General features: G+C 42.7%; 225 protein-coding genes, 1 other RNA gene, 1 riboswitch and 1 other annotated feature (2 of these 228 cut by a window edge). Of the genes, 32 read left to right on the forward strand and 194 right to left on the reverse strand.

Features of this window, described 5'->3' with window-relative positions:
• The 14 genes from FZC78_RS05140 to FZC78_RS05200 form a co-directional block, all read right to left on the reverse strand.
• Positions 1 to 1,838, reverse strand: partial view of an ATP-dependent DNA helicase gene (locus FZC78_RS05140; RefSeq protein WP_148938561.1) — the 5' portion only. The gene continues 67 nt to the left of window position 1, outside the view; 1,838 of the gene's 1,905 nt are visible here — the first part of the coding sequence; its start codon is at positions 1,836 to 1,838; its stop codon lies off the left edge, out of view.
• Positions 1,839 to 2,083: 245 nt separating this feature from the next.
• Positions 2,084 to 2,269, reverse strand: coding sequence for a hypothetical protein (locus FZC78_RS05145; RefSeq protein ID WP_148938562.1), 186 nt, complete (start codon positions 2,267 to 2,269; stop codon positions 2,084 to 2,086).
• Positions 2,270 to 2,386: 117 nt separating this feature from the next.
• A complete protein-coding gene (locus FZC78_RS05150; RefSeq protein WP_148938563.1) occupies positions 2,387 to 3,124 on the reverse strand; it encodes an AAA family ATPase in 738 nt (245 codons plus the stop codon).
• Between the two features lie 25 nt (positions 3,125 to 3,149).
• Entirely contained in the window at positions 3,150 to 3,317 is a 168-nt protein-coding gene (locus tag FZC78_RS23490) for a hypothetical protein (RefSeq protein WP_187444810.1), read from the reverse strand.
• Between the two features lie 624 nt (positions 3,318 to 3,941).
• A complete protein-coding gene (locus tag FZC78_RS05155; protein WP_148938564.1) occupies positions 3,942 to 4,889 on the reverse strand; it encodes an IS3 family transposase in 948 nt (315 codons plus the stop codon).
• Positions 4,886 to 5,206, reverse strand: a complete 321-nt coding sequence (locus tag FZC78_RS05160) for a transposase (RefSeq protein ID WP_148938565.1) — start codon at positions 5,204 to 5,206, stop codon at positions 4,886 to 4,888. Before FZC78_RS05160 ends, FZC78_RS05155 begins: the two co-directional genes overlap by 4 nt.
• A 686-nt stretch (positions 5,207 to 5,892) precedes the next feature.
• On the reverse strand, positions 5,893 to 7,029 hold the full coding sequence (locus FZC78_RS05165) for a THUMP domain-containing class I SAM-dependent RNA methyltransferase (protein WP_148938566.1): 1,137 nt from the start codon (positions 7,027 to 7,029) through the stop codon (positions 5,893 to 5,895).
• A 287-nt stretch (positions 7,030 to 7,316) separates the two neighbouring features.
• Positions 7,317 to 7,701: RNase P RNA component class B (gene rnpB, locus FZC78_RS05170), an RNA gene on the reverse strand.
• Between the two features lie 72 nt (positions 7,702 to 7,773).
• The gene (gene gpsB / locus FZC78_RS05175; protein WP_113929416.1) at positions 7,774 to 8,082 is read right to left on the reverse strand and encodes a cell division regulator GpsB; all 309 of its coding nucleotides are present in this window, start codon (positions 8,080 to 8,082) and stop codon (positions 7,774 to 7,776) included.
• 71 nt (positions 8,083 to 8,153) lie between these two features.
• A complete protein-coding gene (locus FZC78_RS05180) occupies positions 8,154 to 8,711 on the reverse strand; it encodes an SLOG family protein (protein ID WP_148938567.1) in 558 nt (185 codons plus the stop codon).
• A gap of 617 nt (positions 8,712 to 9,328) precedes the next feature.
• On the reverse strand, positions 9,329 to 9,625 hold the full coding sequence (locus FZC78_RS05185) for a CotD family spore coat protein (RefSeq protein WP_148938568.1): 297 nt from the start codon (positions 9,623 to 9,625) through the stop codon (positions 9,329 to 9,331).
• A gap of 544 nt (positions 9,626 to 10,169) precedes the next feature.
• Complete coding sequence (locus tag FZC78_RS05190; protein WP_148938569.1) at positions 10,170 to 11,417, reverse strand: ribonuclease H-like domain-containing protein; 1,248 nt, start codon at positions 11,415 to 11,417, stop codon at positions 10,170 to 10,172.
• A 78-nt stretch (positions 11,418 to 11,495) separates the two neighbouring features.
• Positions 11,496 to 13,772: a DEAD/DEAH box helicase gene (locus FZC78_RS05195; protein ID WP_148938570.1), complete on the reverse strand. Its 2,277-nt coding sequence runs from the start codon at positions 13,770 to 13,772 to the stop codon at positions 11,496 to 11,498.
• 105 nt (positions 13,773 to 13,877) lie between these two features.
• Entirely contained in the window at positions 13,878 to 14,663 is a 786-nt protein-coding gene (locus FZC78_RS05200) for an alpha/beta fold hydrolase (protein ID WP_148938571.1), read from the reverse strand.
• Positions 14,664 to 14,799: 136 nt separating this feature from the next.
• Between FZC78_RS05200 and FZC78_RS05205 the strand changes: the two genes are divergently transcribed.
• A complete protein-coding gene (locus tag FZC78_RS05205; protein WP_148938572.1) occupies positions 14,800 to 15,246 on the forward strand; it encodes an Hsp20/alpha crystallin family protein in 447 nt (148 codons plus the stop codon).
• A gap of 132 nt (positions 15,247 to 15,378) precedes the next feature.
• Here the strand turns inward: FZC78_RS05205 and FZC78_RS05210 are convergent, their stop codons facing one another.
• Positions 15,379 to 15,876: a YppG family protein gene (locus FZC78_RS05210; protein WP_252183513.1), complete on the reverse strand. Its 498-nt coding sequence runs from the start codon at positions 15,874 to 15,876 to the stop codon at positions 15,379 to 15,381.
• Between the two features lie 245 nt (positions 15,877 to 16,121).
• On the opposite strand from FZC78_RS05210, the gene yppF reads away from it, so the two are divergent.
• A complete protein-coding gene (gene yppF / locus FZC78_RS05215; protein ID WP_148938574.1) occupies positions 16,122 to 16,313 on the forward strand; it encodes a YppF family protein in 192 nt (63 codons plus the stop codon).
• Between the two features lie 45 nt (positions 16,314 to 16,358).
• On the opposite strand, the gene FZC78_RS05220 is transcribed toward yppF, so the two are convergent.
• From FZC78_RS05220 to FZC78_RS05230, 3 genes are all read right to left on the reverse strand, one after another.
• Positions 16,359 to 16,721, reverse strand: coding sequence for a YppE family protein (locus FZC78_RS05220; protein ID WP_148938575.1), 363 nt, complete (start codon positions 16,719 to 16,721; stop codon positions 16,359 to 16,361).
• Positions 16,722 to 16,893: 172 nt separating this feature from the next.
• Positions 16,894 to 17,148: a hypothetical protein gene (locus FZC78_RS05225; RefSeq protein ID WP_148938576.1), complete on the reverse strand. Its 255-nt coding sequence runs from the start codon at positions 17,146 to 17,148 to the stop codon at positions 16,894 to 16,896.
• Positions 17,149 to 17,554: 406 nt separating this feature from the next.
• The gene (locus FZC78_RS05230; RefSeq protein WP_252183514.1) at positions 17,555 to 18,556 is read right to left on the reverse strand and encodes a DUF2515 family protein; all 1,002 of its coding nucleotides are present in this window, start codon (positions 18,554 to 18,556) and stop codon (positions 17,555 to 17,557) included.
• A 113-nt stretch (positions 18,557 to 18,669) separates the two neighbouring features.
• On the opposite strand from FZC78_RS05230, the gene recU reads away from it, so the two are divergent.
• Both recU and FZC78_RS05240 read left to right on the forward strand, forming a co-directional pair.
• Entirely contained in the window at positions 18,670 to 19,275 is a 606-nt protein-coding gene (gene recU / locus FZC78_RS05235; RefSeq protein WP_148938578.1) for a Holliday junction resolvase RecU, read from the forward strand.
• 76 nt (positions 19,276 to 19,351) lie between these two features.
• The gene (locus FZC78_RS05240) at positions 19,352 to 21,982 is read left to right on the forward strand and encodes a penicillin-binding protein 1A (protein ID WP_252183515.1); all 2,631 of its coding nucleotides are present in this window, start codon (positions 19,352 to 19,354) and stop codon (positions 21,980 to 21,982) included.
• A 238-nt stretch (positions 21,983 to 22,220) separates the two neighbouring features.
• Here the strand turns inward: FZC78_RS05240 and FZC78_RS05245 are convergent, their stop codons facing one another.
• From FZC78_RS05245 to FZC78_RS05335, 19 genes are all read right to left on the reverse strand, one after another.
• A complete protein-coding gene (locus FZC78_RS05245; protein WP_148938580.1) occupies positions 22,221 to 22,736 on the reverse strand; it encodes a YpoC family protein in 516 nt (171 codons plus the stop codon).
• Positions 22,736 to 23,386: an endonuclease III gene (gene nth / locus FZC78_RS05250; protein WP_148938581.1), complete on the reverse strand. Its 651-nt coding sequence runs from the start codon at positions 23,384 to 23,386 to the stop codon at positions 22,736 to 22,738. Before nth ends, FZC78_RS05245 begins: the two co-directional genes overlap by 1 nt.
• A gap of 305 nt (positions 23,387 to 23,691) precedes the next feature.
• Positions 23,692 to 24,399, reverse strand: coding sequence for a DnaD domain-containing protein (locus tag FZC78_RS05255; protein WP_148938582.1), 708 nt, complete (start codon positions 24,397 to 24,399; stop codon positions 23,692 to 23,694).
• Between the two features lie 362 nt (positions 24,400 to 24,761).
• Complete coding sequence (gene asnS, locus FZC78_RS05260) at positions 24,762 to 26,054, reverse strand: asparagine--tRNA ligase (protein ID WP_148938583.1); 1,293 nt, start codon at positions 26,052 to 26,054, stop codon at positions 24,762 to 24,764.
• Between the two features lie 153 nt (positions 26,055 to 26,207).
• Positions 26,208 to 27,407: a pyridoxal phosphate-dependent aminotransferase gene (locus tag FZC78_RS05265; RefSeq protein WP_148938584.1), complete on the reverse strand. Its 1,200-nt coding sequence runs from the start codon at positions 27,405 to 27,407 to the stop codon at positions 26,208 to 26,210.
• Positions 27,408 to 27,422: 15 nt separating this feature from the next.
• The gene (locus FZC78_RS05270; protein WP_148938585.1) at positions 27,423 to 27,896 is read right to left on the reverse strand and encodes a DUF5590 domain-containing protein; all 474 of its coding nucleotides are present in this window, start codon (positions 27,894 to 27,896) and stop codon (positions 27,423 to 27,425) included.
• A 12-nt stretch (positions 27,897 to 27,908) separates the two neighbouring features.
• Complete coding sequence (locus FZC78_RS05275) at positions 27,909 to 28,079, reverse strand: YpmA family protein (protein ID WP_113928625.1); 171 nt, start codon at positions 28,077 to 28,079, stop codon at positions 27,909 to 27,911.
• Positions 28,080 to 28,266: 187 nt separating this feature from the next.
• Positions 28,267 to 29,097 (reverse strand): hypothetical protein, encoded by an 831-nt coding sequence (locus FZC78_RS05280; protein WP_148938586.1) that lies wholly within the window; start codon positions 29,095 to 29,097, stop codon positions 28,267 to 28,269.
• 79 nt (positions 29,098 to 29,176) lie between these two features.
• Entirely contained in the window at positions 29,177 to 31,978 is a 2,802-nt protein-coding gene (gene dinG / locus FZC78_RS05285; RefSeq protein WP_148938587.1) for an ATP-dependent DNA helicase DinG, read from the reverse strand.
• 1,087 nt (positions 31,979 to 33,065) lie between these two features.
• Positions 33,066 to 33,449, reverse strand: coding sequence for an aspartate 1-decarboxylase (gene panD / locus FZC78_RS05290; protein WP_148938588.1), 384 nt, complete (start codon positions 33,447 to 33,449; stop codon positions 33,066 to 33,068).
• A complete protein-coding gene (panC, locus tag FZC78_RS05295) occupies positions 33,442 to 34,308 on the reverse strand; it encodes a pantoate--beta-alanine ligase (protein ID WP_148938589.1) in 867 nt (288 codons plus the stop codon). Before panC ends, panD begins: the two co-directional genes overlap by 8 nt.
• Before the next feature lies 1 nt (position 34,309).
• Positions 34,310 to 35,146, reverse strand: coding sequence for a 3-methyl-2-oxobutanoate hydroxymethyltransferase (gene panB, locus FZC78_RS05300; RefSeq protein WP_148938590.1), 837 nt, complete (start codon positions 35,144 to 35,146; stop codon positions 34,310 to 34,312).
• Between the two features lie 326 nt (positions 35,147 to 35,472).
• Positions 35,473 to 36,453 (reverse strand): biotin--[acetyl-CoA-carboxylase] ligase, encoded by a 981-nt coding sequence (locus FZC78_RS05305; RefSeq protein WP_148938591.1) that lies wholly within the window; start codon positions 36,451 to 36,453, stop codon positions 35,473 to 35,475.
• On the reverse strand, positions 36,438 to 37,628 hold the full coding sequence (locus tag FZC78_RS05310) for a CCA tRNA nucleotidyltransferase (protein ID WP_148938592.1): 1,191 nt from the start codon (positions 37,626 to 37,628) through the stop codon (positions 36,438 to 36,440). Before FZC78_RS05310 ends, FZC78_RS05305 begins: the two co-directional genes overlap by 16 nt.
• A gap of 3 nt (positions 37,629 to 37,631) precedes the next feature.
• The gene (bshA, locus tag FZC78_RS05315) at positions 37,632 to 38,762 is read right to left on the reverse strand and encodes an N-acetyl-alpha-D-glucosaminyl L-malate synthase BshA (protein WP_148938593.1); all 1,131 of its coding nucleotides are present in this window, start codon (positions 38,760 to 38,762) and stop codon (positions 37,632 to 37,634) included.
• A gap of 3 nt (positions 38,763 to 38,765) precedes the next feature.
• Entirely contained in the window at positions 38,766 to 39,458 is a 693-nt protein-coding gene (bshB1, locus tag FZC78_RS05320; RefSeq protein ID WP_148938594.1) for a bacillithiol biosynthesis deacetylase BshB1, read from the reverse strand.
• Positions 39,448 to 39,873, reverse strand: a complete 426-nt coding sequence (gene mgsA / locus FZC78_RS05325; protein ID WP_148938595.1) for a methylglyoxal synthase — start codon at positions 39,871 to 39,873, stop codon at positions 39,448 to 39,450. Before mgsA ends, bshB1 begins: the two co-directional genes overlap by 11 nt.
• A gap of 67 nt (positions 39,874 to 39,940) precedes the next feature.
• Positions 39,941 to 40,741 carry a 4-hydroxy-tetrahydrodipicolinate reductase gene (dapB, locus tag FZC78_RS05330; RefSeq protein ID WP_148938596.1) on the reverse strand — a complete coding sequence of 267 codons (801 nt, stop codon included), beginning with the start codon at positions 40,739 to 40,741 and terminating at the stop codon, positions 39,941 to 39,943.
• Positions 40,728 to 41,081 carry a nucleotide pyrophosphohydrolase gene (locus tag FZC78_RS05335; protein ID WP_148938597.1) on the reverse strand — a complete coding sequence of 118 codons (354 nt, stop codon included), beginning with the start codon at positions 41,079 to 41,081 and terminating at the stop codon, positions 40,728 to 40,730. Before FZC78_RS05335 ends, dapB begins: the two co-directional genes overlap by 14 nt.
• A 586-nt stretch (positions 41,082 to 41,667) precedes the next feature.
• Between FZC78_RS05335 and FZC78_RS05340 the strand changes: the two genes are divergently transcribed.
• Complete coding sequence (locus tag FZC78_RS05340; protein ID WP_148938598.1) at positions 41,668 to 42,540, forward strand: YitT family protein; 873 nt, start codon at positions 41,668 to 41,670, stop codon at positions 42,538 to 42,540.
• Positions 42,541 to 42,710: 170 nt separating this feature from the next.
• Here FZC78_RS05340 and FZC78_RS05345 read toward each other — a convergent pair whose 3' ends face one another.
• The 30 genes from FZC78_RS05345 to FZC78_RS05490 all read right to left on the reverse strand — a co-directional run bounded on the left by FZC78_RS05345 (position 42,711) and on the right by FZC78_RS05490 (position 73,023).
• On the reverse strand, positions 42,711 to 43,391 hold the full coding sequence (locus tag FZC78_RS05345) for a zinc metallopeptidase (protein WP_148938599.1): 681 nt from the start codon (positions 43,389 to 43,391) through the stop codon (positions 42,711 to 42,713).
• 56 nt (positions 43,392 to 43,447) lie between these two features.
• Positions 43,448 to 44,239, reverse strand: coding sequence for a sporulation protein YpjB (ypjB, locus tag FZC78_RS05350; RefSeq protein ID WP_148938600.1), 792 nt, complete (start codon positions 44,237 to 44,239; stop codon positions 43,448 to 43,450).
• A 68-nt stretch (positions 44,240 to 44,307) separates the two neighbouring features.
• On the reverse strand, positions 44,308 to 44,901 hold the full coding sequence (locus tag FZC78_RS05355; RefSeq protein ID WP_148938601.1) for a DUF1405 domain-containing protein: 594 nt from the start codon (positions 44,899 to 44,901) through the stop codon (positions 44,308 to 44,310).
• Positions 44,902 to 45,037: 136 nt separating this feature from the next.
• A complete protein-coding gene (locus FZC78_RS05360) occupies positions 45,038 to 45,808 on the reverse strand; it encodes a menaquinol-cytochrome c reductase cytochrome b/c subunit (protein WP_148938602.1) in 771 nt (256 codons plus the stop codon).
• A 54-nt stretch (positions 45,809 to 45,862) separates the two neighbouring features.
• Positions 45,863 to 46,537, reverse strand: coding sequence for a menaquinol-cytochrome c reductase cytochrome b subunit (gene qcrB, locus FZC78_RS05365; RefSeq protein WP_148938603.1), 675 nt, complete (start codon positions 46,535 to 46,537; stop codon positions 45,863 to 45,865).
• 3 nt (positions 46,538 to 46,540) lie between these two features.
• Positions 46,541 to 47,056, reverse strand: a complete 516-nt coding sequence (locus tag FZC78_RS05370) for a ubiquinol-cytochrome c reductase iron-sulfur subunit (RefSeq protein WP_148938604.1) — start codon at positions 47,054 to 47,056, stop codon at positions 46,541 to 46,543.
• Positions 47,057 to 47,203: 147 nt separating this feature from the next.
• Positions 47,204 to 47,668, reverse strand: a complete 465-nt coding sequence (locus tag FZC78_RS05375) for a YpiF family protein (RefSeq protein ID WP_148938605.1) — start codon at positions 47,666 to 47,668, stop codon at positions 47,204 to 47,206.
• Between the two features lie 638 nt (positions 47,669 to 48,306).
• Positions 48,307 to 48,849 (reverse strand): ReoY family proteolytic degradation factor, encoded by a 543-nt coding sequence (locus tag FZC78_RS05380; protein ID WP_148938606.1) that lies wholly within the window; start codon positions 48,847 to 48,849, stop codon positions 48,307 to 48,309.
• A 47-nt stretch (positions 48,850 to 48,896) separates the two neighbouring features.
• On the reverse strand, positions 48,897 to 50,156 hold the full coding sequence (locus FZC78_RS05385; protein WP_148938607.1) for a tetratricopeptide repeat protein: 1,260 nt from the start codon (positions 50,154 to 50,156) through the stop codon (positions 48,897 to 48,899).
• A gap of 67 nt (positions 50,157 to 50,223) precedes the next feature.
• Complete coding sequence (locus FZC78_RS05390; protein WP_148938608.1) at positions 50,224 to 51,120, reverse strand: hypothetical protein; 897 nt, start codon at positions 51,118 to 51,120, stop codon at positions 50,224 to 50,226.
• 670 nt (positions 51,121 to 51,790) lie between these two features.
• A complete protein-coding gene (gene aroA / locus FZC78_RS05395; RefSeq protein WP_148938609.1) occupies positions 51,791 to 53,089 on the reverse strand; it encodes a 3-phosphoshikimate 1-carboxyvinyltransferase in 1,299 nt (432 codons plus the stop codon).
• Positions 53,090 to 53,119: 30 nt separating this feature from the next.
• Positions 53,120 to 54,217, reverse strand: a complete 1,098-nt coding sequence (locus tag FZC78_RS05400) for a prephenate dehydrogenase (protein ID WP_148938610.1) — start codon at positions 54,215 to 54,217, stop codon at positions 53,120 to 53,122.
• Positions 54,218 to 54,265: 48 nt separating this feature from the next.
• Positions 54,266 to 55,360, reverse strand: a complete 1,095-nt coding sequence (gene hisC / locus FZC78_RS05405) for a histidinol-phosphate transaminase (RefSeq protein WP_148938611.1) — start codon at positions 55,358 to 55,360, stop codon at positions 54,266 to 54,268.
• 250 nt (positions 55,361 to 55,610) lie between these two features.
• A complete protein-coding gene (gene aroB, locus FZC78_RS05410) occupies positions 55,611 to 56,696 on the reverse strand; it encodes a 3-dehydroquinate synthase (RefSeq protein ID WP_148938612.1) in 1,086 nt (361 codons plus the stop codon).
• A gap of 3 nt (positions 56,697 to 56,699) precedes the next feature.
• Positions 56,700 to 57,872, reverse strand: a complete 1,173-nt coding sequence (gene aroC / locus FZC78_RS05415) for a chorismate synthase (RefSeq protein ID WP_148938613.1) — start codon at positions 57,870 to 57,872, stop codon at positions 56,700 to 56,702.
• A 912-nt stretch (positions 57,873 to 58,784) separates the two neighbouring features.
• Positions 58,785 to 59,555: a CheR family methyltransferase gene (locus FZC78_RS05420; protein WP_148938821.1), complete on the reverse strand. Its 771-nt coding sequence runs from the start codon at positions 59,553 to 59,555 to the stop codon at positions 58,785 to 58,787.
• Positions 59,556 to 59,891: 336 nt separating this feature from the next.
• A complete protein-coding gene (ndk, locus tag FZC78_RS05425; RefSeq protein ID WP_148938614.1) occupies positions 59,892 to 60,338 on the reverse strand; it encodes a nucleoside-diphosphate kinase in 447 nt (148 codons plus the stop codon).
• A gap of 103 nt (positions 60,339 to 60,441) precedes the next feature.
• Positions 60,442 to 61,404: a heptaprenyl diphosphate synthase component II gene (gene hepT, locus FZC78_RS05430; protein ID WP_148938615.1), complete on the reverse strand. Its 963-nt coding sequence runs from the start codon at positions 61,402 to 61,404 to the stop codon at positions 60,442 to 60,444.
• Positions 61,405 to 61,438: 34 nt separating this feature from the next.
• Positions 61,439 to 62,146, reverse strand: a complete 708-nt coding sequence (locus FZC78_RS05435) for a demethylmenaquinone methyltransferase (RefSeq protein WP_148938616.1) — start codon at positions 62,144 to 62,146, stop codon at positions 61,439 to 61,441.
• Positions 62,147 to 62,149: 3 nt separating this feature from the next.
• Positions 62,150 to 62,968 carry a heptaprenyl diphosphate synthase component 1 gene (locus FZC78_RS05440; RefSeq protein ID WP_187444811.1) on the reverse strand — a complete coding sequence of 273 codons (819 nt, stop codon included), beginning with the start codon at positions 62,966 to 62,968 and terminating at the stop codon, positions 62,150 to 62,152.
• A gap of 393 nt (positions 62,969 to 63,361) precedes the next feature.
• Positions 63,362 to 63,592 carry a trp RNA-binding attenuation protein MtrB gene (mtrB, locus tag FZC78_RS05445; RefSeq protein ID WP_148938618.1) on the reverse strand — a complete coding sequence of 77 codons (231 nt, stop codon included), beginning with the start codon at positions 63,590 to 63,592 and terminating at the stop codon, positions 63,362 to 63,364.
• 363 nt (positions 63,593 to 63,955) lie between these two features.
• Entirely contained in the window at positions 63,956 to 64,228 is a 273-nt protein-coding gene (locus FZC78_RS05450) for an HU family DNA-binding protein (RefSeq protein ID WP_113928653.1), read from the reverse strand.
• A gap of 932 nt (positions 64,229 to 65,160) precedes the next feature.
• On the reverse strand, positions 65,161 to 66,639 hold the full coding sequence (gene spoIVA / locus FZC78_RS05455; RefSeq protein ID WP_148938619.1) for a stage IV sporulation protein A: 1,479 nt from the start codon (positions 66,637 to 66,639) through the stop codon (positions 65,161 to 65,163).
• 237 nt (positions 66,640 to 66,876) lie between these two features.
• A complete protein-coding gene (locus FZC78_RS05460; RefSeq protein WP_148938620.1) occupies positions 66,877 to 67,584 on the reverse strand; it encodes an LptM family lipoprotein in 708 nt (235 codons plus the stop codon).
• A 94-nt stretch (positions 67,585 to 67,678) separates the two neighbouring features.
• Positions 67,679 to 67,867 (reverse strand): DUF2768 domain-containing protein, encoded by a 189-nt coding sequence (locus FZC78_RS05465; RefSeq protein ID WP_397541115.1) that lies wholly within the window; start codon positions 67,865 to 67,867, stop codon positions 67,679 to 67,681.
• Between the two features lie 681 nt (positions 67,868 to 68,548).
• Positions 68,549 to 69,601 carry an NAD(P)H-dependent glycerol-3-phosphate dehydrogenase gene (locus FZC78_RS05470; RefSeq protein WP_148938622.1) on the reverse strand — a complete coding sequence of 351 codons (1,053 nt, stop codon included), beginning with the start codon at positions 69,599 to 69,601 and terminating at the stop codon, positions 68,549 to 68,551.
• Positions 69,602 to 69,618: 17 nt separating this feature from the next.
• Positions 69,619 to 70,929, reverse strand: a complete 1,311-nt coding sequence (der, locus tag FZC78_RS05475; protein WP_148938623.1) for a ribosome biogenesis GTPase Der — start codon at positions 70,927 to 70,929, stop codon at positions 69,619 to 69,621.
• Between the two features lie 395 nt (positions 70,930 to 71,324).
• Positions 71,325 to 71,513, reverse strand: coding sequence for a capping complex subunit for YIEGIA (locus FZC78_RS05480; RefSeq protein ID WP_148938624.1), 189 nt, complete (start codon positions 71,511 to 71,513; stop codon positions 71,325 to 71,327).
• Positions 71,510 to 72,406, reverse strand: a complete 897-nt coding sequence (locus FZC78_RS05485) for a YIEGIA family protein (protein ID WP_148938625.1) — start codon at positions 72,404 to 72,406, stop codon at positions 71,510 to 71,512. The genes FZC78_RS05480 and FZC78_RS05485 overlap by 4 nt, the downstream gene beginning before the upstream one ends.
• The gene (locus FZC78_RS05490) at positions 72,403 to 73,023 is read right to left on the reverse strand and encodes a YphA family membrane protein (RefSeq protein WP_148938626.1); all 621 of its coding nucleotides are present in this window, start codon (positions 73,021 to 73,023) and stop codon (positions 72,403 to 72,405) included. Before FZC78_RS05490 ends, FZC78_RS05485 begins: the two co-directional genes overlap by 4 nt.
• Before the next feature lie 102 nt (positions 73,024 to 73,125).
• Between FZC78_RS05490 and FZC78_RS05495 the strand changes: the two genes are divergently transcribed.
• A complete protein-coding gene (locus FZC78_RS05495) occupies positions 73,126 to 73,257 on the forward strand; it encodes a YpzI family protein (protein WP_148938627.1) in 132 nt (43 codons plus the stop codon).
• 96 nt (positions 73,258 to 73,353) lie between these two features.
• On the opposite strand, the gene FZC78_RS05500 is transcribed toward FZC78_RS05495, so the two are convergent.
• The 9 genes from FZC78_RS05500 to prsW form a co-directional block, all read right to left on the reverse strand.
• Entirely contained in the window at positions 73,354 to 73,635 is a 282-nt protein-coding gene (locus FZC78_RS05500) for a hypothetical protein (protein ID WP_148938628.1), read from the reverse strand.
• 109 nt (positions 73,636 to 73,744) lie between these two features.
• Entirely contained in the window at positions 73,745 to 74,884 is a 1,140-nt protein-coding gene (gene rpsA, locus FZC78_RS05505) for a 30S ribosomal protein S1 (protein WP_148938629.1), read from the reverse strand.
• 119 nt (positions 74,885 to 75,003) lie between these two features.
• A complete protein-coding gene (locus tag FZC78_RS05510) occupies positions 75,004 to 75,585 on the reverse strand; it encodes a lysophospholipid acyltransferase family protein (protein ID WP_148938630.1) in 582 nt (193 codons plus the stop codon).
• Positions 75,585 to 76,262: a (d)CMP kinase gene (gene cmk / locus FZC78_RS05515; RefSeq protein ID WP_148938631.1), complete on the reverse strand. Its 678-nt coding sequence runs from the start codon at positions 76,260 to 76,262 to the stop codon at positions 75,585 to 75,587. The genes FZC78_RS05510 and cmk overlap by 1 nt, the downstream gene beginning before the upstream one ends.
• A 197-nt stretch (positions 76,263 to 76,459) precedes the next feature.
• Entirely contained in the window at positions 76,460 to 76,651 is a 192-nt protein-coding gene (locus FZC78_RS05520) for a YpfB family protein (RefSeq protein WP_148938632.1), read from the reverse strand.
• Positions 76,652 to 76,775: 124 nt separating this feature from the next.
• On the reverse strand, positions 76,776 to 77,426 hold the full coding sequence (locus FZC78_RS05525) for a flagellar brake protein (protein ID WP_148938633.1): 651 nt from the start codon (positions 77,424 to 77,426) through the stop codon (positions 76,776 to 76,778).
• Between the two features lie 768 nt (positions 77,427 to 78,194).
• The gene (gene ypeB, locus FZC78_RS05530) at positions 78,195 to 79,541 is read right to left on the reverse strand and encodes a germination protein YpeB (RefSeq protein WP_148938634.1); all 1,347 of its coding nucleotides are present in this window, start codon (positions 79,539 to 79,541) and stop codon (positions 78,195 to 78,197) included.
• 14 nt (positions 79,542 to 79,555) lie between these two features.
• A complete protein-coding gene (gene sleB, locus FZC78_RS05535; RefSeq protein ID WP_148938822.1) occupies positions 79,556 to 80,416 on the reverse strand; it encodes a spore cortex-lytic enzyme in 861 nt (286 codons plus the stop codon).
• 370 nt (positions 80,417 to 80,786) lie between these two features.
• On the reverse strand, positions 80,787 to 81,473 hold the full coding sequence (gene prsW / locus FZC78_RS05540; RefSeq protein ID WP_148938635.1) for a glutamic-type intramembrane protease PrsW: 687 nt from the start codon (positions 81,471 to 81,473) through the stop codon (positions 80,787 to 80,789).
• Positions 81,474 to 81,583: 110 nt separating this feature from the next.
• Here prsW and FZC78_RS05545 point away from each other — a divergent pair, with 110 nt between their 5' ends.
• A complete protein-coding gene (locus tag FZC78_RS05545) occupies positions 81,584 to 82,564 on the forward strand; it encodes an asparaginase (RefSeq protein WP_148938636.1) in 981 nt (326 codons plus the stop codon).
• Positions 82,565 to 82,965: 401 nt separating this feature from the next.
• A complete protein-coding gene (locus tag FZC78_RS24150; RefSeq protein WP_252183516.1) occupies positions 82,966 to 83,217 on the forward strand; it encodes a hypothetical protein in 252 nt (83 codons plus the stop codon).
• 102 nt (positions 83,218 to 83,319) lie between these two features.
• Here FZC78_RS24150 and FZC78_RS05565 read toward each other — a convergent pair whose 3' ends face one another.
• The 7 genes from FZC78_RS05565 to FZC78_RS05595 form a co-directional block, all read right to left on the reverse strand.
• The gene (locus FZC78_RS05565) at positions 83,320 to 84,282 is read right to left on the reverse strand and encodes a YpdA family putative bacillithiol disulfide reductase (protein WP_148938637.1); all 963 of its coding nucleotides are present in this window, start codon (positions 84,280 to 84,282) and stop codon (positions 83,320 to 83,322) included.
• 427 nt (positions 84,283 to 84,709) lie between these two features.
• Positions 84,710 to 85,987 (reverse strand): Glu/Leu/Phe/Val family dehydrogenase, encoded by a 1,278-nt coding sequence (locus tag FZC78_RS05570; protein WP_148938638.1) that lies wholly within the window; start codon positions 85,985 to 85,987, stop codon positions 84,710 to 84,712.
• Positions 85,988 to 86,354: 367 nt separating this feature from the next.
• A complete protein-coding gene (locus FZC78_RS05575; RefSeq protein ID WP_187444812.1) occupies positions 86,355 to 86,909 on the reverse strand; it encodes an adaptor protein MecA in 555 nt (184 codons plus the stop codon).
• A 182-nt stretch (positions 86,910 to 87,091) separates the two neighbouring features.
• Positions 87,092 to 87,997, reverse strand: coding sequence for a MerR family transcriptional regulator (locus tag FZC78_RS05580; protein WP_148938640.1), 906 nt, complete (start codon positions 87,995 to 87,997; stop codon positions 87,092 to 87,094).
• An 82-nt stretch (positions 87,998 to 88,079) separates the two neighbouring features.
• Positions 88,080 to 88,850: a metallophosphoesterase gene (locus FZC78_RS05585; protein ID WP_148938641.1), complete on the reverse strand. Its 771-nt coding sequence runs from the start codon at positions 88,848 to 88,850 to the stop codon at positions 88,080 to 88,082.
• On the reverse strand, positions 88,844 to 89,227 hold the full coding sequence (locus tag FZC78_RS05590) for a hypothetical protein (RefSeq protein WP_148938642.1): 384 nt from the start codon (positions 89,225 to 89,227) through the stop codon (positions 88,844 to 88,846). Before FZC78_RS05590 ends, FZC78_RS05585 begins: the two co-directional genes overlap by 7 nt.
• Before the next feature lie 47 nt (positions 89,228 to 89,274).
• On the reverse strand, positions 89,275 to 89,907 hold the full coding sequence (locus FZC78_RS05595; RefSeq protein ID WP_148938643.1) for a CBS domain-containing protein: 633 nt from the start codon (positions 89,905 to 89,907) through the stop codon (positions 89,275 to 89,277).
• A gap of 156 nt (positions 89,908 to 90,063) precedes the next feature.
• On the opposite strand from FZC78_RS05595, the gene FZC78_RS05600 reads away from it, so the two are divergent.
• The 3 genes from FZC78_RS05600 to cotJC are packed head-to-tail and all read left to right on the forward strand — an operon-like array spanning position 90,064 to position 91,148.
• A complete protein-coding gene (locus FZC78_RS05600; RefSeq protein ID WP_113928680.1) occupies positions 90,064 to 90,282 on the forward strand; it encodes a spore coat associated protein CotJA in 219 nt (72 codons plus the stop codon).
• Positions 90,283 to 90,287: 5 nt separating this feature from the next.
• Positions 90,288 to 90,548 (forward strand): spore coat protein CotJB, encoded by a 261-nt coding sequence (locus FZC78_RS05605; RefSeq protein WP_148938644.1) that lies wholly within the window; start codon positions 90,288 to 90,290, stop codon positions 90,546 to 90,548.
• 30 nt (positions 90,549 to 90,578) lie between these two features.
• Positions 90,579 to 91,148 carry a spore coat protein CotJC gene (gene cotJC, locus FZC78_RS05610; protein WP_148938645.1) on the forward strand — a complete coding sequence of 190 codons (570 nt, stop codon included), beginning with the start codon at positions 90,579 to 90,581 and terminating at the stop codon, positions 91,146 to 91,148.
• A 566-nt stretch (positions 91,149 to 91,714) separates the two neighbouring features.
• On the opposite strand, the gene FZC78_RS05620 is transcribed toward cotJC, so the two are convergent.
• The 7 genes from FZC78_RS05620 to FZC78_RS05655 all read right to left on the reverse strand — a co-directional run bounded on the left by FZC78_RS05620 (position 91,715) and on the right by FZC78_RS05655 (position 99,167).
• Entirely contained in the window at positions 91,715 to 92,191 is a 477-nt protein-coding gene (locus FZC78_RS05620) for a YpbF family protein (RefSeq protein WP_252183517.1), read from the reverse strand.
• Positions 92,192 to 92,975: 784 nt separating this feature from the next.
• Complete coding sequence (locus tag FZC78_RS05625; protein WP_148938646.1) at positions 92,976 to 94,124, reverse strand: glycosyltransferase family 4 protein; 1,149 nt, start codon at positions 94,122 to 94,124, stop codon at positions 92,976 to 92,978.
• Positions 94,125 to 94,174: 50 nt separating this feature from the next.
• Positions 94,175 to 94,702: a phosphatase PAP2 family protein gene (locus FZC78_RS05630; RefSeq protein ID WP_148938647.1), complete on the reverse strand. Its 528-nt coding sequence runs from the start codon at positions 94,700 to 94,702 to the stop codon at positions 94,175 to 94,177.
• A 655-nt stretch (positions 94,703 to 95,357) separates the two neighbouring features.
• Complete coding sequence (locus FZC78_RS23495) at positions 95,358 to 96,035, reverse strand: LysM peptidoglycan-binding domain-containing protein (protein ID WP_187444813.1); 678 nt, start codon at positions 96,033 to 96,035, stop codon at positions 95,358 to 95,360.
• Positions 96,032 to 96,631, reverse strand: coding sequence for a CPBP family intramembrane glutamic endopeptidase (locus FZC78_RS05645; RefSeq protein WP_148938650.1), 600 nt, complete (start codon positions 96,629 to 96,631; stop codon positions 96,032 to 96,034). The genes FZC78_RS23495 and FZC78_RS05645 overlap by 4 nt, the downstream gene beginning before the upstream one ends.
• Positions 96,628 to 98,115 carry a RecQ family ATP-dependent DNA helicase gene (locus tag FZC78_RS05650; protein WP_148938651.1) on the reverse strand — a complete coding sequence of 496 codons (1,488 nt, stop codon included), beginning with the start codon at positions 98,113 to 98,115 and terminating at the stop codon, positions 96,628 to 96,630. Before FZC78_RS05650 ends, FZC78_RS05645 begins: the two co-directional genes overlap by 4 nt.
• Positions 98,112 to 99,167, reverse strand: coding sequence for a helix-turn-helix domain-containing protein (locus tag FZC78_RS05655; protein WP_148938652.1), 1,056 nt, complete (start codon positions 99,165 to 99,167; stop codon positions 98,112 to 98,114). Before FZC78_RS05655 ends, FZC78_RS05650 begins: the two co-directional genes overlap by 4 nt.
• 238 nt (positions 99,168 to 99,405) lie before the next feature.
• Here FZC78_RS05655 and FZC78_RS05660 point away from each other — a divergent pair, with 238 nt between their 5' ends.
• On the forward strand, positions 99,406 to 99,654 hold the full coding sequence (locus FZC78_RS05660; protein ID WP_148938653.1) for a ferredoxin: 249 nt from the start codon (positions 99,406 to 99,408) through the stop codon (positions 99,652 to 99,654).
• A gap of 861 nt (positions 99,655 to 100,515) precedes the next feature.
• Here the strand turns inward: FZC78_RS05660 and FZC78_RS05665 are convergent.
• The 16 genes from FZC78_RS05665 to FZC78_RS05745 all read right to left on the reverse strand — a co-directional run bounded on the left by FZC78_RS05665 (position 100,516) and on the right by FZC78_RS05745 (position 120,187).
• The gene (locus FZC78_RS05665; RefSeq protein ID WP_148938654.1) at positions 100,516 to 101,082 is read right to left on the reverse strand and encodes an ECF transporter S component; all 567 of its coding nucleotides are present in this window, start codon (positions 101,080 to 101,082) and stop codon (positions 100,516 to 100,518) included.
• A 146-nt stretch (positions 101,083 to 101,228) separates the two neighbouring features.
• Positions 101,229 to 101,363: riboswitch (FMN riboswitch) on the reverse strand.
• 564 nt (positions 101,364 to 101,927) lie between these two features.
• The gene (locus FZC78_RS05670; protein WP_148938655.1) at positions 101,928 to 102,845 is read right to left on the reverse strand and encodes a M23 family metallopeptidase; all 918 of its coding nucleotides are present in this window, start codon (positions 102,843 to 102,845) and stop codon (positions 101,928 to 101,930) included.
• A gap of 1,269 nt (positions 102,846 to 104,114) precedes the next feature.
• Positions 104,115 to 105,311: a hypothetical protein gene (locus tag FZC78_RS05680; protein ID WP_148938656.1), complete on the reverse strand. Its 1,197-nt coding sequence runs from the start codon at positions 105,309 to 105,311 to the stop codon at positions 104,115 to 104,117.
• Positions 105,277 to 105,834, reverse strand: a complete 558-nt coding sequence (gene sigX / locus FZC78_RS05685) for an RNA polymerase sigma factor SigX (RefSeq protein ID WP_148938657.1) — start codon at positions 105,832 to 105,834, stop codon at positions 105,277 to 105,279. Before sigX ends, FZC78_RS05680 begins: the two co-directional genes overlap by 35 nt.
• 324 nt (positions 105,835 to 106,158) lie before the next feature.
• On the reverse strand, positions 106,159 to 107,934 hold the full coding sequence (locus tag FZC78_RS05690) for an ATP-binding protein (protein ID WP_148938658.1): 1,776 nt from the start codon (positions 107,932 to 107,934) through the stop codon (positions 106,159 to 106,161).
• Entirely contained in the window at positions 107,931 to 108,647 is a 717-nt protein-coding gene (locus tag FZC78_RS05695; RefSeq protein WP_148938659.1) for a response regulator transcription factor, read from the reverse strand. Before FZC78_RS05695 ends, FZC78_RS05690 begins: the two co-directional genes overlap by 4 nt.
• Before the next feature lie 162 nt (positions 108,648 to 108,809).
• Positions 108,810 to 109,985, reverse strand: coding sequence for a c-type cytochrome biogenesis protein CcsB (ccsB, locus tag FZC78_RS05700; protein WP_148938824.1), 1,176 nt, complete (start codon positions 109,983 to 109,985; stop codon positions 108,810 to 108,812).
• Positions 109,986 to 110,062: 77 nt separating this feature from the next.
• On the reverse strand, positions 110,063 to 111,697 hold the full coding sequence (gene resB / locus FZC78_RS05705; protein ID WP_148938660.1) for a cytochrome c biogenesis protein ResB: 1,635 nt from the start codon (positions 111,695 to 111,697) through the stop codon (positions 110,063 to 110,065).
• Positions 111,698 to 111,756: 59 nt separating this feature from the next.
• Positions 111,757 to 112,290 (reverse strand): thiol-disulfide oxidoreductase ResA, encoded by a 534-nt coding sequence (resA, locus tag FZC78_RS05710; RefSeq protein ID WP_148938661.1) that lies wholly within the window; start codon positions 112,288 to 112,290, stop codon positions 111,757 to 111,759.
• A gap of 168 nt (positions 112,291 to 112,458) precedes the next feature.
• A complete protein-coding gene (gene rluB / locus FZC78_RS05715; RefSeq protein ID WP_148938662.1) occupies positions 112,459 to 113,190 on the reverse strand; it encodes a 23S rRNA pseudouridine(2605) synthase RluB in 732 nt (243 codons plus the stop codon).
• 1,229 nt (positions 113,191 to 114,419) lie between these two features.
• Entirely contained in the window at positions 114,420 to 114,950 is a 531-nt protein-coding gene (locus FZC78_RS05720) for a spore maturation protein (RefSeq protein ID WP_148938663.1), read from the reverse strand.
• A gap of 1 nt (position 114,951) precedes the next feature.
• Complete coding sequence (locus FZC78_RS05725; RefSeq protein WP_148938664.1) at positions 114,952 to 115,545, reverse strand: nucleoside recognition domain-containing protein; 594 nt, start codon at positions 115,543 to 115,545, stop codon at positions 114,952 to 114,954.
• Positions 115,538 to 116,692 carry a D-alanyl-D-alanine carboxypeptidase family protein gene (locus FZC78_RS05730; RefSeq protein ID WP_148938665.1) on the reverse strand — a complete coding sequence of 385 codons (1,155 nt, stop codon included), beginning with the start codon at positions 116,690 to 116,692 and terminating at the stop codon, positions 115,538 to 115,540. The genes FZC78_RS05725 and FZC78_RS05730 overlap by 8 nt, the downstream gene beginning before the upstream one ends.
• Positions 116,693 to 118,159: 1,467 nt before the next feature.
• A complete protein-coding gene (locus tag FZC78_RS05735; RefSeq protein WP_148938666.1) occupies positions 118,160 to 118,651 on the reverse strand; it encodes a YpuI family protein in 492 nt (163 codons plus the stop codon).
• A gap of 194 nt (positions 118,652 to 118,845) precedes the next feature.
• Positions 118,846 to 119,439 (reverse strand): SMC-Scp complex subunit ScpB, encoded by a 594-nt coding sequence (scpB, locus tag FZC78_RS05740; RefSeq protein ID WP_148938667.1) that lies wholly within the window; start codon positions 119,437 to 119,439, stop codon positions 118,846 to 118,848.
• Positions 119,426 to 120,187 carry a segregation/condensation protein A gene (locus tag FZC78_RS05745; RefSeq protein ID WP_148938668.1) on the reverse strand — a complete coding sequence of 254 codons (762 nt, stop codon included), beginning with the start codon at positions 120,185 to 120,187 and terminating at the stop codon, positions 119,426 to 119,428. The genes scpB and FZC78_RS05745 overlap by 14 nt, the downstream gene beginning before the upstream one ends.
• Positions 120,188 to 120,336: 149 nt before the next feature.
• Between FZC78_RS05745 and FZC78_RS05750 the strand changes: the two genes are divergently transcribed.
• On the forward strand, positions 120,337 to 120,846 hold the full coding sequence (locus FZC78_RS05750) for a DUF309 domain-containing protein (protein ID WP_148938669.1): 510 nt from the start codon (positions 120,337 to 120,339) through the stop codon (positions 120,844 to 120,846).
• A gap of 56 nt (positions 120,847 to 120,902) precedes the next feature.
• Here FZC78_RS05750 and FZC78_RS05755 read toward each other — a convergent pair whose 3' ends face one another.
• From FZC78_RS05755 to FZC78_RS05825, 15 genes are all read right to left on the reverse strand, one after another.
• Positions 120,903 to 121,262: a GNAT family N-acetyltransferase gene (locus tag FZC78_RS05755; protein WP_148938670.1), complete on the reverse strand. Its 360-nt coding sequence runs from the start codon at positions 121,260 to 121,262 to the stop codon at positions 120,903 to 120,905.
• Positions 121,263 to 121,614: 352 nt separating this feature from the next.
• Entirely contained in the window at positions 121,615 to 122,922 is a 1,308-nt protein-coding gene (lysA, locus tag FZC78_RS05760; protein WP_148938825.1) for a diaminopimelate decarboxylase, read from the reverse strand.
• A gap of 77 nt (positions 122,923 to 122,999) precedes the next feature.
• Positions 123,000 to 124,475 carry a spore germination protein gene (locus FZC78_RS05765; RefSeq protein ID WP_148938826.1) on the reverse strand — a complete coding sequence of 492 codons (1,476 nt, stop codon included), beginning with the start codon at positions 124,473 to 124,475 and terminating at the stop codon, positions 123,000 to 123,002.
• Position 124,476: 1 nt separating this feature from the next.
• Complete coding sequence (locus tag FZC78_RS05770; protein ID WP_148938671.1) at positions 124,477 to 125,046, reverse strand: stage V sporulation protein AE; 570 nt, start codon at positions 125,044 to 125,046, stop codon at positions 124,477 to 124,479.
• 15 nt (positions 125,047 to 125,061) lie between these two features.
• Positions 125,062 to 125,484 (reverse strand): stage V sporulation protein AB, encoded by a 423-nt coding sequence (locus tag FZC78_RS05775; protein ID WP_148938672.1) that lies wholly within the window; start codon positions 125,482 to 125,484, stop codon positions 125,062 to 125,064.
• A complete protein-coding gene (locus tag FZC78_RS05780; protein ID WP_148938673.1) occupies positions 125,474 to 126,094 on the reverse strand; it encodes a stage V sporulation protein AA in 621 nt (206 codons plus the stop codon). The genes FZC78_RS05775 and FZC78_RS05780 overlap by 11 nt, the downstream gene beginning before the upstream one ends.
• 396 nt (positions 126,095 to 126,490) lie before the next feature.
• Positions 126,491 to 127,252 (reverse strand): RNA polymerase sporulation sigma factor SigF, encoded by a 762-nt coding sequence (gene sigF / locus FZC78_RS05785; protein ID WP_148938674.1) that lies wholly within the window; start codon positions 127,250 to 127,252, stop codon positions 126,491 to 126,493.
• A 12-nt stretch (positions 127,253 to 127,264) separates the two neighbouring features.
• Positions 127,265 to 127,705: an anti-sigma F factor gene (gene spoIIAB / locus FZC78_RS05790; RefSeq protein ID WP_148938675.1), complete on the reverse strand. Its 441-nt coding sequence runs from the start codon at positions 127,703 to 127,705 to the stop codon at positions 127,265 to 127,267.
• A gap of 1 nt (position 127,706) precedes the next feature.
• A complete protein-coding gene (spoIIAA, locus tag FZC78_RS05795) occupies positions 127,707 to 128,057 on the reverse strand; it encodes an anti-sigma F factor antagonist (protein WP_148938676.1) in 351 nt (116 codons plus the stop codon).
• A 303-nt stretch (positions 128,058 to 128,360) separates the two neighbouring features.
• A complete protein-coding gene (locus tag FZC78_RS05800; RefSeq protein ID WP_148938677.1) occupies positions 128,361 to 129,524 on the reverse strand; it encodes a D-alanyl-D-alanine carboxypeptidase family protein in 1,164 nt (387 codons plus the stop codon).
• Between the two features lie 190 nt (positions 129,525 to 129,714).
• Positions 129,715 to 131,025, reverse strand: coding sequence for a pyrimidine-nucleoside phosphorylase (locus FZC78_RS05805; protein ID WP_148938678.1), 1,311 nt, complete (start codon positions 131,023 to 131,025; stop codon positions 129,715 to 129,717).
• 185 nt (positions 131,026 to 131,210) lie between these two features.
• Positions 131,211 to 132,026 carry a purine-nucleoside phosphorylase gene (locus FZC78_RS05810; protein ID WP_148938679.1) on the reverse strand — a complete coding sequence of 272 codons (816 nt, stop codon included), beginning with the start codon at positions 132,024 to 132,026 and terminating at the stop codon, positions 131,211 to 131,213.
• 1 nt (position 132,027) lies between these two features.
• Positions 132,028 to 133,221: a phosphopentomutase gene (gene deoB, locus FZC78_RS05815; RefSeq protein ID WP_148938680.1), complete on the reverse strand. Its 1,194-nt coding sequence runs from the start codon at positions 133,219 to 133,221 to the stop codon at positions 132,028 to 132,030.
• Between the two features lie 508 nt (positions 133,222 to 133,729).
• Complete coding sequence (gene xerD, locus FZC78_RS05820) at positions 133,730 to 134,623, reverse strand: site-specific tyrosine recombinase XerD (RefSeq protein ID WP_148938681.1); 894 nt, start codon at positions 134,621 to 134,623, stop codon at positions 133,730 to 133,732.
• 6 nt (positions 134,624 to 134,629) lie between these two features.
• Positions 134,630 to 134,860, reverse strand: coding sequence for a YqzK family protein (locus FZC78_RS05825; protein WP_252183261.1), 231 nt, complete (start codon positions 134,858 to 134,860; stop codon positions 134,630 to 134,632).
• A gap of 133 nt (positions 134,861 to 134,993) precedes the next feature.
• On the opposite strand from FZC78_RS05825, the gene FZC78_RS24155 reads away from it, so the two are divergent.
• Positions 134,994 to 135,209 (forward strand): hypothetical protein, encoded by a 216-nt coding sequence (locus tag FZC78_RS24155; protein WP_252183518.1) that lies wholly within the window; start codon positions 134,994 to 134,996, stop codon positions 135,207 to 135,209.
• Between the two features lie 61 nt (positions 135,210 to 135,270).
• Here the strand turns inward: FZC78_RS24155 and FZC78_RS05835 are convergent, their stop codons facing one another.
• The 3 genes from FZC78_RS05835 to FZC78_RS05850 all read right to left on the reverse strand — a co-directional run bounded on the left by FZC78_RS05835 (position 135,271) and on the right by FZC78_RS05850 (position 137,367).
• The gene (locus FZC78_RS05835) at positions 135,271 to 135,732 is read right to left on the reverse strand and encodes a Fur family transcriptional regulator (RefSeq protein ID WP_148938683.1); all 462 of its coding nucleotides are present in this window, start codon (positions 135,730 to 135,732) and stop codon (positions 135,271 to 135,273) included.
• Between the two features lie 111 nt (positions 135,733 to 135,843).
• Positions 135,844 to 136,500, reverse strand: a complete 657-nt coding sequence (gene spoIIM, locus FZC78_RS05840) for a stage II sporulation protein M (protein WP_148938684.1) — start codon at positions 136,498 to 136,500, stop codon at positions 135,844 to 135,846.
• Between the two features lie 627 nt (positions 136,501 to 137,127).
• The gene (locus tag FZC78_RS05850; protein ID WP_148938685.1) at positions 137,128 to 137,367 is read right to left on the reverse strand and encodes a hypothetical protein; all 240 of its coding nucleotides are present in this window, start codon (positions 137,365 to 137,367) and stop codon (positions 137,128 to 137,130) included.
• Between the two features lie 76 nt (positions 137,368 to 137,443).
• Here FZC78_RS05850 and FZC78_RS05855 point away from each other — a divergent pair, with 76 nt between their 5' ends.
• On the forward strand, positions 137,444 to 138,031 hold the full coding sequence (locus FZC78_RS05855) for a GNAT family N-acetyltransferase (protein ID WP_148938686.1): 588 nt from the start codon (positions 137,444 to 137,446) through the stop codon (positions 138,029 to 138,031).
• A 139-nt stretch (positions 138,032 to 138,170) separates the two neighbouring features.
• The gene (hpaB, locus tag FZC78_RS05860) at positions 138,171 to 139,625 is read left to right on the forward strand and encodes a 4-hydroxyphenylacetate 3-monooxygenase, oxygenase component (RefSeq protein WP_148938827.1); all 1,455 of its coding nucleotides are present in this window, start codon (positions 138,171 to 138,173) and stop codon (positions 139,623 to 139,625) included.
• Positions 139,626 to 140,025: 400 nt separating this feature from the next.
• Here the strand turns inward: hpaB and FZC78_RS05865 are convergent, their stop codons facing one another.
• Together FZC78_RS05865 and FZC78_RS05870 are read right to left on the reverse strand one after the other, a co-directional pair.
• Positions 140,026 to 141,204 (reverse strand): endonuclease Q family protein, encoded by a 1,179-nt coding sequence (locus FZC78_RS05865; RefSeq protein ID WP_148938687.1) that lies wholly within the window; start codon positions 141,202 to 141,204, stop codon positions 140,026 to 140,028.
• Positions 141,204 to 141,755 (reverse strand): NUDIX hydrolase, encoded by a 552-nt coding sequence (locus FZC78_RS05870; RefSeq protein ID WP_148938828.1) that lies wholly within the window; start codon positions 141,753 to 141,755, stop codon positions 141,204 to 141,206. The genes FZC78_RS05865 and FZC78_RS05870 overlap by 1 nt, the downstream gene beginning before the upstream one ends.
• Before the next feature lie 357 nt (positions 141,756 to 142,112).
• Between FZC78_RS05870 and mciZ the strand changes: the two genes are divergently transcribed.
• Positions 142,113 to 142,250 (forward strand): Z-ring formation inhibitor MciZ, encoded by a 138-nt coding sequence (mciZ, locus tag FZC78_RS05875; RefSeq protein ID WP_148938688.1) that lies wholly within the window; start codon positions 142,113 to 142,115, stop codon positions 142,248 to 142,250.
• Positions 142,251 to 142,319: 69 nt separating this feature from the next.
• A complete protein-coding gene (locus FZC78_RS05880; RefSeq protein WP_148938689.1) occupies positions 142,320 to 143,243 on the forward strand; it encodes an aldo/keto reductase in 924 nt (307 codons plus the stop codon).
• A 342-nt stretch (positions 143,244 to 143,585) separates the two neighbouring features.
• Here FZC78_RS05880 and FZC78_RS05885 read toward each other — a convergent pair whose 3' ends face one another.
• The 9 genes from FZC78_RS05885 to FZC78_RS05925 all read right to left on the reverse strand — a co-directional run bounded on the left by FZC78_RS05885 (position 143,586) and on the right by FZC78_RS05925 (position 151,475).
• Positions 143,586 to 144,323 (reverse strand): SIS domain-containing protein, encoded by a 738-nt coding sequence (locus tag FZC78_RS05885; RefSeq protein WP_148938690.1) that lies wholly within the window; start codon positions 144,321 to 144,323, stop codon positions 143,586 to 143,588.
• 21 nt (positions 144,324 to 144,344) lie between these two features.
• The gene (locus FZC78_RS05890) at positions 144,345 to 145,073 is read right to left on the reverse strand and encodes a GntR family transcriptional regulator (protein ID WP_148938691.1); all 729 of its coding nucleotides are present in this window, start codon (positions 145,071 to 145,073) and stop codon (positions 144,345 to 144,347) included.
• Positions 145,074 to 145,097: 24 nt separating this feature from the next.
• On the reverse strand, positions 145,098 to 145,844 hold the full coding sequence (nagB, locus tag FZC78_RS05895) for a glucosamine-6-phosphate deaminase (protein ID WP_148938692.1): 747 nt from the start codon (positions 145,842 to 145,844) through the stop codon (positions 145,098 to 145,100).
• 1 nt (position 145,845) lies between these two features.
• Positions 145,846 to 147,036: an N-acetylglucosamine-6-phosphate deacetylase gene (gene nagA / locus FZC78_RS05900; protein ID WP_148938693.1), complete on the reverse strand. Its 1,191-nt coding sequence runs from the start codon at positions 147,034 to 147,036 to the stop codon at positions 145,846 to 145,848.
• Positions 147,037 to 147,441: 405 nt separating this feature from the next.
• Entirely contained in the window at positions 147,442 to 147,966 is a 525-nt protein-coding gene (locus tag FZC78_RS05905; protein WP_148938694.1) for a GrpB family protein, read from the reverse strand.
• Positions 147,966 to 148,214: a YqkE family protein gene (locus tag FZC78_RS05910; protein WP_148938695.1), complete on the reverse strand. Its 249-nt coding sequence runs from the start codon at positions 148,212 to 148,214 to the stop codon at positions 147,966 to 147,968. Before FZC78_RS05910 ends, FZC78_RS05905 begins: the two co-directional genes overlap by 1 nt.
• Positions 148,215 to 148,884: 670 nt before the next feature.
• Entirely contained in the window at positions 148,885 to 149,547 is a 663-nt protein-coding gene (locus tag FZC78_RS05915) for a CoA transferase subunit B (protein ID WP_148938696.1), read from the reverse strand.
• A 29-nt stretch (positions 149,548 to 149,576) separates the two neighbouring features.
• A complete protein-coding gene (locus FZC78_RS05920) occupies positions 149,577 to 150,269 on the reverse strand; it encodes a CoA transferase subunit A (RefSeq protein WP_148938697.1) in 693 nt (230 codons plus the stop codon).
• 24 nt (positions 150,270 to 150,293) lie between these two features.
• Complete coding sequence (locus FZC78_RS05925; RefSeq protein ID WP_148938698.1) at positions 150,294 to 151,475, reverse strand: acetyl-CoA C-acetyltransferase; 1,182 nt, start codon at positions 151,473 to 151,475, stop codon at positions 150,294 to 150,296.
• 191 nt (positions 151,476 to 151,666) lie between these two features.
• On the opposite strand from FZC78_RS05925, the gene FZC78_RS05930 reads away from it, so the two are divergent.
• The 3 genes from FZC78_RS05930 (at position 151,667) to FZC78_RS05935 (ending at position 154,101) form a co-directional block, all read left to right on the forward strand.
• On the forward strand, positions 151,667 to 152,563 hold the full coding sequence (locus tag FZC78_RS05930; protein WP_187444814.1) for a hydroxymethylglutaryl-CoA lyase: 897 nt from the start codon (positions 151,667 to 151,669) through the stop codon (positions 152,561 to 152,563).
• A 64-nt stretch (positions 152,564 to 152,627) separates the two neighbouring features.
• A complete protein-coding gene (locus FZC78_RS24520; RefSeq protein WP_286365472.1) occupies positions 152,628 to 152,759 on the forward strand; it encodes a hypothetical protein in 132 nt (43 codons plus the stop codon).
• A 406-nt stretch (positions 152,760 to 153,165) separates the two neighbouring features.
• Positions 153,166 to 154,101: an alpha/beta hydrolase gene (locus FZC78_RS05935; RefSeq protein WP_148938699.1), complete on the forward strand. Its 936-nt coding sequence runs from the start codon at positions 153,166 to 153,168 to the stop codon at positions 154,099 to 154,101.
• 39 nt (positions 154,102 to 154,140) lie between these two features.
• On the opposite strand, the gene FZC78_RS05940 is transcribed toward FZC78_RS05935, so the two are convergent.
• Entirely contained in the window at positions 154,141 to 154,461 is a 321-nt protein-coding gene (locus tag FZC78_RS05940; RefSeq protein WP_148938700.1) for an iron-sulfur cluster biosynthesis family protein, read from the reverse strand.
• Between the two features lie 234 nt (positions 154,462 to 154,695).
• Between FZC78_RS05940 and FZC78_RS05945 the strand changes: the two genes are divergently transcribed.
• Positions 154,696 to 154,911, forward strand: coding sequence for a CDGSH iron-sulfur domain-containing protein (locus tag FZC78_RS05945; RefSeq protein ID WP_113930952.1), 216 nt, complete (start codon positions 154,696 to 154,698; stop codon positions 154,909 to 154,911).
• Between the two features lie 55 nt (positions 154,912 to 154,966).
• Here the strand turns inward: FZC78_RS05945 and FZC78_RS05950 are convergent, their stop codons facing one another.
• The 4 genes from FZC78_RS05950 to FZC78_RS05965 form a co-directional block, all read right to left on the reverse strand.
• Complete coding sequence (locus tag FZC78_RS05950; RefSeq protein WP_148938701.1) at positions 154,967 to 155,302, reverse strand: YolD-like family protein; 336 nt, start codon at positions 155,300 to 155,302, stop codon at positions 154,967 to 154,969.
• 125 nt (positions 155,303 to 155,427) lie between these two features.
• Positions 155,428 to 156,690, reverse strand: coding sequence for a DinB/UmuC family translesion DNA polymerase (locus FZC78_RS05955; protein WP_148938702.1), 1,263 nt, complete (start codon positions 156,688 to 156,690; stop codon positions 155,428 to 155,430).
• Between the two features lie 924 nt (positions 156,691 to 157,614).
• The gene (locus tag FZC78_RS05960) at positions 157,615 to 158,409 is read right to left on the reverse strand and encodes an SDR family NAD(P)-dependent oxidoreductase (protein WP_148938703.1); all 795 of its coding nucleotides are present in this window, start codon (positions 158,407 to 158,409) and stop codon (positions 157,615 to 157,617) included.
• 15 nt (positions 158,410 to 158,424) lie between these two features.
• Positions 158,425 to 159,387 (reverse strand): MBL fold metallo-hydrolase, encoded by a 963-nt coding sequence (locus FZC78_RS05965; RefSeq protein ID WP_148938704.1) that lies wholly within the window; start codon positions 159,385 to 159,387, stop codon positions 158,425 to 158,427.
• A gap of 221 nt (positions 159,388 to 159,608) precedes the next feature.
• Here FZC78_RS05965 and FZC78_RS05970 point away from each other — a divergent pair, with 221 nt between their 5' ends.
• Together FZC78_RS05970 and namA are read left to right on the forward strand one after the other, a co-directional pair.
• On the forward strand, positions 159,609 to 160,754 hold the full coding sequence (locus tag FZC78_RS05970; RefSeq protein WP_148938705.1) for a glycosyltransferase: 1,146 nt from the start codon (positions 159,609 to 159,611) through the stop codon (positions 160,752 to 160,754).
• A 177-nt stretch (positions 160,755 to 160,931) separates the two neighbouring features.
• Positions 160,932 to 161,948 (forward strand): NADPH dehydrogenase NamA, encoded by a 1,017-nt coding sequence (gene namA, locus FZC78_RS05975; RefSeq protein WP_148938706.1) that lies wholly within the window; start codon positions 160,932 to 160,934, stop codon positions 161,946 to 161,948.
• Positions 161,949 to 162,644: 696 nt separating this feature from the next.
• Here namA and FZC78_RS05980 read toward each other — a convergent pair.
• Complete coding sequence (locus tag FZC78_RS05980; protein ID WP_148938707.1) at positions 162,645 to 163,187, reverse strand: histidine phosphatase family protein; 543 nt, start codon at positions 163,185 to 163,187, stop codon at positions 162,645 to 162,647.
• A 293-nt stretch (positions 163,188 to 163,480) separates the two neighbouring features.
• Positions 163,481 to 164,404 carry a ribonuclease Z gene (rnz, locus tag FZC78_RS05985; RefSeq protein ID WP_148938708.1) on the reverse strand — a complete coding sequence of 308 codons (924 nt, stop codon included), beginning with the start codon at positions 164,402 to 164,404 and terminating at the stop codon, positions 163,481 to 163,483.
• Between the two features lie 435 nt (positions 164,405 to 164,839).
• On the opposite strand from rnz, the gene zwf reads away from it, so the two are divergent.
• Together zwf and FZC78_RS05995 are read left to right on the forward strand one after the other, a co-directional pair.
• Positions 164,840 to 166,342, forward strand: a complete 1,503-nt coding sequence (zwf, locus tag FZC78_RS05990; protein WP_187444815.1) for a glucose-6-phosphate dehydrogenase — start codon at positions 164,840 to 164,842, stop codon at positions 166,340 to 166,342.
• Between the two features lie 24 nt (positions 166,343 to 166,366).
• Positions 166,367 to 166,987 carry a cyclase family protein gene (locus tag FZC78_RS05995; RefSeq protein WP_148938709.1) on the forward strand — a complete coding sequence of 207 codons (621 nt, stop codon included), beginning with the start codon at positions 166,367 to 166,369 and terminating at the stop codon, positions 166,985 to 166,987.
• Positions 166,988 to 167,056: 69 nt separating this feature from the next.
• On the opposite strand, the gene FZC78_RS06000 is transcribed toward FZC78_RS05995, so the two are convergent.
• From FZC78_RS06000 to FZC78_RS06020, 5 genes are all read right to left on the reverse strand, one after another.
• Positions 167,057 to 167,521, reverse strand: coding sequence for a UPF0158 family protein (locus FZC78_RS06000; RefSeq protein ID WP_148938710.1), 465 nt, complete (start codon positions 167,519 to 167,521; stop codon positions 167,057 to 167,059).
• A 109-nt stretch (positions 167,522 to 167,630) separates the two neighbouring features.
• Positions 167,631 to 168,173 carry a hypothetical protein gene (locus FZC78_RS06005; RefSeq protein ID WP_148938711.1) on the reverse strand — a complete coding sequence of 181 codons (543 nt, stop codon included), beginning with the start codon at positions 168,171 to 168,173 and terminating at the stop codon, positions 167,631 to 167,633.
• A 61-nt stretch (positions 168,174 to 168,234) separates the two neighbouring features.
• Positions 168,235 to 168,447 carry a hypothetical protein gene (locus tag FZC78_RS06010; RefSeq protein ID WP_148938712.1) on the reverse strand — a complete coding sequence of 71 codons (213 nt, stop codon included), beginning with the start codon at positions 168,445 to 168,447 and terminating at the stop codon, positions 168,235 to 168,237.
• Between the two features lie 104 nt (positions 168,448 to 168,551).
• Positions 168,552 to 169,115, reverse strand: coding sequence for a GNAT family N-acetyltransferase (locus FZC78_RS06015; protein ID WP_148938713.1), 564 nt, complete (start codon positions 169,113 to 169,115; stop codon positions 168,552 to 168,554).
• 139 nt (positions 169,116 to 169,254) lie between these two features.
• Positions 169,255 to 169,506, reverse strand: a binding site (T-box leader).
• Between the two features lie 497 nt (positions 169,507 to 170,003).
• Positions 170,004 to 171,257 (reverse strand): MFS transporter, encoded by a 1,254-nt coding sequence (locus FZC78_RS06020; RefSeq protein ID WP_252183520.1) that lies wholly within the window; start codon positions 171,255 to 171,257, stop codon positions 170,004 to 170,006.
• 122 nt (positions 171,258 to 171,379) lie between these two features.
• Between FZC78_RS06020 and FZC78_RS06025 the strand changes: the two genes are divergently transcribed.
• Positions 171,380 to 171,943, forward strand: coding sequence for a winged helix-turn-helix domain-containing protein (locus FZC78_RS06025; protein ID WP_148938715.1), 564 nt, complete (start codon positions 171,380 to 171,382; stop codon positions 171,941 to 171,943).
• A 773-nt stretch (positions 171,944 to 172,716) separates the two neighbouring features.
• Here FZC78_RS06025 and gndA read toward each other — a convergent pair.
• The 3 genes from gndA to FZC78_RS06045 all read right to left on the reverse strand — a co-directional run bounded on the left by gndA (position 172,717) and on the right by FZC78_RS06045 (position 176,698).
• Complete coding sequence (gene gndA, locus FZC78_RS06035) at positions 172,717 to 174,129, reverse strand: NADP-dependent phosphogluconate dehydrogenase (protein WP_148938717.1); 1,413 nt, start codon at positions 174,127 to 174,129, stop codon at positions 172,717 to 172,719.
• A 150-nt stretch (positions 174,130 to 174,279) separates the two neighbouring features.
• Positions 174,280 to 175,533: a DNA polymerase IV gene (locus FZC78_RS06040; RefSeq protein ID WP_148938718.1), complete on the reverse strand. Its 1,254-nt coding sequence runs from the start codon at positions 175,531 to 175,533 to the stop codon at positions 174,280 to 174,282.
• A gap of 700 nt (positions 175,534 to 176,233) precedes the next feature.
• On the reverse strand, positions 176,234 to 176,698 hold the full coding sequence (locus FZC78_RS06045; RefSeq protein WP_148938719.1) for a chemotaxis protein CheW: 465 nt from the start codon (positions 176,696 to 176,698) through the stop codon (positions 176,234 to 176,236).
• A 242-nt stretch (positions 176,699 to 176,940) separates the two neighbouring features.
• On the opposite strand from FZC78_RS06045, the gene FZC78_RS06050 reads away from it, so the two are divergent.
• Positions 176,941 to 177,159, forward strand: a complete 219-nt coding sequence (locus FZC78_RS06050) for a hypothetical protein (RefSeq protein ID WP_252183521.1) — start codon at positions 176,941 to 176,943, stop codon at positions 177,157 to 177,159.
• 97 nt (positions 177,160 to 177,256) lie between these two features.
• Here FZC78_RS06050 and FZC78_RS06055 read toward each other — a convergent pair whose 3' ends face one another.
• The 3 genes from FZC78_RS06055 to mce all read right to left on the reverse strand — a co-directional run bounded on the left by FZC78_RS06055 (position 177,257) and on the right by mce (position 180,425).
• Positions 177,257 to 178,378: a tripeptidase T gene (locus tag FZC78_RS06055; RefSeq protein WP_148938720.1), complete on the reverse strand. Its 1,122-nt coding sequence runs from the start codon at positions 178,376 to 178,378 to the stop codon at positions 177,257 to 177,259.
• Between the two features lie 79 nt (positions 178,379 to 178,457).
• Positions 178,458 to 180,005: an acyl-CoA carboxylase subunit beta gene (locus tag FZC78_RS06060; protein ID WP_148938721.1), complete on the reverse strand. Its 1,548-nt coding sequence runs from the start codon at positions 180,003 to 180,005 to the stop codon at positions 178,458 to 178,460.
• Between the two features lie 6 nt (positions 180,006 to 180,011).
• Positions 180,012 to 180,425: a methylmalonyl-CoA epimerase gene (mce, locus tag FZC78_RS06065; RefSeq protein WP_148938722.1), complete on the reverse strand. Its 414-nt coding sequence runs from the start codon at positions 180,423 to 180,425 to the stop codon at positions 180,012 to 180,014.
• Between the two features lie 177 nt (positions 180,426 to 180,602).
• Here mce and prli42 point away from each other — a divergent pair, with 177 nt between their 5' ends.
• Complete coding sequence (gene prli42 / locus FZC78_RS06070) at positions 180,603 to 180,698, forward strand: stressosome-associated protein Prli42 (RefSeq protein WP_148938723.1); 96 nt, start codon at positions 180,603 to 180,605, stop codon at positions 180,696 to 180,698.
• 614 nt (positions 180,699 to 181,312) lie between these two features.
• Here prli42 and FZC78_RS06075 read toward each other — a convergent pair.
• From FZC78_RS06075 to FZC78_RS06085, 3 genes are all read right to left on the reverse strand, one after another.
• Positions 181,313 to 181,816, reverse strand: a complete 504-nt coding sequence (locus FZC78_RS06075; RefSeq protein ID WP_148938832.1) for a L,D-transpeptidase — start codon at positions 181,814 to 181,816, stop codon at positions 181,313 to 181,315.
• 32 nt (positions 181,817 to 181,848) lie between these two features.
• The gene (locus FZC78_RS06080; RefSeq protein ID WP_148938724.1) at positions 181,849 to 182,841 is read right to left on the reverse strand and encodes an aromatic acid exporter family protein; all 993 of its coding nucleotides are present in this window, start codon (positions 182,839 to 182,841) and stop codon (positions 181,849 to 181,851) included.
• Between the two features lie 130 nt (positions 182,842 to 182,971).
• A complete protein-coding gene (locus tag FZC78_RS06085) occupies positions 182,972 to 183,409 on the reverse strand; it encodes a BrxA/BrxB family bacilliredoxin (RefSeq protein ID WP_148938725.1) in 438 nt (145 codons plus the stop codon).
• A gap of 419 nt (positions 183,410 to 183,828) precedes the next feature.
• Here FZC78_RS06085 and FZC78_RS06090 point away from each other — a divergent pair, with 419 nt between their 5' ends.
• Positions 183,829 to 184,350, forward strand: a complete 522-nt coding sequence (locus FZC78_RS06090) for a cysteine hydrolase family protein (protein ID WP_148938726.1) — start codon at positions 183,829 to 183,831, stop codon at positions 184,348 to 184,350.
• Between the two features lie 342 nt (positions 184,351 to 184,692).
• On the opposite strand, the gene FZC78_RS06095 is transcribed toward FZC78_RS06090, so the two are convergent.
• The 4 genes from FZC78_RS06095 to FZC78_RS06110 all read right to left on the reverse strand — a co-directional run bounded on the left by FZC78_RS06095 (position 184,693) and on the right by FZC78_RS06110 (position 188,990).
• Entirely contained in the window at positions 184,693 to 185,799 is a 1,107-nt protein-coding gene (locus FZC78_RS06095; RefSeq protein ID WP_252183522.1) for an MFS transporter, read from the reverse strand.
• Between the two features lie 139 nt (positions 185,800 to 185,938).
• Positions 185,939 to 186,982, reverse strand: a complete 1,044-nt coding sequence (locus FZC78_RS06100) for an ArsR/SmtB family transcription factor (RefSeq protein WP_148938727.1) — start codon at positions 186,980 to 186,982, stop codon at positions 185,939 to 185,941.
• A 288-nt stretch (positions 186,983 to 187,270) separates the two neighbouring features.
• Positions 187,271 to 188,533 (reverse strand): hemolysin family protein, encoded by a 1,263-nt coding sequence (locus tag FZC78_RS06105; protein WP_148938728.1) that lies wholly within the window; start codon positions 188,531 to 188,533, stop codon positions 187,271 to 187,273.
• Between the two features lie 46 nt (positions 188,534 to 188,579).
• Positions 188,580 to 188,990, reverse strand: a complete 411-nt coding sequence (locus FZC78_RS06110) for a MerR family transcriptional regulator (RefSeq protein ID WP_148938729.1) — start codon at positions 188,988 to 188,990, stop codon at positions 188,580 to 188,582.
• A 179-nt stretch (positions 188,991 to 189,169) separates the two neighbouring features.
• Between FZC78_RS06110 and FZC78_RS23500 the strand changes: the two genes are divergently transcribed.
• The gene (locus tag FZC78_RS23500) at positions 189,170 to 189,343 is read left to right on the forward strand and encodes a hypothetical protein (protein WP_187444816.1); all 174 of its coding nucleotides are present in this window, start codon (positions 189,170 to 189,172) and stop codon (positions 189,341 to 189,343) included.
• Positions 189,344 to 189,375: 32 nt separating this feature from the next.
• On the opposite strand, the gene FZC78_RS06115 is transcribed toward FZC78_RS23500, so the two are convergent.
• From FZC78_RS06115 to FZC78_RS06180, 14 genes are all read right to left on the reverse strand, one after another.
• Positions 189,376 to 189,978 (reverse strand): hypothetical protein, encoded by a 603-nt coding sequence (locus FZC78_RS06115; protein ID WP_148938730.1) that lies wholly within the window; start codon positions 189,976 to 189,978, stop codon positions 189,376 to 189,378.
• A 79-nt stretch (positions 189,979 to 190,057) separates the two neighbouring features.
• Positions 190,058 to 190,678, reverse strand: coding sequence for an HAD family hydrolase (locus tag FZC78_RS06120; protein ID WP_148938731.1), 621 nt, complete (start codon positions 190,676 to 190,678; stop codon positions 190,058 to 190,060).
• A gap of 167 nt (positions 190,679 to 190,845) precedes the next feature.
• On the reverse strand, positions 190,846 to 191,430 hold the full coding sequence (locus tag FZC78_RS06125; RefSeq protein WP_148938732.1) for an isochorismatase family protein: 585 nt from the start codon (positions 191,428 to 191,430) through the stop codon (positions 190,846 to 190,848).
• Positions 191,431 to 193,187: 1,757 nt separating this feature from the next.
• Complete coding sequence (gene meaB, locus FZC78_RS06130; RefSeq protein WP_148938733.1) at positions 193,188 to 194,222, reverse strand: methylmalonyl Co-A mutase-associated GTPase MeaB; 1,035 nt, start codon at positions 194,220 to 194,222, stop codon at positions 193,188 to 193,190.
• Positions 194,223 to 196,379 carry a methylmalonyl-CoA mutase gene (gene scpA / locus FZC78_RS06135; protein ID WP_148938734.1) on the reverse strand — a complete coding sequence of 719 codons (2,157 nt, stop codon included), beginning with the start codon at positions 196,377 to 196,379 and terminating at the stop codon, positions 194,223 to 194,225.
• Positions 196,369 to 198,144: a methylmalonyl-CoA mutase family protein gene (locus FZC78_RS06140; RefSeq protein WP_148938735.1), complete on the reverse strand. Its 1,776-nt coding sequence runs from the start codon at positions 198,142 to 198,144 to the stop codon at positions 196,369 to 196,371. The genes scpA and FZC78_RS06140 overlap by 11 nt, the downstream gene beginning before the upstream one ends.
• 266 nt (positions 198,145 to 198,410) lie before the next feature.
• On the reverse strand, positions 198,411 to 199,739 hold the full coding sequence (locus FZC78_RS06145) for a dihydrolipoamide acetyltransferase family protein (RefSeq protein ID WP_148938736.1): 1,329 nt from the start codon (positions 199,737 to 199,739) through the stop codon (positions 198,411 to 198,413).
• A 42-nt stretch (positions 199,740 to 199,781) separates the two neighbouring features.
• Positions 199,782 to 200,765 (reverse strand): alpha-ketoacid dehydrogenase subunit beta, encoded by a 984-nt coding sequence (locus FZC78_RS06150; protein WP_148938737.1) that lies wholly within the window; start codon positions 200,763 to 200,765, stop codon positions 199,782 to 199,784.
• A 13-nt stretch (positions 200,766 to 200,778) separates the two neighbouring features.
• Positions 200,779 to 201,777 carry a thiamine pyrophosphate-dependent dehydrogenase E1 component subunit alpha gene (locus tag FZC78_RS06155; RefSeq protein ID WP_148938738.1) on the reverse strand — a complete coding sequence of 333 codons (999 nt, stop codon included), beginning with the start codon at positions 201,775 to 201,777 and terminating at the stop codon, positions 200,779 to 200,781.
• 104 nt (positions 201,778 to 201,881) lie between these two features.
• Positions 201,882 to 203,303 (reverse strand): dihydrolipoyl dehydrogenase, encoded by a 1,422-nt coding sequence (lpdA, locus tag FZC78_RS06160; protein WP_148938739.1) that lies wholly within the window; start codon positions 203,301 to 203,303, stop codon positions 201,882 to 201,884.
• Positions 203,304 to 203,324: 21 nt separating this feature from the next.
• Positions 203,325 to 204,431: a butyrate kinase gene (gene buk / locus FZC78_RS06165; RefSeq protein ID WP_148938740.1), complete on the reverse strand. Its 1,107-nt coding sequence runs from the start codon at positions 204,429 to 204,431 to the stop codon at positions 203,325 to 203,327.
• Positions 204,432 to 204,607: 176 nt separating this feature from the next.
• Entirely contained in the window at positions 204,608 to 205,702 is a 1,095-nt protein-coding gene (gene bcd, locus FZC78_RS06170) for a branched-chain amino acid dehydrogenase (RefSeq protein ID WP_148938741.1), read from the reverse strand.
• Positions 205,703 to 205,929: 227 nt separating this feature from the next.
• Positions 205,930 to 206,835: a phosphate butyryltransferase gene (yqiS, locus tag FZC78_RS06175; protein ID WP_148938742.1), complete on the reverse strand. Its 906-nt coding sequence runs from the start codon at positions 206,833 to 206,835 to the stop codon at positions 205,930 to 205,932.
• 122 nt (positions 206,836 to 206,957) lie between these two features.
• Positions 206,958 to 209,036, reverse strand: a complete 2,079-nt coding sequence (locus tag FZC78_RS06180; RefSeq protein ID WP_148938743.1) for a sigma-54 interaction domain-containing protein — start codon at positions 209,034 to 209,036, stop codon at positions 206,958 to 206,960.
• 133 nt (positions 209,037 to 209,169) lie between these two features.
• Between FZC78_RS06180 and FZC78_RS06185 the strand changes: the two genes are divergently transcribed.
• Positions 209,170 to 209,412, forward strand: coding sequence for a DUF2627 domain-containing protein (locus FZC78_RS06185; RefSeq protein ID WP_148938744.1), 243 nt, complete (start codon positions 209,170 to 209,172; stop codon positions 209,410 to 209,412).
• Between the two features lie 357 nt (positions 209,413 to 209,769).
• Here FZC78_RS06185 and FZC78_RS06190 read toward each other — a convergent pair whose 3' ends face one another.
• From FZC78_RS06190 to spoIIIAE, 20 genes are all read right to left on the reverse strand, one after another.
• Positions 209,770 to 210,501 (reverse strand): glycerophosphodiester phosphodiesterase, encoded by a 732-nt coding sequence (locus tag FZC78_RS06190; RefSeq protein WP_148938745.1) that lies wholly within the window; start codon positions 210,499 to 210,501, stop codon positions 209,770 to 209,772.
• 163 nt (positions 210,502 to 210,664) lie between these two features.
• Positions 210,665 to 211,444, reverse strand: coding sequence for a sporulation transcription factor Spo0A (gene spo0A, locus FZC78_RS06195; RefSeq protein ID WP_148938746.1), 780 nt, complete (start codon positions 211,442 to 211,444; stop codon positions 210,665 to 210,667).
• 439 nt (positions 211,445 to 211,883) lie between these two features.
• The gene (gene spoIVB / locus FZC78_RS06200) at positions 211,884 to 213,170 is read right to left on the reverse strand and encodes a SpoIVB peptidase (RefSeq protein WP_148938747.1); all 1,287 of its coding nucleotides are present in this window, start codon (positions 213,168 to 213,170) and stop codon (positions 211,884 to 211,886) included.
• A 257-nt stretch (positions 213,171 to 213,427) separates the two neighbouring features.
• The gene (recN, locus tag FZC78_RS06205) at positions 213,428 to 215,131 is read right to left on the reverse strand and encodes a DNA repair protein RecN (protein WP_148938748.1); all 1,704 of its coding nucleotides are present in this window, start codon (positions 215,129 to 215,131) and stop codon (positions 213,428 to 213,430) included.
• Positions 215,132 to 215,147: 16 nt separating this feature from the next.
• Positions 215,148 to 215,597, reverse strand: a complete 450-nt coding sequence (ahrC, locus tag FZC78_RS06210; RefSeq protein WP_113930949.1) for a transcriptional regulator AhrC/ArgR — start codon at positions 215,595 to 215,597, stop codon at positions 215,148 to 215,150.
• Positions 215,598 to 216,336: 739 nt separating this feature from the next.
• The gene (locus FZC78_RS06220; RefSeq protein ID WP_148938749.1) at positions 216,337 to 217,164 is read right to left on the reverse strand and encodes a TlyA family RNA methyltransferase; all 828 of its coding nucleotides are present in this window, start codon (positions 217,162 to 217,164) and stop codon (positions 216,337 to 216,339) included.
• Positions 217,165 to 217,166: 2 nt separating this feature from the next.
• On the reverse strand, positions 217,167 to 219,059 hold the full coding sequence (gene dxs / locus FZC78_RS06225; protein WP_148938750.1) for a 1-deoxy-D-xylulose-5-phosphate synthase: 1,893 nt from the start codon (positions 219,057 to 219,059) through the stop codon (positions 217,167 to 217,169).
• A gap of 21 nt (positions 219,060 to 219,080) precedes the next feature.
• Positions 219,081 to 219,701, reverse strand: a complete 621-nt coding sequence (locus FZC78_RS06230; RefSeq protein WP_148938751.1) for a hypothetical protein — start codon at positions 219,699 to 219,701, stop codon at positions 219,081 to 219,083.
• Positions 219,702 to 220,414: 713 nt separating this feature from the next.
• Complete coding sequence (locus FZC78_RS06235) at positions 220,415 to 221,302, reverse strand: polyprenyl synthetase family protein (protein ID WP_148938752.1); 888 nt, start codon at positions 221,300 to 221,302, stop codon at positions 220,415 to 220,417.
• A complete protein-coding gene (xseB, locus tag FZC78_RS06240; RefSeq protein ID WP_148938834.1) occupies positions 221,299 to 221,535 on the reverse strand; it encodes an exodeoxyribonuclease VII small subunit in 237 nt (78 codons plus the stop codon). Before xseB ends, FZC78_RS06235 begins: the two co-directional genes overlap by 4 nt.
• Positions 221,535 to 222,884: an exodeoxyribonuclease VII large subunit gene (gene xseA / locus FZC78_RS06245; RefSeq protein WP_148938833.1), complete on the reverse strand. Its 1,350-nt coding sequence runs from the start codon at positions 222,882 to 222,884 to the stop codon at positions 221,535 to 221,537. The genes xseB and xseA overlap by 1 nt, the downstream gene beginning before the upstream one ends.
• 337 nt (positions 222,885 to 223,221) lie before the next feature.
• A complete protein-coding gene (gene folD, locus FZC78_RS06250) occupies positions 223,222 to 224,073 on the reverse strand; it encodes a bifunctional methylenetetrahydrofolate dehydrogenase/methenyltetrahydrofolate cyclohydrolase FolD (protein WP_148938753.1) in 852 nt (283 codons plus the stop codon).
• Positions 224,073 to 224,486, reverse strand: a complete 414-nt coding sequence (gene nusB, locus FZC78_RS06255; protein WP_148938754.1) for a transcription antitermination factor NusB — start codon at positions 224,484 to 224,486, stop codon at positions 224,073 to 224,075. The genes folD and nusB overlap by 1 nt, the downstream gene beginning before the upstream one ends.
• 280 nt (positions 224,487 to 224,766) lie before the next feature.
• Positions 224,767 to 225,189: an Asp23/Gls24 family envelope stress response protein gene (locus tag FZC78_RS06260; protein WP_148938755.1), complete on the reverse strand. Its 423-nt coding sequence runs from the start codon at positions 225,187 to 225,189 to the stop codon at positions 224,767 to 224,769.
• Between the two features lie 60 nt (positions 225,190 to 225,249).
• The gene (gene accC / locus FZC78_RS06265; RefSeq protein WP_148938756.1) at positions 225,250 to 226,602 is read right to left on the reverse strand and encodes an acetyl-CoA carboxylase biotin carboxylase subunit; all 1,353 of its coding nucleotides are present in this window, start codon (positions 226,600 to 226,602) and stop codon (positions 225,250 to 225,252) included.
• 14 nt (positions 226,603 to 226,616) lie between these two features.
• Positions 226,617 to 227,123, reverse strand: coding sequence for an acetyl-CoA carboxylase biotin carboxyl carrier protein (gene accB / locus FZC78_RS06270; RefSeq protein ID WP_148938757.1), 507 nt, complete (start codon positions 227,121 to 227,123; stop codon positions 226,617 to 226,619).
• Positions 227,124 to 228,344: 1,221 nt separating this feature from the next.
• Positions 228,345 to 228,908 (reverse strand): SpoIIIAH-like family protein, encoded by a 564-nt coding sequence (locus tag FZC78_RS06275; protein ID WP_148938758.1) that lies wholly within the window; start codon positions 228,906 to 228,908, stop codon positions 228,345 to 228,347.
• A 14-nt stretch (positions 228,909 to 228,922) separates the two neighbouring features.
• Positions 228,923 to 229,576, reverse strand: coding sequence for a stage III sporulation protein AG (spoIIIAG, locus tag FZC78_RS06280; RefSeq protein ID WP_148938759.1), 654 nt, complete (start codon positions 229,574 to 229,576; stop codon positions 228,923 to 228,925).
• On the reverse strand, positions 229,566 to 230,177 hold the full coding sequence (gene spoIIIAF, locus FZC78_RS06285) for a stage III sporulation protein AF (protein ID WP_148938760.1): 612 nt from the start codon (positions 230,175 to 230,177) through the stop codon (positions 229,566 to 229,568). Before spoIIIAF ends, spoIIIAG begins: the two co-directional genes overlap by 11 nt.
• An 11-nt stretch (positions 230,178 to 230,188) precedes the next feature.
• Positions 230,189 to 230,686, reverse strand: partial view of a stage III sporulation protein AE gene (spoIIIAE, locus tag FZC78_RS06290; RefSeq protein ID WP_148938761.1) — the end only. The gene runs 696 nt beyond the window's last position; only the last 498 of its 1,194 coding nucleotides appear in the window; the start codon falls outside the window, past its right edge; its stop codon occupies positions 230,189 to 230,191.

The raw sequence follows: 230,686 nt of genomic DNA on the forward strand, positions 1-230,686 counted from the left end.
ACACTTCCCTTATCCTCGGAGGTCCTTATCAGCCTTCCGATGCCCTGCTTAAGCCGCAGCAGCATGTAAGGAAGATCCACTTCTTCAAATGGATTTTCAGCATGATTTCTCTTTGCATCAAAGACAGGATCCTTGGGCGGGAAAGGCAATGAATAAATCAGCACCTGTGACAGTGAGTCTCCAGGAATATCCAGTCCTTCCCATAGGTGGTAGGAGCAGAGAACACTGTTCCGTTCATTTTGGAACCGTTCAACAGCCAAGCTGATTTCTTCATCTCCTTCGTAGTAAACTGGATAAGGCAAATTCTTATCCTCAAGGTACCCTTTGAATATCTCCAGGTCTCTTTTGCTTGAGAATAACAAGAGGGTCTTCCCTTCATTTTCTTCTATCTTCTCCAGGCAATACTGCAGCTTTTCCTCTGGAACTCCTGAAGTTAATGCAGGAATATCGATTTTCATATTTTCCTCATAATCGAAAGGTGATTCTACCGAAAATGATTCGTACTGATCGATTCCAAGGCTGTTTGCCAAATAAGAAAAATCTTTGTTGTTCGACAACGTAGCTGATGAAAAGACAAAAGGAATCTTTTGATTGAACACTTTCTGTCTGAGTATCTCCTCTACCAGCCGGGGCATGATGACGAGCGTGTCATTCCCTTTGTTAGTTTCAAGCCAGTTAATTCCCTTATTTTCTTCCAGGAACAACTTTAATGAGTAAAGGATTTGTTCCAGGTACTCTTCGATCACTTTCAACAAATACTCGTCCATCACATACATCTCGGATTCAAACACGAGTTCTTCGGTCAATTTATCAATTAGACCTACCAATTTGCGTCCTTCCTCTTTCACACTTGCTGTCTTGTCAACATGAAGACGGAACGCATCTTCGTCTTTTTTGGCAGAGAGGTTCAAACATTGAAACCAATAGTCATTTTGATTAATAATGTCCTCAATGAGATACATAGTATTTTCCCGCATATCGCTAGCCGTCATTTTTTCAAGCAGGCTTTCGAGTGTCTCTTTTCTGATCCGGTAGGTCAATGCCTTCTGAGAAGCAAATTCAAGGAGGTGGCCTTCATCAAAAATAACGGAACTGGCTTGGGGAAGCAATGGGAGCTGGCCTTCTCTCACTCTGGATTCCTTAGTCCAAATGTGTTCCATATAAAAATCGTGTGACACGACTATCAAATCAGCCGCTTCACGGTAATAGTCCCTGTTCAATGTCTGGCCGCAGCGGTGGCGCTGCGCACAGGACATACAGTCTTGAAGGTTATCCCAGCCGACAGATTCCCATTCCGTATCACTCAATCCGCTATACTCTTTACGATCTCCATAACGGTGGTATTTCGTCATAGAAGACTTTCCATGGACGAATTCAGGCAGAGTGTTGAATATATCCATGAATTTATCCTCTTCAAGCATTTCGGACTCCAGCTTCTGCAAGCATAGATATTGTTCCCTTGACTTCGCCAATCTTACGTCCACCTCAAGGTTCAATGCCTGTTCAATTTTCTTGATATCGCCTTCTTTTTTAACAATCTGTTCGATCAGTGTTTCATCCGCGCAGGCAATGATTGCCGGTTTTCCGGTATATCGGGCATATGCCAGTGCATAGAGTAGATAAACAAGCGTTTTGCCGGTACCCACACCCGCTTCAGCGAACATTACTTTTTTGTCCTGAAATGATTTCAGCACCTGAAAAGCCATATAAATTTGTTCATCCCTCAGCTCAAAGCCTTTTTCAGGGAGAATATCATAGAATACGTCTCCTATCCAGTCACCAAGCCCCTCATAAAAAGACTGCTCCTTGGACAATGCAAATGGTAATTTACCTCTCATAGCTTCCTCCATCTTCACTCTGAAATCTATTATATATTAATGTGAAATTTCTTAATCCATAAAAGATTAATTGTATACTTTAACAAAAGAAAACGCAAGCATCCAGCGCTTGCGTTTCTGTATCAGCAATATTTGTGTCCTGCAAGTTATCATCCTTACATAGTATCTCTCTTCGTATCATACAGTATCAGAATAGAATCACAACCAGATTCCGGGAGGATTTAAAAAAGCAGTATTCTTACATCTCAAGACTGGTTGCGGGGGTTGCTGTAGAACAACTCAAAGGCAAGAGCATTCGTCAAATCTTCCTTTGCTGACAACAAACCTCCCAGCACCTCGCTGTCCATCTGAACTTTTTCGTCTTCTATTGATTCAATCGTAGACTGTAATGCTTTGGAAATTCGATTATAGTCTATTGGTGATTTTTCCACTGTGTTTCACTCCTCATTAATCTATATTGAGAAGTATACGCAGATTCTCTGTTAATTATGACTGCTCCAAAAATCACGCCTTACTTGATGATCAACAAACAGCCGAACTTCTCTCTATTATTCTTCATCCCTGAATAACTCTTTTAGAAACTGTTCTTTTCGATTGAGGAAGCCTGCTGTAATTTGATAATGTTCTGTATCTTCGTAGTTGATTTTTCCCATAGGTGCACTGTCAAAATTATAAATAGAAGCATGAGGATATCCAAGAAGAATCGGGGAGTGGGTGGCAATGATAAATTGCGCATCGCCTCTCCCTGCCAAATCATGAATGATTTTCAAGAATGCCAGTTGACGGGCAGGAGATAAAGCGGCTTCCGGTTCATCCAGTAGATAAAGGCTCTCCTCGCCGAAACGGTTAAGAAACAAAGACAGAAATGCCTCACCGTGAGACTGCTTGTGCAGAGATTTCCCTCCATACCCCTTATATCTAAAGGTTGGATCTTCTTTCGCCAGTTCATCCAGGTAGGAAGCAAAATGATAGAAACTTTCCGCTCTTAAGAAGAATCCCCGATTGATTTTTGAAAGCCACGAAAGCCTGATATATTGGCCAAGGTCTGATTGAGATGCTCCAACGGAATAGTTCGTGTTTCTGCCGCCGCTGGCATTATTAAAGCCGCATTGATCGGCAACTGCTTCAAGAAGGGTAGACTTGCCAGATCCGTTTTCCCCTACGAAAAATGTGACAGGATGCTCAAGCTCCAATGACTCAAAATGGTTGAGTGCCGGTATGGAGAAAGGGTACCGCTTGTCATTTGTTATCTTGTCCCGCATCAATGTAATCCGTTTTAAATACACTATGCGTCCACCCCCTTAAAAAACTTTATTTGTTCAGGTAAACAAAGAAAAACGAGAAGAGGAATAAAAGCAGAAAGACAAGTATTACACCCGCAAAACCCCTTCCAGAATCACCCTTGTGTTTATTTCTGTTAATGACAAAATAAGAAATGGATAAACCAATAATAAACATGACAGGGTAAAACCATTCCATTTCAAATACCTCCTTCTTTCCTAATTGCTGTTTTCGCATAGAATGTGGCTATTTTAAAACTAATGGATTTCCGATCCAGGCGCACGACTCCGCGGGGCGGGCGCCCGGCCTCCTCGGCTTCACCTGTATAAAAAAAGTGGAAGTGCCTGGGGTAGCCCCGACAGGCAAATGTTCTCAAGAGAAAAAAAGCGGTCTTCCTTTTTATCTCTTGGGGTTATTTGACCCAGAGGGGCTAGGCGCTGGAACTAGACGACCGCTAGTCCCACAGGAGGTCGCGCTCCTTCCGCTCCAATCCTCCTCCGTAAAAACGGAGATGAGGATAATAAACATTCAAAAGCAACAATGTTTTAGAAACGCTGTTTTCTCATAAATTTTCGGAAAAATCCCAAGTGCCGGATTTCCCCCCTGGAATCTGAGCTTTCCTCTTCACAGGGACGGTAGCTCTCTTCTTTCTTGCTTATCTGGTTATTTCCGTTCAATTTTTGCGATAGTTCGGTTCAACCCCCTAAGTTTGGACACGTTCTCCATATTTCTTAATGTTGCTTAATTTTTCACTTTTCTACCGCGCATTCGCTTGCTTGCCTCCTATTCTTTGAACTGGTTTCCAGTTCAAAGAATAGGAGGTTACATGGTTAACTTGAGCGGTGTAAGTTGATTGTTTTTCCACTTCTCATAATATTCATGGGGAGAATCATCTTTTAAGCTTCCGTGAAATCTTTTTTCGTTATAAAACCTAATATAATCATCTACCACTTTATATGCATGTTCAAAGGTGATGAATTCATTGGGTTGGTAACACTCTCGCTCTAATACGCTATGGAACGATTCAATATACGCATTGAGATTAGGTGATTTAGGTGGAATTCTTTCATGTTCTACCTTCATCTGTTCAGCACAAAAAGCACGAAAATGGTTACTACAAAATTGAGGGCCATTGTCCGTTCGAATGATTAACTTTGGTGTTTGGTTATCGTTTTCCTCTGGGATTTGAATGCCCCTTTTCAACATAGCTTTCTGAAGCATCTTCGTTATATGCTTGGCTTCGCAAACGGTGCCTCTGTAATGACCCACAATCGTACGATCATAGACATCGATGGCACTAGCGAGAAAAAAATAACGCCTTGATGACAATACATATCCATATTTAATATCCAGCTGCCATAATTGATTAGGGGCTGTTACTTCACGGTTCCTCGCAAGTTTTCTAGGATGCTTTTGCTTCTTTTCTCGTTGAGGCATGAGAATGTCTAACTCCTTACACAAGCGATAGACCTTCTTTTTATTAATGATTAATTGATAGATCTTCTTTAAGGATTTGGTGAGTTTTCGATAGCCATATACAGCTTCTTCTCCCCCAATTAACGCTAATAAATATTCCTTTATTTTCGTATCTTTCACTTTTTTGCCTTTCTTGGTTTGGGAGTATCCCGGTATAGGTCTTCCTCCTGTTTTTACTTGTTTTACCGGTGGATGAGAAAGTCTATGGTAATACGTACTTCGTTGTACAGAAACAATGTTTAATACACGGGTCGCAGGAAAACCTGCCAGGATCCATTCATGTGCAAACTCTATTCGTTCGGAAAGTCCGGAAACTTTTTTTTTAGCATTTCACGAAGCATAGTTACTTCAAGTTCTTTCTCGCCAAGCAGCTTCATGGCATGGTCGTACTTCTTTTGAATATCATTTTCTGAAGAGGTTTTAGATAAGGGCGAAACGCCTTCTCGCCTCATATCCTCTTCTATTTCATCACGATATTGTTTCACCCAATTAGCTAGAGTCGACTTATTCACACCTGTTTTTCGAGCGATAAAAGACATGTTTCCAGACTCTAAAGCCATACGTACATATTGTTTCTTTACACCTTCCATCGGTCCATTTCGTTTACTCATTTGGACTCCTCCTTCGATACTTCTATCTTATTATTTTTAGGATAAGGTGTCCAAATGAGTTAGGGGGCTAAATAGAGTTTTTGGAATTTATATGGAATAGCTACAAAGTTTACGAAAAGAGCCTTTCTTCCTAATAGAAATTATAAAATAGAAGGTTAGCAAGAAAGTGTCAATATGCTTTCTATTCAGTGATAACGCCCGGACATTACATTTCACAGATTCGTTTGAGTGTCTCTAAACATCATTATATTGAACAGAAAACTACATGTAAATTGCTTACAGGTTTTCTTTTGAGTTAAAAAAGGTAAAAATTAGATAAATTAACTTACATATTTTAAGGACTTCACCGGGCAGATCTCAGTCAACTAGGGTTAAAGAACGAAAATCTCTAAGTTTTTCAAAACTCATCCCCCTAAGTAGTAAAGGTTCGTTAAGTCACTTAGTTATTAAAAGGATATTTACCCATTTTTTGCTGCTTTAGGATGTCCCCGGATACTAAGAGTTTTTCTCTAATCAGGGAAGATCAGCTCTTTTCTTTTCGTTAATACTAAATTATTACTTCGTACTATGATTTTTTCGGAATGAGTATAAAATTGCAGCAAAGTTTACGAAAAATGCCTAATAAAAAGAGCCTATTACATTAAACCGCCTGCTCAGACGGTTTTTGTAATAGGCTCTATGATTAATCAGTCTTTCCTAGGTGGTCTTGGTCCCCAGTACTGGTAGTAATCGGTTCTGATGAATCCATTGAAGAGCTTTCTTTTCTTCGTTGCTTTCTTGCCGTAACACTCTTCAAATCCTTCATGAGACGTCATGATATATTTAGACCATGTATCCATCTTTTCAAATGCCTGGCCCATAGCCTTATACATTTGTTCTACTTCTTTTCTTTCACCGATTCGTTCACCATAAGGCGGATTGCCGACGATGACACCATAGCTCTTATCACTGTGGAAGTCCCTTACCTGCATCTGTTTAAACTGAATGAGTTCACCCAAACCTGCCTCAAAGGCGTTATTCTTGGAGACTTCAATCATGCGGTGATCGATGTCTGTTCCAAGGATTTCAAGCGGCTGATCGTAGTTGGCCAGGTCTTCAGCTTCCATCCTGACTTCTTCCCAAATCTTTTCGGGCATCCATGGCCACTCTTCAGATAGGAAGTCCCTGTTGAATCCCGGAGCGATATTTTGGCCGATTAACGCAGCCTCAATCGGAATGGTTCCAGATCCACAGAAGGGATCAGCAAATGGCCGGTCCGCGTTCCACGTAGTCAATTGAATCAATGCAGCGGCAAGTGTTTCTTTTAAAGGAGCTTCACCTTGGCCGATTCGATACCCTCGTTTATGAAGGCCTTGCCCGCTCGTATCCATGGTCAGAGAAACGACATCTTTATGTATAGCCACTTCCAATTTAAATAAAGATCCACTTTCCTCCAGCCAGCTGGAACGGTTGTATGCTGTTTGCAATCGTTGAACAATCGCCTTTTTTGTTATAGCTTGACAGTCGGATACACTATATAACTTTGACTTCACCGATTTTCCCTGCACAGGGAACTCAGCGTCTTCCGGAAGATAATCTTCCCACGGGAGTGCTTTTGTTTTTTCAAACAATTCGTCGAAGGAATAAGCTTTAAATTCACCAACCAGTATTTTTACACGGTCTGCGGTCCTCAGCCACATGTTTGCACGTGCAATGGCTTTTTCATCACCTTCAAAGATGACTTTGCCATTTTCTACTTCACATTCGTAACCAAGATCTCTTACCTCTTTAGCAACAAGGGCCTCAAGTCCCATTGCAGCTGTGGCAATCAATTTGAATCTCATTTTTTTCACCCTAACTTTTAAGATATAAATAACGTTATACAAACCGTCTAGTTATTGAATTTGCACATAATATGTAGGTTTCCTCTTCATCTCTAAGTGTAACCATTGAAGATGTGTTTAAGCAACAGAAACAAAGAAAACAGTGATTTTTCAAACAATGAAAGTGAAGGAAGTTTTGCAGCTTAATCAAGCCTTACCATGATCATTTTTGTATATCAACATAATAAAAGCTCTCCTCTAAGAAAAGGAGAGCACCACTTAACAATTTTATAATACCCATAATAACATTCTGTAAGCCATGTTTTGTTCCTTCGTACTGCAAACGATGGGTCATCTCGTACTCCGGCGGCAATCATCTATCTACGAAACGAATGTTTCGTCCTTCTTCTCGTTGAATTCCTCGAAGAAGATGCCCCTACCATATTTTGGGTTTCTCGCTCGCGGGGTTTACCTCGTTCCACTCTTGCAATTTCTTGCAAGACTCCGTCACTGTGGCACTTTCAAGGTATTCACACCATATCCTGAGGACTTAGGTGTTTTCCCTGCCGTCAATCTGCATCTGCAGATTGCCCTAGCTTATGAATTGGCTAGGCACGAACACTACGGGCATCTCAGCACCGTGCGAGCATGGACTTTCCTCTACAACTAACGTTGCAGCGATTACCCGAATGTTATTATTAGTATATCCAAAAAGTTATTATACAGAAGAACCGGCTATAGTACAAGCGTTAGTATTTTCCAGAATCAATCGTACAACTTGTTTCCAAATACATGCTTCTCCAGATTCGACAGTCTTTTCAGTATATCAAAGTTAGTCGTACCGGTTTGCTGCTGCTGCGGAGACGGAGTGCGGCGGTTTGATTCTTCAACCTGTTTCTTCAAGCGCAGGTTTTCTTGCTGCAAATCTTCAATTTCCTGATGAAATGTTTCATAATCTTTGATGATCAAATCAAGGAATTTATCCACGTCTTCTTGTTTATAGCCGCGCATTCCCGGTTTGAATTCCTTTTCGAGTATATCTTTTGCGGTCAATTTCACTTTATCAGATATCATATTTTCACCTCTAAATTCAACCAACATCAAGTATATTTTTTCAAAAAAAACGCTATTTGTCAATTTTTCTTTCAATCCATAGTATTTAATTGTTCCTCTTCCACTATCCATTGTAAATCCATGAAAGTAATCTGCCTTATATCCAGGTGATGATTTTCCTTGTATTCCTTTGCTGCTTTAAAGAAATACTGGGGAGATCCTTCTTTCTCTTCATCATACAGGATGACAAGAGCATCACTTTTATCCAGGAACAGCTGATCTCTGTTTTTAAACTGGGCCGGGCTGGTATACGGCTGCTTGGAAACGCTGTCCATAAAATCAGCTTGAGAAGTAATCATTTCATAAAATTCTTTATTGTTTTCATTCCAATTCTCTTCCTGATTCATGAATGGAGTCAATATGGCCAGCTTTAGATCAGGATACTCCAGCTGCAATTCAAATACTACTTCTGCGGCCCATAATTCTGTTCCGATCTGACCGCTTATCAAGACCCATTCCAGCCCTTCTTCAAGAAGGGCTAGCAGCTGCTTCTGAATCGCAGCCTTAATATACTTCAATGCTGGTTCTTCTTCTTTAAAGATACCTAATTCATATGATTTATAGCCTGTTACTGCTGCCACCAATCCCACCTGTTTACCTCCTTGCTCATGACTATGTTCTTTACACTATAATCAATTTTGTTTTCTTTGTAAAAGGCTCTTTTCGTAAACTTTGTTGCTATTTGATCATTTTCCGAAGAAATATCTATAACAAAAAGGAAAAAAAACGGCAATCACTAAAAAAAAGAGCTGCCTTCCCGATAAGAGATAAAACTCTTAGTATCCGGGGACATCCGAAAGCAGCAATATATGCGAAAACAGTCTCTTAAATACAATTCTTGTGAGAATTGTGGGGTTAGGAATGGATTCCCACTCGTGCCATGCGACTTTGCGAAACGAGTGGTTAATGCCGTCCAGCGAAGGACAGATTTGCAGTGCTTCCGTGAAGAACAGCACCTTTTTCTTTTGCCCGGGACATTTTATAGTTCCCTTGGGATTGTTTCTTTAAGGCTCTTTTTATAACTTGTGGCTATTTGAAATTGATTTGGCAGTGCCAAAATGAAGCAGAAAAATCCTATTAAGCAAGAGAGAGCTTCTCTCTTCGTTTTCAAAGAAAAAAATATCTGAAAGCAGGATTTCATGCGAAAACAGCCTTCCTAAAAAAACAAAATAAAAACCAAGGACACAAGTGTCCTTGGTTTCTAACATTATCTTCCTGGTCCAAACGGTCCCATAGGGCCGCCCATTGGTCCCATAGGTCCCATCGCGCCAGGTCCTCCTGGTCCACCAGGTCCCTGACCGCAATTGAAGTGCTGGTGGGATACACTATCCACCATCGATTGTGATTGAGGGAAATAATGCTTATGCTGGTACATTTGATTATTTACGACAGTCGTATGCTGGGGATGAACATGCGGCACTTCATACGTTGAGAAGTTATTTACTGTACAGCATTTGGTAGGATGCATAACTGTCGGAAGAACTTGATTAGGTCTGCAATGCATACTAATTTCTCCTTTCATCTTTTGTTTCTTTACATTAACAGCCTATGATGAAAGGGTAGAACATGTACTAATGCAAACACCTATTTTTAGGGATTTGGCCGGTATAACCTGCGGATTCTTTAGAAGCAATCCAGGCTTAAGACCTGCCCTTATAAGGAATCAAGCTATCCAAGCAACGTATAAGAGCCGTCTTTCATACTTGAAAAGATGAAAGCGGTTAAGCATATGACTACGAAAAAAAGAAAAACTAAAGCTCTGCTCATCAATTATCATCCTATCTCAAAATTAGAATCAACGAATTTCAACACAATTCAACATTTTACAAAAGCTCAGGAGATTCCTCAATAAGAAATTAATGGAAAACGTGACAGTTGTTTGACAACTTAATTTGCAGTGCAGCACCTTTCCAGCAGAACGATTAATAACCACAGCATGAGTCCCTCAGTTATAGCCTGACATCCATTCATCCGTGCAGGTAATGCCTGCTTTTTTCGACAAACGCTGAAAAAGTTAGCGAATGCTGCGGTTACCCGGGAAATGACCGTTATTTCGCTAATTTTCTTTCGAGTCTCTCCAGTCTTTTCTCCAAGTCATAAGATACCTTCTCATTAGATACTGCTCTTTCCTTCATTTCCTCATAAGCCTTTTCACTAAACATCAAGGCTTTGTCATACCTTTTGAACTGATGCTCTGACAGCTTGGCCAGTTCAATACAGGCTTCCAATCTTAGATCTTCCGGTCCCGTTTCCCTTACTTCGTTCCAATAGTCATATGCGGTGGAATAATTTTTCAGCCGTTTATATTGAAAAGCCAGCGTATGTTTTGCAGCCAATGACTCGGGGCCTGCTGATTCTGAAATAAGCTGTTCCAGCTTTTTCACAGCCTGCTCCTTATCTCCCAAGTAGTCAAACCATTTTCCGACCAGCAGTTTTTCATCGCTGCTTTGAGTAGAATCAATGCCCAGTATTTGAAAGCTCAGATGAACGTAAAGCACAACCAAAGACAGGATGTCCAATTCATTATGAAGGAGGACCTTAAACATTCCTTCCGGGTCTTTCCGCTCAACGAAATCAAAATAAATCATGGGAGCTAAGTAGCCGGGAACATCATCCGTTCGATGAAAATCAAGGATTTCTTTTTCCACATTGCTTAATTTGACTGAATCCATCTTTGATTTCCAAAGCCTTCTGCTTCCATGAAATAGATCAAAGTGGCCAAATGAAGGAAGTTTAGGTACATGCTCCCTGATTAACGTATGCCTGGTTTTTACCTGCGGCCAGTCAAATGCTTTGCCGTTATAAGTCACAAGGGTGTTATAGTCTACCTTTTCAAGGAAACTGTGATATAGAGGAATTTCACTTCCCGGTCGAGGAAGGATATGCTGCCTCAAGATTAGCTGGTCTCCTTTTACCTTTGCATACCCCAAAAGAAAGATGGTATTGCCTGTGCCGCCTCCAAGGCCGGTAGTTTCTGTGTCAAAGAAGAATAAATCTTCCACAGTAAGTCCTTTTGAAGATAAAGGGTGCGTTCCTTCAAACTGATTCCAGGCATCAACCGCGTCTTTTATTTGCCCCAAGCGATATTTTCCATGGTAATCGGACAACTTGTATGTCTTCTCGAGAATCAGACAATAATCTTCATCTAAATAATAGGGGTTGACTCCTTGGGAGGTCCAGGTTTCCAAGAAGGGAATCTCCGTCCTTACAACAGGCTCAAGATGTTCAACAGGCTGATCCGGCTTATCTCTCACTATATGATTTTTCATGCGATTCAGCTTGTTTTTTAGTGACATTGTATCCCTCCCTTCCGATGACCGGCTATAATTGATTTTGAAAATTTCTTTTAACTTAACGCAACCAGTCCAGCTCTGTTAATCAGAAATGCTTTCCAGAAACATATCCAGCAATTTTACCGAATCGTTTTTCGCCTCGTCTGACGAAATATCTGTGCCAATACAAGATGGACAGCCATTTTCACATTGACATCCTGCTATCATCCTCTTAGCCTCAAGCAGAATTTCACCCATTTGGTCATAAACCTTTTCGCTGAGCCCTACCCCCCCAGGATAGCGGTCGTAGATAAAAATAGTAGGTTTTTCATTGTGAGAAGCTTTGACCTGAGGAACCACATAGACATCACTTGGATCACACATGACGAATAATGGCACAATAGCCTTCAAGCTTTGCGAGAGTCCAATTAATCCTTGTTCGATCCGGTCAGTCGATAGATCTATATCTTTCTTTAACGAAACCCAGGTTGAACTGGTATGCAGCTCTTCTTCAGGCAGATGAATCGGGCCGGAACCGATATTTTCATGTGTATCGAACTTGATTTTCTTAAAGATGGTGGCCATCGCCTGGACAGTGACATCGCCATAGGCAGTTTCAGCGGATTCGCTGGACTTCGATTTGTCTTCTTCCAGCACCCTCAACTGAACTGCTAAGTTGGCGTCGGTGAAATAGTCTACATCCACTTCCCTCACAAAGGCTTTCTTTTCATCCCAATCCAGAAATTCTACTTGAAATTGGACGCCCTGATGCAGGTAAATGGCTTCATCATGAAGTAGGGTCATAGCTGAAAACCTGTCCATCTCTCCAATAACTTTCACATTGGCAACATCGCTTTGATCAATGATAATGACATTCTCCTGTGAAGCAGAACGCAGGCTGATGTTATGAGCAGGAAAAGAATCATTCATCCAATACCATTTTTCTCCATTTTTGTGTATCACTCGTTCCTCAGCAAGAAAGTCAAGGATATCTTCTATATCCAATCCGCCAAATTGCTCTCCTTCCTTAAAGGGCAATTCATAAGCAGCACATTTTAGATGGTCAATTAGAATGATCAAGTTGTCGGGATTAATACGGGCAGTCTCAGGCGAATTCTCGAAGAAGTATTTTGGATTTTCAATGATGTATTGATCGAGCGGACTTGAACTGGCAACCATGATGACCAGTGCCTCATCCTGTCTTCTTCCTGCTCTTCCTGCCTGCTGCCAGGCGCTTGCGATTGTTCCGGGATAACCGGTCATGACACATACTTGCAGCTGGCCTATATCCACACCCAGCTCCAGCGCATTCGTACTGACGACTCCATATATTTCTCCACTGCGCAAGCCCTTTTCAATTTCACGCCGCTGAGTCGGCAGGTATCCACCTCTGTATCCCCGGATGGACTTCGGGCCTAATTGGGACTTCACCAGCTCCTGTAAATAGGTCAGAATGATTTCCACCCTGACTCTGCTTCTGGCAAAGACAATCGTTTGTATTTTATTCTTCAGCAGCGCTCCGGCAATATCCCTCACTTCGAGGGTCGCACTCCTTCTGATATTCAATGGCTTGTTGACGATAGGCGGGTTATAGAACACGAAATGCTTCTTTCCGCTCGGCGCGCCATTATTATCAATCAGCTCCATCTTTTTTTCTGTCAGCCCTTCTGCCAGCTCGTTGGGATTGGCGATGGTGGCCGAGGTACAAATGAATATAGGATCACTTCCATAAAACCTGCAAATCCTCCTGAGCCGCCTTATCACATTGCTGACATGGCTGCCGAATACACCTCGATAAATATGAAGTTCATCTATCACAACATATTTCAAGTTTTCAAAGAGTGATACCCATTTCGTATGATGAGGCAGAATCGCTGAATGAAGCATATCTGGATTCGTAATGACAATATGGCCGGCTTTCCTGACCTTCTGGCGGATATTCGCAGAAGTATCGCCGTCATATGTATAGCTGTTGATCGCGGCATCCGCTTCAGCGATAATCTCATTCAGTTCACTCTTCTGGTCCTGAGCCAATGCTTTGGTAGGAAATATATATAGAGCTCTCGTATTCTGGTTTTCTAATATGGATTGCAGCACAGGCAGGTTGTAACAAAGTGTTTTTCCTGATGCAGTCGGTGTTACTGCTGTAAAACTTTTCCCGCTCATGGCTGTATCGAAAGCGGTCGCCTGATGTGTATAAAGCTTTTCAATCCCCCGCTTTTTCAATGCTGACTTCAGCTTGGGATGTATTCGTTCCGGCAATTCTCTAACCCGTGCTTTTTTTTCTTCTATAGTATGCCAATGGACAATTTGCCCTTTATGTTCTGTCTGTTTTTGAAATTGATCTATCATCTCTTGCAAGTTTCTTTTACGAAGCATGCTTTTTCACCTCTCTCTTTATTTTAGCGAATAAACGTTCGAATAAAAAGAGAAAAAAATGCCAGGCAATAATTGGTTTGGCCAATATCACCCGGCATCTCCTCTTTATTTGGTCTCCTCTATGAAATTCTTTATTTCATAAGTGAGTTTTTCAGGCTCTTCGTATATTCCCATATGACCCGATTCCTCCAGCAGTATTTTCTTAACGTGAGGGCGGTCTGACGTAAACGTTTTTTCTTTTGGAACAACGCTGTCATTGGCTCCTGCCACCAATAAAACCGGAAGACTGGTGTTTTCAATGACATGCTGCAAATCACCTCGGCTGCGCATGGCTTTCAGCGTTTCTTTTGCACCAGCCGGACTGGTATTATATCCTATTACTTTTACTTTATTGATTTCCTCTTTTAGTTCTTCCAGCCTGTTCTTACTAAAAAGAGCTGGAACCATCTCGTCAATGAAGGAATACATGCCCTTTGAATCAATGTTATCTATAGATTCTGTCCTTTTATCCTTGGTGTTCTCATTGTCCGGCAGCGGAGTTGAATGAATCAATCCAAAGCCCTTAAGCTTGTCAGGAAAGTTTTGCGCAAAGGACAGAGTCACGTATCCTCCGAGTGAATGCCCCAGCATATAAACATCCTTCAATTGCTTTTGGTCCATGAAGTAGTAAATATCCTTAGCCATATCCTCTATGGAATATCCTCCTTCCGGGATCCCGGACTCTCCATGCCCGCGAAGATCTACTGCAATTACACGATATTGGTCTAACAGCGGCATGACTTTTTCCCAATAATCGGAGCTTCCGCAAAAACCGTGCAGCAGAATGACTGTCTGTCCTTCACCCTGATCTTTATAAGCAAGTTCATTTATGCCGACACGCTGAGTATCCATTCTTATCCCGCCCTTCTTCAGAATCTATTCTTTATATTGCCTTTCAAGAAATCGGCTAAACGTGCGGGGACATTAACACAAATCTCTGCAGACCCACATAAAATGAATCGTGAAAACGGTTTGAAAGGAGACAAGTATGATGGATGGTAACCTGCCTGATAAAAAGAAACCCAAGTTTGGTGAACTGATGGACTCCTTCTTTCAAGAAAAGCCGGTGCGAGGGATCCTGGAAAGCATTGATGGCTTTTTCTCTTCACCATTCCCATTTGGAGGATTTCCGGTAGAGCTTAAAGAATCAAAAACAAATTATACGATCACAGCCAAGCTGCCCGGGGTGAAGAAAGAACAAATAGATATTGATGTTTTTCAAAATTATGTAACCCTTTCAGTCCATAATGAGGAAATCCACACCTCTGAAAATGAAAAATCAAACGTTTTTTTCCACAAACAGCTGAAGCAGCACAACTCCAGAACCATCCCGCTCCCCGGCATGGTGGATGAACGCAAGGTCAAGGCTTCCTATCAGGATGGATTATTGACGTTAAAGCTAGGGAAGTTAAAAGGGAAGAAAGTGGAATTGTAAAAGAATGTGGAAGGACTCTGTTCAGCCCTGGCTCGAAGGTTGTTCCCATTAGAAATGAATCAGCTCCCCCCTTTATTCTCTCATCATTAGAAAAAGCTCAGGGCAGGCCCTGAGCTTTTTTCTACACTTATCCTAAACCTTGAAAATACCTCCCAGACCCTTAACCATCGAAGACACTTGTGACATAGCATTCATCATCTGACCAGCCGTATTCACCATTTTATTAAAATCAAGGGAACCATCCTGTGATTTAAAGGACTTCATGATTGTTCCAACCCCTGAGGATTGCGGTTTTGCCATAAAACTTCCTTTAGGGTATGGATTTACCATTCCTTGATACTCGTTGTAACCTCCGCTTTGTGAATAACTGGTTTCATCAGGCTGAAGGGGATTTTGGAAGTACTGATTGGCATAAGGGTTACCTTGGGCGTACATTCCATATTCCCCGGACGGATTTTGATACCCCTGACCATAACCATAAGGCTGCTGCAGTGAATGGGGAGTTGGCTGGTACTGCTGCGGATTACCATAAGGGGGATAAGGCATGGCGCCATTATATGTGTTTTGGTACCCGTTATAACGGTAGGCAGGAAGTCTCCTATTCTGAAACTGATTCTGAAACTGATTCATTTCCATTCATCCTCCTGACAAAGGAATCTCTGCTATAAAGTATGTTTCTCTCAGAAAAAATGTGCAGATGCCCTGTTTGGCCTCTGTTCTCTCTACTTCAAAAGAATATTCGACAATTGCAGAACTTTGTCGGAAGTTCCATTTTTCTTACAACTTTAAAATTTGGCAATCCATGTTAGTATAAGCATGTAAGGGGAAGCAGGAGATACCTGCTGATACTAACGTAACAAAGGGGAGGATTCATAATGAATTTGGAAACTATTCAGGAATTATTTCAAGAGAAATACAACTTTAAACCAGCCTCGTTAAATGAACTTCTGACTTTTGCCCGAAAATGCTACATATTGAATGAAATTACCATTACGGAATACAGGCAGCTTGTTAAGGAAATTGAAGCAGCCTATCCTGAATCCGATGCTCCGATGGTTTCACATTAATTATATAAATAAAAGGGGCAGATTCTTTTGAATCCTGCCCCTTTTCTATTGCTGTTCTTCCTTTAATTGTTCAAGAACTGTTTTAAGTACATAGTGAACAGACTGAGAATGGCTGATGAATCTTTTATAACTTGCTTCCGGGAAAAAGGCTTGTATAGAAATCATCTCCAAGTTTTCAGCTGTATTGATAATCTGGCTGGGGTGAAGGTTTTTCGGCCTGTCTTGTTTCATCCAGTCTAGTGCCGTTTCCTGCCAAAGGTCGATTTTTTCTTTTGCTTCATCCGCAAAAGGCTTTACCTCTTGATAAAAATCGCCTTTTTCTCCCCGCTCTCTTGTTTCTTTATATATTCTTAAGATTTCTCCGTTGGTTTCCAGGAGTTCTGAAGTTAACTTTCCTAAATTATTCATTCAACCTCTCCTTTGCTTTAAGACGCCTATGAGGCAGATCATTTTGTTTTATTGTACTGCTGGAAAGGACTTTTCCGCCAGTATCCTTTTCAGCAAGATTAATCTATGAGAAGCGGCTGTTATGGCCTAAAAAAAAGCAGCCTCTGTCAGCTGCTGTTATTGTTTCTTCATTTTATGTGGTTTTGTAAGATAATTCAAGATTATTCATCGCTTTATCAAGAGAAGTTTCTCCGTATAAGCTCACTTTGAGGAGAACACGCGTCTCCGCTTTGGTATATTTTCTTTCAGCCTTTGCCAACTTCAACTTCCTCTCATTGACCAGCGCATTTCTTTCTTCGGAGACCTTCACATTTATTATCTCTTCCAATTCATCCAATTGACTTTCAATATCCGTCAGCAGCAGGAGCAGGTCATCTTTGCACACCATTTTAAAGCCTCCTCGATTTCGTTTATATACGTATTCGCTCTTCTCTTAGCTGCACCTTCCCCCATGACAAAACTAGTACTCTTTCGGCAAAGAAAGTCGGAATCAAACAAGTTGAGCAAAGTCTTTCGACAGAATCACTGCATGAAAACCGCAGCTATTTCGAACAATATAATGAGGAGGTGTTAAGGACATGGCAAAAAACGAAAGCAAAGAACAAAGAATTAAAGAAGCGAAGCGCAGCGAAACGAAAGCTGGACAAGGCAATCCGAAATTATCAGGTCCCGACCGTCCATCAACTTAATACATTTTATTATACAGTGCCGGCGTGCTCATGGAAGAAGCATCGCCGGCACTGTTATTTGGCTTTTGAATTTTTCGATGCCGCAGCTCATTAGATTAAACTTCTTTATTTCTTGAACAGTTCTTCCAATTTAATCAGTTTGTGAACCTGCCTCTGCTTATGGAAGAACCACTCTGTCAATTTTACCGGTTCTTTAAACGTCGACCGCTGGAACCATCTGTCTTTTACTTTTCTTTTTTTTGACCAATCCTGAAACTGCCTGTGAATATGATGCTCTTGTTCCTCATATACCGTTCTCAATATTGGAGTACCTGTATAAGGTGCATTTAGGCAGAAGCGCTCGTAATCCCTCCTGGATCCCGTGGGTTCTGTAGAAAGTGCAAATTCCTTAAAGTGCGGGTATAAATCTTCCTTAAACAAAACTTGAGATAATCTGTTTCCGAGAGCAATCCTGCTGTCTAATTTTCTGAAGTCACTCACACTGGCTCCGTAAAGGTTCCCCCTCTTCGTCGGGAAAACAACTGAAGAGAAATGAAATCGGTCTTCCAGGAAAAACAATTTGCTTTTAAAGACTCTCCTTTTATAAACTGGATGCCCGATAACTGGTTCTTCTATAACATTTTGTTCATTGATGATAAGGGACTGCATCAACCTGTCCCTGTCTCCTGTCTCCCAAAACCCCCTCCACTCCTTCTGCATGAACGAAGACACAAAAAATTCACGAAATAAGTGAAACATATCTTCCTCTATTTCCGTCTTATAGTGATGTATCAAAAGCTGGGGAAATATATCTTGAAAAATCAGCCAATTGGCCCGTTCATAAGTCATGAATAGAGCCTTCCTTGTTTTTGCATCGATCACCGAAGGGAACCAGGCCCCTTGCAGGTCACACATATTCCATCCGGCGTTCCTGGAGACCATCGAGGCTAAAAAAGACCATTTTATTTCTGGATGTAATAGGTAATACTCTTGATAAGCCTTTGTTCTTGATATATTATCCCTGTTATATTTAAAGGTTTGTTCGCGAATGATCCTGATTATTTGTTCTGGAGTTTCAGCAAGCGAGTATTCGGGTAAAAACCCGTGAAAAAAGGATATTTTGGCCATATTAACCGCCCCGTTCGTCATTATAGGGTTATGTTAACGAGATTTAGGCATTTTTATTCACCCATCATCTTGACGTATCTGATATGATATAGATTAGTTTGCGAGGTGGGAATATGAACTTCCATTATCCGAATGGAAAAAAATTCATTCAGAAGGCTTCCCCTGCCAATAAGAAAACGGCGGCACAAAAAGTCTCATATAGCAACCGGGGAATGACTCTTGAGGAGGATATCAACGAAACCAATCAATATTATCTTGCTAATGGAGTCGCCGTTATCCATAAAAAACCGACACCCGTTCAAATTGTCGATGTCCACTATCCCCAGCGAAGTGCGGCAGTCATTAAGGAGGCCTATTTCAAACAGCCTTCTACGACGGATTATAATGGACTTTATAAAGGCAGATACATTGATTTTGAAGCAAAAGAAACGAGGAACAAAACCTCTTTTCCATTACAGAATCTTCACAGCCATCAAATTCAGCATATGAAACAGGTTGATGAACAGGATGGCATTGCGTTTATCTTAATCCGGTTTTCAATGACGGAAGAAATTTTCTTCATGGAATTCATTGAGCTTTATAAGTATTGGCAGAGAATGAATCAGGGCGGAAGAAAATCCATCAAGAAAGAAGAAATTGAAGCAGATGGAGTAAAAATCTCCTTAGGCTTCCATCCCCGCATTGATTATCTCAAGACGGTACATTCATTATATTTTTAAAATCAAGGCTCCAGCTGAAGTGCAATTAGAGAGCATGCAGCAAAAGTGAGTGAAGATGAAAGTGAGGATACACACTATGTCTGGTCAATATAAATCCAGGGAAGAAAAACGCCTTGCTCAGCAAAAAAAGGCTAAAGGTAAAGGAAAAGGCAAAAAGAAATCGTTTTTTGCAAAGGCCATTATCAGTTTATTTATCATTGGGATCATAGGAATGCTTTCAGGAGCAGGCCTGTTTGCATACTATGCCAGCAAAGCACCCGAGTTGGACGAGTCTCTCTTGAAAGATCCGATCGCTTCAGAAATTTTTGATATGAACGGCGATTTGATCACCACCGTAGGGACAGAGAAGAGGGATTATGTTAATTATGAACAGATTCCTCCTCTAATGGAAGATGCCATACTTGCTACCGAAGATAACCGCTTCTATAAACATAACGGGATTGACTTAATCCGTTTGGGCGGTGCCGTGATTGCCAATGTCACTAATGGTTTTGGTTCGGAAGGTGCGAGCACCCTTACTCAGCAGGTCATCAAAGGATCTTTCCTGTCTCCTGACAAAACGCTGGAACGAAAGGCGCAGGAAGCTTGGCTTGCCGTCAAGCTTGAACAGGATTACACGAAGCAGGAGATTTTTGAAATGTATTTCAACAAGGTATATATGTCTGCCGGAATCAACGGCTTCGGCACTGCAGCTACCTATTATTATGGAAAAGAACTAAAGGACCTTGAGCTGCATGAGGCAGCACTGCTTGCCGGTATGCCCCAAAGTCCTAATAACTATAACCCTTTTGATTACCCGGAAAAAGCTGAAAAGCGAAGGAACATCGTACTCAGCTTGATGCACCAGCATGAAAAAATCAGCCAGGAAGAAATGGAACAGGCGCAGGCAATGCCTGTCACTGAGTCTCTCGTTTCCGAGGAAGCAAGAGAAGAACGCTCTATTGATAAATATCAAGCATTTGTCGATGTCGTGATTGACGAGGTAGCAGAGCTTGGAGACTATAACCTGTTTACAGACGGCCTGAAGGTTTATACGACTGTAGATCCGAAAGCACAAGAGCGTGTCGAGGCGGTTCTTGCAGGAGAAGCGATTGATTTTGAATATCCCGCCCGCTTTGAGGAATTAATGCAGGCCGGGATCACTCTTCTTGATACAAAGACTGGAGAAATACGCGCAATTGGCGGCGGTCGTGACTATGGAGAAATTAAACGTGGATTCAACTATGCTGTTGATGCAAAAAGACAGCCTGGATCGACAATCAAACCTCTGCTGGATTACGGCCCTGCCGTAGAATATGAAAACTGGTCTACTTATCATCAAATAAAAGATGAGCCTTATCAATATACGGATACTGACATCGATATCAATAACTGGGATAAACGTTTTAAAGGAGATATATCGATGCGGGAAGCCCTATGGGATTCCAGAAACGTTCCTGCTGTAAAGGCATTGCAGGAAGTTGGCCCTGCGAAAGCAGGAGAATTCCTATCAGGCTTGGGAATTTCATTTGAAGATGTTTTTGAAGCCTATGCTCTCGGAGGAACACCTGGGGTTAACACAGTACAGATGGCTGGAGCTTATGCAGCTTTTGGGAATGGCGGTATATATAATACCCCCCATTCCGTTCAAAAAATCGTTCTTAGAGATGGAGAAACCGAGGTTAACGTTAATCCTGAACCTAAGACAGCAATGAAGGATTACACTGCCTATATGATTACAGATATGCTAAAGGATGTCTTAAAGCCTGGAGCTACTGGAATATATGCTAATGTACAAGGATTACCTATGGCAGGTAAATCAGGTACAACCAACTATACTGATGATGATAGAGCTAAGTATAATGTAGCATCCAATGAGGCACCTGATTCTTGGTTTGTGGGTTATACAACTAATTACACTGCCTCAGTTTGGACAGGATACAAAGAAAGGAAATTCCCTTTAAATCCTTCAGAAAGGCACATAGCTCAGCATATCGTCAAAGACATCATGAGCTACGTTTCACAGGATATCGATACTCCAGACTTCAAAAAGCCTAAGAGTGTCGTTGAATCTCCTGTAGAAAAAGGATCTAACCCTGCACGGCTTCCAAGTGATTACACACCGGAAGACAGGATTACTTATGAACTATTCGTTCGAGGGACAGAGCCAAGCAAAGTCTCCGAACAATTCGATAAAATTCCTGCTCCAAAAGGGCTGCAGGGAGAATTCGATAACGACAAAAAAACCATCACCTTAACTTGGGACTATAAGGATGATGATCGTAAACCAAACTTTGAAGTAACAGCATCCTTCAATGGAGAAGATTCCAAAGTCCTCTCTACCACTTCTGAAAAAGGGTTGATTGTTGAAAACATCGCAGCTGACGGAAGCTACACGTTCACCGTAACGGCTATCGATGGAGAACAGCGCAGTGAGCCTGTATCAGTTACCATCAACGTTGAGGGCCAAGAACCTGAGGAGGAGCCTGAAGAGGACATAGAAGAAACTCCTGAAGGCGGAGAAAACGAAGACAGTGCCAATGAAGATGATGATCAAGAAAATGGTGAAGGAAACGGCGATGGTGAAAATGAAGAGGATGAAACGACACCACCTGCCGAGGATGGCACTGACGAGGAAAATGACGATGATGCTGGGGATGACCAAGGCGATGGCAATGGAAACACCGGCGGCACCGGAACAGACACTAACTCTAATAATGATCAATAATACAAAAAACAGCGCCTGGCTTAGTCAGACGCTGTTTTTTTAAGGCTCTTTTCGTAAACTTTGTTGCTATTTATTATGTCATTCGGTAAATAACACCGTAATTCTCCCGACATAACCTATTAAGCAAGAAAGAAAAGAACTATCCCCTCCGTTCACAGAGAAAATCCTCCGTATCCAGGGAAAAATCCGGCTCTTGGTATTTTTCCGAGAGCAGCAATCTATGCCAAAACAGCCTTTTTTAATGACGGTGTTTTTGAAGAGCCTGGTTCTTGGCATATTGCTTTGTTTGTTCGATGAACAACTGATCCAGCTGCTTGTAAGAATGAAACAAAGACGGCTGTGTTAAAACAAAATCCAGTCTTTCAGCCACGTTCACCGGTTTTATTGACAGGAGCTGAAGATCTTCTTTCAACCTAAGAAGATTCACAGGTTTGCCATTTGACCAAAATAAATACATTATGAACTGTGCAGCCGCTTTTTTCATTAGTGTCTTTACCTCATCAGAAGCACGCTTAGAAAAAGCTTCATTCAGCTTTTCACGCAGTTCAGTCAGAGCCTCTTCCGCCTTTCTTATGGAGACAGGATCCCCCCAAGGAACCACCAAATGACTGTCATCAGTGTAGTAAAGGATTTCATACAAAAAAACAGGGTGCAATGAATCCATGTTCCCGTCATCAATGAAGACCTCATCTTCTGATTCACTATAGAAATAGGAATGCGTAACCTCTTCAGGTACCTGATAAAGTTTCTTCATTACTTCTTACTCTTCATTCGCTTCTTGCCTTCCCTGCAAAGATCCAGCAAAGGACATATTTTACATTGAGGAGACTGTGCTTTACAATGATACCTTCCAAAGAAAATCAGGCGGTGATGCGTATCAGTCCACTTCTCTCTTGGAATTTTTCTCATCAATGTTTTCTCGACTTCGAGTACACTATCTTTCCAGCGGCAGATAGCCAGCCTCTTACTGACCCTCTCAACATGAGTGTCTACGGCCAATGCGGGTTCCCCAAATGCAACAGAAACTACTACATTAGCCGTCTTTCTCCCCACCCCTGGCAGTTTGACAAGCTCGTCTCTTGTTTGCGGGACTTCCCCAGCATGCTCTTCCAAAAGAATCTCACACAGACTTCTTATATTCTTTGCCTTATTTCGGTAGAGTCCAATTGAACGGATATCCTGCTGCAGTTCTTCCAGACTGACCTTTAAGTAGTCTTCCGGCTCTTTATATTTCTCAAATAAAGTTTTGGTCACTTTATTGACCAGTACATCCGTGCACTGAGCTGACAAAAGAACGGCAATGACCAGGTCAAAGGGGTTTCTATGGTTTAACTCACAGTGAGCCTCAGGAAACATTCTCTCCATTTCGGTCAAGCAGTACTCTATTTGACTTTTATTTAACATAATATTATTCACCACTGATCGATTGTTTAATTTTTTGCTGTAATAAGCAGTTGATTTTTGATTTTCGCCCAGTCCCCTTCTGTAAAAGGGCAGGAAGTTTAACTAGTATAATTGCCTCAAACTTTTATCAAGGCTGCAAAAAGTCTTTTGTACAAGAAAATTACATTTCAGTAAGCTAATGAGTTACCAGCCTAATTCCACTTTTTTAAAGAAAAAATTATTGATCCGCGATCCTCATCCTCTTGTCCCCTGTTTAAAAATAAAGGAATGCCGCCTTGCCACGGCACTCCTTTTAAGCAGATATTTTACTGTTCGAGCCAGTTGTAGAAAGGGACAGTTTTTTTATCAGATTGAGCAGTCTGGGAGGATACTTGCTGTTTTTGATGCGGCCTGAATTTTTCTCCCTGCTTCTTGGCTTGTTCAATGGTTTTAACACCATTCTTTTTCCACTCAAACAGGATTCGGTCGATATACCGAAAGTTCAGTTTACCGGATATGACAGCTTCCCGCAGTGCCGCCTTAATAATGACAGCATTATGTTCATCTTGATCAACCCACATGGCAAGTGTTTCACACTCCAATGGGGAAAGCGGCCGGCTGAATTCCTGTTCAAAAACAGTATACAGGTCTGTTTCATCGAGAAGAGCTTTTTCCATGCCTTCTCCTTTGCTTTCGTTCAGCACAAATTCAGCCAATTTGGTCCAAAGCGGTTTCAATGAGTATTGCTCATAAAGAATTCCGCTGGAAGAATTTCCTTCCTCGATGGAAATGAATTGATTTTGTACAAGCCTTCTGAGTATAGAGGAGCACTCCTCACTCGAAAAGCTCATTTTGGAAGAAAGTTCTTCAGGAGTAGGAAAATCGTTGCCTTTATCGATAAAGGAGTAAACTTGAAGAAGCAGAACAAATTCTGATTCACTCAAACCGAGCTTATTGTAATTGGAAAGAAGCAGTTGAGGGATACTGATAGTCCCTTCTTCCAGCCAGCTTACCATTAATTGTTTATAATCCATAATACGTCCACCTCAAATAATAGTATATCATGATGAAAGAAACACTGAACATGGAAAAAGACTACAAAAGTTCTTTTTACCAGTTCAAGGTATACGCAGTCACTAGTCAAAGCAAAACAATTACAGGTCTTCTCCTTATGAAGAAAGACCGGATTTCTATACTCGCCTTATTTAATCTCCTGGATTATTTTCTTACCTCTCTGAATTGAAAACAACTTCTTTCTTCCTTTCAATTTATCGCCGAAGATTTAACGCGGTCTTCTTCTGAACTATTATCAACTAACAATAAGTTTTCGAAAGATAAGTAAAAAACGACCGCCAAGGAATCAATCGCAAGGCAGTCGTTTAAATGCATTCATCTATTAAGGATATAGACGGTTTAATAATCTTGGGAATGGAATCGTTTCGCGCACATGTTCAACGCCGCTGATCCATGCCACAGTTCTCTCGAGTCCAAGACCAAAACCTGAGTGAGGAACTGAACCGTATTTACGCAGTTCCAAATACCATTTGTACGCCTCAGGATCCAGCTCATGCTCTTCAATGCGCTGACTGAGGATATCGTGGTCATGCAGACGCTCGGACCCCCCTATGATCTCTCCATACCCTTCTGGGGCAATCAAGTCCGCACACAGAACAACATCATCACGATTTGGATCCGGCTGCATGTAGAAAGGCTTCAGGGAAGTTGGATAATGGGTGATGAATACCGGTTTATCGTAGCTTTCAGCAATGGCCGTCTCATGAGGAGCACCAAAATCATCTCCCCACTCGATATCATCAAACCCTTTTTCCTGAAGGAATTTAACTGCATCATCATATGTGATACGCGGGAAAGGAGCTTTGATATTTTCAAGCTTGGAAGTATCGCGTCCCAATCTTTCCAATTCCAATTTACAGTTTTCAAGCACTGATTGAACAATATGGGATACATACTCTTCCTGTACCTTAAGACTGTCCTCATGCTCATAAAAAGCCATTTCAGGTTCTATCATCCAAAACTCAATTAAATGGCGGCGGGTTTTTGACTTTTCAGCACGGAAAGTAGGTCCGAAAGAAAATACTTTTCCAAGAGCCATTGCCGCTGCTTCCATATAAAGCTGTCCGCTTTGGGAAAGGTATGCATCTTCTTCGAAATACTTCGTATGGAAAAGCTCCGATGTTCCTTCGGGAGCGCTTCCTGTCAGTATAGGAGGATCCACTTTGACGAAACCTTCTTTATTGAAGTATTCATAGGTTGCACGGATAATTTCATTCCGAACCTTCATTACTGCATGCTGGCGGCGGGAGCGCAGCCATAAATGACGGTTGTCCATCAAGAATTCTGTACCATGTTCTTTCGGTGTAATAGGATAATCAACAGCCTCATGTATGACTTCAAGGCTTTTCACCTGCATTTCATAGCCGAAAGGAGAGCGGGTGTCCTCCTGGATCACACCAGTGACATATAGAGATGTCTCCTGAGTGATGGACTTCGCCTTCTGAAAAATCTCCTCTTCGACTTCACTCTTGACCACAACACCCTGAATGAAACCTGTACCATCTCTAAGTTGAAGGAAGGCAATCTTGCCGCTTGATCTTTTGTTTGCCAGCCAAGCACCGATTGTCACTTCTTCTCCAACATGCTTATTTACTTCTGCAATTGTTGTTTTCACGTTTAATTCCCTCCAAAAACTCAACACTCTTATACTTATGTATCAATTTCTTTTTATTATACATATCCACCCAACCCCTAGCAACAGAGAAAACACAGTAAGGGGTGATTCATCAGATTAAGCGGCAGAAAATCTGCCGCCTGAACCTGCTTTTTATTTTGATTGCTCCATTTTATCAGTAACAAAAGAATGGATTCTCTCTAATGCTTTTTCAAAAGACTCAAGAGATGTTGCGTATGATAACCGGATATTATCAGGCGAACCAAAACCGGATCCTGGAATAACGGCCACCTTGGCTTCTTCAAGCAGAGCTTTCGTAAAGTCGTCAACCGACTCATGTCCGGTTAGTGATGCGGCTTCTTTTACATTGGGAAAAAGATAAAATGCTCCCTGCGGTGTAATGCAGTTGAACCCGGGAATTGCATTCAGCTTTTCTATGACGATGCCTAAACGGTCCTGAAACGCTTTCCTCATGTCTTCGACTGGCTCTTGTGTCCCCTCATAGGCCGCAATAGCACCGTGCTGCGAAGTTGTCGTAGGATTGGAGGTTGAATGGCTGGCAAGGTTCGTCATGGCTTTGATAAGCCGTGCATCCCCTGCTGCATAGCCGATTCTCCAGCCTGTCATGGAATGTGACTTTGATACTCCATTGATGACAATCGTCTGCTCTTTTAACTCAGGTGAAATCTCTGCAATCGAAACATGGCTATTCTCACCATAAACAAGCTTTTCATAAATCTCATCAGACACTATCAGGATATTGTGGTCAAGACAGACTCTGCCTAGAGCTTCCAGTTCATCTCTGCTGTACAGCATGCCTGTAGGGTTGCTTGGTGAATTGATGATGACTGCTTTTATTTTGTCAGTAACAGCATTTTTGAGCTGGTCAGGAGTTATTTTGTACTCATTTTCCTCTTTACCTTCGATGAATACAGGACTGCCGCCTGCCAATTTTACTTGTTCGGGATAGCTGACCCAATAGGGAGTAGGAATGACTACTTCATCTCCCTCATTAAGAAGAACTTGGAATAAAGTGTACAAACCATGTTTCGCACCGCTTGTCACAATCACTTGAGACGGATCATAGGATATACCTTGATCCTTTTTAAATTTATTGATGATGGCTTCTTTTAATTGTGGCAAACCGCCTGCCGGAGTATACTTTGTATGTCCATCGTGCATCGAATCAGTGGCAGCTGTCATAATATGATGAGGAGTATTGAAGTCCGGTTCACCGGCACCAAGCCCTATAACATCTATTCCTTGTGATTTCATCTCTTTCGCCTTTGCCGTAATGGCAAGGGTTGTGGATGGAGTTAAAGCACTGACTCTCTGCGCCAATTCCAATTTCATATGCATTTCCCCCTATTAAAGATTTTCGATCTTCCTCCACCATTCTCCAGATTCAAAGAGAAGGTAATAGTAGTTCAGGTGCTCATTTTCATCAAGATACGTCATTTCCCATACGGGTCCTACACTCTCCATGCCCAATTTGACAGACAGAATTTCGGAAACATCGTTTTCTTGATTTAGTTTATTAATCGCGTCTTCTTTCGAGATTCCATCAGCCCATTTTTTTTCAATTATCTCTTCATCGTTTTGAGGAACCCATAGGATGATCTTTTCCCCGTCTGTATCTTCGCCTGTAATGACTGCATATGACTTTTCGCCATTGTATAGAGTAACATCCTCTTTCGATGTTATTTCGGTTTCAGCTTCAGCCCTTTTTAAAGCAGCCTCGGCCCTTTCATTAACTGGGGATCTGGCATTCAGGAATACGGCTGCTGCCGCTCCTGCAACTAGGATTAACATTAACACTGAGAAAATTATGAGTTTTTTCATTTCATCACTTCTTTATGTACGATAGATTGTAAAAACTGCCTGTTCTTGATCTTCAGGATCCAAGGCAAGTCCAAACATCAGATCTCTTTCTTTCAGAGTACGATTTAAAGCATCGACCACTTTGTAAAAATCAGGCGAGTGCTGAATTTTGACGGTTGATAAAACCTCGATTTTGCTTTCCAAAGAAAATCCCCCTAACCTCACAAAAATTGTTATAAATATTGATCCAATATTAAGGCAAAATAGCATTAGAACCATTTTTCATTATAACAGCAAATGGGCTTAAATCCGAACACAATCAAACAAAAACAATTCTATTCCACACACACTTCTGCAGGGGGCTGTCTGAACAGCCCTCTTTTCGCAGTGCCTAGCCAAGCACCTGATTTTCCTCTGGAAACGTAATCACTTCATAGTTGTTTTCATTGAATTTAATCGTGATAAGCCCATGCTGGCCAGTAAAATAAACATCAATCCAGCTCTCATGGAAAAGTTCCACCAGATCTGTATTCATATATTTTTTCTTATCTCGGTAAAAAACAGCTGTTTGCGGATCGATATGATTTAACAGCCGTTCCGATAATAATTCCGTTTTGTTATACAGCGGAACCTTCAATATATTGACATCACTTAACTGCTCATTCATTAATAAGTTCTCTGCCTCCTGGGAATGAGAACTCAGCCAAAGGAAACGATGAGGCAAAGAAGTGATAGAAAAATCAAGCCCTTCATTTTCCGTGCCGCCGTCAAACATCACATCAATGGCAACATTCTGATTTAACGCATGCTTAGTGCCTTTTTCTAGAGGAAGCACAGGCACTTCCGAACCAGTGATCCCCGGGGCAAGTTTTGCACCTGTCAGCACTTCTTCCACTCCCCATTGTCCGGCAATTCTATTGAGAACATCTCTATGATATTCTGTAATATCGGTGACAAGTATTCCTTTTATCTTTTTGATTCCATACTTATCCAAAGTAGAGGAAAGAGACTCCGACTGGCTGCTTGTACTTGTGTTGATCAGGTAATTCACACCTTCCGGTAGGTGGATAATCGCAACTTCCCCTCTTTCAAAAGGCAGGAAAGACAACGCAAACTCGTCTGGTTTTAACTTTAAGTCCACCTGTGGACCAGCTGCTATTATATTCCCTTCTGAAAAAAGAAAAAACATTATCAGCAGGAACGCCGCCGTATACCCTCTCATGACTAACATACCTCCTATTTCATTTCTACATTTAGAGTACGTTAATCATGAAAATTTATCCGATAAAGCCGAATGGATTTTACAGCCACTCTTCAATCAATTCCACCATTTCATGAAGCTCTCCCTGGCGGACGGGCATATCAGGAATGGAGTCAAGGAATGCCTTGCCGTATCTGGCTGTAACAATCCTTCTATCAAATACAATCACGATTCCCCTATCCGTATTTCGTCTGATCAATCTCCCGACACCCTGCTTGAATCGGAGGATCGCTTCGGGTAGTGAGTAATGGGAAAACGGGTTTTTCCCTTCACCTTTCAAGAAATCACTTTTTGCCTGTGCTACGGGTTCATCCGGCGGTGCAAAAGGCAGCCTTACCAGCACAAGACAGGACAGGTCTTCACCCGGAATATCGACACCCTCCCAAAAGCTGCTCGTGCCAAATAAGATAGCCTTGTCAAATCTCTGGAAGTTCTTTGTCAGCCTAGTCCGGCTTCCCCCGGAAATTCCTTGTGCCATCAACACAAAGTCATCCAGCAAACCGCTGTCTTTCATTAAATCATGAGTTTTGCGAAGCATATCAAAAGCGGTGAACAACACCAGCATCCTGCCCTTCGTTGCCTGAGCCACACCAATTAAGTGTGTCGCAATGGCTTCAACATATTCATCCAATGACACGTTCTGGATTTCAGGAACATCTGTTGGAATGAACAGCTTGGTCATCTCATTGTAATTGAATGGGGAAGAAATTCTGACAGCGTCCACTTTATCGCGTGATAAACCGACTTCTTCCTGAAAATAATTGAAAGAATTCTGGACAGTCAATGTAGCCGAAGTCATGATGGCACATTTCTTTTGGTCGAAAAACGAACTCTTCAATTTTTCCCCGACTGCTGCAAGCTGAGACTGGATTAACAGGCTGTTAGGCAAGGAGCGTAGATCTCCTTCCAGCCATATCACATCGTTATCTGAAGGAAACATAAATACTTCCCGCAAGTTTGATCTTAGCTCCGCCCATTCAACAAGAAAGCTGTACATTTCCTCCAAGGAAGCCTTTTCGGAATCGTCCAGGGAATTTTCTTTCTCCTTCAGCATTTCCAAGCGGCTTTCCATTTCTCCCTCGATTCTCTTCATTTCGGAGACAACGCGTTCCACACACATGATTGCCGGTCTCCATTCACTGGAATTCAACAGCGACTGGGTAAGTCTCATTTGAATCTTTTGGATTCCTTTTCTCTTTTTTGCCTGCTTCAAGAAGAGCGACGTAATGACCGAAAAGCAATCTTCTATTTCTCTGTAAAAATCATTGACATACTGATCAAGCTCGAAAGAATGAAGTTTCGGTTGAAGTGAATATTTTTTTATCATTTTTTCCATTTTGAACAATAGCTGTTTTTGGTCAATCAGTCCAAGCTGCCCAATGACAAACTTGACCGATAGATAATCGATTATTTTGCCAAAGTGGCTTCTGGCCGACTTCTCCAGATGGTGAGCTTCATCTATGATGACTGTCTCATATTCTGGAAGGAGCCGCCTTTCACTCACCAAATCCGCAAGCAGCATTGAATGGTTGGTGACAATTAAGTCGGCACTCTTGGAAAGATTCCGGGCATGCAGATAAAAGTCCCTGCCGATCCATGGATCCTTTTTGATATGCCATCCGTCATGCCTGATTCTATTCCAGAATAATCTTCCGCCGCTTGTCAAATTAAGCTCATCCACATCGCCTGTTTCAGTGGATGTCAGCCAGACAAGAATCTGCATCTTCGTAAGAGCAATATCATAGTGGTTCTCTTCCTCTGTCAAAGACTGCTCAAATTTGAACAAATTCAAGTAGTGGTTCTTTCCTTTCAAGAGAACGGCATTAAAAGGGAAATCCAGCATCTCTCTAAGGAATCCGACTTCCTTTTCCAGCAATTGTTCCTGAAGCTGAATGGTATACGTGCTCACCACCACCGGAATTTCTTCCTGCTTACTGTGCAAGATGGCAGGAAGAAGATAGCCTAAGGACTTGCCCACACCAGTACCCGCTTCGATGATGATATGCTTATTTTCTGTCATCGCTTCATATGCCTTATCCATCATCAAAAATTGGCCTTCCCTTTTCTCAAATGAAGATATGGCTGTAGACAATAAAGCCATCTTATCCTCATCCTCTCTTGGATAAGCCGCCTCTGACTGGTCGACACGCACATGAGGCTGAACCTTCTTCTTTCTGATGGCGATTCCCCTGAAAACCTCCAGTTCCGGGTCAATGTCCTCAATCGATTTCCTCTTTTGGGTAAGAATATTGGAAAAAAGCAGGGATAAATCACTTTTCAGCCAATTGGACAGCTTTTCCATCTGCTCAAGTGTCACGAGCGGAAGTTCTGCAAGCTTCTCAATAAAATGAATAAGCAATTCTGCCGTAACCAATGCGTCACTATCAGCTTGGTGCGGACGGCTGTGGTTAAAAGAAAATCGATCGGAAAGTTCTGTCAGTTTATAACTGTCCGCGGTGGGAAGAGTGATTTTTGCAAGCTCGACAGTATCAAAGGAAGGACCCGTAAACGTATTGTAGCCGGCCTCCTCCAGCTCAGCCTGGAGAAAACCCAAATCAAATTGGACATTGTGAGCACAAAAAACAGCCCCATCCAGCAGCTCCAAAACTTTTGGAGCTATCTCAGAAAATTCAGGGGCGCCCTTGACCATTTCATCATCGATCCCGGTCAATTCCTCTATAAACGAAGGTATCCTCATACCGGGATTCATAAAAGTGGTATACGAATCTACAACAGCTCCTTCTTGGACCACCATTGCAGCTAATTGAATTATTTTGTCTCCCTTTTTCGGGGAGTTACCTGTAGTTTCTAAATCCACTACAACTATTTTATGAGGTACCATAAAATCACACAGCCTTTATCATCTCTTTATCTTCACAAGTGTACCATAATACCTTGGAGCAGAGCCAGAAGAGAGGGTGCTGATATATTTTTTTGGTCTGCCTTTGGATAGTTCGAGTTTCTATATGTATAGGCGTTTGCTGGCCAATCCGCTATCGGTTAAACGATATACCTCTGGCTGGTGGATACATGAGTTTATGGTTTTGAGTTGAGATATGTATTCACTCTATGGCGGGTGGATACACGAGTCATGGGTTTTGAGGTGAGATATGTATCCTCTCGGGGCTTCTGGATACATGTCGCTTCGATTTTCTGCTGAGATATGTATCCACTCGGGGCTTCTGGATACATGAGGCAACGATTTGCTGCTGAGATATGTATCCACTCCGGGCTTCTGGATACACGAGTCACCGATTTTCTCCAGAGATATGTACCCACACAAGGCTTCCGAATACACGAGTCCTGGGTTTTGAGGTAAGATATGTATCCACTCGGGGCTTCTGGATACATGAGGCACCGATTTGATGCTGAGATATGTATCCACTCCGGGCTTCTGGATACACGAGTCACCGATTTTCTCCAGAGATATGTACCCACACAAGGCTTCTGGATACACGAGTCACCAATTTTCTGCTGAGATATGTATCTACTCCGGGCTTCTGGATACACAAGTCCTCGATTTTCTGCTGAGATATGTATCTACTCCGGGCTTCTGGATACACGAGGCACCGATTTGCTGCTGAGATATGTACCCACACAAGGCTTCTGGATACACGAGTCACCGATTTTCTGCTGAGATATGTACCCACTCCAATCCAAGATCCTGAATACACCAAGTCTGCGCTGAAAGATACAAAATTCATAAACCTTAAGCAGAATCCTGTACCCATCCATTCCACGCTGACGGGTCATCAGTCCCGGTAACCTCAATGATCAAGTGTGGCCTTAACGCAATAACTTTTTAAAATAAGTACTTTCCCGCTCAAAAAAGAAGAGGACGAAACCTTAAACGATTTCGTCCCCATTAGCAGGTACTATTTATGATTCGCAAACTTGGCACCCATAAATTCCGGTGCTGTCTGCAAAGATCAATAAACCGTTGCTTCCGGCTCTGTTCCCAGCATTTCCACTATATTATTCTTTTCATCCATGATGGCCACTTTCGGGACATGAGTATGTGCTTTTTCGTCAGGAACAAGCTTATATGAAATGACGATGATGACGTCACCCGGCTGTACAAGACGGGCAGCCGCACCATTCAGGCAGAATACACCGCTTCCGCGTTCTCCCGGTATGATATACGTTTCAAGTCTTGCGCCATTATTATTATTGACGATTTGAACTTTTTCATTTGGAAGCATACCGACATTGTCGAGGATATCTTGGTCAATCGTAATGCTGCCCACATAGTTCAAGTTCGCTTCTGTCACTGTCGCTCTATGGATTTTCCCACTCATCATCGTTCTAAACATGGTGTATCTCCTCCTGTGCCGCTTTAATGATAATGTTATCAATCAGCCGGGCTTTATCGAATTTCACTGCTAAGGCTATTATGAACTCACCCTGAAGTTTATCTATGGCTGTTAATTCAGGATATGAATAGATTTCGATATAATCAATGATTCCGCTGGTTTCTGCGCTGATTCTATTATGGATAAAAGAAATGATGCGTTTGGGATCTGCTTCACCTTCCCTGATCAATCTTTCTGCATCATTCAGGCTTTTGTTCAAAACTGGAGCTTCCTTTCTTTCCACCTCGGAAAGGTAGACGTTCCTCGAACTCTTTGCCAAGCCATCATCTTCCCTGACCGTGGGAACACGGACAATATTCACAGGAAAATTCAGGTCGTTAACCAGCCCTTCTATAACAGCTACCTGCTGTGCATCCTTAAGTCCAAAGTAAGCATTATCCGGGCCCACAATATTGAATAACTTCGATACCACAGTGACTACCCCGTCAAAATGACCTTCCCGCTTGCTTCCACATAGGACATCGGTGCGATCGGTAACATGCATTTTTATTGAAGATCCTGAGTACATTTCATCAGCTTCAGGGAGAAACAGCACATCGACTCCTGCTGACCGGGCAAGCTCGGCATCTCTCTCAGGATTGCGGGGATAGCTTTCAAAGTCCTCATTGGGTCCGAACTGCAGCGGATTCACAAAGATACTCATGACGACAATATCAGTTTCCCGCCTGGCCTGCTGCGCCAAGGTAAGGTGGCCTTCATGCAGAAAGCCCATTGTCGGCACGAAACCTACTGTTTTTCCTCTCCGCTTTTCTTTTACTAAAAACTCCTGTATGGAAGAAATCGAGGTATATTTTATCATGTTACTTTTTACCCCCATATAAGGATTGTAGTTCTTCTTCTTTCATAGTGAAAGTGTGGCCGACCTCTGGAAACAGCCCTTCTTTCACCTCATGATGATAATTCTGGAGTCCGGCAGCTGCCGCCTCGTTGAAATCTGCGTATTTCTTTACGAATTTTGGGATTCTTTCCACCCCATAGGTCATGATGTCATGAAAGACCAGGACCTGGCCGTCCGTCTCGCTTCCCGCACCTATGCCAATCACTGGGATATTGATGCTTTTCGACACTTCAGCTGCCAGCTGGCGGGGGATGCATTCCACAACAAGCGCAAACGCACCGGCTTCTTCGCATCTTTTAGCTTCTTCTATAAGCTTTTTGGCTGCTTCTGCCGTTTTTCCCTGTACTTTATATCCCCCCAGTACACCAACCGATTGGGGAGTAAGTCCAAGATGGGCAACAACCGGAATACCTGCAGTTGTAAGGTCAGTAATTGTATCAATCACCTTACCCCCGCCTTCAACTTTGACTGCATGTGCCCCGCTATTTCGAACGATATCCGCTGCTGCTTGTAATGTATCGCGTTTTGAAAGATGATATGTCATAAAGGGCATATCCGTCACCACGAATGTCTCGGGTGCTCCCCTTCTTACCGCCTTGGTATGATGAATCATATCGTCAAGCGTTACAGCAACCGTAGAATCATAGCCAAGAACAACCATGCCGAGGGAATCACCCACCAGCAGCATATCGATTCCGGCCTGTTCAGAAAGCTTGGCAGATGGATAATCATAGGCAGTTACCATGGATATTTTCTCATTTTCATTTTTCATTTTGATAAAATCAGATGTGCTCTTCATTTTCCGTTCCTCCTTTTTTATCAGAGGCGGCGAAACAAATAGTATAAAGGCAGCTTGTGCAGGTTCCCTTCAAGTAGAAAAAGAAACCGCACAAGAGCCTGACAAAAAGGGACCCTTCCGCAAAAAGGCAGAAGGATCCCGTTAAGTTCATTTTAAAGTTTCGACCCTCCGTCCCTGTCCAACTGGATCAAGGCAGAAATAAGCTGATATATTCAATTTTAATCAAATGGTGCAGTTCATTTGAGATACTGCCCTTCACTAAACGATTATAACAAAAGAATCGGGGAATTCAATAGAAAAAAAGACTAAAAGAAAACGGTTTCACTTTAATTTAATTCAATATCCGCCGAATACACCTCATGAATGGTTCCGTCTGCATCTTGTATTCTTAAGACGCCGTCTTCATTAATCCCAAGAGCTTTTCCCTGTATGCTTCCGGTGATAGTTCTCGCTGTAATTTGCCTGCCGATACTGACGGCATAACTTTCCCAAAGCAGCTTGATCGGCGTGAATCCTTTTTCCATATATAAATCATAATACAACTCTAATTTTTCAAACACCTTTTGAATTAATTTTGATCTGGATATATTTTCTTCTTTTTCTATGGATAAAGAGGTAGCAATAGACTTCAGTTCTTCAGGGAAATCATCTGCATTCTGGTTGACGTTCATCCCGATTCCGATAATAATGGAGTTGATTTTATCCGCTTCAGCCTGAAGTTCTGTCAAAATGCCTGTTACCTTTTTGCCGTTCAGCAAAATATCATTCGGCCACTTTATTTCAGGACTCAAGCCGCAAACCTCCTCGATTGCCTGCACAACCGCTACAGCCGCTATCAGAGTAAATTGCGGTGCTCTTTGAGGAGGAAGCTGGGGTTTCAGGATGATGCTCATCCAGATGCCGGTTCCTTTTGGAGAATGCCAGCTTCTAAGGAGCCTTCCTCTTCCCTCTGTCTGCTCATCGGCTATGACTGTGGTTCCTTCCCCGCTGCCTTCCTGTGCAAGGGTATGAGCGATTTTTTGTGTAGAGGGAACGGATTCCTTATATTCGATCACTCTTCCAATGGCCCTGGTCCTTAAACCTGGGTAAATCTCTTCCCCGCTCACCCTGTCAGGAGATTCCAAAATCCTGTATCCCCTTTTTTTAACAGCTTCGAAAACAAATCCTTCTTTTCTCAGCTCTTCAATATGCTTCCATACGGCTGTACGGGAGCAGCCGGCTATATCTGCCAGGGCTTGTCCCGATAAAAACTCTCCATCAGCCTTCCTGAAGGCTTCCATTAATTTCACTCTTATTGGTGATTGCAAAGTCCTAACCACTCCCTTATGGTTGATTTCTCATTAGGTACTTCCCTTTGTATAACCGCTCTTTCTGTCTTTTCAATAAGGTCTTTTATCCAAGCACCGCCGGCCTTACCGGTCCATTTCATCAGATCATTTCCCGACAAATCCAGTTCATCCCTTTTCTTAATCGGCAAAGAATCATGCATATCCCTTAAGTAACTGTCATCTGCTTTTCCAACAGAAGAATTCAGCACCTGATATACCCTTTCAACATCTATCGCTGCCGGCATTCCTGCTAAATAAATACTGTAAGGGGTCCATTCCTTTTCCATTCTGTCAGAAAGGAATGATAGTGTTCTTGATATATATTTCACTTTCTTTGAAGGAAGTCTCCAAGGCTCCAAAAAGTCAGGACCATTTTGGGAAAGATGATTCAACAACAGCCACATCTGTTCATTGGTCAGGTGATCAACAAGCATATCAGCTGCAGCTCTTACCACTTCGCCTTTTATTTGCGGCAAAGATTCATGAAGTCCTGTTTCTTCCATCACCTTAAAAGACGAGCGCTTGTATGGTGCACCTAATACCTTTTCGAATTCAGCTGACAGCCGCTCAACAGCAATATACTGAAGAGTTTTTCGGTTGTTCATGATGCTGTTGAAAGTGTCAATATTAATATTGAAGTTGAGCTGAGCCATAAAACGGACGGCCCTCATCATTCTAAGGGCATCTTCTTTGAAACGTTCATCCGCATCCCCAACTGTACGGATCACCATTGCATTAAGATCTTCCCGTCCCAGGAATGGGTCATGGATCTCCCCTGAACTGTCCATCGCCATGGCATTAATCGTAAAATCCCTCCTCTGGAGATCTTCTTTCAAGGACGTAATAAAAGTCACTGAATCCGGTCGTCGATGATCTTTATAGTCATCCTCGCTCCTGAAAGTAGTGATTTCATAGGGGATTTGGTTATATATTGCAACCACCGTCCCGTGCTCAATTCCAACATCTATTGTTTTAGGAAAAACCGCCTTCACTTGTTGGGGTAAAGCTGAAGTGGCAATATCAATATCATTTGTTTTTCTATTCAAAAGAAGGTCTCTTACTGAACCTCCGACAAAATAAGCCTGATACCCGGCGTCTTCCAATTTCTTCAGGACAGGCAACGCCCGCTGAAATAGGGCAGGGAGCATTATCATCACCTACTCTTCTACTGTAAGCTTTCTGTAAATTTGTTCATATTGATCTACTATTTTGCTCCAATGAAACTTTGTTCTTGCCGTTTTCAACGCGTTTTCCGAGAGATCCTGGTAAAGTTTCTCATTTGTGAGCAATGACACAGCCTTTTCCGAAACAGAATCCACAGCTCCTAAAGGACATATATACCCATTGACGCCATCCTCAATTACCTCTGGTATCCCGCCAATGTCAGTCCCAATGCAGGGTACTCCGCAAGCCATCGCTTCAAGAGCCACCAGTCCAAAGCTTTCTTTCTCTGAAAGAAGAAGCATGAGGTCACTAAGCGAATACAGTTCTTCAAGGCTATCCTGTTTACCCAGAAAAAGGACCTTCTCTTTAATCCCAAGTTCCCTGACCAACTGGCAGATGACCGTCATCTCCGGTCCGTCGCCAACCAGGAGGAGTTTAGCAGGAATTTCCTTGGCAATCCTGCTGAATGCCTGAACCACATCTTGCACCCTCTTGACACCCCTGAAATTCGAGACATGGATGATGACTTTTTCTTCCGGAAGTAAACCGTATTCTTTTTTCAGATGCTCAGAATCTACCTTGCGATAAACTCGTTCATCGATAAAATTGTAAACTGTCTCAATGTCCTTGTCTGGTGAAATAAGACTGTATGTCTGGTCGACAAGCGCATGTGATACTGCTGTAACATGATCTGACTGTTCAATGCCGAAACGGATGGCTTCTGTTAACGATGGGTCGTACCCCAGTACCGTTATATCTGTTCCGTGCAGTGTGGTGACAATCTTCAGATCGGTATCAGCCATTTGTTTTGCCAGTATCGCGCAGACAGCATGCGGCACTGCATAATGGACATGCAGGATGTCCAGGTTTTCCCTTTTCGCAACCACAGCCATCTTATTAGCGAGGGCTATGTCATAAGGTGCATGCTGAAAGACAGAGTACTGACTCACCTCTACCTGATGATAATAAATATTCGGATACATTCTATTAAGTCTGAAAGGAACACTGGAAGTAATGAAATGGATTTCATGTCCTCTTTCAGCGAGAAGTTTACCAAGTTCAGTTGCCACTACCCCGGACCCGCCGACCGTAGGATAGCAGGTGATTCCTATTTTTAATTTCATAAACTACTCTCCTAATAAGTCCTTGTCGACAATCAAAGCGGTATGAGAAAAAAACCCTTCTGCAAATGAAAGACCGGCTGTTTTGCCCATCATTCTTTCCCTTGCCTCTACCGATTCAAGATACCCTTCTGTCAGAGGAGTAGAAATGCTTCCCTCCCTGCTGATAAATTGACTTTGATATGCTTCCAGGCTTTTTATTTTGGTCTCTATGTATTGATCTATATCTATGACAAAATCAGGCTTGTGAAAACCGTTTATCATATAAAAATATAATGCTATTGGTTTATGCGGTTCTCCTTCTCCATACATTTTAATACCAGCTGAAAAGAAAGCTTCTTTCACCAAGGAAGAGGCATTCCCATGATCCGGGTGCCTGTCGGCTTCATATGGAGCAAACACGATTCTTGGCCTGTACTGTCTGATGACATGTACGATTTGATCAATGTAGTCTTTCTGTATGTATAGTCCCCTGTCAGGCAAACCAAGGTTCACCCTTTCCGATACACCTATTATGGAGGCTGCGTCTTCAGCTTCTTTCTCCCTTGTTTCAGGTGTGCCGTTAGAGGACAGTTCTGCTCTGGTCAAATCGCATATCACTATTGTTTTCCCGGCTGCTGCATACTTGGCCAGCGTGCCGCCCATGCCGATTTCTACATCATCTGAATGGGCACCGAATGCCAGGATATCAATTTCCATTACCGTCATTCTCCTTTTGCTCCTTTACAACCTCACGCCAGTGAATATCTCCTCGCTGCAGCCCTCTGATAATGATTTCAGCAGTACCCATATTGGTTGCCAAAGGAACAGAATAGACATCACAAAGGCGGATGAGAGCTGTTACGTCCGGTTCATGAGGCTGTGCAGTCAATGGATCCCTGAAAAAGATGACAACATCCATTTTATCATTGGCGATGAATGATCCAATTTCCTGATCACCGCCGAGCGGGCCTGACTTAAATCTGTGCAGGTCTAAGCCGGTCTCTTCCTTTATTCTTGAGCCTGTTGTCCCGGTGGCATATAAATTGTGTTGTTGAAAAATATCCTTGTATGCCAATACGAAACGAATTAAATTATCCTTCTTCTTATCATGTGCGATTAAAGCAATATTCAAAACTTTCACTCCTCAACTCGAAGTAAAGCCTTCTGCGAGATTTGGCTCTTGCAGATCGGCCTCCGTTTTAATCCAGTATATTCTCAAGTCCGTAAACCAATGTATCAAGTTTCATGACCGTATCAACACATACTTTAACTCCTGACATGAAGGAAGCTCGGTTATAGGAGTCATGTCGGATGGTTAAGCTTTGTCCCTCAGCACCGAACAGGACTTGCTGATGGGCAATAAGTCCCGGCAGACGTACGCTGTGAATGTGCATCCCCTCATAGTCTGCCCCTCTTGCACCTTCTATTGTTTCCTTTTCCTCAGGATGGCCCTGTACCTTCATTTCCCTTTGGGAAGCAATCATTTCAGCCGTTTTCACAGCTGTACCTGAAGGCGCATCAAGCTTTTGGTCATGATGAAGTTCAATGATTTCAACATCTTGGAAATACTTTGCTGCCATTTGGGAGAATTTCATCATCAATACGGCACCAACAGCAAAATTGGGTGCTATGATACACCCTAGCTTTCTCGTCTCGGCCAACTCTTTCAACTCAGCCAGCTGTTCCGAGGAAAAGCCTGTTGTGCCAACAACTGGCCTGACTCCGTAATCCAAAGCTGTTTTTGTATGTAAATACCCTGTTTCCGGGATTGTCAAATCAATCAGGACATGAGGAGCTTCGGTATCAAAGCACTCCTTAATATCTGTATAAACAGGAACATCGGATCCTGAGAAGCCTTCTAAATCACTCAGCCTTTTTCCTTCGTGCTTATGATCGAGCACACTGATTAGTTTGAAATCATTTGTACTTTCTACCATCTTAACAGCTTCCCTGCCCATTCTTCCCCTTGGACCAGCTATTGTAACTTTAATTTGTGCCATTGCTTCCATCCTCCTCTTTGCGTGTCCAACGGTCTTTATCTCTGGTGTTGAATTTGTGCATGACTGTATTATGTGCTGTTTCGAGGTCAATCCCCAGTGAATTGGCCAGGCATGTGACGACAAAAAGAATATCGCCAAGTTCTTCTTCTATAGTATTATCTTCTTCAGTACTTTTTTTCGGTTTCTCTCCGTGGTAATGGTTGACCTCTCTTGCCAATTCCCCCATTTCTTCCGTTAATCTGGCCATCATAGCCAGCGGACTGAAGTACCCCTCTTTAAACTGTCCTATGTATGTATCTACTTCATTTTGCATTTCTTTAATTGTTTTATTTTCTCCCATAATAACACCTCGCTAATTTCTTCTATTATGTTAGCTAAAGAATTGAATTTTGACAAATAATTAAACCATATCCACCCTTTTAGCTTGCATCATATGATTACCCAGAGAGGACTGTTCTGCCTGAGAAAAACGTCAGCCGCTCCCACCAAGCTTTTACTTAATAAGATACACAATAGCATCAGCATACTTCGCGTCTATCTTAAAGTGAATAACCTGATATGTTGTCAGGTAAAAAATTCATTCGATAAAGAAATTTAATACATGAAAGAGACTTCCAACGGCTTCTTCTCTGTCGAAGTCTCTAAGGACACTTACATTATCAGTAAAAGACCATTGCTTTTCTTCCGAAGAGTCTATTAGATTTCACATAGACCTTAAGCTGAAGAAGAAAAGCCTTATTGATAGTTTACATCTCTTCCTATATAATTGCTCTGTTATAAGAAAAGAATACGGCGGCTGTCTCCAGGAAATCTCCTCATACTGGCATAAAAGCAGGTAATTCGACTGAAAACACTATAACTGGAATACATAAACCAGCTGTTCTTTACTTTTATAATTCAACTAATGAAAGATTGGAGGAACAATTATGTTACTCGGACTGCGAGTCAAAAATACACTTTTTATCATTCTCGGTTCTGCGATATTTGCTTTTGGACTTGTCCATTTCAACATGCAGAACGAGCTTGCAGAAGGCGGTTTTACAGGCATTACGTTATTATTATACTTTCTTGCCGGCATTGACCCTTCTTATTCTAACCTTGCATTGAACATACCGATCTTTTTTATCGGATGGAAGTTTTTAGGAAGGCGCGCTTTTTACTATACCATTATCGGGACCATTGCCCTCTCAGTATTTCTATGGATTTTCCAACGATACCAAGTCAGAATACCTTTGGAGGGCGATTTATTTCTTGCAGCTCTCTTTGCTGGGGCTTTCCTAGGTGTAGGACTAGGGATTATCTTCAGATATGGCGGAACGACCGGCGGGGTGGATATTATCGCCAGGCTGGTTCATAAGTATGTGGGCTGGAGCATGGGGAAAACGATGTTTATTTTTGATGCTCTGGTTATATCGGTTTCCCTTATTACATACCTGGGCTATCGGGAAGCCATGTATACTCTAGTGGCCGTATTTGTGGGAGCAAGAGTGATTGATTTCATGCAGGAAGGGGCCTATGCAGCCAGAGGTGCTATGATCATCTCTGACAAGTATGAGGAAATCGCTGATACAATCAATGAAAAGATGGACAGGGGAGTTACCGTCCTTAAAGGCCACGGCTCATTTACAAAAGAAAATCGCAATGTCCTCTACTGTGTGGTTGGTAAAAATGAGATCGTGCGTTTAAAGAATATCATCAGCTTTGTCGATCCCCATGCATTTGTTTCTGTCACGGTGGTTCACGATGTATTAGGAGAGGGGTTCACTCTGGATGAAAATAAAAACCCTCTTGAGAATTAACTAAAAAAAGTGCTTCCCGGATCCGGGAAGCACTTTTTAAAATAGATAAAAGAGTAGAGGATTTTGCAGCGTTTCAGAATCCTGCACCTGATGGTCCGCACACACTGGAACGGACTTAGCCCTTCAGAACATTGTCTGTCGGGGCTAAACAGGATGCTTCCGCTTTTTAATTAATCTTCTCCCTGCATACCAGTGTAGATCAGCACAAGACGAAGGAGTTCGATTAACGCAACAGCGGCGGCGGCAACATACGTCAACGCGGCAGCATTCAATACTTTTTTAGCATGACGTTCTTCTTCGTTACGAATCAATCCGAGTGAAACGATTTGATTCATCGCCCTGGAGGAAGCATTGAATTCGACCGGCAGAGTGATGAATTGGAACAGAACTCCAGCAGCCATTAGAACAATACCCAACAGGAACATTCCAGAAAGTTGACTAAAGATCCCGATCAAGATAAATACAAAAGACATGTTGGAACTGATATTCGCTACAGGAACCAGTGCATGTCGAAAGCGAAGAAAAGCATAGCTCTCGCTGTCCTGTATCGCATGTCCCACTTCATGGGCAGCAACTGCCGCACCCGCAACAGAATGTCCATGGTAATTATCAGGTGATAATGCAACGGTTTTATTAATAGGGTTATAGTGGTCGCTTAAGAATCCGCGTCCTTCAACTACTTTCACATCATATAACCCGTTTTCATCCAATATACGGCGGGCCATTTCCGCTCCCGTCATCCCCGACGTAGTGGCAACCCTTGAATATTTTTTAAATGTTTTCTTCACATTCATACTCGCCAAAACCGGAATTAATGAAATTAAAATGAAGTAAAGGATAAATCCTCCCATTTCAAACCTCCATCTAGTTGTAATTATTTAAATTTTATCTTCTGCTGATATGGTTGTCAATCCTTTTGCCTTTCAGATCGGGACTGTTCAGATTCCCCTTTATATTTTCTCCAGCCTACATAAGATAATGTAAGGATGATAATACTTCCTGTGGTAGTGATCATCCACCAGAGTGAAGGATCTGCTTCATCTTCCGTGAGGCCATCGAATAAATCTTCCAAATCAGTTTCCAAGGTATTCAATTCATTGATTGTTTCCGTGCCGCTTCCGCTTTCGCTTCTATAGCGATCAATGAATGTAATCCTTGAATCAAGCTCCTGTACTTTTTCTACAGGAATATCCAATTTGATACTTGGCTGGATGATGCTGTACTTCGTCAAAAACTGATTAAGGGTCGAATGATATTCTTCTGCATCCCCCTCATTGGCAGCCGTCTGCATCTGCTGAAAAGCTGACATAATCGGCTTTTCCATCTCAGTCCACAATGGCTGATGCTGCGAAGAAATTGTATCCATGACCAGTCTGAATGTGATGACCGAATCAATTCGCTGCTCTGCCGACTCGGTCGTATTCGCTAGAGATTGCAGAGCTCCTTCATGAGCCACTGTAAGAATCCGGAGTTCGTCCATTGAAAAGGAACGTTCCCTTGCATTCACTTCAGAAAACTTGTCCGAAAAATATTGTAAAAGCTGCTTCGCTTCATCGAACCTTCCAGACTTTGTCATTTGCAAGGCCTCGTCCGCGATTGTATCCAGCTCTTTTAAAGAAGCCTCTTCAGCTGATGAATGTACAGGAAAACTTATCATAAAGAGAATGAGCGCGATAAAAATCAACCGGAATAATTTCATACTTGTCCCCCCTCAAACTACTAATAAAGTGTATGAGGGTGTGCACAAGAGTAGACCTCAAAATTCTATCACCCCAGATGAATATTCCGTCTTTCCACTTTTTGTGTGAAGTAATAGCAAAGGAAGATAGACAATAAACTCAACCAGAAAGTAAAGTAGCCTATTTCCCTGATATATAGATGAAGCTGAGAATAGACCGGATACTGCATGAACACATAATCAATAATATCATTGTGCAGAGTCCACACAGCGGCTGCTATAATATGCCAGACTTTCACACGGTAATATGGGGAGTAGAGTAAACCCTGAACTGCCATCGCAAAGTGAGAACCTATCAGCATATACCCTTCCCAAGGCAGGTATCCAGTAACCCCAAGAGTCAGCAAGTTCATGACGACTGCCCAGATTCCATATTTAAATAATGTTATGATCGCTAAAGCTTCCATCAACGGCCAATTTCTGCCTCTTAATAAAGCTGCTACTACAAAACAAAAGAAGAGACTGGCTGTCGGGCTGTCAGGAACAAAAACCATGAAATGAGGCGCCGTTCTTTCCAATTGAGGAAGATACCAGATGTAGCCATAAATAGTGCCCAGTATATTGACAGCAAGCAGCAGGGCAAGAAATGATTTGTGTGTTAAATAGGAATATATTAGATTCATGCTTTCTCCTTTTCATATCCATGATCTCTACAAACAGTTATGTATAACATTATAAGGAAAAGCGAGAAGTTTTTCATCCCGTCCTGCCCCTTATTTCATCCAAAAAAAGATCCGGCATCAGCCGGATCTTTTTTCTTTATTCACTTTCAAGTCCTGCGATGAATGCTGCAAGCGTTTCAAGTTCTTCATCAGTACCTTCAAACATACCAGCAGGCATTCCCGGCGGTTTACCGTTTACTGCGATATCAGCAATTTCTTCTTCGCTAAGTTCGAGGTTAGCTAATGAAGGAGCAGTTGATCCACCTTGAAGTGTATCACCGTGACAATTGATACAGCCGTTTTCCTGGTAGATTTGGTAACCTTCAGACTCAGTATCCACTTCCACTTCTGCAACGATTTGTCCTTGCTTTTTAGCTGCATCCCAATCATGGTTAACGACAGATTCCCATGTAAGGAAGATAGTCGCTGCAAGAGCCAAAAGCATAAATCCTGTAGCAAATGGACGTTTCACCGGACGGCGTTCAGGTCCGCGGTCGATAAATGGAGCAAGCAAAAGTGCTCCAAATGCAAGTCCTGGAATTACGAATGCACCGATGACATTATATGGGCCTGATGCATAAGTATACTTCAATAATTGATAAAGAAATAAGAAATACCAATCTGGTAATGGAATATATCCCGCATCCGTTGGATCGGCAATACGTTCTAACGGTGATGGGTGAGCGACCGTCAGACAAAGATAACCGATTAAGAATACCGCTCCGACCAACCATTCTTTTAATAAGAAGTTAGGCCAGAAGGCTTCTGTTTTTCCAGGGAACTCGGAATAATCTTTCGGAATATTAGGCTTACGTTCTGCAGGCACACGAGAGTCGCCTACGAACTTCATCCCTTTTCCTCTATGCATAGTGTCCCCTCCTTTTTAGTTAAAGTGAATCAATAACCACATTGAATTAAGATCTTACAATGGACCTGAAATCCCTTGTTTACGGATCATCAGGAAGTGAGCCCCCATTAATCCCAGCAATGCTGCAGGAAGGAAGAACACATGTATAGCAAAGAAACGGGTAAGGGTCTGCGCTCCTACGATCGTAGCGTCACCGGCAAGCAGAATCTTTACTTGTTCTCCAATGAAAGGAGTCGCGGCCGCAATTTCCAAGCCGACTTTAGTCGCAAATAGCGCTTTCATATCCCATGGCAGTAAGTATCCTGTGAAACCAAGACCAAGCATCACGAAGAAGATAAGCACTCCGACAACCCAGTTCAGTTCACGCGGTTTCTTGTATGCTCCTTGGAAAAAGACGCGCAGTGTATGTAAGAACATCATTACAATAACTAAACTCGCTCCCCAGTGGTGCATACCCCGGACGATTTGTCCGAAAGCTACTTCATTTTGAAGATAATAAACAGATTGCCAAGCATTTTGAATATCTGGAACGTAGTACATTGTCAGGAACATCCCAGACAAGATCTGAATGACTGTCACGAAGAAAGTCAATCCGCCAAAGCAGTAAACAAATGCAGAGAAATGATGTGCAGGGTTAACATGCTCAGGTACTTCGTGATCAGCGATATCACGCCATAAAGGCGTAATGTCTAAACGCTCATCAACCCAATCATACATTTTGTTCAGCACGGATTACGCCTCCTTTACTAGATTATTTGCTTCCGGTTTTCCAAGGTACAGAATTCCGTCTTTAACTTGTGTTGGATATACATCCAACGGTGATACCGGCGGTGTTCCAGGAATATTCTTCCCGTTCTTCTTGTAAAGACCGCCATGACATGGGCAGTAGAACATGTTTTCATTGTTCTTATCGCCATTCCAGTTAACTGTACATCCCAAGTGTTTACAAACAGGTGAAAGTGCTACGATTTCATCATTTTCATTTTTGTAAACCCAAGCTGTCTGCGTAACATCAGAAGTATACCACGCATCGACTTGCTCGTAGCTGTAATCCACACGCACAGGTTCACTTGTTATTTCATCAACTTTCTGCTTCGTTGCAATGAAATCCCCTCCTGCTTCTGCTTTCAAAACAGGATCGATTGCAAATCGAACCATTGGCATCAACATTCCAGCAGCCATGAAACCGCCTACACCAGTAAGCGTATAATTAAGGAATTGACGTCTAGATACACGTTGTTTGCTCATCCTTATCCCCCCTCTATCGTAAGGTCAGTCCGATGGACATTTTTCGCACAAATATAATACTAGGACATAATAATGATATATTAATCTCTCTACCAGGTCAATAACTCAGTCCTTTAAAAAGATGTCAACAATGTGACTTTTTTAAAATCATCCTTCACTCTGCCATTTTTTCACGATGACATTCAGCAGTTGTTTAACCTGATCCTCCATTATTGAATGCTTATATTTCTCATCCATATTATCGAGGGGAATTGAAGGAAGCCACATGAGGCTGCGCTCTAGTTCATCACTGGCAAATCTCCAATCGCTGTCCGAAGTCAGGAAGAAAACATATTGAAAACCGGAATCTATCATAGAGGATCTCCATTCCTGCAGCCTTTTTTCTGCAGAGCCTTCTTCTTCAGTTTTAAGATATGTAAAGGAAGGAAATAACATCAGCCTGCCTTTGAATTGATGCTCCAAATGCATGGCCAACAAAGAAATGAACTCCCCCTGTGCAGCAGATGTCTTCATATCCTCTCCGAACCCAAGCGGAAGAAGCGGAATGATTGCTGTATCAATATACTTTTTTTCTTTCAAATAAGTTTCTACTTCTTTTCCATTCCAATTCATTAAACAACACCTCTTATTTGTCCTTCTTGCGGAATATGATATCACTTTCGGAAAGACTTTGAAAGGTTAAAGATGTATGGGATATGAAATGGTGAAAATGTACTGTGAAAATCTTCGAATAATAGGTAGTTTCAGATGACCTTTTCGCAAATTCTATAGCTAGTGAGAAGGAATATATGGCTCTACGGGGCGGGCGGTGAATTGAAAAGCGGCAGCGGCCGTCTAGTTTGCAGGCCTTCAAAGCAAATAAAACCTTCAGTTTGTACTGGTGGTTTTCTCTGAGGCCGGAAGCCTTCCTTACCAGCTTCGGCCTCCGGAGGGGAAAGCTCCCCCCATTGCCTAAGAGAGTATATATATTCGGAGAGTACTCCCTTACACATAATTATTGACACTACCTCAATTCTGAAGCTTACCCGGAAAAACTCAGCTTATTTTAGGCTATTAATTGCCTTCAGCACGGATACCTCTCCTCCTGCTGGAATGGCCAGAAGGGATACGGAATTGGATTATTCTATAGAAAGAGGGTGTTTTATATCATGCTATAAGCTCTCTGGAACCTCCGGGAGAACCAGGAGTTTTCAAAAACCAATTGTTAAAATAAAAAAGCCGACAATCCTGATAGATTGTCAGCTCCATGGTTAAACCGGCAAGCTCTTTAATTTTGAAGTCAATTCCCTGAACTTTTCTTTATCGTTCCGATCCAGTGCATCATCGATGGCATCGAGGAGTTTCTGTCTCTGGTATGTCTCGATACTGATTTTAAGGAACTGTTCAGCTATTATCCTGTCTTTCTCATTAATTAACAAATATTTCGGCATGAAAGGATTTTCTTCACGAACCGCGGCATACTGGTACGAAGCATTGGCCTTAGTGAAATTGAGCTGAATATAAATATCCTCATCCTTATTCAGCCTGATATCATGAAAAGATTTTTCAGCATCCGTCGTCATAATGTTTTCTTTATAAAACCTGAACGGCACTTCCTCTACACAATGGGTGGACATGACCAGCCCTCTTGGACAATATTGTGCTTCTTCGACAAAATGAACTTTTTTCATTAGCTGGTCATGGCTCATAAGGTAATTCAGAATCCAGACACACTCACGTCTCTTCAGCTGGTAACGATTTAAGAACCACCGGATGAAATCCTTTTTCTCGTTGACAGATACAGGGGTCTTCATTCATTTCCCTCCTCTGCGTATTTTGTCCTGCAGTGTTATACAGGCAGTCATTCTTCCAACCTTTCAATCATCATAGCCCACTCTTCATTTGTTGGATCTTTCTTTACCAATTCATTAAATACTTCTCTGGCCTCTCCGCGTTTTCCTTCTTCGATAAGGAAATATCCATATTCCTGAAGAAATTCTGGATGTTCTTTAAAGAAAGTATATGCAAGTCGGTATTGTTTTAATGCTTCTTTGTAATCCTCTGTTTTTTCGTAAGCAGCTGCTGCGTCCCAATGAAGCTGGGGATCTTCTTCTCCTTCACTCTCCATCAATTTAATGATTTCAAGAATGTCCTCGTATCTTTCCTGGCGGAGGAAGAGTTTGTTTAAGGTCAGAGCAGCTTCCATATAGCCTTGGTCAAGCGCCAGAGATTCACGCATGAATTTTTCAGCATCCTCTTCCAAGCCGAGCTTCAAGGAAATTTTCCCTCCGTGGAATAGGAGTTCCTTGTTGAACTCGTCATGAGTAATCCCTTCTCTCACTGTTTCCAGACTCTTTTCAAGCTCCTCTTCGTGTTCGTAAGCCTTGGATAGGAGCAGATACAGCGAATTATAGTCAGGATCCAATGCTTTCACAGATTCCAATTTTTCTATCGCCTTGGTATAGTACCCCGCTTGATAGGCTGTAAAGGCATAGCCAAACAGCGTATTGATTTCCAAATGCTCATCAAGAGCCTTCTCGTAATGATGCAGTGCCTGTTCGAAGTCTCCCCCCGCACTGAGAGCTTCACCCATCCTTTGATGGACATCCACTCCGCCGACATTCGTCTTTTGAGCTTTAAGGACATTTTCGTAAGACCGGATCGCTTCAAGAAACTTTCCTATCTCAAGGTAAAGTTCACCAAGCGCAAAATCAATCACTGGTTCTGACGGGAGAATCTTTTTAGCCTGAAGCAGCTTTTGCTCACTCACTTCAAAAAGCCCCTGCATTTGATACAAGTCTGCTTGTAACAGCAATGCCCTCGGATAGTCAGGGTCCCCTTCCCCCATTTCTGAAAGCAGTTCAAGGGCACCCTCCTCATCATCCATTTCAACAAGGACTTCCGCAAGTGTCACAATCAGCTCGCCTTCACCAGGGTAGCTGCCTAAAAGGAGTTCAAGCAATTCTTTTGTCTCCTCCAAAAAACCTAAGTGGTAAAGATTTTCTGCAAGTGTAAACTTCTCTTCATCAGTACCTAGATTCTTCACCCGCTTGAAATGTTTTGCAGCGTTGTCAAGGTCTCCTTGTTCCAGTGATGTCAGCATTTCTTCTGCATAGTTCATATCAAAAATCCTTTCTTCTACAAATACTTTTATAGAAGGGTTAATTAGAAATTATATCAAGAGATGATCAAGTTAAATAGCCGGGATTTTTAATGATCAATTCTTCCCCGATCCCTGGCTGAAAGAAGCATCTTCCATTAGACATAAGTACTTTACCCTTGTTTACTGTAAGAAGTAACATATGATTATCATAAAGAAATGATTGGCAATGGGCAACTATTTCAGAGGCAGGGCTTTCATATAGGTTATAACTAATTTCTCCGCCTACCATGAAATTCCCTTTAAGAGGAAAGATACCAATTTTTTTCAAAATCTGCAGGGGCATCGGCTTTTTGGTGGAGATTGGTGACTGAATATGAGGAATGCCTTGATCTGATAGGATTTCCTGCCATGAATTCACTAACCTGTCTCTTTTCCTTTTGTCGATTTCTGATGAAATAAGAGGACAAAAAACCAACGGGTAACCATATAAAGCTTCTTTTACCCAACCCCATGCTATGTTCCTTAGATCTTCTTCTGTTGAAAATTCAATAAATACTGCCGGGATTTTATTTCGCTTTAGACACCTTATCAGTTCCGGTGTGATCAGCCTGGCTTTGCATCGGAGGACGATGACATAATCTATCGGACTAGACAGCAGTGAAGTCCTTAAACGTCTTAAGTTCGCTTTAAGTTCCGACTGATAATCTATTGAAAATGAGGTAACCAGGGTAGTGCACCCCTTCATAATGAATTCAGTTGTAAAATATGACTTGAAATGGTCAAACTTTAAAAAATCAGGAAGTTCAAGATCTGCCATAACGTGGACAGGCGACATCAAGAAAGGGGAAACATTCATCCGCGGTATAGTATAACGTTTAAAGTTTGAATTAATTGATCGAATTCTATTATCTTGTATAAGCATGGTGATATCTCTTCTCCGGTCATATTCAATACAGGGTACATTTTCTATAATATATGCCATCGCCAGCTCTCCCTTCTTCTCTTAAGACAAGCTATGAGATAAAGAGCAAAGTGATGACAAATAATTTGATAATCTAGTCTCTATTATCCTATGGATATGCACTGCTAGTTTCATCAAGAGACCCATTCCTAAGTAGAGGAGCCCAATCTGAATGCGGCGTAAAGATACCCCAAAAAATTCCCGGCTCCCCTAAGTATCCGCTTGAAAGACTTAGGAAGTGTTTAAATAGTCTCCTGGTTTTCCAAGAGACATCTGAGACCCTCTGAAAAAAATCGAGAGACACATTCTGCCCCAGCCATTTTGATATAGGAAAAAGGCGTCTCCGTTCGACCCTTGAACAGAAACACCTTTCAGAGATGAATTTAAGAAATGGCTCTTTCGTAAACTTTGTTGCTATTTAATATTAATTCCAAAGAAATATCAATATTTATAAGGAAAAATACAGTAATACCGAAAAGAAAAGAGCTACTCTTCCTGATAAGAGATAATACTCTTAGTATCCGGGGGAAAATCCGGCTCTTGGGATTTTCCCGAAAGCAAGATATATGCGAAAACAGCCTTATGAAAAGAAAAGAGCTGCTCTCCCCGATTAGAGAGAAAACCATTAGTTTCCGGGGGAAAATCCAGCTCTTGGGACTTTTCCAGAAGACGCAAAATATGTGAAAACAGCTTAAGTAATTGACAATGAAGCAAGGTCTGAATAAAACGCAGGAAAAGAGATATTGACGGCATCGGCATTTTTCAAGGTGACTTCTTCTTTGCTGAGCAGAGCTGCTACAGCGAGCGTCATGCCTATTCTATGATCTCCCATGGAATCAACCATCCCACCATATAATTCGGTTTTTCCATTAATAATCATGCCATCCTCCGTGCTTTCAATATCGGCTCCAAGAACTTTCAATTGAGAGACAATGGCATCAATGCGGTTGGTTTCTTTCACTTTCAGTTCTTCTGCATCTTTGATTATCGTACGCCCTTCTGCTTGCGTAGCCAGTAAGGCGATTACAGGAAGTTCATCTATCAGTGAAGGGATGATTTCTCCACCAATCTCAATTCCTCTTAGTGACGAAGTTTCAACCGTGATGGTACCCCTCTCTTCAAATTCACTGGTTTCTTTTGATTTTACTACAGTAATATTCGCTCCCATTTTTTCCATCACTGTGATGATTCCTGTTCTTGTCGGATTAAGCCCAACATCCTGCAGGACCAATGTACTGCCAGGCACTATCGCAGCTGCCACAAGGAAAAAAGCGGCTGAAGAAATGTCTCCAGGGACTCTAACTTCTGTTCCTTTGAATTGCTGACCCCCGCTCACTGTAATCAAGCCATTCTCATTGCTGATATCCCCGCCGAATTTTTTGATCATTGTTTCGGTATGATTCCGGGTAGAAACCGGTTCCTTAATAGCCGATATTCCATCTGCTTGAAGTGCAGCAAAGATCATGGCTGATTTTACTTGAGCACTGGCTACTGTAAGCTGGTAATCAACAGGAGAAAGCTTTCCGCCCCTGATGGACAATGGGGTGAATTCGCCATTTCTCCGGCCGGCTATATCTGCTCCGAAAAGACTGAGGGGTCCTGTTACACGCTTCATAGGTCTCTTGGCAATTGATTCATCCCCCACAATGACAGAATGAAACGGCCTTCCTGCCAGCATGCCGGACATCAGGCGGGCGGTCGTACCGGAATTTCCGACATCTAGAATATTCTCAGGCTCTTTAAGGCCTTCCCAGCCTTTTCCGTAGACAATTACCTTGTTACCCTCTTCCTTGATTTCCACTCCCATTTGCTTAAAGCAGGTCATCGTACTGATGCAATCTTCCGCTTTCAAAAAATTATGTATGACCGTTGTGCCCTTGGCAATTGCCCCAAACATAATGGAGCGATGGGAGATGGACTTGTCGCCGGGCACCTTCATTTCACCCTTAATCCCATTGCTCATGAAAGCTAATTTTTTCGACGATTCCATAACAGCCTCCCTATGTAATGTGTTTTAGTTTTAAAATACTTCAAAACTGGTTTCTTGTATCAAGACCTTTTTACCTCTTTCAAGATCGGTATTGTTCTGAAAGCTGATTACCAGCCTTCCCACCGAGTCTTCCCTCATTTCCAAAACCCGTATGTTGGTCAGGCTGATCTGTTCATTTGCCAGCAAGCCGGTTATCTCTGCAATAACTCCAGGATTGTCTGGAATATCCACGTACAAATCATAGAAAGCAGGTATCGCTCCTTTGCTTTTCACCGGAAGTCCATCCCGGAATGTCTTAGCCTCAGAAAAGAAACGAAACACATTTTCTTTATCTTCCCCTCCAATTCTTTCAATCAGAACATCCATACTTTCCTTCCATTCTCTTAGGAGTTTGAGAAGCACCCGATTGTTCTGCAGTGTAATATCACTCCACATCTGCGGATCTGCGGATGCAATTCTTGTTGTATCTTTAAAGCCTCCTGCGGCGAGCCTCGAGATATAAGGAAATTGATCTTCAGCGCTCATGGCCGTGTGGACCAGGGATGAGGCAATCAAGTGAGGGAAATGGCTGACAACCCCGGTGAGCTCGTCATGATCCAATGGATCAAGTATAAGAAATTTCGCTCTTGTTCCTTCAAGCCATCTTTGAAGTTCTGCTGATTTCTCTTCGGATATTCCGGCTCCAGGTGTCAAAATATAATAAGCATTTTCAAAAAGAAGATCTTTAGCCGCTGTCACGCCGCTTTTATGCGAACCCGCCATCGGGTGTCCGCCTATAAAGGCAGCCCCTTTCTCTGCCAGCTGTTTAGAAGCTTCCATAATTGGACTTTTTACACTGCCAGCGTCTGTTATCAAGACATTTTCTTTCAAACTTACGCTCTGCAGCTTCTCAATTAACTTTATGATACCGTTAACTGGTGCAGCTAAGATGATCAAGTCAGCTGCTTCGGCTGCCTCTTCAAAAGAACAAGCTTCTTCATCAATGATTCCGAGTTCCCTTGCCCGCCTCTGCTCTTCCTTCTTTCTGTCGAATCCAATGATCGTGCAGTCAGGGTGGGCTTTTTTGATACTGATGCAAAGGGAACCACCGATTAAACCTAGTCCGGCTGCCAGAACTGTTCCTTTCAAGAGATTCACCTTCTTTTTCTGTTTGTTTATCAGAGTGCCTGCTAAATATCAGTCATCCGTATTCAGGAAATCTCTGATTGTTTCCAGTAAGCCTTGATTTTGTTCAGGAGTTCCTATCGTTATTCTTACGGCAGTCGGAAAGCCCAGAGCCTTTCCGGACCGGACGATATACCCCTTACTTAATAAGTGCTGAAAAACTTCATCTCCATCAATTCCAAAATCAATCACGATGAAATTGGCTTGTGAAGGGAAATACTTCAGTTCTTTCTCTCTGCATAGTTCATAATACTGTTCCATGCCCTTTCTGTTTTCAAGCCGGCATCTCTCTATGAATTCCTGATCAGTAAGCGCAGCAGCGGCAGCTCCTTGAGCAACAATATTATTATTGAAAGGTTCACGCAATGGTTCAAGCTTCGAGATGATTTCTTCATTGGCGATTCCGTAGCCGACTCGCAGACCCGCCAGCCCATATGCTTTTGAAAAAGTTCGTGTGACCAAAAGGCGTGGATACTTTTCAACCAGCTTGATGGCGTCATAATAATCGCCAGCGGTCACATACTCAAAGTAGGCTTCATCCAACACAGTTAATACATGAGGAGGGACGCGGTCCAGGAAGTTAGTTAAGGACTTCTCTGAAATGTACTCTCCACTCGGGTTGTTCGGACTGCAAAGCCATACAACAGTCGTATTTTCATCAATAGCCTTAAGCATTTCATCAAGGTTGTGGCGGCCATACTCATCCAATACTATCTCTCTTACCTCTGCTCCTTCAATTACAGCGTTGTGCTTGTATTGAGGGAAAGTCGGACTTGCCATGACCGTATTCGCCCCCTGCTGCAGCAGCCCCCTCGTAATGATTTGGATAATTTCATCTGAACCGTTTCCAAGAATGACTTGTTTTTCTGATACTCCAAGATGCGAAGAAAGTGAATTTCTGAGTATCTTAGCGTAACCATCCGGATAAATGGAATAAGTGAACTCTGCCTTTCTCAAGTACTCTTCTACCTTCGCAGAAAAACCGAACGGATTTTCATTTGAAGATAATTTTACGATAGAGCTTAACCCATATAACTTTTTGACGTCATCTATTGTTTTGCCAGGCTGATATGCTTTTAAATTCTGTATTTGTTTTTTCCAATTCACTGTGAACCCACCCTTTCCCTTCAATTCTCTAATACGTTATCACGTTAAAGCGTTACAATATTAATACTATCACACAATTCTTGTGAAAATCTATATAGAATTGGCGGTAAAGCGGTCCAGGAGGACAATGAATAAGAGTCATGGCAAAAAAGAACCGGGTGGCTATCCTTCTGCACCTTCGTTAACACGACGACATAACGAATTCTACCTCAAGAACCTGCTGAATGTATTATAAACCCCCTTTAAATAGTCACCCTACAGCCAGCACATAATCATGTGCTTCTTTCAGGTCTTCCTTGTTTATCCTTTTCAAAAGAGGATTGCCGATCTCACTCAGGAGGACGAATTGAGGAATCTTATTCTCAGCTTTTTTGTCTCTTGTCATGACTTCATAGATTTCATCAAATGAGTGCTTAGCTGCAGCTTCAGCTGTATATCCCAGTCGCTTGACCCAATTGGTGAATTCTGAAAGGTCAAACCGAAATCCTGCGTGTTTCACACTGAGAAAAAGGGCAAAAATCATTCCAGTCATAACCGCTTCACCATGGGAAATACCTTTGTAGCCCTCAAGGTTTTCCAAGGAGTGCCCGTAAGTATGTCCAAAATTCAAATAAGCTCTGATTCCTTTTTCTCTTTCATCCTGTCCTACTATTTCAGCCTTGACGGCAATTCCTTGTTTCAAGGAGTTTATTAAAAATGTTTGATCAATAGAAGTAAAGGTTTGAAGATTTGCTTTCAGCATCTTATAAAAGGTCTCATCCGATATCAAGGAATGCTTGATGACCTCAGCCATACCAGATCTAATCTCCTTTAAAGGGAGACTTCTCAGGAATTCCGTTTCGTAAAACACCGCTTCAGGATGATAAAATTGTCCAATCATATTCTTCCCCAGCCTGTGATTGACTGCCACTTTGCCTCCTACTGAACTATCATGGGCAAGGATTGTTGTTGGAAGGCCGACAAATCTCACTCCCCTCATATAGGTGGCTGCGACAAAGCCAGCCAAATCCCCGCAGGCTCCGCCTCCAAACGCAAGGATGCATGACTGGCGGTCCAGCCCCTTATCAATGGCAAATGTCATGCAGTCATCATAGACCTTCAATGTCTTGGCTTCCTCCCCTGGAGGTACAGTAAATACAGAATAATCAATGGATAAAGGCAGAGAATCTTCCAGAGTATCTCCATGTAATTCATAAACAGTCCTATCAGCAATAACCATGATTTGCGATATAGGCTTCGCTTGACTGGCCAAGAAATCTTTAAGGTTACCTATTATTCCGCTGCCTATGTATACAGGGTATTGTTTTGTTTCGGTTTCAATTTGCAAAAGATCCATAGTTTAATAATCCTTGGACTGCTTGCGGTATTCAGATAGGTCATGCTTCAGCCGCTGAAATTGATCACTACTGAATTGTTCAGTGATGGCATTTGCCAGCTCCCATGCCACAACCGATTCGGCAACGACGCTGGCTGCAGGCACTGCACAGCTGTCAGAACGTTCAATGCTTGCTGTAAACTCTTCTTTGCTTTCAATATCGACACTTTTCAATGGTTTATAAAGGGTGGGGATCGGTTTCATCACGCCTTTAACCACAATCGGCATACCAGTCGTCATCCCTCCTTCGAAACCTCCAAGCCGGTTGGTTTTGCGATAGTATCCCAGTTCTGCATTCCAGGCAATCTCATCGTGTACTTCACTCCCGGGTTTTCTCGCCATTTCAAACCCCAGACCGAACTCTACTCCTTTAAAGGCATTTATGCTCATGACCGCCATTGCGATTTTAGCATCAAGCTTGCGGTCATAGTGGACATAGCTTCCTATTCCAGCAGGCATTCCTTCCACAATGACTTCAACGACTCCGCCGATAGAGTCACCAGCGTTCTTCGCAGAATCAATTGCGGCCATCATTTTTTCCGCTGCTTCATCGTCCAAACAACGTACTGGGGAACTCTCCGTTTTCTGTATTAATTCTTCGATAGACGAATAGGACACATCTTGGGCAATGATTCCCCCAATCTCCCTTACATGTCCTGCCACCTTGATCCCAAGCTCATCCAGCAGTTTTTTGGCAACAGCTCCAGCCGCCACCCTTACTGTCGTTTCCCTTGCAGAGGATCTCTCAAGTACATTCCTGAGATCACGATGTCCGTACTTGATTCCTCCATTTAAATCGGCATGGCCGGGACGCGGCCTTGTAATCTTTCTTTTAACATCCTCTTGCTCATCAGGAGAAATCGGTTCGATCCCCATGATTTTCGTCCAATGAGTCCAGTCTTTGTTCTCTACTAATAGTGCCAGTGGTGAGCCCAGCGTCATCCCATGCCTCACACCTCCGGCAATATTGACCTGGTCCTTTTCTATCTGCATTCTGCGTCCGCGCCCGTAACCCTTCTGGCGTCTTGCAAGCTCATTATTGATGTCTTGAGCACTAAGGGGCATCCCTGCAGGTACTCCTTCAAGGATCGCGGTTAATTGCGGTCCATGTGATTCTCCGGCTGTTAAGTATCTCATCCAGTCTTTCCCCTTCCCAGCTTAAATAATTTTGTATCAATATACCACATTCTCCTGCTGAATACATAGAAGATAATCTTTATAGAATGCTGTTTTCCCAAGGCTCTTTTTGTAAACTTTGCTGCTATTTAATATGAATTATGTGAAAAAAACCCCATTCAATAGGGAATATCCTGGTAAGCAAGAAAGAAAAAAGCTCCTCCCTCCGTCTGGAGAGAAAAACCTTATCCAGAGACATCCGAGAGCGACAATATATTCGAAAACAGCCTTTCCCAAAGAACGCGCCGTGTGAAAAGAAATAGGCTTCCCAGCTAGTTTCAACGCCTCCAGCGAATATCCCTTTACGTAAAAGGGGTAGCATTTAAAGGCACAAACCATTAAGTGTAAAACCTGCTTTAAAAGTCCGTTTGGCAACTGGCTCTATTGAGTCAATTGAAGGATAGTCTATTAAAAGGCGGCTTATAGGAATAATCAAAACCACCATTGTGACTGGTGGTTTGAACCGCGGCTGGAAGCCTGTCATACCGAACGAGCTTGATCTAAAAGGTCCACTTAATAATTTGCATCAATTTATCCCCTATAAAATTTTCGAGAAATAAGGGGAGAACTTCCGCTTATTTAAGAAAAAGCAAAAACTCAGCTGAATTTAGCTGAGAAATTCCCCTTATTCTCTTAAAAAGATTGAAAATGGCTCATTTTGCTGTGCTTAAGCGGAAAAACTCCGCTTATTTTAGTTAGGAATATTCAGGTTCATTACAAGGCATACATCCTGTCAATTGAAATGAAGCAATAGAAAACTGCTTTATTGCTTCAGGAAGGGAGAATTTTTTATACCTCGCTATTAGCTCTCCCCGGCATAGGCAGGGGATTTTTAGACCATTTAAAAAACGCCGTTCAAGCCCGGCGCTCCCTTTACTTTTTTCTATAAAAAAATGTATCTTCTGTTTCCAATCCATATTTGGCAGGGTTGAATATCTGCTCGGTACTGCCTACAAACAGCACGCCGCCAGGTCGCAGGGCTGAACTGAAATTATGATATATTTCTTCCTTTGCTTCTTCAGTAAAATAAATCATGACATTCCGGCAAACGATTAAATCATGATTGTTATCATAGGAATCAGAGAGAAGGTTATGCTTCTTGAATCCGACCCTTGTTTTAATCTGAGGAGATACATTATAAAAGTCGCCACTTTTTGAGAAGTATTTCTGCTTGATAAGAGCTGGTACTTCATTCAATGAGCGTTCTGGATAAACGCCAAGTTTAGCTTTTGCAATTGCATTGTCATCTAAATCTGTAGCCTTTATCGATATCTCTGAAAGAGGCAGGTAGTTGGAAAGCACCATAGCTATCGTATATGGTTCTTCACCTGTTGAACAGGCAGCACTCCATATCTTCAATCTATTATTCTGTGACAGAAGCCTTGGAAAGATCTTCTCCTGCAAAACCGACCATCTTTTTTCATTTCGGTAAAATTCAGTAACATTTATGGTCATCCTGTCGAGAAATTCATTCAGCAGCGGTGTATCCGAATCTATTCCTTTATAAAAATCCTTAAAATCAGAAAAACCCTTTTTTTCATAGAGAGAAGTGAGCCTCCTCTTCATTTGGGCTTCTTTATATAGGGAAAGGTCAATGCCTGTTTTCTTATGTATATCTTTGGTGAATTGGCCATAATCATACATCATGCATACACTCCAACAATAGTTAATAAGTTCCTTTCTAGTATAGCGGAAATTTTCAGGAAAAAGTTAAATTTGCATAAAAATAATAGGTCGTATATTGTATCTACTTTCAAAAATCGCGGCTTTTCTATTCGCATGGATTTCCGCCTGCCTGCAGTTTCCTCCTGTTAAGAAAGGCACTGTTTAAACCACAAATTTTTACTCCGAGCCTTCTGAAACTCTTTACAGATATGCAAAAAGCCTGATCCAGGAGGATATCTCCCAAAACAGGCTTTTTGTTTAAGCTCTCATATCCATATAGTATGTTATGGAAGGAAAGCGTCTATCAAATGGATATTAGTAGATCCACTCATTCATTAATTTAGAGTACTCAACCAACTCTTCTTCTTTGAAGAACAAACCGATTTCTCTTTCTGCACTTTCAACAGAGTCAGAGCCGTGAATGACGTTTTTCCCTACAGTGATTCCGAAATCACCACGGATCGTTCCCGGAGCAGCATCTTTCGGGTTAGTAGCACCCATCATTGTACGAGCTGTAGTGATGACGTTCTCTCCTTGCCATACCATTGCGAATACAGGGCCGGAAGTGATAAAGTCCACAAGCTCTCCGAAGAAAGGACGCTCTTTATGTTCACCGTAATGTTCTTCAGCCAATTCTTTAGAAATGCTCATCAACTTGGCACCAGCAAGTTGGAAGCCTTTTTTTTCAAAACGAGAAACAAATTCAGCAATTAAACCGCGTTGTACGCCGTCTGGCTTTACCATTAAAAATGTTTTTTCCATTTTTCTCCACTCCTAAGTATGTATGTATGGGTCTCTATTTCATTTCCCACAAAAAATGGTATCATTGATTTAACATTTTGGCAACGTTTCCATTTGAAATTTTCTAAAATTTCCGCCTGCCGATGAAATTGGCGATATCTCTCAGCGTTTTGTTTGCCCCGTTCTTCGGAAGGCCTTCAAGCTCTTTCAAAGCCTTCTTCAAATAGCGTGAACTGAGTTCATGAGATTGCTCTATCGCTCCGCACCTCTTGATATCCTCAATAACAGAGGTTAAATACTCCTGATCTGCCGTTTCATCGACTCTGATAATTTTCTCTTTCAACCCTGCATCCTGCATCGCAAATAAAACCGGAAGTGTAATATTACCCTGGAGAAGATCACTTCCGGCAGGCTTACCCAGCTCTTCCTCACGGGCTGTGAAATCAAGAATATCATCCGTGATTTGAAAGGACATCCCCACATTATATCCAAATCGGTATAACTTTTTATGTATGTGAGGAGGCGCACCCGCTGAAATGGCTCCAAGCTGGCAGCTGACCGCTATCAACAAAGCTGTTTTCCTTTTTATTCTTCTGAGGTAATCCTTCAGATCCTGATCAAAACGGTACTTATCCTTGATCTGCTCAATTTCCCCGACTGTTAATTCGACAATTGCATTAGAAAGGATTTTATGAGCATCTTCATTTTGGATTTTCGTCATATATTCCAATGAGCGGGCGAATATATAATCCCCTGTATACATCGCCGTCCGGTTGTCCCACTGAGACTTAATCGTCGGTCTTCCTCTTCTCAAATCCGCATCATCAATTACATCATCATGGACAAGAGATGCACTGTGAATGAGTTCCAAGGCAACCGCTACATTTTTGATGCTGTGAATGTCATATCTGCCGAACTTGGCAGACAACAAAACAAAAACAGGGCGGATGCGCTTGCCGCCCGCCTCCACCAAGTGAAGTGATGCTTCGTTTAAAAGAGGCGAGCGGGAATCGATTGCCTGCTTTAATTCTTTTTCAATGAGGTCGATATCCGCTTTCAGAAACGAATATATCATTTTAAACTTCATTTCATTTCCACCCAGATTTAAATTTTTCTATTGATTATTTCTTTTTGAAGCCCATATGCATTGCTGCGACACCGCCAGTATAAGGCTTGCAGGCCACATTATCAAAGCCAGCTTCACGGAACATGCCAGAAAGCTCCTCCATTCCAGGAAAGTCTTTAGCTGATTCTTGAAGCCAGGAATATTCACTATAGCTTTTAGCGAACACTTTGCCGAACAAGGGCATCAGGAACTGAAAATAAAAATAATAAGCCTGACGGTATCCAAACATCGTTGGCTGGGAGGTTTCCAGACAAACAGCCATTCCGCCTGGTTTAAGCACCCGGTTCATTTCTTTAAGCACGTGCAGGTAGTCAGGGACATTCCTGAGTCCAAAGCCAATTGTGACATAGTCAAAAGAGTTGTCTTCAAAGGGAAGTTCCATCGCATTGCCATGAATCAATTCAATCTGGTTCATGTTTGAATTGCGAACCTTATCTTCCCCGATTTTTAACATATTCTTACTGAAATCCAGTCCTTTTACCGTTCCTGCTTCTCCGACAGCTTCTGCAAGGGCGAGTGTCCAATCGGCAGTTCCGCAGCAAACATCAAGCGCAGAAGCCCCTTGTTTTACGGCCATCCGTTTCATTGTATCTTTCCGCCATCTTTTATGTTGTTGGAAACTTATAAGGGAGTTCATTTTGTCGTAATTTCCGTAAATTTTTTCAAAAACGGTATGAACTCTCTGTTCTTTTGACTGGTTCATCCATTAACCCTCTTCCGCAAAAATTTTCGTGTCCGGCCTGGTCAGCTTAAGCAGTGAGTGTATCCGGCTTTCCACTCGCAATCCTTCCAATGGTTGGTTCCTCAGCAGGACGGCAATCTTGTCACCCGATTCATCAATATATTCTGTGAAGATTTCTTCCAGGTGCTCATTGACGCTTTCCTTTACTGATGGGAGAGTATCCTGAAGTAATGCGGATTTCACAGATGGGAGCACTGCTGTAACCATTCCGGATTTCAAGTTGTTTTTTTCATAAAGCAGCCTTCTTAAAAACAATACCTCGCTCACAAGTTCATTGCACTGGGATGACCCATAGTGTCCAAGGAAGCTTGTGATGACAGCCGATTCAATTGTCTTGATACTTTCCATGATATCATGAATAGTTGAGTATTCTTGTTTATATAGGGAAATTTTGCTTTCATTCACCATTTTAATTGCTTTAGCCAGTTGATTAATCAGGCTTACATTTTCCAGGTCGGATAGAATTTTATAATACTGGCCGCTGAAATAAACTCCAGCAAGAACAGTCAGTTGCCTTTCCTTCAAGGAACCGGTTGGTGAGTTAGAAACCTTTTCATGGGTATCAAGTCCTATTTGGATCAGCATCACAGTCGAGATGACACGGATGATCTCCTTTTCCTCGAGCTCATATCCATTTTGTAAAAATGGAACGAGCAAAAAGCTGATCCTGTCTTCATCAATTTGAGGAGAATCAATATACTTTTGCAAATAAGAGTAAGATAATTTCTCTTCCACATAGTGTTTTATTGATGCTTCAAGATGAAAACAGTCCAAACGTTTCATAACCCAAATCCCCATTTCGTATATGTATCTACTTAGTCGTTTCAGCAACAAATATTATAACATAATAAGCTATACCGGGCGAATACTATATCTCCGGCCATGAACTTACACGGCCGCTGCCTCTCTCAGCAGAGGATGCCCACTGAAGATTTCGAAGTGCTTCCTGGTTCGTTATGGCGGCAGCAGGCTCTGCACATGATGATAAATTGAACGCAGGACCAATTTCCAGCATTTTTAAAGAGCTATGACGAGAGCCTGTGATGCTGCCATCTCATGTCAGAAAGCTTCTGGATATAAAGAACAGCTTCTCAGCCAGCGCTGCCCCTTAAAAGTAAAAAAAGCAGCAGTACGATGGATCTGGTTCTGCCGCTGAATACCTTCAGGTGGAAAAGATTACTTTTCTTTCATTTCACTCTCGATTTCCCCGTTACTTGTAATGATTTTTGCTTTGCCCCGAACTTTGATTGCGGAAGTATGCTCAGTGAATTGAGCTATCATTACTTCGCCTCTATCAAGCTTTTCAGAATGGTGAAATTTAGTATCCGTTCCCCTGGTCAAGCCTATCACATTGACACCATCTTCGATTGCTTTTATGACGATATAATCTGTTTGGTTATTAGCCATTTTCTTCACTCCTGTCTCATGTTTTTGAAACCGATTTATAAGGATTTCTTATATTCTTGATGATTATTGTATCAAACAATTCCAATGAATCGGTGTTTCAACTTAGAAACACTCCTCATTCATCATCCTATCAGACTTCTTTAGGCATTGCGGCGAGTAATAGGTAAGGAACAAAATCTTTATTTCTTCCCTATGATCTACCCTTAACAGCTTTATAAAGGTAATAGTAGCACAAGGCACTATAACCTCCAAAAAGTATAATCCCGCCATATACTATTTTCTTTATGCAGTCTTCCTACTTTAAATAAATTCAAAAAAAGAGCCGCATTGTGCGCGGCTCTTTTTACGCTATAAAGTATGTAATTATTTTACTGCATCTTTAAGCGCTTTACCTGGTTTGAATGCAGGTACTTTGCTAGCTGAGATTTCGATCTCTTCTCCAGTTTGCGGATTGCGTCCTTTACGTGCAGCGCGTTCGCGTACTTCGAAGTTACCAAAACCGATTAATTGTACTTTATCACCATTTGCCAGTGCGTTTTGAATACTTTCAAAAACGGCATCAACTGCTTTTGTAGCGTCTTTCTTGGATAGCTCAGCAGCTTCTGCAACAGCATTAATTAGTTCTGTCTTGTTCATGCCATTCACCTCCTCCCAAAGGAAATGTCTCAGTCATGATTCATATAACTGTCTTGTTACATTAGTGAACATATTTTTCGGTTTCTATACATGAACGTAAACAAAAACCTCAAAAAACGTTGTAGAATCAATGTTCGACATCAATTCTGTTAAAAGATTATCATATAAAAATAAGGTTAGCAAGAATAATCCAAGAAATTATGGGAATCTTTTCTTTTTCAGACCGTGATTTCTTTTTAAAGAACGGATTTTACTGTTATTTTAACGTTTTAAATATAAATTTATAGAATAAAACCTGCCATAGAAGGGGTTACAAGGACAGCCAATTTCTTAATAAAGTAAAGCCGGGAACCTTTTTGGTCATACAAGTCTGCTTGGCCCTATCCGTTCTGTACTATTTTCTAAAGTTCATTTCAATTGCGGTGATTTACGCAATGAGATTTGTATAGGAAGTGAAACTTATGCAGATTTTACAAGCACGCTTCTTTAGGAAAGGGCTGTTTTCGGAAGGACCTCAAAAGCCGGCCACCCGGATACAAAGGTCTTTCGCTCTTCAGGAAGAGAGAAGGTCTTTGCCCTCTTTTTTTACAGTTTTTTTCTGATTCATTATGGCGTTAATATCAAATACCACAAAGTTACGAAAAAACCTTCGGAAAAGAAGCCTGACCAGGCAGTTTCCTTTGTGTGGCAAGAAGGACTGAACTAATTATCGGCGGATCTCATTCGAAACATTACAAAAGGCTGTTTTCGCATATATTGTTGCTTTCGGATTTCCCCGGATACTAAGAGTTTTAACTCAATACTGGTAAGCGCATCTCTTTTCATTTTTGCCAGATTTCATCTTCGTAATAGGGTTTTTTTTGAAATCAGTATAGAATAACAACAAAGTTTGCAAAAAGAGCTAAAAAAAAGACTCTCTAAAAGAGAGCCTCCTACAAGATGATTGCGATCAGGCCGCCAGAACCTTCATTGATGATTCTTTCCAGCGTATCCTTCAGTTTATAGCGTGCATTTTCAGGCATTAAGGACAATTTAGCCTGGATTCCCTCCCTGACGATTGAACTTAAGCTTCTTCCAAAGATATCAGAATTCCAGATGGAAAGCGGGTCATCTTCAAAGTCCTGCATCAGGTATCTTACAAGCTCCTCGCTTTGTTTTTCAGTGCCGATGATAGGTTCGAATTTGGACTGCACATCGACCTTGATCATGTGTATGGACGGAGCCACTGCTTTTAAACTGACACCAAAGCGGGACCCTTGACGGATGATTTCCGGCTCATCCAGGCTCATATCGGCCAGCGAAGGAGCTGCAATGCCGTATCCCGTTTGTTTTACCATTTTTAACGCATCTGCCACTTGGTCATATTCACGCTTCGCATGAGCAAAGTCCTGCATCAGTTCCAGCAGGTGATCTTTTCCGCGAATTTCAACGCCGACTATTTCTTTAAGCACTTCATCGTATAGTTCATCAGGCGCATATAAGTCGATTTCCGCAACACCTTGACCCATTTCGATTCCAGCCAGACCGGCTCTTTCAATATACTCAAATTCACTGAAGTAATGGACAACACGGTCGACATCCCTTAAGCGTTTAATATCTTTGACCGTTTCTTTTACTGCTTCCTGATAATTTTCACGAAGCCAATGATCCTCGTTCAGCACCATTACCCAGCTTGGAAGATTGACATTCACTTCAAGCACAGGGAACTCATACAATGCCTCGCGCAGTACATTCAGAACATCTGAATCTCTCATACTCTCAACGCTCATAGCAAGTACAGGAATATCATACTTTTCCTGAAGTTGAATCCGGAGATCCTCTGTTTCAGCGGCATGAGGCTTGACGGAGTTGATCACCATGATGAACGGTTTTCCGACTTCCTTCAGTTCCTCAATCACTCTTTCTTCAGCAACCAGGTAATCACTTCTCGGAATCTCGCCAATGGTGCCGTCTGTCGTGACAACCACACCGATTGTAGAGTGCTCCTGAATGACCTTCCTTGTGCCAATTTCAGCTGCTTCATGAAATGGGATCGGTTCCTCATACCAAGGTGTATTAATCATTCTAGGCCCATTCTCGTCTTCATAGCCTTTTGCTCCAGGGACTGTATAGCCCACGCAATCAACCAATCGGATATTAACATCCAAGCCCTCATCAACGTGAACAGAAACCGCTTGATTTGGAACAAATTTAGGTTCCGTTGTCATGATTGTTCTGCCAGCCGCACTTTGAGGCAGTTCGTCTTGTGCTCGTGCCCGTTCTGATTCACTTGAAATATTAGGAAGGACGACTAGTTCCATGAATTTCTTGATGAATGTCGATTTCCCGGTTCGAACGGCTCCTACAACACCTAGGTAAATATCTCCGCCGGTTCTTTCTGCAATGTCTTTAAACAGATCTACTTTTTCCAAGAGATTCCCTCCAATCTTTATCTTCCAGGGATGTTTCATCCGGTTAGCTGTTTGGACAATTTATATTTATGATGTTGTCCCAATTACTTATGACTATTAATATGTTTTTTTTGCCTCCTTATTACTAAAATGGAAAAATAAATGGCGGAGACAAGAAAATTGCAGATCAGAAATGGGAAAACAAAAATGAAAAAACCCCTTTCCTTACAAATATATTTTGCAAGTAAGGGGTTATGCCTATTTCGTCATAAAGACCGGTTCGTTTTTATCATTTATGGTATATGGGGTCGAGTAAGCCGGGACAAAAGCGGAGTCTTCCGTCAGTATTGAACGGATATCCTCTCCTTTTTCGAGGTTATACTCTTGCTCCTGAAGCTTAATGTTCAAATCATTTGTATAATCCACAAAAATTTCCCCGCTGCCGCTGATTAGAAGCGGAAGATTCTGCTTAGAGTAAGGGCTTACGACAAATGGCTCTTCGTCATAACCAATCTGGGAATAATCAAGTGTATACACATTGTCCGCAATACTCTCTTTGAATGGAGGGTAACCGGCTGAACGGATCCTGATATTGACTTCGCGGATTTTTTCTGCAATCCTCAAATCAAAAATCTTTACCGTCGGTTTTTCTTCCACGTCAATCAAGACATATTGAAAGACTCCTCCATTTTCATAGGCATTTCCGGGAATCTCGGAAAGGTACGGGCCTTTCAGTTTGTTAAATTCAATAGGATATTTAATATAAATGGGTGTGTCCTGGTCCTTTGTTTTAATAGGCAGGATCCCGCTGTTTTCTGATTGATACTTTTCGACAGCAGACTGTACGGCTGCTATTTGATCTTCATAAGGCAGCTGATTCTGCTGAAGCTGATCCTGGGGATACAGGCAGCCAGTCAGAAGCGACACTGTCAGCACCATCAGAAGTGCGGCGGTAATTTTCTTCAAAGTAACACATCCTTCAAGCATAACTTCTTCTGGTGATAGAAACAATACTTTGGTTGCTTCGTATCAGTTACATTAAAATTTAGACTAAACCTTTCTAGTTCGTAGGACCGCTTAACACAATATACGCCATCATCAACCCGCCGGTAATCATAAGAACATATGCTATCAGTGCAGTAACAAAGCGGAAAAAGCCTTTTTTCAATTTATATCTGCTTACATAAATAGATAAGATTGCAAATATCATAAAGCCCATGGAAGCAAATGAAACCCACATTTTCATCATCGAAGACATTGGACATCCCTCCTTATATATCGAAAGTATTATATCACACACAATTAAAATGTTAATAGAAAATGGAGATAATTCACGGTTATGTCGTTTTTTCGGATAATTTTTTAAAAACGCTCTTTTCGCGAAGATTGCGGCTGTTTTAAAAGAATTGGATTTCCGCTCCAGGCGCTCGACTCCCCATGTGAAAGAGAAGTAATTAAAGCAGCATCCAAAAGCAACAAAGTTTACGAAAAGAACCTTTCAAAGAGTGACCCTCTTCTCGCAAAGATTGCGGCTGTTGAGAAGGATGGATTTCCGCTCCAGTCCTTCTTTGAAAAAGGATGCAGGATAAATTTCGAGGAGTTAGTAATCGACCTCAAGAGAATGATATTTGAAATACTCTAAATAAAAACCCTACTGATCTAGGCAGGTACAGACAGACAGCCATCCAGAGGCTTTAAACAGTGGTTTTTCCTGTTTCCTTTTATCTTGGACCCCCTAATAGCCAAATCTCCTTATTTAGGTCTCTGAATGCTATTTAAGGATAATCAAGCAGAAAAAGACTGAAGCGGGAAAAATCCCCTGCTTCAGTCCAAAGTGACAGTTACCCCATCCATGTTTAAAGCTGTTTATGTTCCATTCATCCTATGCAAACAAAAGGTATTTGCATCGTCGAATGCCTATAATTAGGTATTATTCAGTCATTTTTTCTCCAAGAATGTTAAACAGATCTTCCATTTCATGGGTCTTCATTCGTCCCATCAATGAATCAACTGCTTGTTTGGGAGGAATATCATTGAATAAGACATCATAAAGGGCTTGTGTAATCGGCATCTGAACACCAAATTTGTCCGCAAGCTGATGGGCTGCTTTAGTGGTTCTGACACCCTCGACGACCATTCCCATTTCATCCAGGACATCTTGAAGGTTCTTTCCTTTTCCAAGCTGATTACCCGCTCTCCAGTTTCGGGAGTGGACACTTGTACAAGTCACAATCAGATCGCCTATTCCTGTCAGTCCTGAGAAAGTAAGTGGATTAGCTCCCATTTTGGTACCAAGTCTGGCTATTTCAGCAAGCCCCCTTGTAATCAGAGCGGCTTTGGCGTTATCGCCATAACCCAGACCATCTGTGATTCCTGCAGCAAGGGCGATGATATTTTTGAGTGCTCCCCCTATTTCCACACCGATGACATCCGGATTTGTATATACTCTGAAATGCTGATTCATGAAAAGGTCCTGCACATGTTCGGCCGATTCCATGTCCTCAGAAGATACCGTGACCGTTGTCGGGTGCCTCAGGCTGACTTCTTCTGCATGGCTGGGACCCGAAAGGACGACGACATCCTTTAATCCGGTATCACCCATTTCCTCCTTAATCATCTCAGAAATGCGCATTAAGGTATCAGGTTCTATACCTTTGCTAACGTGCACCACTGTTAAAGGCCTGGACACGGTTTTCTTCACTTTCTGAAGAACCTCTCTGACAGCTTTAGTCGGAACAGCCAATATGACCGTCTCTGCCCCATCGAGGGCTTTGCCAAGGTCAGTATGTCCCTTTATTCCTTCAGGCAGCTGGATACCCTTTAAATACTTCTCATTCGTATGTCTGGCGTTAACTTCTTCCATAAGCACTGCATTATGTCCCCAGAGGTTGACTCTGTGCTGATTATCAGCCAGCACCATTGCGAGTGCAGTCCCCCAGCTTCCCGCACCGAGTACTGTAACAGTTTTCAAAGGTTTCTCCACTTTTTCACCCTCCTGTCCTATTTTCGAGCACGTGCAATAATCCGGATCGGTGTTCCTTCAAAAACAAATGCTTCCCGTATCCTGTTTTCAAGGAATCGTGAATAAGAAAAGTGCATTAATTCAGGCTCATTTACAAAAACAACAAAGGTAGGCGGTTTTACAGCTACTTGAGTGGCATAAAAAACTTTCAGCCTTTTTCCTTTATCGGTAGGTGTAGGGTTCATAGCGACCGCGTCGGCAATTACTTCGTTCAATACACTTGATTGTACTCTCAACGCATGATTCTCACTAACCTGGTTGATGACTGGAACCAGCGTGTGTATTCTTTTCTTGGTTTTAGCAGACAAGAAAAGGATAGGTGCATAATCAAGGAAAAGGAAGTGCTCTCTGATATTCTGCTCGAAAGCCTTCATTGTCTTTTCATCTTTTTCTACCGCATCCCACTTGTTGACTACAATAATGACAGCTCGGCCAGCTTCATGCGCATAGCCTGCAATCTTCTTATCCTGTTCGATGATTCCTTCTTCACCATCGATGACGACGAGAACCACATCGGAGCGTTCAATTGCTCTTAAGGCACGCAGCACACTGTATTTCTCAGTGGATTCGTATACCTTACCTTTTTTCCTCATTCCAGCTGTGTCGATGATCACATAGTCCTGTCCGTCTACCTTCAACCTTGAGTCAATGGCATCCCGTGTTGTGCCCGCGACATCGCTGACAATGACGCGATCCTCGCCAAGCATGGCATTGACAAGGGAGGATTTCCCTACATTTGGACGGCCGATCAAAGAGAACTTGATCACATCTTCTGCGTAATTGTCTCCTGAATCCTGCTTAAAATTCCTGGCGACTTCATCAAGCAAGTCCCCAAGGCCGATGCCGTGCGATCCAGAAATCGGGAAGGGCTCTCCAAATCCTAATGAGTAGAAATCATAAATCATTTCCCTCATCTCCGGATTATCGATTTTATTGACTGCCAATACGACAGGCTTCTTGGAACGATAAAGAATTTTCGCAACGATTTCATCCGCAGCGGTCACTCCTTCGCGGCCATTGGTAAGGAAAATAATGACATCTGCTTCATCGATGGCGATTTCGGCCTGCTGACGGATCTGATCAAGGAACGGCTCATCGCCGATTTCAATACCTCCAGTGTCAATAAGGTTAAAGTCATGAGTCAGCCAGTCAGCTGAACTGTAAATCCGGTCTCTTGTCACGCCGGGAACATCTTCAACAATGGAGATCCTTTCTCCGACGATACGGTTGAAAATGGTCGACTTCCCTACATTGGGACGTCCAACAATTGCAACAACAGGTTTTGACATATTGTTCACCCTTTCTGTTTGTTAGGTACATTAAAGGCCGTTTTCATTCATCTGTTTCGTTTTTTCCGAAGCAATAATTCCTAATGTTAATTGCAGGCTTTTTCAAAAGGTTATATTTAGGTTCCAGTGATTTCTTATACAATTCAGGAAAAGAGCCTGATTTAATTAATCATCATATCTTCAACGATTCATAATGCTTGTCAGTAGTGACTTCGGCTAATGATGCAGGCAATCCTCTATTTTAGGAGGATAAATTAAAGACTGACCTTTTAAGGTATTAATCTCCTTACAGGCCAGCCCCCTTAACTTCGTTATTTTATCAGTAAAAGCAAATTCTAGCAATTAATCTTCATATATCTCTGTTTTAATTTCTCTTTTATCAAATTCGCCTAAGACTAGTGCCTTACAATGATGAATAGGCCATCATCCAGTTCATGGGCTATTCCATCCAGGATTGCTTCAAGGTTGGCAGAAACTTTCAGCAGCTCTTCTTGTGTCCGGCAATGAAATACAGCTGTCCCGCTTGGCACCTTTTCGGGGTAGGTGGTGACTGCAGCGAGTATGAATTTGTCAACAGTACTCATTTAAGCTTCCTCCCCTTTTTGTTCGCTTTAGATTCAGTCGGCATCCTGATTGCATTTTCAAGGGTCGGTACCTGGCCCAGGACCGCAATCGCCTTTTCAACGTCGTTTTCCTGCGGAAGGACGAATACGCCGACCCGCCCATCATCCAAGTCCCTCTTGGCTAATGGCGTCAGTGCTGGTGTTCCTGAATCCTTATATATTCCTAAGGTCGTCGACATATCATGTAAAATCGCCTGTCTCTGTCCCAGATTGGCAATCGTGGATCTGGAGTCAAAAGATTTCGGGGTCAGTAAAAATCCCATTCCATACCTAATTATTTCTTCCTGTCTGGCCGGCAGACCTATATTCATGATATAAATGTTATCCACGTAAAGGCCTGCTCCATCAAAATGAGGCTGAACAAATTCTATATTAACAATGTCCTTCAGCTTCCCGCCGGCCATCAGCCTGTGGGCAGCTATTATGCTGATAATGCCTACGACTACAGCAGCCCAGAAATTAACGACCAAGTAGGCCAAAGTTGTCAACAACGAAGCAAATATCACAAGGTAATTACGGCTTTCGAATGCGATAGCAATTCCCTCAATGTATGTTGCACCTCTTGGTACCAATTCAAAGGCATCAAGCTCTGTCAATGTATTTCTTTCCATATTACGCACATCTCTGAACTGGGAGGCTGCCACCGTTAAAAAAGTGATAGCAGTAAAATTTTCTTCCAATAACGCAGGAACGGCTATAGTACCCAGTCCTGCTGCAATAAACCCCAGCGCGATATGTATGATTTTACCATGCAAGTAAGTAGGGTACTGGCGGTAGTCTGTTCTAAGCATGTAAACCCGGGTCAATGTTCCAATTAGTACACCAAATACCACTGGATAAACATATTCATTCATAAATTCTTGACTTCTCCTTTTTTAAGTTCAGTTTTTATGAAGCTTGATTGTGTGTTGGATAATAACTGCAATAAGTGCAGCACGCCTACGCTGACCGCTATTACTGAAATGACATCAAGAAATAAATGTCCACCTGCGGCATATGGCAGTTTATGCTGCAGAAATACAGTACCTGTCAGAAACTCTCCTATAATCAATCCTATTACCAATGCAAGCAGTCTCTTCTTCACCTGTTTAACGTCACTGTATAACAAATAAGAAATAACCAGGAGTATGGCTGTAACCATTAATTTCTCATCAAAAACTATTATGATTGGATCATAAACCGATAAGAGCTTGAAGCTTGAGTACGATAAACCGATAATAAAGCTGCATAAGAATAAAAAAAGCTTTTCTGTAAGGCTGTAATTTCTGATCAATAACATAGAAAACAGGAATATTTCAAATGCCGTTAAGCCTGCATGCTGCCCCGGCGTGCCTACTGCATATGGAAAGCTGATAATCAAAATCAGAATTGCGGCAGAACACCTGAAACGCCAAGCGTTATTTTTATTTACTATAAATGTACTGACAATCCACCCTGCCCACATCAGCCACAAAAAAATTAATCCATTCATGTACCTACCTCCTATTATTCCATTATGGAAAATCTTTATGTAATCCATTCATGCATACTTGAAATCTTCTGAGAAAAAGTATAGAGAGGAGGTGTGGCTAATATGGGAAAAGATCGTCAAGAGAAAAAGTTGAGACAAAGCGGGAGAGTTGAATCTGACCGAGACCAGACTTTAGAAAAAGCTGGAGCAACCAGATTGGAAGGACCAGAAGAATCCAGACGCAGACAAAGATAATTGGTGAACTATTTGGTTAAGATAAACGGAATCGTGATCTGTTGACCTTGAATTACAAACGTAAAACGTCTAGAGAGTTCTCTCTAGGCGTTTTTACTATTTTTTATATACTCTAGGTGTAAGCACATACTTAAGGGCTTCATGATGTACTGGCTGCCTGAACATAATCTCAACTTGAGTGAGATAGGCTGCCTGAGGCTTAAGCTGACATTTCCAGGCAATGTTTTGCTCAGCATTTTCTTTTAGGCTTCCAGCAAGGCTATTGAGGTAATCTTTCACACTCTTTCCCTTGTTTGCGTCCTCAAAGTTTGTTGAGGCCCTTTCCGCTTTCTGGGTCTCATGGGATTTTCCTGAGGCCCTTCCTTTGTGTTTTTCCATTTTCTTAGGCCTCTTGAAGCCCCAGCGAATTCTATTCTTCACTTCTAGCCATTTTCCACCCACTAGTAAACACAAAAAAAGCCGGCCACAAATGGCCGGCTTTTACTAATCACTTTTTAAAATTCTTCAATTTGTCCCCAATCATATCACCAAGCTGGAAACCTGTATTTTCTTCAGGCATTTCATAATTATCATAGTCATCAACAGGCTTTTCTTCCAATTCCTTGATGCTCAATGACAGACGCTGATCATTTTCGTTAACGTCAAGCACCTTAACTTTCACAGTTTGGCCCTCTTCAAGTACTTCATGAGGAGTGCCGATATGTTTGTGAGAAATTTGAGAAATGTGAACCAAGCCCTCTACTCCAGGGAATACTTCTACGAACGCACCATAAGATACAAGGCGTTTCACTTCACCTTCAAGCACTTCACCTTTTGGGGCTTTGCTTGCGATGTCATTCCATGGACCAGGCAGGGTTTCTTTAATAGAAAGGGAGATTCTTTCATTATCCCTGTCTACGGACAGTACTTTAACACTGACCTGCTGGCCTTCCGTTACTACATCGGATGGCTTTTCCACATGCTCATGTGAGAGCTGGGAGATATGGACAAGGCCGTCAACACCGCCGATATCTACGAAAGCACCGAAATCAGTCAAGCGCTGTACTGTTCCTTCAAGCACTTCGCCAGTCTGGATTTTGTCCAGGACCTCTTTCTTTTGCTCTTCCTTTTGTTCCTCAACGACAGCACGGTGAGAAAGGATTAAGCGGTTTTTATCTTTTTCAAGTTCCACAATTTTAAATGTAAGTGATTTTCCTTTATAATCACTGAAGTCTTCAACGTAGTGATCTTCTACAAGTGAAGCCGGAACGAATCCGCGGACACCAAGATCGACAACAAGGCCGCCTTTTACAACATCCTTCACTTCAGCTTCGAATACTTCCCCGCTTTCGAAACGGTTCTGCATTTCGTCCCATGCCTTTTCAGCATCGACTTTGCGTTTGGAAAGGACTAAAAGCTCCTCTTCTACTTTTGTTACGATTAAATCAAGTACATCGCCTTCCTGGCAAGCATCAGAAGCTTTTTCAATATGGAGGCTGGATAATTCACTGATTGGGATAATGCCGTCCACTTTACTGCTTTCTACATCTACCAGGACCTGCTTTTCTTCAACTTTCGTGACTGTTCCCTTAACCTTGTCACCTGCTTCAAGGTTATTTACTTCCACTTGGTTCATGTCTTCTACCATATGTACTCCTCCTTAATCCATGACTGCTAATCTTTTTAAAGTGAATGAATTCACATTTCTTTAAAAATATTCTTTCTATTAACTTCTAATAAATAGCCTCATTTGTCAAGCAGAAAACCTCAATCATGCTCATCCAAAAGTTTTTGGATATCTGCCATTATGACTTCAGTAACTTTTTCAGCGTTTGCCTTCTCAGTACGGAGTCCTTCAATCTCGACAGGCGGCCCGAAGACTACTTTCAGTTTTCTGAAAGGCTTGTAGGAGCCAATGATGGCACAGGGCACCACAGCAGCATCCGTCCGCAATGCAAAGAATCCCGCACCAGCAAGCCCTTTACCTAACTTTCCGGTTTTACTTCTAGTACCCTCAGGAAAAAGGCCTAAAACATTATTTTCTTTTAAAATTTTCATTCCTGTCCTGAGAGCCTCTCTGTCACTCATTCCCCTCTTTACAGGAAAGGCATGTACGTGCGGCAGGATTTGCTTCAGGATCGGCGCCTTGAATAATTCTTCTTTTGCCATAAATGCCACCGGTCTTGGACAGCTAATGCCCACTACAGGGGGATCCAAATTATTGATGTGATTACTGCAAAGAAGCACTCCTCCGTCTTTGGGGAGGTGTTCTGTCCCCTGTACCTCTATTCTATAGAGAGGTCCCAGGATGCTTTTCACCACACCTTTTGCAAAATAATAAAATTTCATCAGGTGCCAGTCCTTTCTGATGCCAATTTCAGGATTTCGGCGGCTACTTCTTCGATTCCCAATGAAGTAGTATCAATTTCAACTGCATCGCTTGCTTTTTTCAGAGGAGAAACTTCTCTTTCGGAATCAAGCTTATCTCTTTGCGCGATTTCAGTTTTCAACTGTTCTAGGTCAGAAGAAATGTTTTTTCTTGTATTCTCACTGTGCCGCCTTTTTGCCCGCTCTTCTACACTGGCAAGCAGGAACACTTTCACTTCGGCGTCAGGGATAACATGTGTGCCGATATCACGGCCATCCATCACCACTCCACCTTCATTGGCAAGTTCCTGCTGCCTTTTGACCATCTCTTCCCGGACAAGGCGATGTTTGGCAGTGATAGATACTGAATTTGTCACATCATTCTGCCTGATCTCATGTGTTACTTCATTCCCATCAATGTAAACAAGCTGTCCTTCCTGGCCAGGTTCCAAATCGATTTTTGTTTGAAGCAGCAGTCCATGCAGGCTGTCTTCATCATTTAAGTCAACCTCTTGTTGTATAGCTTTATAGGTAATTGCCCTGTACATTGCCCCTGTATCAATATAAATATATGAAAGATTCTCAGCGACGATTTTCGCAACCGTACTTTTTCCGGCAGCTGCCGGGCCGTCAATTGCAATCCTTAATTTCTTTTCCATAAGACCACACCCACTTTTATATTCTATTCCTTAAATCCTCGTATATTTTAACATAAAAATATAATTACACACATACAATGTTCCATTCTGCATGAATCTCATTTATCCTGCCTTTTTCTCTTCAGGTTATTTGCCCCCGATGGGCTAAGTCCATTCAAGATAACATTATTTAAAGCAACAAAAAAAAGAGAGAGCAATCAGTCTCCCTCTGTCCCGTTGTTCAAGACCTCGATAATTTCCGCATGCTCCTGCTTATTCACACCTTCATAAAATGCCAATTTATTCATTTCCGGCAGAACTTGAAATGCATGGAAGGCCATTTGTATAACAAGAAGCAGGATAAAATGAATAAATGCCAGTTTGATAAGTATTCGTTCGATCGCTTTCACTTTTATCTTCCATTCATTTAGGATTTACTAAAAGTATGGGTTATCCTGCCGATTTTTATTCTTTCAAACTTCAGCTTCTAATCTTCAGCCTTTACTTCTTTAGCACTTATTTTTATATATAATTTTAATATTCGACCAGCCCTTTATTTCTTAAGGTAAGCTGTCTTTCAAAACAAAAACGGAGGATGTTCTGCTGTTGATTGTCCTTAAGTTCGTTGAATTCTAGAGATGCAATCCTGCCAGAACCTTTATCCCAAACTCTGACAACTTTTCCGGGAACATTAAAATAATGGTATTCTCCTGTCTGCATATGCAAAACCAGAATAATTTCCACTTCCATTCCCGCCTCATAATTATGATCTTTATGAACCTTGACCGCGCATCCTCCTGCACTGAGATCTGTCGTGATGGTCGTATAAGATGCTGTCGGGGTAATGACAGCTGCATCCACGGAAGTTTCAACCCTTACAAACTGCCTTCGCTGCACTTTAACCAGTTCATCGTCACCAGGATAATGAAGGCAGATCATCGGAATATTGCTTTTCTTTCTTCCAGTGACTTCTGTTTCGAAAGAAAAGACAGTTGTTTCATTATAAACAAAGCTAACTTTCAACTGGGTACCATCGATTAAAAATACTGTCCTTTCCGTTTCCGTATGGACAGGGTAATCAATATACAGCTTAGAGTCTTTGAATTCAACGGCTTTACATCTGAACTTTTCGGACTTTTCCGTCTGGATTGGCTCTAAAGTCAGAGTGGTTCCTATTTTCAACATAACTACACTTCCTATACGTTTGCAGCATTGCAAGCTGTGATGAGATTTTCCAAAATTCAACCAACACCTTTTATAGGTATATTATGGCATGATTCTTCAGATTCTGCCATAGTTTTTATGAGTTTGTACCTACTTGGTTATTTCAATCTGGAATTTTATGGTGTTCGCTATACTGTTAAGATCCAATGCTTATTTATGTACGCTCCTCCGTTTTAAAGACTCAGGCATTCCCCTAGATAAATTAATTCAAATAAGAATACTGGGTGTATCCTGCCAACTCACATGTTTCCTATAAAATGTTCTCAACTCATGTATCTGTTACTTACAATTTCTTATTTAAAGGCTCTTTTCGTAAACTTTGTTGCTATTCTATACTAATTTTGAAAAATAACCCTATTACGGAGATGAATTCTGGTAACACCGAAAAGAAAAGAGCTGCTATTCCCGTTTAGAGTCAAAACTCTTAGTATCCGGGGAAAAATCCGGCTCTTGGGATTTTTCCGAAAGCAACAATATCTACGAAAACAGCCTATTTAAACCATGCAGCTCATGTAACCAGCAACTGGCGGTGAAGGCATATTCTCATAATAGCCCGGCAACTTATAACTTATATACTCACTCCTCTAGGAAAGCACAATCTGCCAGTAAACCCTTCTGTTAAGCTTCCCCGTATAAACAGTGTGCCCAAAACAGTTTCTGCGGGAAAAAGAATTTTTAATAGGAATAAAAAAAGCAGGCAGCTGGATCATACCTGCTGCCTGCTTTATCTTATACTGTCTCTTCAAAGATTGGTTCTGCATTCTTCAGTTTTTCTACTTTTTCTTCAATGGCACTGTCTGCATTGATAAAAATTCGGTAAGTATCGTTGCCAAGCATTCCTAAAAATTCGTAACATAATACCTCTTCATTCAAATCATTTACAATGACAGCCAGTCTGTCTTCCATAATTTTCACTTTCGGATTGATCTTACTTTCCGCTTCACTTTTTGTGATCTGCGGTTCAGGTATACTCCGGTCCTGATGGTTTTTCAGAAATTCCTCTGCTGCAAATCCGATTACCTGCCCATCATCGAGTGCCACCTTCAGTTTTAAGGCATCAGGGTATACCCGCACTCCATTAATGATAGTGACGAAAGTAAACGTCCCAATATTGTCATACTGAGCACTCTCAAACAATTCCATATCTTTGAACTCGTTTTCTTTCAGGAAAGATACCGCTTTATTTGCCGCTTCATTCAAACCGATGTTGCTTTCTTTTACATCACGATTATGAATAAAGTAAATCGGATATCCTCCCTTCTTGGTCACATCCATACTTGCTTCGCTGTCCGTATTTTGCATTGACACACTGTAAAAACCGAAGTTTGATCCTTTTCCATTCTCGGTTACTTTCACTTCTTTTACATCCTTGATTCTTGTGTATTTCTTCATAATATCGACAGCTTTTTGTTTTGAAACCGGATCACCCTTTAAGTTCTTATAATCATCATTTTTCTTTTGAGTGTTGACGAACGTTGGTCCTCCAAAGTTGGCTTCATCATACCCGTCAACCGTCTTTTCGACCGTTTTAAAACCATCGATTATCGTATTGTCGGCCTGTTCTTCACCAGTAGCCAGCGCCATCTCGACATCCATCCAGCGTAGATTGTTCTCGATGACTAGATGCTGAACATTCCTTAACTCTTTTTGAATATCTGCACTTTGCTCATACAGTTTTTGCAAGGTACTGTATTCTTCATCAGACAAAGGTTCTTTGTCCAAGTCCCTCACTGCCGCCCTGTAACTAAAATCCCCGATATTGGCTAAAAACTCTTCTGTTTTGTTGAACGGAAGAAGCGTAAGCGGAAGCTGTCCAACATCACTATGTGCCTGAGAGGTCAATCTCCATACGTCTGCTAATTCCGGCGAGAGCGAATTCCTGGAATTCATCGCAAGAGTAGTCCCTATTTTGTCATGCAGCAGATCAATTTGGTAGGTCAACTCATGAAATGCACGCTGATAATTATTCTCTGCGTTAATGAGTATGGCGTTTTTTTCTTGATGTTCCTGGTAACCCCAATACGCTGTTCCTGCTACTCCGATTGTCAGAACTGCAATTATTATACCTCGTATCAATTTTATTCACCTCTTTAGTTACAGAATATGTGTTTCCCGATTTTTTTGATTTGAGGTCTTGTCCAGATCCATTTGCTAGTTGCCGTGACAGGATTAAAGTAATATTGTGCGTTCTCTGAAGGATCCCATCCCTGAATGGCATCCATCACTGCCTCTTTCGCCTTTTCATTAGGTGTGAGCCATATTTGACCATCTGCCACTGCCGTAAAGGCACCTGGTTCAAATATCACACCTGAAACTGTGTTGGGAAATGACGGACTGTCAATTCTATTTAGAATGACTGCCGCAACCGCAACCTGTCCTTCATACGGTTCACCCCTGGCTTCACCGTAAACCGCATTGGCCATGAGCTGAATATCATTCTGCGAGAACCCGTTCGGCATATTGACAGCAGTTGGCTGTTTTGGCTGTTCTGCTTGCTGTGGAGAAGTTCCTTGCTTCGCAGGGGTTCCTCCTCCCCCCGTTTTTCCTCCGCCTTCCGATTGGCTGGATAAATCGGTGCCTCCGTAATGGCTGAAATTCTTACCTTGATTAATTTGTTTCTTCACAAACTCTCTATTATATTTGGATGCTTTAACAAGTTTATCTTTTGTTTCCTGCCCGGCAAGACCATCAATAGGCAAGCCGAATTCATACTGAAAATTCCTGAGGGCCCAGTATGTACCCCAGCCGAAAACCCCGTCGATTTTACCATTATAGTAGCCGACGTATTGCAAGCGTGATTGAAGTTCAATGACATCCTCACCAGTTGCCCCTTTTTGGACCACCTGATTGGAAAATGCACCTGCGTGGTCAATTTCGTCCTTGAATGATAAAGTTGTTAATATAAGGACCATGAGCAGAAAGATCGTTAACAACTTAATGCGTTTTTTCATCATACTACCCTCCAAATCTTGTATTAACATTAGCTCTAGTTTCTGTAGTAAAACCCATTTTATACATACTCAGGAGTTCAATTTCCGCCTTGGAAGGATAAGGAACAAAAGCGGAAGCGCCTTGTCCAGCCCCGACAGGCAAATGTTCTCAAGAGAAAAAAAGGCGGTCTTCCTTTTATTCTCTTGAGGTTATTTGACCCCGAGGGGCTAGGCGCTGCAGCTGGACGGAACAAAAGCGGAAGCGCCTTGTCCAGCCCCGACAGGCAAATGTTCTCAAGAGAAAAAAGGCAATACACCAAGGCAGCTTTTCTACTTTCCTTTCTACCCAAATCAAAAAGGCCCCCAATTCAGTTCTTACTGAATGAGAGGCCTATATTGAGATCTTTTTATCGATATTCTGGTCATAATGTGAAGTGGTCAATCGGTGTGCACTCTTGATTTTCCTGAGGCCGGTCCACCATAGAAACAGCATGAAGGGAATCATGTAAAATATCCAATTCTTTCCTGAACCAAGGATGAAGTCATATGTCCCATGCAGAAGGAATGGCAGAAAGAATGAGATAAAGATACTTCTCATTTTCATATTGTTACCGGCAAATTTGGCTTTGCCGAGATAATACCCCATGACTACACCGAATAATGCGTGTGCGGAAACAGGAAGAAGCGCTCTTCCAATGGCGAATTCAACTCCATGCGCAACAAGATATAAAATATTTTCAACAGTAGCGAAACCAAGCGAGACACTTGCTCCATAAACGATTCCATCATAGGGGTCGTTGAATTCAACATGCTGAAAGACTGCAAAAAACAATATGAACCATTTAAAGAATTCTTCTAAAAGTCCTGCGGAAAAATAAGCATGGATCCATGGTGAAGAAACAACGGCCTCTGCCTGCAATACATATTGCAGGAACATGAGGGGAAAAGTCAGAATTGCACCATACATAAACGTCTTTATGATGAAGGAAACCGGTTCTGATTCAAATTCATCACGCAGATAGAAATAGCTGAGCAATGCCAGCCCCGGTGCAAAACCAGCTGATAAAATCACCAGCATATAATTTGTCCTCTTTTCTTTCTGTTTTCTTAATCGTATCATGTAGAAGGAAGAAAGAAAATATCCGAATGTAATTACATAAATATATTCGAAGGAGATGAAGATTATTTATGAAAAAACATATAGTAGTCATACATACAGGCGGGACCATTTCCATGATGGAAGATGCGGCCACCGGTTCAGTCCAGCCCAGTGAAGAAAATCCTTTGTCCGCACATTCTTCATCCCTGAGCCAGCTGGCTGACATAACAGTAAAGGAAGCATTTCACCTGCCTTCCCCGCACATAACACCAGATCATATGCTGCAGCTGAAAAAGATCATTGAAGAAGAATACAAGAAAAACAAAATTCAAGGAGTTGTCATTACGCATGGAACCGATACTCTTGAGGAGACAGCTTATTTTCTCGATTTAACTGTCGACTTGCCCATTTCCATTGTGGTAACCGGCGCCATGCGGTCGAGCAATGAAATTGGCGCAGATGGACTTTATAACCTTCTATCATCGGTTAAGGTAGCATCTAATGAAGACTCTGCTGATAAAGGCGTTCTCGTCGTCCTGAATGACGAAATCCATTCTGCTAAAAATGTAACGAAAACCCATACAAGCAATGTTTCCACCTTTCAAAGCCCGCAATATGGTCCCATAGGAATTGTCACTAAGCGCGGAGTGATATTTCACCATAAACCTACGTCACTTGAGAAATATCCGGTAAAATCCGTTTCTAAGAAAATTGCTCTTATCAAAGCACATGCCGGTATGGATTCATCCCTGCTGTCTGCTCTGAAGGACCTTCATTATGACGGGGTGATCACAGAAGCACTGGGGCAGGGAAACCTTCCCCCGGGCGCTGTAGAGGGAGTCGAGCGTCTTCTCCGCTCTGAGATTCCTGTAATTCTTGTTTCCAGGTGCTTTAACGGCATCGCCCAGGATATTTACGGATATGCAGGCGGAGGAAAACAGCTGAAAGAAATGGGTGTGATTTTCTCAAACGGCTTAAATGGCCAAAAGGCACGAATGAAACTGCTAGTAGCCTTGTCAACCTCCAGTGCACCAAGCTTAAAAGAACTTGAAGATATCTTTAAAAATTAATTGACATCAAAAGCGGAAGCGCCTCTCTCAGCCACGACAGGCAAATGTTCCTCAGAGAAAAAAAGGCGCTCTTTCCTTTTATTCTCTGAGGGTTATTTGACCCCGAGGGGCTAGGCGCTGCAGCTGGACGAAYCAAAAGCGGAAGCGCCTCGTTCAGCCCCGACAGGCAAATGTTCCTCAGAGAAAAAAAGGCGCTCTTTCCTTTTATTCTCTGAGGGTTATTTGACCCCGAGGGGCTAGGCGCTGCAGCTGGACGAACCAAAAGCGGAAGCGCCTCGTTCAGCCCCGACAGGCAAATGTTCCTCAGAGAAAAAAAGGCGCTCTTTCCTTTTATTCTCTGAGGGTTATTTGACCCCGAGGGGCTAGGCGCTGCAGCTGGACGAACCAAAAGCGGAAGCGTCTTGATCAGCCCCGACAGGCAAATGTTCCAAAGAGAAAAAAGGGCGCTCTTTCCTTTTATTCTCTTTGGGTTATTTGACCCCGAGGGGCTAGGCGCTGAAGCTGGACGAACCAAAAGCGGAAGCGCCTTGATCAGCCCCGACAGGCAAATGTTCCAAAGAGAAAAAAGGGCGCTCTTTCCTTTTATTCTCTTTGGGTTATTTGAACCCGAGGGGCTAAGTTCGTTCCAGTGGGTACGGACCCTCAGGCGCTGAAGACGAGGATTAAAAAGCAATAAGCATCAACAGAGGGTGATTTAATAATTTCCTAAGCAATGTCGAAGGCCGGAAACCAGTTACCTGGTTTCCGGCCTTTTATTAGGAATTCTCTATGGCATCTGCTATTATCCCGCCATGAAAACGGCCGTTTTCAATGAAGATTTCATTCGCATTGTTCCCAGCCGCTATCACACCGGCAATGTAAATCCCTTTTACGTTGGTCTCCATTGTATCAGGGTTAAATTCCGGCCTTCCCGTTTCCAGGTCAATGTTTACGCCCATTTTGGCAAGAAATGAATGATCCGGATGGTACCCGATCATTGCAAAAACAAAATCATTCTTTATCTCTTTGGGTACACCCGCTGCCGTATAGCTTACTTTGTGATGAGTAATGGAATTGACTTCTGCTTCAAATTCCATCACCACTTTCCCGTTTTTGACCAGAGCTTCGAATTCAGGCAGAATCCAAGGTTTGATGCTGCTGGAATAATTACTGCCCCGGTAAAGGACCGTCACACGAGCACCTGCCTTTTCCAATTCTATGGCTGCATCAACGGCAGAATTCTTGCCTCCGATGACTGTCACATCTGTATCAAAATAAGGGTGGGCCTCTTTGAAGTAATGGTATACCTTTTCAAGGTCTCCCCCTTCTGTATCCAATTTATTAGGGTGATCATAATATCCAGTGGCAATGATGACCTTCCGGGTTTTATACTCATCTTTGGAAGTCTTAACAGAAAACCGGCCGTCATCCAACTTGAAAACACCCTCCACTTCTTCAAATCGATTTATCCTTAAATCATGCATTTTTACCACTTCACGATAATAGACCAATGCCTGGTTCCGTTTTGGTTTATGCTGTTCGATTATAAAGGGCACATTTCCGATTGCCAGCTTCTCACTTGAACTGAAGAATGTCTGGTGGGTAGGGTAATTGTAGATAGCATTGACCACATTGCCCTTTTCAATAATTAGCGGATCTATCCCAATCTTCTTTAATTCAATAGCAGCTGACAATCCGCAAGGACCTCCGCCGACTATAATGTACTCTTCTTGTCTCATTGCCTTCACTCCTCTTGAGGTCGTTCATCGCTCATTCACTAATCTATATCATAACTAATTTACTCATTAATAAAAAATTCTCCTACCATAATATGATAGGAGAATTTTAGCGGAGATGCAAAACATTAGGTGCCCGCAAAAATGATTTTAATTATTCCAAACAAAAATGCAGCTACACTTTCTTGGATATATGTTCTTTTTTTTAGAAGGCTTTTCCGCTATTTCACACTAATTCCGAAAAAATAACCATAATTCATAGGTGTAACCTCGTAAACAGGAAAAGAAAAGAGCTGCTTTCCCCGATTAGAAAGTAATACCTCAGGTTCCGTGGACATCCGAAAACAACAATATATACGAAATCAGCCTTTTTTTATATCCGTGGAATAAAAAAGGCGGATGCCTGTATTAAGACATCCGCCTTTACAAATCAGATCCAGCCCCTGAACCTGCTGGCTTCTGCCATTTTTCTAACGCCTACCATGTAAGCTGCCAGCCTCATGTCCACTCGGCGGGTTTGAGCAGCTTCATATACATTGTTGAAGGAAGCCACAAGTATCCTTTCAAGCTTTTCTTCGACTTCTTCTTCTGTCCAGTAGTACCCCTGATTATTCTGTACCCACTCAAAGTAGGAAACTGTCACTCCTCCTGAAGAAGCCAATACATCCGGCACTAGAAGGATTCCCCGCTCTGTAAGGATCTTGGTAGCTTCAAGTGTAGTTGGGCCATTGGCCGCTTCAACAACGATACCCGCGCGGATATTTGCCGCATTTTCTTCTGTGATCTGGTTCTCGATTGCTGCAGGAACCAGGATATCACAATCAAGTTCGAGTAATTCTTTATTTGATATAGTATTGTTGAAGAGCTTTGTAACCGTTCCAAAACTGTCACGCCTGTCCAGTAAATAATCAATGTCCAAACCATTCGGGTCATGGAGGCCGCCATATGCATCCGAGATACCAATGACTTTAGCCCCTGCATCATGCATGAACTTTGCGAGGAAGCTTCCGGCATTGCCAAATCCTTGAACGACGACTCTCGCTCCTTCAATATCAATGCCTTTCTTCTTCGCTGCTTCCCTGATACATATTGTTACCCCTTTGGCAGTCGCTGTTTCCCTGCCATGCGACCCTCCAAGGACCAGCGGCTTTCCTGTAATAAATCCTGGCGAGTTGAATTCATCTATCCGGCTGTATTCATCCATCATCCACGCCATGATTTGTGAATTGGTGAAAACATCAGGAGCCGGAATATCTTTAGTAGGCCCCACAATTTGGCTTATGGCGCGGACATAACCGCGGCTCAATCTTTCCAATTCCCTGAAGGACATATCGCGGGGATCACAGATGATTCCTCCTTTTCCTCCACCATATGGAAGATCGACAATTCCACATTTCAGGCTCATCCAAATGGAAAGAGCTTTCACTTCTTTTTCAGTCACATTCGGATGGAAGCGGATTCCGCCTTTCGTGGGGCCGACCGCATCATTATGCTGTGCACGGTAACCAGTAAACACTTTTATTTTTCCATCGTCCATTCGGACAGGTATTTTAACTGTAAGCATTCTCAATGGCTCTTTAAGAAGCTCGAATACTTCATCTGAATATCCCAGTTTTTCCAGAGCTAGCTGAATTACGGTTTGAGTCGATTTCAGTACATCATTTTTATCTTCAGGATTGTTGCTTGCTGCATCTTTCTCGGCTACCATTAGTAAACCTCCCAGTTTGTTCACTGTATTACGGAAACACGTCCGTCTTTACAAGCAATAGTATACACGTTAGATATGGTGTTGCAAAGATACTAAAATAAAAAAAATCATTTTATTGTAAACGCTGTCATACCTGTTGAATACCTTATCATTCTGTATCTTCTTCCATAGTTTTTTACCCGAAAGAGTCGTTCATATTCGTAATAATGAATCTTTTTATTGGATTACCCTGACTTTTGGGGAATCCCTTCAAAGAATACAATCTTTTATAGTTGAGGACAAAGCTGAAACGTACTATCCAATTCCTATTCAAGAGCAGAACTGCACAAAAAAGGAGGCTGTACTTCCTGCCCCCTTGAACGTTCAGTTATTGAAAGTATTGCAACAAAGTTTCCCGGCATGTTTTGTCTATGATTTTACTTCCATATTCCTTCAATGTATGAATGGTTTCTCTTGCCTTCTCCCCGTATTCTCCGGCTAAAGACGCCAGCCTTTCGCTTCCTCCATTAACCTCCAGATAATAGCTTTCTCCCTTGAAATAAAGAGAGATTTCCTCATAATCTTCATATTTCAGGGTGTAAGTAAAGGCCAAAACATCCTCAAACAACCCAAACTTATATAACAGAAGATCTTCATCCACTGTTTCCTTTTCCTTAAAAGGATCATCTTCAAAGAAACCCTCTTCACTTAAAGTCAATATTAGAACCATCTCACTAGCATTAACTGAATTAATTTCCACTGTGACGGTGCTTTCAAGATCGATTCCGTATTCATTGTACATTTCATCCATCAATCCTTCGAAAAATTCGTGCCAAACCAATGAATCTTTCCACTGGTCATCCTCTAGGATACCTTTCATTTCTAATTCGGCTATACTTATGGAAAACTTTACTGTATTACTCGATAACCTCTCAAGCTTCATTTTTCCGCCCCCTGAGTATGAATGGTTACCAACATAGTATGTAAGAGGAAAAAGAAGGTTCGCAAATCGCCGGAGGATGTATTTAGAGGCAGTGAATGCTCCAAAGAAAGGTGATGAATGCATCCCTGCATATAAAAAGAAACGGCTCAAACAGTACCTATCGTTTGAGCCGGAGGCAATCTTTATAGATTTGTCTTCAACCAGGAGTCCCAGTCTTCTTTGCTTGACCCTACAAGGTTTTCCTTGTATGCCTCTTTTATTCGTTGAGGCAGCGAGTTGACGGCAAGGCCGCCGATGCCTACATGCACGAAGTCTTTCGTTTTCTGCAGCTGATCGATCACACCAAGTGTCTGGTCGATATTTTCCCTCATCGTACAAGATAAAAAAAGAAAACGGGGCTTCACGGTATCAATGACCACTTCCATATCTTCTTCCTTGATGCTAGATCCAAGATAAATCACTTCAAAGCCTTTCCGCCTCACATAAAGCGTAAACATGAGAAGCCCCAGCTCATGGTGTTCATTCGGTCCGCACACGGCTACAACTTTAGGCAGCAGTCCGTTATGAGGAAATGTCTGCATAAGATTTGATATACGGGCCCTTAATACAGCAGTAGCAAAATGTTCATGGGCAGTCGTAATTTGATTGTGCTCCCATAAATCACCAATTCTAACAAGCAACGTCCCTAGAACATCAATAACCACTTTGTCAATTGTATACATTGAAAATGCCCTGTTCATTAGCTGATGGGCCTTGCTCTCATCAAATTTCAGCAGGGACTGCATCAATTCTTCCGTTAAGTCGTCTACCCTATTGCCAGTGGGGCTTGCCGTATCTGTTTCCTCTGTGAGGCCCTGCTTGTCCAGTAGCGAAACCGCCTGGCTGATGGTAAAGCCCTGTTCCACTTTGCCTACCAGCCATTTTAATACTCGTAAATGTTCTTCTGAATATAAACGGTGTCCGGATTCATTCCGGACAGGCGCAATCATCTTATATCTTCTTTCCCATGCTCTTAGAGTTCCAGGCTGAATACCAAGCATTTTGGAAATAGCTTTAATATTATATTTTCCTTCAGATTGCTGTGTCATTTAAAATCCTCCAAATGTACCATGTATTAAAATTATAATGGAGTGATTTACAACTGTAAAATTAAAGTACTCCTCTAACTCTCTATGATTTTCCTTTTATTGTAATTAAATGGGTTTCAGGTGGTGCACCGAGCCTTAGCGGTAATGCTGTCGTACCATAACCATTGCTGATGAGGATAGTTGTCCCAGCCACGGTCCGGATTTCTCCCTTTTGATACATACCAAATCCAAAGATACGTATTTGCCCTCCATGAGTATGCCCGCTCAGCATTAAACTGATATTATGCTGCTTATTTAATTTCTTTATTGTGTCGGGATTATGGGCAAAGAGGATCCGGAATGTTTTTTCAGGAACATTTTCAAACGCTTTTTCCACATTGTCCCTTCCTAAGCTGAGATCTTCCGTGCCAACCAAGGCGATTGGATGTTCATAACCTGCTTTAAGGAGCACAGATGAATTTTCCAGTACTGTAACATCTAAGCTCTTTAATAATTTTCGGAATTCCTCTATGCCGGCTTCATAATCATTGTTACCCCAAATAAAGTATACAGGACCTGCTTTTTTCAGTTTATGGATATTTTTGCTGACGCGGTCAAAAGAGACACCTTTTTCAGTCAGGTCTCCGCCAATGACAACTATATCCGTTCGGTCTTCAACTTTCTCAATAAGACTGTCATGAATCGCCCTTCTATGGACGTCCGAAATAAAGAAAATACTCAGCGGCGAGGCATTCTCTGGATAATTTTTAAAGGAAAGCTCATTTATTTTAACCTTATTAAGAAATGCTTCTCTCAGCATATATAACAGCAGTAATAAACCGCTAATTAATATAATTCCAATGAACACTACCATGGAGCCCTCCTGCTCTTTGAAAAATCTACAGAAATCATACCATAAAACAAAGCCAAACATAAAAATAAGAGTGTCTGCCATATTCCGATTGTGCTTAGAAAGCAGAGTCCGGCTATATGCAGCGGTATGGCGAGAACCTCAAATGAATACTCTCCCTGAAAAAAATGTGCCAGCAAAAGGAATTCTTTTTTGATGAGGTCGGCATTGACAAGGACGCCCGCCATAAAGGCAATTGAAGAAGCAAAGAACTGAATAGGATTTAACACCAGCTTCACGATGATATCCGAGAAGCTCAATAATTCAATTACAGGGCACCACATTATAAATAGATACCCTGTTATTAAGGACATAAAAATTTTAAGTAGATAAACCAGCAAAAAAATCCCTCCCATAAATCTTATGAGAGGGATCTTTTTTAATGAATTTAGTCTTCAGTAATATCTAAAATCCGGAAACCAGATTTCTCAAGTTTTTTCAAAAACTTATCGATATTGTCTTTCTTTTCAATCTTCAGTACGATTCGTCGCAGCAGTTTATCCGTGGCATCAAATGTGACCAAAGAAATAACGGATTCATGATGCTGCTGGATGATCTCGCCTAAACGCGCGATCCGGCCTTCTGTTTCTACTGAAGTAAAGGCAATTCGGATTCCTTCACGGTGCATGCCGAAAGCACTTTGGAACTGTTCAAGAATATCATAACGCGTAACCAGTCCAAGAAACCTGCTTTCCTCATCCACAACGGACAAAATTGGGAAGTCCTGTAATTCAAGCAGGGTTTTCTCAAACATTTCATCTCCGACCAGATACTTATCATGGTGAGTGACAATGTCCTTCACAAGGGTTTCTTTGACGAAATCAGCTTTTAATTTTTCTGAAGAGAAAAAGTGTTGATAAATATTATATCGTGTTACAACTCCAGCATATTGATCTCCTGAAAGGACCGGTACACCATCTATCTGATGATGTTCAAGTACGTCCAATGCTTTTTCAACAGTATCATTTTCCTGGACAACATAACATTTGTGTTTTGGAATCATCGCACTTTTCACAAACATACCTATCACCTCATTTAAAATTAACTATATTATTATAATTCACCACTCATTCGGTAAATACCTGCTTTTTAACGTAGCAAAACTAAAACTTTTGGAATGTATTACTATGTCACTCATACAATCTAATAGGTATTACTAATTTCTGGAGGGATTGCTTTGCATAGTTTGTATAAAAGCTACAAACCTTATATTTCCCCTTTCGATCCGTGTCCGCCTATTAAAGTAAAAACCTATTCTACTCCTCCCAACCTTTATTTGGGCTACCAGCCTCCGGACCTGCCGCAATTCACTCCAAAGGAAGCTTTGAAGGCTGGGACACTATGGAAGGTATTCTATGATCCATATTACAGTCCTTATGAAAAATACAAGGAGTGATTTTGATGAAACAAATGCCTGCTGAATATTATCAATTGCTCGAAGAACTGCAGACAGCCGATTTTGTCATCGTCGAGCTCACATTATATCTGGATACACATCCTGATGATTCAAATGCCATCCAGCAGTACAATCAGTTCGTAAAACAGCGGAAACAAATAAAAAAAGCTTTTGAGGAAAGGTTTGGCATGCTGACAAATTTCGGGTACAGCTACTCTCGATATCCCTACGAATGGCCAGAAGCACCTTGGCCATGGCAGGTATAAACTTTATTAACAAGGAGGGAGATTATCTACATGTGGGTTTATGAGAAGAAATTGCAATATCCAGTAAGAGTAAGCACTTGCAACCCCAGACTTGCCAAATACTTAATTGAACAGTACGGAGGTGCTGATGGAGAACTCGCTGCGGCTCTGAGGTATTTAAATCAGCGCTATACTATACCTGACAAAGTCATTGGGCTGCTGACTGACATTGGCACAGAAGAGTTTGCTCATCTGGAAATGATTGCAACGATGATTTATAAACTAACAAAGGACGCAACGCCAGAAATGCTTAAGGAAGCAGGACTGGAACCGCATTATGTGAACCATGACAATGCCCTGTTCTACCACAACGCTGCTGGAGTGCCTTGGACCGCATCTTACATTCAGGCAAAAGGCGATCCGATAGCAGACTTATATGAAGACATTGCTGCTGAGGAAAAAGCCAGAGCTACCTATCAATGGATTATCAACATGAGTGACGATCCAGATTTAAATGACGGTCTTCGTTTCTTGAGGGAAAGAGAAATCGTCCACTCCCAAAGATTCAGGGAAGCTGTTGAAATCCTAAAAGATGAGCGGGACCGAAAGAAAATATTTTAGAACAAAAGCGGAAGCGCCTTGTTCAGCCCCGACAGGCAAATGTTCCTCAGAGAAAAAAAGGTGCTCTTTCCTTTTATTCTCTGCGGGTTATTTGACCCCGAGGGGCTAGGCGCTGCAGCTGGACGGAACAAAAGCGGAAGCGCCTTGTTCAGCCCCGACAGGCAAATGTTCCTCAGAGAAAAAAAGGTGCTCTTTCCTTTTATTCTCTGMGGGTTATTTGACCCCGAGGGGCTAGGCGCTCAGCTGGACGGAACAAAAGCGGAAGCGCCTTGKTCAGCCCCGACAGGCAAATGTTCCTCAGAGAAAAAAAGGTGCTCTTTCCTTTTATTCTCTGAGGGTTATTTGACCCCGAGGGGCTAGGCGCTGCAGCTGGACGGATCAAAAGCGGAAGCGCCTTGGTCAGCCCCGACAGGCAAATGTTCCTCAGAGAAAAAAAAGGTGCTCATTCCTTTTATTCTCTGAACGTTGTCCACAATAATTAATTTTATAATTTCCTAAGCAAGACAAAGCCTGCAGCTATTGCAGGCTCTCTTTCTTTCCGCATAATTCATAGAGAATCCTCTGACCTACTTGCTCACATGGTATAAATTGATATCCCACTCTTTTTTCATCAGTTCGTATACTTCATTCCTTTTTTTCCATGAGTCTTCCTTCCATAGATCCTTGCTCCGATCAATGATTTCACTTCTTAGCGCATGGTACTCTTTTTCGGCCTTTTCTCTTTTCGTATAAAGGACTCTCACTGCACCAAACATTCCGACAAGGAAAAGAAATATATACAGGTGGCTTTCTTTAGAAAAAACAGCAGAGAATACAGCTTCAAAAGAATAAGAATATGGATCGATGATTTTGTTATAGAAGTAATATAGGAAACAGAAAGCAAGAAAGACGCTGCTCCACAGCAGCAGAAGGTGGAGGCGCTTAAACTTGTCCCATTTTTGTTTTTTATCGATAACATTATGCAGCATCTGTTTTGTCGCCAAATCAGTCCTGTCATTAAGTTTTAAAATATGCGGATTCATCGCTTTCACCTCAAAGTCCATTTATCTTCTGTTACCAATATATGAACTTGTCCTGAAAATAGAAGGAGATTTTAACATATTATTAAAAGGCTCTTTTCATAATGTTTGCTGTTACTGTTAAAAGTAATGGCTCGACTCCGCCGGGCTGGCAGCGAGCTCTCTTACGTAAAAGGGTAAAACAAAAAGCATTAAACTGTATAAATTCATAAATAAAAAAAGGAGCTGTGCCCCTAACGGGTTCTGTTTTGAAGTACAAACTTCTAACTACTCTAAGAAATGGTTGAGTTATCCGTACCCCCATAATAATGTCTATTGATCTCCACTCCAGGTGCGTGACTCCGCGGGGCGTGCGGTGAGCCTCCTCGGCTTCGCCTGCGGGGTCTCACCTGTCACGCTAGTCCCGCAGGAGGTCACGCACCTTCCGTACCAATCAAATCATTGCTAGATTTTTTAGAATTAACAACTCTCCTTCATATTAATATGAGATTGAAAGTGTATAGGAAATTTTGCGACAGATTTTGAAGAACAAAAAGTTCTGTCATTTGCTATTTAGGGTGCATTTTGTTTTACCAATTGAACAGATTTACCAGCAAGAATACCGTTAAATCACCAAAAAAGGAGTGGCAAAACCAATGGATTTGACACTCCTTTTGGTGTGTTATGTTTTGTACTCGAAAAAAGAACCCGTTACTGTGCCCCCTTCTATAAAACTTGAAAAAGTATAAAATTTTCAGATCAAAAAACAGACAGCGTTTCTGATCCAGATCCAGCGACAGATTGGATGCCAATAGAGGCGCTTGCACTTCTAGGCATGCTGTCTGATCTCTTTATGTTCGTCTACTATTTCTCCGTACTCATTGAGCAGCCCGTCAAAGATCCTCTCCCAGGATTGCTTTTCCGAAAAAGATCTTGCATTCTGCCCCATTCTTTTTCGGGCAGCTTCATCTTTAATCAAATACTCAACTGCCTTTATAAAATCGGATTTGGAGTGAGCCGGACAGATCACGCCGTTGAATTGATCTTTGATGAGGCCAGTGACTCCTCCTTCGTCCGCCACCACAGAAGGAATACCTGAAGCAGCTGCTTCGAGAACCACATTTCCGAACGTTTCGGTTGGTGACGGGAAAACAAATAAATCTGATGATGCGTAAACTTCAGAAAGTTCCTGGCTGTTTAAATAACCTGTCATCGTAACATTTTCTTCCTGGATTTTTTTCTTGATTTCCTGGTGACAGGGGCCATTTCCAGCAATCAGCCAATGAACCTGTTCTTTTACCTGCGGAGAGAGACCCTCAATCGCAGCTATCAGGGTGTCAAGATCTTTTTCAGGAGCGAGCCTTCCGGCAAAAAGAATGACATACCTTTTTGTGATATTATATCTTTTTCTTACTTCTGGATTTCTCTTCTTTGGAGTGAACAGGTTACAATCCACTCCTCTCGTCCAGATGGAAAGGTTGCTCAAACCTTGTTGTTCCAGATGCTCCAGGGTTTCTACGGAAGGCACGAAGATTTTCTCACAATCAGCGTGGAACCATTTCATATATTTCCATAAAAAGGGTGATATCCAAGACATTTTGTAGTAATCAAGATATCGGTCAAAATGAGTATGATAGGAAGCGACCATCGGTATCCCCAGCTTTTTGGATGCGTGAAGGCCATACAGGCCCATCGTTAAAGGAGTGGCCAGATGAATAAGATCAGGGGAAAACTCTCTTAATCTTTTTTCAATCTTTCTTGGATTGGCAATGGCCGTTCTGCATTCAGGATAGAAAAAGAAAGGGAAGCTTATGTGCTGATGAATATTGGGATAAGTCCGGCCATCATTACCTAGCTCAGGGACGAATAGTTCAAACTCCACCCCTCTCTTTTTCATATGATCAGTCAGTCTTTTCAGCGTTCTGGCTACACCATTCACCTGTGGATCATAAGTATCTGAGAAAACAGCGATTCTCAATATTATCCCCTCCTGAATGAAGCTTTTTAGATAACACTCCCAAACACTTCTTAATAAAAATGAATTAATATCACTACGGCTGTCACTGTGCCAAGGAAAGACCCGGCCAAGATGTCGCTGGGATAATGGACGCCCAACACCACCCTGGATACAGCAGTAAGCAAGGAAACTGGTAATAAAACAACTATGAATGCAGGATAATGAATCATAAAGGGTACTGTAATGGAAAAAACAGCGGTTGTATGTCCTGAAGGAAAGGAATGATCTTTGAATTGATGGCCATATAAATTCGCGTTGGGCAAAGCTGCGTATGGACGAATTCTTTTGACAAGCTTCTTGATTCCCGCTGCAATCAAGTGACTGACCGTTAGTGCAAACATGGAAATGATCACCGTTTCCCTAAGTAAGGTTCCTTGTTCAGCCAGCAGGTACATAACCAGCATGGCGCTGATTGTGAATCTTGCCCCTCCCAAGTGAGTAATCATATGAAAGAAAGATAAAATAAATCCTTGATGTCCGTTAAAATGGTAAAACAGGCTTTCATCATAATGAAAAATCCTCGATCTTACCCTTTCCATACGCATCCCCTTTTCTAACTGTTGTCATTATTATTGTATGGGAAGTTTGTTAGTGTATTTGTAACAGAATGTAAATATTTCATTAAGGTGTCTGTATTACGTCTATGCTTATAGTGTCTTTGGGAAACTCAGCAGCAGCATTTGGGGTGAGTCTATAAACCGGTCAAGATGTGCTGAAAGATCTTTCACAAAAAGGGTAGACTCTGAATACATAACTTGGGCCTTACTGCTTCACTCATGCACCCAAGCGCCTCGTGTGGTTACATGTCTTCGGGCTCACTGCTTCACTCATGTACCCAAACGCCTCGTTTGGGTACATGTCTTCGATCTTACTGCTTCACGCGTGTACCCACCTGCCTCGTTTGGATACACGCCTTTAGCTGCCCTGGACAAGTTCACAAGAACAAAAGCGAAGCACCTCGATCAGCCCTGACAGGCACATGCTCCAAACAAAAAAAGCCGGTCTATCCTTTTATCTCTTGGGTTAATTGACTTCGAGGGGCTAAGTCCGTTCTAGTGGGTACGGACCCTCAGGCGCTGACGCTGGTTGTGGATATTAAAGGCTAAGCCACCCAGAGCGTAATTTTTTATTTCTTACACAACAAAAAAGCCTCATAAAGAAATACCCTTTATGAGGCTTTGATTTCTTCAAGCATCAATCCACAGGAAGAGGAATCTTAAGTACTTGTCCTGCTTCCAGATCATGATGATCAATATTATTCCATTCTTTGATTTTGTCGATTCCTTCTTGAGACTTATAATAATTCATAGCTATTCGGAATAACGTTTCCTGAGGTTGTACAGTGTGCTCTATAACCTGCACATTTGCTCCGAATTCATCTTCTTGAACTGTTTCTTCCTGATCATTTAATTGAACAAGGTTTTCATCAGATACATCTTCAGTATGAGCTTCTTTTTCTACTTCTTTTGATTGCACAGTCTCTTCAGCTTCATCGGTTGCGGATGCTGGTTCAGAGTCAACAGCTTCCTTTTTTTCTTCCGAAGCTACTTCGCTTTCTACTTTTTCTTTCACTTCTTTTGTTTCATAAGTAACTTCTTCCGGCTGTCCTTCTTCTGTAACAACATTTCTGTTCTCATTTCCACTAACATCTAAGGATGAATAAAGACCATACATTAAAACTGGTAATAGGACAAAAAATGCCAGCATTCCTTTTATAAGAGGGTACTTGATTTTCTTCCTTTTCTCCTGATGTATATCACTTCTTTTTGGCAGTGATTTCTTCTGTTTAACTTCCTGCTCTGGCACGGATTCCACTCTTTCAATTTTCTGTCGGAGTTTTTCCGCTTGAGCACGATAAGGATCTCTTCTCATAAAACATCCCTTCTTTTTTCTTGATTTTCTGCTTGATACTTAATGGTTAGTCCTAATAAAAAGTCGATGATAAAATGCATCACCATAGTGACAGCGAGATTGGCTGTCCATTCATAGACCAATCCAATCCAGGCACTGAGGAGGACAATATTGATAATAAGGAACAAATTCCCCCAATACCTGATGTGAACAAGGGCAAAAATGAGGGTTGCTGCAAAGAAACCAAAATGATATTGAATGATTCCCCTGAATAATAATTCTTCACATACTGAGATAACAGCTGCCAGAAGCATGATATGAATCATGCTTCTATTGCGGAAAATCCTGTCATTAATACCCCCGTCATCGTAATACTTTGCTGGCAGCAGCTTCATCAAAAGAAGATCTATGATGACGATGGCGATTCCGCTGCTTACTCCAAATTGCAAGATTTGACGATTCCAGGCAAATTGACTGATAAAATCTGAAATATCGTCATATAAAAATATACCCGTAATAATAGCTAAAGTTAATAGGACTAATTGAGTGGCATAGAGATGAAAGGTTAACTCACGATCTGTAATCTGCATGACAAGTTCTTTTTGTTTATTTTTCATAAGCCGCTGTTCAACAGCATATTATGCAGCTGTTCTTCCCATGTAAAAGAATTTTCTGTCGGGGTATCAGGAAAATGATTACCTTTAAATTCCCTGTAATCCAAGCCACAGGAATCACAGCACTTTTCTTGAAGCACTCTCGGTTCCTCTCCGAACATCTCCAGAATCCCTTTTCTTCTGCATCCGTCATCCATAGCCCATCCTGCCATCAAACCAATCTTCATACGCTTGTTCTCCATCCGCACGTCTCTAATCCTCTTCACAAATGAAGCAGCATTGCCAGCATCGGGAACTGAATCCCTGGTTCTATTTATATATACCTGGTTATAAAAGCTTAAAAACCTAAAATGGATTTCATTCAACCCAAGCAGGTCCATTAATTCCTGGTCTGCCTTGATTCCAGCCTGTTTAAAATACTCTTCAATCTGGAAATCTGATGGCATTTCATTGTCTACCATTTGATATAATAGTCCTTCGTCTCCTGGAGAATAGAGAAGCATTGCAATACTTCTCTCTCCATCCCTTCCTGCCCTTCCAACCTCCTGCAAATAAGCTTCAGCACTGGCTGGAAGGTGAAAGTGAATGACAAACCGGATATCGGGTTTGTTGATGCCCATGCCAAATGCGCTTGTAGCACAAATAATATCAAGCTGGCCATGAAGGAATTGCTGCTGAATGAGGATCCTCTGCTCCTGTTCCATTCCACCATGATAAAAAGCGGTTTTATGAAGACCGTTTTGTTTAAGCCAAACAGCTGTCTCCTCGGCCATCTTTTTGCTGGAAAAATAAATGATTCCAGGATTTTGAAAGGCAGAGACATATTCCAGAAGAAGTTCCATCTTCTCGTGATAGGAAGAAACGTTGGTGATGGCCAGACTGATATTGGGCCGGTCTGCTGAATAGACAATTTCCTGAATGTCCTTCATTCGCAGGATGTCTTTAATATCTTCCCGCACTTCCTTATTTCCGGTTGCTGTCAAGGCAAGTGTCACCGGAGAACCAAGCAGTTTCCTTACTTCTCCCAAGCGTTGGTAATCCGGACGGAAATCATGGCCCCACTGGGAAATGCAATGAGCTTCATCAACGACAAATAGAGAAACCGTTATCCTTTTCAATTTTTCTATCACTTTCTCTCCCATCAACATTTCAGGAGAAATAAAGATGAAACGGAACTTTCCAAGGTTATTCAATAAATAATTCTTTTCCCGGAAATCAAGAAACGAATTCAGCGCGGCAGCCTTCTTCTCTCCCATAACCTTCATATGCTCCACCTGATCCTGCATCAGTGATAAAAGAGGGGAGATCACCAGCACCGTCCCTCCAGTAATATACGCAGGAAGCTGATAACACAAGGATTTACCAGTGCCTGTTGGAAGCATCGCAATCGTATCTTTCCCCTTTAGCACCGACTGTATCACTTCTTCCTGTCCCTGTCTGAAGTCCTTATAACCAAACCATTTATTCAGTTCATTTTGCAAATTCATATTTGATCACCATACCTGGCAAGAGTAAGCCTGATTTGAAAATAGGAAAGCTGCGGCAAAGCATTCTTTATCGGTTTCAATTTCCGCATCTTCACTTTTCTGGCTATGTGAAGAATATGCTCTATATCAGCTTCAGGGACGAAACGTTCAATAGAGAACACTTTATCATTAAGTGCAATTTCGACTACATGATCCTCGATAGTGCTCTCCTTCAACCTTCTCAATTCAGAAATCCGCTTTATATCCATGCCTCGTTTTAAAAGCTTATACGTTTCTTCACTGGATTGAGTCAGCGTAATTTCAGGCACTAAATCTGTAACAAGGGCATAAAGTACAGGATACTTTGTTTTTTCTGAGGTTACTTCTCCTGCTGTATAATGCAGCACATTCAAAAAACGGTACCAATATTCATCCTCCTCCATACCCAATCGATCAGCTGCCTGCCCTCTTGTAAGGCCTATAAATTCCCCGCCAGTAAGCCGGCAGATCAGAAGATCAGGATCATCCGGAAAAGATTCCTGTCTGGCTAAAGACACTATATCTGTAAATAACGAATTGTTTAATTGCTTAAACGGAACGGGCGGTTCATTAAGAAATGATTTTATCCATGTTTGAACATCTCGCTCTCTCTGAACAGGATAATACCGCTGACTGGCTCTTATGTAATGAGACAGGACCTGAACTAAAAGGGACAGCCTTTTCCAAAGAACTTCCACCGTTGACCCATACAGCCAGCCGTTTAACCACGCAGGAAAGGGCTTCTCATTAAAAAAGATTGTTAATTGCTGGTCTCCTTCTTCTGTAAGGATGTATTTTTCAGCCTCACTCTCAGCAATCAGCTTCTTCTTATAAAGACTGGAAACCACTTTTGTAAAGCTGTCCCGGTCAATCGGAGGATAAGAATAAAACAAAGAAGTCAAAGAGTATAAATGAGCATCCTGTATAGTTTGGGAAGACCTTTTCCCTTTAAGTAAGTGGAATATGGAGAAAATGGTTCTCTCCCCTTTGATTTCCTTAAGGCAATACAACACGACAGCCTCGATATAGGTCATATGCTAACTCCTTTAAACACTTGTTCTTATTTAAATTATTGTATCACGAAACCGACATTTTGCGACTTATTCCTACTTAACTTTACAGTAACCAAGATAGAAATTATCACCGATGGGTACCTTAACTATTGAAAGTTTTCTGAATCACCATTAGAATAATAATATGAATATTAATACACTTATTGGAACAAGTGTATGATACTTAACAATATCGACCATTTTTCAGGAGGTTTTTTCATTGCCAAAGTATACGATTGTTGATAAAGATACATGCATTGCATGTGGGGCTTGCGGCGCTGCTGCTCCAGACATCTATGATTACGATGATGAAGGTATTGCATTTGTAGTTCTGGATGATAACGAAGGTACAGTTGAAGTACCTGATGTACTCGAAGATGATATGATCGATGCTTTCGAAGGCTGCCCTACGGATTCCATCAAGGTTGCAGATGAGCCGTTCAACGGAGACGCTTTGAAATTTGAATAGATATCATGTGTAACGGCTGGAACTCTCAGCCGTTTTTTTTGTGTCTAAGTACCGGAGAATTTTTTTATGCCAAATAAACAGTGAATGTCCTGGGAGAGATTCACTGTTTGAAATTCAGCCAAAAATCTCTATGTCCACAACTCCCTTCTTGGCTGAAGGCTATTTTCTAACTGATATTTGTTATGAGTACCCAGCCCCTTTATTGACCTTAAGAACATTTCATAGCAGGCCTGAACCAAGCAGTCTGTACTTTTTAAAAGGCTCTTTTCTAAACTTTGTTGCTATTTAATGCAAATTCCGAGAAATTGATCATTAAAGAATAATCTTGTAATAACGAAAAGAAAAGAGCTGCTCTCCCGCGATTAGAGAGTAAACTCTTAGTATCCAGGGGAAAATCCGGCTCTTGGGATTTTTTGAAAGCATAAATATATACGAAAACAACTTTTTAAAATAGAGGGAAGAATACCCCTTAATTAATAATTCGTACCTTAAATAGCTAAAATTAGAGGGAGAAATTTCCTTTTTTTCCATATAACACTATAAAATAAAAATTTCCCTGATTCACCAACTAAATGTGCTCAAAGCTGAAATTAACGGGAAAAATTCCTCTTATTTTTCTACCGCTAGTCCCTTGATCAACTCGTTACGTTCGTTGTGTATCCCCTTTCCTTAAGTGAGAGCCCAAAAAATCTGCCACTGCTGAACAGCAATTTCGCTTTTAAGTTCACCGCCATTCCCACAAAACCGAGCAATTTGAACGGAAATCCATTATTTTTTAAACATTGATTAAAGAAACAGGTAAGCCCTTCCCTGCCTTTATAACAAAATAAAAAAGCGGCTGACAGAGTCAGCCGCTTTCCATTACGCACGTTTAAAGGCAAATTGTTTGTTCAGCCATACCTGCATCCTGGTGAATAACAGGACAAAGACGATGGCAATCAATATACCTTTCAATATATTAAAGGGAAGGATTCCGGTTACAATAATGGTTGTCGGCAGTTCAAAGTTCATAAAATACTTATACGCCGGCAAAATGATAAAGTAATTTAATACGCTCATTAAGATAGACATAATCATTGTCCCTGCAACAAGCCCCGTTACCATTCCTCTTTTTGATTGAATACGGTTATAAATATAATACACCGGTAAGATAAATGAAATGCCCGCCATGAAATTGGCAAAGTGGCCAATCGGAACTCCTGTGTCGCTTCCTGTCATGACATAGTCCAGCACATTCTTCATCAACTCTACGAGTATCCCTGCAAGCGGCCCCAAAGTGATTGCTGCAATTAATGCAGGTACATCACTGAAATCGACCATCAAAAAACTAGGGAATGGTGGAATTGGAAAGTTCAGCAGCATTAACACATACGATACCGCGCTCAACATCCCAATCAGGATAAATCCTCTGGTGTTCAATTTCTTCATACTTTCTCTCTCTCCCTTGTGACTCATCTCACGTTAGAAGAAAAGTATTGCCAGAGCAACCTAAAAAAACTCAAGAGATTCTCTTGAGAAGTCAAAGGCATGCCCAAATAGACGTTCAAAACATTTGTTTTTGAACGCGGCTCCACCTTCATCTCCTCCCATCCAGACTGTACTGTCGGCTTTGGAATTCCACCAAATCCTGCCCAAAAACAGGCTCGCGGGCTCAGAATTAAACATTCATTACCGCCGGTCGGGAATTTCACCCTGCCCCGAAGACGAATCTATATTTTTTTGTTACACCATCATTATACAAAAGAATGGCTGTTGTGTGAAGAGATTGATTCGAATTCGAGACATTTATTGTCGGAAGGGCTGGTGCAGCCTTCAATATATCCTTCAGCAGTTAAGGTATCCAGGTGCTTACCGCATCATAAAGCTCCAGTTTCTTGCTCCAAGGATTGAGTCCTTTGACACAGAACAACTTAGCACTTATGCTTCGGAAAACCTGTGCACAGCCTTGCAAGTGTAGTATGCTGATTCTGATTACGAAGCCATTTTCTTTTTTAAAGGCTGTTTTATCATAAATTGTGACTTTCGGTAAAATTCCAAGTGCCCGGATTTTCCCCCTTGAAACTGATTTTTTCTCTAACCAGGAAGATCAGCTCTTTTTCTTTCTTGCTTATCAGGTTATTGCCGTTCAATTAAGTCTCCTGGCTCTCTAACAGCAACGATTTCACTTCTTCTGAATCGATGCTGTCTACCAGCTTTTGCCTGCATACTGAGGTAATTTAGCAATTTAGTTGAAACAGCAACAAAGTGTACGAAAAGAGCCTTTTCCAAAAACCTTAGTCTTTATTCACAATTAATTCTTGTGCAGGGATAATTGGATCATCTTTCTTCACTTCATTCCAAACAAGTAAATCGTCAACAGACACATTATATAGTCTGGCAATTCCAAATAAGGTTTCACCAGACTTCACTAGGTGCACCGACTTTTCGCCGGAAGCAATGACAAGCTGCTGCCCTGAAATTATGGTAGAATCACCCAGCCCGTTTTGTTTCATTAGCTGGGAGGTACTCACTCCATATACTTGAGATATTCCCCAAAGCGTTTCTCCCTTTGCTACTCTATGTAGCACATTTCCATCTGAACTCTCTTTCCCTTTCGCAGCTGATAAGGACTGCAGATTCTCTGGTTTAGTAACCTTCAGAGCAACTTCCCGGACCTGATACGGATCATGTTCTTTTGCAAAAACCATTTGTCCTGTTTCACCCTCCCCAAAAACCTGGTAAGGGTCAATTGCATGGTCTTTGTGTTCAGTCCACTCACCATTGTGGACTTCGAAGTGCAGATGGGTGCCCGTCGACCTGCCTGTATTGCCCATTTTCCCTATCTTTTCGCCCTTTACAACAGCCTGTCCCTCTGACACTGCTCTTTCATGCAGATGGCCGTAGACTGTTTCATAACCATTGGGATGTTTTACAAAGACTACATGACCATAACTTGAAGAATAATAAGATTTACTAACAACTCCTTCATCCACCGAATAGACAGGAGAACCATGCTCTCCTCCTATATCCACCCCTTTGTGATCTCCTCCTCTGGTTCCATAATGATCGGTAATATAACCATCAGCCGGAAAAACCCACGTAGAAATTCTTGATTGTTCCGCATGGGCTGCTGAACCGCTCCAGAATAACAAACTAACACACAGGGCAAGCAAACTGACAATCAGAATTCTTCTTATATAATCGACAACCATTAATATCCTCCTTTAATTTCAGGTACGCTCTAAAACTATGACAGCTTGTACCACGATAGAACATCAAAAGCGGAAGCGCCTTGTTCAGCCCCGACAGGCAAATGTTCTCAAGAGAAAAAAAGGCGGTCTTCCCTTTTATTCTCTTGAGGTTATTTGACCCCGAGGGGCTAAGTCCGTTGGGCACGGACCCTCAGGCGTTGCAGCTGGACGGAACAAAAGCGGAAGCGCCTTGTCAGCCCCGACAGGCAAATGTTTCTTTTCTCCCCAGCCACAGGGATATAAAGGGATCTATGCTGTCAAATTCCAAATTCCACCTGAATAGCATATGCTCATACCACCTTTATTATGTATTTTCCTGGCAATAGAGGTGCATACTTGCTTTTTATCATTTTCAACTGACAAGTCATAAGGTCCAAGTTGGAAGGAGAGAGTTTATGAATTAAAAAATAGATAGAAATTACAATTCCGCGACAGTAAAAAAGAACAATACCAAAATCCATTAAGTAAATTATCGTGTTTACTTTACAGCTGCAACAGGGTACAGTACTTGCATCATTATTTAATGACGGACATTTCTATTATGATTTCGGAAAACTATAATGGCGGCTTTTTTACTAACTTACATCAAAGTGTATGAATCCATGAACGGAAATACGTGATTCAATTAGGAATTCAAATTAAAGGAAGATTTCCCGGTTAGACTGGAGAATAGATTTGGGTCGGGATATTTTAGGGGATTTTTTCTGATTAGGCTAAGTAAAATCACCATTTTTACTTTTATTGAGCCGGCAGCCTGAATCCTTTCGTTTTACTGAAGCTATTAGAATTGCCATATTAATAAAGGCTGTTGTCGCATATATTGTTGCTTTCGGATATCCCCGGATACTAAGAGAGTTTTATCTCTTATCAGGGAAGAGCGGCTCTTTTCTTTTCATCCTTACCATATTTTCACTTCTTAATATTGGCATTTCTTCGAAATTAGTATCAAACAGCACCAAAGTTTACGAAAAGAGCCTTATAAAAGAAGTATCTCCTAAGCATTAGTGACTAAAGGACAATCTAAAAAGGCTTAAAGGACTGTGCCTTTAAGCCTTTTTGACTCGGATGTGATTTGTGAGGTTCACTCTGATCTGCTGTGAGACCAGGGTTGTTTCTTGCCTTAATGCACCTCACAAAGTACTTCCTTTTAACTCCGTCCATTTTCCTGCTTTATTATCACTATGATAGAAGCGGCAGAAGAATGTTCTCTCTTTATCTGCACTACCAGTTTTAATTCACTGTTTTTCTATTTGGACTGACAGGGACGGAGATCGGCTCAGAAAAATCAAATCCATTCCATGAAGTACCCTCAATATTTTTGAACAACACTTCTTCATAGCCAAACTCCTTGGCTGTCAGTAAAAGTGCCTCGGCAAAAAGAGGGTCAATTTCTTCATTCAGTTTAAGCGTTTCTCCAAATGAGATGGTCAAGAGGTTATTATCTGAAGATGCCTTAAGATTCAGCTTCTCCGGTATGAGCGGTTCGTACAGGCTGTTGGGCGACATCTTCATCCCCTCCAGCGCATCACTAATGTTTTTATGTTCTCCTTCTCCTGGAACAAGGTACGTATCTCCATTTGGGAGAGAATATTTATAGTACCCTTTATTCGAGGGCCCTGCTTTAGGTACTTCAGAGATTTCACCCATATGAGAAAATAAAGGAACTGTACCATCTTCTTTTTGAAGGTTTACCTTTTCATAGCCAGAGCCTTCCAAAGTGAAAGCAATGGAGTCATAGAAAATGTCCTCACCTCCTCCGCCGGGATTCGTCATCTCTTCTTCTGTTACAGTATAGACCAATTCACCGGTATCCTCATTCAACTCTAGTTTACCTGTCAGAGGATAGTACTCATCAAATCCCCAGCTTTGTTCAGGGATTTCTTCAGAAACATCCACAAACCTTTCCAGCCACCCGGCAGATTCTCTTTTTTCTGAAAGGACACTTACAGGAACAACTGATGCATCAGGCGTCACCAAACCAAAGGTGATTAAATCATATTGGAGCAAATCATCTTGGTAAACATTGCTTCTTTCTGAGGTTTCAGCTTTCCCCATTAATGACTGCTGCCTGCTTTCGGCATTACTGGAGCTGTCATCCAACACAGGATTTTCTTCCGTCTCTTGGATAGAGGCCATCTCCTTTTGAGGAGAACCCGCTTCGCCAGAATCCTCTGCTGCCATATCCGCGGCTGAATTTTCATATTGGGACTGATTGCTGTAGTCGAAGAGAGATGGAGTAATCAGAAAAAGGATCAATAAAGCTGCAACTCCGGCAATTGCTGGATAACCCCAGGTATTTGGCTTTTTCTTAACGCTGGACCTATCAACTGCAGCATATATTTCCTTCCGGTTTCTGCTGTCTTTCATTGAGGGCATTTCTCTAAGGAGATTTTCAATTTCTGTCTCGTCCCAATTGTTTTTCTTCATTGCTGGCACCCTCCTCTCGTTTTTGCTGCTCCATCAGCCTTTTCAAAGTTTTGATGGCACGATGCTGGGTCGTTTTTACTTTGCTTTCTGTCCAATCCAGTACATCCGCCGTTTCTGAGATGGATAAATCCTGGATATATCTCATTGTTATCACCATTCTTTGATCCGTTGTACACTCTCTGATGCAGCTATATAAATCTCTGACCTCTTCTTTTTGCATTGCCACTTCTTCTGGAATATCCTTATCGTCTTTAATGGGCTGGCTCCAATCGAATTTCTCGAGTATCTTTCCTTTCCAACCCTTTTGTTTGCGAAAGTGGTCTATCGCTACATTTTTTGCTATAGAAAAAAGCCAGGTCTTTTCTGAACTTTTCCCCTCAAAGTTATTATGTGATTTTAAGACACGAATATAGACTTCCTGGACCAGATCTTCGGCAAGCTGCCGGCTTCTGACCGTATAAATTAAAAACTGGAAAACATCCTGATGATATTTTGAGTATAGTTCTTCAAAAACGGAGTCCATTTCTTCCCCTCCCCGTTCAATGGATTAGACGGATTTTTTATATGAAAGTTACATCCTCAACTATATTATTAATTCTTTGAAAAAGGAAGGTGAATTTACAAACTAACAAAAAAATGTGCGGTATAACACGGAAAACACTGATAATCTATAGAAAAAAACCTTTCAATGACAGCGGGTATTCTGCTTAAGACAAATTCCGTTCAACACAAAACGCCCAGATTTCTCTGGGCGCTGCCTCCAATGTTTCCCGTGTAACAAGATTAATCGTCACCAATCTCCATTATGGGACGTCCGCTCCTTTTCTCCACAAATGAAATTTGGCGATTATTGAGGAAGGAAGAAGGAGAAAGTCGTACCTTGGTCCAGTTTACTGTGCACACTGATTTGACCGTTATGAGCATCTATGATATTTCTCGCGATCGCCAATCCGAGTCCAGTTCCCGATTTGCCCCGGGTTCTTGCCTTATCTGCCTTGTAGAAACGTTCAAATACAAACGGCAGATCCTCTTCAGGAATTCCAGATCCCGAGTCACTGACTTCAACAAGGACGCCGCTTTTTGTAGGTTTATAATTCACATGGACATGGCCGGTATCAGGGGTGTGCCTCAGTGCATTGTCAACCAGATTCGTCAAGACCTGTTCAATGCGATCAGGATCTATATAAATCAACTGTTCCTGGTCATTGGATTTTTCACCGATAAAGCTCAATTCAATATTCTTTTCTTTGGCGATTCCCTGGAATTTATTTGTCACCCGTTCGAGGAATCCCGATACATCTGTTTTTTCATAATTCAGCGTGATATGTCCTGCTTCCATCCGGGCAAGATCAAGCAAATCATTTACAAGCCTGCCCATCCTGAGTGATTCATCATAGATAATCTTGGCGATATCTTTTTTCTCTTCTTCAGAACCTGCAATATCATCTATGATGGCTTCACTGTACCCTTGGAGCATAGCAATCGGTGTTCGAAGCTCGTGCGACACATTTGCAATGAAATCTTTTCGTAACTTATCCAGGCGCCTTTCTTCTGTCATATCCCTTACGACAGCAACAGCACCCCTGACATATTCTTCATTATAAAGAGGGCTGACAATCACCACATAGGACCTCCCCTGAAGACTTACTTCCCCCGTCTGTTCATTCTCAAGGAGGATGACCTTCTCGAGAAGTTCTTTAAGGTTCGGCGGGATTGCTTCCTGTTCATTTCCCTCCTGCTCATAGTACCACTGCTGCAGGAACCTTTCGGCAGGCGGATTTGTGATAAGGATGGTGCCGTCTCTGTTAAAGGTTATTACCCCATCGGCCATACTGCTTAAGATACTGGACAGCTGTTCTTTTTCCTGGCTAAGGGCATGCATATTGTAATTAAGCTGTTTCCCCATTTGATTGAAGGCCGTGGCCAGCTCCCCAATCTCGTCATGAGTCAGTATGGGGACCTTGGTGTCGAATCTTCCTCTGGCCACCTCAAAGGCCGCTTCCCGCATTTTTCTTAGTGGCGCAGTAATTCTGGTAGACAAGAAGAAGGCGAAGATCGTCGTCAAAATGATGGCGATACCCGCCGCCAGCAGTATCAGCCTGGTTGTCTGACGGGTTGTTTCTTTGATTTCTTCAAGAGATTGAAAAATCAAAACAGCTCCCGTATTGCCATCCCCTAACTGTACAGGTGCTCCAACTGCCACAATATTTTCATAGAGGTTAGAAACCGACTCTCCATTCAAATGGATTTCTTTTACAAATGACTTTTGCTGTTCAAATACAGCTGTGACTTCTTTTTGCTGAAGGATTTCCCGATGAAGGTCCAGGTGCTCAGTTGTGATATCTTCTGCATAATACAATTGGTTCCGATCTTCTGCCACGATTAAATTATGAGGGTCATCCACGATTTCTTTTGAAATCTGCAAACCCATGCTGAGATCTTGATGATTCTCCAGCACAGATGCAATTTTCTCTGCTGTATCAGATAAGTCATTCTCTACCTGCTCCAGATGATAATTTTGGAAAAACTCAAGCTGCAGGATAGTTAGTATGAATAGTACAAATGCAACCAGCAGCAGGATGGTGATCCACAGTTTTCCTACAACACTCCGCCAAAGTCTCATTCATTATTAACCTCAAATTTATAGCCTACTCCCCAGACCGTCACAATCATCTTCGCGGCCTGCTCTGACACTTTATTTAATTTTTCACGAAGCCTTTTGACATGTGTATCCACTGTTCTTAAATCACCAAAAAAGTCATAGTGCCATACTTCTTTCAGAAGGTGTTCACGGTCAAATACTTTATCCGGTGCTTTTGATAAGAAATACAGAAGTTCATATTCCTTCGGAGTCAGGTTGACATCCTTACCATCCGCCGTAACCCTGTGAGCATCATTATCAATGGTCAGATGCGGGTAGACAATCATATCCTTTGCCTTGGTATCAGTATGTATATAGCTTGTTTGCGAGGATCTTCTCAAAAGAGCCTTCACTCTTAATACTACTTCCCGAGGAGAAAACGGTTTCACGATATAGTCATCAGTCCCCACTTCGAAGCCTTGTACACGATTAGCTTCTTCTCCCTTTGCCGTCAGCATGATGACAGGTGTGGATTTTTTCTGGCGCAGCTCCTTACATACTTCAATACCGTCCATACCTGGCATCATCAGGTCGAGCAGAATGCAGTCATATTCATTATTCAAGGCAAGCTCCAAGGCACTTTCACCGTCTTCAGCTTCTTCTATTACATAGTTTTCTCTTTCCAGGTACATTCTTAACAGCTTTCTGATGCGTGCCTCATCATCTACGATTAGTACTTTTACTTCCTGATCCATCTTTACATCCCCCTCTGAACTTGTAGATCTCTTCAATATACTCCCTATTTTAATAGAAAAAAGCCTCCACTAAAAGCGGAGGAGGTCTTATTTCAGCATCTTTTCAAGAAATCTCGGAAAAAAGCCCGGCTTTCCTGAAATAGATACCTATAAACGTGTCAATTAAGCGTAAGAGTGAAGTCCCGCGATGATCAAGTTAACAGCCACGAGGTTGAACATGATGATGATAAAACCTATGACTGCCAGCCAAGCTGACTTTTCTCCATGCCATCCTCTAGAGAGACGGAAATGAAGGAAGGCTGCATAGAATAAGAATGTAATAAGAGCCCATACTTCTTTTGGATCCCAGCCCCAGAAACGGCTCCAGGCAATTTGGGCCCAGATCATGGCAAAAATCAAACCTCCCAAAGTGAAGACAGGGAAACCAATTAACACCGAGCGATACCCGATTTCATCCATCAGGTCCAGGTTTACATTCTTAACATATTTTTGAATCCATAAGCTGATTTTCTTTCTGGCCGCCAAACGAAGAACCCAATAAATGACTGTTCCTGTAATAAATGACCATAGCACAGTATTTAACTTTATTGCATTAATGAGCGCAGGCATATCCACAGCGGGATCCAATCGGTCTGCAGTCAGAAGTTCACCTTCATGGGGAGCAACAAGTGCAGGCATTTTAAATTCTTCAACCGCTTCCTGCCCCGCTTGGTTGATATACTGAAATTCAGCGCTGTATCCCATAAGGGTGAACGCAGTTGTCGAGACAACAAATCCGACTACTACCACCAGGCCATACATAACACTTTCAAGCCAGAAAGATTGCTTTTTATCCTCTGAATGATTTACTTTTTTCAAAAGGTAAATCAAGCCGGCAACAAAACTGATAGCCAATATTGCTTCACCGGCTGCGACAGTCGTAACGTGGATTTTCAGCCAGTCACTTTGCAAAGCAGGGATAAGCGGGCTGACTTCTCTTGGAAACATGCTGGCATAAGCAATGACTAAGAGAGCAATCGGCAGCGCAAATAATCCCAGTACGGTCGATTGATATAAGAAGTAAATAATAATGAAAGCTCCGACCAGCATCATCCCGAAAAACGTGGTGAATTCAAACAGGTTGCTGACCGGTGCATGGCCTGAAGCAAACCAGCGGGTGAAAAAGTACCCAAGCTGTGCAGCAAAACCGACCAACGTCAGTCCCATACCTATTTTGCCCCAGCGGTTTACGCCTTTTTGTTTATTGTTTTTATCGCGGATGGAACCGCCAAAAAAGAGCGTGGCAATAAGGTAAAGAATAAAAGATATATATAACAGATTACTACTCCATTGTGCCAAATCCATAACAGGAAATCCTCCTTTTACAAGCAGCGGCTGATAGTTCACCGGCAGCCGCTTTAGTTTTCCAATTTAATTCATGTTCTTTCTTTTCCATCGATCTCCTGCTGATCTTGTGGTTCCTCAATACCTGTTCCATCAAGAACAAAAGTGATCTCTTTTTTCAATCCATGCCAGTTTTTATTTGTATGACCGGCAACTATCAAACCTTTATCAGATTTGCGAACCCAGATCCTTCTATGATTCCAGTAGGCGCCTTGAGCCACTCCTATCATAAAAATGGCTCCGCCTATTCCGATCACCCAAAGTGTCAGGTCCTTTCTGACGGTCAAAGCTGAAACATCCCTTGTATCCAGACCAGCAAAATTCATTTTGTAAGTGTTATCGCCCAACGGCTCAAGGTTTTGCTGGATACCGACAAAGCTGATTTCTCCATCTGGCTTTTCAGGTGAAAACATTTTGAAGAGAAAAGCAGGATTGTTCGGCAGCGGTGACTTTGTTTGGGGTTCACCCTTTTCATCAAACCCATCAAAATCAGGGTAATACCCCATCAATTCTACCTTTCTGCCATCTTCGAGCTCGTACATTTCCTGAGGATCGAAAAGATCTACAGTGAATTCCCCAAACTCTTCTTCAGTTGTTTTATTAGATAGTGTAAAAGACATCGCTTTAAACTCATCTAATTGATAGCTTGTCTGATAGACCGCATAAGAACCAAATTTCAGAGGCTGGTTGACCTGGATGGCTTTTTCTTTCTCCTCTTGCATTTCAGCCTTTTCTCCTGGAACGTTCGATTCTTCAGCACGATAAAGGACAGCGTCTGTCTGATAATTCTTAGCAACTTCCCCAGCATTCTCCAGCGCTTCGCCAAAAACCTCTTTATCTTCGTCTTTATCATACATTTCTAATGTAAAGTTCTTATTTTCCAGGTAATACTCCTTATTGGTTCCAGGAATCGCCTTGGTTTCTCCTTCTCTAATCCACATCACTTCATCGACGTACATGCCTGGAACAAATCTGAGCATGGCACCGATCAGGAAGATGATTAAACCTAAATGGTTTACGTAAGGGCCCCATCTGGAAAAACGTCCTTTTTCTGCAAGCAGGCTTCCATTTTCTTCTCGGACATTGTATCTCTTTTCTTCCATCTTCTTCTTGACTTCCTGAATAACTTGCTCAGACTTTGGCACTTCTGTTTCGCTGAATAATCTCTGCCTTTTCAGGAACCCTTCGTGCCTTGAAACTTTCTGTTTTTTCAAAGCTCTATATAGCGGTATCACCCTGTCAAGGCTTGCTATAACAAGCGAAATCCCGATAGAGGCTATCATTAACAAGAACCACCAGGAGCCATATAGATTATGAAAGCCAAGAGTATAGTAGACTTCACCAAACCAGCCATAGACTTCACCGTAATATTGTGAAGCAGGCATCGTGTTCGGAATATACATCTCCTGGGGCAGGACTGTTCCCAATGCCGAAGCAATCAGGGTGATCAAAATCAGCCAGATTCCTACTTTTACAGATGAAAAGAAGTTCCAAATTTTATCAATGATTGATTTTTTATACGTTTGTGAACGACGTGCACTGCCTTCATATCTCATATCATGAAGCTTGTCTTTCTTTGCATCCTCCGTCAAAGCCCTCCCGCAGGATTCACAAAGGATGGTTCCACGGGGATTAACATGACCGCATTCACATTTGATTTCCTTCATGCTAAAACTCCTTAATCTACAGGCCGGCAGCTATACTGCTTAGATAAACCGGCCTCCTGTTAATTAGGTTTGATGCTTTCCATGTGCTGCTCTATGTCCGTTTCAGTCATTTCACCTGTAATAATTCTCTGAATTATTCCATTTTCGTCCACTAGAAGTGTTGTAGGCAATGGCTTGATTCCATATGCGTTTTGAACATCTATCTCGGAATCTACTACAACAGGAAATGTAAGGTCGTGTTCTGCAATGAACTTATTGACTTGAAAATCAGATTCTCCGACATTTACAGCCAGTATTTGTACACCTTTATCTTTAAATGCCTGATATTGATTTTCCATATACGGCATTTCTTTTTCACACGGCTTGCACCAGGTTCCCCAGAAGTTCAGAAAGACACCCTGTCCCTTATAATCGGATAGCTGGTGAGTATTGCCCTCCATATCCTGAAGCACAAAGTCAGGCGCCTGGTCTCCGGCTTTAAGGACTCCCCTGTCTTCCTTAGTGAAATTTGCATATAAGGTATAAATTACGGCTGCAGCGAGCACAACCAATATGATTGTCCGGATAAGCAAGCGGCGCTTTTTTTTATCCATCTCTTTACTGCCTCCTTGCATTTAACAGTTTTTGCTGCAAACGAAAGGGGACAATGCGATTGTCCCTTTTGTCTGTGTTTATATATTCTCATCTATTATAGCATTGTTGTTTTTTCCTTCAGGAGCTTGTTTTTGAAGGAAGTGTGACACTTTTTAAATTCCGGTCACTTACAGGAGATTCCCGGTTTTTGCCAGTGCTCTCAACTGCTTTACTTCATGGGGAGTAAGCTCTCTGGAATCTCCGGCATTCAGGCCGTGAAGGTCAAGGAAAGCAAATCTTTCGCGTTTCAGCTTTTGAACTTGATGTCCGACTGCTTCAAACATCCTTTTCACCTGTCTGTTCCTTCCTTCATGAATCGTAATTTCCACAATGGCCTTGTCTTGCTTTTTTTCTATCTTCAAGACTTTCACCTTTGCGGGCGCTGTTTTGCCATCTTCAAGCATGATTCCTTTTTCTAGTTCCTTAAGCTTGAATTTTGGCGGTATGCCTTTCAATCTCGCCACATATGTTTTGTCGATATTATAGCTTGGATGAGTCAACAGGTTGGCGAACTCTCCATCGTTAGTCAGAAGGAGTAGTCCAGACGTATCATAATCAAGTCTTCCTACTGGGTAAATCCTTTCCTGAATGTGAGGAAAGAAGTCAGTGACCACTTTGCGGTCTTTGTCGTCTGTTACTGCTGAAATGACCCCTCTTGGTTTATAGAGAAGATAGTAAACCTTATTTTCTCTTTCAATCTGCACTCCGTTGACTTCAATCTTATCTGAGCCTGTTACCTTCGTTCCTAATTCTCTTTCAGTCTTTCCGTTCACTTTTACTTTTCCTTCAAGGATCAGTTCTTCTGCTTTTCTTCTAGATGCCACACCTGCGTGGGCAATCACTTTTTGTAAACGTTCCATTCTTCATTCACCTCTTATTAAGTACGTGTTTCATTTCCATTGATCTATTTCAGATTTTCTATAATAAAAGTTCTTCTATACAATCAATACTTTGAAATTCATACACATGAATGAATTATTACATATAAGCAGGGAAATGCAAAGGGATTGTCCTTTATTAGTATTGGTAACATAAGGACTTTTTAAAAGGTGCACTTTAAAAAGAAGACTTTGAGTATCGTGGATTTCTCATTATTGTTTCAGTCCTGCGACTCCAAGACTGGTCGGTAAAATTCTAAATCATAATCATGCGTCCAGCAATGAATCAGTTTCCTTAACAAAAATAGTGATTGATTGTGGCAAAAGAAAGCAACAGACAGGGACGTCCGCTAGAGTACTTATGCCTTTCAGCGGGATGCACCAGGTGAGTGACGGCTACCTTTTCGCTGCAAAGACAGTTCCAATATGTCTGGAACCTCGACCGCTGGAACTGGAAAACCGCTAGTTCTCCAAGAGGTTGTACTTTTGCTGCGAACAACCCTCTCAGTTAAAAGGAAAATGAAATAAACTTCGTTCCCTAATTGAGCCGATAGCGGAAAGAAATAAGGGAATTTTTTACCGTTAATCACAGATATCAGCTAACAATGGTAGTAAATAAGGGTACCTTTTTCACTTATTTAAGCATATTCTCCTGATTTTCTAAGTTTTGAGTCGAATAAGAGAAATTTCTTCCTCTATTTTAGTTGTTTTCGTAGAAACAAATGAAATAAGAGAATTTTTTACCTCTATTTTTGCAATTAAAGTACTTAACCTAAGAAAATTATAAGTTCTACATAGGGATCCTTAACCTCGCTCCCATAGAGCAGGAAATTTTAAAGTAGATACCTGCATTGCTAGTACTATATTAAGTATGAATTCTAAAACTTAATTAAAATGGCTGTTTTTATATAGATTGCGGCTTTCGGAAAAATCCCAAGTGCCGGATTTTTCCCCGGATACTAAGGAATTTCTCTAATCGGGGAAATCAGCTCTTTTCTCTTCATGATTACCAGGTTAATAAGGTGAATTATGATTCGTTTTTTTGAAATTAGTATCAAATAGCAATAAAGTTTACGAAAAAGCCATTAAAATAGACAAACCCCGCAGTTGCAGCCGCGGAGTTTGTCTACCATATGTGAGCGTTTAAATAAACGAGCACTAACCATTTTTTAAAAGCTCCTTCTATAATTATGTTTGTTCTAAAATCCTCCTCACGAAAACATAAGGGTCACAATGACGATCGCTGCTATGATGCCGATCAGGTCTGCGAGCAGTCCGACTTTTAAGGCATCGCCCATTTTCTTGATTCCCACTGCTCCGAAATAGACGGTTAAAACATAAAAGGTAGTATCGGTGCTTCCTTGGAGAACGGAGGCCAGCCTTCCTATGAAAGAATCCGGCCCATGGGTTGCCAGTAAATCACTTACCATCCCGAGTGCAGCTGTACCAGAAATAGGCCGGATGATAGCGAGGGGAACTATGTCAGCTGGTACCCCGATCGCGTGAAGTACAGGTTCTATCAGCGAAACAAAATATTCCAGAGCACCTGAGGCCCTGAATATCGTTATGGCGACAAGCATCCCGATCAGAAACGGAATAATCGACACCGCAATCTTAATGCCTTCTTTTCCTCCATCAACAAAGCTCTCATAGGTGGGCACCTTTTTAAAGGTTCCGTATAAAAGGATGACTCCAATCAGCATTGGGATCAGCCATAATGAAATCGTTGAGATAATCTCCATATCACTTCACTCCATTGCGGATTCTTCTGTGATAAAAATAACGGTCGATCATAATCGCTCCGATAGTAGAGAGAAATGTTGCCACCAGAGTCGGGCCGACAATTTCAGTGGGCGAGGCCGAATCATAATTCATTCTTATAGCGATGACCGTGGTTGGTATTATTGTTAAACTCGAAGTATTGATTGCCAGAAAAGTTATCATAGAGCGGCTGGCATAATCTCTTCCTCCATTTAATTCTTTCAGCTGTTCCATTGCCTTGATGCCAAGAGGTGTTGCAGCGTTGCCCAGCCCGAACATATTGGCCATCATATTCGAAAGAATGTAGCCCATAGCAGGATGGTCCGGCGGCACTTCAGGAAACAGCCGTCTAACAATTGGCCGGAACAGATAGGATAGCTTATCAAGCAGTCCTGAATCCTGAGCGATCCGCATGATCCCAAGCCAGAACACTAAAATGCTCACGAGACCGATACATAGTGTGACCGCTTCGTTTGCAGATTGAAAGATAGCTTCGTTTACCTCTTGCATTTTCCCGTTCACAGCAGCAAAGATTAGGCCGATGATGGTCATCCCGACCCAGATATAGTTAACCATCCGCTTTTACTCCGAGGATTGAAATGAAAGACTGTTTCCAAAACATCCACCAGCTTTTTTCCTCTTCCGCTTCAACACTTTTGAAAAATACAGGTACTCGTTCTGTTTCCTTTTCGTCCAAATAAACCACGGCTCTTCCCACAATTTCAGGAACATTACCGTTTTCCCAAGAATCCTTTGGCTTTAGAAGCTTGTATTCAATCCTTATACGATCCTCTTCTTCCTTTTTGATTGCCATCAGCACATCTCTTTTTATAAAGACCTTATCTTTATAAAATTCGTCCTCAATATCCTGGATTTCCCCTTGCGGAAGCGCGATGACGGTATCAAAGTTCTTAAATCCATATTCAAACATCTGTATATGATCATTCCAGTCGTCCGGACCGTTAAGTGTAACAGCAATCAAGTTTTGCTCATTCTTGGTCGCTGTTGTGACCAATGTTCTTTTGGCTCTTTTGGTGTATCCAGTCTTGCCTCCGGTGCAATACTTATATTTTTCCGTCAAAAGCCTGTTCTTGTTCCGCCATTTCCTATCCCAATCATTTTCAGGGTCGGGGGATGTATGCACTTTGGTACCTGAGATTTCCCTGTAGGTTTCATTTTGCATAGCATACCTCGTCAAGATGGCCATATCATAAGCCGTGGAGTAGTGGCTTTCATGATCGTCCAATCCGTGAGGGTTCTCGAAATTGGAATTGACCATCCCGATTTCTTCCGCCTTCTTGTTCATTAGGTAAACAAACCCATCGAGGCTTCCTCCTACATGCTCGGCAATCGCAACAGCTGAATCATTGCCAGACCGAAGCATTAAGCCATACACCAAATCTTCCAGCTTAATCTTCTCTCCCTGCTTAAGGTAAATCGAGGAACCTTCTGCTTTTACAGCATTGCTGCTTACAGTTGCTTCTTCGTCCAACTTCCCTGATTCTATTGCAAGGATAGCTGTCATGATCTTCGTTATACTGGCAATCCGGCTTTGGGTATGTGCATCTTTTTCATACAGTACCCTTCCCGTATCCTGATCTATGACAATCGCCCTCTGCGCACTGACAGAAGGTGCCGCCTCAGCCGTTTCATTAAAAGAAGAAAAAATGATAGAAATGATGATCACCGCATAAATAAAGGCTCTCAGTCTCATCCTCTTCATAAACATCTACTCCCTTTCCTTGTCCAAAGGTGTTTGTACAAGTCTATGCGGGGCGGTTTGATTTATGATTGCAGAAAAACATTTTCATTTATCCCTTCGGTTGGCAATGCCTTTTGTTTTGCCTGGTTCTGGGTATATATCTTGGATAAAATCCAGTCAGCTCGTGTATCCACACGACGGCTCTCAGGAAACATACTTTCTACCAAACTTACCCGCCCATGCGCCTGCCCGGCGGCTCTGGATACATATCTTCAGGCAAACTCCCTCTCTCATGTATCCACCCGACTGCTCTGGATACATATCTTCAGGCAAACCCCCTCTCTCGTGTATCCATCTGCCATCGCTGGATACACATCTCCCGCCTAACTCCCTCTCTCGTGTATCCACCCGACTGCTCTGGATACATATCTTCTGCATAACTTCCTCTCTCATGTATCCACCCGACTGCTCTGGATACATATCTTCAGGCAAACTCCCTCTCTCATGTATCCACCAGCCAACGCTGGATACACATCTCCCGCCTAACTTCCTCTCTCATGTATCCACCCCACTCCGCTGGATACACTTCTCCCGCCAAACTCCCTCTCTCGTGTACCCACCCGCCTTCTCTGGATACATATCTTCAGGCAAACTCCCTCTCTCGTGTATCCACCCCACTCCCCTGGATACACTTCTCCCGCCAAACTYCCTCTCTCATGTATCCACCCCACTCCCTTGGATACACTTCTCCCGCCAAACTCCCTCTCTCGTGTACCCACCCGACTGCTCTGGATACACATCTTCAGGCAAACTCCCTCTCTCRTRTATCCACCCCACTCCCYTGGATACACTTCTCCCGCCTAACCTCCTCTCTCATGCATCCATCTGCCATCGCTGGATACACATCTCCCGACTAACTCCCTCTCTCGTGTACCCACCCGACTGCTCTGGATACATATCTTCAGGCAAACCCCCTCTCTCATGCATCCATCTGCCATCGCTGGATACACATCTCCCGACTAACTCCCTCTCTCGTGTACCCACCCGACTGCTCTGGATACATATCTTCAGGCAAACCCCCTCTCTCATGTATCCATCTGCCATCGCTGGATACACATCTCCCGACTAACTCCCTCTCTCGTGTATCCACCCCATTCCGCTGGATACATATCTCCCGCCTAACTTCCTCTCTCATGTATCCACCCGCCTTCTCTGGATACATATCTTCAGGCAAACTCCCTCTCTCGTGTACCCATCTGCCATCGCTGGATACACATCTCCCGCCTAACTCCCTCTCTCGTGTATCCACCCGCCTCCGCTGTCTGGATACTGTCTGGATACAATCTTGATCAAAGCAGGTCCCAATCCTGTATCAATGTAATTTCCCTCCATTCAGCTGAGATTTCAGGGATACCTCTCTTTACGGGTTTCCTTTGGTACTACAAAAAAAACTGCAGAAAGTGACGGAGTCACTTCCTGCAGTTTAAATCAGCCCCTGGCTTGGGTTATTTTAGTCCTGAAATCAGTTTCATAGTATTCAAGTTCTTCCCTTACCCGCTGGAAACCACTTTCAGCAGCCGACATCAAGCTCATGATGCTTTTCGGCAGATCCTGGCGGAACATAATGGAGTTCTTTCCTGTATAAGCTGAGCGGCTGTCCTCGTACCATAAATCATAGCGAGGGGAGAAAAATTCTTCTATACACTGATGGTAGACTTTATAGAGTGTTTTTTCGGCAGCACCTTTGATGAAGGTCTCGTTTTGCAAGACAACAGAACATGAATCGAGACCTTCCTCACAATAAACAAGGAGCCTTCTAATATTGGAAAGAACACCTTCATAGTAAGCCCTATCTCCGCTCTTCTCCTGAAGCAGCCCGTCTATGGTGACATTATTCAGATAGCCTTCCAGCTCCGCAACTGTTTTTTCCAGGAATGTATGTACTTCTTCTACTTGTGATTTGACGATAGGATTGCTCATCTAACCCCTCCATAATTTTTTATTGATCGTGAAATTATCTCACTAGTTTCCTTACAATCTTTATCAGATAAAAAACATTCAATTCCTCTTCACTGACAATTTTTGAACTTTCAGAAAACACATTATAAGAAAAAGCTGATCTGGGAGATTAAAGCCGTCTCCTTCGATCAGCTTGTAATAATTTTACCATAAAGTCAGGACTGAGAATCCATTGTTTCCTGAAACTTTTCAAAAAACAAATCGGCATCCTCCGACATAAATTCTTCATCAATATTTTCCGGCAAAGGAGGAAGCTCACTGATATCCTTCAAACCGAAGTAATCCAGGAATTCTTTTGTTGTTCCATACAATATAGCTCTTCCTGTTCCTTCAGCTCTTCCGACAGCTTTGACCAGCCCTTTGGATGCCAGTGTGCTTAATGGCCTCTCGGTTTTAACTCCTCTAATCTCTTCTATATCGACCCTTGTAATCGGCTGTTTATACGCAACGATTGCCAGCGTCTCAAGAGCAGCCTGTGATAGAGAGTTGACGTTTGGTGATTCAACCAGCTTTTTCAAATAAGGGGCATGTTCCTTTTTCGTCACAAGCTGGTAAGTGCCTGCTAACTCAATGAGCTGTATGCCCCTGCTTTCATCTTTATTGTACTCAGCAAAAAGCCCTTCTATAATCTCTAGTGCCTGGTGCTCCTCAATTTCTAAGACTGCACAGACTTGTTTGAGGGATAGTCCTTCATCTCCTGCAGCGAAAAGCAGGCTTTCCAGTATCGCCTTCCAATTAATGATTTCCAACCAGTTCTGCCTCCTCTGATGACTGCACAGTAAAATCGTCAAAATTTTGTTTCTGTCTGACGATGATCTGTTTTCTTTTCATAAGTTCCAGTACTGCGAGGAATGTAACAACGATATGCTCACGGTCTTCGTCAGGGAATAATGAGAAAAAGCTTTGTTTCTCTTTGGAACCTTTTATCTGGATAAGAATTTCATCCATCCTTTTTTCAATGGGAATTTCCTGTCTTGTGATTTTGGTGGTTACCGGTTTTTGCAGTTTCTTTCTGCGGAGCAGTTTATTGAAGGCCCCGAGCATGTCGTAAATGGTCACATCTTGATCCAGCTGTCCCGACGCCTTCTCTTCAGCATATTCAGATAAGTCACTTGGCGGCTTGGTATACATCCGGCCTCTTTCTTCTTCCCGGTTTTTCAGTTCCTCAGCCGCTTCTTTATACCGTTTGTATTCAATCAGACGGTCAACCAATTCGTCCCGTGGATCTTCTTCTATTTCGAAATCTTCCTCTTCAGCTATTTCGTCATGTTTGGGGAGAAGCATTTTGCTTTTGATCGCCAGCAAAGTCGCAGCCATGACAAGGTACTCGCTGGCCACATCAAGCTCAAGTTTTTTCATAGTATGTATGTACAACAAGTACTGCTCAGTGATTTGAGCCATTGGAATATCATAAATATCGACTTCCAAAGAGTGAATTAAATGCAGAAGCAAGTCCAATGGACCTTCAAAGGCATCAATCTTCACATTGTATTCCATAATATCACCAATTCCATTTTGTACGATTTTAAGACTATCTATTAGTATAGTAGATTATAAAGCATTCTCCAATAGTAAATTTAGGATTGCGTTTTTCCGCGGCAGCGGGAATATGGTAAACTAATCGAAGAAAAGGAGGAAATTTGCCAATGGCTTATCCAAATGATTATCTAGATTTCCTCATCCATTTCCACTGTGACCGGGATTATTTTGAATGCCACGAGGTACTCGAGGAATATTGGAAGGAAACTGACCCGGGCAACAGGGAGTCTGTTTGGGTCGGGCTCATACAGATTGCAGTCGGCTTTTACCATTATCGCCGAGAGAACAGAAGCGGAGCAGTAAGGATTCTTAGAAAAGGGACCAATATCTTGAAGCAGCACCCCAACTCTTTGAAAAGCCTGGGAATCGACTTTGATAAACTTCTCCCGCTTCTAGAGGAAACTTTAAAAAACATCGTTTCCGGAATTGATTACCAGAGTATCGATCTTCCTCTCAATGAGGAATTGACACAACTATGTGAACAGGAATGCCGCAAGATCGGAAAATTGGACGTCATCCCTGATTCCATCATTCACCGGCATGCCCTCCGAGACCGCTCGGACGTGATCAAAATGAGAAAAGAAGCACTGGTAAATAGACAGAAACAAAAAGACTGACATGTATCATGCCAGTCTTTTTGTACTATTTAAGGCAGAGGTTAAATTCCTCGTTATCAATTTTCATCGTTAGTATCCAAATGGCACTTTTCAAAAAAAGCAGCCGTATGTTCATTCGGCTTTAACACTTTGTTGGAATAAATTTCACTTAAGGTTCTAAGCATTGCTTTCCCTATACCTTCATGGCGATGTGAAGGATTAACTGATATATGCCTTACTTCAATGGTTTCTTCCCCAATTACAACACCGATCAAGCCGACTATATCTTCGTCTTTCCAAAGAAATAACTGCCAGTCATCTTCCTGCTCATAATTCAGCATCGTTTGCTGCAGCTTTTTCAAATCCTTTTCCTGCGGCATAAAGGACAGCAACCCCATCGCAATTTTCTCGAAAGCTTTTTTGTAACGTATAAGCATAAAAGACCCCTCGTTATAATTTGTGCATATTCAGCACAATGTTTTTTATTCTTTCCGTGTATTCATATTAACCGTTTATTATCTTACTAAAATTAAGAAAAATATTCAACTTTATTCCGAGAAAAAGGGTATATCAAACTGAAGACCTGCATCAACTAGCAAAGAACATCCAGTAGAGAACTCCCCAACCCAGTGACATAATTAAAAGAATTATGAATAATAGTATATTTTTCTTTCTCATATTCGTGCAGCTCCTTCGTCTTGTCAACTGATTCAACTAATTTTCCGTCTGTGTGCTCTGCTTAAAAAAAAGAGGCAGACACACTTTTGTGTCCGCCTCCACTATAGAATATTATTCGTTAAGGGACAAGTCCAGTTTAACAAGATCTTCAAAGCTTTCTCTTCTGATAACGAGTTTGGCTTCACCATTTTCGACGAAAACTACTGGCGGCCTGGGAATCCTATTATAGTTGTTTGCCATGGAATACCCATAGGCACCTGTACAGAATACAGCAAGAATATCTCCTTGCGAGGATTCAGGCAGGGGAAGATCCCAGATTAACATATCTCCTGATTCACAGCATTTCCCTGCAATCGATACGGTTTCCTGAATCGGCTGTCCTGCTTTATTCGCAAGAATTGCTTCATACTTTGCTTCGTAGAGAGCAGGACGGATATTGTCACTCATTCCACCGTCCACTGCCAAATATTTTCTAATATCCGGAACTTCTTTGCTGGACCCCACGCTATATAAAGTCGTCCCCGCGTCACCGACTAGTGAACGACCCGGCTCGATCCAGATTTCCGGCATATCAAGGTTGGACTCTTCGGCTTTCTTTCTTACCTCCGCTATGATCTCCTTAACATACTGAGAAGCCGGAATCGGATCATCTTCAGCTGTGTATCTAATCCCAAAGCCTCCGCCAAGGTTAAGCACTTCTGCCGTGTAGCCGTGTTGTTCTTTCCATTGAGCCAATTTGCCAATGATCTTGCTCGCTGCTAGGACGAAACCAGTCGTCTCGAAAATCTGTGATCCAATATGGCAATGCAGGCCAAGCACATTCAAATGAGGGGATTTTACCGCTCTCAGCAATGCTTCTTCAGTCTGGCCGTTTTCCAAACCAAAGCCAAACTTAGAATCTTCTTGACCTGTGAGGATATAATCGTGGGTATGTGCTTCAATACCAGGAGTTACCCTGATTAATATATCCATCGTCTTGTTCAAATCACGGCAGACCTCTTCCAGCAGCTGAATTTCATAAAAATTATCAACGACTATACAGCCGATTTCATGCTCCAACGCCATTCTTAGTTCTGCTTCGCTTTTGTTATTTCCATGAAAATGTATGCGTTCAGCAGGGAATCCCGCTTTAATTGCCGTAAACAATTCCCCTCCGGATACAACATCCAAAGACAAACCTTCTTCAGCCATCAATTGAAAGATCGCGACTGAAGAAAAGGCCTTGCTTGCATAAGCTACTTGAGCTTTAATGCCAAGATCTTCAAATGTGTCTTTGAAACCCCTGGCTCTATCTCTGATCAATTCTACATCGTAAATATATAAGGGTGTTCCATATTCTTTCGCCAATTCTACAGTGTCGACTCCCCCGATTTCCAGGTGATCACGGCTGTTAATTCTGGCAGTTCCATTAAAATGCATTCTTCTCATCCCTTTGACTGCTTTATCGCTTTAGTAATTAAAAGTAAATTTATCACAGAATGAGCAGGGTTGCAATCCTAACGGGATTTTGCCGGCTGTTTATATTTGTTTCTCGGCTGGACGATGCTCGGCCTGATTTTCGATCCCGGCATGGATCTTCTAATGATGATTTGCATAAATGCTCTAGGACTGAACGGAATAAACGGCCATAAATATGGTGTGTTCAATGAGCGGATTCTGACCAGCAGAAGCAGGAAAACAGTTGTTCCAACGACTAACCCCGGTATGCCGAAAATCGCCACTACTATTAACAATGCCAGGCGCAGAAGCTTATTGGCTACACTCAATTCATAACTTGGTGTGGAGAATGTTCCAATTGCGGCCACGGACACATATAAGATGACCTCAGGGACGAACAATCCCACATCGATGGCAATCTGTCCGATCAATACAGCTGCGATCAACCCCATGGCCGTTGAGAGCGGTGTCGGCGTATGTATGGCCGCAAGCCTCAAGAATTCTATTCCCAAATCAGCCATCAATAACTGTACGATGACAGGTATGTTTGTTTCCTCATTCGGCCCGATAAATTCAAGCTGCGGCGGAAGTAGTGATGGATCAAGTACAAACAAATACCAAAGCGGCAGTAAAAATAAACTGGCAAGCAGACCAACGAACCGGGCCCACCTTACAAATGTTCCGACAGCCGGAGACTGCCTGTATTCCTCCGCATGCTGCAGATGATGAAAATACGTAGTGGGAGTTATGATGACACTGGGAGACGTATCCACGAAAATCAGGACATGCCCTTCAAGTAAATGAGTCGCTCCAATATCTGCTCTTTCTGTGTATCTGACCAGTGGAAATGGATTGTAGCCTTGTTTCACCAAGAATTCTTCTACCGTTTTATCCGCCATGGTAAGGCCGTCTATCTTAATAGCTTTTAATTCATTTTTAATGATGTTGATCAGGGAAGGATTAGCCACATCCTCAATATAAGCAATGGAAATATCCGTTTTGGATCTTTCACCTACCCGGAATATCTCGAATCTCAGGCGTGGGTCTCTGATCCTTCTTCTCGTCAAAGCTGTATTAACAATGATATTTTCAACGTACCCATCGCGTGATCCTCGTACCACTTTTTCCGTATCCGGTTCCTGCGGCTGTCTGCCTGGATAACTTCTTACATCGACTATCAGCGCTTCCTGTTCATCTTCTACTACAACCGCAATCAGGCCGCACAAGACCTCATCCACCATTTCTTCCACCGTTTTCACCGGTGCAATTGATTGATGAGGGATTCTGTTCTGAACAATTTCAGGAAGTTTCGATGAGAGTCTTTCATGATCATTGACCTCAACCAGATTTTCCACAATCCTCATAATGAACTGAGTATCACACAAACCGTTAATATAATAGATGTGAACACCTTTATGAAGAATCTTCAACTTCCTTACACCTAAGTCGAAGCTTTTGTTCAATCCGGTTGTGTCGATCATCAGTTGTTCCAATTTTCCAAGGTCTTCTGGTATTGGTGTCTTTTCTCTTTCCATATTAGGCAAGATAACCGCTCCTTTCGAGTATAATTTGAACTGCTTTTTTAGTAATAGGAGCTCCCCTGGAGAAATGGTCCCTCTTCGCCATCTTCCCAATGTCCCCCACGCCTACCACAATAGGCAGCTTCAGCTGGTCCAGACAGTACACTGTATCACCATTGAGCCGCCCTATCTCATTTTCAGGAACGCCAAATTTATCAACCCCATAGGGAGTCAGCTCCCCGAATTTATCTACACACACATCCACCCGTGTCCATTCAGCCTGTCTTGTTTTGGAAGCTACCGCAATAGCTCCAAGAATGTTGAATTCCTGGCAATTAACCACATATTTCATAGCTGCCTCACCACTGCCCTCTCCTACAAAACCACTGTCATCAAACATCACAAACACCAGATCTCCCTTTGCCTTCTTGATCAATCCTGCAATTTCGCTTCCCTTAAGAACCGACGGATTGCCTTGGGATCTGGAAATGCACCGGGCTCCGTATTCTTTTGCCGCTGCCTCGATTGCTCTCCTGGCATATTCATCTCCATCAGTAATGATTATCACGTTTTTCTTTTCTGCCATAAGAGCTCTCCTCCTTTATAAGCGGACAAAATACAACCAGTGAAACAGTGATCCCAGCACTTTACCGAAGACAATCGCCATTAAAAGAGTGATGATACGGTCATTGATGCCGATTCTTTTTGTAAGTATGGGTAATACATTCAGTACTTCCGTCAACGCCGCCGCCAGCATACCTACAAAGGTGCCGCTCATTAAGCCAATAGGTATAAGAACAAATGGTGAGAATATCAAAGTGAATTCATTTAAGCTGAATATACTTCCAATGACTGCCCCAAACACTACCGCCCATTCATAAAAATGAATCATTTTCATCGTCTTCGTTAATTGGGTCAACCGGGGAATGATCCCAAGTACCGTCAAGAAAGCCACCAGTCCTGATCCCACAGCAAGTCCCCCGGCAAGTCCTACAAAGCACAAGATAACGATGCTAATGGTCATCAAGGTGCTTCATGCTCTCTTTATTTTCATGCATGATGACGTATTGGTCGAGGTCCTGCTGGTAGTTGAACATTTCAACCTCAAGAGGGCTTGGTTCTTCATTGATCCTCTTTCGAAACACATGATTGAAAAATAAAATCATTCCCAAACCAAGACCAAAGGAATAAGGAACCTGAAATAATAACGGATGGGGGTCTTCCTGTCCCGTCATCATGAGATACAGGCGCTGATGTACCTCCCGCATACTGACATCCTCATGAAAATTCATGATGGCCATAGCTGCCCCAATGAACAGCAAAAGCCAGACAGCAGCGAACATTGGCGGTGAAACCTTTTTCCTCTTGTACACTACTTCCACAATCGTTTGGGAAGGCCCGATTGTTTGAACATCCACATCAGGTTGTACATCTTTTATTTGAGAAATGACTCTCATGAGATCAAGGATGATAATATTCTTATCCTCTTCCGTCACCGTATGAAGAACAATCTTCCGAATGGACTGAAGGTAATGTTCAGGCGCGATGATCTGGGCAGTATTTTCAAGCAGGATACTGCTTTCCGGTCTAACCTGCAGCCTATGCCTAAGCCGAATATATACTGAACCTTCCATCTAGATCACATCCTGGTCAACATTATTTTCCTGCTTGTATAAATAGTATGGATTTCAGACAAAAATTTCATGAAGCCAATAATTGCTAACTGTTTTTTGGGGGTTAAAAGGTATAGTGTTTTCGGCCGGTCAGTTTGATTTTTTTGAGGAAGTTTCACTTGAGAAGAGAAGGGAGGGGGACAATATTTTTGGAATTCGGTGCTGTCGCGATGCATCGATGTTGATTTTGGCTGATTCGGTGCTGTCTTTGAGGCAATCTGTGAATATCGATATTGATTTTTCACTCAACGTTATCTTCTCTTCTCCTTTTCGTGCTTCACATACCCGCCTTGCCGCCCCGTTTTTCATCAATACAAAAAAGCAAACCGCCCGAACGCGATTTGCTTCTTTTAACTCTTATATCAAATTCATTTTGTCCTTCATATTGTGAAGAATCTTTTTTTCAAGCCGCGATACCTGCACCTGTGAAATGCCAAGCCTGTCCGCGACTTCTGACTGGGTCTGGTCTTTATAGTAGCGGAGATAGACGATCAGCCGCTCTCTTTCGTCCAGTTCCCTGATCGCTTCTTTCAAGGCTATTTTATCGAACCATTTCTGATCTGAGTTATCGGATATCTGGTCCAGAAGCGTAATTGGATCTCCATCATTCTCATACACTGTTTCGTGAATGGAAGATGGTGCTCTGCTGGCTTCCTGCGCCATGACGACTTCCTCAGGCGACAGTTCCAGGTGAGCAGCAATTTCATTGATGGTCGGAACCCTTCCGAAAGCCTTTGACAATTCGTCTTTTGTCCTTCGAATCCGGTTCCCCATTTCCTTTAAAGAACGGCTTACTTTTACTGTTCCGTCATCTCGGATAAATCTTTGTATCTCACCAATAATCATCGGGACCGCATAGGTTGAGAACTTCACATCATAGGATAAGTCAAATTTATCCACAGACTTGAGAAGGCCGATGCACCCGATTTGAAAAAGATCGTCCGGTTCATATCCGCGATTCAAAAATCGCTGAACAACCGACCAGACAAGCCTCATATTCTTTTGGACAATGGTATCCCTGGCTGACTGGTCACCTTCCTGGCTTCGCTGGATGAGCTCTTTAACTTCAGTATCTTTTAAAAAGCTCTGCTCTTTGTCCTTCTTAACTTCCACATCCATAAGCACGGCTCCTTAATTGCATAGCGCTCTACTATTGGCTAAATGCTTTTTTAAACGAACGGTTGTGCCTGCTCCAGGTTGCGAATTCACTTCAATCTCATCCATGAAATTTTCCATAATGGTAAACCCCATCCCAGAACGTTCAAGCTCCGGTTTGGTTGTAAACAATGGCTGGCGCGCTTCCTCTACATCTTGGATTCCGATTCCGTCATCCCTGATTTCCATGTCAATGAAGCCTTCTTCCATTTTGACTGTGATATATACAAAGCAGTCAGGGTTGTTGTCATACCCATGAATAATGGCATTTGTGACAGCCTCTGATACTACTGTCTTGATTTCCGTCAATTCGTCCATCGTCGGATCCAGCTGGGCAATAAATGAAGCTACCGTAACCCGGGCGAAGGATTCATTTTGGCTCACTGCGCTGAATTGGATATTCATTTCATTTTTCAATTTATGCAACCCCCAGACTTTGTAATGCAAATTCTTCAGACGGCTCTAAACGAATGATTTTGAAAAGACCTGACATTTCAAATAATCGTTTGACTGCCGGGGATATTGCACAGACAACCATTTCTCCATGCTTTTGCTTGATTTGTTTATATCTCCCTAAAATCACACCAAGTCCTGAGCTGTCCATAAATCCGAGGGCTTCCATATTCAGTACGATGTGCTTGATTCCATGTTCTTCAATTAATTCAGAGGCTTGCTGCCTCAACTTCTCTGCCGTGTGATGGTCCAACTCCCCACTCAGGCGTATACAAAGTACATCACTTCTAACTTCCAGACCAATAGTAAGACTCACTATTCACAGGCCTCCTTCTCTGTCGTATAGTGAGTCAATTCTATTTTCTACTGTCTAATTCCTTCTACAAGACAAAACTAGAAGAATTTAGACATTTTATGCTGAATTTTTAGGCTCTTTTCGTAAACTTTGCTGCTATTTGATACTATGGCAAAAAATAACCCTATCACGAAGATGATATCCAGCTAAACCGAAGAGAAAAGAGCTGTTCTTCTCAGGTTAGAGTTTAAACTCTTAGTATCCGGGATATCCGAAAGCAACAATATATGCGAAAATAAGCTTTTTTTATAAGGAGGCGTTCAATTAATTCCCGCTCTTCGTAAACATGCCGAATGCCCGCTTATACAGCTGCCAGAAGCTTGCCAGTGGGACATCTTCTTTTGCAATCAGAGGCGTTTCAGACAGTGATTTTCCGTCTTTTTCAATGACAAGCTTGCCGATGGAATCGCCTTTTTTTACCGGTGCTTTCAGCTTATCCAACTTAACTTTCTTTTCAATACCGTCCAGCTTTTCACCTTTCTTGGCTAAAAGTGAAATTGGCTCATTGGTCATTGCTTCGACTTCTTTATCTTTCCCTTTTGATACTTTTGTTTTTCCGACAACCGCACCTTTTTCAAAAAGAGGTTGTGTTTGATACTGACTGAAAGCATAGTCGAACATTTTGCTGATTTCCGCGTTTCGGTCTTTTGGACTCGGCTCTCCGAATACAACAGCGATGACCCTCATATTGTCTTTCTTTGCCGTTGCTGTCAGGCAGTACTTTGCCTCATTTGTAAACCCTGTTTTCAGACCATCTACACCTGGATAAAACCGCACCAGCTTATTTGTGTTTACCAGCCAGAATTTTTTATCCGTATCTTCACGCAAATAGGATTCATATGTCCCTGTGAAATTTGTGATTTCCTGATATTTCAAAAGTTCTTTTGCCATCATTGACATATCATGCGCTGAACTGACATGATCATCAGCCGGAAGGCCTGTTGGGTTTTTGAAGTTGGTATCTTTTAATCCCAGGTCCTTCACCTTTGTATTCATCTTTTCCACGAAACCTTCTTCGCTGCCTGCAATATGCTCAGCCATTGCAACCGATGCATCATTAGCCGAGCCTATTGAAATCCCTAGCAGCATTTCTTTAACAGTCATTTCTTCACCGGGCTCAAGGAAGATTTGTGAGCCGCCCATTGAGGCAGCATACTCACTTGTTCTCACTTTGTCTTCCCATTTGATCTGCCCTTTGTCCAGGGCTTCCATAATCAAAATCATCGTCATGATTTTAGTCATGGATGCAGGCGGCAGCTTTTCATGGCTGTTTTTATCATATAGAACCGTCCCTGTGTCTCTTTCAATTAAAATAGCAGACTTAGCTCCAGGAGCCAATTCTGACTTTTTCTCCTCTGCAGCTGCATACGGAGCAATTGTAGAAGCGATCATGACTAACATAAGGATGGCCGATAATATTCGTTTCATTCCTGGTCCTCCATTCAATGTACAAATTTCATTACATGCATAGCCCCATTTTTTCCATCCTTCTCTTTTTTATACAGTCATTTCCAATGAATTTGTAAAATTAGTGCAGTTCAATTTCTCCTTCATACAAAAAAGGCAGAGGGTCCCGAGGGGCCTTCTGCCTTTACTGGTTAATGGACACGCACTTCCATTATTCCGCTTCTTTGATTTCTCCGTGTATAAGTACAGGAGTATCCACTTGTTTCTCTGTCACTTTAATGCTTTCATACAACTTTATTTTGACATCTTCAATATCTTCTGTATTACTATGGATGGTTACAAGAGAATCGCCTTTTTGAACCTTATCACCGATTTTCTTCCTGAGTTCCAACCCGACAGCCAAATCGATTACTGAATCTTTCGTTGCTCTTCCCGCTCCAAGCCACATAGCAGCTGTTCCAACAGAATCCGCAATGATTTCTGATACATATCCATCCTGCTTGGCTTCCAGTTCGAAAACATACGCAGCTTTTGGAAGTTTTTTCGGCTGGTCAACGACTGATTCATCTCCGCCCTGTGATTTTAAGAAAAGTTTGAAGCTGTTCAGTGCTGAACCGTCCTTCATAGCAGAAATTAATTTTTCCCGAGCTTCTTCAAGTGATTCTGCTTTGCCGGCAAGGTAGACCATATGACTGCCTAGCGTTAAGCAAAGCTCTGTCAAGTCCTCGGGTCCTTCTCCATTCAATGTATCGATGGCTTCTTTCACTTCCAGAGCATTTCCAATTGCAAAACCAAGAGGCTGGCTCATATCAGAAATCACAGCCATTGTTTTTCGTCCGACGTTGTTTCCGATATTGACCATGGCCTGAGCAAGTTCTTTTGAATCATCGAGCTCTTTCATAAATGCCCCTGCCCCTGTTTTTACATCAAGGACAATTGCGTCAGCTCCTGCTGCAATCTTTTTACTCATGATCGATGAGGCAATCAGAGGAATACTGTTCACTGTTCCGGTTACATCACGCAAAGAATACAGTTTCTTGTCTGCAGGTGTCAGGTTCCCGCTTTGACCGATTACGGCAATTTTGTTTTCATTTACAAGACGGATGAATTCATCGTTATCGATTTCCACGTGGAAACCTGGAACGGCTTCTAATTTATCAATGGTCCCTCCTGTGTGGCCAAGACCTCTGCCGCTCATTTTCGCAACCGGTACCCCGACTGCCGCTACAAGAGGGCCGAGGACAAGAGTCGTCGTATCACCTACACCGCCTGTAGAGTGCTTATCCACTTTAACTCCTTCAATCGCTGACAAGTCAATTTGATCGCCGGATTTAACCATTGCCATTGTAAGGTCTGCCCTCTCTCTTTCAGACATTCCCTGAAAGAAGATTGCCATCGTTAAAGCGCTTGCCTGGTAATCGGGAATCGATCCATCCGTATATCCATCAACAAAATAATTGATTTCTTCTGCGGTCAGCTCATTGCCGTCCCGTTTTTTTTCAATTACATCCACCATTCTCATTTCCATTCACCTCGTGTGCATTGTCATCAACCATATTGTCATGCTGCTGTCTTATGCTGTGCTGCTCTCCTGAAAAATCGAAGTCAGGAGTAGAAGTTTTAAGTAATAAGTAAACAAAGGAAGCCATCTTTGGAAGCTTCCGATAAAATAAGAGGCCAATTACTGAGGCCCTTTTATATTGCCGCTTACATCGATTTAACAATTTCCTTAACATAATTAAGGAAATCTTCACGAACCTTCTCTGTCGTCTCGATCACTTCATCATGAGTGAGAGGCTGATCAAGAATTCCTGCAGCCATATTGGAAATACAAGAGATTCCAAGCACCTTCATTCCCGAGTGCCTTGCAGCGATTACTTCCGGAACAGTCGACATTCCAACTGCATCTCCGCCCAGCGTCCTGATCATGCGGACTTCTGCTGGTGTTTCATAGACAGGACCAGTATTTCCAACATATACTCCTTCTCTCACATTGAGGGAGAGCTTTTGGGATACCGATCTCGCTAATTCCCTCAGCGATTTGGTGTACGCTTCCGACATATCCGGGAAACGGACGCCAAGGCGGTCATCATTGGATCCGATCAGCGGATTTCCACCCATATTATTGATATGATCGGAAATGATCATCAAGTCTCCTGCCTGAAACGATTCGTTGACCCCTCCGGCTGCGTTCGTAACGATTAAAGAATCGACACCAAGTGCTTTCATAACACGAACAGGAAATGTCACTTTATCAAAGCCGTATCCTTCATAAAAATGAAATCTGCCCTGCATGGCGACGACTTCTTTTCCAGAAAGCTGGCCAAATACTAATTGTCCCGCATGACCTGCAACAGTTGATACTGGGAAGTCAGGTATCTCATTATATGGAACGACTACTGGATTTTTAATTTCCTCGGCAAGAACACCTAACCCAGACCCCAGAATAAGTCCGATTTCAGGCTTTCCTGTGTACTTGTTTTTTAAAAAATGGGCTGCATTCTCAATTTTATCAAAATTCATATTACGACTCCTTACTAATGTCATTCAGGAAACTTTCTCCGTACTTCGGAAGTTTCACATTAAAATTATCTGCCACTGTTGCCCCGATATCTGCAAATGTTTTTCGTACCGGAAGCTCTTTTCCGCCATTCATGCGCTTGGAATAAACAAGCAAAGGTACATACTCTCTAGTATGATCTGTTCCATGATGAACAGGGTCATTTCCATGATCGGCCGTGATGATCAGCAAATCATCCTCTGTCATTCGCTCGAATACTTCAGGAAGACGGGCATCGAACTCTTCAAGCGCTTTTCCGTATCCCTCAGGATCACGGCGGTGGCCGAATAATGCATCAAAATCGACAAGGTTCAAGAAGCTCAGCCCAGTAAAATCCTGTTCGAATGATCTGACCATTTGATCCATTCCATCCATATTGTCTTTCGTCCTGACAGATTCGGTTACTCCTTCGCCATTATAAATATCTGAAATCTTTCCGAGGGCGATTACATCATAGCCTGAATCTTTCAATTCATTCATGACTGTGCGTTCGAAAGGCTTCAAAGCATAATCATGCCTGTTCGAAGTACGCTGGAAATTCCCAGGCTTCCCGACGAATGGGCGGGCAATGACGCGGCCTACAAGGTATTTCTCTTCCTTGGTCAATTCTCGTGCAATTTCACAGATTTCATATTGCTCTTCAATCGGAATGATGTCTTCATGAGCAGCAATCTGCAGAACAGGATCAGCAGATGTGTATACAATCAAGGCACCTGTTTCCATATGCTCTTCTCCGAGTTCTTCAATAATCGCAGTACCACTTGCGGGTTTATTTCCAATTACCGGCCTGCCTGTTTTTTCTTCCAATTTTTTCAATAATTCTTCAGGAAAACCATCCGGATAGACCTTAAAAGGCTGGCTGATATTCAGGCCCATGATCTCCCAGTGACCGGTCATCGTATCTTTTCCTACAGATGCTTCTTCCATCTTTGTATAGTAAGCAAGCGGGGCTTCCTGCTTCTCGATTCCCTGTACTTCATGGATGTTTCCCAGACCCAGCTCAGCCATATTCGGCATGCTGAGTCCATTCATTCTTTCTGCGATATGCCCTAATGTATCTGCTCCTGCGTCATTGAATTCCTTGGCATCGGGGGCTTCCCCGACTCCTACAGAGTCCATGACAACCAGGTGGATTCTTTTGTATGTATAATTGCTCATCCGTCTCTTCCTCCTTATGAAATTTGCTCCTTCTTTGACAGCACGAAGGCTGTGATGACCATCAACTTTGCCATAAGCCATTATTATGCTTATAATACCCTGATTACTATCTTGTAACCAAAGGAATACTCGTCAGAAGTCAGACAACCTTATTTTAAGACTGAACCACTCAAAATACAAGCGTTTACATCATTTCATGCCGGTTTTGTTTGTCAAAAATAAATGACGTTCGACAGGCCCCGACATTCTATCACTATTTAATCTAACTGCCACTAAGCTCACTCTCTCAATTGGAAGCCTCTCCCTCTCAGAACTGCTCTAAAGGTTGAACTTTTAAAAAGGCAGGTTTCGAATATATTGCTGATTTCGGTAAAATCCCAGCGCCTGATTTCCCCGGCTGCCAAGGCTGCTCGCTCCTATAGTAGAGAGAAACACTCTTCTCTTCAGAGTTTACGGAAAGAGCCTTGCACTGGCAGTCTTTCTGTTCCCACACAAAAAGCCCCGGACCTTAAGCCCGCGGGTGAAATTTTGAATATACATCCTTCATTCTCGTCTTTGTCACATGGGTATAGATCTGAGTAGTTGAAATATCAACATGTCCCAGCATTTCTTGGACGGCTCTGAGGTCGGCGCCATTTTCCAGGAGATGAGTGGCAAAGGAATGCCTGAGAGTATGGGGAGTGAGTTCTTTTGAAATTTTTGCTTCCGAAGCAAGTCCTTTCAAGATCTTCCAAAACCCCTGTCTTGATAATCCTTTGCCATGATGATTCAAAAATAGTGATTCATCTTTATGCTTCTTACTGACCAATTGGGAACGCCCTTCGTGCAAGTACTTTTTAAGGACGGAGATGGCTGCCTTGCCGATGGGGATGATCCGTTCCTTATTGCCTTTACCGATACATCGGACAAATCCCATGTTTAAATGAACATCATCCATCTGCAGCTTGATCAATTCAGAAACTCGGATGCCTGTCGCATACAGTACTTCAAGCATCGCCTTATCCCTTATACCAAGAGGCGTACTTTCCTGCGGCGCTTCCAAAAGGGCTTCCACCTCATCAATACTGAGCACCTTTGGAAGGGAACGCTCCATCTTAGGTGATTCAATATGTACGGAAGGGTCCTGTTCAGTTACCTTTTCGCGCAAAAGGAACTGATGAAACGATCTTATTGAGGCAACATGCCGTGCAAGGGTTTTACTGGACTTCCCTTCATTTTTCAAGTGACCCAGAAATCCCGTTATGTTGACCCGGTTTACTTCATCCCACTTTTGAACTGAGTCCACATTTTGAAGGAATTTCAAATAATTTTTCAGGTCCCGCTGATAAGACTCCACCGAATTTTTGGCCAGCCCTCTCTCAACAATCAAAAAATGGATAAAATCTTGTAGCCTGCTCTCCAAACTGCATTACTCCCCATTCATATAAAAAAGTAATAACCGGTCAGTCCAGCTGCGTTCCTCCTCTGAAACAGTCTGAGATACCTTGACAGCGGCACCTTCCGGCTCATCATATCTGTGGTAGCTTTCATATTCTTCGCTTATACACATGATACCATAGTAAAAAAGAATCGTAGAGCCTGTGAATAATATAAACACTTTTACAGTGTGCCAAATCGTCTTCATGCCTGATTGAAACATGCGCCTGTCCTCCATAAAGGTCTTTTCTAACAAGCTATGACGAAAAAGGGCTAATTTATACCAGCGAAAAGTTAAAAAATTATACGATTATAACAACAAAAGCGAAAGCGCCTCTCTCAGCCCCGACAGGCAAATGTTCCTCCTAGAAAAAAAGGCGCTCTTCCCTTTTATTCTAGGAGGGTTATTTGACCCCGAGGGGCTAGGCGCTGCAGCTGGACGAATCAAAAGCGAAAGCGCCTCTCTCAGCCCCGACAGGCAAATGTCCCTCAGAGAAAAAAAGACGGGCTTTCCTTTTCTGGCACTTGGCCTCGACGTAAATAACATGGCAGTAAGTTATCCAAAAAGATGATTAAATAATTTCTATGCGACAAAAAAGAACTGACACGTTTCAGCCAGTTCTTCATTTTCTGCTATTTTTCCTCATCATTATCAGGCTTCTCCTGGCATCTCCAGCAGATTCCATGGAACGTAAGGCGATGGTCTTTTATTTTAAACTTCCAATCTCGTTCAACAATGGTTTCCACATCTTCAAGTAAATCATCTTGAATTTCATCTACTGCTCCACATTCTATGCACACCAGGTGATGGTGAAAGTGAGCCGCTCCTTCTTGACGGAGATCATACCTCGATACACCATCGCCGAAATTTATTTTGTCTACAATCTTTAACTCTGTCAAAAGCTCCAAGGTCCGATAGACAGTGGCCAATCCAATTTCGGGAGATTTTTCTTTAACGAGGAGGTATACATCTTCTGCGCTTAGATGATCTTCTTCATTTTCCAACAAAACTCTTACTGTCGCTTCCCGCTGAGGTGTCAGCTTGTAGCTGGCAGAAGAAAGTTGTTTTTTAATACGGTCTATCCGGCTTTCCATTATCCGTCTCCCTCCCTCGTCAATGTCTACATTATTATATCAAAAAGGGAGGAATAAGCAAAATAAAATAATTACAAAGAAGAGATTATAATAGATATTAAATAATAATTATTATTTAGTAGGTAGATTAACCATCGCCTTCATCAGGTTCGGTGAAATATAAGCTTCAATCCCGGCAGCAATTGTAATGACAGCTATGGCCAGAACGAAAGCCAGAACGTACCTTGATAGCAGCGGCACCATTTGCACCTGGGAGTGCGGTGAAAGCTTCATGAATATCTTGCGGATAAGCGTCAAGGAAAAACTGACACTAATGACACTGATAAATATGAATGCAGGGATGATCACAATATTTTGTGGAAGAACGGCTGCGAAAGATAACAGGAAACCGTCCCAGTCCATCTGATTCACCAGAAAGCCTACTGAGAACCCTATCACGACCCCTTTCATGAACAGAAGGATAAAAATGAGCGGAAGACCAATGATGGATATGCCAAGGAGCCACATGAACCCCAAATACTTTACATTATGAAGAAAGCTCTGGCGAAATAATTCCTCTGAGGAAGCAATCTTTCCATCAGATATCTCTCCAAAAAACTGTCCGAGATAGAAATACAAATCTTCTTTTTGAGTGAAAGAAAGGCTGTTCACAACCACAGCGCCGAAGATGACGCCCATTAAAAAGAGAGTCAATATGAATAAATAGATAGAGGAATGTGACTGTACATGTTCAATTATTGGATTTTTTGCTGAGATTCCCTTTCGCATCTTTTTTTCCTCCTAAATACGTGTTACTAGATACTATGTAGCAAATCTAGTAATTATGTCTGTTGTATATGCTCTTTTCACAAAGGTTGCGGCTGTTCAAAGTAATAGATTTCCGCTCCAGCCGCGCGACTCCGCGGGGCGGGCGTTGAAGCAAAAGCGGAAGCGGCCGTTCAGCGACGTACAGATTTTAGGGCTCTCATATGAGATAAAGGAATCACGAAGAGCTTAAGCGATTCGATGATGACTTATCGCAAGGAGAGAGACCGAAATCTGCTAGTCGCTGGCCGCTGAAGCTGGATGAGCCTCCTCGGCTTCGCCTGCTTAAAAAGTGGAAGCGCCTCGGTCAGCCCCGACAGGCGAATGTTCTCAAGAGAAAAAAAGGCGGTCTTTCCTTTTATTCTCTTGAGGTTATTTGACCCCGAGGGGCTAGGCGCTGGAACTAGACGCCCGCTAGTCCCGCAGGAGGTCGCCCGGCTTCCGCTCCAATCGTTTTAGCTAAAATGGGGATTAAGGTAAATAGCATTCAATAACAACAACCTTTTAGATAAGCACTAATGACACCTTCTCCCCTCAACATCTAACATAAAGAGCATTTACTCTTCTAACTGTATAAGGTTGTTTTCACATTTATTGTTGCTTTCGGATAAATCCCAAGAACCGGATTTTTTCCCCGGATACTAAAGGTTTTAACTCTAAACGCGGAAGATTAGCTCTTTTCTTTTCGGTTTTGCCAGATTTCATTTTCGTAATAGGCTTTTTTTTGAAATCAGTATCAATAGCAACAAAGTTAACGAGAAGAGCCTTAGTTTGGCCATACCTATTTTTACTTTTACTGATACAATCAGCCTTCAAAAAAATAGTCATCATTAATATACTTACTCCCATAAGTTGCAGGCAGTGTTCTTATCCGCTATAATTTTCAGAAAACTGAGGAGGAATCAAGATGGATAAACCCATTCTTATTGATTTTCCAGAAAGTATTGAAACCAACCGCCTTTACATAAAGCCCTGCCAGCCAGGCGACGGAAAAATGGTGCACGAAGCAATCAACTCATCTATCAAAACACTGTCAGAGTGGATGCCCTTTGCCCAAAAAGAACAATCCATCGAAGAAGTGGAGGAAGGTGTACGGCAGTCTTATGCTCAATTCATTGCCAGAAAAGATTTCCGGCTCCATATTTTCGAAAAAGAAAGTGGAGAGCTGGTTGGCTCGACAGGATATCACCGCATGGATTGGAAAGCGGGCAGCGTTGAAATCGGCTACTGGGGAGTATTCGGTCATGGCGGGAAGGGCTATATGACCGAAGCCGTCAAAGAACTGACGCGATTTGCTTTTGAACATTTTGCAGCCAACAGAGTGGAAATCCGCTGTGATGAATTGAATATCGCTTCGCGCCGGATTCCTGAGCGCCTCGGTTACACATTGGAAGGTATCCTTCGCCGTGACAGCTTGAGCGCTGATGGAAAGAACCTAAGAAACACCTGTGTATATTCAGTTTTGGCGGATGAATGGGAATATCATCTCCATTAAAGCCGCCCAACTGTCACTCAATTCTCTTCAAATCTGGATTCCCCCTATGGACACATACCTCAATCGGACATAGACAGCTGTGAATATAATGAACGCAAATACGGCCGTGAGCCTTCATTACACCGGGGGGATGAAGCAATTGGGAGCCATCAATGGAAAAACGTATATCAACCGGCTTGATAGCATGGAAACAGAGATTTGGTTTGACGGGAAGCGATTAGAGGGGAATTTATCTGAGCACCCCGCCTTCAAGGGGATCATCGAGACAAAAGCCTCTCTTTATGATTTACAAAGAAATCCGGATCACATGAAAGAAATGACCTACACTTCTCCATCCACAAAGGAGCCTGTAGGACTTTCTTTTCTGCAGCCAGTGACAAAAGATGATCTATATACTAGGCGGAAAATGATGGAGCGCTGGGCAGGACACACTTGCGGGATGATGGGAAGAAGCCCTGATTACCTCAGCACGGTTCTCATGAGCTTTGCTTGTTCTGCGACTATTTTAAAAGAGCAAGAGAATTGTTTTCCCGCTCATTTTCAGACAGTGTATGAACGGGCCCGGGAGAACGACCTGTCCTTTACACATACGTTCATCACTCCTCAAGTCAATCGTTCACAGAGCAATTTTGAAGACGATGATGACCCCGTCTCTGCCAGGGTTATCGAAAAGAATAAGGACGGCCTCATTATAAAAGGGGCACGCCTCCTTGCCACACAAGGAGGGTTAAGTGATGAAGTTTTGGTCTTCAGTGCCCCGAGCAAGCTTTTATTCGAAACTGGGGAAGCATTTGCCTTTTCAATACCCTCTGACACAAAAGGTCTTAAGTTCATTTGCAGGGATTCATTTGTAGGCGGAAGCTCGGCTTTTGATCACCCCCTCAGCTCAAGGTATGAGGAAATGGATTCCATCATTGTGTTCGATGAGGTATTGGTACCTTGGGACTCTGTATTTTTTTACGACAATCCGGACGCGTCCAACAAGCTTATACTAGACAGCTCTTTTCATCACTTTGCCACCCACCAGGTCCTGACCAGGCAGATCGTCAAGCTCGAGTTCGTCCTCGGTCTTGCTCAATTTCTGATTGAGACAATTGGTGTAAGAGAATACTTCCATATTCAAGAGAAAGTATCTGAAATCATCATTGGACTCGAGACCATGAAAGCTCTGCTGGAGAAATCCGAAAACGACGCCAAACAGGATGAACACGGGTTCATGCGGCCAAGCATCACCCCGCTTCGGGTGGCAACGAACATATTCCCTAAAATCTATCCTCGTTTCTCAGAAATTCTTCAGCTTATCGGGGCCAGCGGAATGGTTACTCTCCCTACTGAAAACGCCTTTCATTCTCCAGTAATGCCAGACCTTGAGAAGTATTTGAAAGGAGCGAACCAGACCGCTGAGGACAAAACCAGGATATTCCGCCTGGCATGGGACCTTACCATGAGCCCCTTTGGCACCAGGCAGACTCAATATGAAAGGTATTTCTTTGGTGACCCTGTCCGCCTTGCCGGTATCTTATACAACTCGTATCCTAAACAGGAATATGTGAATAATATCTGTGAGTTTCTTGACTTGAATGAGAGGGGATAACTTGAGCGGGAAGTACCTAAAGGGTGAAGGACCAGTTTTATTCTCGAACCTGCATTGGTCAACAGCAGAACCAAGGATTTTTTTCATGATACCGAAAAGAAAAGCAACCGCTGAAATCCCTAATGAAATTTGCATAGAAACCCTCAGATTAATGGAGTCCATCTCATCATCCCTTTACTACAACTGAAACACTCTTTCACGATTAGACACTGACCGCTTCCATTATGTTTCAAAAAGTTATCTATTTTCTGCAATAGCAACTTCTAAAACAATAAAACGCCCTGTGCACATCACAGGACGTTTTATTGTCATTCAGTTGAGATAACACTACGATACTATTCAAGAACCTTTTCTTTCAGCCCGCTGTTTTCCAATGGTTAAGACGACAAGGATAACATGCTTACTGATTATTATTCTGTCTGGAGACCTTCCCGTACTTCCCTCCTCCGCCGGCATGAATGGCAAGCCTTCCAATCCTTGCTTTGTGGATGCTGTCTGCAAGAGGTTCAGTCGTGGCTTCTGCTAACTTTACTTTCGGAACAAAGTGAAGGATGTCCATCTCTGTGCCGAAATGATTCAGCAGTTTTTCCATCGTTTTGGGGCCGAGGCCCGGAATGTATTCCAGTGGGACCTGCGGAATGTATGGGGGCCTTGCCGGCGGAATCGCCTCTCCGGATAAATCCTCAATCCGATGCTTTACCCCTCTGATTTTTCTAGTATGACCGCACTCCGGGCACTCTTCCCCTTTATCCGGAACTATGGTACTGCAATCGCTGCAAGTCGTTTCATAATATTTTCCCAAAAGAGGATCCAAACCGTAATTGGCTGCAATCCCCCTTCCTTCTTCATTCCGAAGGGCCATTCCAAGCTCTTTAAATGAAGGACTTTCCATTGTAATAGAGTTGTACTCCCTGGCAATCTTGGCGAGCGAATGCGCATCAGAGTTAGTCAGAAATGGATAGTCATGCAGTTCGGTAATGGAATTGGCCATCTCTGTGTTGCTGCTCAATCCAAGCTCAACTGCATCAATCATGCCCGGAAGGAATACTTCAGCTAAGGAGTTCCTTACTCCTTTACCATACAGACTTTTGAAAGGGGTGAAAATATGGGCCGGTATGAACAGGCCTCCGAGGGACTTCACTTCCCGCTGAAGTTCCTGTCCCCCTGCATAGATTCTCTGTGAACTGAGATGGATATTGGTCACTCTTTCACTCAGCCAGGCTGAAAATGATTTCAACGCCGCGAGATCTGGAAAATACGCTAGGACGTGAATGGGGCCTTTACAGTTCTCATCATATATTTCAAGTTCGCTTCCGGGAATCAAAACAAGGCCATTATGATGCTGAAACCCGCCATCTTCCAATTCCATCAGTTCCCCAGTTCCGATCAGCTCTTCAATTTCCTGAATGACTTCAGGGGAATGGCAGTCAATGACCCCTGTCATATGGAGGCCTTTTGGTTCTCCTGAATAACGCAGGATATTTTGCAGTGTCAAGGTCCTTGATCCTGTTATTTTTACCGCGCGTCCCTTTGCAGTCCTTCCAATATGGACGTGCAGATCGGCAAAGTATTCTTTCATCAGCCCTTCATTGCTTCTTTCAATTGCAAATATTGGACAGCATAAGCAGTCTTTGCATCAAAAATCCTTTGATCCTCAATCATCGACTGTGCTTCTTCAAGAGTGACCTCCAGCAGTTCTACAAACTCGTCTTCATCAGCCCCGCTCGCATTTTCCATCTTGTAAATATCTTCTGCAATAAATAAATGCACCAGTTCATCGGCAAATCCTGGGGATGTATAAAAGGATATGAGCGGCTTCATGTTTCTGCAGCCGTATCCTGTTTCCTCTTCTAATTCCCGTTCCGCTGTCTTCATTGGTTCTTCGCCTTTTTCCAACTTTCCGGCAGGGATTTCCACAATTGATTTTTCCAGGGCTTTCCGATACTGTTCGACCATCACGATTTTTCCCTCTTCTGTCAGCGCAATGACTGCGACTGCACCAGGATGCTTAATCAATTCCCGCTTTGATGTCTTTCCGTTAGGCAGGCTTACTTCATCCACCTGCAAATCAATGATTTTCCCCTGGTAAATTTTCTCTGTATTCAATGTCTTTTCTTCAAATTTCTTCATCATTACACTCCTGTCCTGAAACTATAGTTGTCATCCATTATAGCAAAATTTCTTTACAATCCCTTCTTTCTTGCTTTCACTCATACTATTTCCTCTTTTGAATATGTATTAATCACACCGTACCTGTCTGTAGTCTATTCCTTATCATTTTTAAAAGCTGTATTAGCATACATTGTTGCTTTTGGATATCCCCGTATGCTAAGGGTTTTCTCTCAAATCTGAGAGAGCAGCTCTTTTCTTTTCCGGGTTACGAGGTTATTCCGGTGAATTATGGTTAATTTTTTGGAATTTGTCTGAAATAGCAACAAAGTTTACGAAAAGAGCCTTTTTAAAATTCATTTGCGGAGGTTTTTACAGATGAAAGTCATTATTCGCTCTAATGGATTCATTCTCTGCGGAAAAGCATGGGAAGTAAGAGCAAAACTGAAAGAATACAGTAAACAGTTTCAGAATGTTGAAGAGTGGATCCAGGCCTCCAAGAATGCGAAACAGTAAACTTGGTTTCTCCTGTCCTTATTCGGTACAATATCATTAACAAAAAGGAAGAAAGGACGCGAGGCAATCATGGAAAAACGGCAATTAGGCAATTCTGAACTGTTTGTAAGCAAAATGGGGCTGGGCTGTATGTCCCTTGGAGAAAATCCTGATAAAGCTCAGCACATCATTGAAGCAGCCTTAGAAGAGGGTATCAATTATTTTGATACAGCCGACCTTTACGACTTCGGTGAAAACGAAAAAATCGTCGGCAAAGCCCTGCAATCAGTCAGGGAGGATGTCATCATCGCCACTAAAGCCGGCAACTGCTGGAATGATGCCAAGGATAACTGGCATTGGGATCCTTCTAAGGAATATATAAAGGAAGCAGCTAAGAACAGCCTAAAAAGACTCGGAACTGATTATATCGATTTGTTTCAGCTTCATGGCGGCACCATCGAGGACCCCGCTGATGAAACAATCGAAGCCTTCGAGGAACTTAAACAGGAAGGAATCATCCGTTATTATGGAATCTCCTCTATCCGGCAAAATGTCATAAAACGCTTCACAGAGTCCTCCAACCTGGTCTCTGTAATGATGCAGTACAGCTTATTGGACAGACGTCCGGAGGAACTGTTCCCCCTCCTTAAAGAAAAAAATGTGAGCGTCGTGACAAGAGGTCCTATCGCAAAGGGACTGCTCAGTGATAGGATGCTTGAAAAGGCTTCAGAAAAAATCAAAGAGAATGGATATCTCGACTACTCTTATCTGGAACTTGAGGAAGTCCTTTCAAGCATTCATGGCAAACTGGCAAGTGAGCGATCCATGAACGAAATCGCCCTTCAATATATCCTAAGCCACGAGGAAGTTTCCGCCGTCGTGCCGGGTGCAAGTTCTGCCCGCCAGGTTCAGGAAAACGCCAAGGCCGTAAAATCAGAGCCGCTTGCCCAAGAGGAGATACAGGTATTGAAGGAATTAACGAAGCAGAATGTGTATGAACAGCACCGCATTTAGGTTTCCGAGCGGGGGAAGGTTTTGTAAAAAGCAGGGAGCCGTGGTGGTGAACCATTGCCTCTGCTTTTTATTGCTGTGAATTTTTGGCGAGACTTGAGAGAGGTTTATTACTTTTTTACATCCTTTAATTTTAACCTCGTTGTCGGCCATGTGATGGCTAGAGGCGTTTTACAGACCACTTCACTTCGGTTTCTCTGACCATGTGGACTCTAGAGGCTTTTTTGAAACCACTTCACTTCGGTATCCCTGGCCTTGTGGAGGCTGGGATACCCTCAAATTTCCCCTTCATATTAAATAAAGCCATCTAAACCAAATTGGCAGATAGCCTTCAGCCTATTATTCTCATTCTTCAAGCATGGGAATCCTGCTTTTATATTGATTGATCAACCTTCTATTATGTTCTTCAGCACCGTCCACATTTCCGCTTTTAAAAATAGGAGGGTTGAAGCCGTTTTTCACCATTAGATCTACTGCTTCTACCATGATCCCATTTATAATCGCTGCGCCAATAATAGTTGACCCAGTTCCAAACGGGACATCGAGATCTTCCTTACTCATGAGGGCATCTCCGATTTCTATATGGTTATCTATTACAAGGTCTACAGATTGATATAAGAATTTTCCGGAACTGTGACGCGAAGGCTGGCTGTCAGAATAACGCGGAGAAGTAATGGCAATGACAAACGAGCCTGTCCTTCTGGCGATTTCTGCCACATCGACCGGCACTTGATTTCTACCCGAAGTGGACGCTACTACCATCACATCTTCTGGCTCAATTTTTATATCAGCCATGAATTGTTCAGCGAACCTCTCTTCTTTTTCCAACTGTGAGGAACGTACCGCACCTTTATGGAGCATCAAATCTTCTATTAATAGAGGACTGATGGGAACCAATCCCCCGGCACGGTAAAATAATTCTTCACCAAGGATATGGGAATGTCCGCAGCCGAACACATGGACAATCCCTCCCTGCTGTATGCTCCGTGCTATTTCCTCTGCTGCTTTTTTGATATTATCATGTTCAGCTTTCTCTATAACGTTCAATAATTCTTCAAGCTTTTTAAAATATTGCTTAAACATAAATCTTCCCTCCCCTCTTAACTACCTGTTCATTTGGATTTTGAATTTATATCTATCCGCTCTATAGGAAGATTGAACAAATTCCACTGGGGTTCCGTCTGCCAGGAAGGTGTGTCTTTGAATGAGCATCACAGGTGCGCCTGGTTGAATATCAAGAAATTCAGCTTCCATTTCGCTCGCCACTGATGATTCGATCACTTGGGAGGCATGATCGATATTCAAGTCCAATTCGTTTTCAATATAAGCATAAAGGGATTGGTTTACAATCTTTTCTGTAAGGCCTTTGATAAAGTTCGCGGATATATAATTGGTTTCCAGTGCCATCGGCGCATCATCCGCTAAACGAATTCTTCTTATTTCATAGACAGGTCCATATTCCTGTATCCCTAACTGAGCAGCTATGTAGCTGGTCGCGGGGATGATCTCAAATTGAACCAACTTGCTCCCGGGTTTCAGCCCTCTTGATTTCATATCTTCAGTGAAGCTTGTTAATCCCTGCAGGGCCTGTTCGATTTTAGGCTTCCGTTCCGCTATGAATGTGCCCTTGCCTTGTATGCGGTGCAAATACCCTTCATTCACTAATTGTGTGAAAGCTTGTCTGACGGTCATCCGGCTGATTTGAAATTGCTCGGCATATTCTCTTTCTGCAGGGAGAGAGTCACCCGGCTTCAGTTCACTGCTTTCTATCTTGTTTTTAATGATTTCACCAAGTTGATAGTATATAGGGATAGGGGAATTTTTTTTAATCATTCTACTTGACGAACACCCTTTCTTTTAAGCTTTTTCACAAAACCAACTGTTATTTCCCAGAGCTGCTTTATCAGCAACTATTGTAACATGGGGGTGGTTTCTTAATATTGAAGCCGGGAAGTTTTCGGTCACTTCATTCTCCATGAGACGGTCAAAAGCCTCTCTTTTTCTTTCGCCTGAAATAAGGAGCAGGATTTCCTTACTCTTCATGATTGTTGAAATTCCCATAGTGATTGCTCTTCCCGGTACCTTTTCCAGGCTGTCAAAATACCTGGCATTTGCTTCCCGGGTTGATTTTGCTAATCGCACCAGATGGGTGTTGGAATGAAACGAGGTTCCCGGCTCATTGAAACCAATATGCCCATTGCTTCCGATTCCAAGAATCTGCAAGTCGATTCCCCCGGATTCTGCTATCCGCCTTTCATAATCAAGGCATTCCTGCAGCATGTCCCGGACATCTCCACGGGGAATATGCGTGTTCGATTTTTTTATATCGAGATGATTGAAGAGTTTTTTATTCATATAGTGACGGTAACTGCTGGGATGGTCTCCTGAAAGACCGACATACTCATCTAAATTAAAGGTGGATGTGTTTTTATATGAAGTTTGATTTTTTTGATGATCTTCAATTAGTTTGGTGTAAGTTCCGATCGGTGTTCCGCCTGTCGCCAGGCCAAGGTTGATTTTTTCTGAACTGCCGACTTTTCCAGATATAAGTACCGCTGCCAACCGGCTCATTTCCTGGTAGTCTTCTGCTTCGATAATCTTCACTTCAATTCTCCTCTTCTCTAAAAGCAGTCGTTCCGCGACAGAAAGTCATCAGAACCTCCATATTTTCATCCAATATGACGATATCCGCATCTTTCCCTTTTGAGATGCTTCCTTTTCGATCGAATATGTTTAATTGTTTTGCCGGGTTAACGGATACCATTTCAATAACCTCATGAATCTGGCACCCGGTATAAGCCAGCATATTTTTTACAGCATTGTCCATCTTAAGAATACTGCCTGCCAGTGTTCCGTCCTCAAGGACTGCCTTCCCGTCCTGCACAATGACCTCTTGTCCTCCCAAATCGTATTGTCCATTTTTCAAGCATTTCGCTCTCATGGAATCCGTGATCAGGATGATCCCTTTTTCCCCTTTTTCCCTATAGGCCAGCTTGATCATTTCAGGATGCACATGAATTCCGTCAGCGATGATTTCAGTTTTTAACTCATCTCTTAAAAAGGCTGCTCCTACAACACCAGGCTCACGGTGGTGCAGCCCTCTCATTTGATTAAATAGATGGGTGACATGATTGGCACCAGCCGCAATTGCAGCATCTGCTTCTTCATAGGCAGCATCTGAATGGCCTATGGATGCAATGACTCCAGTCTCACTCAAATAGCGAACCATCTCCAGTCCGCCCGCTTGTTCAACAGCCAATGTGACAAGCTTAATAGAGTTCTGCGATATGGATTGCCATTTTTTAAAAACATTCACGTCGGGATCTTCGATATGCTCCTTCGGCTGGGCGCCTGCCTTCTTCTCATTCACAAATGGCCCTTCCAAATGGATACCGATGATTTCTGATTGTCCGTTGTTTTTCTGTGTATGAATGTAACTTCCCGTGTTTTTTAAAGCTTTTTCAATTTCATTCCTGCTTTGGGTCATGGTAGTCGCTAAAAAACTGGTGGTCCCTTCCCTGGGAAGAGTTCTTACCATATTATTCAATGCTTCTTCTGTCGCATCCATAACATCCGCACCGTTCACTCCATGGATATGAACATCAATGAAGCCGGGAACCGCCATGGAACCAGAAGGAAAATCCAAAATCTCATATCCTTCCGCTCCTGTTAAATCCTCCTCTGGCCCAATGTCGACAATCTTGTGGTCTTTCATCTTTATATAACCCTTTTCCAGCTTGGATTCCCCGGAATAAATCTGCATCCCTCTCAGCAAAATAGGTTTATGGCTCGTCATTCTTATCTCATCCTTTCAGAGTGGAGACTGTTCGGTTCTTCTATATAGAGTACAACTTTTATAACTCTTGATATTTTTTGGATTCTTTTTTATCTTAGCATCCAACTAGTATAGTTGTCTATACCAATTAAACGTCTATAAAAGAATAAACGGTAAACACCATTTAGGAAAGTGGTTACTGGTATAGATAAGCATACTAAATTAATTATCTTTTAGATAAAATGAAACTTACCGAGGGAATTGCGCTTCTGCTGGTTTAATCCCTTTGAGATTCAGTCCAGCTGTAAGCATAAAAAAAGTAGTGTTCTGTTCAGATTTGAATTCTGTTCAGACACTACTTTTTTTGTACTGGAAAGCAGGGTAAGAAATTGTAACATAGAAAAGCAGCGGCCTGTACTTCTGATTTCACCTGCTTCGTGCCCATTTCAAAGCCCGCATTTCCAACTCCCGGACAAAATCATTTTTTCCTTCTATGTATGCTTCAATATTATTCGGATACTTTGCCGCTAATTCACTTTTCAGCCTGCCGTATTTTTCCGCTTCAACTTTCATTACTCTTAGATAATCCCTGAAAAGCAAGTGCCTTTCGATATCTTCACTGCCTGACGCGAAGATGTGAACATGATACAACCTTTCACCTTCTTTATTTTCAAAGAAAAAATATCTGCGTCCGGCTATACCATTTTCACCTTTCCCCACATACCCCAGTGCCTCTAAATTGTCAGTCCTGTCATCTGCCGCACCAATGTCTGGAATCTCAATAAGAAAGTCGATGATGGGCTTGGCCGCCAATCCTTCCACCGACGTCGATCCGATGTGATGAATCACCGCTCTGATTCCTTGAAAAACTGATTCCAGCCTTTTCTTTTCTTGAAGAAATTGCTCTCTCCACTGAGGACGGTAAGAGGTCACCTCGACTTTCCTGGACATCACTTATAATCCTTCCAGTTCATGCTGCTTTCACCGAGAAGTTCTTCAAACGATTTATTTTTTTCCCGCTGTTTCATTTCTTGCCTTTTTTTCTCCGCTTCCTCTTCCTTCCGGGTGGTTTCTTCTTTTTCAAGCTCTTTCTTTTTATCTTTTAACGCCTGAAACACATCAGATTGCAATGTGTCCTTCAATGTCAATTCTTCATTATTCTTTGTGGATGGACGCTTCCGCTGCTGTTTTTTCTTCATGGGGCTTTTCCTCCTCTTTTTGATTTGTACCCTTATCTAGGTGCCCGCTATTGGTTGATGGTGCATTTCCTTTGAATCTTACCGTTATCTAGAGGCTTGCTCTTTGTTGTTGGTATGTTTTCATCCAAATCGTACCATTATCGAAGGGCTCGCTCTTTGTTAATGGTATGTTTCCTCTCGAATCGTACCGTTATCTAGGAGCTTGCTCTTTGTTGTTGGTACGTTTCTTTCCGAATCACACCGTTATCTAAGGGCTCACTCTTTGTTGTTGGTATGTTCCCCTCCGAATCTTACCGTTATCTTGTCACGCGGTCCTTGTTGTTGGTATGTTTCTTTCTGTGTCGTGCCGTTATCGAAGGGCATGCTTTTTGCTAATAATACGTTTTCCTCATAACCTCTAAGTTCTCCCCCCTAAGACAAAAGGAGAAGCAGCCATACCGAAACTACAATACCATGATTTTACCAAAAAAATAAAAAAAGAGAAGCATAGCGCTTCCCTCTTCAAAAAACTGCCAGAGTACTGTTTTTTTGTGGTTTGATATCCTTGGTGAAACGTTTGAGTGACACCTGGATACTACATTTGATGACTTGGTGTTCTTCATGAAACGTTTGAGTGACACCAGACCTTGCTTATTCGTAGTTTGGTGTCACTCGTAAACCGTATAAGAGACTAAAATGCGTCTGTCACCAAGTTATCATCAATGGTCAATTGAGGTTCGGTTGTCGAAGTTACATCTTCAACAGTGTAGCCTTCTGCCACTTCCCTCAGAACCAGTCCATTGTCCGTTACATCGATGACGGCACGGTCGGTAATGATTCTGTGCACTACACCTTCTCCTGTCAGCGGAAGGCTGCATTCTTTTAGAATTTTACCCTCGCCGTCTTTGTTCACATGTTCCATAATGACGATGATTTTCTGAGCTCCATGAACAAGATCCATGGCGCCTCCCATCCCTTTGATCATCTTGCCTGGGATCATCCAGTTGGCCAGATCTCCTTTCTCGGATACTTCCATTCCGCCAAGGATTGCCACGTTAATATGTCCGCCCCTGATCATGGCGAAAGATTCCGAGCTGTCAAAGTAGGAAGAGCCCGGGATCGCTGTTACCGTTTCTTTTCCCGCATTGATCAGGTCAGCATCCACCTCATCTTCTGAAGGGTAGGGCCCGATACCGAGTAATCCATTCTCAGATTGCAGAACAACCTGCTTATTGTCTGAAATATAGTTGGCAACCAGTGTCGGCATACCGATTCCAAGATTGACATAGAATCCGTCCTGTATCTCTTTTTCTGCTCTTCTGGCTATTTTTTCTCTCATTTTCGCGCGGTCCATTTTCCTTCTCTCCTTTCCCTGACTCCAACTTAATGGCTGCTGACTGTTCTTCTTTCAATCCTTTTTTCCTGCTCTGCCTGGATGATGCGCTTCACATAGATGCTTGGAGTATGAATTTCATTTGGATTAAGATCGCCCGTTTCCACCAGCTCTTCCACTTCGGCGATTGTCACTTTTCCAGCCGCTGCAATCATAGGGTTGAAGTTTCTTGCTGTTTTGTTATAAATCAGATTTCCCATTTTATCGCCTTTCCAGGCACGGACGAGACTGAAGTCAGCTGTATACGCTTCCTCTAATAAGTACTTTTTTCCGTTGAATGTACGGGTTTCTTTTCCTTCTGCAATTGGTGTGCCGACTCCTGTAGGGGTATAGAATGCCGGGATTCCCGCACCGCCTGCCCTGATTTTTTCGGCCAGTGTTCCTTGAGGCACCAATTCTACCTCAATTTCCCCTGAAAGCACCTGTCTTTCAAACTCTTTATTTTCACCCACATAGGATCCGATCATCTTCTTGATCTGCTTGTTGCGCAAGAGCAAGCCAAGTCCCCAATCATCCACTCCACAGTTGTTGGAAATGACCGTTAAGTCTTTTACACCTTTCTCAACAAGGGCAAGAATCAGGTTTTCCGGGATTCCGCACAGCCCAAATCCGCCGACCATTAATGTGGCTCCATCTTTGATATCTTCAATCGCGTCATTAAAAGAAGTATATACTTGTTTCATCAAGGTTCCTCCTTCGTTTTATGGTTAAAATTTTTCTACTATTGTGGCTACACCTTGTCCGCCGCCGATGCAAAGTGTCGCGAGCCCCCTCTTCGCATTTCTGCGGCCCATTTCATGGATAAGAGTCACAAGGATGCGTGTCCCGCTTGCACCGATCGGGTGGCCAAGGGCAATCGCCCCTCCGTTCACATTCAGCTTTTCTTTATCAAATTGAAGTTCACGGTCGACAGCAAGAGATTGGGCAGCAAAGGCTTCATTGGCTTCTATCAAGTCCATATCTGTCAGGGACAAGCTCGATTTCTCTAAAACATTCTTCACAGCAGATACTGGTCCTATGCCCATAACTGCCGGATCAACCGCAGCATTTGCATTTGCTTTGATTGTCACAAGCGGAGTGATTCCCAGCTGGTCCGCCTTCTCTTTTGACATCACGACAACAGCAGCTGCTCCATCATTGATGCCAGATGCGTTTCCTGCCGTGACACTTCCTTCTTTTTTAAATGCCGCCCTTAAACCTGACAATTTCTCCGCTGTCGAGCTCTTACGCGGAAATTCATCGGTTTTGAAAATAACGGGCTCCCCTTTTCTTTGAGGAATTTCGACAGGGACAATTTCGCTGTCAAATTTACCGGCTTCCATTGCGGCCGCTGCTTTTTCCTGGCTCCAGGCTGCGAATTCGTCCTGCTCTTCTCTTTTAATGGAATAGCGGTCGCAAAGGTTCTCTGCCGTCATACCCATATGATAGTCATTGAACGCACACCATAAGCCGTCCGAAATCATGCTGTCGACCACTTTTCCGTCGCCCATTCTATAGCCGTTCCTTGCATTTGGAAGCAAATAAGGTGCCTGGCTCATATTTTCCATTCCGCCGGCAACAATTATGTCTGCATCACCAGCGATAATTGCCTGTGCAGCTAAATGGACCGTTTTCAGCCCCGATCCGCATACTTTGTTAATGGTCATCGCAGGAACCGTTTCCGGCATCCCTGCTTTAAGCGCCGCCTGCCTTGCCGGGTTCTGCCCGAGACCTGCCTGCAGCACATTCCCCATGATGACTTCATCTACATCATTCATCGATACTCCTGCTTTTTCCAATGCATCCTTGATCACTATCGCTCCCAGCTCCGGTGCCGGGATATCCTTTAAAGATCCGTTGAAGCTGCCTATAGCCGTACGGACCGCACTCACGATTACTACTTCTTTCATGTTCTTGTTCCTCCTTATGCAGAACTTGCAAGAAAACAGGGCAAGCTGCCTCTCTTTTTTACATCTACTTATAATGTTTTCTATGTAAGCGCTTAAATTCCTTTTAATTCGTCAAAATATTTATAGTTGCTTTTTAAATCTGAATTTTTCTACAATGTAGATAGAACTTATCTTTGGATGGAGGAATTTCAATGGACTTACCGAAAAAAGTTACAATGATAGAAGTCGGCCCGCGGGACGGACTGCAAAACGAAAAAAACTTTGTTCCCACAGACATTAAAATACAGTTTATCCGTGCTCTCAAAGAGGCGGGCTTGAAGGAAATGGAACTCACTTCATTTGTGTCGCCCAAGTGGGTGCCGCAGATGAAAGATGCCGGTGAGATAGTGGAAGCCTGCTTGGACAGCGAACGGGACATGGTGCTTGCCCCGAACCGGAGAGGAGTCGACCGAGTCCTTGAAACCCAAGGAAAAGCCGTGGCCGTTTTTGTCGGAGTCAGCAACAGCTTCAACAAGAAGAACATCAACAAAACAACAACCGAAAGCCTTGAAGAACTGAAACCGATTGTTGCTGAACTCAAAGAAAAAGGCTATTTTGTCCGCGCCTGCATCTCTACCTCATTCTATTGCCCATATGAAGGAAAAATTCCTCCACAGGAAACTCTTCAACTGTGCAGGGAATTCGCTGATATGGGGGTGGATGAACTGAGTGTTGCGGACACTATCGGCATGGCCAATCCGAAAGAGTCCTACGAGCTTTTCTCTTTACTTAAGAAAACGCTGCCGGATGTTTTGATGACAGCTCATTTTCACGATACACGTAAAATGGCACTTGCAAATATCCTTGCATCCCTTCAGGCCGGAGTTGATCGATTTGACACTTCTGCCGGCGGACTTGGAGGCTGTCCATTCGCCCCCGGCGCCTCAGGCAACGCGGCTACGGAGGACGTTGTCTTTATGCTTAAACAAATGGGGATCGACACAGGCGTCGACCTTGACAGGCTTGTTGCCGCGGTGAATATTGTGGCACCTCACCTTTCCCGCAGCATCGACACCGGCTACTACAAGCTGCAAACTGCCGGTCAATAATCTGAATAGCTCCCACTCCCTTGAGCATCCTAATCCTATATCCTATTAGGAAAGGAAGACAAACATGAGCCAAAAGCGCGAAAAGGGATACAGCCAAAAAGGGAAACCGAATGCTGATACAGTTCAGAATGTGATTTCTAAAGAAGAGCTGGAAAAAGCGGTTCATCCTACAAACCGCCAGAACTCAAAGCAGTGATGAGAGATTTTTATGGCCGGTCCGTATGTTTTGCGGACCGGCTTTTTTTGTTGGGATGGAGTGTTTGTTGTTGGAAGACGGTGGGATTGGTGGTACGGTCTGGGGGACATCTTGTTGAATTTTTTTGCTTTTGATGCCTCTCGCTTTTCCTCCGAGGGACATCAAATCATGTTTTTTCTCTTTTGATGTACTTCGCTTCCCGTCCGAGCAACATCAGATTGCGTTTTTTCTCTTTTGATGTACCTCGCTTCTGATCCGAGGAACATCATAATGTATTGTTTCTTTTTTAATGTACTTCGCTTCCTGCCGTTAATGACCCATTTCCCCGGCTAAGAAAGAGCGTTTTCTATACCTGGTTTACATGAAGTGGTAAAATATAGAGAACTAAATCTTGGAGGCTTTTATCATGAAAAAGTGGATTCCCGCTGTCGGCGGTGCTCTTGCAGCTGCCGCCGGTCTCGGCGTTTATTTAACAAATCAGTTTATGTACTTAAAGAAAAAGGACGAACAGGAGATACTTCACCGTGAAATTTCAGCCGGGCGCTTGAATATGGAGGATTATAATGCACTGCCTAAGGAGGAAGTCAGCATCCCTTCTCCCTTTGGCTACACAATTAAGGCGGTTTTTGTGAATCCAAACCCCGGCAATAAATATATGATTTTTTGTCACGGCGTCACTGAGACCAAGCTTAATTCCTTAAAGTATATGAACTTATTTCTTAAAAGGGGCTTCAATGCAGTAGTTTATGATCATCGCCGGCATGGGGAGTCAGGCGGCAAAACTTCGAGTTATGGTTTCTATGAGAAGCACGACCTGCAGGCGGTGGTCCAGGAACTCATTCGGCGTCAAGGTGAGGATGTTTTCTTTGGGATCCACGGAGAATCAATGGGGTCTTCCACCATGCTGCTTTATGCAGGCTCTGTAGAAGACCGGGCTGATTTTTATATCGCGGACTGCCCATATTCCGACTTTGGCGAACAGCTTTCCTACCGTATGACGAAGGAAGTCAGGCTGCCAATCCAGGGGCTTCTCCTTCTACTTGCCGATTTGTTTTTGAAGCTGCGCGAGGGTTATACCCTGAAGGACATCTCACCGAGGTCGGTTGTTGAAAACATAAAAAAGCCCGTGCTTTTTATTCACAGCACCCCTGATGATTTCATTCTTTCTTCCATGACCCAGGAACTATTTGATAAAAAAAGCGGAAGCAAGAAACTATATCTTGCCGAAAATGGACTTCATGCGCAATCCTATAATGAGAATAAGGAAGAGTATGAAAAAGCTATTGATGAATTTTTGGAGGAGGTTTCTGCCCCCACCGGGTTTCTTAACTTATCCTCATAAAAAAGGATGACCCCTTTATTTCAAGGGAGTCATCCTTTTTTAATGAATGATGAAACTCATTCTTCCATTTAATATCTGACTGGGGCTCTTCAACTGAAACGTATTAGCGGAAGAGGAAAAGTCGATTTTCAAATCCTTGTCGTAAAAGACTGTTTTTGATTTCTCGACCAGTACCGGCATTGCTTCTGTACTGATTTCGATATCATCCCAGCCCTTTTGAGTGACGTATTCTAAAACAGGGATTCCGCTCATGACGCATCCGCAGCCTTCTGTTTCATACTTTATTTTCAAATAGCCTTTTTGACCGCCTATTTTTGTCTTCAAAACCTCTTGTGCTTCATTGGTTATTGTGATGTCCATCTGTAAACCTCCTTGACGTTATGCCTGTGGCGTTAGTTTACCATATGACTTGGCTGTTTTTCATTTTTAGGGATTATGAAGTATAAGGCCTTTTTAAACTGGCTCATCTATTATTTCCACTCTTGGATATTTCAAAAGCCGCTATATAGGATCACAGAAATTGTTGCATTTTTCCAACCTTCCACTTACTATCAAGGTGGGGACTCTTTGTAACAAACAGAAAGGATGATTTTTATGACAAAAGTGCAAATCAAAGTGAATGACAATGGATCTTTAAAAGTAACAGGTGACGTTGAGCTTGTGGACGCAGAAGGCAATGTTTTTCCGACAAAAAACGTATTTTCTCTTTGCCGCTGCGGACTTTCAACGAGAATGCCTTTCTGTGATGCATCTCATAAAGGCAAGTTTGAATCATGTGTACGCGCAGAAAAAGTACTGGATGATAAATAAGTTTTCCATGAGCCTGAGAAAGGGATTCCTCCTTTATATCAGGCTTTTTTTGTGATTATTCTTCTGTAAAATGAATGTCGGCAATGTCATTGATTGACAGGTAATATTTCTTTTCGAAGCGGTCAAGGACATGAAGCTTTCCCTTCAATCCGTCGTAATAATGAATGCGGCCGATCAGTAATTCATGGCGCCGGCCGGCATAATGGGTAATGGTGACCAGGCGGCTGAACTCCATGGCTTCCGCTGTGATTTCGTTCAACTCCTCAAGATGCTGCTCATCCACTTTCTTCTGCTGCTCAAAGCTGTCTTCGTGTGCCCAGTCCCTCAGCAGTTTCACATGCTCCGGCAGCATCATGGAGGTCCACTTGATTCTTCCACGGTCGCGGTTCATTTTGATCACCTCTTTCTCTTTCAATTTGGCTATTTCGGCTGACTTCAAAAATTGCAGGTTTCTCTTTCAGGCTAAGGGCGAAGCTAAGAGAAAGTAGGACGGACCTTGACGGCTTGATCCTCACTTTACGCCTTATGCCCTCCCACCAGAGTCGCACGGTGTTTGGCAGTGCCGGCAGCGGTGTAGGAAATGGCCCGCAGCAAAGCACCTGAACCATATTTGTGGCGGATTTGGTCGACGACATATCCGAGCTCCCGTTTCTTCCAGCGGTCTGGCTCAAACAGGCTGACTTGCATACTTTCATCCGGAAAGAGGTTTCCGAGGCTGATGGAGATGCTGCGGACGGTTTTGCCGTTGTAGTTTTCCTTGAAGAGTTGAAGGCAGACTTTATATAAGTCCATGGTGATATTCGTGGGCTCTTCTATCGATCGCGACCGGTTGAATCCTCCGCCAAATTCCTCCTGGCTGTAGCCTATGCTCAAGCTGATGGTCCGCCCTGCCTGCCGGTGATTCCGGGTCCGCCGGGCCACCTCTTCGCATATCTCAAGCATGACGCTTTTGATTTCCTCTTCCTCTTTATAATCGCGCAGAAGAATCTGGCTTTTGCCGAAGCTGACCTGTCCATCCATGATCGGCGCTCCGATTTCAGACAAATCGACTCCCCAGGCATGATAATACAGCTGGTTGCCCATGATGCCGAATTTGCTTTCCAGCTTCTGCAGGTCGAATTTCGCAAGCTGGCCGACATTGAAGATCCCCATGCGGTTCAGGGTTTTCTCAAGCCGCCTGCCGATTCCCCACATTTCACTCAGCGGGGAAACCGGCCATAACTTCTCAGGAACATCTTCATAGGTCCACTCAGCGACTCCATGCTTTTTGGCCTCCAAGTCGAGGCACAGCTTCGACATCAGCATATTCGGGCCGATTCCGATGGCACAGGGAAGCTGGAACTCCCTTTCGATGTCCTGTTTGATTTTCCAGGCGATGGTATGGGCGTCACCCCATAGATGGGAGGTTCCGTCTATTTTCAAAAAACTTTCATCGACACTGTACGTATGGATTGCATCTTTGGGTACATACCGGTGAAACAGACGGGTGATCTCGGTGGAAATGCGGATGTAGGCAGCCATAGCAGGTTCAACTACCAGAATTTTGGGGTCCTTTGGCACTTCGAACAGACGGGAACCGGTTTTGATGCCGAATTCCTTTTTCAATTTGGGGGAAGCAGCCAGGATGACGCTTCCGGGGCGGTCCAATTTTCCCGCCACCGCCAGGTAGCAGTCGGATGGATCAAGCCCCATCATGACAGCCGAGCAGCTTGCATAAAAACTCTTCATATCGATGCATAAAATTTTCTGGTCGGGAAGATCACCATAGTCGACAGTCATTTTCTCCACTCCTTTCCGAAAGGGAACATTCGTTCTATTTTATCTAAAATTGTATACGAATATACGTTCGTTTTCAAATATTATTTGTTGGTACACAGTGAAAATTTTTGAGATTTTGGACAAATAAGGGTAATCAGCAAGGAATGGACAATTGTGGTGAAATCATGAATGCACACTGGAAAAATGGATGTGGCAGTTGCTGTTCGAAGCTGATCCTGCATCGGTCGCCCACGCATTTTTTGGGCCGCTCTCGACCGAAGCTGCCCCCACATCGGTCACCACACGCATTTTTCGGACCGCTCCCGACCGAAGCTGGCCCCACATCGGTCGCCACACGCATTTTTTGGGCCGCTCCCAACCGAAGCTGGCCCCACATCGGTCGCCACACACATTTTTCGGGCCGCTCCCGACCGAAGCTGCCCCCGCATCGGACGCCACACGCATTTTTTGGGCCGCTCCCGACCGAAGCTGCCCCCACATCGGTCGCCACACGCATTTTTCGGACCGCTCCCGACCGAAACTGCCCAAACATCGGTCACCACACGCATTTTTCGGACCGCTCCCGACCGAAGTTGTCCAAACATCGGTCACCCAGCGCAATTTTTGGGCCGCTCCCGACTGAAGCTGCCCCCACATCGGTCACCCCGCGCATTTCTATGCCACTCCCGACCGAAGTGTTCTTTTTACACCGAAATTACCTGTCTGCATGTTTTCTTAATCCGGACACCTTACTGAAAAAGATCCGGACAAATGTTTCAATTCAACGAATTCTATTTTGAAGCCATTGKGGCAGTTCTGTAATTTACTATTTCCTCTGTCAAATCAATAAAAAAACGCACTGTCAATTCAAGTGCGTTTCAGGTGTGTTTTAGATTAGTGTGCACCACTAAGGGAAACCCGGGACCAAATAGTCCTGGGTTCTCATCATTTCTTGAAAAAAGCATTTCTCCCGAGACGCTCGACAACCCCTGGAAACAGGGTATAAAGGACGCTGCCCGCATTCATCCAGCGCGGCAGGTTGATTTCCCTGGTGTTGGTGAGCATCTTATCAACGATCTTTTCGGCAACTGCATCCGGGTCGAGCATGAATCGCTCCACATTTTTGGCATAAGTGCCGGAACGGTCTGCGACATTGAAGAAGTTGGTTGCAATCGGTCCAGGATTGACAGCCGTTACATAGATGTTTGAAGAGGATGCTTCCATGCGCAGGCTGTTTGTGTACCCAAGCACAGCATGCTTTGAGGCGGAGTAGGCACTGGATTTAGGCGTCGCGAGCTTGCCTGCCTGGGAAGCAATGTTGATGATATGCCCTGAATTTCTTTTTTTCATGATCGGCAGCACATGCTTGGTACAGGCAATGAGCCCCAGAACATTCACATCAAACATCCCTTTGATATCTTCAAAGCTTGCTTGGTCGGCTTCGTCAAAAATTCCGTAACCGGCATTGTTGACGAGGACATCTACATTCTCAACCTCCCTGTAAATCGATTGAAAAACAGAGGGAATCGATTCAAACCGGGATACATCGACACTGTGGATGAAGGCTTTCACCTTATACCGGCTCTCAATCGTTTTTTGCAGTTCTTTTAGGCGGTCTTCACTGCGGGCCATCAGCACGACATTTGCTCCGCTTTCCGCTGCTTTGAGTGCGATTTTTTCACCAATTCCGCCGGACGCTCCGGTAATGACTACATTTTTATTTTTTAAACGCTGATTCACGGTTTCACCTTCTTTTTAACAGTAATACAGCAGGACACCATCCCGTTCTTCCCGGGATATCTCATGCCCCGCTTCTAAATAATCGATTTGAGCCTGTGTTTCAGACAACGTCAAACCAAGCTCTTTACGATAAACGGATGGAAAAAGTTTTCGGCAAAGTGAAAAGAGAGACTGCGGATCATTTTTCAACAGCTCTTTCACATGCATTGCCCGGTCATGCTGTTTTTGCAGCCGTTTATGTATAAGAGAATGCACATCGACAACCTCTTCCCCATGCCCTGTATAAGCAAGATTGATATCCACTTGCAAAAGCCCCTGCAGGGATTGATTGTATTGAAGCTGAGGCTTTGGCCGCTCTTCTCCCTCTTTCTCAGGAGGTTCGATCAGCGGATTGGGCGAGATATGAGAGAGAATGTGGTCCCCGGCAATCATCGTGCCGTCCTTCTCGCGCCAAAAAGAAATATGGCTCTGGGCGTGGCCCGGTGTGTCCAATACAGTCCATTCCTTCATACCGGGAATCGAATCCCCTTGCATTATTGTACGAGTCAATCCCCTGTTTCCCATGAACTCAAGGGGAGCCCTGATTTTATGGATGAAGTGCAGGAATTCTTGCGGCAGACCGGACTGCAAAAATAATTTTACATAAAAACGGTCATGCTCTTCCACAAAATCATCGGTCCTCACAAGCCATCTTTCATTGGCGGGGTGGCCGATTATATCGATGTGGTCCGGCATCCAGTCAAGCATCCCGGCGTGATCAGGGTGATGATGAGTCAGGATGACCTGCTCGATGTCTTGTACTGAATACCCTAATTCTGCAAGATTTAACTCCAGGACTTTTCTGGCTTCCGCGGTTTGCGGGCCGACATCAATCAGGCTCAGCGCTTCCCCTTTTACTAGGTAGACATTTACATCCCCGACTGCAAAAGGCGTCGGCAGCACTATTTTTGCTATATCTCCAGCCCAATAGGCATTCATATATTTCACCACTTTTTCTATATTTAAAATGAATGAGTATTCATTCTTTTATTTTACTTCTTTTCTCACTAGATGTCATGAGAAGGATGTAATTTTTTCAAAACAGCAATGGAAATACTAGGATAAACACTGAAAACTGCACGACTAGACACTAATTGCTACAATAGATAAAAACGCAGTGAATTGCAATAGACGAGACTAAAGTACAGGAGAAGTGATGAATGCTTTTAATATTGCTTGCGATCAATTTGATTGGCTGGGCCATCTTATTTACAGATATAGCCTTGGGACTGCGGAAGATCAATTCATTGGAAAAGGCCGAGCCGGATCATGATGGGCCGCTAATTTCCATCATTGTGCCTGCCAGAAATGAAGCCCACACTATCAGGAAAAGCATAGAATCGCAGTTGAAATCTACGTATAAGAGACTTCAGTGGGTCATCGTAAACGACCGCTCAACTGATGAAACGGGTGCAGAAATTGAGAGAATCGCCTCTATGGACAAGAGAATCAAGACGCTTCATTTAACTCAGCTGCCAAAGGGCTGGCTTGGAAAGAACCATGCCCTCTATCAGGGATATCTTCACTCGGAAGGTGAGCTGCTTCTTTTTACAGATGCCGATGTCCATTATGACCCTGACGCTATCTCAAAAGCAGTAAGAGTTCTGCAAACCGAGAATGCCGATCATCTCACGGCAGCTCCTTCCCTGACAGCGAAAGGCTTTTGGCTGCAGTCATTCATCGCCTTCTTTCTGTTTGGGTTTTCTTATTTCAAACGGCCATGGAAAGCTAACGATGAACGGTCTTCCATCGGAATGGGAATAGGCGCTTTCAACCTGATGACCCGGCCGGCCTATGAAACGATTGGTACCCATAAAAGCTTGAAGAACCGGCCGGATGATGATCTGCAGCTCGGCTTCAAAGTCAAAGAACATAAATTAAATCAACGAATGGTGACCGCCATCAGCCTCCTGCGGGTGGAGTGGTACCCTACATTGAAAGCCGCTTTTCAAGGGCTGGAGAAGAATACATTCGCAGGCCTTTATTACCGCTATTCAATGGTGCTCCTGGCCATTTCCGGAGTGTTTTTTTCACAGGTATTCCCTTTCCTGACGCTTCTGTCATCGGATACCACTGTAAGGCTGATGAGCTTGGCGGTGATCCTTTTGATTTTGGGCAGCTACACATCGGTCATCAAAAAAATGACTGACTTTCATCCAGCCTTGTTCCTGGCACTTCCGGTAACCGCCCTCATCTTCATATTCAGTATCATAAGAGCGGTTGTGCTGACCTTTGTCCGAGGAGGCGTAATCTGGCGGGGCACCAAATATTCTTTAGAGGAACTCCGCAGCATGGAGAAGGACTAAGGCAAAATCCTTTTTCGGAAAATTTTCTGCTGATATAATAAGCATGTATTTAGGAAGGCGAAATATCATAAGGCTCTTTTCGTAAACTTTGTTGCTGTCTCGAAAAGAGCCGCTCTTGGGATTTTTCGAAAGCAGCAATTAATGCGAAAAACAGCTTATCAAAAAGGAGCGGATAGCGTGTCAGCCAAATTATTTGAATCATATAAAATCAAAGATCTTACTTTGAAGAACAGAATCGTCATGGCGCCAATGTGCATGTACTCTTCACATAATGAAGATGGAAAAGTGGAGAATTGGCATAAAACCCACTATACGAGCAGGGCGGTAGGCGGCGTCGGACTGATCATTCAGGAAGCAACAGCTGTGACTGCACAGGGGCGGATTTCCCCGCAGGACCTGGGCATCTGGAGCGACGACCATATCGAAGGACTCAGCGAACTCGTATCTCTGATGAAAGAACAGGGCGCCCATACCGGTATCCAGCTGGCCCATGCAGGAAGGAAAGCTGTGATTGAAGGAGACATCATTGCTCCGTCCTCCATCGCATTCAATGAGAAGATGAAAACACCATTAGAAATGAGTAAAGGCGATATTGAAGAAACGGTCACTGCTTTTAAACAAGGAGCAGAAAGAGCCAAGAAAGCCGGATATGACGTAATCGAGATCCACGCAGCACATGGATACTTGATCAACGAGTTCCTCTCTCCTCTTTCCAATAAGCGGAGCGACGAATATGGCGGCTCTGCCGAAAACCGCTACCGCTTCCTGCGCGAAGTGCTCGAAGCGGTCAATGAGGTGTGGAACGGCCCTCTCTTCGTCCGTGTATCAGCAAAAGATTATGCGGAAGGCGGATTGGATGCAGAGGATTATGCCATTTACTCATCATGGATGAAAGAACAGGGAGTCGACCTGATCGATGTCAGCTCCGGGGCAGTCGTACCGGCGAAAATCGATGTCTATCCTGGCTACCAGGTTAAATTCTCCGAAACCATCAGGAGCAAGGCAGAAATTCCGACAGGCGCAGTCGGCCTGATCACATCTGGAATTCAGGCAGAAGAAATCCTTCAAAATGATCGTGCTGATCTTATTCTGCTCGCAAGGGAATTCCTTCGCGACCCGTACTGGCCAAGAACTGCTGCTAAAGAACTTGGAGTCGAAATCGAGCCGCCTAAGCAATATGACAGGGCTTGGTAATATAAAGAGTGCAAACATAGCGTTTGCACTCTTTTTTGTTTGATTTTTGGATGAAGGATGGGCTGTGGAAATCATGTCAATGATTTGCAGCTTAATAGGTGGGATGAATTTTGCAATTTTCTGCTCTGGCGTCTCTCGTCACCTTCCAGAAAAACACCTGAGGCTCTTTTGCCTGCTCTGGTGTCGCTCGACGACTTTTCGAGGGACACCTAGAAGCCTTTTTTTCAACTTTGATGTCCCTCGGCGCCTTCCCGAGGAACATCTGAGACCCTTTTTTCCAGCTTTGGTGTCTCTCGGTGACTTTTCGAGGGACACCTGAGGCCCTCTTTTCATGCTCTGGTGTCGCTCGACGACTTTTCGAGGGACACCTAGAAGCCTTTTTTTCAACTTTGATGTCCCTCGGCGCCTTCCCGAGGGACACCTGAGATCCTTTTTTCCAGCTTTGGTGTCTCTCGGTGACTTTTCGAGGGACACCTGAGGCCCTCTTTTCCAGCTCTAGTATCACTCGTCGACATCTCGAGGGACACCTGAGGCTCTCTTTTCATGCTCTGGTGTCGCTCGGCGCCATCTCGAGGGACACCTAGAAGCCTTCTTTTCGACTTAGGTCTCCCTCATCTACCAAAGACACTAGAGGGTATCCCTCAAACCATCCATAATCTAAGTGAGTTAGAACCTAAAGAGTCAACACTATGTCTATCACTCACTCCAAATCCGCTCGACAGAAGGTTCCCCCTCTTCAAAACTCACATGAAAAACATCCGGATTGGATAGCTTCATAAGCTCATGGTAGCCAAACCGATCATCAAAGTACCTTAGAAGCAGCGTAGTCAGGTTGCCATGGCTGACAACAGCAACATAATCATCATCGCTCTCGAGGATCTCTTCCAGGAACGCGGAAGCTCTCTCATAAGCTGTACGGTTTGACTCGCCTCCTTCTAGTAAATATTCATAGTCCTCAAAACTCTTTTCAAGATGCATCATCCAGTCATCAAGATCGGTGCCGCTCAATATCCTTTCACCCAAGCGGGCATCCTCTATAATAGGAACGCCTCTCTTTTCTGCCAGCGGCTCAATCGTCTTCCGGGCACGTAAAAACGGGCTGCTGTATAAAGCATCAATTTTTCTGCCTTCAAAAAAATCAGCCAGAGAACGGGCCTGTTCCTCACCAAGAGCCGTAAGCTTTGCTTCAGGAGGCTGTCCTTCCGCTTTTGCGTGACGTACAATATATAAGTGTTTCATCTGTAATTCCCCGCTTTCTATCCGATATTAATAAAAAGCTGTTTTCGCATAAATTGTTGCTTTCGGAAAAATCCTAAGATCCGGGTTTTTCCCCGAAAACTAAGAGTTTACTTTCTAATCCAGGGAGAGTAGCTCTTTTCTTTTCGTTATTACAAGATTATTTTTATTATAGTGATCATTTTTTGGGAATTAGCATTAAATAGCAACAAAGTTTACGAAAAGAGCCTAATAAAAATATCCGGCGTGGACAAGCCAGCACCTGATACACTGCCCGCTCACCCGTACAGGATAATCTACTCTTTCGTTATGGACACCTCAAAGAAATCACTTGCTATATAACTTTCAGGAAAGATTTCGCGTGCTTCCTGCTGTAGTTCAGGCCATTCCGCTTCTGTGAACCTCGAGCTGATATGGGTTAAAAACAATTTCTTTGCACCGGCTGACAAAGCGGTTTGAGCTGCCTGCTTGGTTGTGGAATGAAAATAATCATGAGCCATTTTTTCCTGGTCCCCGCTGAAAGTGGCTTCATGAATAAGGGCATCTGCCTCCTCCGCAAGTTTTTCAGCTGCGGTAGAAACCCTGGTGTCACCAAGGACCGTAACCACCCTTCCTTTTACAGGGGGGCCGAGAAAGTCGGTTCCAACTATCACCCTGCCGTCTTCCAAGGTGACTGTCTCACCTTCTTTAAGCTTTTTAAAAATAGGTCCAGGCTTGACTCCCAAATCTTTCAGCTTATCCGCTTGGAGGACGCCCGGCTTGTCTTTTTCTACAATACGGTACCCAAAACAAGGAATCGCATGGTCAAGCAAACGCGCTTCCACAGAAAATAGTTCATCTTCAAAAATGGGCCCTTCTTCTATTTCTTCAATATGTAAAGGATAAAGCAGATGAGTTCCGCTGATGGATAAGGAAACCTGGATGAACTCCCTGATCCCCGGAGGACCATAAACCGTCAATTCGGTTTCTCCTCCTTGAAAGGAGCGGCTCCCCAGCAATCCCGGCAGACCGTAAATATGATCACCATGTAAATGAGTGATGAAGATCTTCTCTATCTTTCTCGGTTTTAACGTTGTATGTAAGATTTGATGCTGCGTCGCTTCTCCGCAGTCGAACAGCCAAACTGCCCCTCTCTCTTCCAAAAGCTTTAAAGCAATAGAGGTCACATTCCTTGATTTGGCAGGCACGCCGGCACCTGTTCCCAAAAAAAGCAAGTCCATTGAAGCTCCCCCTCTCCTGATATTATCCCCTCCATAATAGCACAACCCGGCACACTGCGTGGTATTAAAGCTCCTTTCTCCACAAACCTGATTGAGGGGAAATTCCACACTCTGCACGATCCAAAATAATAAGAACACAATTGGAGACACTATTTAAAGGTACGGATATCTGATACAGCATAACTTAATTCTAAAATAGTATGTCATTAATAAGCACTATTGTGTACTATATAGAAGGGCCTGTCTGAAAATCACACAGCATATGATTTGCTAAATACGTCTGAAGTCTTTAAAATTAAGTACTTGTATAGAGTGTTTTTGAGAAAAAGTACAGCATATAATAGACTTTTCGCATAGAAGATATCTTGATCAGAATAATAAATGGTCCTTTCTTGCGGAATAGTTATTTTAATAGGAAAAAGTGAGGTCTTAGCAGTGAAACATAATGATACGCCATCAACTTTATTAATGATTTTCGGAGCAACTGGAGATTTGGCTAAAAGGAAGCTTTTTCCTTCTCTGTATCACCTCTTTAGAAAAGGAAAAATCGCTAAAAACTTCGCCGTTATAGGTGTGGCACGACGCGAGCTTTCTAATGAGGAATTCCAGGCACATGTTAAGGAATCGGTCCTGAAATCCATCGGCAAAGATGAGAACATCGAAGAATTCGTCTCTCATTTTTATTATCAGTCCAATGACGTGGCCGACAGTAATTCATACATAGAGTTAAATAAGCTGGCTGTACAATTGGATGAACAGTACGAATTGCAAGGAAATCGAATTTTCTATCTAGCAATGGCACCGGAGTTCTTCGGCACCATCACAGACCATTTGAAACAAGACGGCTTAACGGACACGCAAGGATTCAAGCGCCTGGTGATAGAAAAACCATTCGGGCATGACCTTGCTTCTGCAGAAGTCCTGAACAATCAAATTCGTGCAGCGTTCTCAGAGAAAGAAATCTACCGTATTGACCATTACCTTGGAAAAGAAATGGTTCAAAACATCGAAGTCATCCGTTTTGCAAATGCCCTTTTTGAACCTTTATGGAACAGCCGCTTCATTTCGAACATCCAGGTGACTTCCAGTGAGGAACTGGGCGTCGAGGACCGCGGCCGGTACTATGAAAAGAGCGGAGCCTTAAGGGATATGGTCCAGAACCATATGATGCAGATGGTCGCTCTTCTGGCAATGGAACCGCCGATCAAATTGACGACAGATGAAATCAGAAGCGAAAAGGTCAAGGTGCTTAGAGCCCTTCGCCCGATGAAGCAGGAAGAAGTGAAAGATTATTTTGTCAGGGGACAATACGATGCTGGATTCATCAACAATGCAGAAGTTCCTGGGTACCGTGCAGGAAGCAATGTTGATCCTGAGTCCAATACAGAAACATTTGTCGCCGGAAAACTGATGATCGATAACTTCCGCTGGGCAGGCATGCCATTCTATATCCGCACGGGAAAAAGAATGAAAGCCAAGTCGACCAAGATAGTCATCCAGTTCAAGGATATTCCGATGAACCTTTATTACAATACCGATAAACAGCTGTCGCCGAACCTTTTGGTCATTCATATCCAGCCCGAAGAAGGAATCACCCTTCACTTGAATGCCAAGAAAACCGGCCAGAACATTGAGACTACACCGGTCAAACTTAACTTTGTAAACAATGGAGTCGACGGCATGAACACGCCAGAAGCTTACGAAAAGCTTCTGCATGACTGCATGCGCGGCGACGCAACGAACTTTACACACTGGGATGAAGTGAAACTTTCCTGGGCATTTACGGATACCATATCTAATGTTTGGGAAAACACAACTGAAGAAGAATTCCCTAACTATGAATCAGGAACAATGGGGCCCTTAGCCGCAGACAAACTGCTGGCACAGGATGGATTCTTCTGGTGGCCATTCTCTGAACTCGAAGTCGACGACTGTTAATATTTCTTGAAAGGATGATGCACAATGAAAATTTATGACATTACTGCACCGATTTTTAACGGAATGCCGGTATATAAGAACAAGCCGGAAAAACAGCCGCAAATCAATACAAATACAAACGGACATGTGACCGAGTCAAGGATCTCCATGGATGTTCATACAGGAACCCATGTGGACGCCCCTCTTCATATGATCAATGACGGAGAAACAATCGAAACAATTGATATCCAGCAGCTTGTCCGACCTGTTAAAGTACTGGACCTGACCTCTGTCGAAGAAAAGATCACCAAGAAAGATATCGAAAACTATGATATCCAGGAAAATGATTTCCTTCTTTTTAAAACAAAGAACTCCTGGGATACAGAGTTTAACTTTGAATTCATCTATGTAGCAGAAGACGCAGCCGCATACTTGAAGGAAAAGAAAGTGGCCGGAACGGGAATCGATTCTCTTGGCATCGAAAGAGCCCAGGAAGGACATCCGACTCACAGAACCCTGATGGGCAGCCGTATCATCATCATGGAAGGCCTTCAGTTGAAAGACATTGAAGAAGGCTCCTACTTCATGGTAGCTGCACCATTAAAAATTGAAGGCACGGATGCATCGCCTGCACGTGTTATTTTGATGGATGAATTGATCGGATAACAAAATATTTATAGTAAAAAGACTCGTCAGATATTCTGGCGAGTCTTTTTTACATCATCTCGATTCTACTTAAACATAGCTGATCTCGTTGTCCCTGCACCATTCAATGGCAATTTGTTTAAACTTTTCTGTTCTGAAGGAGTACCATTGGTCATTCAAACCCCACTCGGCGATTGTATCCTTGAACCTTCTGAAAGCGCCGCTCCCTCTAATCGTTCTTAAAAGATCATTTTTTTGTTCTTCATTGGAAATAGAGAGACAAAAATCTTCCATGATGTCGTATTCATTGATATCAAACTTGGTTGGAAGTTCCCTGTAATCTTCAAAGTTCTCGACCACTTCCATAGCTTCCATCCGCTGTTCCTGCTGCCACTGGGGCAGGTGATCAAATGGCTCTTCGTCTTCAGCTGCAGCCAGTTCATCTGATGAAACGGAAACTACTTTTCCTGTTTTTATATTCAATAAATTCCTCCATTCGTCAATCTGGAATTCCATATGTTCAACTATATCCTCAATTTTTGCTTTAGCCTTCATCAAGATCACCTCTTTTTTTCTTCTATGATAACAATCTTTCTGTTTTGGATAAATGCTGCATTTATAAGTTCTTGAATAGTTTCCCTTCCGGCCATCGTAAATTGTTTGATTATCTCCTCACTAAAAGAGCCCGAATACCCGCAGCAGCCAAAATGATGAGGAGCAGCGCCACAAAAGTATAAAAATTAAAGAAAATTGAATTAGAATAAGTATTTATAAGATCAACCTGCGACACATTTTCAAACGATGGGTTCTGCTCCACTATCAGCAAGCGGAGTTCAGCAGCTTTTTTGATTGAGACAGCCAAAATTAAGCCAATTACGGCACAACTGATGATAGTTAAGTTTTTTACTGACTTTGTTGTCACAGATGCAATCAACTTGTTGAAAAGCCAATAACTGCCGTAAATGAATATAAGGAGAAAAGGAGATAAAACCACGAAAGGAAAAAGACCAGGGTTGCCGTTTCCTCCTCCCAATCCGCTTTCAGTCAATAAAGGTTCGGTCAGGTTATTTCCTAAGATATACATCATTATTGTCGCCAACACACTGATAAAATATATACCGAGATAAATCACCCTCAAATTAGATCCCCCGCTTTTCAAAAGCTCACCTGCATAATTTAGATGACTAATAGTTTGATGCGCTCCCAATGAATACAGTCCTTCTCATTCAGAAAGTATGGATTATGGGTTCACGCCTGGATGCGTCCTCTCAGATACTATTCTTATTCTTTTCAAGTTTTTTCTTATAATTGAGGTCGATAACAATATCTCCGACCCCCATTGCGATGAGTCCATTCAGCAAAGCAAAAAGCGGAATGACAACTCCTCCTCCGCCATCCAAGATTAAATTCATAACCATTAATACAATACTAAAAAAGACAAAAGCTATACCCAATACATATAATATTTGACCTACAAGCAATTTTCTCCTCTCCTTTAAAAAAATGAAATGATCCTTTCTAATGAGATAGCTGAAGGAGGGAGATATAGATTCAGCTCCCTCTTTAATAAAAGTCTATTTCCATTTTATTTTATCACCGAATAAAAACAAGTGTCAGTCAGCTTGCTGCCATCCGCGGATAGGTCATCATTTCTCAGCGTGCCCTCAAATGCAAAACCAAGTTTCTCAGGAATAGAACGGCTTTTGAGGTTGGTTGATTCACATCTGATTTCAATTCTCCTGAATCCGATATGATTTAATCCTAAGTCCGCTATGCCCTTTACAGCTTCGGTCATATATCCATTACCACTGAACTTAGTGTTAATCCAATAACCGATTTCACATTTAGGAATGTCCCAGTCAATCCCCTGGAGACTGGTGGTTCCGATGAATTCATTGGTCTCTTTAAGGAAGATAAGAAAACGAAAGCTATCTCTTTGCAGAAATTTAATATGAGCATTTCTCAAGTTAACCTCTGTTTCCTCAACAGCTGGAATTTCCTGCGCGAATGGAAGCCAGGCTTTTAGCTCAGGAAAAGATTCTCTGATTGCCCGGTTAACAACTTCACCATCCCCGGTTTGGCGGGGTGCCCGAAGAAGCAGTCTCTCTATTTCAATTTGTAAAGGAACATCTAATAATATTGGATTCATAGAACTCACCTTTCTGAAATACTAGTTTATAGTAAAGCCGGATTATCGTAAAAATTTCTAAATTGATTTACTCTCAATGAGCACAACATCGACTCATTTTTTGGACAATAAAAAAACTCCCACCCCCAAGAAAATGATTCTTGAGGACGAGAGTTATCACTTCGCGGTACCACCTCAGTTTGTTGATATGTCGCCATACCAACCTCTTCAGGTACTGTCATACCCTATCTTCATAACGGAAGAACCCGTCTCGCTATCCCTAATGCGGTTCATTAGATTGGCAAGAAGCTCCGAGGCTTTATTCATCAAGGCGGATATTGCTCCTTTTCAGCGGGAGGGAGCTCTCTGTAAATATCTACTTCCTGACTACTGTTCTCATCAACGCTCGATTATATCGAATTTTCTAAAGATTATATCCTTTATCGTTGCACTTGTCAAAGTCATTTGTGACATCCCTGCTGGTTTTTATTACACACAAATAAAATCTATTAATTATCTATTATCTATCATTCCTAAGATTTTTCCCCTCAACCTCTTAGAGCGATATTCACTTCGCTGAACTTTCTCCACCTTTGCCCAGCCATTAAGGTAACGAATATCAGGGTCCTCTTCTATAGCTCTCTTATGTTCTTTATACACTTGCTAGAACCATTCTAAGGATTGAAGCTTTTCAATATTTTTATTGATTTCTTCTTCCGGCATGCCGCGCAGAAACATTTGCATCGCCATACCGATATTGGCAAGGATTTCAATGATCACTCTGTCCCAACTCCATCTATAGGTTAATAACAGTTTTCACGAATGAAATCCAGCAAGGTTTCCTTTTGCTTTAACAATTTTCAGCAGCAGCTTTATTTACTACTGCAAACTTAAGTAACTTCCTTCCTGTCACCCCGCCCTTTCAGCATTTTCAGGAGTAGAAACCGCCACTGTAAGATAGCCATAAAATTTAGACAGGGGAAAGATCAGGCTGACTGCAATTAGACAAAGACCGCCTGCAGTAACTGTCCATAATGGCCCAGCAAGAGTGGCAAGCCATCCTCCGAGCAGAAGCCCGCCTAGCAGGCTTCCATTAAAGCAGGTTGTCAGGATTCCGGAGATCCTCCCGAGAAGTTCTTCCGGCACTCCCTGCATCAGCATGCTGTTCAAAGGGATATTGATGAATGGATTAGCGGCTCCGATCAAGCTCATCCATATATAGAGGGAAACAAGCGGGACCATTGTATGTAAGTCATACACAGGAATCACTACTGCCGCTAATAGTCCTGAAAAACCAAAAGAATACATGATAAGCGCCTTATTGCTGACCTTTTTCATAAGGAGTGGAACAGCAAGGGCACCAAGAATGCCAAAAGCCCCTTCAAGAGATTCCATCATACCGAAATGCACCTGGCTGACTTCAAACACATTGAGGATAATCGCGTACACATTGGCGCTTACAATACTCAGCACGAAAACAGCGGAGGTAAGAAGGATGAATATTCCTGTGATAAACCGGTTACTGGTTACTGACTGAAGTCCCTGCTTCAGGGATATCAGATAAGAGATCCCCGCCTCTTGATGACTTTTCTCTTCTTCTCTATTATCCAGCTTCAACCTCAGCAGAAACAAGGCCGATATGAGAAAAGTAGCTGCATCCAATATGAAAATCAGTGAAATATGGTCAATCAGCAAAAGAAATCCTCCAATGGAAGGAGCGATGATCATCATCATCATGTAGGTGGATTGAGAAAGGCTCACAGCTGCCGGTATCTCATCCTTTCTCATAATGGTCGGTATGACAGCGGACTTCGCTGGTTCAAAGAAGACAGCCCCGATTCCCTGCATAAATATCAGGAAGAGCAGCAGCGTGATGGATGACTGGCCGGCGATCATTAATAGAACAATCACAAACCGGTATAAATCGGCACCGATCATCATTCTCTTTCTTGAGAACCGATCAACCAATGGGCCAACGAGTGTACCGAACAACATTCCAGGAAGGTGACGGGCAATAAGAATGTAACCAAACACCATGGGATTGCTGGTCAACTCGGAAGCCAGAAATAATATTAACAAATGAGAAATTCCATCTCCTAATTCAGAGATCACCTGAGCAGACCATAATCGACGATAAGAACGGTTTTTGAGTAATTGGAACAAAGACATTCCCTCCATTAATTAAATATATTTTGTAAACGTGTATGTTAAAATTAATTTTAACGCCTTTAATATTTTTCAGCGTAATAATCTGATAAAATAGATAGAGCAAAACAAAGTGAGAGGTGATTGGCTTGAAGATTGATAATCTGGAAGTGGCTAAAGCCATTTTTGACCCGAAGCTGGAAAGGATTATTACTAGCGTAAAATTCAGCAGCAAAACAGTAAAAGAGATTGCATCAGAACTGGATGAAAAGCAATCACGCCTCTATTATCCAATCCAAAAGCTGCAGAATCTTGGTTTGATCATGGTGGTAGAGGAAAGAAAGGTAGGAAATATACTCGAGAAGTACTATTCCTCCAAGCATCTTTATGAAGATGACATTGCCTACAGTTTCGAAGGCGAATTTGCCATGGAACACAGGGAGTTTCTGATCTCCAAGATGATGTTCAGTTTAAATAAGGGATTCAATGTATTAAAGAATGATTTAGAAGGTGATCCGGCAAGGCAGGAGAGCAATGCGATGTATACGGAATACGGTTTGGAACTTACCCCTGAAGAATGGCAGCACCTGAATGATGAAGTGAGGAAGCTGGTGGATAAACGAGAGGGGAAGAACGAAAAAAAAGAAGGCGTAAAACCTTATAAAATGATTCTCTTTTCTTATAAAGATGAGGAGAATTATTAAAGAAAGCTCTCCAGTAAGACGAGGGCACTGAAAAGAGTTCACAAAGTAGTAAAAGCAGAACCGTTAACTCCAAAGAGCGGTTCTGCCTTTCATTTTTAAAGTTTTAATGAAAAAGTGTTGATTTCCGTTCCAGTTGCACGACTCCGCGGGGCGGGCGGTGAGCCTCCTCGGCTTCGCCTGTATATAAAGTGGAAGCGCCCCGATCAGGCCCGACAGGCAAATGTTCCGAAGAGAAAAAAGGCGGTCTTCCTTTTATTCTCTTCGGGTTATTTGACCCCGAGGGACTGGGCGCTGGAACTGGATTGGGGGTCTCACCTGTCCCGCTAGTCCCGCAGGAGGTCGCGCACCCTCCACTCTAATCAACCTGGAGAAAAAAATACTATTCACTGCCAAGGGATTACTTTTTAATAGAACCATCGATTTAAGTATGTTGTTTTCAAGGGAAACAACTATCATAGAAGTTCAGTAAGTTATATGGATCTATATGATATAATCCTCCCTTATGACGATAATACGAAGAAATAAATTAATAAATCACTTTTTCCTTTCTTTTCAGGGAGCTTGAGGATAAGTATTTTTCCTATTCTTATGTTCAGATATCGGCATGGATATACATGGTGCCATGGTTATATTTACGGTAAAATATAAAAAGATTTAAAACAAGAAATAAGCCAGCTCTCCTTCCTCTTATAGGAAGAAGGGCCGGCTTTCTCTTGTTTATGGTATCGACAATTTTTCAGTTCCCTCAGTAAGACCTGGAGAGCTTTTCTTGATTATTTGGACATCCACTCTGTATGGAAGATTCCTTCTTTGTCTGTGCGCTCATACGTATGGGCTCCGAAGTAGTCTCTCTGCGCCTGGATAAGGTTGGCAGGAAGAGTTTCTGTGCGGTAGCTGTCATAGTAAGAAAGAGCTGCAGAGAACCCTGGTACCGGGATACCGTTTTGCACTGCTGTTGAGATGACGTCACGAAGAGCATATTGGTAGCTTTCAACGATTTCCTTGAAGTAATCATCAAGAAGCAGGTTGGAAAGATGAGGCTCTTTATCATAGGCATCTTTGATCTTTTGAAGGAATTGGGCACGGATGATACAGCCGCCGCGGAAAATCATCGCGATTTCGCCATAGCTGAGATCCCAGCCGTATTCATCAGAAGCAGCACGCATTTGGGCAAATCCTTGTGCATAAGAACAGATTTTACTCATATAAAGAGCTTTACGGATGGATTCAACCAATTCTTTTTTGTCACCTTCGAATGGTTTCGTTTCCGGTCCGGAAAGGATCTTGCTTGCCTTCACTCTCTCATCTTTGATGCTGGAGATAAAGCGCGCGAAAACGGATTCTGTGATGATTGGAAGAGAAACACCCAGGTCAAGCGCACTTTGGCTTGTCCATTTGCCTGTTCCCTTTTGTCCTGCTTTATCCAAGATCACATCCACCATAGGCTTTCCTGTTTCTTCATCGTACTTGGTGAAGATGTCAGCCGTGATTTCAATCAGGTAACTGTCCAATTCGCCTTTATTCCACTCTGCAAACGTTTCATGCAGTTCTTCAGCACTGAATCCAGCTACGTGTTTCAATAGGAAATAAGATTCCCCGATCAGCTGCATGTCACCATATTCAATTCCGTTATGGACCATTTTCACATAGTGTCCCGCACCGTCCGGCCCGATATATGTGGTACAAGCTTCGCCATCTACTTTTGCAGCAATATCCTTGAAGATTGGCGCAACCAGTTCATACGCTTCTTTCTGGCCGCCCGGCATGATGGATGGACCTGTAAGTGCACCCTCTTCACCACCGGAAACGCCGGTACCGATAAAGTGGATTCCAGATTCACTTAGCTCGTGATTCCGTCTGCGGGTATCCTCGAAGAATGTGTTACCACCGTCAATCAGGATATCCCCTTTATCAAGAAATGGCTTCAGCTGTTCGATTGTGGCATCTGTAGGACCTCCAGCTTTCACCATAAGCAAGATCTTTCTTGGTGTCTCAAGAGACTGTACAAATTCCTCTATGCTGTATGTACCAACGACATTCTTGTCTTTGGACTCTTGAAGCATTTCATCCGTTTTTTCACGAGAACGATTATAAACAGACACTGAATATCCTCTGCTTTCAATATTCCATGCCAGGTTTTTACCCATTACCGCAAGGCCGATCACACCGATTTGTTGTTTCGACATGTTCATACGTCCTTTCATTTGTGTATTTAGTTAAGTAAACAATCTTTATAAATTTAACAAAGACAGCGGGCCCAGTGCAAACAATACACCTCATCCTTATTGTTGCATTAGGCCTGTTAAAATAATCTGGAAAATACTATTCGCTGCCGGTTATTTATCTCTCCGCAAAAAATCCTTATTAAAACTCGTATCATCATGGGGATCCCGCTTCTCCTGTTTCGCCGAGATTCCTTTTTTAATCATATCTTTTCCGTACTTGGTCTGAAGCTTCTCTAATGCAAGGTACAAGGGCTCCTTCTTGGCATGTTCTTCAAACGAGAAGAGATCAAGCTGAAGGGCGGCATCATTCCGCTCCACAAGATCCTGGCCCGTTACTCCCAGTAAACGGAGTGAATTCCCATTCCAGTGCTGAAGAAACAGCGATCTCGCTGCTGTAAAAATTTCCTCCTGAGAGCCGACAGGGTTCTTCATCTTCTTGCTTCTTGTTATGGTCTTTCGATTTTTGAATCTCATCGTAATCATAACCGTTGAGGCGAGTGTCTCTTTCGATTTCATCCTCGATGCCACTTTTGCGGACAGCTGATTCAGCGTATTCAACAATTCCTTTTGGTTGGCAGTATCCCTTGGCAGAGTCGTCGAGTTGCCGACACTTTTAAAATCGTAAACAGAATCAGGATCCACGGGCCTGTCATCCTGCCCGTTGGCTCTCGCTTTCAAGCGGAGTCCATTGATGCCCAGCTGTGCTTTCAGTTGAATTTCGTCTGCTTTAGATAGTTCCCCGATTGTGTTGATCTTCAATGTATATAATTTTTGAGCCGTTTTCTCTCCAATGCCATGCATCTCTTTTACATCAAGCGGCCAAATCTTTCCTGGTAAATCCCTCTTGCGGAGCACCGTGATGCCCATTGGCTTTTTCATATCAGAAGCAGTCTTGGCAAGGAACTTATTGGGTGCAATGCCGATACTTGAAGGCAGGTCCAGCTGGGACAGAATCTGGTTCTGGATGGATTCAGCGATAAATAACGGGCTTCCCAATGTCTGGCTGTCTGTTATATCAACATATCCTTCATCGATCGAAACAGGTTCCACGAGCTCGGAATACTGCCTTAATATCTCAAACATCCCCTGCGACGCAGCACGATATCGGTCAAAATTCGGACGCATGATGATCATCTGGGGACAAAGCTTTTTCGCTTCCCATAAGGTCATCGTGGTCTTGACCCCGAACTTGCGTGCCTCATAACTGCAGGTGACGATAATCCCTCTCCTTTCATCCGGGTTCCCAGCAATCGCCAGAGGTTTTCCCTTTAGTTCAGGATTATAGGCAGCCTCAACAGAAGCGTAGAAACTGTTCATATCGACATGAAGAATGACTCTTCCATTTTTAGGATAGTGAGGATGCATGCAAACCAGCCCTTTTTTTCAGATACTCTCTAGGATGAGCACTCAAGCCCTTTTCCCCTCTCTATTAGTGTACTATATAATTCCTCAGAGCACACGTTCGGGATTCCAATAGACAGCACCGGGAATCCTGGAAGACGTTTGGGATGGACCTCGCAAGCTGAACGCCGCATATGAACACAGAAAAAATAAAAATGATGCACCCGCACCTGAAGCGAAATACATCAAAATGAGAAAATGGCAAAATGATGTACCTAGCACCTAAAGCGAAGTACATCAAAATGTGAAAATGGCAAGATGATGTACCTCGCACCTGAAGCGAAGTACATCAAAATGAGTAAATAACAAGATGATGCCCCCCGCACCTGAAGCGAAGTACACCAAAATGTGAAAATGACAAGATGATGTACCTCGCACCTGAAGCGAAGTACATCAAAATGAGAAAATGGCAAGATGATGCACCCCGCACCTGAAGCGAAGTACATCACAATGAGAAAATAACAAGATGATGTACCCCGCACCTGAAGCGAAGTACACCAAAATGTGAAAATGACAAGATGATGTACCTCGCACCTGAAGCGATGTACATTAAATTGAGAAAATGCCAGATGATGTACCTCGCAGTCTAATCAAAGTACATCAAAATCCCTTTTATCTTCATTTATCAACTCTAGGAGAGACCAGCAGCACCTCACCGAGGCTTTTATTGATGAGTCTTCATATATTCTTGTATTTCCCTGATTCCATCAAGGCTCTCTACAAGAATATCAGGGTCAATCATCGTGATCAGCCTGTCTTCAAGATTGATGACACCAGAGAAGTACTTCGTCCGGGAGTAAGCCATTAATCCCATTTGTGTGATGGCTCCTTCCGGAATATCCAATATTTCCTTTGCTTCATTCACGATAATCCCCAGTGAAAGAATTTCCGACTTCAATACTATCAGTTTTTTATCTGAAGTGGATTCTGTTCTTCCATAAAGGATATTGGCAAAGTCGATGACCGGCACAAGCTCTCCCCTTACCTTCGTGATGCCTAATACATATTGGGGAAGCTGAGGGATCGGTGTAATATTCTCAAGTTTTTCAATTGATATTACATGACCGACCGGAATGGCGTACTCTTCTTTTCCCGCATGAAAGATTATTGCTTTTTTGTTTATATCCATAATGACGCTCCTTTATTGGGTAAGGTTTCCAAGAATTATGTATAGAACTAATTTACCATAAAAATTAATTACTGTAAGGATTAATTAGGAGATTAGAAATACTCTTCTCTTTTTTATCGGCAAAAAAAACAATAATATATAGTGTTTAGCTAAGAGATTTTTCACCTGAGATACCGGCTGGCTTAAAAACCACTCCACTAAAGAACAAAAGCGAAAGCGCCTCGATCAGCCCCGACAGGCAAATGTTCCAAAGAGAAAAAAAGGCGGTCTTTCCTTTTATTCTCTTTGGGTTATTTGACCCAGAGGGGCTAGGTGCTGAAGCTGGACGGAACAAAAGCGCAAGCGCCTTGATCAGCCCCGACAGGCAAATGTTCCAAAGAGAAAAAAAGGCGGGCTTTCCTTTTATTCTCTTTGGGTTATTTGACCCCGAGGGGCTAGGCGCTGGAGCTAGACGTAAATAATATAGCTATACGTTCTCTACAGAGTGTGATTTAATAATTTCCTATACAACAAAAAAGCAGCCTCTGCGTCAATAGACAGGGGCTGCTTCACTTACTATTATTCGCCTGAAACCTCTTGAACGATGGCAACCACCATTTCAGTCAGTTTGGAAAGTTCTTCAACAGACATTCTTTCATTTTTCGTGTGAATCTCTTCATACCCCACAGCAAGGTTGACTGTTGGTACGCCGAAACCGGCAATGACATTAGCATCGCTTCCTCCGCCGCTTGTCAGCAATTCACTCGGACGGCCGATTCGTTGTGCTGCTTTGCGTGCAACTTCCACTACGTGATCGCCTTCCCCGAATTTGAAGCCAGGGTACATAACCGTCACTTCTACTTCAGCGCTTCCGCCCAATTCACTTGCGGCAGATTCGAATGCTTCTTTCATTTTGGCTACTTGAGCTTCCATTTTTTCCGGAACAAGTGAGCGGGCTTCTGCCAGAATATCCACACGGTCGCAAACAATGTTTGTCGCTCCGCCGCCCTCGAAACGGCCGATGTTGGCTGTCGTTTCTTCGTCGATTCTGCCAAGAGGCATTCTGGAGATTGCTTTGGATGCCATGGTGATGGCAGATGCACCTTTTTCAGGAGCAACCCCTGCGTGGGCAGTCTTTCCGTTGATGGTGGCCTTCACTTTAGCCTGTGTTGGTGCAGCAACAATGATGTTGCCGACTTTTCCGTCACTATCCAATGCAAAGCCGTATTTTGCTTTAACTAATGAAGAATCAAGCGCCTTCGCACCAACCAGTCCGGATTCTTCACCAACTGTGATAATGAATTGGATTGTACCGTGTGAAATGTTCTGCTCTTTCAACACCCGCACCATTTCCAGCATCGCAGCAAGGCCCGCTTTATCGTCTGCACCAAGAATGGTCGTACCATCAGAGTACACATATCCATCTTTAACAGAAGGCTTCACGCCCACAGCGGGAACCACAGTATCCATATGGGAGGTGAAGTAGATGGTATCCGCTCCCTCTTTGTTTCCTTGAAGCGTGCAGACCAGGTTTCCTGCACCGTGCCCTGTCTGATCCATAGTGTCATCTTCAAAAACTTCCACCCCGAGGTCCTCGAATTTCTTCGTGAGGACTTTGGCAATTTCCGCTTCATATTTTGTTTCAGAATCGATTTGTACCAGCTCTAAAAATTCATTCAGTAAACGTTCATGATTAATCATACTTTTACCTCCAATTATGTAGTCACTAGATAAGTATATCTTTTATAGTGAAGGTCTACAAATGTTAGAAACCCCGGCGTTATAACGGGATATTTCCGTGCTTCTTCTTCGGGCGTTCTTCTTTCTTATTTCGCATCATTTCAAGGCCCTGAATCAGCTTGATTCGCGTTTCGCGGGGATCAATGACATCATCCACCATTCCCCTCGCTGCAGCGACATAAGGATTCGCAAACTTCTCCCGGTATTCCTCGATCTTCTGCTCCCTGACGGCTTCAGGGTTTTCGCTGTTTTGAATCTCTCTTGCAAATATGATGTTGGCTGCCCCCTGAGGCCCCATTACTGCTATTTCCGCATTCGGCCAGGAGAAAACCAAATCCGCACCGATTGACTTACTGTTTAAAGCTACATAGGCTCCGCCGTATGCTTTACGCAGGATGACTGTCATCTTCGGAACCGTCGCTTCGGAATAGGCGTATAAGATCTTGGCTCCGTGGCGGATGATCCCGCCGTGTTCCTGCTTGATTCCAGGAAAGAATCCGGTAACGTCCTCAAATGTGATCAGCGGAATATTAAAGCTGTCACAAAAACGGATAAAACGGGAGGCCTTATCGGAAGAATCAATGTCTAGTCCCCCGGCCATTACTTTCGGCTGGTTACACACAAGTCCGACTACTTCTCCTTTGATCCGGGCAAGGCCTACGACAATGTTCTTGGCAAATTCCTTTTGCACTTCCATGAAAGACCCTTCATCCACTACCTGTCCGATAACCTTCCTGACATCATAAGGACGAATCGCATCAAATGGAATAAGGTCTGTCAGATCCGGACGATAGTCGTCTTCCTCATCGGTTGCTAACATAGGAGGCTTTTCTTCATTGTTCTGTGGAAGATAGGACAGAAGCTCCCTGACTGATTGCAGAACTTCCCCTTCAGATTCACCCCTGAAATGAGCATTTCCGCTGATTGTATTATGTACCTTCGCCCCTCCGAGATCTTCGGAGCTGATTTTTTCACCCGTTACGGTTTCAATTACCTTCGGCCCCGTGATAAACATCTGGCTGGTTTTATCCACCATGAAGACAAAATCAGTGATGGCCGGGGAGTAGACCGCACCGCCTGCGCATGGTCCCATGATGACCGAAATCTGCGGAATCACCCCTGAGTAGATGGAGTTTCTATAGAAGATGTGGCCATACCCATCCAAAGATACGACTCCTTCCTGGATCCTCGCGCCGCCGGAATCATTCAGCCCGATGAACGGCGCTCCATTTTTCACAGCCAGGTCCATGACGTGTGCAATCTTCTTCGCATGCATCTCACCAAGTGCACCGCCGAAAACGGTAAAATCCTGGGAGAATAAGTAGATCGGCCTTCCGTTCACTTTTCCGTACCCGGTTACCACTCCATCTCCCGGACCCTTCATCCCATCGAGGCCAAAGTCTGTGCTTCTGTGTTCAATGAACGGATTCAGTTCGACAAATGAGCCTTTATCCACAAGAATGTCGATGCGCTCCCTGGCCGTCAGCTTCCCTTTCTCATGCTGCTTATCTATTCGTTCATCTCCTCCGCCAAGTTGAACCTCTCTGCGGCGGTCATATAATTCATTGATTTTTTCGTAGATATCCATTCTTTCTTACTCCCCCTTGATGTTGGTCTTGTCGCAAAGTTCGTATAAAACGCCGTGAGCCGACTTTGGATGCAAGAATGCGACCTCCGCACCTCCTGCACCAGGCTTAGGCTGTTCGTGGATCATTCTGACCCCTTTTTCCTGCAGTTCCTGAATTCTCTCCTGGATGCCGGCTACTCCGAATGCCACATGGTGGATGCCTTCCCCTTTTTTCGAAAGGAAAGAGGCAATCGCACTTGATTCATCCAGAGGTTCCAGCAGTTCCAGTTTTATATTTCCTCCATCTATAAAAGCTACCTTCACTTTTTCAGATTGAACTTCTTCAATTTCGAGCAGAGAAAGCCCCAGTGTTTCTGTATAAAAAGGCAATACTTTCTCTATAGATTGGACAGCTATCCCAATATGATCGACTTTTTTCATGAATATCTCCCCCTTCATTAAGAAGCTTAACATGTAATAAATTCGATAAAGTAATTCAAATTCCTTCAAAGAAACCAAATTTCCGAAAGCGGTTTCAGCTTAAACAGGGGTTGTCAATCTGAGCTAGTGAGGATAAAATAAGGGAGAAAAAGATTTTCACTGCGGGAGTTGAAAAAAATGAGCAACAAAAAACTTCAAAAAACAGTTGTCTATGTAATGTTATTCGCTATGATCACTTCAACTATCATGATGGGACTATCCATGTTCTTATAAAAATACTAAAAAAGAGGTGTTTCCCTTATTGGGATGCACCTCTTCTTCTTATAAAAAATGGAATAATTAAGGTTTGAAGAATTATTGGCTTGTCCACATGAATTCGTATGACTTTCTCACCAACGGCTTTCAAAAGCAAGAATCTTCTTGATTAAAGCAAAAAATCATATCCCTAATTGAATAACTAGTGTTAAAAATAACGGAATTTTTCCCCCTATTCACAAATTTGAGTTCCCTTTGGCAGGAAATAAGGGAAGTTTTTCCCCTTATATGTAGCAGAATCACCTATTTTTTTCGTTTTTAAGTCAATAAGGGGAATATCTCCCTCTATTTTAGCTATTTTCGGCGCTAAAAACTTTATTAAGGGGAATTTTCCCCTCTATTTATTAGAATAGTATTAAGCATTAAGAGCAGCTCTCACTGTTCCTGACTCTCAAGTCAGCATCTTTGCATCAATCGGTTGAGAAAATAGAACCATGATCGACTGGTAGAGGTTTTCGAGAAAAATAGGGACTTTCCTTTTAGCCCCGAGGAGCCAGGTGCAGGAACTAGACACATCTAATCCCGGAGCCTGCCTCTGCAGTGTTTATACCTCCTCAAACTAACATTCCTCACTACCTCATCGCACCATATTCTCTGGCCAACTCTTCAAAAGATCTTCCGCTCTTGACTATCAGCACCTTTGTACCTGATGGAACTTTGTCAAAGAGTGCCTCTACCTCGGCATTATGCATCCTGATACAGCCATTTGAAATATATTTGCCGATACTGTCAGGACGGTTGGTTCCGTGAATTCCGTATATCCTGCCATCCGTCCCCTCTGCATCAAAGCCCATCCACCTTGTTCCGAGCGGGTTATCAGCATCTCCTCCAGGTATATCCAATTTTCGATAGTAAGGGTTTTCAGCTTTTACAATAATGGTGAAAAGCCCCTGGGGTGTAAGCTCATCTGTCTTTCCTGTTGCGGCATTATACCGTTCACGGATCTGCTCACCCTGTATATAGGCAATCTCATTGGTTTGTTTATTGACAATCAAAAATGGATCTCCAGGCAGCGGATTTTTGCCAAGAGGCCAGATAGGGGAAACAATCAGTAAAATAGAAAGAAGCAAACGCAATTCCTTCACACCCTCTCAAGGATTAGTAAGAATTAGTTTGCTTCTTCTGTGTTCATCTCATTCTCTTTGTTAGGCCTGATCCCTTTAAAGGAACTTTTGATCAGAAGATAATCTTCCATTTCTTTCAGGAACTGAAAGAGAGCTGCTCTTGCTTCAAACTCTTCCCTTGTTTGGGGAAGCTCCATTTCTTCAAATTTCACTCTCATATCATACAGCTTCTTTAGATATAATAAAGCGGTATTTCCAGGATGGATATGTTCACTTAATTCTTCCATAAAATCAGCCACCATTTTAGACTGTTCCACCTTGAAGGAAATAGAAGTCACAAGAGGAAGGAGCCGCTGCAGGATATTAAATTGCTTCTCTCTCATCTTAAAGTATAGATAATAGAGATTCTCATGGCGAAGAAAATGGTTTTCAACATCTTTGAAAGCCAGCGTTTTGGCTTCATTTATAAGGTCTTCCACCTCCGTGATTTCCTTGCCCGCCCAGCCTCTGTCTTCATTGGTTCTTAGATACCGGACAATTTCTGTGAAAATGCGGTGAAAATTTTCTTCGACCTGTTCCTGGTAAGCGATCAGCTTGCTTTCCACACTTGGCATATACAAGTTGGCCAGAAGCGCGATCCCGATTCCGATGGCAATAATGCCAAGTTCATTCAAAATCAAATCCGTTGTGACGTTTTGAGCTGAGTACACATGAAGGATGATGACACTGCTTGTGACAATGCCTTGAGTGATTTTCAGCATGACGGTAGTCGGAATGAAGAATAAGAGAAGTAGTCCAATGACAACCGGATGATACATGATCAGTTCAAACAAAACAGAGGCAAAAGCCATTGCCAAGATACACGCCAGGAACCTGCTCCAGGCGGCTTTCAGGGATTTTTTCTTGGTATCCTGTATACACAATATGGTGAGAATTCCTGCAGAAGCAAAATTCTCGAGCCCAAACCACTGGGCAACCATGATGGCGACCGCTGTGCCAACAGCAGTCTTGGCTGTACGATATCCTATACGAAACATAAACTGCAGCTCCTGAACTAGTTTCTTTTCTTATGTAGTGTTGCCTAATTAACCTTTAATTAAATTGTATTCCCGTTGAAAAGAAAGATTGAAAAAGAAAAAAGAGTGACAGAATCACTCTTTTTTCAGCTTAAACTTCTTCGCAATACTCGTCGAAGTAGCCTTGCAGCTTATTGACAACCGACATAGGATCATGGCCTTCAATTTCATGGCGCTCGACCATCGTCAAAATCTCTCCATCCTTAAGCAGCGCGAAAGAAGGGGAAGACGGCGGGTACCCTGTGAAGTAGCTGCGTGCTTTCGCAGTCGCTTCTTTATCCTGTCCCGCAAAAACAGTTACAAGGTTATCAGGGCGTTTATCATAATGTACAGCATGTGCCGCTGCCGGACGGGCAATACCGCCGGCACAGCCGCATACAGAATTGATCATAACCAGAGTTGTACCTTTTTGGGTAAGCGTCCCTTCCACTTCCTCTGCAGAAGTCAGTTGTTTATATCCTGAAATTTCCATCTCTTGACGCGCCTGTCGGACAACGTCATTCATGAATAAATCGAAATCCATTTCCATGTGTTGCACTCTCCTTTATCCTAAAGTAGCATCTTCTGTAAATGCTAGTCATACAGTATCTATATCATATCAATTTTACCCGTCCCTAATCAATCAAATAATCTTTTTTATTTCCTTCAATCTTTCTTCAAAAAAAATATTCAAAGATAGGTTTAGTACCCTGCATGCCGGGTACTATAAAGATACATCTAGATCCATACCCCTAAACTCCCTAGATGATGGATAGCTCATACAGGAGCTATCCTCTTTTTTTTGCCCGCCTCCACTCTCTCAATTCACCTTCAAAATATACTTATCTGCCACCCTATTATGATTAACGTTAAAGTATAATAGTAAGAAACAGCGGGATAGACGGCCAGCTAATAGCATAATGAATACTCCCGGCTTAAAATAGAAAAATGTAAATCAGGAGGAATAGGATGAAGACAGCTTTACTAGTCATAGATGTTCAACGCGCTATGTTTACAATGGATCCGCCTGTTCATAAAGGGAATGAACTACTTAAAAATATCCAAAAAATGATTTCTTATGCAAGAGATAGAAGTATTCCTCTCATATTCGTTCAACATTCCGGCCCGAATAACAGTCCCCTTGAGAAAAACACGGAAGGATGGGGCCTTCATGACAATTTATCGCCCGCAGCAGAGGATATGATCATACATAAGAAAACGCCTGACAGCTTTTATGAAACCAGCCTGCAGAAATACTTGCGCCAAATGGAAATTGAACACCTGATCATAACCGGCATCCAGACTGAAGCCTGTGTCGATACAGCCTGCAGAATAGGATTCAGCCTTGGCTACAAGATGACCTTGGTTAAGGATGCTCATTCGACTTTCCATAAGGAAACCCTTTCAGCCTCTTCTATCATTGAGCATCATAACGAGGTTTTGCGCTGGTTTGCCGAAACAGTATTGACTGAAGAATTTATATCTTCTTAAGGAGCCTTTTAAGAGACTCTTTTAGAAAACTTTGTTGTTATTTATAAGAATTTTATAAGAGAACACAATATTGCAGTGGAAATATCCTGGTATCCAGGAATGAAAAAAGCTGTTCTCCAGCTTAGAGAGAGAACAACTTAGTTTCCGATGGGATTTTTTGAAAGCAACAGTATTTGTGAAAACAGCCTATAAAAGCTTTTATTACCTTTTCTCTAGAAGCGAATTTACTCATTTATTTAAACTATATGCTGGAACTTTAGTCTTCCCAGCGAAGGAGATTAAAGTCACTCCAAGCAAAAGACGTACACTGTGTCAAAATTTATGTGCAAGCTAATACAGCCATTAGTTTATGGCTTTAAGTGACGGCGCCAAATAAATGAATGAAGACAGGACTGCTATCAAACCGCCAATGACAATAGCATGGCCGGTTCCAAACGTTTCAGCTATCACCCCGGCTGTCAATGCTGCCAGGGGCATTAACAGCCAGGTCATGAACCGGCTTGTAGCTCCAACACGTCCCACCAATTGCTCCGGGCTTAAGATTTGGCGGATCGTCACGATGCAGGTGCTCATAATGGCTGCCGAAATTGTACCGATTGCGTTCATTACTGCCAGAAGAACAAATGAGTCGGCCAGTCCAAATCCGATTATTGAAGCCCCTCCAATCGTTCCTCCTGTAAAAAGGATCATCCTGTATGTAAAAGCCTGCTTGATGAAATTCGTCAGTAAAGCACCCGCAATGGCTGCAGCGCCTCCAATTGACAAGAGGTATCCTATTTCAGCGGAACTGAAACCTGCTGTCAATTTAAGGTGGACCACCAGCATGGTGATAAAAAGGGTGGTGCCAAACACCGAAAAGAGCATGGCCAGATTGGTATAAAGAATCGGCTTCTCTTTTATTACAAACACAAAGCCTTCTTTCACTTCAGCCAGCCATCCGCTGCCCTTCTCCCGCTTCTCATGTGAAAGGTTCAAACTAAAGACAACCAAAAAACCCATCGCAAATGATAAACTGTTGATCAGCAAGCCAATTCCAGGATTATATATGCTGATTAAGATACCGCCGAGGCCGGGGGCAATAAAAACAGCTGTTTGAAAAATACCTGTATTGATGGAATTCACCAGCTGCAAATCTTTTTTTCGCACCAGCTTTGGAACGGATGCAAATTGAGAAGTATTATAGAGTTGAGTCAAAATCCCCATCACGAGTGCTGCAAGGCAGATTTCCCAGAAGTAAAGATTACCCAGCAAATAGAGAATTCCCATTACCCCGCTTATTATGAACCTTCCCGAATCACAGAAAAGCAGGATCCTTTTTCTATTCAGTTTGTCAGCCAAAACACCCGCAAGTGGCTGTAAAAGGATCGGCAGCCTTTCAAGCGCAGCCGCGATTCCCATACTCAACGGAGAGCCGGTAATCGCGAGCACGATAAGCGGCAGAGCGATCATGTAAATTTAATCTCCAAAGAAAGACACTAGATTTCCCCCAATAAACCTAAACACCTGATAATTCTTTTTAAATTGGGGCCGTTCCTCTTCAATTGGCACCTTGCTCATTAACTCTTCCATTTAGTCTCCCCTTGCGCCGTTACTTTTTTAAAAAGTTTTTAAGTTCTTCTGCCGCTGAATGAAGAATTTGCTCATTTATATAGTATTTCGATGCACTATCGGTTACAAGACGTGCCGATTTCAATAGCTTTAAGTGGTGATGAACAGTCGTTTTCCCCATTCCCATAATCTCTGTCAGTTCTTGAAGGGTCCTTGCTTTTTCGCTGATGAGTTTCAGGATTTTCAAACGGTTACCGTCTCCCAATGCTTTGTACCGTTGAACGAGCATTTTATCAGGAACATATTGGCTGTCTGGTGAAAGACTTTCATTCGCTACAGGGTAATAAATAACCTTGGTGCCCTCCAGGTCAGCCTCAACATTCCATGGACGATAAAAATAGTGAGGAATCAATAAAACAGTGAACACACTCGGTTCCGGCCTATATTTAATGCCATCCGTTGCCCACTCGACAAATTGCTCCGGTTTCATCTTCTCATTCATGTTACGCTTCGCTTCCATATCTCTTTGAAAGATTGCCTCCAAGTTACCTTCCTGGGGCTTTATCACAGTGTCATACCAGTACTGCATAACTGTAATCAGATGATGTTTTAACTCTTCCGCCTCTACTGTAAAAATGAACTCTAAATAGGCAGGAATAAATGAGTTCTCCCTTGTTTTATCCTGCAGCATTTCCAACGCTTCCCTAGAACCATGTATAAGCTGTGAAACTGCTGTGTTCATGTTTTTCCCTAAGTAAGGAATGGCAGCCTCCTTGAGCTCTTCCTCAGATAAATCCCTGACATAGGAGGCAAAAGAGGCTAAGTTCTGAAAGTCCTCCTGATGAAGCAACTGAAGAAGTGTTTTCCATGTGTTATTTTCTTTGACATATGTAAGCTGGTCATTTAGTTCCCTGGAGAAGGACCTGCATATCCCGTCCATTTCTTCTTTTGAAAAATCAAGCGTTTCAACCAAAGACTCATTGGTGATTGCTGCAATTCCCAGTGCAGTCTCCCACAAGAGGGAAGATTTAAACTCAATCCTGTATGTTTCTCTTCTCCTGCTTCCTATAGAATAAATATCCATTCTAAAACCTCCCTTTTTACATTCTATAATATTAGAATTATCAGTTCAAGGAATATAGAATTAAAATTGGAGTTAATTTGAAAGTATGTTTAGTTTACAGGCTAGTATGAGCAATAAAGCATCACATAAAGATAAAATGTATTCAATCTGCAGGTAAGCACATAAGTTACTCATAAAAAATTCTCCCTCTGAATTGGCGTTAAAAGCCTTTAACTCATATCTGAATGAGGTTTTTCCTCCGACAAAAAAAGACGCCAGCCTATGGCTGACATCTTAAAATAGTTCTATTTATTCTGTGACTGCCTCTTCTGAGACTTCCACTCTAATGGTCCTGATTCTTCGGTTGTCCACTTCTTCAACCGTAATTTTTACGTTCTCATAGTCAAAGCTTTCTCCCTCTGAAGGGATATCTTCAAAGCTTTCCACAACCCATCCTCCTATTGTATGGTAGGAGCTTTCAGGTTCAGGAAGGTTTAGTAAATCAGTGAATTCGTCCAGCTGATACTGGGAATCGAATGTATAGACATTGTCACTGATTTTTTTCATGGAATGAAATTTTTCATCTTGTTCATCCCAAATCTCTCCAACTATCTCTTCAAGAATATCTTCAAGTGTGATTAAACCGGTTGTTCCTCCGAATTCATCCACCACGATTGCCATATGAACTTTATCTTTTTGCAATTTAGTCAGCAGAGTAGAAATTTTGGCTGATTCAAAGACAAACATTGGTTCTCGTATCAATTCCCTGATATTCGCTTCACCATATTTTAATAAGTGAGTATAGAATTCCTTCTCTGAAAGGATACCGATAACATTATCTATGTGATCTTCATAAATAGGAATACGTGAAAAACGCTCTTCGAAAAAGATCTCTTTTATTTCCTCAACAGACTGGTTCACTTCTGCTGCCATGACATCAATTCTCGGTGTCAATACTTCCGATACCATGATATCATCAAAATCCATTGACCGGTGAATCAATTCTCTTTCATCTCTGTCAATGACTCCTTCTTCTTCACTTATATCCAACATCACTTTTAACTCTTCCTCAGTGACTGATGGCATGTAGTCGTTTTTTGAAAAAACCCTGGATACCCAATCCTTTAATTTGATAAAGAAGAAATTAACTGGAGTTAAAACCTTAATTAAAAGATAGAGTATGCCAGATATTTGCAAAGAGTAGGTTTCAGCATTTTCTTTAGCCAATGATTTCGGCAAAATTTCTCCAAAGATCAGGATTAATATCGTCATGCCAAAAGTACTGATGACCAATCCAGCGTTTCCTCCAAAAAGATCGGTTGCCAGTTTAGCTGAAATACTTGCAGCTGCTATATTTACAATATTGTTTCCAATCAGAATTGTTGATAAGGCACGATCAAAGTTTTCAGCAATATAGAGTGCCTTCTTGCTGCCTCTTGCGCCTTCACTCTCATAATTCCTTAATCTGATTTTATTGACACTTGAATACGCAGTTTCTGCAGAAGAGAAAAAGGCAGAAAGTAAAATTAAAACACCTAGAATAATCAATGAATACAGTGGTATATCGTCCAAAAAAACGTCACGCTCCTAAAATATTTTCAACTATTATTTATATTGATCAAACCGAAAGCATTACCAGTGATTGCAGCAATGCTACCGCTTGAGGGGACACTTTGTTCAAAACTTTCTTTTTGTCTTCTTCATTTAGTGAATTCACAACTTGAAGAATGTCATTGATCTCACCATTCAAATGATCCATCTCATTCTGGATATGATTGACTTGCTCCTCAACCACTCTATAATCTATATTATTTGATTTCTTTAGTGACAATCTCTGTTTGATCTCAGCCAGTGTCATGTGATTTTGCTGGCAGTGTTCAATCAACTTTAAGTTTTCCAGGGCATTGGTATCATAATAGCGATAGTTATTAGCAGATCTGGTGCATTCAAGAAGCCCCATTCTCGTGTAGTAATCGATCGTTCGCCTGGAAACTTCACAGACTTTAGCCAGTTCACCTATCTTATACAACTTCCCAAATAAATCACCTCAGCGTTATTATACTCTCTTTCTAATAAAGTGTACAGTTCTACGTAATGGTTTAGTTTTAATGGTAATTTCGATGATGCTAAACCCTTGAAACAACAGAAAGAGAAGGTGAATCCGGACTTTTCTTTTTTTAAAAGGCTGTTTTCGTAAAGATTGTGGCTATGGAAGAGATGGATTTCCACTCCAGTCGCACGCCTTCCGTTCCAATCCCCATACGTGAAAGGGGAGAAATTCAAATAGCCATCCAAAAGCAACAATCTTTTAGCGAAGAGCTTTTTAAAAATAATGTTGAAGTAAAAGGAATCAAGAAAACCATAGAAAAAAGAGGCTGCTGATTTACGGAAACGGCCTCTTCTTCTGTCATAATTTATTTAAGGGATTCCGCCACCAAAATAAGTTCAGATTTGCCCAGCATTTTATCCGAACTTCCACGGTCGTAAGAAATCGTCATGGAAACATCCTCCTCCTGCCATGAAAGGATGCTCGAGAACCTGGTTTCATGATAGTTTCCGGCTGTTCCATTAACCGTCACTGCTTCGACCTCAATAGAGGTTTCTCTGACAGCTTCGGGCAGATTTTCGTCAGTTTGGTCAACTAACCTGGCTCCTGGAGTATATCTGAGATGCAGGACTTGTTCTTCCTTCCCTTCTATCTTAATCCAGTAAGGGCTTAGAGAAGGAGCTTCCATCTCTATCTTTTCCACAGGTGAGGTCTCTGCCACCTCAAAAGGAACAAATTCAGGAAATTTCAATTGTGAAGGTAATTCTATCTGACCTCGTTCCGTTTTAAAGAAACCTGAAGGGGCAGCTTCTCCATTTCCCCTTTCAATCAGTCCTGACTCCGCTGCTCCAAAAAACATAAGTAGAGAGAAACTGGCGGCTATGAAGATAACAGACAACGTTTTGGCTAGCCAAAATTTTCTTTTACCAGATTTAATGGTTGTATTCTCTTCAAAATTTATGTTTTCCATCTTCTTCACCTTCTAATTGATTTTTCTCATTAGAAGATTACTAAATGGAAAAAGTTTCATTATTTTGAAAATTTTTATACTAAATGAACAAATCAGTTAACTCCTCAAATTTTTCTATGGAGTAATCCCATTCCTTTGTTTCCCCAAAGCCATACTTTGCGTAAACAAATGGCATGCCAGCATATTCTGCCGCCCTCAGATCACCTTCAGTATCTCCTACATATACAGGACTGGAAAGATTGTTCCTTTTCATGATGAGTTTGATATTCTCTCCTTTGGAAAGCCCTGTCCTGCCAGGATTCTCATAATCCATAAAATATTTTTCAAGTTCATGGTATTTATAAAATGCCTCTATGTATCCGTCCTGACAATTGCTGACTATGTATAATTTATACTTACCTGCTAGAACACCCAGTACTTCCTCGACCTTATCGTATAGATCGCCGCCTTGATTTCCTAAGTATTCACTTTCCAAGTCACAGCACTCTTTTAGTAGTGCCTCCCGTTCAACTTCAGACAAGGAAGGGAAAAGCTGCTCTCCTATTTCCTGAATTTGCAGGCCCATTGTAAAACTGAACTCCTCCCTTGTGAATTCGCGGGCAACTTTAGGATGTTCCTTGGTTATGCTGTTCCAAGCTGTCAGGACCGTATCCATCGAGTCCCACAAAGTACCGTCCAAATCAAAAATAATGCTGTCCATTCCACTATTCTCCTTTACCTATTTTCTTATATATGTACTACTTCTTTATTCGGAGACAAATCCCTTCTTATCCCATGACGGGAATAGGAGGGAACTAAAAAAATACTTCAGGCAGAACCGCTGCCTGAAGCTTTAATAGACTTAATTCCTCAGCAATCCCCTAAATACTAACGCTGTAAGGGTAACTGGTCTAACTGATTAAGGATTTCATCAGTGGTGATAATAGTAGCAAATTCTTTGTGAAGCATTGCCAGCTCAGCCTTCTGGATGTACTCAGGTGAATATTTCTTACCTTTCGAATCGGTTACTTCAAAAGCCGCAATGGCATCAGAGACGAGATAGGTTTGGTACCCAAAGTTGCCGCTCATACGTGTGGTTGTCGAAACACAATGCTGGGTTGATAAACCCGTTATCACGAGAGATTTTATTTCTTGCTTGTCGAGATACAATTGCAGGTCTGTACCAATGAAAGCACTATTGACGTTTTTCGGAAAGATTTTTTCTCCTGAAGCCGGCTGTATAATATCTTTGAATTGGGTGCCTTCCGGATTTCGATGATACAAAGGTGAGTCAGGCTGCAAGGATAAGTGCTTAGAGTAAAGTACTGTGCCTCTTCTCTTTCTCCATTCAGTCAGCAGCTTTGCCATATTTAATTCGGCTTCTGGATTATTACGTTGTCCCCAGTAGGGATCATCGAAACCTTTTTGTACATCCAGAATCAATAGTGCAGGAAGATTTAACAATTTTTGCATTTGCTCATTCTCCTGTCTGCATAACTCTAGTTTGGTATCCGCAGACTTAACCTAACCAGGAGGACGGAATCTGATACATACTTTTCAAAGGCTGTTTTCGCAAAAATGGTTATGGGTTCTGTTTTCGAACAAACTACTAATTACAAACTAAATGGTTGAGTTATACGAGGCTAGTATCAATGTTATACACATAAAAAAATAGTCAGTAGCTGATGCCTATTGGCTGTTCTGAAATAAATAGATTTCCGCTCCAGGTTCTCGACTCCGCGGGGTGCACGGTGAGCCTCATGGTGACCTTTTTCTGCTTTATCATAAGAATTTGGGCACCTAGACACTTCCTTGGTGACCTTTTCTAGGTTTACCACAAGAGCTTGGCTTGGGCAGCTAGATGCTCCCTTGGTGACCTTTTTAGGGTTTACACCAAAAATTTGGGCACCTAGATGCTCCCTTGGTGACCTTATTTGGGTTTACCACAAGAGTTTAGGCACCTAGACACTCGCTTGGTGACCTTTTTTGAATTTACCACAAGAGTTTAGGCACCTAGATGCTCCCTTGGTGACCTTTTATGAATTTACCACAAGGGTTTAGGCAACTAGACGCTCCCTTGGTAACCTTTTTTGAATTTACCACAAGAGTTTAGGCACCTAGATGCTCCCTTGGTGACCTTTTTAGGTTTACCACAAGAGCTTGGGCACCTAGATGCTCCCTTGGTGACCTTTTTTAGGTTTACACCAAGAATTTGGGCACCTAGATGCTCGCTTGGTGACCTTTTTTGGGTTTACCACAAGAGTTTGGGCACCTAGATGCTCCCTTGGTGACCTTTTTWGGGTTTACACCAAAAATTTGGGCACCTAGATGCTCCCTTGGTGACCTTTTTTAGGTTTACCACAAAAGCTTGGGCAGCTAGATGCTCCCTTGGTGACCTTATTTGGGTTTACACCAAGAATTTAGGCACCTAGATGCTTCCTTGGTGACCTTTTTTAGGTTTACCACAAGAGCTTGGGCAGCTAGATGCTMCCTTGGTGACCTTATTTGGGTTTACCACAAGAGTTTAGGCACCTAGACACTCGCTTGGTGACCTTTTTTGAATTTACCACAAGAGTTTGGGCACCTAGACACTCCCTTGGTGACCTTTTTTGAATTTACCACAAGAGTTCAGGCACCTAGATGCTCGCTTGGTGACCTTATTTGGGTTTACCACAAGAGTTTAGGCACCTAGACACTCGCTTGGTGACCTTATTTGGGTTTACCACAAGAGTTTAGGCACCTAGACACTCGCTTGGTGACCTTTTTTAGGTTTACCACAAGAGCTCGGGCACCTAGATGCTCCCTTGGTGACCTTTTACATCCCACCCTAAGAATTTGGGTACCTAGCACTTGTATTGAAATTATTAATCGGTCTACTAGTTGGTGTATTTATATATAGGATGAATGTTTCAAGCAGCCTCTCCTCGGTTCGACTGCGGGGTCTCACCTGTCCCTCTATTCCAGCAGGAGGTCGTACACTTGCAGCTCCAATCATCAATTAAACACAAAAGGATTTTTGAATATAATTGAATAAAGGCAATACTCTAATAACCTATATTAAATAGCAGTAAAGATGTTTAAAGGGGCCTTTTCAAATAATATGCCGGCTCGCCAAATTCATTGGTTGAAGAAGGAATTCCTCTAGGGATTTTTTATGAATAATTAGACTCATCACATATAAAAAACGGCAGCTTATCCAGATTCCGAAGAAGATGATAAGCTGCCTGCTGTCATTTTTTATAGAGTTCCATTAACCGTTCGACCGCTTGAGAAGCAGTCTTCCTTCCAGAAATCACTTCTGCTTCAATATCCGGAAAGTTTCTTTTTATATCAGGGTCATGAAAAAAGCTGTTCAAAATCCTGTCTGCAATCATGGAGTGAAGCCATTCTTTTGTTTGAGATTTCCTTCGGGCGGAAAAAACTCCGCTTTCCTTTGTTGCAGTTTGGAAATCTGCGATGGCTTCCCATATGTCTCCAATTCCTTTCCCGTGCAGCGCCGAACAGGTAACTGCCTGAGTTTCCCAGCCTTTAGTCGCCGGCTGCAGGAAATGAAGAATCCCTTTATATTCTCTTCTTGTTTTCTCGGCTGCAGGCAGATTGTCACCATCTGCTTTGTTGACCACAATCAAATCGGCAAGCTCCATGATGCCTTTTTTCATGCCTTGCAGTTCATCTCCCGCTCCAGTTATAACAAGCAGCATGAAGAAGTCGACCATTCCCCTCACAATGACTTCGCTCTGCCCGACACCTACCGTCTCTACCAGAATGACATCATAGCCTGCTGCTTCACATAGAAGCATCGTTTCACGTGTCTTCCGGTGTACCCCGCCGAGCACTCCTCCTGAAGGGGATGGCCGGACAAAAGCATTTGGGTTCCGTGACAGATTCTCCATCCTTGTTTTGTCGCCAAGGATGCTCCCTCCTGTAACGGTAGAACTGGGATCCACCGCCAGTACGGCCACTTTATATCCCTGCTCACAAAGCGATTCACCAAATGTTTCTATAAAAGTGCTTTTCCCTGCACCTGGAACGCCGGTAATGCCAATTCTGATACTGTTCCCTGTATGGGGAGTCAACTCCTTGAGCAGCTCCTGCCCCCGCTGAAAGTGTTCTTGTGAATTGCTTTCAATAAGTGTTATGGCTTTGGCAAGATCACGTCTGTTTCCCGACTTTACTCCATGTATCAGTTCATGAATAGGTTGATGAGCTTGTGATTTTTTCCTGAACATCTTGGGCTTGTTTCCCTGATTGAAGGAATCCGGCATCTACTCTGTCACTTCCTCATACCCGAGTTTGCGGTAGATTTCTTCTATCACTTTTTGTGCAGCAACCGGTATGACTGTTCCAGGCCCAAAAATGGCTGCAGCCCCGTTTTCCATTAAGAAACTGTAATCTTTAGGAGGAATGACGCCGCCGATGACGATGAGGATATCTTCCCTGCCCAGATTAGCAAGCTCTTTTTTTAGAGCAGGAAGCAGTGTTTTGTGTCCGGCTGCCAGGGAACTGACTCCTATAACATGGACATCGTTCTCCACCGCTTGCAGTGCAGTCTCTTCAGGTGTTTGAAAAAGCGGTCCGATATCCACGTCAAATCCGAGGTCGGCAAATGCTGTGGCAATTACTTTAGCACCGCGGTCATGACCGTCCTGCCCCATCTTGGCAATCATGATCCTGGGCCGGCGCCCTTCATCCTCGCTGAATTCTTCGGCCATTCTTTTCACCCTGTTGATTTCTTCTTCATTTGAAAAATTGGAACTGTAGACACCGCTGATTGAGCGGATCACTGCTTTATGGCGGCCCGACGCATTTTCAATCGCATCCGATATCTCTCCAAGCGAAGCGCGTGCCCTGGCAGCTGAAACAGCAAATTCCAGAAGGTTGCCCTTTCCTGTTTTCGCTGAGTTTGCCAGTTCATCCAACGCTGCTTTTACTTTATTGTTATCACGCTCCGACCTTAATCTCTCCAGCCTTTCGATTTGCTTGCGGCGGACTTCAGTATTATCGATATCCAATACATCCAGATCATCTTCTTTTTCAAGGCGGTATTTATTTACACCGATAATGACTTCTTTACCTGAATCAATTTTCGCCTGCCTTTCAGCAGCAGCTTCTTCAATCCTCATTTTAGGCAAGCCGGTTTCAATCGCTTTGGTCATGCCTCCCAATTCTTCGATTTCCTCGATATGCTCCCATGCTTTATCCATCAGCTGCTTGGTCAGGCTTTCAACGTAGTAAGATCCCGCCCACGGATCAATGACATCCGTTATCCCTGTCTCTTCCTGAAGATATAATTGTGTATTTCTTGCAATCCGGGCTGAAAAATCGGTCGGCAGGGCTATTGCTTCATCCAAGGCATTGGTATGAAGGGACTGTGTATGCCCCATCGCCGCAGCATGCGCTTCAATCAATGTTCTGGTGACGTTGTTATACGGATCTTGTTCCGTCAAGCTCCATCCAGATGTTTGAGAATGTGTCCTTAACGCCATCGACTTAGGATTTTGAGGGTCAAACGTCTTCATCATGCTTGCCCAAATCCTTCTGGCAGCCCTCATTTTCGCGACTTCCATGAAGTAGTTCATCCCGATTCCCCAGAAGAAAGATAGCCTTGGCGCAAATTTATCAATCGGTATACCTGCCTTAAGGCCTGTCCTGACATATTCCAGGCCGTCTGCGAGTGTGTAGGCAAGTTCTATGTCCGCCGGAGCTCCCGCTTCCTGCATATGATACCCTGATATACTGATGCTGTTGAACTTCGGCATATTTTTTGAGGTATATTCAAATATATCCGCTATGATTTTCATGGACATTTCCGGCGGATAGATATAAGTATTGCGCACCATATACTCTTTTAAAATATCATTTTGTATAGTTCCTGATAATTTTTCTGGTGAGACTCCCTGCTCTTCAGCCGTCACGATGTAGAAGGCGAGTATCGGCAATACGGCACCATTCATTGTCATTGACACGGACATTTGATCAAGCGGGATCCCATCAAACAGGACCTTCATATCCAGAATGGAATCTATTGCCACACCAGCCTTCCCAACGTCGCCGACAACACGGGGATGGTCTGAATCATAGCCACGGTGAGTCGCAAGGTCAAAGGCAACCGATAATCCCTTTTGGCCCATTGCGAGATTTCGGCGGTAAAATGCATTACTCTCTTCCGCAGTTGAAAAACCTGCATACTGCCTCACCGTCCATGGCCTGTTTACATACATTGTCGGGTATGGCCCCCTTGTAAAGGGAGCAATTCCCGGAAGGTCGTCACCATGTGAGATATCTTTAGTATCTTGTTCATTGTAAAAAGGCTTTACTGGAATTTTCTCGTTGGTCTCAAAAGCAGAGGCTGGGATTTGGTGACCTTCACTATGATTTACTTGCTTTATATTTATGTCTTGAAAATTAGGTTTACTTTTCATTTGAAGTACCCTCCCATCCTCTTAAAAGCGCATCTAATTTTTCTGTCATGTTCTGCCCCAGGTAAATGCTGCTGTCCAGTCCGGCTTCCTGTAATTCTTCCATTGCATCCTTACTCAGTCTTCCTGCTAAATCTATCTGCCGGCCCTCACGTTTGATAGAAGCCAGAATTTCTTTTGCCATAGCTTCATAGTCTTCATCTCTTCCACAAATCACGAAATAGTCCGCTTTCAACTCTTCAGTGAAAGCAGCAGCATCTTCTACCGTCAGACACTCCCTGCTTGGCAGCACACCGATACCGCCCGCAGCGAGGAACCCGCTTACAAAATCTGCCCTGGCTTTATGCTGCTTAATCTTTCCGAGAAGGATCAAACCGGCTAGAGGTTTGTCTTTTAAGCTCAAAGCTCTCTCTCGAAGGTTTTCAAAATCAGCTGAAAGGCGCTGGCGCTTTATTCCATGCGGCGGCTGCTTTTGCTCAGATGACAAATTTCCTGCTGGAGATTCCTCTAGATTGGAAAATACATTTGTTCCAATCAAATTTTGTTTTCTTATGGCTACATCCTTCTGTCTTCTATCAAACACAAGCTTGATATCATTCTGTAGAGTTCCACCCCTCAGGACCTTTATCAACCCGCCGTTTCCATCAAGTTCCTGGAACTTCTTCCACGCTTGTTCTGCCAAGGTGTTTGTCAGTGATTCAATGTAGTAAGAACCACCTGCCGGGTCGCTCACTTTGTTCAGGTGGGATTCATGGCTTAGAATCAACTGAGTGTTGCGGGCGATTCTCTCAGAGAAAGGTGAAGTTGTTCCTGACACTTCATCGAAAGGGGCTGTGTGAATATAATCTGCCCCGCCAAGCACCGCTGAAAAAGTTTCATTTCCTGCACGCAGCATATTGACATAAGGATCCAGCTTTGACTTTGTGAACACTGAGGTCTCTGCACTGAGGACGGCCTCTGTATCATTTAGCTCGTACGCTTCTGCAACATTTTTCCAAAGTGTCCTGAAAGCGCGGAGCTTGCTTATCTCTGTAAAGAAACTGCTTCCTATGGAGAAGTTAAAGATCAGCTTCCCTGCAGCTTGTTCCGCAGTCCATCCCTCTTTCTTGAGTTTCTCTATTACGGCAACTCCTGCAGCCAGCGCATAGGCCATTTCCTGAATGGCATTAGCTCCAGCTTCATTTAATGAGGATGTATCCACCACGATGGTTCTTAATTCAGGAGCGCTCTCATTTAAATATGTAATGTGTTCTATCCAAGTATTCATTGTTTCTGAAGAGTCTTTCACCACCATATCAGTGACAGGATCTGCTCCGAATACACCTGTCAGGCGAGAATATCCTTCTTTAAGCAGGCTGAAGCCTTCTGAATCTAGAGAGGCAATATGAAATAAAGGCGCTTTTTCTTTGATTGCCAGAGTGAAAATCTTCTCCATGACATTCTTGCTGAGACTTCCGTTGTAATCTGTAAAAGACACTGTGTCCTGCCCTCTTGTCAGAGCGGTGGAAAGCCGTTCCGGCAGACTGTCCTCATCTTCTGCTGTCACTCTTTGCGCTACCTTCCAGTCCCTCTTTGAAGAATGACGCTCTGTTGATTGTTTTTTATCAATATCTTCTTTTGTGTACAAGGGCTTTAAGGTAATTCCTTCATATGTTTCCTTATATAATTGGTCTATTGGTCTGCCCTTAAGTGATTCCTCGGCTTTGGCCTTCCACTCTTGGAGACCCACTCGTTCAAATGAGGTCGTTTTCATTTTATTAATGTCCATACTTTCGCTTAACGCTTCCCCCTCCCGATTTTTGTAATCGGTTTCATAAAACCTGTAGACTATTCAAAATTTTTATACTAATGCTATTTCAGTATATAAAAAAACTACGGCCACTTCAATGATAGCGGTGAAACTTTAATAAATGCGCTCCACTGCTTTAAAGTACTAGAGGGACTGTGCTAGAGGGACTGTCCCTTTTCTCGCTTTAAAGGGGTAAAGCTTACTAAAAAACCGGTCTGCACTAGGCAAACCGGTTTTTACTTCTATTAATAGATAGATGTATTCTCTTTTGAAATGTTCTCAATGATTTCTTTAACGCGCTGCAAGAAGCGTCCGCATACCAATCCGTCCAGTACACGGTGATCAAGTGACATACATAGGTTCACCATGTCTCTTACGGCGATCATGCCATTGTCCATGACAACTGGGCGCTTAACAATTGATTCAACCTGCAGGATGGCAGCTTGAGGGTAGTTAATAATCCCCATTGATTGAACAGACCCGAATGAACCTGTGTTGTTCACTGTGAATGTTCCGCCTTGCATATCTTCTGATTTCAGCTTGCCGCTTCTGACTTTCCCTGCAAGCTCAGTGATTTCGCGGGCAATGCCTTTGATTGTTTTTTCATCCGCATTTTTGATGACTGGAACGAAAAGAGCATCATCTGTCGCCACGGCGATTGAGATATTGATGTCTTTCTTCTGGATGATTTTGTCCCCTGCCCACATTGAGTTGATCATTGGGAATTCTTTAAGAGCCTGTGCTACTGCTTTTACAAAGAAAGCAAAGAAAGTAAGGTTGTAGCCTTCACGCTGTTTGAATTCACCTTTGATCTTGCTGCGGTAATCCACAAGGTTTGTAGCATCGATTTCCATCATCGTCCAAGCATGCGGCGCTTCATGTTTGCTGCGAAGCATATTGGACGCAATTGCTTTTCTGATTCCTGTGACAGGAATTTCGATATCGCCAGGCATAACCGGTACGTTAGGTGCTGCAGCTGCTTTGGCAGGAGCTGCGGCAGCAGGTGCTGGTGCTTCCTCAACAGGAGATTGCTTAGGTTCTTCCTTCGCAGGTGCAGATGCTTTGGCATCGCCGGCTTTAGGGATATTTCCTGAGTCAATCAGCTTTTGAAGGTCTTTACGAGTGATTCTTCCTTCTCTTCCAGAACCTTCAACTTGATCAAGATCAATATCATGTTCCTGGGACAACCTCAGGACCGCTGGAGAAAAGCGGACTTTGCCCTCGCCTTTTTCAGCTTTCTTTACAGGTTTCTTAGCTTCTGTCTTTTCTTCCTGAGGAGCAGAATCACTTACAGGATCTTGTTGGGCTGGAGCTTCTTCAGCTGAACCGCCGCCCTCCACTTCAATAGAGCAGATAATTTCGCCTACTTCCAAAGTGTCTCCTTCTTCAGCGATCAATTCTTTGATTGTTCCTGTAAATGAAGATGGCACTTCCGCATTGACTTTATCTGTATTCACTTCGGCAATCGGGTCATATTTGTTAACGTGGTCTCCAGTACTTACAAGCCATTTGCTGATTGTACCTTCTGTAACACTTTCCCCGAGCTGAGGCATTTTCATTTTTTCAATACCCAAAGAGGAACCCTCCTTAACTGCATTTTGTTTAGTATCTATATATTAAAATTCGGCTAATTCACGCATTGCTTTTTCAACTTTATCCGGATTCACCATGAAGTATTTCTCCATTGTAGGTGAATATGGCATTGCAGGAACATCAGGTCCCGCCAGTCGCATGATAGGAGCATCAAGGTCAAACAGGCAGTTCTCGGAAATGATGGCCGCCACTTCACCCATAATGCTTCCTTCTTTATTGTCTTCTGTAAGAAGAAGTACTTTACCTGTTTTGGAAGCTGCTTCCATGATCGCTTCTTTATCCAATGGATAGATGGTTCTAAGGTCAAGGATTTCTGCTTCGATGCCGTCTTCAGCAAGTCTTTCAGCAGCTTGTTGAGCGAAATGGACACATAGTCCGTAAGTGATGACAGTCAAGTCTTCACCTTTACGCTTAACATCTGCTTTTCCAATTGGAAGAACGTAATCATCATCAGGAACTTCACCTTTGATCAATCGGTAAGCACGCTTGTGTTCAAAGAACATAACAGGATCTTCATCACGGATGGCTGCTTTCAGCAGTCCTTTCACATCATATGGTGTAGAAGGCATGACAATTTTCAGTCCAGGCTGGTTAGCAAATACTGCTTCGACCGACTGAGAGTGATAAAGCGCTCCATGGACACCGCCGCCATAAGGGGCACGGATGACCATAGGACAGCTCCAGTCATTATTGGAACGGTAACGGATGCGTGATGCTTCAGAGATAATCTGATTCACTGCAGGCATGATGAAGTCAGCGAACTGCATTTCTGCGATTGGGCGCATACCGTACATTGCCGCACCGATTCCAACACCAGCAATAGCAGATTCGGCAAGCGGTGTATCCAGGACACGATCTTCGCCAAATTGATCATAAAGACCTCTTGTTGCACCGAACACTCCGCCTTTTTTACCGACGTCTTCACCAAGAACAAATACTTTTTCGTCTCTTTCCATTTCTTCACGTATTGCCATTGTAACTGCATCAATATAAGAAATTACTGCCATGAATTATTCCCCCTTACTTCTCTTCTGCGTACACGTGTTTCAGTGCGCTCTCAGGCTCTGGATATGGTGCATTTTCAGCATAATCCGTTGCTTCATTGACAATTTTCATAACACGGTCATTGATTTCTTTTTCGAGCTCATCATTCATAACGCCTGTTTCTTTCAAGTAAGCACCGAATGTGATGATTGGATCTTTTGTTTTCGCTTGAGCTACTTCATCCGGAGAACGGTAGCTGCGATCATCATCATCTGAGGAGTGAGGAGTCAGACGATAAGAAATTGTTTCAACTAAAGTAGGGCCTTCGCCTCTGCGGCCGCGGTCTGCTGCTTCCTTCACCGCTTTGTATACTTCAAGAGGGTCGTTTCCATCTACTGTCACACCTGGCATACCGTATCCAATTGCACGGTCGGAAACATTTTCACAAGCCAGCTGCTTTTCGATAGGAACTGAAATGGCATATTTATTATTTTCACACATGAAGATAACTGGAAGCTTATGTACCCCCGCAAAGTTAGCGCCTTCATGGAAGTCACCCTGGTTGGATGAACCTTCGCCGAAAGTAACGAATGTAACCAGATCCTTTTTCTCCATCTTCCCTGCAAGGGCGATACCTACAGCATGCGGTACTTGCGTTGTAACCGGAGATGAACCTGTTACGATATTATTTTTCTTTTGTCCAAAGTGACCAGGCATCTGACGTCCGCCTGAGTTAGGGTCTTCTGCTTTTGCAAAACCAGAAAGCATAAGTTCTGTTGCCGTCATTCCGAAAGTAAGGACCACTCCCATATCACGGTAGTAAGGCAGTGCATAATCTTTTTCTGGATCCAATGCAAAAGCTGCACCTATTTGTGCTGCTTCCTGGCCTTGGCAGGAAATAACGAAAGGAATTTTACCCGAACGGTTCAACAACCACATCCGTTCATCAATTCGACGAGCCATTAACATAGTTTCATACATTTCTAATACCTTCTCATTGGATAGACCAAGAGCTTCATGACGATTTTCAGCCATTTATTTTACCTCCCAAACATTTATAGAGGGAGAACCTGCTGGCTCTCCTTCCCCTTGTATGTGCTCACATCCTTGATTGGATGCGGGAAAAATATTCTGCAAACTTAAGAGTGGATCGCTTTGCCGTCAACCGCTAATGCTGCTTCCCCAATTGCTTCACTTAACGATGGATGAGGGTGGATCGTGTGCGCCACTTCCCACGGAGTCGCATCGAGCACCTTGGCAAGCCCTGCTTCGGAGATCATATCCGTTACGTGAGGACCTATCATATGAACACCAAGGATATCATTAGTGTCCTTGTCAGCAATGATTTTGACAAAGCCGTCTGATTCTCCATATACAAGCGCTTTCCCGATAGCGCGGAAAGAGAACTTACCGACCTTCAAATTGTGCCCTGCTTCTTTTGCTTCGTTTTCAGTCAGCCCTACACTCGCTATTTCTGGATTGCTGTAGATACATTTTGATACAAGGCTGTAATCAATCGGCTCAGGATTTTCATTGGCCATATGCTCAACAGCTGAAATTCCTTCATGAGAGGCAACGTGTGCCAGCTGAAGACCGCCGATCACATCACCGATGGCATAGATATGAGACTCTTTTGTCTGCATATGTTTGTTGACCTTGATGAACCCTTTTTCTACAACGATATCAGTATTTTCAAGACCGATTCCTTCTGTGTTAGCCTGTCGTCCTACTGAAACCAGCAGCTGATCTGCAGAGAAATCTTTTTGCTCTCCTTTGATTTCAGCTTTGATTTTGACACCGCTGTCTTTTTCAATGGTTTCAGGAAGCACCTTAGCACCCGTTATGATCTTGACGCCTTTTTTCTTCATCAAACGCTTCATTTCTTTGGAAATTTCGTGATCCTCTGTCGGAACAATTCTGTCAGCGTATTCGATGACAGTGATATCCACGCCAAAGTCAGAAAGCATGGAAGCCCATTCAATTCCGATAACACCGCCGCCCACGATAATCATGGACTCAGGAAGTTTCTCAAGTTCAAGTGCTTCATCAGAAGAAAGAACAAACTCACCATCGATATCAAGACCTGGCAGCGTCCTCGGGCGGGACCCTGTAGCAACGATGACATTCTTAGGGATCAGCATTGGGTTCTCTTCTCCATTATTCATTTCAACAGAGACTGTTCCAGGCATAGGCGAGAAAATGGAAGGCCCGAGAATTCTGCCCATCCCTTCAAATACGTCAATCTTTCCTTGCTTCATTAAGTGCTGGACACCTTTGTGAAGCCCTTCAACAATTTTTTCTTTTCTTTCCTGAACACGTGTGAAGTCAAGTTTTACATCATTGATCATGACTCCAAATGTATCTGCCTCTTTCGCAGTCGCATACACTTCGGCACTGCGAAGAAGCGCTTTACTAGGGATACAGCCTTTATGCAGGCATGTACCGCCTAATTTTCCTTTTTCGACAATAGCTGTTTTCAAACCTAATTGTGAAGCACGGATGGCAGCAACATACCCGCCTGTACCGCCCCCAAGGATGACTACATCATACTCTTCAGCCAATGGTATTCCTCCTCCTGTATATTACACTGTCGCTTTAGTTTTCACGTTCCCTGGATAGTCTTTTTCCTGCTCTTCACCCTTCAATACACGCAAAGCTCCTTCGGCTAGCGCCTGAAGCTCATTTTCTCCCGCATGAACGATGACATCCGCTATCCAATTGACTCTCTCGCTGATTTGTTTAACGAAATCTTTTCCGTAAGCCAAACCGCCGGTCAGGACAATCGCGTCTACTTTCCCCTCCAGCACAGCACTTGCGGATCCGATTTCTTTTGCAATTTGGTAGGACATAGCATCGTATACGAGCTTTGCTTTCTTGTCCCCTTTTTCCACCATCTTCTCTACCTTGACAGCATCATTGGTTCCAAGGTATCCAACCAGCCCGCCTTGTCCCACAAGTTTTTTCATGATTTCATCACGATAATAATTTCCGGAGAAGCACAGATCGACCAAATCTCCGGCCGGAACTGTACCCGCTCGTTCAGGACTGAAAGGGCCGTCGCCGTGAAGGCCGTTATTCACATCTATAACCTTGCCATTCTTATGGACTCCGACGGTAATACCTCCGCCCATATGTGTGATAATCAGGTTAAGGTCCTCATATTTCTTTTTAAGGTCTTTCGCAACCCTTCTTGCAACTGCTTTTTGGTTAAGGGCATGAAAAATACTTTTCCTCTCGATAAGGGAAACACCCGAGATCCTCGCAATCGGTGCAAGCTCATCCACTACAACCGGGTCGACGATGTAAGAAGGTATGTTGAGACCTTCCGCAATCTCATAGGCAAGAATGCCTCCCAGATTGGATGCATGCTGGCCTGAGTATCCTTCGCGCAAGTCCTTCAGCATTTCTTCATTGACCGAATAGGTACCGCCTTGAATCGGCTTCAATAGTCCGCCGCGCCCGCAAACAGCACTTAACTTAGAAATATTGATGCCTTCTTCATCAAGAGTTTCAAGAATTGTTTCTTTTCTGAACTGATATTGTTCAATGATGCTTTCAAATTGATTTATTTTTTCAGCATCATGCCTTAATGTCTTTTCAAAAATCGAGATTTCATTATCAAATACACCAATCTTTGTAGAAGTAGAACCAGGATTGATGACCAGAATTCGATGTTCTTTCGCTTCCAATGTTGTTACCTCCAGTGTAGAAAAGCTTATGCCCTTCTTTAGTGGCCCCTTTTTCTAGATCTGTTCCTTCCTGCACCCCTTGTTCATTGCGGGCAAAATATCAACTGCCCTGAGAAGTTCTCTTACAAACAGGGAAACGCTTCGCCTCTCTGAAGCCAAGCGTTTTTCCCTGCTGCTTAGCGGTAGCTTAAGATATGCTTTCCGTTTTGCAGAAATTGGCTTCGAGATTTGCGGTTTCTTTCAATTCTCTCTTCAGCCATACGGTCAGCTGCAAGGTATGTTGGAATTCCGTCACGTTTTGCAATTTCAATTACACGCTCAACGTTATTGTAGATTCCCTCTACCTTTTTCATTGCACGGTCACGATTATAACCATAAAGCTCGTCTGCAACATTGATTACTCCGCCGGCATTGATTACATAGTCAGGGGCATAAACAATACCCATTTCGTGAATAGTGTCACCATGTGCTGTATCTTTCAGCTGATTGTTTGCAGCACCTGCAATTACTTTTGCTTTTATCTGAGGGATTGTTTCATCATTGATTACTGCACCCAATGCACATGGTGCATAAATATCACAATCCACACTGTAAATTTCATTGATGTCTACTGCTTTGGCACCGAATTCTTCAACCGCGCGCTGAACAGCTTCTTTGTTGATATCCGTAACAATCAGCTTTGCACCCTCTTCATGTAAGTGGCGGCAAAGTGTGAAGGCAACATTTCCTACACCTTGGACGGCAATCGTTTTACCTTCAAGAGAATCTGTTCCGAAAGCTTCCTTTGCAGCAGCTTTCATTCCGCGGTACACTCCATATGCCGTAACTGGAGAAGGGTTACCAGAAGAACCGAAAGCCGGTGAGATACCTGTTACATAATCCGTTTCCTCATGGATAAGATCCATATCTGCCACTGTAGTTCCCACGTCTTCTGCAGTTATGTAGCGTCCGTTCAAACCTTGTATGAAACGTCCGAATGCACGGAACATCTCTTCGTTTTTATCTTTGCGGGGATCGCCGATGATAACGGTCTTTCCTCCCCCAAGATTAAGGCCTGCTGCCGCATTCTTGTATGTCATTCCTTTCGCAAGGCGAAGAGCATCTTCAATTGCTGCCTCTTCGGAATCATAGGTCCACATGCGGGTACCGCCAAGAGCAGGTCCAAGTGTAGTATCGTGAATGCCGATGATCGCTTTCAATCCTGAGTTTTCATCCTGGCAGAATAGTAATTGCTCGTAATCGTATTTCTCCATATAAGTAAAAATTTTCATTTTTGTTTCCTCCCTGAGTATGTTTTTATGTTTTATTTGGCTCTTTTCGTAAACTTTGTTGCTATTTAATATAAACTTTGTAAAACACGCAAGCACTTACCGGAAATATCCTGGTATTCAGGAAAGAAAAAAGCTGCTCCCCGCTTCGAGACAAACCCAAAGTATCCAGGGAAAAATCCGGCTCTTGGGATTTTTCCGTAAGCAACAATATATGCGCAAAAAGCCTTTTATTTAGAGGCAGAACAGATTGCCAATGCCAATGAAAACAATTTGCTTTCGGCACTGTCTGCTCTTGAAGTAAGGACAATCGGCGCTTTTGCACCTGCAATGACTGCTCCCACCTTTGCCTTTGCAAAATAAATAAGTGATTTATATAGCGCATTACCCGTTTCAATACTTGGAACAAGTAAAATATCAGCCTTGCCGGCAGCCTCGCTGTGAATTCCTTTATGCTCCGCCGCTTCAAGTGAAACGGCATTATCAAGTGCAAGCGGCCCATCCACTACACAGCCTTTGATCTGCCCTCTTCTGTTCATTTGGGTAAGAACCGCAGCATCCATTGTTGCCTGCATGGATGGATTCACCACTTCAACAGCAGCAAGCGGAACCACTTTCGGGTTCTCGATGCCGATTCGTCTGGCAACCCCAACGGAATTATTGATGATTTGGACCTTCTGCTCAAGATCAGGGGCAATATTCATTCCTGCATCTGTCAGAACAGTCAGCCTGTCATATCCCGGAATCTCGAAAACCGCTACGTGGGATAAGGCACTGCCGGTTCTTAAGCCGAATTCTTTATTCAATACAGCTTTTAGAATCACCGAGGTGGAAATATTTCCTTTCATCAAAGCGTTTGCCTCGTTGTTACGTACAGCTTTCACAGCTGATTCTGCAGCTTCTGTCGCACTGCCTGCTTGGAGAACAGATACAACAGGACTGTCTAAAAGCTCTGGTGAAACAGCTTTCAAAATTTCATTTATTTTTTCACAGTCACCAAATAGCAGGAATTTTGCCATACAGCGTTCCACTGCCATAGAAACAGCTTCCAGGACTTCTTTATCTTCAGCGGCAGCCACTGCAACTGTCGCGTCTTTCAATTGGGTTGCCTGTTCTATTAAATTGTCTAATTTCATTAGGTGTTTCAACCCCTTTCCTAAAACTAGCCTTCACACTTTAATATACATGCAAGAATCATGCCAACTATCAAAACATGAAAACGCTTCACTTCAGAGAAAACCTACACGCAAAATATTTCTCAGTCTGCAAAATCTTGCATGCTATTCTCTTCAATTTTATGTTTTTCCAGCTTATAATACAAATTTCTCACCGAAATATTCAGTGCTTTGGCAGCAGCTGTTTTATTGCCTTTATTATGCTCTAAAACTTCTTTAATAATATTCTTTTCATACTGAACCAGCATGGATGCCAGGTCACTTCCATCTGGATCTGCAGGCAGGATTACCGCATCCTTCCGTTCTGGAGCTTTTTCTAAAAAAGGCAGATGTTTCGGTTCGATGGTCGTTTCATTGTATTTCATGAATATTATCGCCCGACCGAGAATATTTTCCAGTTCCCTAACATTACCAGGCCAGTGATAATCCATCAGCTTGGCCATGGCTGCAGGCTTGATCCCTTCAACATTACGCCCATAATCCTGGTTGATTTTATGAATGAGCACTTCGCATAAAGTTGGAATATCAATTTTCCTGGTCCGCAAAGGAGGGATCTGAATCGGCATTCTGTTCAGCCTGTAGTAAAGATCTTCGCGGAAGCTTCTAATGGCGATCGCTTTTTCAAGGTTCACATTGGTCGCCGCAATGACCCTTACATTTATACTAATGGATTTCGTTCCGCCGACTCTTACAATTTCACTTTCCTGCAGAACTCTCAGGAGCTTGGCCTGGGTATCCGCTTTCAATTCACCGATTTCGTCCAGAAAGATACTTCCGTTATTCGCTTCTTCAAATAACCCTTTCTTCCCTCCGCGCTTGGCTCCGGAGAAAGCGCCATCCTCATAACCGAAAAGTTCACTTTCAAGAAGGTTCTCCGAAATTGCAGCACAATTCACTCGTATAAATTTATTATATTTCCTGTCACTGGCATTATGGATAGCATGGGCGAACAACTCTTTTCCCGTTCCGGATTCCCCTCTGAGCAAAACGGTCGCAGGTGTCTTGGCACCAAGTTTCGCTTGTTCGACTGCCAGGTTCATCTCTTCTGAAACACCAACGATATCATCGAAAGAGTACTTGGCCTCCAGGGTTCTGATAATCCGCCTGGCCCTGTCCAATTCATTCGTCAATGACTGGATCTCCGATACATCATGAATGACACCGACACTGCCTTTGAGTTTTCCATCAACAATAATGGGGGCAACATTAACAATGACCTCTTTTTTGTTGGGGCCGACCCTCATCTTGCTTCCTCTTATAGCTCTCCTGGTCTGAAGGACCTTCAAATGAATACTTTCCCCTTCAGATATGTCAGCAGTTGCCGGTTTACCGATGATTTCTTCCTCGGTGAGACCCGTTATCCTTGTATAGGCAGGGTTAATCAAAATTCCTTTTCCCTCTTCATCCACAACCGATATGGCATCATCACTTGATTGAATGATGGCTTGAAGCATGGTCTGGATTTCTCTAAGGTCGGTAATTTCCTCTGCAAGATTAACGACGTCCGTAATATCTTTGAACACGGAAAAGGCTCCCATGACCTCTTGTTCTTCTGTAATCATCGGAATTCTGTTAGTAATGATTTTTAACCCATTCTCCAAAACCAGCTCTTTATTGATTTCATTTCGTTGTGTTTCAAGCACACGCGGCAGCTCACTCTTGGGAATCACTTCATAGATGTGTTTTCCCAAAGCATCCACGGCAGCGGTCCCAATCATTTTCTCAGCACTTCTATTGAATAAAATGATGGTTCCGCTGGTATCAATCCCCACCATCCCATCTCCAGTAGAATTCAGTATAAGATCTCGCTTGAAATTGCCAAACTTCATTTCGTCAATAAGATGTTCTTTTTCCTTGAGAAGCTTAGCAACCAAATAAGCTACACTTCCCGGAATGACGACAGCATTTTTCCCCCTGGCTTCTCTGAGGGCCTCGAATACAGCCTGGTCACCTGTGACTTCTATAATGATATCTATTTCTTCATTGAGAAAATTTCTCCAGTCATTTCCGAAGGATATTCCATTATCTTTTGCATATCGGATTCCCGGACTCTCTTCATTCAGGTCGCAAACAGCTGCCACTTCAAGCATTGAGGTCTCCCCCAAAATTCTAAGAATCGCTATTCCGCCTTTTCCACCACCAACTACTAAAACCTTTTGCAAGTTCTTTCCACCTCTTGGTATTGAGACTGCAATATCTTTCATACTCTCTTATTTTAGCGCAACTTCCTTTGGTTGACAAATTTCTTATATGATATAATGACTCCTGAATCAAAATTTAGAGGAGAATACAGCTATGCAAAGATTGATTGCTTTGATCATCATGCTGATCCCGGGAGCACTGGCTGCATTGGGAATAAAATTGATGAGAGATATGCTTTTTGGAATCCTTCAACCGCCTTTTCCGGCGCTTTGGCTGCAATTTGTTCTGGGACTGCTGTTTTTCTTAGGGGGCTTGGGCTTCATCGCCGGCTTCATCCTTCATAGAGATCGAAAAAGAAATAAAGTTCAGGACCGTTTCAGAGACAGGAAATCTTAAGAACAAAAGCGGAAGCGCCTTGACCAGCCCCGACAGGCAAATGTTCTCAAGAGAAAAAAAGGCGGTTTTCCCTTTTATTCTCTTGAGGTTATTTGACCCCGAGGGGCTGAGTCCGTTTCAATCTGGATATGACCCCCCGCGCGCAGAAACTGATAATTACACAGCTAAGAGTTATCTCCCTTAGGTGTCACTCAATAATTTCGCGCACAAAAAAATCTACCCTTTTTAGAGGATAGATTTTTTTATTTGCCTCGAAAGGATGATGAAGTATTAAAACTAAAACGCCATATATTTTACTGAATAAGTTTATTTACGCCTTAAATTCATAACTTGAAGATGGCCATCCAGTTTGTGTACTTACACTCCCATTGACTTTTTAAGTTCAACAGCTTTCTCAGGATAATCTGTTATGATGGCTGAACACTGAATAGCAAACAGCCTTTCGATGAGTACCTCACTATTTATCGTGTAGGGTCTCACTGCAATTCCAGCCTTCATCGAGTCAATGATCAGTGCATCCGGCGCAACCTTTACGTTAGGGTGGATTGCCTTGGCATTTATCGACTGGGCATATACCCATGGCATGAACAGGCCATTTGAGTACAGCGGGGCAATTTCGACTTCTGGATTAAGTCTGTAACAATGCACAATTGAATAGTGATTAAATGAAGAAATGATGGTTCTGTCTTGATAACCATATTCCTCAATGAGTGACAATACCTTTTCTTCAAGCTGAGGGTAAGGAATGATTCCGTTCTTTAATTCGATATTGCAAATCATTTCATTTGTTTTCATCCAGTCAAAAACTTCCTTGAGAGTCGGAATCCGCACCTTTTGCAATAACTTTTTAAATTTAAAACTGGCATCCAGCTTTTTAATTTCTTTAAGTGTTAAATCCTTGATAAAACCTTTTCCGTTTGTCGTCCTGTCCACAGTTTCATCATGAATCACCACAACTTCACCATCTTTAGTAAGCTGAACATCCAGCTCCATTCCATCAGCACCCGCCCGTTCTCCCTCCATAAAAGCTTCCATTGTATTCTCGGGGTGGGTTCCTGCGGATCCACGGTGTGCAAATATCAATGTCATTATAAAACAACTCCTTTTCATATGGCTGAAAGGTTATCGGCCTCTATCAGTCCATACCCTCTATCTCATTAACGAAAAATAAAACCTGGTAAACCAAATGATTTACCAGGTTGTTTATCTTTACCCTTATAAAGTATAAGTGCTTTTATTAATCCTCACTCTTTCAAGAAGCTTTATGCTCCAAACGAAGCTTATCGGCAACCATCGCGATGAACTCGCTGTTAGTAGGCTTAGCTTTACTCATGCTTACTGTATATCCGAATAAATTCGAAATGGAATCAATATTTCCGCGGCTCCATGCAACTTCGATGGCATGGCGGATAGCACGTTCCACCCGGCTGGCGGTCGTGTTGAATTTCTTGGCAATATCCGGATACAGGACTTTCGTAATTGAACCCAGTAACTCAATGTCTTTGTATACCATGGATATGGCTTCTCTTAAATAAAGATATCCTTTGATATGGGCAGGAACACCGATTTCATGAATGATGCTTGTAATGTTGGCATCAAGATTCCTAGGCTTTGATTCTGCAGCAGATCGTGTCGTAGATGATTTTCTGAAGATCGGACTTGATTTTCCACTTACCTGACGGATATGGCTGACCAGATTTTCCATGTCAAATGGCTTTAGAATAAAATAGGAAGCCCCTAAATCAACAGCTTTCTTTGTTACGTCTTCCTGTCCGAAAGCCGTCAGCATGATTACATTAGGAATAACTTTGCGTTCCCTGATGCGTTCAAGCACTGCCAGGCCATCCAGATGCGGCATGATGATATCCAATACAATAACATCCGGCTCCACCTCATCGAGCATTTCCAGGCATTCCTGTCCATTATGAGCGACCCCAACGACCTCCATGTCATTTTGGGATGAAATATACTCCTCAAGTAACGAAACTAACTCACGATTATCATCTACTACACACACTTTAATTGAATTCACTACAGTTTTCCTCCTCAATCCGATATGTTCCATATCCAATCTCTATTTTCATTCTAAAGTAAATTTTCGACAAAGCAATAAGAAATCCTCTTATTTTTTGAAAAAATTTGAAAAATAATATATTTACTCGCATTTCCTTTAGATTTCTCTTATTTTCGACCTGATTCGATATAAGCTTTATTGGTTTGTCGAAAAATCTTTACATTTGTATTTTAACAGAATTATATTGATTGAAAAACCTGCTTTTTAAACCGTTAGTGTGGTTTCTCTCCTTTATAGGACTTACTGTATCGCACATGTTTAATCGTACCATTTTCTTTTGGATTTCAACTTTATTGGTGCGTTTCTCAGTTAAACGCCCCATTAACTAATGATTTCTCAAGCGGCGTCACATAATCCCTTATTATTTAACAAAAAAACAGACGGTATCACCCGCCTGTCAACTAGCTTTTTCTCTTCCTTCTTCATAAATATTGATTCCTGCTTCGTTTAACATCCACTCAATGTGAACACCATACCCCGAAGTTGGGTCGTTTACAAATACGTGTGTCACTGCACCGATCAACTTTCCGTCCTGGATGATCGGACTGCCGCTCATTCCCTGTACAATACCTCCTGTTTTCTCTAAGAGGTCAGGGTCAGTCACTTTGATGACCATCCCTTTTGTCGCAGGAAATTTTTGCGGAATGGTGCTGACGATTTCAATATCGTAAAGCTCCACTTCTTCTCCATCCACCACAGTCAATATCTGTGCTGGCCCTTCTTTGATTTGATGAGACAGAGCAATCGGCAGTGCTTTATCCAGCATTCCATTTTTGATATCTCTGTTAAGTTTTCCAAATATACCAAACGGGCTGTTTCGTGTGATGTCCCCGATTATTTCTTTATCTCCGGTGAACCTGGCCAGTTTCTCTCCAGGCTTGCCGTTGCTGCCCTTCTCGATTGAAGTGACGGTACTATGGACGATTTCGCCATCTTCTACAACGATTGGCTTCTTGGTATCCATATCGGAGATCACATGGCCCAGCGCTCCGTATTTTTTTGATTTTGGATCGTAGAATGTCATCGTACCGATTCCTGCGGCAGCATCACGGATGTATAGTCCAAGTTTATAGGAATTTTCATTGCTGTCTTTCATAGGTTTCAATTCAGTTTGTATCGTTTCTTGATCCCTTCTGACAATAACATCTAAAGCTTCCTTACTTTCACCTGCTTCTTGAACAAAAGGTGCCACATCTGCAAGCTCTTCAATCTTTTCGCCGTTTATTTCCGTAATCATATCTCCGACTTGTATTCCCGCCTTCTCACCAGGGGATACTTTGCCGTCTTCCGTCTGAACCAAATGGTGGCCTACCACCAGTACACCCAAGGTATTCAATTTCACTCCAATGGACTGCCCTCCCGGAATGACTTTGAAGTCCTTGATGACTTCCACATCAACCTTCTTTATAGGAACACCAGCGAGTTCAAGGAGTACTTCCTCTCTCCCGGCGGCATCAGCCTGAATCGTTAAAGCTTCCGTCGTATCCTTCAGTGCCAATTTCGAATGAGAAGCTGACATCGCTGATACAGGTGCCGCCTTGGGAAGAATAACTTCTTCACCCTGCATCATGACTATTTTATTGGGAAGTTGGATATATTGTTGAACAGGTTTCAAAAAACCTATGAAGCAAAGTGAAACAAGGAGAATTCCACCAATCAATTTCCTTAGTATATCTGAATTCATTTTTTCACTCTCCTCGCTTCTAATCCACACACACTTTCTTCTTGGCTACAGTTTTAATTTTGCCTTGAAAGAGAACATTTATAACAGCCGTTCAGTAAAAAAAGCTACCCATTTTGGATAGCAGTGGGAATGCTGTAAAAGATGAATAAATCTTTGTGCATCAGACATAATAGGATTAAATTGACACAGCCCGAGTAAAACTATACAAAGAAAATAAAAAAACTCCAAAACCGTTGTGGTTCTGAAGCTTCTCATGATTATTTACTTTTAATGGATTCTGCAAGGCTGAGCAATTCTTTGGCATGCTCCCTTGTCAAATCCGTAATCTCAACACCGGAAATCATCCTTCCAATTTCCCTTATCTTTTCTTCCACTTTCAGGGAGGTAACGGAAGTGCTTGTCCGGCCTCTTGTTGATTTCTTGGCAATATACAGATGGGAATCAGCCATCGCAGCTACTTGCGGGAGGTGGGAAATGCACATTACCTGTGAATTTACCGATACCTGATAAATCTTCTCGGCGATTGCCTGTGCCACACGCCCGCTCACACCAGTATCCACCTCGTCAAATATGATCGATGTGATGCCCTGATGCTTTGAAAAGATGGTTTTCAAAGCAAGCATGACTCGCGAAAGCTCTCCTCCTGAAGCCACTTTTGAAAGGGGCTTCAATGGTTCCCCGGGGTTAGGGGAGATATAAAACTCTATTTGATCCGCTCCATCTTTTCTATATTTGAATTGGCCGGACTTGGAAGGCTCTTGTACAAATCGCACTTCAAAGGTGGTTTTATCCATATACAGTTCCTTCAATTGTTCATGAATCTTTGCTGTCAGCCTTTTTGCCGCTTTCTTGCGAATAGAAGAAAGCTGCTCTGCTTCTAAGTACAAATCCTTCTCTAATGACTGCAGCTTCTTTTCCAAGTCATGAATAAGAGTGTCTTTATTTGTCACTGTTTCGATTTCTTCCTCAATTGCAGAACTGTATTCCAGGATTTCTTCTATGGACGAGCCATATTTTCTTTTCAGTGTATTAATTTCATTTAAGCGGCCTTCAATGACGTTCAGCCGGTCCGGCTCAAATTCCAACTCATCCAATTCGGAGCGAACGGTCCCTGCAGCCTCCTCCAGCAGATAAAAGCTGTTAGAGACTGCTTCCATGAGCCCGGCGTATTTAGAGTCGATTTCAGCTGCACCCTCAATGTGACTCATGGCCAGGCCTGCCCAATCCAAACCGCGGCCTTCTCCCTGAATACTGTTATAACAGTTCTGAAGGGATTGAAAGAGTTTCTCGAAGTTCATCAGCTTATTCTTCTCATCGATGAGTGACTCATCCTCTCCGGGCACCAGAGAGGCATTTTCTATTTCAGATAACTGAAATTGAATTAAATCAAGCCTGTGAGCCATTTCCTGTTCATTCTCGTTATATTTTTTCAAACGGCCTTGAACAGCTTCAAACTCTTTATAAACTTCCCGGTAGTTTTGAAGCGATGTTTTCAACTGAACTGAAGCAAACTGATCCAGCAAGGTAAGATGAAGAGTTTCATTCATCAGTTCCTGGTGTTCATGCTGGCCGTGGATATCGATGAGCGTTGAGCCTAATTCCCTTAAAATCGCAATCGTCACCAATTTTCCGTTTATTCTGCAGACGCTTTTTCCTTGGGCTGAAATATCCCTTCTAAGGATAATCATACCTTCTTCGACTTCAATCCCGAATTCCTCCGCTTTTTTATAGCAGGGGTGTTTTTCATCTTCCAGAGTAAATAACCCTTCAATTTCAGCCTTTTTTTCACCATGTCTGACAAACTCGGATGATCCCCTGCCGCCTACAAGCAGATGAACGGCATCAATTATGATGGATTTTCCTGCACCTGTTTCTCCTGTAAGCACCGTCAGTCCCTCTTCGATGGAGACTGTCAATTCGTCAATGATTGCGAAGTTTTTTATCGAAAGTTCCTGTAACAATACTGATTCACCTCAATTAAAGCATATCAAGAAATTGCTGCGATATTTTCTCCGTATCTTTCTCTGTCTTGCAGATGATCAAACATGTATCATCACCGCAAATGGTCCCTAGTATCTCTTCCCAGTCTAAATTATCGATAAGGGCACCTATCGCATTCGCATTTCCTGGCAGCGTTTTCATTACAAGCATATGTCCTGCAGAATCAATTTTTACGAACGCATCCGTCAAAGTCCTTTTCAATTTTTGCAGCGGATTGAACCTCTGATCAGCCGGAAGACTGTACTTATATCGGCCGTCCATCAGAGGAACCTTGACCAGGTGCAGTTCTTTAATATCACGGGAAACAGTAGCCTGTGTCACATTAAAATTGGCATTCTTAAGTCTGTCGACAAGCTCATCCTGTGTCTCAATATCATGGTTGGAAATGAGTTCCCTGATTTTAATCAATCTTTGACCTTTGTTCATCATAATACCCACACCTCTAACTCATTAACTGCTGTATATTTATACTTCTCTATTCATGTTAGCTTATTTGAAATATTAACTCAATAAAAAACACTGAACCAAAAGTGGAAGCGCCTTGATCAGCCCTGTCAGGCAAATGTTCTCAAGAGAAAAAATGGCGGTCTTTCCTTTTATTCGCTTTGGGTTATTTGACCCCGAGGGGCTAATTCCGTTCCGGTGGGTACGGACCCTCAGGCGCTGGAACTGGACGACCGCTAGCCCCGCAGGAGATCGCAGGCCTGCAGCGAAGATCCTCCCACGTAAAGGGGGATGAAGGTAAAAGCACATTCCAAATCAGCAATAAATTAAAAAATGTCTTTTTAAATAGAATAGACTGTTTTAACATTAATTTTGCTTGCTGCAGAGTCTCATTTCGGATACTAAGATTTTTCACTCTAAACAGGTGAGCCGCTCATTTCATATGGCTTACCAGAAGATAATGGCATTTTCTTACGATTTAGTTTAAAACAGCACCAAAGTTTACGAAAAGAGCCAAAGAAAAAAAGAATGATGGCTTAAGACTATTTTGCAATCCATTAGATATCCATCTCTTGACAGAAAAAGAAAAAGAATAAACGTTGAGTTTATTCTTTCTCCTTTTATATACCGATATACTGTGCACAGTGCACAGTGATGTTCCAAGGAGGAAGGTACAGTTCCTTTCATTACCTCCCTGCGGCTTGCTTGGGGGATTGGAATTCTATTCCTTCGCCTTAAATTCACCTTTTGCATCGTCCACGACTGATTGGATGGTGCAGGAAAGCTGATTCTGTCCGATTTCTTTTTGATTCCATGATAAGTGAATAAGAAACTCGATGTTACCTTCTCCGCCAGTAATCGGAGAAAAGGAAAGGTCCCTCACATCATAGCCCTCTCGGACGGCCAATTGGACAATTTTTTCTATAACAGCATGGTGGACTTTAGGGTCTTTGACGATTCCCTTTTTTCCAACCTGCTCTTTTCCTGCCTCAAATTGCGGTTTGATTAACGCAATGACATCACTGCCCGGGATAAGAAGGGTTTTCAAAACAGGCAAGATAAGTGACAAAGAAATGAAAGAAACGTCGATAGTGGCAAAGTCAGGCATGCCTGCTGAAAGATCTTCCGGTTTTACATATCGGAAGTTGGTTCTTTCCATGACAACGACTCTTTCATCCTGTCTCAATTTCCAGGCAAGCTGATTATAGCCGACATCAAGGGCATAAGACATTTTTGCGCCATTTTGAAGGGCACAATCTGTAAATCCGCCAGTGGAAGAACCGATATCGATCATCGTTTTTCCCTCTACATTTAAATCAAAGTGTTTCAATGCCTTCTCCAGCTTCAGCCCGCCTCTGCTGACATAAGGAAGAACCTTCCCCTTTATTGTAAGGGGGATATCTTCATTCACTTTTTCTCCAGGTTTATCCAGCCTGGATTCCTTGCTGTATACCAAACCCGCCATAACGGCTCTTTTTGCTTTTTCTCTTGTTTCGGCCATTCCCCGTTCAACGAGGAGTACGTCTAATCGTTGTTTTTTTACTTTCATTTTCAAGCCCTTTTTTGTTTTTTTGGTGTCATAGAATGAACACGGTCCACTACATTTTCTGTTGTCATGCCAATTTCTTTTAACAGCTCATTTACACTGCCATGTTCAATAAATTGGTCAGGTATCCCGATACGTTCAATGCTGGCTTCTTTAAATCCTTGATCATGAGCGAATTCCAGCACTGCACTTCCAAATCCGCCTTGCAGGACCGCCTCTTCGATCGTCAAAATCGGCATATCATTCTTCATAATGGCAGAGAGCATTTCCTCATCCAGAGGCTTGATGAACCTCGCATTCACAACCTTCACGGAAACCCCTTGTTTCTCAAGCTGCTCTGCAGCCTCTAAAGCCATCGGAATGGTTGTGCCAAATGTTAATATAGCGGTATCATCACCTTCCCTCAACACTTCCCACTCCCCGATAGGAATGGTTTTCAGCTCCTTGTCCATTTTCACGCCGAGACCATTGCCTCGCGGGAACCTCAAAGCAATCGGTCCATCATCATATTGAATGGCTGTATTGACGAGATGCTGGCCCTCATTTTCATCTTTAGGCATCATCAGCACCATATTCGGCAAGTGGCGCATGAAGGCTATATCGAATACACCTTGATGAGTTTCACCATCTGCCCCTACCAGTCCCGCCCGGTCGATACCGATGAAGACGTTCAGGTTTTGACGGCATATATCATGAAGAACCTGGTCATAGGCTCTCTGAAGAAAGGTTGAGTATATAGCCAGGAACGGTTTCATTCCTTGAGTAGCAAGTCCCGCAGACACTGTAGCTGCATGCTGTTCGGCAATCCCCACATCAAACATGCGGTCAGGGAATTCGCTTGCGAATCCTTCCAGTTTTGAGCCGACCGGCATAGCCGGAGTAATGGCTACGATCCGTTCGTCTTCCCTTGCCAATCTTCTGACTGTTTCACTGATCAAGCCGCTCCAGGAAGGAGGTGCGTTTACCGGCTTGATTAAATCACCAGAATCCATTTTGTATGGGCCTGTCCCATGCCAGGTACCTGTTTTGTCAGCTTCGGCAGGGTGAAAGCCCTTCCCTTTTTTCGTGATGACATGCAAGATGACAGGGCCTTCCGTCTTTTTGGCATACTGGATGTTATCCATTAAATCATTATAATCATGGCCATCGATAGGCCCAAGGTAGGTGAAACCCATTTCTTCAAAGAACATTCCCGACACGAACAAATACTTCAGGCTGTCTTTAACCCTCTCCGCCGTAACCGCCAGCTTGCCTCCAACGGCAGGGATTTTTTTAAGGATATACTCAAGTTCATCCTTGACCCAGTGGTATTTGCCCGCGGTCCTCAGTCTTCCAAGCACATTGTGAAGGGCACCTACATTAGGCGCAATAGACATTTCATTGTCATTTAGTACGACAATCATATCCTTCTGTTCGTGGCCTATGTGATTCAATGCTTCAAGCGCCATACCGCCAGTCAAGGCTCCGTCACCGATTACCGGTACTATGAAGGAGTCCTCTTTCTTGACATCTCTTGCAATCGCCATTCCCATAGCAGCAGACAATGAGGTTGAACTATGTCCTGTTTCCCATACATCATGTTCACTTTCCACCATTTTCGGAAAGCCGCATAAGCCCTTATATTGGCGGAGGGTACCGAACTGCCCGGCCCGGCCCGTCAATATTTTGTGGACATAAGATTGATGGCCCACATCCCAAAGGATTTTGTCTTTGGGGCTGTCAAAACATTTATGAAGGGCAACTGTCAGTTCCACCACACCTAAGTTGGGACCGATATGTCCGCCTGTTTTTGATAAGGTTTCTATTAAAAATTTCCTGATATCCTTGCTCAATAGTTCAAGTTCTTGCTGAGATAATGATTTAAGAAAGGAAGGGTCTTTAATTGATAACAGATCCATCCAGTTCACCAACTTTCATACCTAAATGTTTTGTTTTAACTTTTCACGTTTTTTTCGTTGTTTATCTTTTTTATCTTTTATGATGGTAATGTGAAATTTATCCTCCACAAATTGTAACACTTTTCCTACTTGAAAGATAATATCCTTAGAGTACTGAATGGCCATTGTTTTTCCAATGGCTTTCCCCCCGACGGTCAAAGCCGCAAGGAAGCTTGTCAAAAATACATTTATCGCATACTCCATAGGAGAACCGTTGTTAATCTGCAGATCGATAGTCAGGCCAAGCAGCACGATCGCTGCGGCCGCCCCGCTTATAATACCGGAAATATCCCCGATTACATCGTTACAAAAACTGGCAAACCGGTCCGCATTACGGACAATGCGGATGGATGGCTTGGCTCCGTAGACCTTTTTGGCAGCCATTGCATGAAAGGGGGTTTCATCTGCAGCAGTTGCTGCTATTCCAAGCATATCAAAAAAGATACCTATGAAAACAATGATAAGCACAACTACGAGGCCGATCACCCAGGTAACTTCGTTCAGAATTAGTCTGGAAATGATTGAAAAAATTGCCGCTAACACAAACGTGATAACGGCAATGCTAAGACTCCATTTTATTGAATTTTTCAATACGTCCTTCATAAGGCAGATACACACCGTTTCTATATTAATAAACTATGTTAGGGAATTTACGCAAAATCATATGTAAAAGGATGGTCATACATTGAGTAAAAATTGCAGCTTAGGTCCAGTAGGTTTTCCCAATCAGGTACCGGATGTCGCCATACCGGCGGTTTCCCTTTAAACCCGACTTAACTGTGTCACCAGCAGTTAGACTGGATTACCACTTAGTCCGCACTATAATCCTCAATATATGTCTCAAATGGGAACAGTCTAGGAGTTTTCCTCAACAACCTTTAACCAGGTTCTTAGCCTCTTTTGCAAAGTGGATTTCATATGGGCGAAAAAGCACATATCAATGGCCAACTGATGTGTACCTTGTAACCATAATCCCCTCACACTTCACTCAAGGCAGGCTACGCTGCTAGCGGTTGTCACCGCATCGCAGGTCTATACTCCGTTCTATTGCTCATGCAATCGTGCCGGCCTAGAAACGGAACCTCCGCGGCGCAAGGGTCAACGCCCACATGCCATTGTGGATCGCCCTTGTGCCTTACTCCCAGCTTCGACCCAAGGCTGGGCGCCTCAAGCCGAAACCAGGAACTTCATCGATGTGCCCTTTAGTGGATTTTTAGGCCCACCTTCGGAACTGGTAGATCGACTAGAATACTGCACCATCCTTATTCAATTATCATCATTATAACACGAATTGGCCATTTTCTCAAATAGGCAGACTAGTGGTCTCTCGATGCAATCATATCAGCAATATCTACTAAAAGACCGTTATCAAGATCAGACGATGCAAGGGCCGACTTTCCTTTAATAAGATGGCTTTTCAGCTTTTCTTTAGCCCCGTCAAGAGTCAAAAGGGAAGGGTATGTGCTTTTGAATTTACTCTCATCGCTTCCCACTCTTTTCCCCATCTTATCCTCCCTGCCCTCGATATCAAGGATATCATCTTGGATCTGGAAGGCGAGACCGATATGATAGGCGTAGTCCTCTAGTGACCTTACCTGGCTTTCGGTTGCGTCTGCAAGAATGGCAGCTGCCATGACGCTGAAGGCCAGGAGTCTTCCTGTTTTATTCTTATGTATATATTGTAGCTCTTCAACTGTAAGGCTTTTATTCTCACCTTCCATGTCGGCAGCCTGTCCGCCCACCATGCCTTCCGGACCAGCTGATTTTGCTAACAAGGAAATAAGGCGTATGATTTTCTCAGGTGAGGCACCTTTGGTTCCGCACAGTACTTCAAAGCTGTAAGTGAGAAGTCCGTCACCCGCCAGAATAGCTGTCGCCTCGCCGTAAACTTTATGGTTGGTGGGTTTTCCCCTCCTGAGATCATCATTATCCATGCTTGGCAAATCATCATGTATCAAGGAATATGTATGAACCATTTCAAGGGCAGCAGCGGCTTCCAGCCCAAGCGCAGGGTCTTTCTTAAAAGCATGGAGAGTCGCAAATAAAAGAACCGGCCGAATCCTTTTTCCGCCTGCTTTTAAGGAATAGCTCATAGCCTCTTTGACTTGTTCAGGGGCTTGGAGTCCTGTCACCAGCTCATCCAGCCGGTTTTCTACCAGTTCTTTATATTTTTTTGTAAAACTCTCTAATGATACAGCACTCACGAATTCTCCTCCTCAGATAATGAGAATTCTTTTTCTCCTTCATCCGTCATTAACTTCGTCATTTGTTTTTCGGCGTGTTTAAGTGTATCGTGACAATACTTTGACAGCTCCACGCCTTTTTGATATTGCCGCAACGCTTCCTCGAGGGGTACCTCTCCTTCTTCCAAACGCTGGACAATGGTTTCCAGTCTTTCCATTGCTTCTTCAAATGACATCTTCTTTTCTTCAGCCATCAATTTTCACTCTCCTCTATTGAATCTATATGGCAATACAGCTTCCCGTCCTGAAGGTGAACCGTTACCTTTTCTCCTTCTTTTACAGCTTCTTTCGATTTAACAAGCTTTGAATCCTCGGAATATACAAGACTGTAACCTCTATCCATTATTTTCAGCGGGCTTAAGGCTTCTAGTGTGGAAATGGTCCTGCTGAAATCGTTTTGCTTCTGCCTTAATATCGTGGAGAAATTGGCTTGAAGCTGCTTAGCGGTACGCAGGTGCTGCTCATTTTTCTGTTCCCACAGCCTTCTGGGATGGACTCTCTTTAGGTTTGAATCCAAATGCCCGAGTTTTTCCCTTCCCGCCTGCATCCTTACACGCTGGTTTCTATTCAGTTTTTCTGTTAAATGGTCAACAGCCTCGATTTTCTGTTCATACAATCGGCGTGGATTTCTGAAGATAATGGAAGAAGTGACGCTTTTCAACCTTGCTCTTTCACTCTTCAGCCTGGTTTTCATCCCTCTGATGAGCATGATTTTTTGGTTTAGTACCCGTTCCAGGAGATCATCGATATGAGGAACGGCCAATTCAGCAGCGGCCGTCGGGGTCGGGGCCCTCATATCTGCTGCAAAGTCGGCAATCGTAAAATCGGTCTCATGCCCGACAGCAGAAATCACCGGCACTTCAGAGTTAGAAATAGCGAGTGCGACCCGTTCTTCATTGAAAGCCCACAGTTCTTCAATCGAACCGCCGCCTCTCCCGACAATCAGAACATCAATTTCTTCATTTTTATTCGCTTTTTTGATGGATTCAGCGATTGATTGTGCAGCCCTTTCCCCCTGAACTAAAGCGGGATAAACAACGATTTCTCCAATAGGATATCTGCGCTCGATGGTCGTGATGATGTCCCTGACAGCTGCACCTGTCGGCGAGGTAATCACACCGATTTTGCGGGGGAATTTTGGGATAGGCTTCTTTCTTGCTTCCGAGAATAATCCCTGCTTCTCAAGTTTTTCCTTTAACTGCTGGTAGGCCAGGAATAAGTCACCGATTCCATCCGGCTGCATCTCTTTTACATATATTTGATACTGTCCTCCTGCTTCATAGACAGAAATATCGCCCCTCAGCAGAACGTTCATCCCATTTTCAGGGTTGAATTTCATTGAAGCATTTGCGGAAGAAAACATGACAGCCAGTATCCTGGCCCGTTCATCCTTTAAAGTGAAATACATGTGGCCGCTTGAGTGGCGTTTGAAATTCGAAATTTCACCCTTCACATAAATTCCTGAAAGGTGAGGGTCTTTATCAAATTTCCTTTTGATATATTTTGTTAATGCCTGAATCGTCAGGTATTGGGAATTATCCATCATCCGTCTCCCCTCAGCCTATTTGTCCTCTTTTCAGAAGGCAGTATTTCGCATAAATTGCTGCTTTTGGATATCCCCGGATACTAAGAGTTTTCTCTTTTATCGAGGGAGCAGCTCTTTTATTTTTTCGGAAATAGTATTAAATAACAACAAAGTTTACGAAGAGCCTTTTAAAAACCAGTTAATCTTTCTGGACTTATCTTTTAAACCATTTCTTATTATGTAAGCTAACTTAACAAAAAGCTGCTTTCCGTTGTCTGGAATGCAGCCTTCTGGATAGTACTATTTTAACAAAAAATCGGGCTGAGTGTACCCAAAACGTACTCTCAGGTTAATTTTAACCGATTGCCCGCCGTGCAGATCTGACTGTATTGAACATAAGCATGGTAATAGTCATAGGTCCGACGCCGCCCGGAACCGGGGTGATATACCCTGCTGTTTCTTTGGCGGTGTCAAAATCAATATCTCCACACAGCCTGCCGTTCTCATCACGGTTCATTCCTACATCAATCACAACCGCACCTGATTTGATATCTTTTCCACTGATGAAATTTGGACGGCCTGCAGCTGATATCAGAATATCAGCACTTTTTGTATAGAAGGAAAGATTCTCCGTTTTTGAATGGCAATACGTTACGGTTGCATTCTCCCTGAGAAGCAGCTGACCAGCTGGCTTTCCGACAATGTTGCTCCGCCCCACTACAACTGCATGCTTTCCTGAGAGTGATATTCCCTCATATTGAAGCATTTTCATAATTCCATATGGAGTACAAGGAAGAAAGGAATCTTCACCTATCATCATTCTTCCTATATTAACAGGATGAAAGCCATCAACATCTTTGTCAGGAGAGATTTGCTCTATCACCTTCTCAGTCTGGATCCCTTCTGGAAGAGGCAGTTGAACCAGGATTCCATGAATGGTCTTATCCTCGTTGAGCTGGTGGACTTTTTCAAGCAGCTCATTCTCACTGACATCATCACCGTAGTCTATTAATACTGAATGAATCCCCATTTCCTGACAGGTTTTCCGCTTCATTCGAACGTAAGTCTGAGAAGCGGAGTCCTCCCCTACAAGGATGACAGCAAGCCCCGGAACTATATCATCTTCCCTAAGCTGTTGAACTTCCTTGGCAATGGATTCCCTGTAGTGCTGTGCAATTTTCTTTCCATCGATCAGTTTTGCGGGCATTATAATCCCCCTTGTTCACCTTGCTCTTCAATCATTGAATTGACTTTTGAGAGCACACCATTAATGAACTTTCCTGATTGGTCATCTCCGTATGACTTGGCAATCTCGATCGCTTCATTAATGACGACTTTATTTGGTACATCATTCACTTCCAATAATTCAAAAACGGCTACACGGAGGATGTTTCTATCCACTTTCGCCAGTCTGTCAAAAGACCACTTTTCAAGGTTTTCCCTGATCAATCCATCAATTTTTCCCTTATTATCTGTCGCCCCGTTCACAAGGCTGTCCAGATATTCATCAGAAGGGGCATCTTCATATATATTCAGTAATGCCTCTTCAGCCGTCATTCCGGACATATCCATTTGAAACAATGCTTGTAAAGCTTTTTCACGCGCTGTACGTCTTTTCATTCCTTTGTACTCCTTTTATTCTCATCAAATTTCGTCATATCAATGATAATAGCATAACCCAGTGTATGAAAGCACGCAAACACCAATAAATCCGCTATTCTGAAAATGAGCTCCTTGACATTTAACTAGAGATGCCTGGTAACTTTTTGCTTCTATATGGTTTCTTGTTTAAAATTATCACAATTGAGGATTTATTAAACTTCTCATCTTCCAGTTCACAAACAAAAACCAAAGGCTGCAGCCTTTGGTTTTTACCATTCAATCATTGATTTTCACCAGCTTATTCTTCTTCTGCCAGTTCCTGCTCTGTCTTCTGATTCTCAAACTGGACTCCAACAACGTGAATATTCACTTCGTCAGCTTCTAAAGCTGTCATATTAAGAAGTGCCTGTCTGATGTTGTCTTGAATCTTTTGAGCGGTATTCGGGATGGATACACCGAATTGCATGATGCAATAAACATCCACTTGGATGCCTTCCTCGGCAAGCTCGACTTTAACTCCCTTGCCATGGTTTTTCTTTCCAAGCCTTTCTACGACACCGCTGGCAAAGTTACCGCGCATTGACGCAACTCCTTCTACCTCTGAAGCAGCAATGCCGGCAATGACTTCGATTACTTCCGGTGCTATTTCAATCTTCCCTAAACCATCTTTACCATGTGACATTTGCAATAGGCTTTGGTTTTGGTTTTGATTTTCAGCCATGAATGTACACCTCCACTGATTTCGCCTGAATACTTATATTTTATTATATCACAGCTTTGACTAGGACTTCATTACCTCATGTATCTCCAAAAATTTCGTATTGAAATCACCGCTTACAAACGTCTCATGCTCCAATACTTTCAAATGGAACGGAATAGTGGTATGAACACCTTCAATGACGAACTCACTTAATGCCCTTTTCATCCTGGCGATAGCTTCTTCCCTTGTCGCACCATATGTGATCAGCTTCGCTATCATGGAATCATAATAAGGAGGGATCATGTAGCCGGGGTAGGCTGCAGAATCGACCCTTACACCCAATCCGCCGGGAGGAAGGTATAATTCAATTCTTCCGGCAGACGGCATGAAGTTTTTCTCAGGATTTTCAGCATTGATCCGGCATTCAATTGACCATCCATTGAATTCGATGGCTTCTTGTTTTAACTCCAATTGTTCCCCTGAAGCCACTTTGATCTGCTGCTTGATAAGATCGACCCCTGTTACTTGTTCCGTAACAGGATGCTCCACTTGAATACGTGTATTCATTTCCATGAAGTAAAACTTTTTGTTTCCATGGTCAAAAATGAATTCGACTGTACCCGCACCTGAATAGTCAACTGCCTGAGCGGCTTTCACCGCAGCCTCTCCCATCTCGCTCCTGATTTTTTCGTCCAGGGCAGGTGAAGGAGTTTCCTCAATCAGTTTCTGCAAGCGCCTTTGGATGGTGCAATCTCTTTCACCAAGGTGAATCACATTTCCAAAGTTGTCGCCAAGGACCTGAATTTCAACATGTCTGAAATCTTCAATGAACTTTTCAATATACACACCTGGATTGCCGAAAGCAGTCGCAGCTTCCTGCTGGGTAATATTAATGCCTTTAACCAGCTCTTGCTCTGTTTTGGCTACGCGGATTCCTTTCCCCCCGCCGCCAGCTGTTGCTTTAATAATAACAGGATATCCGATTTGTTCTGCCAATGAAACCGCTTCCTCTGCATCTTTTACGATTCCCTGTGAACCCGGTACAATCGGGACTCCTGCTTCTCTCATCGTCTCTCTTGCTACATCCTTCGTACCCATTTTGGAGATTGCCTCCGGTGATGGACCAACAAAGGTAATGTTGCATTCCCGGCATAACTCTGCAAAGTCCGCATTTTCTGCAAGGAATCCATATCCAGGATGGATGGCATCACAGTCAGTCAGCTTGGCTACACTGATGATGTTGGTGAAATTCAAATAACTGTCTTTGCTTGCAGTGGGCCCGATACAATAAGCTTCATCAGCTAACTGTACATGAAGCGCCTCTTTGTCAGCTTCGGAATAAACAGCCACGCTTTCTATCCCCATTTCGCGGCAGGCTCGAATGACACGTACAGCTATTTCTCCTCTATTTGCTATTAACAGCTTTTTTATCATAGAATGTTCGCTCCTTATTCAGGCTTAACCAAAAATAACGGCTGACCGTATTCAACCAATTGTCCGTCTTTCACTAATATTTCAACAATCTCACCTTTTACTTCCGCTTCAATTTCATTGAAAAGCTTCATCGCTTCCACAATGCACACAACTGAATCGTCCGTGACTTTGCTTCCTGCTTTGACATAAGCACCTGCATCAGGTGAAGGAGATTGATAGAAAGTTCCTACCATCGGAGAGACAATTTTATGAAGGTTCTCATCTGCTGCAGGAGCAGGGGCTTCTTCTTTAACCGGAGCTTCTGGTGCTTTAGGTGCTTGTGCAGGTGCTGCCGGAGTTGAAACTGCTTCTTCCGCTTTATGTACTTCGTTATTTTGAGTTGCTGCCTTTTCTTCCACATAGGTAACAGCCTTATTCTTTTTCATTTTAATTTTGCTGCCATCTAGTTCGTATGAAAACTCATCAATGCTTGATTGATCAACAAGTTTAATCAACTCGCGTAATTCTTGGATCTTTAACATAATGACACCCCTTAGAGTAATTAATCAAAATTAGGACTAGCTACTAATATCATACGATAAGACCTTGTAAGAATTCAATATGATAATACAACTAATCTTATTGAATCCTTGTTTTCTTAATAAAATGCCCTCTTGGATTTAACACATCTCATAAAAGAAGTTCAAGTCGCATTGAAAACAACATCTTTAAAAAGAGCATGCTATACCATCCCATACTTAGTCCTATTTCTATTGTAAGCTTCTTTTTCATATTTTCAAAGTCACAGGGAGGCATTCTTGTAAATATCTCCCTGCAATTCAAGGCTGGATCTTGTGCAGCCTCTTGATGGCTGTGCCTTTTTGAAGGGGAGCAAGATTCCTAAGCTACTTCTGAGGAGATCTTGAGTGCAAATAGGTTTTCTAGCTTTTCTGGTTAAGAAGTCGTTATAGAAGGTTTTTTATAAATGATTGCTTTCTTGGAATAATCCCAAGTTCCTTTTTTCCCTAAACAGTGGTGCTAGTTTTCGAAATTTATATGAGATAGCAAAATTTTACCAAAAGTGTCTTACTGAAAGGCTCTTTTCGTAAACTTTGTTGCTATTTGATACTAAATCCGAAAAAATAATCATATTAACAGGGGTAAAAACTGGTAACACCGAAAAGAAAAGAGCTGCTCTCCCTCGTTAAGAGATAAAACTCTTAGTATCCGGGGATATCCGAAAGCAACAATCTATGCGAAAACAGCCTACTGAAAAAATTTATGGAGCCAGGCCATCTACCTTTAGAGCAGGAGAATGGAAGTTATGGGAGAGCTTAATTATGCATAAAGATGGCTGGACATTGATATTACAAGATTTGTTTACTGAGGTACAATATTTAACTCTATTGGATTTATGATTCTATCTCTATCGAGGGATTGACGGGAGAGGAAGGGGGGCGGACTCATGCAGAACCAGCGGGCGACTTGTTTAAGCACTCCCCGTTTCTCGATTAGAGGAACAAGTTTCCCTTATTTCAGAATAACCTGAAAGTAGCTCAAATAGAGGAAAAAACTTCTCTTATTTGATTCATAAACCTTGAAAAATAGGTACTTTTACTTTTAGAAGAGAAGGACCTTCCTCTATTTAACGTAAGTTGAAAAGGAAATTTTTGATTAACGGTAAAATCTTCCGTTAATTTTTACCGCTAGTTACTCTGTTTAAAAAGAAGCCGCCGCCTCTGAAGGCGCCGGCTCTGGTCTTATTAGTTTGCTGGCTGGAATTGCACAGCCACTTTCTGCATCGGTCCGCCAAGTTCATCATTCACCAATCGGATGATTTTATTGGCATCCGCAGCAGAGTGTTCTTTCGCTTTAACAGTGATGCGGACTTGTTCCCCGTCTGCTCTTACCAATGCATCTTCAAAGCCCATAGATTTAATCAACGTTTCCAAGACAGTTTCAGTTTCGGCAAGTTCTTTAAGTTGATCCATTTGCTCAATTGCTTCATTCTTTTCATCGATTGACAGATCAGCCGACGCTACTTTTGTTTCCAATGCTTCTCTGCTCTTGGAGCGCTGATCAAGGAACTCCATACGCAGAGTTTCAAAAACTTCATCACCGGCAGCTTCTGTAACGATATCTACTTCACCTTCAGCAGCCGTTTCTTCATTGCCTGCAGAAGTTTCTTCACTTTGAGCCGGAGTTCCTTCTTCACTTGAGGCCATATCGGCTGCCTGCTGTGTCGGAGAAGTAATGTAATAAACTGATAGAACAATCACAAGGCTCAACATTGTCAATAACCATACCGTTTGCTTTTTCAATAACATATTTAATTTCCCCCTTAATTTTTAGGCATTACTGCTACACGGTGGCTGGGAACATCAAGCACCCTAGTCACAGATTCAATGATCCATTTTTTCACTTGTATATTATCAGCACCCTTGGCTACTACAAGAACGCCGCTGATTTTAGGTTTCTTGGTTTCCAGAATGACAGGAACTTCCGAGTCGCCATTCTTAATGATGACCAGCTTGTCATCCGAAGTTTTATCTTCGATGGATCGGTTGCCGCCTTCCCGGTCTGTTTCTTTCGTCAACTGCGTCTGGGATGAAGAATCCTTTTCATATACCTTCCGCTCTGTGGACTCGACATTGATGACAATGGTAGGATCACTCACTCCGGCAATTTCTTCAAGAGCTTCCCTCAGCTGGTTTTCGTACCGGTCTTCGTATTGTTCCATGACGGAATCCTTAGAGTCCTTTTTTCCAAAGGCCGGCACATCCTCTTCAGGTTGAGTACTAGTCTCCATCACCATTGATTTCTCCTGATCGCCGCCTCCCCACATATCACTGATGAGCATGATCGCGACCCCAAACAGAAGGACAATTAAGAAGTATTGGTACTTTCCCGGCTTCTTTCCGGGCTCTGCCTTCTCTTCTGATTCTTTTGAGAATAAATTTTTCAAGAATTGGAGCGGATCTCGATCAAATTTCATTTTTGGTTTCTGCACCTCCTTCAATCGTGATCACTAGTTTGTCTTCTGGTATATTCCATTTTTTTGAAAGCATGCTTTGGATTCCGTCACTGCTTTCGTCTTTTGAAACACTTTTGGAAGTATCAATTTCTACTGTTTTAATTGCTGTGACTGCTTCTTCTTTGGAGGTATCCAAGTGAATGGATACAGACAAGATGCTTTCCGGCAGGTTTTCGAGATCCTCCGCTTCCAGCTGGATATGCGTAACCGTTAAATCATATTGGTTCATCATCTCCTCTTCTACATCATTTTTCATTTGGACAGCCATCTGTTCTAAAATATATGCACGTTGTGAGGCTTGTATTTCTCTTTTCTTCATTTCTACTGAATTTTCTACTGCAGCCGTCTTGATTGATCCTTCCAAATTGATGGCACCAATGGTTTCTTCAAAATCAGCACTGAATAATTTCATCAGCGGAGTCAGGATTATGGTAATCAGAAGAAGTCCGGTGACAACCTTCGTGTATTTCTGCATATTGGAACTAGGGAGGAGCATATCGACCACACTAGCCAATAAGATAAATACAATGATATTGGTGATCCACTCTGTTAAAAAAGACATCTTCTCCCTCCTTACCTGACCATCAGAGTGATATTTCCTGCAGCAATCATGATGGTGATGCTGAGGAAAAACATAAACGAAACAATTGCCAGTGCCGCAAATACATAAATGACGCTCTTGCTGATCGTGTCCAGGCACGTGATGACCGGCCCTCCTCCTAAAGGCTGCAGTAAAGCCGCTGCAAGCTTATAGATCAAGGCAATCATCAGGATTTTTATTGCAGGGAAGGCGGCAATCATTAAGAGGATGGCCACCCCGGCGATTCCAACGGTGTTCTTCAACAGGACAGAGGCACTGATGGCAGTGTCGGCTGCATCTGTAAACATTCTTCCGATTACTGGTACGAAATTACCGGTTACAAACTTGGCTGTCCTGACAGTGATTCCATCTGTTACTGCTGCCGTGGCTCCTTGAACAGAAATGACACCAAGGAAAACAGTCATGAAAATCCCGAGAAGCCCAATGCTCCAGTTTCTCAAAAGGTTTGCCAGCTGAGTTACCTTATATTG

The organism is Rossellomorea vietnamensis (genome assembly GCF_008180415.1).
GTDB classification, from domain to species: domain Bacteria; phylum Bacillota; class Bacilli; order Bacillales; family Bacillaceae_B; genus Rossellomorea; species Rossellomorea vietnamensis_C.

Bases quoted from the DNA above. Each gene is read 5' to 3' on its own strand.
- FZC78_RS23490 (WP_187444810.1), bottom strand. From the start codon at position 3,317: ATGGAATGGTTTTACCCTGTCATGTTTATTATTGGTTTATCCATTTCT.
- FZC78_RS05160 (WP_148938565.1), bottom strand. From the start codon at position 5,206: ATGAGTAAACGAAATGGACCGATGGAAGGTGTAAAGAAACAATATGTA.
- FZC78_RS05165 (WP_148938566.1), bottom strand. From the start codon at position 7,029: ATGAGATTCAAATTGATTGCCACAGCTGCAATGGGACTTGAGGCCCTT.
- gpsB (WP_113929416.1), bottom strand. From the start codon at position 8,082: ATGATATCTGATAAAGTGAAATTGACCGCAAAAGATATACTCGAAAAG.
- FZC78_RS05185 (WP_148938568.1), bottom strand. From the start codon at position 9,625: ATGCATTGCAGACCTAATCAAGTTCTTCCGACAGTTATGCATCCTACC.
- FZC78_RS05190 (WP_148938569.1), bottom strand. From the start codon at position 11,417: ATGTCACTAAAAAACAAGCTGAATCGCATGAAAAATCATATAGTGAGA.
- FZC78_RS05195 (WP_148938570.1), bottom strand. From the start codon at position 13,772: ATGCTTCGTAAAAGAAACTTGCAAGAGATGATAGATCAATTTCAAAAA.
- FZC78_RS05200 (WP_148938571.1), bottom strand. From the start codon at position 14,663: ATGGATACTCAGCGTGTCGGCATAAATGAACTTGCTTATAAAGATCAG.
- FZC78_RS05205 (WP_148938572.1), top strand. From the start codon at position 14,800: ATGATGGATGGTAACCTGCCTGATAAAAAGAAACCCAAGTTTGGTGAA.
- FZC78_RS05210 (WP_252183513.1), bottom strand. From the start codon at position 15,876: ATGAATCAGTTTCAGAATCAGTTTCAGAATAGGAGACTTCCTGCCTAC.
- yppF (WP_148938574.1), top strand. From the start codon at position 16,122: ATGAATTTGGAAACTATTCAGGAATTATTTCAAGAGAAATACAACTTT.
- FZC78_RS05220 (WP_148938575.1), bottom strand. From the start codon at position 16,721: ATGAATAATTTAGGAAAGTTAACTTCAGAACTCCTGGAAACCAACGGA.
- FZC78_RS05225 (WP_148938576.1), bottom strand. From the start codon at position 17,148: ATGGTGTGCAAAGATGACCTGCTCCTGCTGCTGACGGATATTGAAAGT.
- FZC78_RS05230 (WP_252183514.1), bottom strand. From the start codon at position 18,556: ATGGCCAAAATATCCTTTTTTCACGGGTTTTTACCCGAATACTCGCTT.
- recU (WP_148938578.1), top strand. From the start codon at position 18,670: ATGAACTTCCATTATCCGAATGGAAAAAAATTCATTCAGAAGGCTTCC.
- FZC78_RS05240 (WP_252183515.1), top strand. From the start codon at position 19,352: ATGTCTGGTCAATATAAATCCAGGGAAGAAAAACGCCTTGCTCAGCAA.
- FZC78_RS05245 (WP_148938580.1), bottom strand. From the start codon at position 22,736: ATGAAGAAACTTTATCAGGTACCTGAAGAGGTTACGCATTCCTATTTC.
- nth (WP_148938581.1), bottom strand. From the start codon at position 23,386: ATGTTAAATAAAAGTCAAATAGAGTACTGCTTGACCGAAATGGAGAGA.
- FZC78_RS05255 (WP_148938582.1), bottom strand. From the start codon at position 24,399: ATGGATTATAAACAATTAATGGTAAGCTGGCTGGAAGAAGGGACTATC.
- FZC78_RS05265 (WP_148938584.1), bottom strand. From the start codon at position 27,407: ATGAAATTGGAATTGGCGCAGAGAGTCAGTGCTTTAACTCCATCCACA.
- FZC78_RS05270 (WP_148938585.1), bottom strand. From the start codon at position 27,896: ATGAAAAAACTCATAATTTTCTCAGTGTTAATGTTAATCCTAGTTGCA.
- FZC78_RS05280 (WP_148938586.1), bottom strand. From the start codon at position 29,097: ATGAGAGGGTATACGGCGGCGTTCCTGCTGATAATGTTTTTTCTTTTT.
- dinG (WP_148938587.1), bottom strand. From the start codon at position 31,978: ATGGTACCTCATAAAATAGTTGTAGTGGATTTAGAAACTACAGGTAAC.
- panD (WP_148938588.1), bottom strand. From the start codon at position 33,449: ATGTTTAGAACGATGATGAGTGGGAAAATCCATAGAGCGACAGTGACA.
- panC (WP_148938589.1), bottom strand. From the start codon at position 34,308: ATGATAAAATATACCTCGATTTCTTCCATACAGGAGTTTTTAGTAAAA.
- panB (WP_148938590.1), bottom strand. From the start codon at position 35,146: ATGAAGAGCACATCTGATTTTATCAAAATGAAAAATGAAAATGAGAAA.
- FZC78_RS05310 (WP_148938592.1), bottom strand. From the start codon at position 37,628: ATGATAATGCTCCCTGCCCTATTTCAGCGGGCGTTGCCTGTCCTGAAG.
- bshA (WP_148938593.1), bottom strand. From the start codon at position 38,762: ATGAAATTAAAAATAGGAATCACCTGCTATCCTACGGTCGGCGGGTCC.
- bshB1 (WP_148938594.1), bottom strand. From the start codon at position 39,458: ATGGAAATTGATATCCTGGCATTCGGTGCCCATTCAGATGATGTAGAA.
- dapB (WP_148938596.1), bottom strand. From the start codon at position 40,741: ATGGCACAAATTAAAGTTACAATAGCTGGTCCAAGGGGAAGAATGGGC.
- FZC78_RS05335 (WP_148938597.1), bottom strand. From the start codon at position 41,081: ATGGGAGAAAATAAAACAATTAAAGAAATGCAAAATGAAGTAGATACA.
- FZC78_RS05340 (WP_148938598.1), top strand. From the start codon at position 41,668: ATGTTACTCGGACTGCGAGTCAAAAATACACTTTTTATCATTCTCGGT.
- FZC78_RS05345 (WP_148938599.1), bottom strand. From the start codon at position 43,391: ATGGGAGGATTTATCCTTTACTTCATTTTAATTTCATTAATTCCGGTT.
- ypjB (WP_148938600.1), bottom strand. From the start codon at position 44,239: ATGAAATTATTCCGGTTGATTTTTATCGCGCTCATTCTCTTTATGATA.
- FZC78_RS05355 (WP_148938601.1), bottom strand. From the start codon at position 44,901: ATGAATCTAATATATTCCTATTTAACACACAAATCATTTCTTGCCCTG.
- FZC78_RS05360 (WP_148938602.1), bottom strand. From the start codon at position 45,808: ATGCATAGAGGAAAAGGGATGAAGTTCGTAGGCGACTCTCGTGTGCCT.
- FZC78_RS05370 (WP_148938604.1), bottom strand. From the start codon at position 47,056: ATGAGCAAACAACGTGTATCTAGACGTCAATTCCTTAATTATACGCTT.
- FZC78_RS05375 (WP_148938605.1), bottom strand. From the start codon at position 47,668: ATGAATTGGAATGGAAAAGAAGTAGAAACTTATTTGAAAGAAAAAAAG.
- FZC78_RS05380 (WP_148938606.1), bottom strand. From the start codon at position 48,849: ATGAAGACCCCTGTATCTGTCAACGAGAAAAAGGATTTCATCCGGTGG.
- FZC78_RS05385 (WP_148938607.1), bottom strand. From the start codon at position 50,156: ATGAACTATGCAGAAGAAATGCTGACATCACTGGAACAAGGAGACCTT.
- FZC78_RS05390 (WP_148938608.1), bottom strand. From the start codon at position 51,120: ATGGCATATATTATAGAAAATGTACCCTGTATTGAATATGACCGGAGA.
- aroA (WP_148938609.1), bottom strand. From the start codon at position 53,089: ATGGAATCGTCGAAAAAATTAGCTTTCATGAGCAATGGGATTAAGGGT.
- aroB (WP_148938612.1), bottom strand. From the start codon at position 56,696: ATGGATCTTTTGCAAATTGAAACCGAAACAAAACAATACCCTGTATAC.
- aroC (WP_148938613.1), bottom strand. From the start codon at position 57,872: ATGAGATACTTAACAGCCGGAGAATCACATGGACCGCAATTAACCGCG.
- FZC78_RS05420 (WP_148938821.1), bottom strand. From the start codon at position 59,555: ATGTATGATTATGGCCAATTCACCAAAGATATACATAAGAAAACAGGC.
- ndk (WP_148938614.1), bottom strand. From the start codon at position 60,338: ATGGAAAAAACATTTTTAATGGTAAAGCCAGACGGCGTACAACGCGGT.
- hepT (WP_148938615.1), bottom strand. From the start codon at position 61,404: ATGAAGTTTAAAATGATATATTCGTTTCTGAAAGCGGATATCGACCTC.
- FZC78_RS05435 (WP_148938616.1), bottom strand. From the start codon at position 62,146: ATGAACCAGTCAAAAGAACAGAGAGTTCATACCGTTTTTGAAAAAATT.
- FZC78_RS05440 (WP_187444811.1), bottom strand. From the start codon at position 62,968: ATGAAACGTTTGGACTGTTTTCATCTTGAAGCATCAATAAAACACTAT.
- mtrB (WP_148938618.1), bottom strand. From the start codon at position 63,592: ATGGCTAATAACCAAACAGATTATATCGTCATAAAAGCAATCGAAGAT.
- FZC78_RS05450 (WP_113928653.1), bottom strand. From the start codon at position 64,228: ATGAACAAGACAGAACTAATTAATGCTGTTGCAGAAGCTGCTGAGCTA.
- FZC78_RS05465 (WP_397541115.1), bottom strand. From the start codon at position 67,867: ATGATGAAAATGTGGGTTTCATTTGCTTCCATGGGCTTTATGATATTT.
- der (WP_148938623.1), bottom strand. From the start codon at position 70,929: ATGTCAAAACCTGTTGTTGCAATTGTTGGACGTCCCAATGTAGGGAAG.
- FZC78_RS05480 (WP_148938624.1), bottom strand. From the start codon at position 71,513: ATGAGTACTGTTGACAAATTCATACTCGCTGCAGTCACCACCTACCCC.
- FZC78_RS05485 (WP_148938625.1), bottom strand. From the start codon at position 72,406: ATGAATGAATATGTTTATCCAGTGGTATTTGGTGTACTAATTGGAACA.
- FZC78_RS05490 (WP_148938626.1), bottom strand. From the start codon at position 73,023: ATGAATGGATTAATTTTTTTGTGGCTGATGTGGGCAGGGTGGATTGTC.
- FZC78_RS05495 (WP_148938627.1), top strand. From the start codon at position 73,126: ATGGGAAAAGATCGTCAAGAGAAAAAGTTGAGACAAAGCGGGAGAGTT.
- FZC78_RS05500 (WP_148938628.1), bottom strand. From the start codon at position 73,635: ATGGAAAAACACAAAGGAAGGGCCTCAGGAAAATCCCATGAGACCCAG.
- rpsA (WP_148938629.1), bottom strand. From the start codon at position 74,884: ATGGTAGAAGACATGAACCAAGTGGAAGTAAATAACCTTGAAGCAGGT.
- FZC78_RS05510 (WP_148938630.1), bottom strand. From the start codon at position 75,585: ATGAAATTTTATTATTTTGCAAAAGGTGTGGTGAAAAGCATCCTGGGA.
- cmk (WP_148938631.1), bottom strand. From the start codon at position 76,262: ATGGAAAAGAAATTAAGGATTGCAATTGACGGCCCGGCAGCTGCCGGA.
- FZC78_RS05525 (WP_148938633.1), bottom strand. From the start codon at position 77,426: ATGTTGAAAATAGGAACCACTCTGACTTTAGAGCCAATCCAGACGGAA.
- sleB (WP_148938822.1), bottom strand. From the start codon at position 80,416: ATGAAAAAACGCATTAAGTTGTTAACGATCTTTCTGCTCATGGTCCTT.
- prsW (WP_148938635.1), bottom strand. From the start codon at position 81,473: ATGCTGGTGATTTTATCAGCTGGTTTTGCACCGGGGCTGGCATTGCTC.
- FZC78_RS05545 (WP_148938636.1), top strand. From the start codon at position 81,584: ATGAAAAAACATATAGTAGTCATACATACAGGCGGGACCATTTCCATG.
- FZC78_RS05565 (WP_148938637.1), bottom strand. From the start codon at position 84,282: ATGAGACAAGAAGAGTACATTATAGTCGGCGGAGGTCCTTGCGGATTG.
- FZC78_RS05570 (WP_148938638.1), bottom strand. From the start codon at position 85,987: ATGGTAGCCGAGAAAGATGCAGCAAGCAACAATCCTGAAGATAAAAAT.
- FZC78_RS05575 (WP_187444812.1), bottom strand. From the start codon at position 86,909: ATGAAGCTTGAGAGGTTATCGAGTAATACAGTAAAGTTTTCCATAAGT.
- FZC78_RS05580 (WP_148938640.1), bottom strand. From the start codon at position 87,997: ATGACACAGCAATCTGAAGGAAAATATAATATTAAAGCTATTTCCAAA.
- FZC78_RS05585 (WP_148938641.1), bottom strand. From the start codon at position 88,850: ATGGTAGTGTTCATTGGAATTATATTAATTAGCGGTTTATTACTGCTG.
- FZC78_RS05595 (WP_148938643.1), bottom strand. From the start codon at position 89,907: ATGTTTGTGAAAAGTGCGATGATTCCAAAACACAAATGTTATGTTGTC.
- FZC78_RS05605 (WP_148938644.1), top strand. From the start codon at position 90,288: ATGAAACAAATGCCTGCTGAATATTATCAATTGCTCGAAGAACTGCAG.
- cotJC (WP_148938645.1), top strand. From the start codon at position 90,579: ATGTGGGTTTATGAGAAGAAATTGCAATATCCAGTAAGAGTAAGCACT.
- FZC78_RS05620 (WP_252183517.1), bottom strand. From the start codon at position 92,191: ATGGACTTTGAGGTGAAAGCGATGAATCCGCATATTTTAAAACTTAAT.
- FZC78_RS05630 (WP_148938647.1), bottom strand. From the start codon at position 94,702: ATGGAAAGGGTAAGATCGAGGATTTTTCATTATGATGAAAGCCTGTTT.
- FZC78_RS23495 (WP_187444813.1), bottom strand. From the start codon at position 96,035: ATGAGAAGAGATCCTTATCGTGCTCAAGCGGAAAAACTCCGACAGAAA.
- FZC78_RS05645 (WP_148938650.1), bottom strand. From the start codon at position 96,631: ATGAAAAATAAACAAAAAGAACTTGTCATGCAGATTACAGATCGTGAG.
- FZC78_RS05650 (WP_148938651.1), bottom strand. From the start codon at position 98,115: ATGAATTTGCAAAATGAACTGAATAAATGGTTTGGTTATAAGGACTTC.
- FZC78_RS05655 (WP_148938652.1), bottom strand. From the start codon at position 99,167: ATGACCTATATCGAGGCTGTCGTGTTGTATTGCCTTAAGGAAATCAAA.
- FZC78_RS05665 (WP_148938654.1), bottom strand. From the start codon at position 101,082: ATGAAGAAATTGAACACCAGAGGATTTATCCTGATTGGGATGTTGAGC.
- FZC78_RS05670 (WP_148938655.1), bottom strand. From the start codon at position 102,845: ATGGTTGTCGATTATATAAGAAGAATTCTGATTGTCAGTTTGCTTGCC.
- FZC78_RS05680 (WP_148938656.1), bottom strand. From the start codon at position 105,311: ATGAAGAAAAACAATTGGGACGAGACAGAAATTGAAAATCTCCTTAGA.
- sigX (WP_148938657.1), bottom strand. From the start codon at position 105,834: ATGGACTCCGTTTTTGAAGAACTATACTCAAAATATCATCAGGATGTT.
- FZC78_RS05690 (WP_148938658.1), bottom strand. From the start codon at position 107,934: ATGAGACTTTGGCGGAGTGTTGTAGGAAAACTGTGGATCACCATCCTG.
- FZC78_RS05695 (WP_148938659.1), bottom strand. From the start codon at position 108,647: ATGGATCAGGAAGTAAAAGTACTAATCGTAGATGATGAGGCACGCATC.
- resB (WP_148938660.1), bottom strand. From the start codon at position 111,697: ATGAAGGAAATCAAATGTGAATGCGGTCATGTTAATCCCCGTGGAACC.
- resA (WP_148938661.1), bottom strand. From the start codon at position 112,290: ATGGATAAAAAAAAGCGCCGCTTGCTTATCCGGACAATCATATTGGTT.
- rluB (WP_148938662.1), bottom strand. From the start codon at position 113,190: ATGGAACGTTTACAAAAAGTGATTGCCCACGCAGGTGTGGCATCTAGA.
- FZC78_RS05720 (WP_148938663.1), bottom strand. From the start codon at position 114,950: ATGGAGATTATCTCAACGATTTCATTATGGCTGATCCCAATGCTGATT.
- FZC78_RS05725 (WP_148938664.1), bottom strand. From the start codon at position 115,545: ATGGTTAACTATATCTGGGTCGGGATGACCATCATCGGCCTAATCTTT.
- FZC78_RS05730 (WP_148938665.1), bottom strand. From the start codon at position 116,692: ATGAAGAGGATGAGACTGAGAGCCTTTATTTATGCGGTGATCATCATT.
- FZC78_RS05735 (WP_148938666.1), bottom strand. From the start codon at position 118,651: ATGAGCAATCCTATCGTCAAATCACAAGTAGAAGAAGTACATACATTC.
- FZC78_RS05745 (WP_148938668.1), bottom strand. From the start codon at position 120,187: ATGGAATACAATGTGAAGATTGATGCCTTTGAAGGTCCATTGGACTTG.
- FZC78_RS05750 (WP_148938669.1), top strand. From the start codon at position 120,337: ATGGCTTATCCAAATGATTATCTAGATTTCCTCATCCATTTCCACTGT.
- FZC78_RS05755 (WP_148938670.1), bottom strand. From the start codon at position 121,262: ATGCTTATACGTTACAAAAAAGCTTTCGAGAAAATTGCGATGGGGTTG.
- lysA (WP_148938825.1), bottom strand. From the start codon at position 122,922: ATGCATTTTAATGGAACTGCCAGAATTAACAGCCGTGATCACCTGGAA.
- FZC78_RS05765 (WP_148938826.1), bottom strand. From the start codon at position 124,475: ATGGAAAGAGAAAAGACACCAATACCAGAAGACCTTGGAAAATTGGAA.
- FZC78_RS05770 (WP_148938671.1), bottom strand. From the start codon at position 125,046: ATGGCAGAAAAGAAAAACGTGATAATCATTACTGATGGAGATGAATAT.
- FZC78_RS05775 (WP_148938672.1), bottom strand. From the start codon at position 125,484: ATGACCATTAGCATCGTTATCTTGTGCTTTGTAGGACTTGCCGGGGGA.
- FZC78_RS05780 (WP_148938673.1), bottom strand. From the start codon at position 126,094: ATGGAAGGTTCAGTATATATTCGGCTTAGGCATAGGCTGCAGGTTAGA.
- sigF (WP_148938674.1), bottom strand. From the start codon at position 127,252: ATGGATGTGGAAGTTAAGAAGGACAAAGAGCAGAGCTTTTTAAAAGAT.
- FZC78_RS05800 (WP_148938677.1), bottom strand. From the start codon at position 129,524: ATGAAACGAATATTATCGGCCATCCTTATGTTAGTCATGATCGCTTCT.
- FZC78_RS05805 (WP_148938678.1), bottom strand. From the start codon at position 131,025: ATGAGAATGGTGGATGTAATTGAAAAAAAACGGGACGGCAATGAGCTG.
- FZC78_RS05810 (WP_148938679.1), bottom strand. From the start codon at position 132,026: ATGAATTTTGATAAAATTGAGAATGCAGCCCATTTTTTAAAAAACAAG.
- deoB (WP_148938680.1), bottom strand. From the start codon at position 133,221: ATGAGCAATTATACATACAAAAGAATCCACCTGGTTGTCATGGACTCT.
- FZC78_RS05825 (WP_252183261.1), bottom strand. From the start codon at position 134,860: ATGTTTCAATCAGGCATGAAGACGATTTGGCACACTGTAAAAGTGTTT.
- FZC78_RS24155 (WP_252183518.1), top strand. From the start codon at position 134,994: ATGTTCCTCCTAGAAAAAAAGGCGCTCTTCCCTTTTATTCTAGGAGGG.
- FZC78_RS05835 (WP_148938683.1), bottom strand. From the start codon at position 135,732: ATGGAAAGCCGGATAGACCGTATTAAAAAACAACTTTCTTCTGCCAGC.
- spoIIM (WP_148938684.1), bottom strand. From the start codon at position 136,500: ATGCGAAAGGGAATCTCAGCAAAAAATCCAATAATTGAACATGTACAG.
- FZC78_RS05850 (WP_148938685.1), bottom strand. From the start codon at position 137,367: ATGATGACTATTTTTTTGAAGGCTGATTGTATCAGTAAAAGTAAAAAT.
- FZC78_RS05855 (WP_148938686.1), top strand. From the start codon at position 137,444: ATGGATAAACCCATTCTTATTGATTTTCCAGAAAGTATTGAAACCAAC.
- FZC78_RS05865 (WP_148938687.1), bottom strand. From the start codon at position 141,204: ATGAAAGAATACTTTGCCGATCTGCACGTCCATATTGGAAGGACTGCA.
- FZC78_RS05870 (WP_148938828.1), bottom strand. From the start codon at position 141,755: ATGAAGAAATTTGAAGAAAAGACATTGAATACAGAGAAAATTTACCAG.
- mciZ (WP_148938688.1), top strand. From the start codon at position 142,113: ATGAAAGTCATTATTCGCTCTAATGGATTCATTCTCTGCGGAAAAGCA.
- FZC78_RS05880 (WP_148938689.1), top strand. From the start codon at position 142,320: ATGGAAAAACGGCAATTAGGCAATTCTGAACTGTTTGTAAGCAAAATG.
- FZC78_RS05885 (WP_148938690.1), bottom strand. From the start codon at position 144,323: ATGTTTAAGCAATATTTTAAAAAGCTTGAAGAATTATTGAACGTTATA.
- FZC78_RS05890 (WP_148938691.1), bottom strand. From the start codon at position 145,073: ATGATTAAAAAAAATTCCCCTATCCCTATATACTATCAACTTGGTGAA.
- nagA (WP_148938693.1), bottom strand. From the start codon at position 147,036: ATGACGAGCCATAAACCTATTTTGCTGAGAGGGATGCAGATTTATTCC.
- FZC78_RS05905 (WP_148938694.1), bottom strand. From the start codon at position 147,966: ATGTCCAGGAAAGTCGAGGTGACCTCTTACCGTCCTCAGTGGAGAGAG.
- FZC78_RS05910 (WP_148938695.1), bottom strand. From the start codon at position 148,214: ATGAAGAAAAAACAGCAGCGGAAGCGTCCATCCACAAAGAATAATGAA.
- FZC78_RS05915 (WP_148938696.1), bottom strand. From the start codon at position 149,547: ATGGACCGCGCGAAAATGAGAGAAAAAATAGCCAGAAGAGCAGAAAAA.
- FZC78_RS05920 (WP_148938697.1), bottom strand. From the start codon at position 150,269: ATGAAACAAGTATATACTTCTTTTAATGACGCGATTGAAGATATCAAA.
- FZC78_RS05925 (WP_148938698.1), bottom strand. From the start codon at position 151,475: ATGAAAGAAGTAGTAATCGTGAGTGCGGTCCGTACGGCTATAGGCAGC.
- FZC78_RS05930 (WP_187444814.1), top strand. From the start codon at position 151,667: ATGGACTTACCGAAAAAAGTTACAATGATAGAAGTCGGCCCGCGGGAC.
- FZC78_RS24520 (WP_286365472.1), top strand. From the start codon at position 152,628: ATGAGCCAAAAGCGCGAAAAGGGATACAGCCAAAAAGGGAAACCGAAT.
- FZC78_RS05935 (WP_148938699.1), top strand. From the start codon at position 153,166: ATGAAAAAGTGGATTCCCGCTGTCGGCGGTGCTCTTGCAGCTGCCGCC.
- FZC78_RS05940 (WP_148938700.1), bottom strand. From the start codon at position 154,461: ATGGACATCACAATAACCAATGAAGCACAAGAGGTTTTGAAGACAAAA.
- FZC78_RS05945 (WP_113930952.1), top strand. From the start codon at position 154,696: ATGACAAAAGTGCAAATCAAAGTGAATGACAATGGATCTTTAAAAGTA.
- FZC78_RS05950 (WP_148938701.1), bottom strand. From the start codon at position 155,302: ATGAACCGCGACCGTGGAAGAATCAAGTGGACCTCCATGATGCTGCCG.
- FZC78_RS05955 (WP_148938702.1), bottom strand. From the start codon at position 156,690: ATGACTGTCGACTATGGTGATCTTCCCGACCAGAAAATTTTATGCATC.
- FZC78_RS05965 (WP_148938704.1), bottom strand. From the start codon at position 159,387: ATGAATGCCTATTGGGCTGGAGATATAGCAAAAATAGTGCTGCCGACG.
- FZC78_RS05970 (WP_148938705.1), top strand. From the start codon at position 159,609: ATGCTTTTAATATTGCTTGCGATCAATTTGATTGGCTGGGCCATCTTA.
- FZC78_RS05980 (WP_148938707.1), bottom strand. From the start codon at position 163,187: ATGAAACACTTATATATTGTACGTCACGCAAAAGCGGAAGGACAGCCT.
- rnz (WP_148938708.1), bottom strand. From the start codon at position 164,404: ATGGACTTGCTTTTTTTGGGAACAGGTGCCGGCGTGCCTGCCAAATCA.
- FZC78_RS05995 (WP_148938709.1), top strand. From the start codon at position 166,367: ATGAAAATTTATGACATTACTGCACCGATTTTTAACGGAATGCCGGTA.
- FZC78_RS06000 (WP_148938710.1), bottom strand. From the start codon at position 167,521: ATGAAGGCTAAAGCAAAAATTGAGGATATAGTTGAACATATGGAATTC.
- FZC78_RS06015 (WP_148938713.1), bottom strand. From the start codon at position 169,115: ATGAATCCAATATTATTAGATGTTCCTTTACAAATTGAAATAGAGAGA.
- gndA (WP_148938717.1), bottom strand. From the start codon at position 174,129: ATGTCGAAACAACAAATCGGTGTGATCGGCCTTGCGGTAATGGGTAAA.
- FZC78_RS06040 (WP_148938718.1), bottom strand. From the start codon at position 175,533: ATGCATCCTCACTATCCTAAAAATGGAAGAGTCATTCTTCATGTCGAT.
- FZC78_RS06045 (WP_148938719.1), bottom strand. From the start codon at position 176,698: ATGGATATAAACAAAAAAGCAATAATCTTTCATGCGGGAAAAGAAGAG.
- FZC78_RS06050 (WP_252183521.1), top strand. From the start codon at position 176,941: ATGTTCCAAAGAGAAAAAAAGGCGGTCTTTCCTTTTATTCTCTTTGGG.
- FZC78_RS06055 (WP_148938720.1), bottom strand. From the start codon at position 178,378: ATGATTAATCATGAACGTTTACTGAATGAATTTTTAGAGCTGGTACAA.
- FZC78_RS06060 (WP_148938721.1), bottom strand. From the start codon at position 180,005: ATGGATATCTACGAAAAAATCAATGAATTATATGACCGCCGCAGAGAG.
- mce (WP_148938722.1), bottom strand. From the start codon at position 180,425: ATGAAAAAAGTCGATCATATTGGGATAGCTGTCCAATCTATAGAGAAA.
- prli42 (WP_148938723.1), top strand. From the start codon at position 180,603: ATGAGCAACAAAAAACTTCAAAAAACAGTTGTCTATGTAATGTTATTC.
- FZC78_RS06080 (WP_148938724.1), bottom strand. From the start codon at position 182,841: ATGTTTCGTATAGGATATCGTACAGCCAAGACTGCTGTTGGCACAGCG.
- FZC78_RS06085 (WP_148938725.1), bottom strand. From the start codon at position 183,409: ATGGAAATGGATTTCGATTTATTCATGAATGACGTTGTCCGACAGGCG.
- FZC78_RS06090 (WP_148938726.1), top strand. From the start codon at position 183,829: ATGAAGACAGCTTTACTAGTCATAGATGTTCAACGCGCTATGTTTACA.
- FZC78_RS06095 (WP_252183522.1), bottom strand. From the start codon at position 185,799: ATGATCGCTCTGCCGCTTATCGTGCTCGCGATTACCGGCTCTCCGTTG.
- FZC78_RS06100 (WP_148938727.1), bottom strand. From the start codon at position 186,982: ATGGATATTTATTCTATAGGAAGCAGGAGAAGAGAAACATACAGGATT.
- FZC78_RS23500 (WP_187444816.1), top strand. From the start codon at position 189,170: ATGGAAGAGATGGATTTCCACTCCAGTCGCACGCCTTCCGTTCCAATC.
- FZC78_RS06115 (WP_148938730.1), bottom strand. From the start codon at position 189,978: ATGGAAAACATAAATTTTGAAGAGAATACAACCATTAAATCTGGTAAA.
- FZC78_RS06120 (WP_148938731.1), bottom strand. From the start codon at position 190,678: ATGGACAGCATTATTTTTGATTTGGACGGTACTTTGTGGGACTCGATG.
- FZC78_RS06125 (WP_148938732.1), bottom strand. From the start codon at position 191,430: ATGCAAAAATTGTTAAATCTTCCTGCACTATTGATTCTGGATGTACAA.
- meaB (WP_148938733.1), bottom strand. From the start codon at position 194,222: ATGCCGGATTCCTTCAATCAGGGAAACAAGCCCAAGATGTTCAGGAAA.
- scpA (WP_148938734.1), bottom strand. From the start codon at position 196,379: ATGAAAAGTAAACCTAATTTTCAAGACATAAATATAAAGCAAGTAAAT.
- FZC78_RS06140 (WP_148938735.1), bottom strand. From the start codon at position 198,144: ATGGACATTAATAAAATGAAAACGACCTCATTTGAACGAGTGGGTCTC.
- FZC78_RS06150 (WP_148938737.1), bottom strand. From the start codon at position 200,765: ATGGCAGTAATTTCTTATATTGATGCAGTTACAATGGCAATACGTGAA.
- FZC78_RS06155 (WP_148938738.1), bottom strand. From the start codon at position 201,777: ATGGCTGAAAATCGTCATGAAGCTCTTGGTCTATCCAATGAGAAGGTA.
- bcd (WP_148938741.1), bottom strand. From the start codon at position 205,702: ATGAAAATTTTTACTTATATGGAGAAATACGATTACGAGCAATTACTA.
- yqiS (WP_148938742.1), bottom strand. From the start codon at position 206,835: ATGAAATTAGACAATTTAATAGAACAGGCAACCCAATTGAAAGACGCG.
- FZC78_RS06185 (WP_148938744.1), top strand. From the start codon at position 209,170: ATGCAAAGATTGATTGCTTTGATCATCATGCTGATCCCGGGAGCACTG.
- FZC78_RS06190 (WP_148938745.1), bottom strand. From the start codon at position 210,501: ATGACATTGATATTTGCACACCGTGGATCCGCAGGAACCCACCCCGAG.
- spoIVB (WP_148938747.1), bottom strand. From the start codon at position 213,170: ATGAATTCAGATATACTAAGGAAATTGATTGGTGGAATTCTCCTTGTT.
- ahrC (WP_113930949.1), bottom strand. From the start codon at position 215,597: ATGAACAAAGGTCAAAGATTGATTAAAATCAGGGAACTCATTTCCAAC.
- FZC78_RS06220 (WP_148938749.1), bottom strand. From the start codon at position 217,164: ATGAAAGTAAAAAAACAACGATTAGACGTACTCCTCGTTGAACGGGGA.
- dxs (WP_148938750.1), bottom strand. From the start codon at position 219,059: ATGGATCTGTTATCAATTAAAGACCCTTCCTTTCTTAAATCATTATCT.
- FZC78_RS06230 (WP_148938751.1), bottom strand. From the start codon at position 219,701: ATGAAGGACGTATTGAAAAATTCAATAAAATGGAGTCTTAGCATTGCC.
- xseB (WP_148938834.1), bottom strand. From the start codon at position 221,535: ATGGCTGAAGAAAAGAAGATGTCATTTGAAGAAGCAATGGAAAGACTG.
- xseA (WP_148938833.1), bottom strand. From the start codon at position 222,884: ATGGATAATTCCCAATACCTGACGATTCAGGCATTAACAAAATATATC.
- folD (WP_148938753.1), bottom strand. From the start codon at position 224,073: ATGCCCGCAAAACTGATCGATGGAAAGAAAATTGCACAGCACTACAGG.
- nusB (WP_148938754.1), bottom strand. From the start codon at position 224,486: ATGAAAAGACGTACAGCGCGTGAAAAAGCTTTACAAGCATTGTTTCAA.
- FZC78_RS06260 (WP_148938755.1), bottom strand. From the start codon at position 225,189: ATGGCTGAAAATCAAAACCAAAACCAAAGCCTATTGCAAATGTCACAT.
- accC (WP_148938756.1), bottom strand. From the start codon at position 226,602: ATGATAAAAAAGCTGTTAATAGCAAATAGAGGAGAAATAGCTGTACGT.
- accB (WP_148938757.1), bottom strand. From the start codon at position 227,123: ATGTTAAAGATCCAAGAATTACGCGAGTTGATTAAACTTGTTGATCAA.
- FZC78_RS06275 (WP_148938758.1), bottom strand. From the start codon at position 228,908: ATGTTATTGAAAAAGCAAACGGTATGGTTATTGACAATGTTGAGCCTT.
- spoIIIAG (WP_148938759.1), bottom strand. From the start codon at position 229,576: ATGAAATTTGATCGAGATCCGCTCCAATTCTTGAAAAATTTATTCTCA.
- spoIIIAF (WP_148938760.1), bottom strand. From the start codon at position 230,177: ATGTCTTTTTTAACAGAGTGGATCACCAATATCATTGTATTTATCTTA.